At 49.5% G+C, this 230,686-nt stretch carries 200 protein-coding genes, 9 tRNA genes, 2 rRNA genes and 2 riboswitches (1 of these 213 running past the window's edge); of the genes, 105 read left to right on the forward strand and 106 right to left on the reverse strand.

Going from position 1 to position 230,686, the window contains the following annotated elements; all coding sequences use genetic code 11:
* Positions 1 to 210 precede the first annotated feature (210 nt).
* From BLT51_RS06440 to BLT51_RS06540, 23 genes are all read left to right on the forward strand, one after another.
* Positions 211 to 3,304, forward strand: a 23S ribosomal RNA gene (locus BLT51_RS06440).
* 96 nt (positions 3,305 to 3,400) lie between these two features.
* Positions 3,401 to 3,518 (forward strand): 5S ribosomal RNA (gene rrf, locus BLT51_RS06445).
* A 403-nt stretch (positions 3,519 to 3,921) separates the two neighbouring features.
* Complete coding sequence (locus BLT51_RS09135; protein WP_157672944.1) at positions 3,922 to 4,641, forward strand: hypothetical protein; 720 nt, start codon at positions 3,922 to 3,924, stop codon at positions 4,639 to 4,641.
* A gap of 23 nt (positions 4,642 to 4,664) precedes the next feature.
* Positions 4,665 to 5,525, forward strand: a complete 861-nt coding sequence (locus BLT51_RS09140; RefSeq protein ID WP_157672945.1) for a motility-associated ABC transporter substrate-binding family protein — start codon at positions 4,665 to 4,667, stop codon at positions 5,523 to 5,525.
* Complete coding sequence (locus BLT51_RS06455) at positions 5,491 to 6,543, forward strand: HAD-IIA family hydrolase (RefSeq protein WP_091281251.1); 1,053 nt, start codon at positions 5,491 to 5,493, stop codon at positions 6,541 to 6,543. Before BLT51_RS09140 ends, BLT51_RS06455 begins: the two co-directional genes overlap by 35 nt.
* Positions 6,544 to 6,545: 2 nt before the next feature.
* Entirely contained in the window at positions 6,546 to 6,719 is a 174-nt protein-coding gene (locus BLT51_RS09145) for a hypothetical protein (RefSeq protein ID WP_157672946.1), read from the forward strand.
* Between the two features lie 12 nt (positions 6,720 to 6,731).
* On the forward strand, positions 6,732 to 7,559 hold the full coding sequence (locus tag BLT51_RS06460) for a TlyA family RNA methyltransferase (protein ID WP_091281254.1): 828 nt from the start codon (positions 6,732 to 6,734) through the stop codon (positions 7,557 to 7,559).
* Between the two features lie 41 nt (positions 7,560 to 7,600).
* Positions 7,601 to 8,482 carry an NAD kinase gene (locus BLT51_RS06465; protein ID WP_091281256.1) on the forward strand — a complete coding sequence of 294 codons (882 nt, stop codon included), beginning with the start codon at positions 7,601 to 7,603 and terminating at the stop codon, positions 8,480 to 8,482.
* A complete protein-coding gene (recN, locus tag BLT51_RS06470; RefSeq protein WP_091281258.1) occupies positions 8,479 to 10,173 on the forward strand; it encodes a DNA repair protein RecN in 1,695 nt (564 codons plus the stop codon). Before BLT51_RS06465 ends, recN begins: the two co-directional genes overlap by 4 nt.
* Position 10,174: 1 nt before the next feature.
* Entirely contained in the window at positions 10,175 to 11,359 is a 1,185-nt protein-coding gene (steA, locus tag BLT51_RS06475; RefSeq protein ID WP_407922107.1) for a putative cytokinetic ring protein SteA, read from the forward strand.
* Positions 11,360 to 11,367: 8 nt separating this feature from the next.
* Positions 11,368 to 12,396, forward strand: a complete 1,029-nt coding sequence (locus BLT51_RS06480; protein ID WP_091281263.1) for a copper transporter — start codon at positions 11,368 to 11,370, stop codon at positions 12,394 to 12,396.
* Entirely contained in the window at positions 12,393 to 13,208 is an 816-nt protein-coding gene (locus BLT51_RS06485; protein WP_091281264.1) for a hypothetical protein, read from the forward strand. Before BLT51_RS06480 ends, BLT51_RS06485 begins: the two co-directional genes overlap by 4 nt.
* Before the next feature lie 9 nt (positions 13,209 to 13,217).
* The gene (gene murJ, locus BLT51_RS06490; RefSeq protein ID WP_091281267.1) at positions 13,218 to 14,777 is read left to right on the forward strand and encodes a murein biosynthesis integral membrane protein MurJ; all 1,560 of its coding nucleotides are present in this window, start codon (positions 13,218 to 13,220) and stop codon (positions 14,775 to 14,777) included.
* Complete coding sequence (locus BLT51_RS06495; protein WP_091281268.1) at positions 14,774 to 15,400, forward strand: NUDIX domain-containing protein; 627 nt, start codon at positions 14,774 to 14,776, stop codon at positions 15,398 to 15,400. The genes murJ and BLT51_RS06495 overlap by 4 nt, the downstream gene beginning before the upstream one ends.
* A gap of 120 nt (positions 15,401 to 15,520) precedes the next feature.
* The gene (locus BLT51_RS06500) at positions 15,521 to 16,252 is read left to right on the forward strand and encodes a helix-turn-helix transcriptional regulator (RefSeq protein ID WP_091281270.1); all 732 of its coding nucleotides are present in this window, start codon (positions 15,521 to 15,523) and stop codon (positions 16,250 to 16,252) included.
* The gene (sufB, locus tag BLT51_RS06505) at positions 16,249 to 17,691 is read left to right on the forward strand and encodes a Fe-S cluster assembly protein SufB (RefSeq protein ID WP_172801334.1); all 1,443 of its coding nucleotides are present in this window, start codon (positions 16,249 to 16,251) and stop codon (positions 17,689 to 17,691) included. The genes BLT51_RS06500 and sufB overlap by 4 nt, the downstream gene beginning before the upstream one ends.
* Positions 17,692 to 17,702: 11 nt before the next feature.
* Positions 17,703 to 18,821: a Fe-S cluster assembly protein SufD gene (gene sufD, locus BLT51_RS06510; protein ID WP_231943923.1), complete on the forward strand. Its 1,119-nt coding sequence runs from the start codon at positions 17,703 to 17,705 to the stop codon at positions 18,819 to 18,821.
* Positions 18,814 to 19,143, forward strand: a complete 330-nt coding sequence (locus BLT51_RS06515) for a Rieske (2Fe-2S) protein (protein ID WP_091281274.1) — start codon at positions 18,814 to 18,816, stop codon at positions 19,141 to 19,143. The genes sufD and BLT51_RS06515 overlap by 8 nt, the downstream gene beginning before the upstream one ends.
* A gap of 30 nt (positions 19,144 to 19,173) precedes the next feature.
* A complete protein-coding gene (gene sufC, locus BLT51_RS06520; RefSeq protein WP_091281275.1) occupies positions 19,174 to 19,923 on the forward strand; it encodes a Fe-S cluster assembly ATPase SufC in 750 nt (249 codons plus the stop codon).
* Positions 19,924 to 19,926: 3 nt separating this feature from the next.
* On the forward strand, positions 19,927 to 21,195 hold the full coding sequence (locus tag BLT51_RS06525) for a SufS family cysteine desulfurase (protein WP_091281277.1): 1,269 nt from the start codon (positions 19,927 to 19,929) through the stop codon (positions 21,193 to 21,195).
* A 2-nt stretch (positions 21,196 to 21,197) separates the two neighbouring features.
* Complete coding sequence (gene sufU, locus BLT51_RS06530; protein WP_091281280.1) at positions 21,198 to 21,656, forward strand: Fe-S cluster assembly sulfur transfer protein SufU; 459 nt, start codon at positions 21,198 to 21,200, stop codon at positions 21,654 to 21,656.
* 30 nt (positions 21,657 to 21,686) lie between these two features.
* On the forward strand, positions 21,687 to 22,022 hold the full coding sequence (locus BLT51_RS06535) for a metal-sulfur cluster assembly factor (protein ID WP_197672573.1): 336 nt from the start codon (positions 21,687 to 21,689) through the stop codon (positions 22,020 to 22,022).
* 185 nt (positions 22,023 to 22,207) lie between these two features.
* Complete coding sequence (locus tag BLT51_RS06540; RefSeq protein ID WP_172801335.1) at positions 22,208 to 23,821, forward strand: ABC-F family ATP-binding cassette domain-containing protein; 1,614 nt, start codon at positions 22,208 to 22,210, stop codon at positions 23,819 to 23,821.
* A 75-nt stretch (positions 23,822 to 23,896) separates the two neighbouring features.
* On the opposite strand, the gene BLT51_RS06545 is transcribed toward BLT51_RS06540, so the two are convergent.
* Positions 23,897 to 25,156 carry a glucose-1-phosphate adenylyltransferase gene (locus BLT51_RS06545; protein ID WP_091281283.1) on the reverse strand — a complete coding sequence of 420 codons (1,260 nt, stop codon included), beginning with the start codon at positions 25,154 to 25,156 and terminating at the stop codon, positions 23,897 to 23,899.
* Between the two features lie 189 nt (positions 25,157 to 25,345).
* Here BLT51_RS06545 and glgA point away from each other — a divergent pair, with 189 nt between their 5' ends.
* The 5 genes from glgA (at position 25,346) to BLT51_RS06570 (ending at position 29,887) form a co-directional block, all read left to right on the forward strand.
* The gene (glgA, locus tag BLT51_RS06550; RefSeq protein ID WP_091281286.1) at positions 25,346 to 26,569 is read left to right on the forward strand and encodes a glycogen synthase; all 1,224 of its coding nucleotides are present in this window, start codon (positions 25,346 to 25,348) and stop codon (positions 26,567 to 26,569) included.
* A 37-nt stretch (positions 26,570 to 26,606) separates the two neighbouring features.
* On the forward strand, positions 26,607 to 27,392 hold the full coding sequence (locus tag BLT51_RS06555) for an ABC transporter ATP-binding protein (protein ID WP_091281289.1): 786 nt from the start codon (positions 26,607 to 26,609) through the stop codon (positions 27,390 to 27,392).
* Positions 27,393 to 27,461: 69 nt separating this feature from the next.
* Positions 27,462 to 27,881, forward strand: a complete 420-nt coding sequence (locus BLT51_RS06560) for an NfeD family protein (RefSeq protein ID WP_091281292.1) — start codon at positions 27,462 to 27,464, stop codon at positions 27,879 to 27,881.
* A gap of 29 nt (positions 27,882 to 27,910) precedes the next feature.
* On the forward strand, positions 27,911 to 28,969 hold the full coding sequence (locus BLT51_RS06565) for an SPFH domain-containing protein (RefSeq protein WP_091281296.1): 1,059 nt from the start codon (positions 27,911 to 27,913) through the stop codon (positions 28,967 to 28,969).
* A gap of 72 nt (positions 28,970 to 29,041) precedes the next feature.
* Positions 29,042 to 29,887 (forward strand): TrmH family RNA methyltransferase, encoded by an 846-nt coding sequence (locus BLT51_RS06570; RefSeq protein WP_091281300.1) that lies wholly within the window; start codon positions 29,042 to 29,044, stop codon positions 29,885 to 29,887.
* Here BLT51_RS06570 and BLT51_RS06575 read toward each other — a convergent pair.
* Both BLT51_RS06575 and BLT51_RS06580 read right to left on the reverse strand, forming a co-directional pair.
* On the reverse strand, positions 29,884 to 30,183 hold the full coding sequence (locus BLT51_RS06575; protein ID WP_091281303.1) for a helix-turn-helix transcriptional regulator: 300 nt from the start codon (positions 30,181 to 30,183) through the stop codon (positions 29,884 to 29,886). The two genes, BLT51_RS06570 and BLT51_RS06575, sit on opposite strands and share 4 nt — an antisense overlap.
* A gap of 66 nt (positions 30,184 to 30,249) precedes the next feature.
* Positions 30,250 to 30,726, reverse strand: coding sequence for a tRNA (cytidine(34)-2'-O)-methyltransferase (locus tag BLT51_RS06580; RefSeq protein ID WP_091281306.1), 477 nt, complete (start codon positions 30,724 to 30,726; stop codon positions 30,250 to 30,252).
* An 84-nt stretch (positions 30,727 to 30,810) separates the two neighbouring features.
* On the opposite strand from BLT51_RS06580, the gene BLT51_RS06585 reads away from it, so the two are divergent.
* From BLT51_RS06585 to BLT51_RS06600, 4 genes are all read left to right on the forward strand, one after another.
* Positions 30,811 to 31,452, forward strand: coding sequence for a hypothetical protein (locus BLT51_RS06585; RefSeq protein WP_091281309.1), 642 nt, complete (start codon positions 30,811 to 30,813; stop codon positions 31,450 to 31,452).
* A 41-nt stretch (positions 31,453 to 31,493) separates the two neighbouring features.
* Complete coding sequence (locus BLT51_RS06590) at positions 31,494 to 33,008, forward strand: DNA polymerase Y subunit UmuC family protein (protein WP_157672947.1); 1,515 nt, start codon at positions 31,494 to 31,496, stop codon at positions 33,006 to 33,008.
* A complete protein-coding gene (locus BLT51_RS06595; protein WP_091281315.1) occupies positions 33,005 to 36,160 on the forward strand; it encodes an error-prone DNA polymerase in 3,156 nt (1,051 codons plus the stop codon). The genes BLT51_RS06590 and BLT51_RS06595 overlap by 4 nt, the downstream gene beginning before the upstream one ends.
* Positions 36,161 to 36,241: 81 nt before the next feature.
* Entirely contained in the window at positions 36,242 to 36,703 is a 462-nt protein-coding gene (locus BLT51_RS06600) for a hypothetical protein (protein WP_091281318.1), read from the forward strand.
* 161 nt (positions 36,704 to 36,864) lie between these two features.
* Here BLT51_RS06600 and BLT51_RS06605 read toward each other — a convergent pair whose 3' ends face one another.
* Positions 36,865 to 37,338 carry a pyrophosphohydrolase domain-containing protein gene (locus BLT51_RS06605; RefSeq protein WP_091281321.1) on the reverse strand — a complete coding sequence of 158 codons (474 nt, stop codon included), beginning with the start codon at positions 37,336 to 37,338 and terminating at the stop codon, positions 36,865 to 36,867.
* Between the two features lie 180 nt (positions 37,339 to 37,518).
* On the opposite strand from BLT51_RS06605, the gene BLT51_RS06610 reads away from it, so the two are divergent.
* The 3 genes from BLT51_RS06610 (at position 37,519) to BLT51_RS09205 (ending at position 38,941) form a co-directional block, all read left to right on the forward strand.
* Positions 37,519 to 37,603: transfer RNA gene (locus tag BLT51_RS06610), tRNA-Leu, on the forward strand.
* 89 nt (positions 37,604 to 37,692) lie between these two features.
* Positions 37,693 to 38,565, forward strand: coding sequence for a shikimate dehydrogenase family protein (locus BLT51_RS06615; RefSeq protein WP_157672948.1), 873 nt, complete (start codon positions 37,693 to 37,695; stop codon positions 38,563 to 38,565).
* 37 nt (positions 38,566 to 38,602) lie between these two features.
* Positions 38,603 to 38,941, forward strand: coding sequence for a hypothetical protein (locus BLT51_RS09205; protein ID WP_172801271.1), 339 nt, complete (start codon positions 38,603 to 38,605; stop codon positions 38,939 to 38,941).
* 67 nt (positions 38,942 to 39,008) lie between these two features.
* Here the strand turns inward: BLT51_RS09205 and BLT51_RS06625 are convergent, their stop codons facing one another.
* Positions 39,009 to 39,950 (reverse strand): aldo/keto reductase, encoded by a 942-nt coding sequence (locus BLT51_RS06625; RefSeq protein ID WP_157672949.1) that lies wholly within the window; start codon positions 39,948 to 39,950, stop codon positions 39,009 to 39,011.
* 46 nt (positions 39,951 to 39,996) lie between these two features.
* Here BLT51_RS06625 and BLT51_RS06630 point away from each other — a divergent pair, with 46 nt between their 5' ends.
* Positions 39,997 to 40,839, forward strand: coding sequence for an undecaprenyl-diphosphate phosphatase (locus BLT51_RS06630; RefSeq protein ID WP_091281329.1), 843 nt, complete (start codon positions 39,997 to 39,999; stop codon positions 40,837 to 40,839).
* The gene (locus BLT51_RS06635) at positions 40,829 to 41,509 is read left to right on the forward strand and encodes an HAD family hydrolase (RefSeq protein ID WP_091281332.1); all 681 of its coding nucleotides are present in this window, start codon (positions 40,829 to 40,831) and stop codon (positions 41,507 to 41,509) included. Before BLT51_RS06630 ends, BLT51_RS06635 begins: the two co-directional genes overlap by 11 nt.
* Here BLT51_RS06635 and BLT51_RS06640 read toward each other — a convergent pair.
* Positions 41,442 to 42,317: a RecB family exonuclease gene (locus tag BLT51_RS06640; protein WP_091282663.1), complete on the reverse strand. Its 876-nt coding sequence runs from the start codon at positions 42,315 to 42,317 to the stop codon at positions 41,442 to 41,444. The two genes, BLT51_RS06635 and BLT51_RS06640, sit on opposite strands and share 68 nt — an antisense overlap.
* 119 nt (positions 42,318 to 42,436) lie before the next feature.
* On the opposite strand from BLT51_RS06640, the gene BLT51_RS06645 reads away from it, so the two are divergent.
* The 10 genes from BLT51_RS06645 to BLT51_RS06690 all read left to right on the forward strand — a co-directional run bounded on the left by BLT51_RS06645 (position 42,437) and on the right by BLT51_RS06690 (position 52,226).
* Positions 42,437 to 43,522 carry a tRNA (adenine-N1)-methyltransferase gene (locus tag BLT51_RS06645; protein WP_091281335.1) on the forward strand — a complete coding sequence of 362 codons (1,086 nt, stop codon included), beginning with the start codon at positions 42,437 to 42,439 and terminating at the stop codon, positions 43,520 to 43,522.
* A gap of 8 nt (positions 43,523 to 43,530) precedes the next feature.
* The gene (gene arc, locus BLT51_RS06650; RefSeq protein ID WP_091281338.1) at positions 43,531 to 45,054 is read left to right on the forward strand and encodes a proteasome ATPase; all 1,524 of its coding nucleotides are present in this window, start codon (positions 43,531 to 43,533) and stop codon (positions 45,052 to 45,054) included.
* Between the two features lie 13 nt (positions 45,055 to 45,067).
* Entirely contained in the window at positions 45,068 to 46,594 is a 1,527-nt protein-coding gene (gene dop / locus BLT51_RS06655; RefSeq protein WP_091281341.1) for a depupylase/deamidase Dop, read from the forward strand.
* A 15-nt stretch (positions 46,595 to 46,609) separates the two neighbouring features.
* Positions 46,610 to 46,789, forward strand: a complete 180-nt coding sequence (locus tag BLT51_RS06660; RefSeq protein WP_091281344.1) for a ubiquitin-like protein Pup — start codon at positions 46,610 to 46,612, stop codon at positions 46,787 to 46,789.
* Positions 46,786 to 48,156 carry a proteasome accessory factor PafA2 family protein gene (locus BLT51_RS06665; protein ID WP_231943924.1) on the forward strand — a complete coding sequence of 457 codons (1,371 nt, stop codon included), beginning with the start codon at positions 46,786 to 46,788 and terminating at the stop codon, positions 48,154 to 48,156. Before BLT51_RS06660 ends, BLT51_RS06665 begins: the two co-directional genes overlap by 4 nt.
* A complete protein-coding gene (locus tag BLT51_RS06670) occupies positions 48,153 to 49,022 on the forward strand; it encodes an FKBP-type peptidyl-prolyl cis-trans isomerase (RefSeq protein WP_091281347.1) in 870 nt (289 codons plus the stop codon). Before BLT51_RS06665 ends, BLT51_RS06670 begins: the two co-directional genes overlap by 4 nt.
* A gap of 45 nt (positions 49,023 to 49,067) precedes the next feature.
* The gene (gene lgt / locus BLT51_RS06675; RefSeq protein WP_231943925.1) at positions 49,068 to 49,931 is read left to right on the forward strand and encodes a prolipoprotein diacylglyceryl transferase; all 864 of its coding nucleotides are present in this window, start codon (positions 49,068 to 49,070) and stop codon (positions 49,929 to 49,931) included.
* A 10-nt stretch (positions 49,932 to 49,941) separates the two neighbouring features.
* Positions 49,942 to 51,363 (forward strand): pyruvate kinase, encoded by a 1,422-nt coding sequence (pyk, locus tag BLT51_RS06680; protein ID WP_091281353.1) that lies wholly within the window; start codon positions 49,942 to 49,944, stop codon positions 51,361 to 51,363.
* A gap of 82 nt (positions 51,364 to 51,445) precedes the next feature.
* Positions 51,446 to 51,527, forward strand: a tRNA-Leu gene (locus tag BLT51_RS06685).
* 81 nt (positions 51,528 to 51,608) lie between these two features.
* The gene (locus BLT51_RS06690; RefSeq protein WP_091282669.1) at positions 51,609 to 52,226 is read left to right on the forward strand and encodes an ANTAR domain-containing response regulator; all 618 of its coding nucleotides are present in this window, start codon (positions 51,609 to 51,611) and stop codon (positions 52,224 to 52,226) included.
* Here the strand turns inward: BLT51_RS06690 and BLT51_RS06695 are convergent.
* A complete protein-coding gene (locus BLT51_RS06695) occupies positions 52,204 to 52,605 on the reverse strand; it encodes a hotdog fold thioesterase (RefSeq protein ID WP_091281355.1) in 402 nt (133 codons plus the stop codon). The genes BLT51_RS06690 and BLT51_RS06695 overlap by 23 nt on opposite strands.
* Positions 52,606 to 52,661: 56 nt before the next feature.
* Here BLT51_RS06695 and polA point away from each other — a divergent pair, with 56 nt between their 5' ends.
* Positions 52,662 to 55,361 (forward strand): DNA polymerase I, encoded by a 2,700-nt coding sequence (polA, locus tag BLT51_RS06700; RefSeq protein ID WP_091281357.1) that lies wholly within the window; start codon positions 52,662 to 52,664, stop codon positions 55,359 to 55,361.
* On the opposite strand, the gene BLT51_RS06705 is transcribed toward polA, so the two are convergent.
* Positions 55,358 to 56,122, reverse strand: coding sequence for a class I SAM-dependent methyltransferase (locus BLT51_RS06705; protein ID WP_231943926.1), 765 nt, complete (start codon positions 56,120 to 56,122; stop codon positions 55,358 to 55,360). The genes polA and BLT51_RS06705 overlap by 4 nt on opposite strands.
* 199 nt (positions 56,123 to 56,321) lie before the next feature.
* Between BLT51_RS06705 and rpsA the strand changes: the two genes are divergently transcribed.
* Positions 56,322 to 57,794, forward strand: a complete 1,473-nt coding sequence (rpsA, locus tag BLT51_RS06710) for a 30S ribosomal protein S1 (protein WP_091281362.1) — start codon at positions 56,322 to 56,324, stop codon at positions 57,792 to 57,794.
* Positions 57,795 to 57,892: 98 nt separating this feature from the next.
* Here the strand turns inward: rpsA and BLT51_RS06715 are convergent, their stop codons facing one another.
* Complete coding sequence (locus BLT51_RS06715; protein WP_091281364.1) at positions 57,893 to 58,636, reverse strand: hypothetical protein; 744 nt, start codon at positions 58,634 to 58,636, stop codon at positions 57,893 to 57,895.
* 97 nt (positions 58,637 to 58,733) lie between these two features.
* Here BLT51_RS06715 and BLT51_RS06720 point away from each other — a divergent pair, with 97 nt between their 5' ends.
* The 9 genes from BLT51_RS06720 to BLT51_RS06760 all read left to right on the forward strand — a co-directional run bounded on the left by BLT51_RS06720 (position 58,734) and on the right by BLT51_RS06760 (position 67,638).
* Positions 58,734 to 59,054 (forward strand): hypothetical protein, encoded by a 321-nt coding sequence (locus BLT51_RS06720; RefSeq protein WP_091281366.1) that lies wholly within the window; start codon positions 58,734 to 58,736, stop codon positions 59,052 to 59,054.
* Positions 59,055 to 59,069: 15 nt separating this feature from the next.
* A complete protein-coding gene (locus BLT51_RS06725; RefSeq protein ID WP_091281368.1) occupies positions 59,070 to 60,143 on the forward strand; it encodes a peptidoglycan-binding domain-containing protein in 1,074 nt (357 codons plus the stop codon).
* Positions 60,136 to 60,780, forward strand: coding sequence for an ABC transporter ATP-binding protein (locus BLT51_RS06730; protein WP_091281370.1), 645 nt, complete (start codon positions 60,136 to 60,138; stop codon positions 60,778 to 60,780). The genes BLT51_RS06725 and BLT51_RS06730 overlap by 8 nt, the downstream gene beginning before the upstream one ends.
* Positions 60,777 to 61,859, forward strand: coding sequence for an FtsX-like permease family protein (locus BLT51_RS06735; protein WP_091281372.1), 1,083 nt, complete (start codon positions 60,777 to 60,779; stop codon positions 61,857 to 61,859). Before BLT51_RS06730 ends, BLT51_RS06735 begins: the two co-directional genes overlap by 4 nt.
* Before the next feature lie 111 nt (positions 61,860 to 61,970).
* The gene (gene coaE / locus BLT51_RS06740; protein ID WP_091281375.1) at positions 61,971 to 62,816 is read left to right on the forward strand and encodes a dephospho-CoA kinase; all 846 of its coding nucleotides are present in this window, start codon (positions 61,971 to 61,973) and stop codon (positions 62,814 to 62,816) included.
* 116 nt (positions 62,817 to 62,932) lie between these two features.
* The gene (locus tag BLT51_RS06745) at positions 62,933 to 63,439 is read left to right on the forward strand and encodes an MFS transporter (RefSeq protein WP_157672950.1); all 507 of its coding nucleotides are present in this window, start codon (positions 62,933 to 62,935) and stop codon (positions 63,437 to 63,439) included.
* A 6-nt stretch (positions 63,440 to 63,445) separates the two neighbouring features.
* Complete coding sequence (locus BLT51_RS06750; protein ID WP_091281381.1) at positions 63,446 to 64,030, forward strand: hypothetical protein; 585 nt, start codon at positions 63,446 to 63,448, stop codon at positions 64,028 to 64,030.
* Positions 64,031 to 64,339: 309 nt separating this feature from the next.
* Positions 64,340 to 66,391 carry an excinuclease ABC subunit UvrB gene (uvrB, locus tag BLT51_RS06755; protein WP_091281382.1) on the forward strand — a complete coding sequence of 684 codons (2,052 nt, stop codon included), beginning with the start codon at positions 64,340 to 64,342 and terminating at the stop codon, positions 66,389 to 66,391.
* A 260-nt stretch (positions 66,392 to 66,651) separates the two neighbouring features.
* A complete protein-coding gene (locus BLT51_RS06760; protein ID WP_091282672.1) occupies positions 66,652 to 67,638 on the forward strand; it encodes a TerC/Alx family metal homeostasis membrane protein in 987 nt (328 codons plus the stop codon).
* Between the two features lie 75 nt (positions 67,639 to 67,713).
* On the opposite strand, the gene BLT51_RS09510 is transcribed toward BLT51_RS06760, so the two are convergent.
* Positions 67,714 to 68,004 carry a helix-turn-helix domain-containing protein gene (locus BLT51_RS09510; protein WP_091281387.1) on the reverse strand — a complete coding sequence of 97 codons (291 nt, stop codon included), beginning with the start codon at positions 68,002 to 68,004 and terminating at the stop codon, positions 67,714 to 67,716.
* A gap of 704 nt (positions 68,005 to 68,708) precedes the next feature.
* On the opposite strand from BLT51_RS09510, the gene BLT51_RS06770 reads away from it, so the two are divergent.
* Positions 68,709 to 70,328: an ATP-binding cassette domain-containing protein gene (locus BLT51_RS06770; RefSeq protein ID WP_091281390.1), complete on the forward strand. Its 1,620-nt coding sequence runs from the start codon at positions 68,709 to 68,711 to the stop codon at positions 70,326 to 70,328.
* A gap of 59 nt (positions 70,329 to 70,387) precedes the next feature.
* On the opposite strand, the gene BLT51_RS06775 is transcribed toward BLT51_RS06770, so the two are convergent.
* The 5 genes from BLT51_RS06775 to BLT51_RS06795 form a co-directional block, all read right to left on the reverse strand.
* Positions 70,388 to 71,032, reverse strand: coding sequence for an ATP-binding cassette domain-containing protein (locus tag BLT51_RS06775; protein WP_091281393.1), 645 nt, complete (start codon positions 71,030 to 71,032; stop codon positions 70,388 to 70,390).
* 4 nt (positions 71,033 to 71,036) lie between these two features.
* Positions 71,037 to 72,965: a hypothetical protein gene (locus tag BLT51_RS06780; protein WP_091281395.1), complete on the reverse strand. Its 1,929-nt coding sequence runs from the start codon at positions 72,963 to 72,965 to the stop codon at positions 71,037 to 71,039.
* Between the two features lie 26 nt (positions 72,966 to 72,991).
* Complete coding sequence (locus BLT51_RS06785; RefSeq protein ID WP_157672952.1) at positions 72,992 to 73,255, reverse strand: lactococcin 972 family bacteriocin; 264 nt, start codon at positions 73,253 to 73,255, stop codon at positions 72,992 to 72,994.
* A 772-nt stretch (positions 73,256 to 74,027) separates the two neighbouring features.
* On the reverse strand, positions 74,028 to 74,963 hold the full coding sequence (locus tag BLT51_RS06790) for a bile acid:sodium symporter family protein (protein WP_231943927.1): 936 nt from the start codon (positions 74,961 to 74,963) through the stop codon (positions 74,028 to 74,030).
* A gap of 1 nt (position 74,964) precedes the next feature.
* On the reverse strand, positions 74,965 to 75,243 hold the full coding sequence (locus tag BLT51_RS06795; RefSeq protein ID WP_091281402.1) for a YciI family protein: 279 nt from the start codon (positions 75,241 to 75,243) through the stop codon (positions 74,965 to 74,967).
* Between the two features lie 74 nt (positions 75,244 to 75,317).
* Between BLT51_RS06795 and uvrA the strand changes: the two genes are divergently transcribed.
* The 9 genes from uvrA (at position 75,318) to secG (ending at position 86,889) form a co-directional block, all read left to right on the forward strand.
* Positions 75,318 to 78,185 (forward strand): excinuclease ABC subunit UvrA, encoded by a 2,868-nt coding sequence (uvrA, locus tag BLT51_RS06800; RefSeq protein WP_091282673.1) that lies wholly within the window; start codon positions 75,318 to 75,320, stop codon positions 78,183 to 78,185.
* A gap of 2 nt (positions 78,186 to 78,187) precedes the next feature.
* The gene (uvrC, locus tag BLT51_RS06805; protein WP_091281404.1) at positions 78,188 to 80,176 is read left to right on the forward strand and encodes an excinuclease ABC subunit UvrC; all 1,989 of its coding nucleotides are present in this window, start codon (positions 78,188 to 78,190) and stop codon (positions 80,174 to 80,176) included.
* Between the two features lie 4 nt (positions 80,177 to 80,180).
* Entirely contained in the window at positions 80,181 to 81,116 is a 936-nt protein-coding gene (gene rapZ / locus BLT51_RS06810; protein ID WP_091281406.1) for an RNase adapter RapZ, read from the forward strand.
* Positions 81,116 to 82,075: a gluconeogenesis factor YvcK family protein gene (locus BLT51_RS06815; protein WP_091281409.1), complete on the forward strand. Its 960-nt coding sequence runs from the start codon at positions 81,116 to 81,118 to the stop codon at positions 82,073 to 82,075. Before rapZ ends, BLT51_RS06815 begins: the two co-directional genes overlap by 1 nt.
* Before the next feature lie 73 nt (positions 82,076 to 82,148).
* Positions 82,149 to 83,174: a DNA-binding protein WhiA gene (gene whiA / locus BLT51_RS06820; RefSeq protein WP_231943928.1), complete on the forward strand. Its 1,026-nt coding sequence runs from the start codon at positions 82,149 to 82,151 to the stop codon at positions 83,172 to 83,174.
* A gap of 219 nt (positions 83,175 to 83,393) precedes the next feature.
* Positions 83,394 to 84,401 (forward strand): type I glyceraldehyde-3-phosphate dehydrogenase, encoded by a 1,008-nt coding sequence (gap, locus tag BLT51_RS06825; RefSeq protein WP_091281415.1) that lies wholly within the window; start codon positions 83,394 to 83,396, stop codon positions 84,399 to 84,401.
* A gap of 141 nt (positions 84,402 to 84,542) precedes the next feature.
* Positions 84,543 to 85,736: a phosphoglycerate kinase gene (locus BLT51_RS06830; RefSeq protein ID WP_091281416.1), complete on the forward strand. Its 1,194-nt coding sequence runs from the start codon at positions 84,543 to 84,545 to the stop codon at positions 85,734 to 85,736.
* A 5-nt stretch (positions 85,737 to 85,741) separates the two neighbouring features.
* A complete protein-coding gene (tpiA, locus tag BLT51_RS06835) occupies positions 85,742 to 86,521 on the forward strand; it encodes a triose-phosphate isomerase (protein ID WP_091281418.1) in 780 nt (259 codons plus the stop codon).
* A gap of 122 nt (positions 86,522 to 86,643) precedes the next feature.
* On the forward strand, positions 86,644 to 86,889 hold the full coding sequence (gene secG / locus BLT51_RS06840; protein WP_091281421.1) for a preprotein translocase subunit SecG: 246 nt from the start codon (positions 86,644 to 86,646) through the stop codon (positions 86,887 to 86,889).
* A 114-nt stretch (positions 86,890 to 87,003) separates the two neighbouring features.
* Here the strand turns inward: secG and tkt are convergent, their stop codons facing one another.
* Positions 87,004 to 89,079 carry a transketolase gene (gene tkt, locus BLT51_RS06845; protein WP_172801360.1) on the reverse strand — a complete coding sequence of 692 codons (2,076 nt, stop codon included), beginning with the start codon at positions 89,077 to 89,079 and terminating at the stop codon, positions 87,004 to 87,006.
* A 98-nt stretch (positions 89,080 to 89,177) separates the two neighbouring features.
* On the opposite strand from tkt, the gene xerD reads away from it, so the two are divergent.
* From xerD to der, 7 genes are read left to right on the forward strand one after another with little or no spacing between them, the layout of a single operon-like run.
* Complete coding sequence (gene xerD, locus BLT51_RS06850) at positions 89,178 to 90,110, forward strand: site-specific tyrosine recombinase XerD (RefSeq protein ID WP_231943929.1); 933 nt, start codon at positions 89,178 to 89,180, stop codon at positions 90,108 to 90,110.
* A gap of 20 nt (positions 90,111 to 90,130) precedes the next feature.
* A complete protein-coding gene (locus BLT51_RS06855; protein WP_091281432.1) occupies positions 90,131 to 90,985 on the forward strand; it encodes a ParA family protein in 855 nt (284 codons plus the stop codon).
* Between the two features lie 10 nt (positions 90,986 to 90,995).
* Positions 90,996 to 91,808 (forward strand): segregation and condensation protein A, encoded by an 813-nt coding sequence (locus BLT51_RS06860; protein WP_091281435.1) that lies wholly within the window; start codon positions 90,996 to 90,998, stop codon positions 91,806 to 91,808.
* Positions 91,808 to 92,371: an SMC-Scp complex subunit ScpB gene (scpB, locus tag BLT51_RS06865; protein WP_091281437.1), complete on the forward strand. Its 564-nt coding sequence runs from the start codon at positions 91,808 to 91,810 to the stop codon at positions 92,369 to 92,371. The genes BLT51_RS06860 and scpB overlap by 1 nt, the downstream gene beginning before the upstream one ends.
* A complete protein-coding gene (locus tag BLT51_RS06870) occupies positions 92,368 to 93,123 on the forward strand; it encodes a pseudouridine synthase (protein WP_091281440.1) in 756 nt (251 codons plus the stop codon). Before scpB ends, BLT51_RS06870 begins: the two co-directional genes overlap by 4 nt.
* Complete coding sequence (gene cmk, locus BLT51_RS06875) at positions 93,123 to 93,821, forward strand: (d)CMP kinase (protein ID WP_091281443.1); 699 nt, start codon at positions 93,123 to 93,125, stop codon at positions 93,819 to 93,821. Before BLT51_RS06870 ends, cmk begins: the two co-directional genes overlap by 1 nt.
* A complete protein-coding gene (gene der / locus BLT51_RS06880) occupies positions 93,818 to 95,332 on the forward strand; it encodes a ribosome biogenesis GTPase Der (protein WP_091281446.1) in 1,515 nt (504 codons plus the stop codon). The genes cmk and der overlap by 4 nt, the downstream gene beginning before the upstream one ends.
* Before the next feature lie 618 nt (positions 95,333 to 95,950).
* Here the strand turns inward: der and BLT51_RS06885 are convergent.
* Positions 95,951 to 96,027, reverse strand: a tRNA-Pro gene (locus tag BLT51_RS06885).
* A 129-nt stretch (positions 96,028 to 96,156) separates the two neighbouring features.
* Here BLT51_RS06885 and pepN point away from each other — a divergent pair.
* The 5 genes from pepN (at position 96,157) to BLT51_RS06910 (ending at position 101,266) form a co-directional block, all read left to right on the forward strand.
* Entirely contained in the window at positions 96,157 to 98,688 is a 2,532-nt protein-coding gene (gene pepN, locus BLT51_RS06890; protein ID WP_157672953.1) for an aminopeptidase N, read from the forward strand.
* 78 nt (positions 98,689 to 98,766) lie between these two features.
* Positions 98,767 to 99,219: an FHA domain-containing protein gene (locus tag BLT51_RS06895; RefSeq protein ID WP_091281452.1), complete on the forward strand. Its 453-nt coding sequence runs from the start codon at positions 98,767 to 98,769 to the stop codon at positions 99,217 to 99,219.
* The gene (ftsR, locus tag BLT51_RS06900; RefSeq protein ID WP_091281455.1) at positions 99,216 to 99,971 is read left to right on the forward strand and encodes a transcriptional regulator FtsR; all 756 of its coding nucleotides are present in this window, start codon (positions 99,216 to 99,218) and stop codon (positions 99,969 to 99,971) included. The genes BLT51_RS06895 and ftsR overlap by 4 nt, the downstream gene beginning before the upstream one ends.
* Positions 99,972 to 100,143: 172 nt before the next feature.
* Positions 100,144 to 100,659, forward strand: a complete 516-nt coding sequence (locus BLT51_RS06905) for a MerR family transcriptional regulator (RefSeq protein ID WP_091282676.1) — start codon at positions 100,144 to 100,146, stop codon at positions 100,657 to 100,659.
* A gap of 250 nt (positions 100,660 to 100,909) precedes the next feature.
* Complete coding sequence (locus tag BLT51_RS06910; RefSeq protein WP_091281457.1) at positions 100,910 to 101,266, forward strand: RNA polymerase-binding protein RbpA; 357 nt, start codon at positions 100,910 to 100,912, stop codon at positions 101,264 to 101,266.
* A gap of 22 nt (positions 101,267 to 101,288) precedes the next feature.
* Here the strand turns inward: BLT51_RS06910 and lnt are convergent, their stop codons facing one another.
* The 4 genes from lnt to BLT51_RS06930 all read right to left on the reverse strand — a co-directional run bounded on the left by lnt (position 101,289) and on the right by BLT51_RS06930 (position 107,431).
* On the reverse strand, positions 101,289 to 102,797 hold the full coding sequence (lnt, locus tag BLT51_RS06915; RefSeq protein WP_157672954.1) for an apolipoprotein N-acyltransferase: 1,509 nt from the start codon (positions 102,795 to 102,797) through the stop codon (positions 101,289 to 101,291).
* 229 nt (positions 102,798 to 103,026) lie between these two features.
* Positions 103,027 to 105,624 (reverse strand): DEAD/DEAH box helicase, encoded by a 2,598-nt coding sequence (locus BLT51_RS06920; protein WP_091281462.1) that lies wholly within the window; start codon positions 105,622 to 105,624, stop codon positions 103,027 to 103,029.
* Between the two features lie 9 nt (positions 105,625 to 105,633).
* The gene (locus BLT51_RS06925) at positions 105,634 to 106,539 is read right to left on the reverse strand and encodes a helix-turn-helix transcriptional regulator (protein ID WP_157672955.1); all 906 of its coding nucleotides are present in this window, start codon (positions 106,537 to 106,539) and stop codon (positions 105,634 to 105,636) included.
* On the reverse strand, positions 106,526 to 107,431 hold the full coding sequence (locus BLT51_RS06930; protein ID WP_091281469.1) for a helix-turn-helix transcriptional regulator: 906 nt from the start codon (positions 107,429 to 107,431) through the stop codon (positions 106,526 to 106,528). The genes BLT51_RS06925 and BLT51_RS06930 overlap by 14 nt, the downstream gene beginning before the upstream one ends.
* A 30-nt stretch (positions 107,432 to 107,461) precedes the next feature.
* Between BLT51_RS06930 and BLT51_RS06935 the strand changes: the two genes are divergently transcribed.
* Entirely contained in the window at positions 107,462 to 108,571 is a 1,110-nt protein-coding gene (locus tag BLT51_RS06935; protein WP_091281471.1) for a DUF3866 family protein, read from the forward strand.
* 3 nt (positions 108,572 to 108,574) lie between these two features.
* Here BLT51_RS06935 and BLT51_RS06940 read toward each other — a convergent pair whose 3' ends face one another.
* The 22 genes from BLT51_RS06940 to BLT51_RS07045 form a co-directional block, all read right to left on the reverse strand.
* Positions 108,575 to 109,591: an ABC transporter substrate-binding protein gene (locus tag BLT51_RS06940; RefSeq protein WP_091281473.1), complete on the reverse strand. Its 1,017-nt coding sequence runs from the start codon at positions 109,589 to 109,591 to the stop codon at positions 108,575 to 108,577.
* An 11-nt stretch (positions 109,592 to 109,602) separates the two neighbouring features.
* Positions 109,603 to 110,355 (reverse strand): ABC transporter permease, encoded by a 753-nt coding sequence (locus BLT51_RS06945; RefSeq protein WP_091281474.1) that lies wholly within the window; start codon positions 110,353 to 110,355, stop codon positions 109,603 to 109,605.
* A 57-nt stretch (positions 110,356 to 110,412) separates the two neighbouring features.
* A riboswitch (FMN riboswitch) is annotated at positions 110,413 to 110,531 on the reverse strand.
* A 45-nt stretch (positions 110,532 to 110,576) separates the two neighbouring features.
* Positions 110,577 to 111,239, reverse strand: coding sequence for a ribulose-phosphate 3-epimerase (rpe, locus tag BLT51_RS06950; protein WP_091281475.1), 663 nt, complete (start codon positions 111,237 to 111,239; stop codon positions 110,577 to 110,579).
* 27 nt (positions 111,240 to 111,266) lie between these two features.
* Positions 111,267 to 112,733 carry a transcription antitermination factor NusB gene (locus BLT51_RS06955; protein WP_091281489.1) on the reverse strand — a complete coding sequence of 489 codons (1,467 nt, stop codon included), beginning with the start codon at positions 112,731 to 112,733 and terminating at the stop codon, positions 111,267 to 111,269.
* Positions 112,730 to 113,656: a methionyl-tRNA formyltransferase gene (gene fmt, locus BLT51_RS06960; protein WP_091281494.1), complete on the reverse strand. Its 927-nt coding sequence runs from the start codon at positions 113,654 to 113,656 to the stop codon at positions 112,730 to 112,732. Before fmt ends, BLT51_RS06955 begins: the two co-directional genes overlap by 4 nt.
* Positions 113,657 to 113,696: 40 nt before the next feature.
* Positions 113,697 to 115,769, reverse strand: a complete 2,073-nt coding sequence (locus tag BLT51_RS06965) for a primosomal protein N' family DNA-binding protein (protein ID WP_091281498.1) — start codon at positions 115,767 to 115,769, stop codon at positions 113,697 to 113,699.
* A gap of 89 nt (positions 115,770 to 115,858) precedes the next feature.
* The gene (metK, locus tag BLT51_RS06970) at positions 115,859 to 117,058 is read right to left on the reverse strand and encodes a methionine adenosyltransferase (protein WP_091281501.1); all 1,200 of its coding nucleotides are present in this window, start codon (positions 117,056 to 117,058) and stop codon (positions 115,859 to 115,861) included.
* A 60-nt stretch (positions 117,059 to 117,118) separates the two neighbouring features.
* Positions 117,119 to 118,396, reverse strand: a complete 1,278-nt coding sequence (gene coaBC, locus BLT51_RS06975) for a bifunctional phosphopantothenoylcysteine decarboxylase/phosphopantothenate--cysteine ligase CoaBC (RefSeq protein WP_231943930.1) — start codon at positions 118,394 to 118,396, stop codon at positions 117,119 to 117,121.
* On the reverse strand, positions 118,396 to 118,659 hold the full coding sequence (gene rpoZ / locus BLT51_RS06980; protein WP_091281503.1) for a DNA-directed RNA polymerase subunit omega: 264 nt from the start codon (positions 118,657 to 118,659) through the stop codon (positions 118,396 to 118,398). The genes coaBC and rpoZ overlap by 1 nt, the downstream gene beginning before the upstream one ends.
* 46 nt (positions 118,660 to 118,705) lie before the next feature.
* Positions 118,706 to 119,278, reverse strand: a complete 573-nt coding sequence (gene gmk, locus BLT51_RS06985; RefSeq protein WP_091281505.1) for a guanylate kinase — start codon at positions 119,276 to 119,278, stop codon at positions 118,706 to 118,708.
* 137 nt (positions 119,279 to 119,415) lie between these two features.
* Positions 119,416 to 119,883: a transcription antitermination factor NusB gene (gene nusB / locus BLT51_RS06990; RefSeq protein ID WP_091281508.1), complete on the reverse strand. Its 468-nt coding sequence runs from the start codon at positions 119,881 to 119,883 to the stop codon at positions 119,416 to 119,418.
* A complete protein-coding gene (gene efp / locus BLT51_RS06995; protein WP_091281509.1) occupies positions 119,883 to 120,440 on the reverse strand; it encodes an elongation factor P in 558 nt (185 codons plus the stop codon). The genes nusB and efp overlap by 1 nt, the downstream gene beginning before the upstream one ends.
* Positions 120,441 to 120,496: 56 nt before the next feature.
* Entirely contained in the window at positions 120,497 to 121,057 is a 561-nt protein-coding gene (locus BLT51_RS07000; protein WP_091281512.1) for a nucleoside/nucleotide kinase family protein, read from the reverse strand.
* Entirely contained in the window at positions 121,054 to 122,604 is a 1,551-nt protein-coding gene (gene aroB / locus BLT51_RS07005; RefSeq protein WP_091281513.1) for a 3-dehydroquinate synthase, read from the reverse strand. The genes BLT51_RS07000 and aroB overlap by 4 nt, the downstream gene beginning before the upstream one ends.
* Positions 122,601 to 123,824 carry a chorismate synthase gene (gene aroC, locus BLT51_RS07010; RefSeq protein ID WP_091282680.1) on the reverse strand — a complete coding sequence of 408 codons (1,224 nt, stop codon included), beginning with the start codon at positions 123,822 to 123,824 and terminating at the stop codon, positions 122,601 to 122,603. The genes aroB and aroC overlap by 4 nt, the downstream gene beginning before the upstream one ends.
* Positions 123,821 to 124,381: a prepilin peptidase gene (locus BLT51_RS07015; RefSeq protein ID WP_157672956.1), complete on the reverse strand. Its 561-nt coding sequence runs from the start codon at positions 124,379 to 124,381 to the stop codon at positions 123,821 to 123,823. Before BLT51_RS07015 ends, aroC begins: the two co-directional genes overlap by 4 nt.
* A 27-nt stretch (positions 124,382 to 124,408) precedes the next feature.
* Positions 124,409 to 125,131: a hypothetical protein gene (locus BLT51_RS07020; protein ID WP_091281518.1), complete on the reverse strand. Its 723-nt coding sequence runs from the start codon at positions 125,129 to 125,131 to the stop codon at positions 124,409 to 124,411.
* The gene (mltG, locus tag BLT51_RS07025) at positions 125,131 to 126,252 is read right to left on the reverse strand and encodes an endolytic transglycosylase MltG (RefSeq protein WP_091281520.1); all 1,122 of its coding nucleotides are present in this window, start codon (positions 126,250 to 126,252) and stop codon (positions 125,131 to 125,133) included. Before mltG ends, BLT51_RS07020 begins: the two co-directional genes overlap by 1 nt.
* Complete coding sequence (gene ruvX, locus BLT51_RS07030; protein ID WP_091281522.1) at positions 126,253 to 126,711, reverse strand: Holliday junction resolvase RuvX; 459 nt, start codon at positions 126,709 to 126,711, stop codon at positions 126,253 to 126,255.
* Positions 126,712 to 126,729: 18 nt separating this feature from the next.
* Positions 126,730 to 129,399: an alanine--tRNA ligase gene (alaS, locus tag BLT51_RS07035; protein WP_091281524.1), complete on the reverse strand. Its 2,670-nt coding sequence runs from the start codon at positions 129,397 to 129,399 to the stop codon at positions 126,730 to 126,732.
* Positions 129,400 to 129,559: 160 nt separating this feature from the next.
* Positions 129,560 to 130,180, reverse strand: coding sequence for a 30S ribosomal protein S4 (rpsD, locus tag BLT51_RS07040; protein ID WP_091281526.1), 621 nt, complete (start codon positions 130,178 to 130,180; stop codon positions 129,560 to 129,562).
* A gap of 108 nt (positions 130,181 to 130,288) precedes the next feature.
* Complete coding sequence (locus BLT51_RS07045; RefSeq protein WP_231943931.1) at positions 130,289 to 131,617, reverse strand: replication-associated recombination protein A; 1,329 nt, start codon at positions 131,615 to 131,617, stop codon at positions 130,289 to 130,291.
* Between the two features lie 96 nt (positions 131,618 to 131,713).
* Here BLT51_RS07045 and BLT51_RS07050 point away from each other — a divergent pair, with 96 nt between their 5' ends.
* Positions 131,714 to 134,143: an MMPL family transporter gene (locus BLT51_RS07050; protein WP_091281527.1), complete on the forward strand. Its 2,430-nt coding sequence runs from the start codon at positions 131,714 to 131,716 to the stop codon at positions 134,141 to 134,143.
* Here the strand turns inward: BLT51_RS07050 and BLT51_RS07055 are convergent.
* The 3 genes from BLT51_RS07055 to aspS form a co-directional block, all read right to left on the reverse strand.
* The gene (locus BLT51_RS07055; RefSeq protein ID WP_091281529.1) at positions 134,140 to 134,898 is read right to left on the reverse strand and encodes a GNAT family N-acetyltransferase; all 759 of its coding nucleotides are present in this window, start codon (positions 134,896 to 134,898) and stop codon (positions 134,140 to 134,142) included. The two genes, BLT51_RS07050 and BLT51_RS07055, sit on opposite strands and share 4 nt — an antisense overlap.
* A 15-nt stretch (positions 134,899 to 134,913) precedes the next feature.
* Positions 134,914 to 136,194 carry a L,D-transpeptidase family protein gene (locus BLT51_RS07060; protein ID WP_172801337.1) on the reverse strand — a complete coding sequence of 427 codons (1,281 nt, stop codon included), beginning with the start codon at positions 136,192 to 136,194 and terminating at the stop codon, positions 134,914 to 134,916.
* A gap of 224 nt (positions 136,195 to 136,418) precedes the next feature.
* Positions 136,419 to 138,236 (reverse strand): aspartate--tRNA ligase, encoded by a 1,818-nt coding sequence (gene aspS, locus BLT51_RS07065; RefSeq protein WP_091281533.1) that lies wholly within the window; start codon positions 138,234 to 138,236, stop codon positions 136,419 to 136,421.
* A gap of 223 nt (positions 138,237 to 138,459) precedes the next feature.
* Between aspS and BLT51_RS07070 the strand changes: the two genes are divergently transcribed.
* Complete coding sequence (locus BLT51_RS07070) at positions 138,460 to 139,848, forward strand: MFS transporter (protein WP_091281536.1); 1,389 nt, start codon at positions 138,460 to 138,462, stop codon at positions 139,846 to 139,848.
* A gap of 148 nt (positions 139,849 to 139,996) precedes the next feature.
* Positions 139,997 to 141,898: a DEAD/DEAH box helicase gene (locus tag BLT51_RS07075; RefSeq protein ID WP_091281539.1), complete on the forward strand. Its 1,902-nt coding sequence runs from the start codon at positions 139,997 to 139,999 to the stop codon at positions 141,896 to 141,898.
* An 81-nt stretch (positions 141,899 to 141,979) separates the two neighbouring features.
* On the opposite strand, the gene BLT51_RS09515 is transcribed toward BLT51_RS07075, so the two are convergent.
* The 5 genes from BLT51_RS09515 to BLT51_RS07105 form a co-directional block, all read right to left on the reverse strand.
* Complete coding sequence (locus tag BLT51_RS09515; protein ID WP_157672957.1) at positions 141,980 to 142,144, reverse strand: IS3 family transposase; 165 nt, start codon at positions 142,142 to 142,144, stop codon at positions 141,980 to 141,982.
* Positions 142,145 to 142,974: 830 nt separating this feature from the next.
* Entirely contained in the window at positions 142,975 to 144,582 is a 1,608-nt protein-coding gene (locus BLT51_RS07090; RefSeq protein WP_091281544.1) for a GTPase, read from the reverse strand.
* Positions 144,579 to 146,237 (reverse strand): GTPase domain-containing protein, encoded by a 1,659-nt coding sequence (locus BLT51_RS07095; protein ID WP_157672958.1) that lies wholly within the window; start codon positions 146,235 to 146,237, stop codon positions 144,579 to 144,581. Before BLT51_RS07095 ends, BLT51_RS07090 begins: the two co-directional genes overlap by 4 nt.
* Positions 146,238 to 146,287: 50 nt before the next feature.
* The gene (gene hisS, locus BLT51_RS07100) at positions 146,288 to 147,616 is read right to left on the reverse strand and encodes a histidine--tRNA ligase (RefSeq protein ID WP_091281549.1); all 1,329 of its coding nucleotides are present in this window, start codon (positions 147,614 to 147,616) and stop codon (positions 146,288 to 146,290) included.
* Positions 147,617 to 147,682: 66 nt separating this feature from the next.
* Entirely contained in the window at positions 147,683 to 148,405 is a 723-nt protein-coding gene (locus BLT51_RS07105; protein WP_091281593.1) for an MBL fold metallo-hydrolase, read from the reverse strand.
* Between the two features lie 102 nt (positions 148,406 to 148,507).
* Here BLT51_RS07105 and BLT51_RS07110 point away from each other — a divergent pair, with 102 nt between their 5' ends.
* Both BLT51_RS07110 and BLT51_RS07115 read left to right on the forward strand, forming a co-directional pair.
* Positions 148,508 to 149,836 (forward strand): DUF349 domain-containing protein, encoded by a 1,329-nt coding sequence (locus tag BLT51_RS07110; protein ID WP_091281596.1) that lies wholly within the window; start codon positions 148,508 to 148,510, stop codon positions 149,834 to 149,836.
* Positions 149,837 to 149,935: 99 nt separating this feature from the next.
* Entirely contained in the window at positions 149,936 to 150,544 is a 609-nt protein-coding gene (locus BLT51_RS07115) for a hypothetical protein (protein WP_091281599.1), read from the forward strand.
* Here the strand turns inward: BLT51_RS07115 and BLT51_RS07120 are convergent.
* The 16 genes from BLT51_RS07120 to thrS all read right to left on the reverse strand — a co-directional run bounded on the left by BLT51_RS07120 (position 150,468) and on the right by thrS (position 167,106).
* Positions 150,468 to 152,786 carry a RelA/SpoT family protein gene (locus BLT51_RS07120; RefSeq protein ID WP_091281602.1) on the reverse strand — a complete coding sequence of 773 codons (2,319 nt, stop codon included), beginning with the start codon at positions 152,784 to 152,786 and terminating at the stop codon, positions 150,468 to 150,470. The genes BLT51_RS07115 and BLT51_RS07120 overlap by 77 nt on opposite strands.
* A gap of 111 nt (positions 152,787 to 152,897) precedes the next feature.
* Positions 152,898 to 153,446, reverse strand: a complete 549-nt coding sequence (locus tag BLT51_RS07125; RefSeq protein WP_091281604.1) for an adenine phosphoribosyltransferase — start codon at positions 153,444 to 153,446, stop codon at positions 152,898 to 152,900.
* Positions 153,443 to 154,540, reverse strand: a complete 1,098-nt coding sequence (secF, locus tag BLT51_RS07130) for a protein translocase subunit SecF (protein WP_091281607.1) — start codon at positions 154,538 to 154,540, stop codon at positions 153,443 to 153,445. The genes BLT51_RS07125 and secF overlap by 4 nt, the downstream gene beginning before the upstream one ends.
* Positions 154,540 to 156,396, reverse strand: coding sequence for a protein translocase subunit SecD (secD, locus tag BLT51_RS07135; RefSeq protein ID WP_091281609.1), 1,857 nt, complete (start codon positions 156,394 to 156,396; stop codon positions 154,540 to 154,542). Before secD ends, secF begins: the two co-directional genes overlap by 1 nt.
* A 36-nt stretch (positions 156,397 to 156,432) precedes the next feature.
* Positions 156,433 to 156,816 (reverse strand): preprotein translocase subunit YajC, encoded by a 384-nt coding sequence (yajC, locus tag BLT51_RS07140; protein ID WP_091281611.1) that lies wholly within the window; start codon positions 156,814 to 156,816, stop codon positions 156,433 to 156,435.
* Between the two features lie 137 nt (positions 156,817 to 156,953).
* The gene (gene ruvB / locus BLT51_RS07145; RefSeq protein WP_091281613.1) at positions 156,954 to 157,970 is read right to left on the reverse strand and encodes a Holliday junction branch migration DNA helicase RuvB; all 1,017 of its coding nucleotides are present in this window, start codon (positions 157,968 to 157,970) and stop codon (positions 156,954 to 156,956) included.
* A gap of 5 nt (positions 157,971 to 157,975) precedes the next feature.
* Positions 157,976 to 158,572, reverse strand: coding sequence for a Holliday junction branch migration protein RuvA (ruvA, locus tag BLT51_RS07150; RefSeq protein ID WP_091281615.1), 597 nt, complete (start codon positions 158,570 to 158,572; stop codon positions 157,976 to 157,978).
* A gap of 39 nt (positions 158,573 to 158,611) precedes the next feature.
* Positions 158,612 to 159,232, reverse strand: coding sequence for a crossover junction endodeoxyribonuclease RuvC (gene ruvC / locus BLT51_RS07155; protein ID WP_091281619.1), 621 nt, complete (start codon positions 159,230 to 159,232; stop codon positions 158,612 to 158,614).
* Positions 159,233 to 159,997: a YebC/PmpR family DNA-binding transcriptional regulator gene (locus BLT51_RS07160; RefSeq protein WP_091281622.1), complete on the reverse strand. Its 765-nt coding sequence runs from the start codon at positions 159,995 to 159,997 to the stop codon at positions 159,233 to 159,235.
* 73 nt (positions 159,998 to 160,070) lie between these two features.
* On the reverse strand, positions 160,071 to 160,625 hold the full coding sequence (locus BLT51_RS07165; protein WP_091281624.1) for an NUDIX hydrolase: 555 nt from the start codon (positions 160,623 to 160,625) through the stop codon (positions 160,071 to 160,073).
* Between the two features lie 13 nt (positions 160,626 to 160,638).
* A complete protein-coding gene (locus BLT51_RS07170; RefSeq protein ID WP_091281626.1) occupies positions 160,639 to 161,787 on the reverse strand; it encodes a PrsW family intramembrane metalloprotease in 1,149 nt (382 codons plus the stop codon).
* On the reverse strand, positions 161,780 to 162,331 hold the full coding sequence (locus BLT51_RS07175; RefSeq protein WP_157672959.1) for a hypothetical protein: 552 nt from the start codon (positions 162,329 to 162,331) through the stop codon (positions 161,780 to 161,782). Before BLT51_RS07175 ends, BLT51_RS07170 begins: the two co-directional genes overlap by 8 nt.
* A 32-nt stretch (positions 162,332 to 162,363) precedes the next feature.
* Positions 162,364 to 163,500, reverse strand: a complete 1,137-nt coding sequence (locus BLT51_RS07180; RefSeq protein ID WP_091281630.1) for a glycosyltransferase family 4 protein — start codon at positions 163,498 to 163,500, stop codon at positions 162,364 to 162,366.
* A complete protein-coding gene (locus tag BLT51_RS07185; protein ID WP_091281633.1) occupies positions 163,497 to 164,462 on the reverse strand; it encodes a phosphatidylinositol mannoside acyltransferase in 966 nt (321 codons plus the stop codon). The genes BLT51_RS07180 and BLT51_RS07185 overlap by 4 nt, the downstream gene beginning before the upstream one ends.
* The gene (pgsA, locus tag BLT51_RS07190) at positions 164,459 to 165,085 is read right to left on the reverse strand and encodes a phosphatidylinositol phosphate synthase (protein WP_091281635.1); all 627 of its coding nucleotides are present in this window, start codon (positions 165,083 to 165,085) and stop codon (positions 164,459 to 164,461) included. The genes BLT51_RS07185 and pgsA overlap by 4 nt, the downstream gene beginning before the upstream one ends.
* An 8-nt stretch (positions 165,086 to 165,093) precedes the next feature.
* Positions 165,094 to 167,106: a threonine--tRNA ligase gene (gene thrS, locus BLT51_RS07195; protein WP_091281636.1), complete on the reverse strand. Its 2,013-nt coding sequence runs from the start codon at positions 167,104 to 167,106 to the stop codon at positions 165,094 to 165,096.
* A 160-nt stretch (positions 167,107 to 167,266) separates the two neighbouring features.
* Between thrS and BLT51_RS07200 the strand changes: the two genes are divergently transcribed.
* Positions 167,267 to 168,652: an L-serine ammonia-lyase gene (locus tag BLT51_RS07200; protein ID WP_091281639.1), complete on the forward strand. Its 1,386-nt coding sequence runs from the start codon at positions 167,267 to 167,269 to the stop codon at positions 168,650 to 168,652.
* Positions 168,653 to 168,714: 62 nt separating this feature from the next.
* Positions 168,715 to 169,530: a sulfite exporter TauE/SafE family protein gene (locus tag BLT51_RS07205; protein WP_091281640.1), complete on the forward strand. Its 816-nt coding sequence runs from the start codon at positions 168,715 to 168,717 to the stop codon at positions 169,528 to 169,530.
* 57 nt (positions 169,531 to 169,587) lie between these two features.
* Here the strand turns inward: BLT51_RS07205 and BLT51_RS07210 are convergent.
* The 5 genes from BLT51_RS07210 to BLT51_RS07230 form a co-directional block, all read right to left on the reverse strand.
* Positions 169,588 to 169,659: transfer RNA gene (locus BLT51_RS07210), tRNA-Val, on the reverse strand.
* A gap of 43 nt (positions 169,660 to 169,702) precedes the next feature.
* Positions 169,703 to 169,775 (reverse strand) — tRNA-Gly (locus BLT51_RS07215).
* A gap of 24 nt (positions 169,776 to 169,799) precedes the next feature.
* Positions 169,800 to 169,871 (reverse strand) — tRNA-Val (locus BLT51_RS07220).
* Positions 169,872 to 169,881: 10 nt separating this feature from the next.
* Positions 169,882 to 169,952 (reverse strand) — tRNA-Cys (locus tag BLT51_RS07225).
* Between the two features lie 31 nt (positions 169,953 to 169,983).
* Positions 169,984 to 170,056, reverse strand: a tRNA-Gly gene (locus BLT51_RS07230).
* Between the two features lie 153 nt (positions 170,057 to 170,209).
* Here BLT51_RS07230 and BLT51_RS07235 point away from each other — a divergent pair.
* The 6 genes from BLT51_RS07235 to BLT51_RS07265 all read left to right on the forward strand — a co-directional run bounded on the left by BLT51_RS07235 (position 170,210) and on the right by BLT51_RS07265 (position 179,171).
* Positions 170,210 to 170,281: transfer RNA gene (locus tag BLT51_RS07235), tRNA-Val, on the forward strand.
* 552 nt (positions 170,282 to 170,833) lie between these two features.
* A complete protein-coding gene (gene glgX, locus BLT51_RS07245) occupies positions 170,834 to 173,077 on the forward strand; it encodes a glycogen debranching protein GlgX (RefSeq protein WP_091281644.1) in 2,244 nt (747 codons plus the stop codon).
* 27 nt (positions 173,078 to 173,104) lie between these two features.
* Positions 173,105 to 175,612, forward strand: coding sequence for a malto-oligosyltrehalose synthase (gene treY / locus BLT51_RS07250; RefSeq protein WP_091281647.1), 2,508 nt, complete (start codon positions 173,105 to 173,107; stop codon positions 175,610 to 175,612).
* On the forward strand, positions 175,612 to 177,348 hold the full coding sequence (gene treZ, locus BLT51_RS07255) for a malto-oligosyltrehalose trehalohydrolase (protein WP_091281649.1): 1,737 nt from the start codon (positions 175,612 to 175,614) through the stop codon (positions 177,346 to 177,348). Before treY ends, treZ begins: the two co-directional genes overlap by 1 nt.
* 51 nt (positions 177,349 to 177,399) lie before the next feature.
* Positions 177,400 to 177,981, forward strand: coding sequence for a DUF3000 domain-containing protein (locus BLT51_RS07260; RefSeq protein ID WP_091281651.1), 582 nt, complete (start codon positions 177,400 to 177,402; stop codon positions 177,979 to 177,981).
* A complete protein-coding gene (locus tag BLT51_RS07265) occupies positions 177,981 to 179,171 on the forward strand; it encodes an HRDC domain-containing protein (RefSeq protein WP_091281654.1) in 1,191 nt (396 codons plus the stop codon). Before BLT51_RS07260 ends, BLT51_RS07265 begins: the two co-directional genes overlap by 1 nt.
* Positions 179,172 to 179,177: 6 nt before the next feature.
* Here BLT51_RS07265 and dxs read toward each other — a convergent pair whose 3' ends face one another.
* The 15 genes from dxs to BLT51_RS07340 form a co-directional block, all read right to left on the reverse strand.
* Positions 179,178 to 181,061: a 1-deoxy-D-xylulose-5-phosphate synthase gene (dxs, locus tag BLT51_RS07270; protein WP_091281657.1), complete on the reverse strand. Its 1,884-nt coding sequence runs from the start codon at positions 181,059 to 181,061 to the stop codon at positions 179,178 to 179,180.
* A gap of 83 nt (positions 181,062 to 181,144) precedes the next feature.
* The gene (gene acnA, locus BLT51_RS07275; protein WP_091281660.1) at positions 181,145 to 183,823 is read right to left on the reverse strand and encodes an aconitate hydratase AcnA; all 2,679 of its coding nucleotides are present in this window, start codon (positions 183,821 to 183,823) and stop codon (positions 181,145 to 181,147) included.
* Positions 183,824 to 183,885: 62 nt separating this feature from the next.
* Positions 183,886 to 185,559, reverse strand: coding sequence for a formate--tetrahydrofolate ligase (locus BLT51_RS07280; protein WP_091281661.1), 1,674 nt, complete (start codon positions 185,557 to 185,559; stop codon positions 183,886 to 183,888).
* Between the two features lie 11 nt (positions 185,560 to 185,570).
* Positions 185,571 to 189,218 (reverse strand): phosphoribosylformylglycinamidine synthase, encoded by a 3,648-nt coding sequence (locus tag BLT51_RS07285; protein ID WP_091281664.1) that lies wholly within the window; start codon positions 189,216 to 189,218, stop codon positions 185,571 to 185,573.
* Positions 189,208 to 190,488: a phosphoribosylamine--glycine ligase gene (purD, locus tag BLT51_RS07290; protein WP_091281666.1), complete on the reverse strand. Its 1,281-nt coding sequence runs from the start codon at positions 190,486 to 190,488 to the stop codon at positions 189,208 to 189,210. The genes BLT51_RS07285 and purD overlap by 11 nt, the downstream gene beginning before the upstream one ends.
* A 12-nt stretch (positions 190,489 to 190,500) precedes the next feature.
* The gene (locus BLT51_RS07295) at positions 190,501 to 191,685 is read right to left on the reverse strand and encodes a phosphoribosylaminoimidazolecarboxamide formyltransferase (RefSeq protein ID WP_091281669.1); all 1,185 of its coding nucleotides are present in this window, start codon (positions 191,683 to 191,685) and stop codon (positions 190,501 to 190,503) included.
* On the reverse strand, positions 191,682 to 192,383 hold the full coding sequence (locus BLT51_RS07300) for an IMP cyclohydrolase (protein WP_091281671.1): 702 nt from the start codon (positions 192,381 to 192,383) through the stop codon (positions 191,682 to 191,684). The genes BLT51_RS07295 and BLT51_RS07300 overlap by 4 nt, the downstream gene beginning before the upstream one ends.
* A gap of 1 nt (position 192,384) precedes the next feature.
* Positions 192,385 to 192,996, reverse strand: coding sequence for a phosphoribosylglycinamide formyltransferase (gene purN / locus BLT51_RS07305; protein ID WP_091281673.1), 612 nt, complete (start codon positions 192,994 to 192,996; stop codon positions 192,385 to 192,387).
* Positions 192,986 to 194,047 carry a phosphoribosylformylglycinamidine cyclo-ligase gene (purM, locus tag BLT51_RS07310; RefSeq protein ID WP_091281675.1) on the reverse strand — a complete coding sequence of 354 codons (1,062 nt, stop codon included), beginning with the start codon at positions 194,045 to 194,047 and terminating at the stop codon, positions 192,986 to 192,988. The genes purN and purM overlap by 11 nt, the downstream gene beginning before the upstream one ends.
* 2 nt (positions 194,048 to 194,049) lie before the next feature.
* Complete coding sequence (locus BLT51_RS07315) at positions 194,050 to 195,474, reverse strand: amidophosphoribosyltransferase (RefSeq protein ID WP_091281677.1); 1,425 nt, start codon at positions 195,472 to 195,474, stop codon at positions 194,050 to 194,052.
* Between the two features lie 4 nt (positions 195,475 to 195,478).
* Entirely contained in the window at positions 195,479 to 196,177 is a 699-nt protein-coding gene (locus BLT51_RS07320) for a phosphoribosylaminoimidazolesuccinocarboxamide synthase (RefSeq protein WP_091281680.1), read from the reverse strand.
* Positions 196,178 to 196,192: 15 nt separating this feature from the next.
* Entirely contained in the window at positions 196,193 to 196,699 is a 507-nt protein-coding gene (gene purE, locus BLT51_RS07325; RefSeq protein WP_091282684.1) for a 5-(carboxyamino)imidazole ribonucleotide mutase, read from the reverse strand.
* 38 nt (positions 196,700 to 196,737) lie between these two features.
* Positions 196,738 to 196,819, reverse strand: a riboswitch (ZMP/ZTP riboswitch).
* Between the two features lie 104 nt (positions 196,820 to 196,923).
* Entirely contained in the window at positions 196,924 to 197,739 is an 816-nt protein-coding gene (locus BLT51_RS07330; RefSeq protein WP_091281681.1) for an oxidoreductase, read from the reverse strand.
* A 66-nt stretch (positions 197,740 to 197,805) separates the two neighbouring features.
* Complete coding sequence (locus BLT51_RS07335; RefSeq protein WP_172801338.1) at positions 197,806 to 199,044, reverse strand: class I SAM-dependent RNA methyltransferase; 1,239 nt, start codon at positions 199,042 to 199,044, stop codon at positions 197,806 to 197,808.
* Positions 199,007 to 200,863: an APC family permease gene (locus tag BLT51_RS07340; RefSeq protein WP_157672960.1), complete on the reverse strand. Its 1,857-nt coding sequence runs from the start codon at positions 200,861 to 200,863 to the stop codon at positions 199,007 to 199,009. The genes BLT51_RS07335 and BLT51_RS07340 overlap by 38 nt, the downstream gene beginning before the upstream one ends.
* 60 nt (positions 200,864 to 200,923) lie before the next feature.
* Here BLT51_RS07340 and BLT51_RS07345 point away from each other — a divergent pair, with 60 nt between their 5' ends.
* Positions 200,924 to 201,574: a potassium channel family protein gene (locus tag BLT51_RS07345; protein WP_091281688.1), complete on the forward strand. Its 651-nt coding sequence runs from the start codon at positions 200,924 to 200,926 to the stop codon at positions 201,572 to 201,574.
* Positions 201,574 to 202,290: a potassium channel family protein gene (locus BLT51_RS07350; protein ID WP_091281690.1), complete on the forward strand. Its 717-nt coding sequence runs from the start codon at positions 201,574 to 201,576 to the stop codon at positions 202,288 to 202,290. The genes BLT51_RS07345 and BLT51_RS07350 overlap by 1 nt, the downstream gene beginning before the upstream one ends.
* On the opposite strand, the gene BLT51_RS07355 is transcribed toward BLT51_RS07350, so the two are convergent.
* From BLT51_RS07355 to BLT51_RS07365, 3 genes are all read right to left on the reverse strand, one after another.
* Positions 202,235 to 202,891 (reverse strand): DUF3159 domain-containing protein, encoded by a 657-nt coding sequence (locus BLT51_RS07355; protein ID WP_231943932.1) that lies wholly within the window; start codon positions 202,889 to 202,891, stop codon positions 202,235 to 202,237. The genes BLT51_RS07350 and BLT51_RS07355 overlap by 56 nt on opposite strands.
* A 244-nt stretch (positions 202,892 to 203,135) precedes the next feature.
* The gene (locus BLT51_RS07360; protein ID WP_091281694.1) at positions 203,136 to 203,750 is read right to left on the reverse strand and encodes a DUF3710 domain-containing protein; all 615 of its coding nucleotides are present in this window, start codon (positions 203,748 to 203,750) and stop codon (positions 203,136 to 203,138) included.
* 77 nt (positions 203,751 to 203,827) lie between these two features.
* On the reverse strand, positions 203,828 to 204,127 hold the full coding sequence (locus BLT51_RS07365; RefSeq protein ID WP_091281697.1) for a DUF4193 domain-containing protein: 300 nt from the start codon (positions 204,125 to 204,127) through the stop codon (positions 203,828 to 203,830).
* A 160-nt stretch (positions 204,128 to 204,287) separates the two neighbouring features.
* On the opposite strand from BLT51_RS07365, the gene sepH reads away from it, so the two are divergent.
* Positions 204,288 to 205,298, forward strand: a complete 1,011-nt coding sequence (gene sepH / locus BLT51_RS07370; RefSeq protein WP_091281700.1) for a septation protein SepH — start codon at positions 204,288 to 204,290, stop codon at positions 205,296 to 205,298.
* 3 nt (positions 205,299 to 205,301) lie between these two features.
* Here sepH and BLT51_RS07375 read toward each other — a convergent pair whose 3' ends face one another.
* From BLT51_RS07375 to BLT51_RS07385, 3 genes are read right to left on the reverse strand one after another with little or no spacing between them, the layout of a single operon-like run.
* The gene (locus BLT51_RS07375) at positions 205,302 to 205,952 is read right to left on the reverse strand and encodes a thymidine kinase (protein WP_091281703.1); all 651 of its coding nucleotides are present in this window, start codon (positions 205,950 to 205,952) and stop codon (positions 205,302 to 205,304) included.
* Entirely contained in the window at positions 205,952 to 207,076 is a 1,125-nt protein-coding gene (locus BLT51_RS07380) for an alkaline phosphatase family protein (RefSeq protein WP_091281706.1), read from the reverse strand. The genes BLT51_RS07375 and BLT51_RS07380 overlap by 1 nt, the downstream gene beginning before the upstream one ends.
* Positions 207,073 to 207,633 (reverse strand): DUF5998 family protein, encoded by a 561-nt coding sequence (locus BLT51_RS07385; protein ID WP_157672961.1) that lies wholly within the window; start codon positions 207,631 to 207,633, stop codon positions 207,073 to 207,075. The genes BLT51_RS07380 and BLT51_RS07385 overlap by 4 nt, the downstream gene beginning before the upstream one ends.
* A gap of 113 nt (positions 207,634 to 207,746) precedes the next feature.
* Here BLT51_RS07385 and BLT51_RS07390 point away from each other — a divergent pair, with 113 nt between their 5' ends.
* Complete coding sequence (locus BLT51_RS07390) at positions 207,747 to 210,164, forward strand: DNA gyrase/topoisomerase IV subunit A (RefSeq protein ID WP_091281711.1); 2,418 nt, start codon at positions 207,747 to 207,749, stop codon at positions 210,162 to 210,164.
* Between the two features lie 7 nt (positions 210,165 to 210,171).
* On the opposite strand, the gene BLT51_RS07395 is transcribed toward BLT51_RS07390, so the two are convergent.
* The 4 genes from BLT51_RS07395 to BLT51_RS07410 form a co-directional block, all read right to left on the reverse strand.
* Positions 210,172 to 211,137 (reverse strand): GNAT family N-acetyltransferase, encoded by a 966-nt coding sequence (locus BLT51_RS07395; RefSeq protein ID WP_091281713.1) that lies wholly within the window; start codon positions 211,135 to 211,137, stop codon positions 210,172 to 210,174.
* Positions 211,137 to 212,180: a GNAT family N-acetyltransferase gene (locus tag BLT51_RS07400; protein WP_091281715.1), complete on the reverse strand. Its 1,044-nt coding sequence runs from the start codon at positions 212,178 to 212,180 to the stop codon at positions 211,137 to 211,139. The genes BLT51_RS07395 and BLT51_RS07400 overlap by 1 nt, the downstream gene beginning before the upstream one ends.
* 18 nt (positions 212,181 to 212,198) lie before the next feature.
* The gene (locus BLT51_RS07405) at positions 212,199 to 214,313 is read right to left on the reverse strand and encodes a DNA gyrase/topoisomerase IV subunit B (protein WP_091281717.1); all 2,115 of its coding nucleotides are present in this window, start codon (positions 214,311 to 214,313) and stop codon (positions 212,199 to 212,201) included.
* Positions 214,314 to 214,391: 78 nt separating this feature from the next.
* Positions 214,392 to 214,592, reverse strand: coding sequence for a DUF7455 domain-containing protein (locus BLT51_RS07410; protein WP_091281721.1), 201 nt, complete (start codon positions 214,590 to 214,592; stop codon positions 214,392 to 214,394).
* 103 nt (positions 214,593 to 214,695) lie between these two features.
* On the opposite strand from BLT51_RS07410, the gene BLT51_RS07415 reads away from it, so the two are divergent.
* Complete coding sequence (locus tag BLT51_RS07415; protein WP_157672962.1) at positions 214,696 to 215,310, forward strand: 3'-5' exonuclease; 615 nt, start codon at positions 214,696 to 214,698, stop codon at positions 215,308 to 215,310.
* On the opposite strand, the gene BLT51_RS07420 is transcribed toward BLT51_RS07415, so the two are convergent.
* The 3 genes from BLT51_RS07420 to BLT51_RS09210 form a co-directional block, all read right to left on the reverse strand.
* On the reverse strand, positions 215,302 to 216,765 hold the full coding sequence (locus BLT51_RS07420; protein ID WP_091281725.1) for an RNA polymerase sigma factor: 1,464 nt from the start codon (positions 216,763 to 216,765) through the stop codon (positions 215,302 to 215,304). The two genes, BLT51_RS07415 and BLT51_RS07420, sit on opposite strands and share 9 nt — an antisense overlap.
* Positions 216,766 to 216,923: 158 nt before the next feature.
* Positions 216,924 to 217,319, reverse strand: a complete 396-nt coding sequence (locus BLT51_RS07425) for a universal stress protein (protein WP_091281728.1) — start codon at positions 217,317 to 217,319, stop codon at positions 216,924 to 216,926.
* 97 nt (positions 217,320 to 217,416) lie between these two features.
* The gene (locus BLT51_RS09210; protein WP_172801339.1) at positions 217,417 to 218,490 is read right to left on the reverse strand and encodes a DUF4192 family protein; all 1,074 of its coding nucleotides are present in this window, start codon (positions 218,488 to 218,490) and stop codon (positions 217,417 to 217,419) included.
* 105 nt (positions 218,491 to 218,595) lie between these two features.
* Here BLT51_RS09210 and BLT51_RS07435 point away from each other — a divergent pair, with 105 nt between their 5' ends.
* Positions 218,596 to 219,648, forward strand: a complete 1,053-nt coding sequence (locus BLT51_RS07435; RefSeq protein WP_091281735.1) for a polyprenyl synthetase family protein — start codon at positions 218,596 to 218,598, stop codon at positions 219,646 to 219,648.
* 2 nt (positions 219,649 to 219,650) lie between these two features.
* Here the strand turns inward: BLT51_RS07435 and BLT51_RS07440 are convergent, their stop codons facing one another.
* Positions 219,651 to 220,013: an Rv2175c family DNA-binding protein gene (locus BLT51_RS07440; protein ID WP_091281736.1), complete on the reverse strand. Its 363-nt coding sequence runs from the start codon at positions 220,011 to 220,013 to the stop codon at positions 219,651 to 219,653.
* A 133-nt stretch (positions 220,014 to 220,146) separates the two neighbouring features.
* Here BLT51_RS07440 and BLT51_RS07445 point away from each other — a divergent pair, with 133 nt between their 5' ends.
* Entirely contained in the window at positions 220,147 to 221,244 is a 1,098-nt protein-coding gene (locus BLT51_RS07445; RefSeq protein ID WP_172801340.1) for a LysM peptidoglycan-binding domain-containing protein, read from the forward strand.
* 70 nt (positions 221,245 to 221,314) lie between these two features.
* Positions 221,315 to 223,252 (forward strand): Stk1 family PASTA domain-containing Ser/Thr kinase, encoded by a 1,938-nt coding sequence (gene pknB, locus BLT51_RS07450; protein ID WP_091281741.1) that lies wholly within the window; start codon positions 221,315 to 221,317, stop codon positions 223,250 to 223,252.
* Here pknB and BLT51_RS07455 read toward each other — a convergent pair.
* The gene (locus tag BLT51_RS07455; RefSeq protein ID WP_091281743.1) at positions 223,239 to 224,492 is read right to left on the reverse strand and encodes a 3-deoxy-7-phosphoheptulonate synthase; all 1,254 of its coding nucleotides are present in this window, start codon (positions 224,490 to 224,492) and stop codon (positions 223,239 to 223,241) included. The two genes, pknB and BLT51_RS07455, sit on opposite strands and share 14 nt — an antisense overlap.
* 92 nt (positions 224,493 to 224,584) lie before the next feature.
* Positions 224,585 to 225,805, reverse strand: coding sequence for a pyrophosphate--fructose-6-phosphate 1-phosphotransferase (locus BLT51_RS07460; RefSeq protein WP_091281745.1), 1,221 nt, complete (start codon positions 225,803 to 225,805; stop codon positions 224,585 to 224,587).
* Between the two features lie 78 nt (positions 225,806 to 225,883).
* Here BLT51_RS07460 and BLT51_RS07465 point away from each other — a divergent pair, with 78 nt between their 5' ends.
* Positions 225,884 to 226,270, forward strand: a complete 387-nt coding sequence (locus BLT51_RS07465) for a hypothetical protein (RefSeq protein ID WP_091281748.1) — start codon at positions 225,884 to 225,886, stop codon at positions 226,268 to 226,270.
* A complete protein-coding gene (locus BLT51_RS07470; RefSeq protein WP_091281749.1) occupies positions 226,224 to 228,095 on the forward strand; it encodes a DEDD exonuclease domain-containing protein in 1,872 nt (623 codons plus the stop codon). The genes BLT51_RS07465 and BLT51_RS07470 overlap by 47 nt, the downstream gene beginning before the upstream one ends.
* 31 nt (positions 228,096 to 228,126) lie before the next feature.
* Here the strand turns inward: BLT51_RS07470 and BLT51_RS07475 are convergent, their stop codons facing one another.
* A complete protein-coding gene (locus BLT51_RS07475) occupies positions 228,127 to 228,477 on the reverse strand; it encodes a response regulator transcription factor (RefSeq protein ID WP_172801341.1) in 351 nt (116 codons plus the stop codon).
* 235 nt (positions 228,478 to 228,712) lie between these two features.
* Here BLT51_RS07475 and BLT51_RS07480 point away from each other — a divergent pair, with 235 nt between their 5' ends.
* Positions 228,713 to 229,336: a superoxide dismutase gene (locus BLT51_RS07480; protein WP_091281753.1), complete on the forward strand. Its 624-nt coding sequence runs from the start codon at positions 228,713 to 228,715 to the stop codon at positions 229,334 to 229,336.
* Between the two features lie 61 nt (positions 229,337 to 229,397).
* Here the strand turns inward: BLT51_RS07480 and BLT51_RS07485 are convergent, their stop codons facing one another.
* Positions 229,398 to 230,321 (reverse strand): FKBP-type peptidyl-prolyl cis-trans isomerase, encoded by a 924-nt coding sequence (locus BLT51_RS07485; RefSeq protein ID WP_091281755.1) that lies wholly within the window; start codon positions 230,319 to 230,321, stop codon positions 229,398 to 229,400.
* Between the two features lie 67 nt (positions 230,322 to 230,388).
* A protein-coding gene (gene erpA, locus BLT51_RS07490) for an iron-sulfur cluster insertion protein ErpA (protein WP_372443427.1) crosses the window boundary here: on the reverse strand, positions 230,389 to 230,686 show its 3' portion. 44 nt of this gene lie beyond the right edge of the window; the window shows 298 of its 342 coding nt (coding positions 45-342); its start codon lies off the right edge, out of view; its stop codon occupies positions 230,389 to 230,391.

The raw sequence follows: 230,686 nt of genomic DNA on the forward strand, positions 1-230,686 counted from the left end.
GGGTGTGGCTGGTGTCCCTGTTTTGGGGTGTTGGTTGTGGTGGTTTTTAGTGGAAAATGGTTGAGATGAGAAGTTGGCATGCTGTTGGGGTGTGGGGTAATACTCCTTGTGCTGCCTGTGATGGGCTGATGACTGTTTGGGTTGTTGGTTTGTTGTGGTGTTGGTGTGGTGGTTGAGAATTGTATAGTGGACGCGAGCATCTTTGGTTTTTTGTAAGTGTTCAAGAGCGTTCGGTGGATGCCTTGGCATACGGAGCCGATGAAGGACGTTGTAGCCTGCGATAAGCCTCGGGGAGTTGGCAAACGAGCTGTGATCCGGGGGTGTCCGAATGGGGAAACCTGGCCAGAGTTGTTTCTGGTTACCAGCATCTGAATGTATAGGGTGTTTGGGGGTAACGCGGGGAAGTGAAACATCTCAGTACCCGCAGGAAAAGATATTCTGTTAGTAGTGGCGAGCGAAAGCGGAAGAGGCTAAACCATGTGCGTGTGATAGCTGTCGGGCGTTGCGTGTGTGGTGTTGTGGGGCCGTGTTTTGACCTTGCCGATGAGGGGTCGAGTAGTGATAAATGCTGGTGTGTAGACGAATCAGTTGGGAAGCTGGACCGTAGACGGTGAGAGTCCGGTAGTTGGAACATGCTAGTCTGCTTTGCATGGTGCCCGAGTAGCACGGGACTCGTGAAATTTCGTGTGAATCTGCACAGACCACTGTGTAAGCCTAAATACTTCGTGTGACCGATAGTGTATGAGTACCGTGAGGGAATGGTGAAAAGTACCCCGGGAGGGGAGTGAAATAGTACCTGAAACCGGACGCTTACAATCCGTCAGAGCCTCCTTGGTAGGGGTGATGGCGTGCCTTTTGAAGAATGAGCCTGCGAGTTAGTGGCATGTAGCGAGGTTAACCCGTGTGGGGTAGCCGTAGCGAAAGCGAGTTTTAAAAAGCGTTGTTAGTTGCATGTTCTAGACCCGAAGCGGGGTGATCTACCCATGGGCAGGTTGAAGCACGTGTAAGAGCGTGTGGAGGACCGAACCCACTTCAGTTGAAAATGGAGGGGATGACCTGTGGGTAGGGGTGAAAGGCCAATCAAACTCCGTGATAGCTGGTTCTCCCCGAAATGCATTTAGGTGCAGCGTCGTGTGTTTCTTACCGGAGGTAGAGCGACTGGATGGCCGATGGCCCTTATCGGGGTACTGACGTCAGCCAAACTCCGAATGCCGGTAAGTAAGAGCACGGCAGTGAGACTGCGGGGGATAAGCTTCGTAGTCGAGAGGGAAACAGCCCAGACCGCCGGTTAAGGCCCCTAAGCGTGTGCTAAGTGGGAAAGGATGTGGAGTTGCTGTGACAACCAGGAGGTTGGCTTAGAAGCAGCCACCCTTGAAAGAGTGCGTAATAGCTCACTGGTCAAGTGATTCTGCGCCGACAATGTAGCGGGGCTAAGTACACCGCCGAAACCGCGGCAATGAAATATTTTTGTTTTGTTGGGTAGGGGAGCGTCGTGCGTGAGGTGAAGCAGCACAGGTGACTGGTTGTGGATTTCGTACGAGTGAGAATGCAGGCATGAGTAGCGAATGACGGGTGAGAATCCCGTCCGCCGAATGACTAAGGGTTCCAGGGCCAGGTTCGTCCGCCCTGGGTTAGTCGGGTCCTAAGGCGAGGCCGACAGGCGTAGTCGATGGGCAACCAGTTGATATTCTGGTACCGGGCAAAGACCGTCAAGTGTTGAAATATGGGATACTAACCATCCAAACCATCATCTTCTTCCTTCGGGTTGGGGTGTGTGGGGAGCGTGGGACCTGATCGTAGAGTAGACAAGCGTGTTAACAGGGGTGACGCAGAGTGGTAGCTCCGCGTGGCTAATGGCTTGCCACGTTTAACAGTGCAGCCCGTTCCCTAGGTAAATCCGGGGGGCGTGAGGGTGAGGCTGGATGATGACCCACTTGTGTGGGGAAGTAGAGTGATCCTGTGCTGTCGAGAAAAGCCTCGACGTTAGGTCTTTGGCCGCCCGTACCCTAAACCGACACAGGTAGTCGAGTAGAGAATACTAAGGCGAGCGAGTGAATCGTGGTTAAGGAACTCGGCAAAATGCCCCCGTAACTTCGGAAGAAGGGGGGCCTGGATCCTGAAGCCTGTACTGGCTAGGGTGAAAGGCCGCAGAAACCAGGGAGAAGCGACTGTTTATCAAAAACACAGGTCCGTGCGAACACGTAAGTGGATGTATACGGACTGACGCCTGCCCGGTGCTGGAAGGTTAAGAGGAACGGTTAAAACACTTTTGTGTGTTTGACGCTGTGAATTTAAGCCCCAGTAAACGGCGGTGGTAACTATAACCATCCTAAGGTAGCGAAATTCCTTGTCGGGTAAGTTCCGACCTGCACGAATGGCGTAACGACTTCTCCACTGTCTCAACCGCGAACTCGGTGAAATTGCATTACGAGTAAAGATGCTCGTTACGCGCAGCAGGACGGAAAGACCCCGGGACCTTTACTATAGCTTGGTATTGGTGTTCGGTACGGCTTGTGTAGGATAGGTGGGAGACTATGAGACAGCCACGCCAGTGGTTGTGGAGTCATTGTTGAAATACCACTCTGGTCGTGCTGGATGTCTAACCTTGGACCATGATCTGGTTCAGGGACAGTGCCTGGTGGGTAGTTTAACTGGGGCGGTTGCCTCCTAAATGGTAACGGAGGCGCTCAAAGGTTCCCTCAGCCTGGTTGGCAATCAGGTGTTGAGTGTAAGTGTACAAGGGAGCTTGACTGTGAGACCGACAGGTCGAGCAGGTACGAAAGTAGGAACTAGTGATCCGGCGGTGGCTTGTGGAAGCGCCGTCGCTCAACGGATAAAAGGTACCCCGGGGATAACAGGCTGATCCTGCCCAAGAGTTCATATCGACGGCATGGTTTGGCACCTCGATGTCGGCTCGTCGCATCCTGGGGCTGGAGTAGGTCCCAAGGGTTGGGCTGTTCGCCCATTAAAGCGGCACGCGAGCTGGGTTCAGAACGTCGTGAGACAGTTCGGTCCCTATCCGCTGCGCGCGTAGGAAACTTGAAAAGGGCTGTCCCTAGTACGAGAGGACCGGGACGGACGAACCTCTGGTGTGCCAGTTGTTCCGCCAGGAGCATGGCTGGTTAGCTACGTTCGGAAAGGATAACCGCTGAAAGCATCTAAGCGGGAAGCCTGCTTTGAGATAAGGTTTCCATAAACATTAATGTTTTGAAGGCCCCCTATAGACCATGGGGTTGATAGGCCAGACGTGGACAACAAGTAATTGTTGGAGCTGACTGGTACTAATGGCCAACCACTTATTTAAAAACATGAAACATTTCTTGTGTTACAAGCGTGTTCGCGTCTACTATACGATTCTTGACTCCCACACATAAAGCATGTGTGTTACGTCAACCATTTTGACGGTGGTCATAGTGGCAGGGAAACGCCCGGTACCCATACCGAACCCGGTAGCTAAGCCTGCTAACGCCGATGGTACTGCACTCGAGGGAGTGTGGGAGAGTAGGACACCGCCGTCACACATCTGAAAAAGCGGGAGGGACCCGGTCACCACGACCAGGCCCCTCCCGCTTACTATATCTAGGCAAGGGGTTGGGACACCTGTCAGCACCCGCGAACACCCTCGCCAACAGCCAAACTGGAATCCGCTCACCAACCAGGCGTTGTTGCTGATATCCATTTCGGTGTTTAGTAGATTACATATCGTAAATCACTCTGAGCGTGCTCGATTTTAGTGTTTTACTCTGGTGTCTGTGGTGTAAACTGGTTGCAGTATGCGCGACTTACGCATTTGATTTTTTACAGCTTAACTCGAGGAATATATGTCAGACTACCGTAATAATAACGATCATCAATCTCATAGTGATACCGATTCCTCGGGTTGGCAATCTGCCCGTTCTAGTGGTCCTCGTAAGTGGGATAATGATCGTCGTGATGACCGCCGTGGTGGCGAGGGTCGTCGTTGGGATAACGACCGTCGGGATAATCGACGTGATGATCGTGGTCCTCGCAAGTGGGATAATGATCGTCGTGATGACCGCCGTGGTGGCGAGGGTCGTCGTTGGGATAACGACCGTCGGGATAATCGACGTGATGATCGTGGTCCTCGCAAGTGGGATAATGATCGTCGTGATGACCGCCGTGGTGGCGAGGGTCGTCGTTGGGATAACGACCGTCGGGATAACGACCGTCGGGATAATCGACGTGATGATCGTGGTCCTCGCAAGTGGGATAATGATCGTCGTGGTGGCGAGGGTCGTCGTTGGGATAACGACCGTCGGGATAATCGACGTGATGATCGTGGTCCTCGCAAGTGGGATAATGATCGTCGTGGTGGCGAGGGTCGTCGTTGGGATAACGACCGTCGGGATAATCGACGTGATGATCGTGGTCCTCGTAAGTGGGATAATGATCGTCGTGATGACCGCCGTGGTGGCGAGGGTCGTCGTTGGGATAACGACCGTCGGGATAATCGACGTGATGATCGTGGTCCTCGTAAGTGGGATAATGATCGTCGTGATGACCGCCGTGGTGGCGAGGGTCGCCGTGGCTCTGAACACACGCCTGAGGGAAATTACAACTATGAAGATGCGCGGGACTTACTTGCTGAAATCCCAGAATCTATTACAGCTCAGTCATTAGATGGGGATGTCCGTCGTCGGCTAATGAGTCTTAATAAAGAAAATGGTGAGCGTGTAGCACGACATTTGGCTTATGCCGGTGAGATGATGGATATTGATCCGGAAGTCGCCTACCAACACGCGTATGCAGCCTATCAGCGCGCTGCACGAGTGGACGTTGTACGTGAAGCACTCGGTTTGACCGCATATATTACTGGCCGATATGCGGAGGCACTGCGCGAGCTACGTACGTATCGTCGAATGAGTGATGACTACTCGCATATCCCGATCGAAGCCGACTCGGAGCGTGGGTTGGGCCGTCCAGAGAAAGCTTTGCGTTTTATCGAAGGTGTGCCGCTAACTAGACTTGATGCTGAAGCTAAAATAGAGCTAGTCATTGTAATTTCTGGCGCTCGAGCAGAAACGGGCGACCATGAGGGCGGTCTGGCTGTGCTTGAAAAGATTCTGGTTGAGAACCTCGATTCGGAGCTAGCCGCTCGAGTACAGCTCACCAAAGCAGACCGTCTTGAAGAACTAGGACGTACCGACGAGGCCGAAGAGCTTCGCGCTGAGTGGCAACATTTGCTGGAAGACGATGAAGATTTCTCTATGATGGTGGACTTGGACGACGTTCTCGATGACCTGCCTGAGGATGATTCTGCTGATTCCGCTGATGAAGCCTTTGACCATAATGACACGGATCTCGAACTTGACGAATCAGAACAGATGCCGTCCTCCGAAGGTTTCGATTCAGACGAATTTGAGGATGAGTTTGGAGACGATTTTATCGATGATGACGTTGAAGATGACATTGAAGACACCGATCTTGAACCAGACAGCGAAGTAGACCCTGAGTTCGAAGAAGCTTTTGATGAACTTTTCGACGAAGAAGATGCCAATGAATGAACACACCATTCTGTCTTCCTATGACGTTATCTTGTCAGACCTAGATGGTGTTGCATACCGGGGAGCGGATGCTGCAATCGGTGCGGTAGAGGGGTACCAATCGGCAAAAAACAGCGGTGTGCGCGTCGTCTATATGACAAATAATTCGGCGCGTGTTCCTGCTGAAACCGCTCGTCAGCTGACTCGTTTAGGTATTCCTACTCAGCCCGAAGACGTGGTTACGAGTGCTATCACTGGTGTGATGCTACTTTCTACATTGGTACCAGCTGGAGCGAAAGTTCTGCCATTGGGCGCTGAAGGAGTGCGCGTAGCTCTATCAGAAGCTGGATTTCTTCTTGTAGATTCGGCTGACGATAGGCCAGATGCAGTATTGCACGGTTTGAATCCTGATGCAACATGGGCAGATTTATCTGAAGCGGCTTTGGCTATTCGAGCGGGTGCCACCTACGTAGCAACGAATATCGACGCTACTCTTCCAAAAGAGCGCGGTGAGTACTTAGGTAACGGGTCTTTGGTGGCTGCAGTATCCCACGCTACCGGAGTTGTTCCTGTCTCATCAGGAAAACCTGAGCCGACAATGTACCAGCTTGCACTGAAAAAATCAGGCAGGTTGCGTCCATTAGCAGTGGGAGATCGTCTCAATACTGATATTCTCGGTGCTAACCGATCTGGCTATGACTCAGCTCATGTGCTGACTGGTGTGACTACCATGAAGCAAGTAATGCTAGCGGAAAAGGATGAACGTCCAACCTATCCAGTTTTTGATTTACGTGACTTAACTCGCTCATTTGAGAAGCCGAAAGTAACACACGAAACTGCAACGGTTGGAAGCACAACAGTTAGTATCAGTGATCATTCAATCGTCATTAACAATATGGCACTTGGTAGAGCTACCGTGGAACTTACTCTGAACGAATATCAAGCTCTCGTTGCGTTGGCGTGGAAACAAGTTGATGCTGGACATGACATGTCCTGGCTACCTGAGTTTTCACCCCGATGGGGTGAAACTGCTGAATAATCATGGTTTCCAATATTCCATCGGAGAATCCGCGTTCTTTTCCTAAATCACGCATCGCAATCGATCCAGAGACAGCTCTGACATCGTTAGCGGAGAAAAGTATTGCTACCCGGATCGATGAATTGGAAAAGATTCACCAGGAACTGACCATCATGCTTGGTCGAGCAAAAATGTGAGGTTAAGTATTTATGGCTAAGCTCATTCGTGTCGATGCAGAACTAGTGCGCCGTGGTTTGGCACGTTCCCGAAACGAAGCAACAGAATTGATCCAAGCAGGACGAGTGCTACTTGATAAAAATGTTGTTGCCAAACCGTCTCGGCAAATGGACCCGGCGCAGGCCCTGATTGTGGCCGACCATCAGCGCGATGACTATGCCTCTCGTGGCGCATACAAGCTTTTGGGTGCGTTAGATTACCTTGGTGATACTGCGCCGCAAATCAAGGGCGTTCGCGCGCTCGATGCAGGAGCTTCTACCGGTGGTTTTACTGATGTGCTTTTACGCCGCGGCGCAGCTTCTGTTGCGGCTGTAGACGTGGGTTATGGGCAATTAGCCTGGCGGCTACGCGAAGACCCCCGAGTTGAAGTGTACGAACGGACAAATGTGCGCACGCTGGCCCCGGACTTAGTTAAGCCTGCCCCTGATCTAGTGGTAGGAGATCTATCTTTTATATCGCTTACTTTGGTGTTGCCTGCTCTGGTCAATTGTGCAAGTCCCACTGCAGACTTTCTGTTAATGGTTAAGCCTCAGTTTGAAATCGGAAAGGATCGTCTAGGCGCAGGTGGAGTGGTGCGCAATCCGGAACACCATGTGGAAACTGTTATGAAAGTAGCTCACTGTGCACGAGATAATGGTCTCGGCATCCTTGCCATAGCTCCTTCGCCGCTACCTGGTCCAGCTGGAAACGTGGAATATTTTATTCATATGAAAGCAGCAGTGGCAGACAGCCTCGGAGATAATTTGGAGTCCTCTATCCGCGAAGCCGTCGCCGCCGGACCCGCTGGTTCTTCGCTCTAAGAACTATGATAGACATTCAAAGTACTATTTAAGGAGTGCCGGTGAAACGTACAGTAGCTTTGTTGTCTCATGACAAAAATCCTGAGATTATTGCATCTGCTTCCCGAGTTGCCCAGGCCCTTAAACTAGCTGGTGTTGATGTGTTTTGGCTTCCAACGCTTCCATCATCGAGCAACAATGAAGAAACTGAGCTTTTGTCAATTGACGAACTAGCTCGGGTAGAGCTTATTATTGTCATGGGCGGAGACGGTACTATCCTCCGGGCTGCGGAGCTGGCTTATGGACACTCAATTCCGATCCTCGGAATAAATTACGGGCACATGGGTTTTCTCGCAGAAGCCGATCCAGAGTCCATTGCCCATGTCGTTTCTGCTATCGAACAGGGGCAATGGACAGTAGAGTCAAGAATGGCTGTACAAGTAACCATTGAAACTGCAGATGGAGATGTTACCTCTAGCTGGGCGCTAAACGAAGCGTCGATTGAAAAGGACCCAGTTTCTCGTATGGTCGAAGCTGATATTGCGATTGACCAAGTGCCTGTGTCAGCGTTTAGTTGTGACACCGTTTTAGTCTCGACGCCGACAGGTTCGACAGCTTACTCATTTTCTGCAGGAGGTCCAGTAGTTTGGCCCGACGTCGATGCGTTAGTTGTCACTCCGGTGGCGGCCCACGCGTTATTCGCTCGACCACTGGTGGTTAGCCCCGATTCGCGGGTATCTGTGACGATTAACAGCAATAATGCCCATGTTTGGTGTGATGGCCGGCGGCTATTCCCTGCACCTGCTGGCACAAGGGTGACTGTGACTCGTGATTCGCACCGAGTCTCATTAGCTCGGCTAAATGAGATGCCATTTACGGATCGGCTTGTACGCAAATTTAATCTTCCAACTCATGGCTGGCGAAACAGTGGAGAAGCATCATGATCGAAGAGCTACAGATTAGAGACCTTGGAGTCATAGAACACGCGAACGTAGAATTAGGCACTGGGCTTAACGCGTTAACAGGCGAGACTGGCGCCGGAAAAACAATGGCACTAACGTCGTTGCTGATGTTAATGGGCAACAAGATCGATTCCGCGAAAGTTCGCGTTGGAGCCGAAGCAGCAGTGGTCGAAGGTACATTCGTCGTCGGCATTAATTCGCCAGCAGTAGATATCGTGCGTAACGCTGGAGGCGATGTAGATACTGATGATAACCGAGCTATTATATACATCTCCCGTCACTTGCCTGCTTCAGGAAGAACGCGTGCTTATGTTGGCGGGCACTCTGTTCCGTTGGCTGTCCTCAAAGAGCTGAGTGAATACTTAGTAACTATTCATGGCCAAACTGATCAGTTACGCTTGAAATCTCCCAAAGCGCAACGAGATGCACTAGATTCTTTTGGTGGCGACGAAATCGCACAACTAGCCGCCCAATACCATGATCAATGGCAGAAATACCACAATCTCGTGACCGAACGCGAAGAGTTTGCTGTAAAGGTTGCTCAGGCGGGGACGGAACGCCTGGCGTTGGAAGCACTTATCTCTCGAGTCGATGCGGTCAATCCTCAAGAAGGTGAGGAAGATGAATTGAAATCGCGAGCTATGCTGTTGGAAAATATTGAAGATGTGCGAAATGCCTTGGCTGAGGCGTCTGAGGCTTTAGGATCAGAAGAAAACGGTGCACTGAAACAGCTTGATCGTGCGGCTAACGCATTGGGTAGGATTGCTGCCAATGATCCTCGTGTTGCTCAGTTAGTCAGTGTTTTGCATGAAGTAAGTGCTCAAGCTTCGGACATCTCTAATGAAGTCGGTGGGCAACTGTCATCACTCGATGCAGATCCAGCGCAGCTTAACAGCATTCATGAACGTCGCGCGCAGTTGAAGACGCTGCAACGAGATCTTGGGATGGATATAGGAGAAATACTTTCTCGACGTGCTGCCGCGGATGAACGGTTAGCGGCTATCGCCAATCCGCAAGAAACATTAGACTCACTCACAGCTCAAGTTGCTCAGGAAAAAGAGAAGCTTAAGCATGCTGGAGCGGCACTGAGTAAATGCAGAGTCAAGTATGCGCACTTATTGAGTAAGAATGTGACGAAAGAACTCGCACAGCTCGCAATGAAAGATGCCACATTTTCGGTACTCGTCGAAGCGTCTGAATCGCCACAAAGTCATGGGATTGACCATATTGAATTTCAGCTTTCACCCCACCGTGGTAGTCCATTATTGCCGTTAGGGCAAACCGCTTCTGGAGGTGAAATGTCGCGTGTGATGCTTGCTTTGGAAGTAGTACTTGCATCAAGAATTTCCACCACAGAACACACGTTCATCTTTGATGAAGTTGATGCAGGAATCGGCGGAAAAACAGCACTTTCTATCGGTGAGCGGCTGGCCGTATTAGGTAAGCAATGCCAGGTTATTGCTGTCACCCATTTGGCGCAGGTCGCAGCTTACTCGTCTCGTCACATAAACGTTCGGAAGAACGTTACTCAGTCCGGTGGTGATACTAAAGTCTCGGTGTTAGCTGAGACGGAACGCGTCGCAGAACTAGCTCGGATGCTCTCCGGACACTCCGAATCCGAAGCGGCACTCGCACACGCAGCTGAGCTACTTAGCTCGGCTCATGTGTCATGATATTCGTATGGTATTCAAACGGCGTAAGAATGCAGTAGCAGGTGTTCCGGGTAAGTGTGAGGCACCTGTTAAAGTTGACTCACGGACAAAGAACTTAACGAAGCGTTTAGTGGCGGGCGATATCGCTATTATTGACCACGAGGACCTCGATCGTGTCTCCGCAGAAGCACTTGTCGAGTGTAAGCCGACGGCAGTGCTTAATGCAGCTAAATCTACCTCGGGCAGATATCCTAACCTTGGCCCGATTATTCTCAACGAAGCTGGAATCCCGTTAATCGATGATTTAGGGTCAGCAATCATGGATATTCGTGAAGGATCAATGGTTAAGGTAGACTCTCAAGGGGTAGTGACGCAAAACGGCGATATTATTGCTGAGGGTGTAGTCCAAACTGCGCAAACGATCCAAGAAGACCGTGAAGCCGCACGGGCTGGAATGTCTACCCAGCTAAAGGCGTTTGCGACGAACACGATGGAGTACGTCGAACGGGAACAGGATTTGATTCTAGATGGCATCGGCATGCCAGATGTCACTACATCGTTTACTGGTCGTCATGCGCTTATCGTCGTCCGTGGTTACCGCTATAAAGATGATCTCCAGGCTTTGCGAACATATATTCGCGAGTATCGGCCAGTGCTTATCGGCGTTGATGGTGGAGCCGATGCCCTAATTGAGGCAGGGTACAAGCCTGACATGATCGTCGGTGACATGGACTCAGTTTCTGATGAAGCACTCAAATCCGGGGCAGAAGTTGTTGTTCATGCGTATCGTGATGGCAGAGCTCCAGGGCGTAAACGTGTGGAAGACTTAGGTATTGAGCATGTGGTTTTCCCAGCAACCGGTACCTCGGAAGATATCGCGATGTTGTTGGCTGATGCCAAAGGCGCTAATTTGATTGTGGCATTGGGAACGCATTCCACCCTGATCGAATATTTAGACAAAGGACGACGTGGAATGGCTTCCACATTCCTCACGCGCTTGCAGGTTGGTTCTAAACTCATCGATGCTAAAGGCGTTAGCCAGTTATACCGGTCGCGTATTTCCAACTGGCAAATCGCATTTTTACTTATTACTGGGTTGTTCGTTATCGCTGCTTCGTTAGCAGTCACTGATGCTGGACAGATTCTGTTTGGTTTGTTTAAGGTCTGGTTCTCAGACGCAATTTTCTGGTTTAAGAGTCTTTTTTAGGTGGATCCATGGTTGACTTTCGTTATCACCTCGTGTCACTAGGTGCAGTTTTTATAGCCTTAGCAGTTGGTATTATTCTTGGTGCCGGCCCGCTACAGAATTCAATTGGTAGCGTGCTGAATTCGCAAGTCCAAGCATTGTCTGATGCCAATGCAAAACTTAAGACGGAGTCAAGTGATTATAAAACAGCTCTGGCGCACCATGAGGAGGCATGGGCTGATATAGCACCGACGCTTGTCGCGGATACCTTAACTGGACGCACTGTTGCAATCGTGGCCTTGCCGGGTGTGGAAACTGAGCAGATTACTGCAATCACGGATCGTCTCGATAACGCTGGAGCTTCGGTTAACGTCCAGATCTCGCTCAATAGTGGATGGACCGCGGCCGATGAAACAGCTTACCGAACAACCTTTGCTAGCCAACTAGCATCATATATCGACGGGGCCAAAGAAGACGCAGATGCTAACGAGCTCATGGCAGACGCGCTTCGACAGCTTGCCACTCGTGGCGAGTCTTTTGGACAGAATGCAACGCTTCGCGATATTTTCACTGGCTCCGAACACCCTATGATGACGATTGCTTCCTCAACGGGAGCTGAAGCTCAGGCTGTCGTTATCATTGCTCCTGACACAGATCAGGTTGAAATTGATACTCGCGCAGCAAAGGACGCTGAAATACAAGCTCAAGCAACTTATGACGCCCAAACATATGCAGAACTCGCATCTCGATTCGGTCAGCATGTGCCAACCGTTGTTGTAGGTGCAGCTGATTCACCTGCTGATGTTGCTCGAGTTGTACGCGACGCGGGAAACGTCTCGACCGTTGATAATGTCGCTGATTCGTTGTCCGTGGGGACAATGAATGTTGTTATGGCAGTAGCGGCTGAATTAAATGACTCAGTCGTGCAACTTGGTTTCGACGACGGAGCTAGCACTGCGCTATCGCCACGCGTTGAGTCACCAAAGCCTGACGAAGCTGCACAACCATCGGAATCGAATTCAGAGGAACAACCAGCTGAAGGTCATCCTGCAGCATGATACGACGAGTTCTTGGGTGTGCGGTTGGTGCTGCTAGCGTCTACGGAGTAAAACAACTAACAAAGCACCGAATCATGGATTCTTGGGATCGGCAGTCTTTTGATGGGACTATGGTATCGCTTACCGGGGGACTGCAAGTTGCTTCCGGGATCGTCGTCGGAACTTTATTCACACGGTCGAACAAGCTACGCCGAGCAAGTTTAATCGCTGGAACTGCTGGCGCTTTTGCTGGTTATATTGATGATCATTTGGAAGGTGCTTTCAAGTCGCAAGGAAAGGGTTTTCATGGCCACCTTGGTGCCCTGAAATCGGGTCACCTGACTTCTGGAATTGCTAAGATTGCGATTATCGGTTTTGGCGCCTTGGCATCAGGTTTGGTGTTAGAGCGTCCCCGAAGCCTACGAGATCTTGCTGCGGTTGGCATCGATACCGCCCTGATTGCGGGTAGTGCTAATTTGATCAACCTACTTGACCTTCGACCTGGCCGGGCACTAAAGGTTTCCAGCTTACTTGCCGGATTTCTCTGCGCAAGTAAAGAAGAAACAGCCGTTCCAGCCAGTGCATTGTTAGGTTCTGGCTTGGCCGGGCTTCCTTCTGATCTGAACGGTGATACGATGCTCGGCGATCTTGGAGCCAATACATCAGGAGCACAATTGGGAGTTATTCTTTCACGTGTGTTGCCATTGCCTGCACGCAGTGCATGGCTAGCTGGAACTGTTGGTCTTACATTGGCCTCGGAAAAGATTTCATTTTCGCACGTGATTGAGAGTAACAAGTTCCTCAATGCGATCGATCAATTAGGTCGTCACTGAAGGAACCCCATGAAGAGAGTCTCATCAGTTGCCGGAGCTGCTGGGCTCATCGCCTTGTTGACCCTCGGCTCACGTATTATGGGGCTATTGCGCAAACTCGCGCAGTCATGGGCGATGTCCGATGGTACTATTGCTGGAACATATGACACTGCAAATACGGTGCCTAACGTACTATTTGAGGTCGCTGCTGGTGGCGCATTAGCCGGAGCAGTAATTCCGATAGTATCGCGCTTTATCGCACGGAACATGCGCAGTGCTGAGTCGAAGACCGTATCTGCGTTGCTCACCTGGATACTTACTGTTTCAGTGCCGTTGGCTGCTGTTGTTATGCTGACAGCTACTTATATTGTGCAGTTCTTACTGGGTGATGCCCCGATCTCGAATATTGCACTTGGGACTAGCCTGCTACGAATGTTTGCTTTACAGATTCCGCTTTATGGTTTGTCGGTAGTATTTTCTGGCGTATTACAAGCACATAAACGTTTTGTTCTTCCGGCGCTTGCGCCATTGCTATCTTCGGTAGTAGTGGTGGGAGTTTTTGTATGGTATGCGCTCACGGTTGGTCCGTATGCTGAGCCTGACGCTATCACTGGATCAGCGACTGCATTGCTAGGCTGGGGGACCACCGCTGGGGTTGCAGTCTTTTCCCTTGTGCAGTTCCCTGCGGTTGTCAAGCTGGTAACTATTCGTCCGTCCTGGTCTTTTCCTGACGGTGTAGGCCGTGCTACAGTCAGAATGGGTGGCGCCGGTTTAGCTGCTCTAGGAGCACAACAACTGGCTATCATCATGATTATGTATTCGACGAATGCTTTGTCTGACACCGGAACCTTCGCTGCTTTTAACTATGCCTATGCGATTTTTATGGTTCCATACGCAGTGTTGGCTGTTCCTATTGCAACTGCGGTATTTCCGCGTATTGCTGAAGCTCACGAGCTAGGGGAGCATGATAAGGTTCGCGGTTTAGTTTCACATTCGACATTTGTTGTCATCGTAATGGGAGCAACAGCTGCAGTTTTGATTGCAGTTCTATCGGTGCCAGCAAAAACTGTGGTCGAACTTGGCAATCCAATTTTGGGACTCGATATCGCGCTACAATCAATGGCACTTGGTGCGGTAGGCTTTTCTGTTTTATACCATGGTGCTCGCGTTTTATATGCATTGGGCAGACCACGATACGTTGTACGAACCAATTCGCTGGCGTGGGCATCGGTGATTGTTGCGCTTGTAGGTGCGCATATTGTGGGGATTTCTGGCCGGGAAGCCACTTTGTTGTGGGTAGGGCTATCGCTATCGATCGGGATGACTTTCGGGACCGCTACAGTTTTGGTGCTATTGCGCAAAGCAAGTGGAGCACGAGTTTTAAAAGATCATGCAGGTGGGCTTATACGTTCAGTTGTGGTGCTTGCGGTTATTGGAATACCAGCGTGGTTCGGTGTCCCGTTCATTCAGTACCATTGCGGCGGTGGCATATTGGGATCTTTTATCGCTGCGGGTCTGGGCGGACTCGTTGTCATTATTCCGATGCTGGTGGTTTTACGTCATGATCTATATGGAAGGACAAAAGCATGAGGCTCTATCCAACAGTGGCAGGTGACATCGAACTCAAAGATATTCAGGCGCCCGAACATGTCGCGATGCTTACTTCGGAGCATAAGTTCGGCGGCCCAATTTTTGATATATACGATGATCAGATTAAATTTGCTGCTGGTGATGTTGCTAACCGACAATATATGACCCATGATGACGCAGTGGCTATTGTTGCGGTTAGACCTTTTGGTCCGTCATGGGAGGTTATGCTTATTAATCAATATCGACATGCTCCACGGCAACTGATGTGGGAAGTCCCCGCCGGGCTTTGTGATGTTCCGGGCGAGGAGAAGAAGCGCGCTGCGCGGCGTGAACTAGCTGAAGAAACTGGTTACGTTGCGAATGGGTGGCTGGAGTTGATCAGTTTTTATGCTTCTGCAGGAGTGAGTGATGAAAAAGTGACAGTTTTCTTAGCTTCTGACGTTTCGATTGGTAGCAAAAATAATTTTGAAAAAATTGAAGAAGAGCGTGAAATTACCGTCCATTGGGTAGATATCCGCAACATTATTCAGGCAATCTTTCGCGGCGACCTCACTAGTCCAGCGCTTGTTGCCGGAGTGTTAGCTGCCAATGAGTATCTGCGGAGCCAGACTTTTCGTCCATAGAATGCTTTAGTGACACTTTTCTGTTCGAGTGTGGCATAAATCTGCCTCATCAACTTGCAAAAGTTTAATTTTGCAACAAAGATGTTGTGTAAAGGTTTTTATTAGTTGCGGGAGGTGGATATGGCAGACAATGACGATGCCGGAACATGTGAACAGATCTTGCGACTCATCGTAGAACGAGGCCCAATCACTGCCGGTGAACTCGCGAAAATACTGGTCCTTACCCCAGCAGCCGTTCGTCGCCACATATCGTCACTTGTTGCTGACAATATGATCGAAATATATGACGGCCACAATTCTGGTCCTGCCCGCCGTGGGCGGCCTTCGCGGAAGTACGTTGCAACAGCCTCTGGTCAGGAGCTTTTAGGACAAGGATACGCTGATCTAGCCAATCAAGCTTTGGCTTTTTTGCGAGCTGAACTTGGCGATGAGGGCGTGGATGAATTTGTCCAGGCGCGTATTCACAAGTTAGAAGACCGTTACCGATCTATTCTCAGTCAGTCAGGCACCTCTACTGCTGAAAAAACAGCCACACTCGCAGAGGCGTTGTCGAAAGACGGATTTGTGGCGACTTTGCGTCGTGGCGGACCCCACGCATTGGCAATCCAGCTATGCCAAGGGCATTGTCCAATTCAAGAGGTAGCTAAAGACTTTCCAGAAATGTGTGAAGCAGAAACTCAGGCTTTTGCACGGCTACTTGGGGTGCCAATTCAGCGATTGTCTACGTTAGCAAGTGGAGGCCACGTATGCACCACAAATATCTTATTGGGTATTCCACAAAACCTACGCAGTCGTGCTACATCGCAAAACATTGCGCCAGATAATGCTGGCGATCGGGAAGGAAATAAATGACCCAAACGGGAACGGGCTCACCAGAACAGATGACCCAAGAAGAAACTATTGATGCGATCGGTGGCAAGTACCAATACGGGTGGCATGATGCTGATACTGCTGGGGCTACTGCTAAGCGAGGTCTAAATGAGGACGTCGTTCGAGAAATTTCTGCTCGTAAAGGCGAACCATTATGGATGTTGAAGAAGCGTATAAAAGCTCTAAAACTGTTCGAACGCCGTCCGATGCCACAGTGGGGCGCAGACCTATCTGGTATTGATTTTGATTCGATCAAGTACTATGTTAAATCCACTGAAGGTCAAGCCGATACATGGGAAGATCTGCCAGAAGAAATTAAGAATACCTATGATAAATTAGGTATTCCAGAGGCAGAGAAAGCTCGCCTTGTTGCCGGTGTGGCTGCTCAGTATGAATCTGAAGTTGTCTATCACAAAATTCGGGAGGACCTCGAACAACAAGGTGTTATCTTCTTAGACACTGACACTGGTTTACGTGAGCATCCGGAAATTTTCCAAGAGTACTTTGGAACAGCTATCCCATTAGGTGATAACAAGTTCGCTTCCCTTAACTCCGCGGTGTGGTCGGGTGGCTCATTTATTTATGTGCCTAAGGGAGTCCATGTTGATATACCGCTCCAGGCATACTTCCGCATCAACACTGAAAATATGGGGCAGTTCGAACGAACATTGATCATTGCTGATGAAGATTCCTACGTGCACTATGTTGAGGGCTGTACTGCGCCAATTTATTCGAGCGATTCATTACATTCGGCCGTCGTTGAAATCTTTGTTAAAAAGGGAGCTCGGGTTCGTTACACAACAATTCAAAATTGGTCGAATAATGTTTATAATCTCGTGACCAAGCGAGCTATGGTAGAAGAAGGTGGCACGATGGAATGGATCGATGGAAATATCGGTTCAAAAGTGACTATGAAGTATCCAGCCGTTTACCTTCTGGGCGAGCATGCTCGTGGTGAGACGCTGTCCATTGCATTCGCCGGTGCTGGCCAGTACCAAGATACTGGCTCCAAGATGGTTCACATGGCTCCGAACACATCATCGTCGATTGTATCTAAGTCAGTTGCACGTGGGGGTGGGCGGTCAGCTTACCGTGGGCTAGTCCAGATTGACCCGCAAGCGAAGAAATCTAAGTCGAATGTCTTGTGTGACGCCTTGCTAGTTGATACTATCTCGCGTTCGGATACTTATCCTTATGTCGACGTGCGTGTTGACGACGTCGAAATGGGACATGAAGCAACAGTTTCAAAGGTTTCCGAAGATCAGTTGTTCTACCTGATGTCTCGTGGCATTGAAGAAACTGAGGCAATGGCGATGATTGTCCGTGGGTTTGTTGAACCAATTGCACGTGAGTTGCCTATGGAATACGCACTCGAACTTAATCGCCTTATTGAACTTCAGATGGAAGGATCTGTCGGCTGATGGCACCTGTTATGAATTCACGCGCAGATCGCGCATTATCATTTGATATTGATTCTTTTCCAGTTCCGAGTGGGCGCGAAGAAGATTGGCGTTTTACCCCGGTTGAGAAACTAGCAGCATTTTTCGCTCAGGCAGATGGAGCTAAACCGCAAGTTACTGTAACCGGAGAAGCCAACTACGAAGTTGTTGGTCGGGACGACCCACGGTTAGGCCAAGTGTTTCCTCCTGAAGACCGAACATCTGTGATCGAATGGAATAGTTTTCAGGAAGCTCATGCTATTACGATTCCTTCGGGTACCTCGTTAACTCGTGAAGTGTTGGCAAACGTAACTGGGCAAGCTTCAAGCAAAGTTTCTCCGCAGCATTTTTACGTGCATGCCGAGCAATATTCAAATGCTACCGTAGTGCTCGCACATCACGGGTCAGGAAATGTCAACGAAGCGGTCGAGATCGTCGTCGACGACGGAGCTCATCTGACGCTTGTCACAGTCCAAGAATGGGATGACGATGCTGTTCATACGGCTTCGCACCGGATTAAAATGGGACGCGATGCAATATTGAAACATATCGTTGTTTCACTTGGCGGGAAATTGGTTCGGGTTACTACATCAGTGGAATATACTGCGCCGGGAGCAGATATCAATATGCTCGGTGCTTATTTTGTTGATGGTGGCCAGCATATCGAAAACCGGTTGTTAATTGATCACAGTGTTCCAAAAGCAATCTCTAACGTGACCTACAAAGGTGCGTTACAGGGCTTCGATGCGCACTCGGTATGGGTTGGCGATGTACTGATCCGCCCAGAGGCAGAAGGCACTAATACATATGAGCTAAATAGAAATCTTTTGCTCACTGAGGGGGCGAGAGCAGACTCGGTGCCAAATCTTGAGATTGAAACCGGCGAAATCGAAGGTGCAGGACACGCTTCGGCCACCGGCCGTTTCGATGATGAGCAACTTTTCTACCTTATGTCTCGAGGGATTTCAGAAGACGAAGCTCGCCGACTTGTAGTCCGTGGTTTCTTCGCGGAATTGATTCACCAAATCGGTGTTGAAGCCGTTGAAGATAAGCTTATGGCTGCGATTGAAACGGAGCTGGACCTAACGATGGGAGTCGCGGCACATGTCTGATCACAGAGTCTGTGCAGTCTCCGATGTAGCCCCCGGCTCAGTCGCAGGTTTTGAGATCGTGATCGATGATGTTGAGACAATTCCGATAGCTGTTATTCATGCAGAAAGCGGGAGTTGGTTTGCAACACATGACCGGTGTACTCATGGAAGAGTGAAACTTTCTGAAGGATGGGTAGAGGATGAAACAATCGAATGCAGCCGTCACGGTGCGGCATTTGATCTGGCTTCTGGTCAGGTTTTGACGCCACCTGCGTCTGCTCCGATAACTACCTATCCTGTTCGTGTAGACGGCGACGACGTCTACATCACTGTTCAATCTTAAAAGAATGTTTTAAATAGAGAAGAGAAATCATTGTCCACCCTTGAAATTAAGAATCTTCATGTTTCTGTCCATACTGCTGAAGGGCCAAAGCCAATTTTGCGTGGCGTCAATCTGACGATTAACTCTGGCGAAATTCACGCTATTATGGGACCGAATGGATCCGGAAAATCGACACTGTCGTATGCCATCGCAGGTCATCCAAAGTATGACATCACTGAGGGTGAAATTTTGCTTGATGGTCAAAATATTGCCGAGTTGCCTGCAGATGCGCGCGCTCGAGCCGGTATTTTTCTTGCAATGCAGTACCCGGTTGAAGTAACCGGAGTAACTGTCACTAACTTCTTAAGGTCTGCTAAAACCGCGGTAGACGGTCAAGCGCCTAAGCTTCGCGAATGGGTCAAATCCATGAAACAAGCGATGCATGATTTAAAGATTGACGAGGGTTTTTCTTCTCGTGATGTCAATGTCGGCTTTTCTGGTGGCGAGAAAAAACGAGTCGAAGTTCTCCAACTGGAAATGCTTAAGCCGAAGTTTGCTGTTTTAGATGAGACGGATTCTGGCTTGGATGTCGATGCTTTGCGCCTTGTTTCTGAAGGCGTGAACAGAGTTCATGATAAGACTAACAATGGTGTCCTATTAATTACGCACTACACTCGTATCTTGAATTACATCAAGCCTGATTTCGTGCACGTTTTCGTAGATGGGCGCGTAGTAGAGTCTGGCGGTCCAGAGTTAGCTGAGATTCTTGAAGCCCATGGGTATGAGAAGTACGAAGGCTAATTTGTGAATACTGCTCTAGCTGCGCGGACAGATTTCCCGATCCTCCAACGTGACGTTCATAGCGGGACTAGGCTTGTCTATTTAGACTCGGCTGCGACAGCACAACGTCCAGTGTCTGTTATCGATGCGATGGTGGCCCAGGATCAGGTTCATAATGGTGCTGTAAACCGTGGCTCGCATGTTTTAGCAGCAGAGGCAACGGTTGCTGTTGAAGACGCTCGCGCTGATGTTGCTGCGTTTGTTGGAGCTGATAGTTCTGAGGTATCGTGGACGAAGAATTCTACGGAAGCCCTAAACTCAGTTGCATATAGTTTTTTGAATGCGACGCTTGCCGAAAAACAATTAGGGATAGCATCTCCGCTTGCACTGCATACCGGTGACAATATTGTAGTGACCCGCGCTGAGCACCACGCGAATCTTCTTCCATGGCAAGATCTATGCCGCAAAGTTGGTATCGAATTGCGATGGCTAGATATTCTACCTGATGGGCAGATTGACATAGACACACTGGATGCTATCGATTCGCGTACCCGGATTGTTGCATTCACGCATGTGTCGAATGTTACTGGCGCAGTATCTCCGGTGCCGGCAATTGTCGAAGCTGCTCGCGCGCATGGTGCTTATACAATTCTTGACGCGTGCCAATCCGTTCCTCATATTCCGGTTGATTTTCATATGCTTGGCACAGATTTTGCCGTCTTTTCCGGGCATAAGATGCTTGGTCCAACCGGGATTGGAATCTTGTATACTCGTCGTGATATCGCAGATAGTGTTCCACCATTTCTTACGGGTGGTTCAATGATTGAAACTGTCACTATGGAAAAGGCAACGTTTGCGATGCCGCCGGCTCGCTTTGAAGCCGGAACTCAACCGGTGACACAGATTGTAGGCTTGGATGCAGCAGTGCTCTACCTAAGAAATTTAGGTATGGAGAATGTTCAGCGGCACGAACACGAGCTGACAGCTTACGCACTCGAAAGCATAAAAACCATCGATGGTATCCGTATCCTTGGACCAGCTGAAGCAAGTGATCGGGTTGGTGTCATTGCGTTCGACGTTCAAGGCGTTCATCCGCATGATGTGGGCCAGGTTCTGGATGCTCAAGGAATTGCTATCAGGGTAGGACACCACTGTGCGCAGCCAATTCATCAGCATTTTGGAGTTTTCGCTTCGTCGCGTATTTCTTTCGGGCCATATAATAATAAAGAGGACATCGACGTATTCATAGAAGCGCTTTCTGGAGTGCGCTCGTATTTCGGAGTGAAAGGATAAATATGAGTGATCTAGACCAGATGTATCAGCAAATAATTCTCGATGCTTCTCGAGAACGGCACGGTGAAGGATACCTAGAACACGCTGATGGTGAATCGTTTCAAGTTAATACCACTTGTGGAGATCAGGCTACAATGCGTGTGGTGCTTTCCGAAGATGGCAAACGATTCGAGCATGTGGCATGGGAAGGCCAGGGATGCTCGATATCTCAGGCATCGCTATCGATCATGCACGATCTAATAGACGGACACTCAATTGAGGATTTTGATCAGCTCTACGCGGCGTTCCGTAACATGATGGATAGCCGCGGTGTCGAAATCGATGACGACGTAGCAGATCTTCTCGATGATGCTTCTGCTTTCCAAGGCGTGTCCAAGTTCCCGATGCGCGTCAAGTGTGCTCTTCTAGGATGGATGGCATTACGCGATGCTACGGATCAAGCGTTGCACCATCATTCTTAAGATTAGTTTATGTACGTTCACTAGCCTGTTTTGCTAAGGAGTAAAAATATGACCGACTCTCCCGTCACCGTTGAAGATCTCGAAGAAGCTCTTCGCGATGTTATTGATCCGGAACTCGGCATCAATATCGTTGACCTTGGCCTGGTATACGGGCTTACTATCGACGGCGATTCCGCAGTCGCCGATATGACTTTGACATCGGCAGCTTGCCCGTTGACAGATGTAATCGAAGAACAAGCCGCAGTAGCTGTTGCGCACCTGGTTAATGATTTTAGGATCAACTGGGTATGGTTGCCACCGTGGGGCCCGGATCGAATTACCGAAGATGGCCGGGATCAACTTCGGGCGCTTGGCTTCAACGTTTAAAAATCATGTTCTTTCAAAAACATGGCAGTTGTCAAGGCGGGTATCAACATGTTGTCGATGCCCGCCTCGTCTGTTGTTAGGGCTGAATATGCTCAGCAGAAAGGCTTCGTATTCTGTCTGTTGGTGTGGGGAGCTACACCAACAGTGGCGTAGGGGTAATGATTATGGACGGGTAAACTAGGAGAGTGATTCATACCCAAGATCTTTCCATGAATATCGGCACGCGTACGCTCATGTCTGGAGCCACATTACACGTGGATAAAGGCTCAGCTATCGGACTAGTTGGTCGTAACGGTGCTGGTAAAACAACCCTACTCAGACTTCTCGCCGGTGAAGGAACAACATCTGAAGTAGTAGAGCATACCGGTTTGATTAGCCGAAAAGGCTCCATTGGTTACTTGGCACAGGATCCGCGCATTGGCGATCCGAACCAGAAGGCACGCGATCGTATCTTGTCAGCTCGCGGAATCGAGCAGATGCTACGTTCTTTAGAACGTGCCGAACAAGATATGTCCACGCTTACCGGTACGAAGCAGCAAAAAGCTATGGAAAAGTATGTGCGTTTGGATATGCAGTTTACTGCTGCCGGAGGATACGCAGCAAAAGCTGAAGCCGCGCAGATCTCAGCCTCCCTCGGTCTACCAGAACGTGTGCTCGACCAAGAGCTCCATACTCTTTCAGGCGGTCAGCGTCGGCGTGTAGAGCTAGCACGCGTCCTTTTTTCTGGCGCAGACACACTTCTTCTTGATGAGCCAACAAACCACCTTGACCATGACTCGATTCTTTGGTTGAGGGATTGGCTAAAGACATACTCGGGCGGATATATCGTAATTTCTCACTCAGTTGAATTGCTGCGTGAGACTGTTAACCAGATCTGGTATTTGGACGCGAATCGTTCCGTTATTGATATTTATTCGATGGGCTGGGATGCCTACCTCAAACAGCGTGAGAGCGATGAAGCGCGTCGTCGTCGAGAACGTGCAAACGCAGAAAAGAAGGCCGCTGCGCTTACTGCGCAAGCTAACAAAATGCGTGCTAAAGCAACTAAAGCAGTTGCTGCCCAAAACATGCTCAAGCGTGCAGAAAAACTTGTTAGTAATCTCGAGGAAACACGTGCTGCGGACAAGGTAGCTCATTTGCGCTTCCCAGAGCCAGCGCCGTCGGGGAAAACGCCACTGATGGCTAAGGGACTTTCCAAGTCCTATGGTTCACTTGAAATTTTCGCAGGACTTGACCTGGCAATCGATCGAGGGTCAAGAGTGGTAGTGCTTGGCTATAACGGCGCTGGCAAAACGACGCTGTTACGAATACTCGCTGGAGTAGAACACTCTGATACTGGTGAAGTAGTTGCTGGTCATGGGCTGAAACTTGGCTATTATGCACAGGAGCACGAGACTATTGACTCCAAAAAGACTGTTGTCGAAAACTTGCGTTATGTTGCGCCAGAACTTGACGATACTGGCGTGCGATCCGTACTCGGCTCGTTTCTCTTTTCTGGCGATGATGCAGACAAACCTGCTGGTGTGCTTTCGGGCGGCGAAAAAACACGGTTAGCCTTGGCGATGCTTGTGGTGTCAGCTGCGAACGTTCTGTTGCTCGACGAGCCGACTAATAATCTTGATCCGGCTTCGCGTGAAGAAATATTGAACGCGCTACGGAAATATGAAGGCGCAGTTATTCTCGTGACTCACGACGAGGGTGCCGTTGAAGCTCTTGATCCGGAGCGTGTCCTTATTTTGCCAGATGGGGACGAAGATCTGTGGTCTGATGATTACCTTGAACTGATAGCAATCGCTTGACGTTTTAAACTAGATAGTCAGTGGCGGTCTCGCAAAGAATCGAGACCGCCACTGAACCTATACAACATGAATGTGTTAATCGCGAGTTATATGAACACCCTTTGGTACGACGACGATGCCACCTTCGGATATCCAGCATCCACGTGCGCGATCGTGCTCATGGTCAATACCAATCTGTGCTCCTTCGTCAATCTGGACGTACTTGTCCACGATTGCGTTAACAACCGTGGCGTTACGACCCACATTAACTCCATCAAATATGACTGAGTTACGTACTGAGGACCATGAATTAACCCGCACATGTGGCGAAAGAACCGAAGCAATAACCTCACCACCGGAAATAATCACACCGGGGGAGATGATCGAATCGAGAGCATGCCCTAATCGCTCATGGTGTCCATACACGAATTTGGCCGGTGGAAGACCAGTATAGCCGGTGTAGAGTGGCCAGTCTGTGTTATACAGGTTGAAAATTGGGTTAATAGCGATAAGGTCCTGATTGGCTTCGTGGAACATGTCGATTGTACCGACGTCTCGCCAGTAGTTGCGGTCGCGCTCTGTGGAGCCTGGGATATCGTTGTATGTAAAGTCGTAGACTCCACAGTCTCCTTTCGAAACAAACATTGGGACGATATCACCACCCATGTCATGATTCGAATCAGTGTTATCCGCGTCTGCATGGAGGGCATTAACGAGCGCATCTGCACTGAAAACATAATTGCCCATGGAGGCCAGAAATTCGCCAGGCGAATCAGGAAGCCCATCCACATGCTCAGGCTTTTCGAGAAATTCGCGGACCTTAGTACAATCTGAGGGGTCGGTGTCGATAACTCCGAATGACGAACACATATGGAGCGGCTGACGCAATCCAGCAATGGTTAATCCGTGCCCAGAGTCAATGTGCTGCTCAACCATTTGGGAGAAGTCCATCCGGTAGATGTTATCCGCACCTGTAATAACAACGTAATCCGGGCGTTCATCATCCAAAATATTGAGGGATTGGAAGACCGCGTCTGCAGATCCGGAGAACCAGCTCTTGCCCACACGTTGCTGTGCAGGAACTGGTGCGATGTAATTGTCCAAAAGGGTGGACATGCGCCAAGTTTGAGAAATATGGCGATCCAAAGAATGTGACTTGTACTGGGTGAGTACCACGACTTTGAGGTACCCTGAGTTCACTAGATTTGATAATGAAAAATCGATAAGGCGATAAATACCACCGAAAGGAACTGCTGGTTTGGCCCGGTCCTGAGTAAGCGGCATCAGGCGTTTACCCTCACCGCCTGCAAGGACAATGGCTAGTACACGAGGTTTTGATCTTTTTCTTCCATGCATAGGTCTTACTTTAGCTGAGAGTTTCGGTGTTGGTGCGGTATTTATGGGTTTTCATTATATTTCCCAAAATCTGCAAAAAGTTTCCGTAATCCTGCAACTTTTTACCAGAACATTTTGATTTGCTTTGCCCATTGATCCCAAAATCAGGCTAAGGTTAGAGCAGAATATTTCTCTAATGAAGGGACAGTCATGCGTGTTGATCTACTGACTCGTGAGTATCCGCCACATATCTATGGTGGTGCTGGTGTCCATGTAGCTGAGCTATCGAAAGTCCTGTCGGCTCACGCCGATGTGCACGTGCACGCTTTTGACGGACCGCGTCCTGCTACTGGTGATAATTCAATTCATATAGAAGGCTATGATTATCTTGACGAGTTGGCGCAGACAAACAGTGCGATTAAGACGTTTGGCGTAGATCTTGCGATGGCGCAGAAGACCGCGGGTGCAGATATTGTCCATTCGCATACTTGGTATGCAAATATGGCTGGGCACTGGGCGTCTCTTTTACATGAGGTGCCGCACGTTATCTCTGCTCATTCCTTGGAACCGCTACGTCCTTGGAAGCGTGAGCAACTTGGGGGCGGCTATAACCTCTCATCGTGGGCAGAAAAAACTGCATATGAAGCAGCCGACGGTATCATTGCTGTCTCACACGCCATGCGTGAAGACATCATTCGATGCTACCCGGGATTAGACCCGCAGAAGGTTCATGTTATTCACAACGGAATTGATCTTGAGGCATGGAAAGCTCTGCAAACTGATGAACATAAGGCTGAAGCTCGAGCGTTCGTACGCTCCTATGGGCTGAATCCTGATGCGCCAACAATTGCTTTTGTCGGTAGGATTACTCGGCAGAAGGGGGTTCCGGGGTTATTACGTGCGTTGGCTTACGTACCTGCTGATGTTCAAGTTATCCTGTGCGCTGGAGCTCCTGATACGCCTGAAATCTTGGCTGAAACGCGTGGGCTAGTTCAGCATTTGCAAGAACGGCGCGATGGCGTTGTATGGATCGATGAGCATTTGTCACGGGATAAGATTCAGCTACTTTTGGCCTGCTCGACGACGTTTGTCACCCCATCAATCTATGAGCCGCTTGGTATCGTGAATTTAGAAGCAATGGCTATGGGATTACCAGTCGTTGGTACTAATACGGGAGGCATCCCAGATTGTATTGACGACGGCGTTACCGGAGTCCTTGTTCCCATCGAGCAGGTGAATGATGGTACCGGGACACCAGTAGATCCGGAAACCTTCGAGCGCGATTTAGGACATGCTCTAGCAGAAATTGTTTCCGATCCGCAACGTGCTGCGCAGATGGGACAAGCTGGTCGGCGTCGGGTAGAAGAGCACTTCTCCTGGGAAAATATTGCGGTTAAAACTATGGATTTTTACGGCAAGATTTTAGCTCGCTGAAGCAAATGGAACAGGAAGAACGAACTAGGTTAGGACTATGGGAGAAGTTTTAAACGTATCTAATGTGACTGTCACTCGGCATGGTCAGATAATTTTGGATAATGTTTCGTGGCAAGTTCATGATGATGAGCGCTGGGTTATCTTAGGTCCGAATGGGGCTGGAAAGACCACTCTCATTGCTTTGGCCACGGGTAGGATGCTTCCAACGGATGGCGATGTAACGTTAATCGGAGCGTCGCCAGCAACTGCAGATATGAGTGAATTAAAAGCTTTGATCGGCGTTGCCTCGCAAGTAGTTGATGCAAAGATTAGTGGGCGTGAAACAGTGCTCGACGTCGTTCGAACGGCAGCTTATGGGCGCAGCTCCTCGTGGACGGAAGTGTATGAGGAAGAAGATACACGGCGAGCTTTAGGCTTACTAGCTTCATTAGGCGTGGATCAACTAGCTGATCATCCGTTTAATCGGATTTCTTCCGGAGAACGTAAACGAGTTGGGATCGCCCGAGCGCTTATGTCCGACCCGGAAGTCCTTGTTCTTGATGAGCCGGCAGCGGGTCTAGACTTTGGTGGTCGAGAACAATTAATGATGACACTCGAGAGATTTAGTCAAGCTCCTTATGCTCCTGTTATTGTGTTAGTAACTCACCATGTGGAAGAAATTCCGATCGGGTTTACTCACTCGTTGCTGATGAAAGAAGGTAAAATTTTCGCCAGTGGCCCGATTGACGACGTCTTGACTAACCAAAATATGACTGAAGTTTTTGGACTCGATACTCACATAAGCAAAGAAAATGGCCGGTATTTTGCTGTTGCTGGTCGATAGCTACTAGGTGCCTTCCATGTCTAATTCCTGTTAGAATAAAGAATATTAATCGTCCTTAGGAGGGCGCAGATGGCTTGGGGAATTTGGGCAATAATTTCTGCGGTGTTGCTGATCTTAGAAATGCTCACAGTTGACTTTACGTTCACAATGGTGGCTGGCGGCGCATTAGCGGCAGCAGCAGTGTCTGCAATCGGTGGGAACCTGGTTTTTCAGGTCATCACATTTGTTATAGTTTCGGCTGTATTGTTGTTCCTTGTCCGTCCGTGGGCACGCCGTCATGTCAATAATTCTTCTGCCGTTGAATCAAACGTATATGCCATGTCTGGTCAAGAAGCGGTCAGTTTGACGCGGATAGACCGCGCATCTGGGCAAATTAAGATCAATGGCGAAGTATGGAGCGCTAAAACAGGTAGCGATCCAATCGAAGCTGGCGTAAACGTTGTTGTTACATCAGTGGAAGGCGCCCAAGCTATCGTGGTTCCTGCCTAAGGCGGGGCTGACAAAAGGAGGTTTCCACTATGGGAAACGAAACAGATATCGCCTCTATGGTGTTGCTAGTTGTTCTTGCAATTTTAGCCTTATTTATCGTAGTGGCTATTTGGCGTGCGGTACTTCAGGTGCATCAGGGATTCACCGTTATCGTGGAAAGACTGGGAAAGTATCATAAAACACTTAAACCGGGTCTGCACTTTTTGGTACCTTTCATTGATTCAGTTCGTCAGCGCATCGATATGCGTGAACAGGTGGTTCCATTCCCACCACAACCCGTGATCACCTCGGATAACATTGTGGTCAATATTGATACGGTCATTTACTATCAAGTAACTCAACCAGAATCTGCTACTTACGAAATCGCTAACCCTATGGCGGCGATCGAGCAGCTTGCAGTAACGACTTTACGCAATATCATCGGCTCAATGGATATGGAGCAGGCATTGACTGGCCGTGACCAAATAAATGGCCAGCTACGTGGTGTCCTCGATGAAGCAACTGGCCGATGGGGCATTCGAGTATCTCGCGTGGAACTGAAAGCTATTGATCCGCCGACGACTGTTCAGTCTGCGATGGAACAACAGATGCGAGCAGAACGTGATCGTCGTGCTGCAATTTTGACCGCCGAAGGTATTAAGCAATCAGCGATTCTTACTGCAGAAGGCGAAAAACAGTCCCAGATTCTACGCGCCGAAGGTGAAGCTCAGGCCGCAATTCTGCAGGCTCAAGGCGAATCTCGCGCGATTTTACAGGTCTTTGACGCTATTCATCGTGGTAATGCAGATCCGAAGTTGCTATCGTACGAATACTTGAAGATGTTGCCGCAGATTGCGGAATCGTCGTCGTCGAAGCTCTGGATTGTTCCAACTGAACTTACCGCTGCGTTGAACGCAGTGACCGCTGGATTCACTGGAAAAGCCACTGAAGAAAACACCGAAGTGGATTTCAGCGGACTTGATGACGGTGAATTGGCTACTTCGTTAGCAAATACTATTTTACAAAGCACAGACGAAGCGTTAGCTGATGCGCAAGGCGAAGCACATAAGGCAACTGAAGTAGCAGAGGAATCTAGCCAAAATAGCTAGTATTTTGCATAATTTAGTTAAGAATCCCCACTGCATGCTGATGGCAGTGGGGATTCTTGTACACTAGTAGGCGTGATTATCGAGCTAGATTCATTAGAAGATCCACGGCTAACTGACTACACGTCACTCACTGACGTTGCCCTTCGTAAAAGTCTTGAAGCGGAGCGCGGGCTGTATATGGCAGAGGGAGATAAAGTTATTCGGCGAGCAGTTGCCGCCGGGCATACGCCACGATCGTTTATTATGACCGCGCGTTGGTTGTCCGCAATGCAGCCGATTATTGAACAGGCTACAGGCTCGGTGGATGGTGGCACAGTTCCGGTATATCTTGCTAGTGAAGAACTGCTTGAGCAACTTACTGGTTTCCATGTCCATCGTGGTGCGTTGGCGGCAATGAATCGGCCAGAATTGTTGCCGATAGAAACCTTTATTGGTAAGCATAGTTCTGCTCGCCGGATAGTAATTCTAGAAAATCTTGTCAACCACACGAATGTTGGGGCAGTGTTCCGTTCGATGGCTGCGTTAGGATTTGATGCGGTTTTACTGACGGATTCGGCGTCTGATCCGCTCTATCGGCGTTCTGTACGGGTATCGATGGGCACAGTTTTCCAAGTGCCGTGGACCCGTATCACTCATTGGCCACGGTCCATGCAAACTTTGAAGGACAACGGGTGGATTACTGCGTCTTTGGCATTGCGAAAAGATGCGCTGAAGCTTGACGAGTTTGCTCGTCTTCCCGAAGTATCAGCTCCAGATTCGAAAGTTGCACTTATTTTGGGTACCGAGGGTGACGGTTTGAACGCGGCGACAATTGCGCATGCCGATCATGCAGTTATTATTCCGATGGCAGGCGAAGTCGATTCGCTCAATGTTGCAGCTGCCGGAGCAGTGGCCGCATGGGAGTTGCGGATCTGTTAGACTTGCTCCTCATGTGCTTGAGTGTAGCGATAAGCTGCAATTGCATCTCGCAGGAGAACCTCGACTTCCGTGTCAAGCACGGCAGAGAGCTTGAGCAGCGTGCTCAGCCGCGGATTGAGCGGCGAATTACGTTTGCGGTCTGAGCGCCCGTACTCCATTTGTTGGTAGTGTTCCCGGTTGATTTGTGCCTCGTTCGCTACCTGTTCCTGTGTTTTTCCAAGTTCTTTACGACGGCGAGCGAGCGTTTTACCAAGAACGCTGCCTAGAACTCGTTCTGCATATGAATATTCAGCCATACCTCAAGGATTGAGGTATACCCGGCTAAAGTCAGGAGGGTATACCCGGCATGACAGAAGATCGGTTCAGGAGATGTCAGCTGCGGCTATAAAATTCAGTTGACGCCATGCTTCATAAACTACGATTGATGCCGAATTGGCTAAGTTGAGCGAACGGCGGCCGGGGAGCATGGGGATTCGCAGATGCTTAGTAATGAATGGATCATTGAGAACATCGGCGGGAAGTCCTGTTGGTTCGGTGCCAAAAAGTAGAACGTCTTCGTCTCGGTATCGTTCATCTGCATAGTTGTTTTCGGTGTGTGACGTGAATGCAAAGATGCGTCGATCGTTTCCGAAGTATTCTTTTGCAGCTTCCCAATTTGAGTGAATGACGACGTCGGCTAGATCGTGATAATCGAGACCGGCGCGGCGTAGATGTGCGTCGTCAAAGTTGAAAGCGAGCGGTTCGATCAGGTGTAGACGGGCACCGGTGCATGCCGCTAAACGTATGGCATTGCCGGTGTTGCCTGGAATCTTTGGTTCATGGAATACAAAATTTAACACCTTTTAAGATTAGCGCAAAAGTGTCATGAATTTTATGTGGGAGCTGTAGGATAATCTATCGAACAGATGTTCGAAAGGGGAGTTGTGAATAATCGTCTTGCATTGGCACAACGTGTTCTTGCTGAAGCGGAGCGTAATGCTGGGGTACGTCCGGTCAAGGAACCTGTGGTGTACCACAATGTTTATGATGTTCCGCAGTATCTTCTTCCAGTTTTCCCACATGGAATTGCAAAAGGAAGCATTGTTGAGATTGCTGGATCCATGAGCATTGGCGTGATGCTGGCCGGCATAGTTGCACGGCAAGGAGCTTGGGTAGCATGCGTAGGAATGCCTTCTTGGGGGTGGTCCCTCGCAAATGCTAGTGGTATATCGTTGCATAGATGCGTGACGATTCCTTACGTTTCGCAACATTCTGCACAAGTGATGTCAGCTGTTATCGATGGATTTGATGTTGTTATTGCTCCTAGTACGCTCATTCCGCATCGGCAACAACGAATTTTAGAACGCAGAGTAAGAGCTCGGTCCGGTGTTTTATTCAGTTTAGGATCTTGGGCTGGGAGCACAGGCCAAGTGCATGGAGTCATGCGCGATGCCAGCGGTGAAATTTTGAAAAATGAGCGGCATGTTGCAGAGATCGGTCCTATCAGTCATATGGACTATGAAGTTTCGTCATGGTGGGGATCTGCTTTAGTGAGATTTTCTCATGCCGGATGGGGTGGTATGTGATGTATGGGGCTATTTGGATTCCACAGTGGAGCGTGGCAGTCATGGCACATAGTAGAGGCTATGATGCGACACAACCAATCGCAGTGGTTCACGGTAAAAACGTTACTGATGTAAATGACGCGGCACATAGACAAGGTCTTAAAACTGGCATATCTGCTGCGTATGCCTCCCGTTATGCAAATGTAAAAATACTCAACAAGGATCGGGCGCTGACTAAGGAAAAATTTGATGATGTCATGGATGTTCTTTGCGCGCATGTTCTTCATAGCGCGATCCTTGAACCTGGATTGGCTGTATTTATTGTGCCGCGGATAAGCGATAGATCTATTTTGGCAGAGACTCTTATCGGTGAGATAGCAGCAGAAACTGGGGTAGAGGCCCATATCGGTTTTGCGCCTGGGGTTTATGCATCAGTTCAAGCTGCGTACAAAGATTTGGATGTTGATACGGTATGCGACATTCTCGATGAGCGCTCAGTAGATACACTTTTATGCTCATATTTTTCGACTGAAAAGCATCATCGTATTGAAAATTTTATTGCTCTGGCGCATCTGTTAGGGCTTGAACGAATATCTGATATTCGGCGTTTAGACCGGCGCTCTTTTTTCGAAAGATTTGGCAAAACAGCGCAAGAAGTTCTTGATCTTATCGATGGTAAAGATGTTTTTCCTCCTGCTTACACTGGTACTCAGACTGAAGTGGTAATCCACGAGTGTGAGGAACCTGTTACTCGGATAGACCATGTTGCGTTTCTTGCGCAATCGATGGCACAAAAGTTGGTTGATCAGCTTATTCAGCGGAATGTCATAGCAGAAGAACTAGAAGTAACGATCATGATGTCTAACGGAAATCTGCAAAAGCGACATTGGCAAATACACGCAGTAGAGGCCAAGGGCATATCTCAACGAGTTCGGTGGCAAATTTCTTCTTGGATACGGCAATGGGAATCTGAGAAACAAAAACCAATGGAAGAACCTTTTGGGATTACCTCTATTATTCTACGTGCTCTTCATCTGTTGCCATCGGGTGTTGCGCAAAAACCTCTATGGGGAGACGAAAACGCCCAATACCGTGATGCGCAGCGTGCAATAGAACGGGTGCGGAGCCTAATCGGAGAGTCCTCAGTTCTGACGGCTTTTCCTCGAGGCGGACGCTATCCTCGGGAGGCTTATCTGATAGGACAATGGGGAACAAAACTAGAAGGTGACTCCCACAACGAGTGGATCGGTCAGCTGCCTAAACCATGGCCTACAACTTTGCTAGAAAAACCCGAAAGAATAGCAGCTAAAGATCGGTTAGGGCATGAGCTTTTGGTGGATAACGATGGTATCTTTGCCTGCGCTGAAAAATGCCAGTCGATAGAATCCTTTACTTTGCTCTATAAGGAGGACCAATTTGCGATCACAAAAATTGCTGGACCATGGATCCAATGGGAAGGATGGTGGTCTCAGGAAGAAAACTACTATCGTGCTTGGATGCAATGCGTGTCTCGCGATTTCGCTTTTTTAATATTTAGGGAAAAAGGGAACTGGTGGTTGGATGGGATATATCAATGAGTCAGTATGCTGAACTGCATGTTCACTCATCGTATTCTTTTCTCACTGGCGCAGCAGACCCGGAAGAATTAGTCAAGCGAGCTAAAGAACTTGATATTTCTGCATTAGCGTTAACAGATTATGATGGATTCCCCGGAGTGATTCGTTTTATCAATGCAGCTAAGAACCATGATATGCCTACCGTTATTGGCTCAGAAGTTCGGCTAGAAAATGACAACTCACATTTAGTAGTTCTAGCAAAATCTGCGCATGGGTATCGGTCTCTATCACATGCGATTGGCGAATCTTTACTAGCTTCCCAAAAGAAAAGTGTAGCTACGTATGATCTGCAGTCTCTCGCAACGATAAGCGATGAATCATGGTACGTTTTGACAGGCAGTCGCCACAGTCGTCTTTATCAGACTCTGGAAAAACGTGAAGGAATTTGGGGTAAAGAGGCCGCTTATCAATCGTTAACTAAGCTGGCAGATCTTTTCGGAAAAGAAAATATCGTTATTGAAATGATTGCGTACGGAGACCCACTAGACAGGGAACGACGTAAAATTTTACATGAGATTGCGATTCGTTCCGGGATCGCTTATACAGCAACTGGTGACGTTCATATGGCGTATCATAGGCAAAAACCATTAGCTGATGTTTTAGCGGCAACTAAGCATAATGCAACGCTGGAGCAGTTGCGCCCGCAGTTATCTCCAACGCCCCAAATGCTTCGCTCGTATCAACAGATGATGTCTTTGCACCGCGACTTTCCACAAGCAGTGGAGTACGCAGCTAAGTTAGGCAACGAATGCGCTTTTGATTTTTCACTCATCACGCCCAAGCTTCCATTCTTTCCAGTACCGAAAGGGCATACTGAGGAAACCTGGCTACGAGAGCTTGTCACGCGTGGAGCTAAAAAACGTTACGGCGATAATAAAGAAGCCTGGCAACTGATCGAGCACGAACTGGATGTTATTAATCATCTCGGTTTTGCTGGATATTTTCTTATCGTCGATGAGATTGTTAATTTCTGCCATAATGAGGGTATTTGGTGTCAGGGGAGGGGCTCAGCAGCAAACTCTGCAGTGTGTTTTGCGTTAGGTATAACCGCTGTTGATGCGGTTAAACATAAAATGCTTTTCGAACGATTTCTCTCTCCGGACAGGCAAGAACCCCCAGATATCGATGTAGATATTGAGGCTGGGCAACGTGAAAAAGTTATTCAACATATCTATCAGCGCTATGGACGCAGGTATGCTGCGCAAGTATCGAATGTTATTACGTATCGTCAAAAATCCGCACTACGCGATTCGGCTCGTGCGTTAGGTTATGGAGTTATTGATATAACTCGCTGGAGCAGTGGAAAAAATAAGGAAGAACTGTCTACAGCGATACCACGGGAAGTCAACTATATTGCACGGCAGATGGAAGATTTGCCCCGGCATTTGGGTATTCATTCTGGCGGAATGGTGTTGTGCGATAGACCGATACTTGATGTTTGCCCAGTTGAATGGGCTACGAAGGCTGGGCGTACAGTAGTGCAGTGGGATAAAGAGTCTTGTGCAAACGCCGGATTAGTTAAATTCGATCTGCTAGGACTTGGAATGCTCACCGCTTTGCGGATTGCGTTTACCCAAATACAGCAACAAAAAGTGTATGGTACTAACGGTGAGCCTATCGGCTTACACAATATTGCTCAGGATGATCCACGTGTCTATGATCTTCTATGCGCTGCCGATACTGTAGGGGTGTTTCAAGTAGAATCGCGAGCGCAGATGGCAACCTTGCCGCGGTTACGACCCCGTACTTTTTATGACATTGTTATTGAGGTGGCATTAGTTCGGCCAGGCCCTATTCAAGGTGGAAGTATTCATCCGTATATCGCGAGGCGTCGTGGTCGAGAAAAAGTTACTTATGCCCATCCACTATTACGTCCAGCGTTAGAAAAAACACTTGGAATACCGCTGTTTCAAGAACAGCTCATGCGAATCGCAATAGATACGGCAGGTTTTACTCCGGCACAAGCTGATGAGCTACGGAAGGCAATGAGCGCTAAGCGGAGCCACGAACGCATTGCTCAACTTCGCGATCAACTTATACAAGGAATGCGCCGCCGAGGGATTGATAGTCAAACTGCGGAAGAAATTTTCCATAAATTTGATGCGTTTGCTGATTTTGGTTTCCCAGAATCGCACGCATTTTCGTTTGCGTATCTTGTCTATGCAAGTGCATGGCTGAAAGTCTATTATCCAGAGCATTTTTATGCTGCACTACTTCGTTCTCAGCCATTAGGATTTTATTCGCCGCAATCGCTGGTGGCTGATGCACGCTTACATAGTATTAATATCTTGCCAGTAGACGTTTCATTTTCTGCTGAGTATTCTACCGTACAAAAGTATGACGGAACGTTAATCGGTGGTGACCAAAAGCGAACTGAACTAGTAAATAATCATCCCGATAGTGGGGTCAGGCTAGGTCTCGAACATATTTCCGGGTTAGGAAAGGCTAGTACTCGTATTATTCAGGCTCGCAAGGAACAACCCTTCACATCTCTAGCTGATTTGTCTTATCGTGCAGAATTGTCGGCAGAACATATTGAATTATTAGCGTCTGCAGGAGCATTAGCTTCATTAGGGATAACTCGTAGAGAAGGAATATGGGCAGCCAAAAGTAGTGCTTTTTCTGGACTGCGAAGTACCCATTGGTTTCAACCTACTATTCCTGGAACTGAAACTGGGATAGATACTAAAGGCTTGCCTCGTATGTCGAGTACAGATGAGTTAGTCGCAGACTTTATATCTACTGGAATAACGCCATTCAGTCATCCAATAGAAATTTATCGAAAAGAACTAGAAGAAACTGGCATTGTGACGATTAGCAGAGCGGTTCAACAGCCTGTGGGGACTCGAATTTATATAGCGGGATGCATAACCCACCGGCAACGACCACGTACTGCTCATGGGGTAACCTTCATTTCTCTCGAAGACGAGACAGGAATGATAAATGTTGTGTGCTCAAAGGGATTTTGGGCTACATACAAAGACCACCTGAACAGTAACATAGTTGTTATTCGAGGCGTACTTGAAGGACAAGACGGTGCAGTAAATTTTCTTGCAGATAAAGCTGAAAAACTCCACGCTTTTGCGCCCTTTAGGTCAAGGGATTTTCGATAATAATTGACTCAAAAATATACTCAAACAGTAAAAGGTGAACTCACACGATAAGATAAAAGCTGTTCAGGAAGGGCAGGAAACATGGGGAAATTTAAAAAGCTCATTCGTGTTGCAGCGGTTGTTGGCCCAACGGTTGTGAAGTTGGTTCAAACGTACGGGCCACAGATTCGTCAATTGATAAACTCTAATCCGGAATATTTCAATGTTTTTAAACAACGATTAGGTGTTTTAGCCTCAAGCAATGGTCGAGCTCTTAAACACTTGGCGGATCGGGTAGATGTCCTTCGCGAACAAGCTGCTTACCTATACGGGGCTGCGAATAAGGCTGATACCGCCCAACAGGCTGCACAGTGGCGAGATGAATTAGAAAACATTGCCAAAGCAATTCCCGTTCTCCACCATCTTGATCGTAGTAAACGCAAGAAAACACGTAAAAATCTGGAACAACATGTTGATGATCTTGCGTACAAAATTGTGCAGGCAACACTTGAAGATGATATCGAAGATGCAGAGATCGTTAGTGATAGCGAGCGAGACAAGTAGACCGCAAACGTTACACAAAGCTGGACTCTGTACCGGTTTAGATAAGTTGGGGTCGAGATTCAGTCCTATGCAATGACACTGCATAGGACTGAATTATCTCGAGTTTGTTTACACTCCGGCGTATCAGATAGCGAATCTTGTACGCTTACGCGGAGGCCCTGTTAGTTTTCAAATCCAAGCGCTCTAGCGATGCGTGGTGGAAAATAGTCTGGTCCTTTCAGTACTTTCCCGTCTTCTCGGTAGATAGGCTCGCCATCGGCCCCAAGTTTAGACAAATTTGATGCTTGAATTTCTTCGAGTACTTTAGGCAACGGAATACCTAGTTCGAGGGCCATACCGTAGATGACGTAAACGAGATCGCCAAGTGCGTCTGCAACCTCGATTGTGTCACGGGATAGATCATCGTGGGACTGAGCGCATGCCCAGGCGCTTTCTATATCGGAGCGAGCTTGCTTCCCATAAACGGCACCTACTAATTCACTAAATTCTTCGGCAACCAAAGCCAAGCGCATATGCACACGTTCACGATCAGCATTCGGTGCATCGTCAACGATTGGGAGATGATAAACCTCGTGGAACTGCCGAACGAGATCTTCGGGCCGGTGTGGATCCGGCATTGAGATTTTAGGAGTCATAGATCCACTTTATATGTACTCACGGATTTTCGCTAACAAGGCCAAAAGCGGAACAAAAAGGAGATAGTATTTCAGATCACATCAAAAATGGCGTCGATATTTTGCATCTTGGCTCTGGGAATGATAAATTTTAATCCGTCGCTTGAGGCAAGGCTCCTTGGAGCTGAGTTTCAACCACCTGCGCGGGTGGCGGAATAGGCAGACGCGCTAGCTTGAGGTGCTAGTCCACGTATAGTGGGTGGGGGTTCAAGTCCCCCTCCGCGCACAGACAAGGTCTCATCTGATTGTTCGGATGAGACCTTTTCATTATCCCGTTAGCATTGCTAATCATTGTATACAAAGTGAGGCTTGTCCGTGGATATCAAACTTGGCCTTATTGGGGATCCAATCTCGCATTCGTTATCGCCAGCTATTCATTCGCGTTCGCTATTAGCTCTTGGCATTCACGCCTCATATCAGCTGGTGCCAGTTGGGCGTTCTGAACTTGCAACAACGTTGAACCGACTAGCTGACGATGGATACACCGGAATTAACGTAACAATGCCGTATAAACGTGATGTCATCGAGTATCTTGATGCTGTAACTCCGTCGGCTGCGTTGGCTCAGTCGGTCAACACGATTCTGTTTGATCAGGATAAAAAGATTGGGCATTCGACTGACGGTATGGGAATGCTCTATCCGTTGATAAAGGCAGGTTATGATCTTAGTACAGCGAGCGTTGCGGTAATCGGTTCTGGGGGAGCTGGCAAGGCGGTTGTTCTAGCGGCAGCAGAATACGGGGCAGGCGCGATTACACTCCTTAACCGCGAAGGTGCCGGGCTACGTAGAGCTCGCGAACTGGCTGATCGTATTGCTAGTCAGCAACCGCAACTTGCGACCCCTCGGATAGACGTGTGTTCTATGGTCTCCCCAGCGGCTCAGGATGTTATTTCTCGAAGCGATATTGTATTGAACTGTACATCAGTTGGTATGGCGCCGGCACATACAGGGGTTTCTCCTATCCCGCATGATTGGATTCGCAGTAACCATGTTGTTGCAGATGCGGTCTACTTTCCACGGCGTACCCAGCTAGTCCAAGATGCGTTGACCGCACAAGCTACCGTCTTTGACGGGGTACACATGCTGGTGGCGCAAGCACTTCTTGCTGAAGAATTTTGGCTTGGAAGGGAGCTTTCGGCTACACATTTCAGTCGCATCATGGATGAATCTGAGCATTTTTCTCATTGAGGTTTGTTATTTGAGTGAAGAGAGATAGGCTTAACGTATGGCTACTGATCCACGTCTTGCTTTCGAAAAACTGCGGTTAGCTCTTGATGAGTTCCACGCTGCTGCCGTCACCTACCGGGATGCAGATGCACCTGAGGTTATGCGCTATGCGAACCGGCTTGCGGACGCGTACATCATGTATGACGATTCGTTGTTCACCCATTATGGTATTGAAGCGCCATTTGATACTTTTGACGAAGACGATTTCTATGATGATGACTTAGATGACGTCGATGACGAAGACGATTTTGACGACGACGATTTCGACGACGAAGACGATCTCGATGATGAGTTTGATGACTATGATGAAGACGAGGATGAGGACGAAGAATTGTAATTCTTCGTTAATATAAAATTCTTAACCATGTGCGGGAGCTAAAATCTTAAGCTCCCGCACATACGTTTTATGCAGTAACTTCGCTCAAAACATCAGCAACCTGTGCTGGGAGCGGACTGAGATCTAGCGCAAGAAGCTGATCGAACTGTGCTACTGTTCGGGCACCGGACAGAACGCTTGCCACATGCTTTTGCGCTAGCAACCAAGCCAACGACACATCTGATGGTGTTCGCCCAAGACCATCAGCTGCCTTAACAACAGCTTCAACTAGACGTCGCGATTCGGCATCAAGATAGCGGTCTACTGTTGCCGATAGATGCTCAGTAGCTGCCCGCGAGGTGGCCGGAATTGTCCGGCGGTACTTTCCAGTTAATACTCCGCCAGCCAGCGGGGATTGAGCGATTATGCCGAGCCCAAAGGCACTTGCAACAGCCGTGACATCTTCTTCTATCACTCGGTTGAGCAAGGAGTAATCAGCATTAATACTTGTGAGCTCGGGAAGACGCATGTCGGTAAGATACTGGCTTATACGGGAAATCTCCCAAGCTGGATGGTTAGCTAATCCAAGATATCGGGTTTTCCCGTCGCGCACCATAGAAGCTAAGGTATCGATGACTTCTCGGAACGGAACATCCGGAGCCGGAGCAGCCAAAGACACGATATCGACGTGGTCGGTACCAAGCTCGCTGAGGACGTGGTCTAAGGATCGTAGTAGGCCACTACGCGAAGGATCATGATTAACACGGCCGTCTTCTATTGCTAGGCCGAGGTGTACGGAGATTACGACGTCGTCACGATCAATACTTCCCTGAAGTATCTGCCCAAGTACGCTAACCGCGAGTCCTTCGCCGTAGAGAGGGGAGATGTCAATAAGATTGCCCCCGGCATCCAGCAATGCTTGGGACATCCGCGCGGCGTCGTCGTATTCGGTGTCTCGTCCCCAGGTAAGAGTGCCGAGCCCGATGTGGCCTACGTGTAATCCAGAAAGTCCAACCTTGTTCTTCTTCACATGTGTCAGCCTAATAGACTTTCGTGGCGAGCGGTAATGTTGACACGTGGGTATTTTTGAAGCAATTATTTTAGGTATCGTGCAGGGACTGACAGAGTTCTTGCCAATTTCGTCCTCTGCGCACTTGCGTATCGTCGGCGATTTGTTCCCCGGCCTTGGCGATCCGGGGGTTACGTTTACTGCGGTGACTCAAATCGGAACCGAAACCGCAGTGATTCTATATTTTTGGAAAGATATTGTCCGCATTATTAGCGCGTGGTTCCAAGCCTTGCCCTTCGGCCCGTGGAAAAACAGAGTCGCACGGACACATCCGGATGTCCGGCTTGGGTGGATCGTCATTTTAGGAACGCTGCCGATTGTTGTTTTAGGCCTGTTGCTGGAAGATGCGATTGACTCAGTTTTCCGAAATATGTATCTTACTGCTTTGATGCTGGCCCTATTTGCTTTATTCCTAGGACTTGCTGATCGATTCTCTAAACGACGGCTTGCTTTAACAGATATGTCGTTGCGTGACGGAATCGTCTTGGGTTTTGCACAAGCCATGGCGCTTGTCCCAGGCGTATCACGCTCTGGTGGAACTATTACAGTCGGTTTGCTTTTGGGGTACACCCGCAGTGCTGCTGCTCGAGTTTCGTTCTTGCTTGCTATTCCAGCGATTCTTGGTTCTGGTTTTTATCGTCTTTTTTCCGACGACGGAACCGGCCCGCAAGTCTCCGCAATGCCGTTACTGATCTCAACGGTAACTGCGTTCGCAGTGGGATATGCCGTCATCGTATGGTTCTTACGGCTTGTTGAAACGAACTCGTATATGCCGTTCGTCATTTATCGGCTAGTGTTGTCAGGGGCTGTGGTTGTTCTCCTCAGCCAAGGTTTACTGCATGTCTACTAAGGAGAACCAGATGGGTGTTGCTGCCGCGTTATTCGATATGGATGGGACGCTGACGGATTCGGAGATTCTCTGGTTTGAGGCGGAAAAAGCCGTTTTTGCTCGGTATGGAAAATCGTGGAATGATGGCGACCAAAATGATCTTATTGGGCGTGCAATCGAGGATTCTTGCCGGCTGTTAGTATCACGCTTAGATTTACCGTTGACACCAGCGGAACTTGCTCCACTTTTGGTAGATGAAGTTATTCATCAAGCAAAAACTCGCGGAATGCCGTGGCGTCCTGGCGCCCGTGAGCTCATCGATGAATGCGTACAGGCTGGGATCCCTACGGCTCTAGTGACATCGTCGTACGCCGATTTCGCCCAACTTACGTTAGACGCATGCCCAGATCTGACTGTTGCAGTAACCGGGGATGAGGTACCTGCTGGACGAGGTAAACCAGATCCATTGCCATACCGGTTGGCTGCAGAAAAACTTGGCGTCGATATTCGTGATTGTGTTGCTTTCGAAGATTCAGATCCGGGAATTCGTTCTGCTCATGCGTCGGGAGCGTTAACAGTAGCAATTCCATTCCAAGTTCCAATCCCGCCACTGGATGGGTTGGTTATTGTAGATTCGCTGGCTGATCTTTCGATTCCACATTTGGAGAAGCTACTGGCCGCTCGGCAGTGAGGAGTTGCTTGATGCCGGTCTCATCAATTGGCGGAGCAACATTACCGAAGGCCGGGCACAGCGACGAAAAATGGCACCAGTTACACAACGGACCCTTTTTCGCTTCGAAATGACCATCGTCGATTCGGCCGCGAATTGCTGACCAAAGTTGGTTGAGCTCGTTCGTCGTCGTCGTGATATCGGCTTCGACTGGGTCGTAAGTAAGTACACGACGATCTTTAAGGTAAAGCAATTGCGTGCGCAACGGCAGTGTGCCTTGCTCATAAAAAAGTGCGGTGGCATAGAAACGCATCTGGAAAATCGCGCCGTCTTGGAAGCGAGGAGCAGGGGACTTACCCGTCTTATAGTCCACAATGCGTAGCGCTCCGTTAGGTGCTTTGTCCAGCCGGTCAATAATTCCTCGGATTGCCAATCCAGACGGCAAGGTGGCATTAACGAACTGCTCGCGTCCGGCTGGCTGTAAGTATTGCGGATTCTCCAGCGTAAAATAAGATGAAATAAGCGGTCGGGCAGATTCCAGCCATTGTGCTAGGTGTTCATTGTCTTCAAAGAGCTCGGCATTTTCTGGAGACCGCTCCACGTGCGCTTCCCACGTAGGGATTAATGACTCTTGAGCGACTGATTCCTGACGTTCATCAGCCGGCCGATCATATAAATGTTCCAAAACAGCATGTACGATCGTGCCACGTAACGCCTCGCGTGACGGTGGCTCTGGCAGCTTATCAATAACGCGGAACCGGAATTTCAGGGGACAGGTACGAAAATCTGATGCCCTGGACGGAGAAATAGCAGCATGATGTGATGACATAACTGCCACTTTACCGTGTAACACCGACATCGTCGACGCTCAGCTGGAGGCGAGAGATCCTAACGTATCCCACATTTTTGGCTCTGCCAGAAAGTTTTATTGTCACATAAGATGGAGTAGTGAATAATTATCCTCATCCTTTGGGCGCTGAGCGCCGCCGTGGCCCCTTTCGTGCTGGCGAACGTGTACAGCTGACCGATACCAAAAACCGGAAATACACCGTTATGCTCACGAAAGATGGGTATTTTCAGTCCCAGCGTGGAAGTTTTCGTCATTCTGAGCTGATTGGCAAGGAAGAAGGAACAGTTTTAGACACTGATTCTGGACATCGCTTACTAGCGCTTCGACCGCTGATCAATGATTATGTTTTGTCGATGCCGCGCGGAGCAACAGTTGTCTATCCAAAAGACGCGGGCCAGATCGTTCAGCAGGCAGACGTTTTTCCAGGTGCACACGTGGTGGAGGCAGGTCTAGGTTCGGGGGCATTAGCACTGTCATTGCTCTCTGCCATTGGCATGGATGGGCATCTGACATCCGTGGAACGACGTGCTGAATTTGCCGAAATCGCACAAGCTAATGTGGAATCATGGTTCGGCCCGCAGCTACCACCGTGGGATGTTGTTTTAGGAGATCTCGACGACGTACTTGCCAGCATGGATGAAGGCAGTATCGACACTGTCGTGCTCGACATGCTTGCGCCATGGGAGAACATTTCATCCGCAGCGCATGCTTTGCGCTCTGGCGGTGTCATTATTGGATATGTAGCTACGACTACCCAGATGTCTCGCTTCGTTGAAGATCTGCGTGCATCCGAATGCTTCACCGAACCGGAGTCCTCCGAAACAATGGTTCGCACGTGGCATCTTGACGGTCTATCGGTACGCCCAGATCATCGCATGGTGGCACATACTGGGTTCCTTGTTGTAGCGCGGCGAATTGGACGCGACTCTGCGCCACTGGTTCCGACGAAACGCCCAGCTCCGGCTGCACATTCGCAACCTCTAGCTTGGGAAAGTGACGATTTTAAAGAGCGAACTATTTCGGAGAAAAAGCTTCGTAAGGTTCGGCGCGATGTTGCACGGAGGGCAGATACCGAATTATCCGGTACCTCGCTTGCTGGGAACCATAGTGTGGCGATGCAAGCCAAGCTGGATGCAGAATCGCAAGCCCGATTGGCCGCTAGGAAACAACAAGCTGACAACTAGAGAGATGTATGAGTACTCAAGAACCTGATCTACGCACGCTCGCTCAACAGAATCGTGAGCTGAGTAAAGCCTTAGGAAGCGCTCGAGACCGAATAAAAGAGCTAAGTAATCATCTCGAATCTTTGTCTAAACCGCCGAACACTGTCGCGGTGTTTATATCTGCTAACGTCTCGCAACACACTGCTCTCGTTTTCCAGTCCGGAAAGCGAATCGAAGTTACTGCAGCGGCATGGATTTCGTTTGATAATATTCGTCCTGGGCAAAATGTTTTGCTCAATGAACGTCAAGTTATTGTTGGTGTGGGCTCATATGGCAAGGTAGGGCAGGCCGTAACAATTGACCATCTAATTGGCACGGATCGGGTTTCTGTTACTGCAGCTGGTGGCGAAAGCCGGATTGTTCAGCTTGCCGGGCGTTTATTCGAGCAAGGTGTGCGCGTTGGCGATCTCGTCCTCGCAGATCTCACATCCGGTTTTGCTCTCGAAAAACTTGATCGTGCGGATGTATCCCACTTGTTGTTAGAAGAAACTCCAGATGTTTCGTATTCCGATATTGGCGGATTGTCTTCCCAGATTGAACAACTACGGGACGCGATTGAGCTACCATTCCGCCACCCAGAGCTTTATCGCGAACACGGCTTGAAGCCACCTAAAGGAGTCCTTCTTTATGGCCCTCCTGGAGTTGGCAAAACATTAATTGCGCGAGCAGTAGCGACCTCGTTATCTCGAATGTTTGGCGAAGACAGTGCGTATTTCCTCAATATTAAAGGCCCGCAGCTGCTCGATAAGTACGTTGGACAAACCGAGCGGCAGATTAGGGAGATTTTCGATAGAGCACGTCAAAAAGCTACCAGTGGAATACCGGTGGTGATCTTTTTTGATGAAATGGAAGCGTTGTTCCGCACCCGCGGATCGGGTATTTCGTCCGACGTCGAAACGACTATCGTTCCGCAACTATTAGCTGAAATCGACGGTGTAGAAGCACTCGATAACGTCATTATTATCGGTGCGTCTAATCGTGAAGACATGATTGACCCAGCTATCTTGCGTCCCGGGCGTTTGGATGTAAAAATTCATATTTCGCGTCCTACCTACAATGACGCAATCGATATCTTGGGGAAGTATCTGGTTCCCACGGTCCCGATTCATGAATCAGAACTTGCCCAGTATGGGTCTGTGGAAGCAGCAATTGCCGGAATGATTCGGGCAACTGTGGATAACTTATGGCATGAGGGTCCGCAAAACGCGTATGTTGATGTTACCTACCAAGATGGCACGAGCGAAACACTGTATGTCCACCATTTGGTTTCTGGTGCTATGTTGGCAGCTATTGTTGAGCGTGCTAAAACATTTGCTATTAAAGATGTTTTGGCAACCGGCGAAAAAGGAGTACGAACTGAACATCTGCTTAGGGCAGTGCGTGCTGACCTCGCTGAGAATGAGACTCTAGCCCACGTGGATAATCCCCGCGAATGGGCACGAGTACATGATCGGCACGATGTTGTGGCGGTACACCGCCTGCGGCAAGCGTAATAATGGAGATTTTATGACGATTAAACGCATCGTTGGTCTGGAAACGGAATTTGGCATTCTTGATGCCGATGCTCCTATTCAAGATCCATTCAAGCTCAGTGCTGACATCATTGATGCCTACGTCAGAGAATCCGGTCAGCCAGTTGCGGCATGGGATTTTTACTCAGAAGATCCACTCAATGACGCACGTGGCTTTCGAGTTGGCCCGCACGTGGTTCGCCCTGACCAACTGACAAATAATCCGGTTCCGCCACTGTCAACTCTGCCTTCTCATGTTGCCGCAACGAATACGGCGGTGAGTAATGGCGGGCGTTGGTATGTTGACCACGCGCATCCAGAGTATTCCAGTCCCGAAGTTACGAATCCTTATGATGCGGTGCTATGGGACCGAGCTGGGGAAGAGATCGCTCGTCGTGCGATGTCGTTGTTGTCTCGTCGTGGCCGCCATATCGTTATGTATAAAAATAATGTGGATGGTAAAGGCGCAGCGTATGGGAGCCACGAAAACTATCTGGTATATCGCAACGTACCTTTTAACGACATCATCCGCTATCTCACGCCGTTCTTTGTGTCTCGCCCAATCCTATGCGGAACTGGCCGGGTCGGTCTGGGACAAAGTTCGCAAGGCGTTGGCTTTCAGATCTCGCAACGAGCCGATTATGTAGAAAACGCAGTCGGGCTGGAAACAACGTATAACCGGCCGATTATTAATACCCGCGATGAGCCACATGCGCCGTCGAGCAAATACCGTAGACTTCATGTTATCGGTGGTGACGCCAACCAGTTTGATTACTCCACCTTGTTGAAGATTGGTACGACTAATCTTGTTTTGTGGATGCTTGAGCAAGACGCGATGCCGCTTGATCTCGAGGCGTTAGTATTATTTGAACCGGTTGCGGCGACCTGGGAAATCTCTCATGACCCCACATTACGCAGAGCGGTTGATATGCACGATGGTTCAACGCGAACTGGACTAGATATCCAAGAAATTTATCTTGATGCCGTGCGAACAACATTAGAACGATGCGGAATTGCTGATCAAGAAACGAATCATTTTATTAAGTTATGGCAAGACACCATAGATACTTTGAGGCGGGATCTTTTTGCGGCAGCTTCTCGTATTGAATGGGTAGCGAAGTACCGTATGCTTGACCGAATGCGGGTTCGTCGTCAGCTGACTTGGGATGCAGACCAGCTACGCGCATTCGATCTGCAATGGCATGATTTACGTCCAGACATATCGATTGTCAACCGTCTTGATGCGGCTGGGCAAGTCGATCGGTTGTTTGATCACGACGACGTTCTCCGCGCAATGCACACAGCACCTGTTGATACCAGAGCATTCTTCCGTAGCGAGTTGCTAAAACATTATGGTTCCGATCTTCTTACGCTGGGATGGACATCAGCACAACTAGCCACTCCTACTGGACCGCAGCGATTGAACTTTAACGAACCGCAGTATCCGAACCAACATCAGATCCGCGATTTCTTTACCTCGTCGCGAAGTGCTATGTCTACTATTGATACGTTTACTATGTGATCTCGAGGAGCAACAATGAGCGAACAAGAATTTATCCGTCCCCAAACCGAGTCAGTAACCGAGGATGATATCTATGCTGGACAGGGGGAAGCCGCCCCTTTTGATGTCGATGCATTATTAGATGATATTGACGAGATCCTCGAAACAAACGCCTCGGCTTTTGTCCAAGGTTTTGTACAAAAGGGCGGCCAGTGAATCGGCGTATTATCGGCCTTGAGACAGAGTACGGATTGGCGTGTTCAGACTCTCAAGGCGCCCATGTTGATATAGATCCGAGCGAGATTGCTCGAAGTCTTTTCGCCGATATGCAACAGGCGTCCGGTGCTACATCAGCATTTTTAGCTAACGGTGGTCGGTTATATCTAGATGTCGGCGATCATCCAGAATATGCGACGGCAGAGTGTCAGCACATTATCGATCTTGCAAGCCAAAATCGTGCTGGCGATCAACTCCTGCGGGATATGGCGGACAAAGCTTCCGCTACCTTGGGCTATCATATCCATCTATTTAAAAATAACGTTGATACAGCTTCACATTCATACGGATGTCATGAAAATTATCTGGTTCGACGACGGCGCGATTTTCTTGATCGGTTAGCAGAGCTAGTTCCGTTTTTCGTTACACGCCAGCTGCTAGTTGGTGCCGGCTATGTTCATCGTGAACCGGGCACAGTACGTTTTGAGCTTTCTCAGCGTGCCCGTCATATGCACAATTCCATTTCGACATCATCCACTCGTACCCGACCAATGATTAACACTCGTGATGAACCGCATGCAGATGCAGATAAATATCGCCGGATGCATGTGATCGTCGGGGATTCAAATATGAGTGATACGACTACTTTGCTGAAAACCGGAATGACTCATGCAGTGCTCAATGTTATGGAAGATGGTGTTCGGCTACCAGCATTTCCGTTGGCAGATCCAATGCAAGCAATCAGAAGTGTTGCCCAAGATTTGTCTGGAAATATTTTGCTACCGTTGGCTGACGGCTCTACGATTCGTGCCATTGATATTCAACGAAAGATATTCGATACTGTTCTTGAGCACTATACTCGTCAGGGATGGCTCGCTGGTCTCGATAAAACTACACGGTATGTTTTTGACTTATGGGGCCGTGCTCTTGATGCGTTTGCAACGAGTAATTTTTCAACGGTGCATACTGAAATCGAGTGGATTGCGAAATACGAACTGATCACTCGCTATCGCCACCGGCATAACGTTGCCCTCAGTGACGATCGAATTACCCGTCTTGAACTGGCGTGGCACGATATCTCTGCAGGCGGACTACGCGACAGATTAGAACAGATAGGGATTCTCGCACGTCGAACTACACCCTCGATGATTCAAAGTGCTCTCGATTGGGCACCGAATGATTCGCGGGCGTTTATTCGTGCAAAGTTTATTCAGGCTGCACATCGTCATCATCGCGACTATGCAGTCGATTGGGGACTGGTGCGTTTGTTTAACGATGGAAGCGGAACGACGATATCTTTGACCGATCCGTTTGCCCCGGAAAATGGAGCTGTTGACTCATTAATCGAATCTATGGAGAAGCAATGAACAAGGTGTTAGCTGCGGCGATGGCAGTTGTGGCATTCTTCGTCGGCATAGGCATATCAACATTGTGGTGGCGGTCGAGCAACAATGTGCCAGAATTTTCAATGCACGTTGAAGGGAACTTTGGTGCCGCAGTAACAGTAACGACGACGGGACATCCAACTACTGAAAAGCAATCAATTAAAGAATTGATCAGTGGCGACGGTCGCACGATTCGAGCTGATGAGCAAGTTCTTATGCGTGCAACTAAATTTAATGCCCAAGGTGACGAATGGTCACAGGTAGCTGATCTACCCACGATAGTCAGTGGCGTTGCAACCTCCGAATCAGTTGGAAAATTAGCCGACGTCGTCGTCGGTAAAAAAGAAGGATCGCGACTGGCCGTCGTCCGTCCCGTAGATGGGCGAGTGTCAATCACCATCGTCGATATTTTGCCATCACGAATTATAGGTGAGCCGCAATCGCAAAAAACTGATGTTCAAGTACCTGATGTGACTGCGACTGAAGATGGAATTCCAGTTGTGGGAAAAATGGACGGTGCGATTGACAATGTTCAAGTAACGCCCGTTATCGCAGGATCTGGTGCTCAAGTATCGGAGGACGACGTCGTTTATGCAAATTATATATTGGCGAAAACCGATGGAACCGAAATCGAAAATACTTTTACCAACGGCAATCCACCAGCGTATATTGCTGTCAACGAGGTCTTCGCAGGCTTACAAGCTGGGTTAGTAGACCAACGTGTCGGTTCGCGAATTGCTGTTGCTGTCCCGTCTGCGCAGGCGCAGGGGGATTCCGATGTTGTTATAGTGATTGACATTTTGGCACTCGCTGATAAACAACCCACTAGTAAATCGACGAATGTGTGACTATATGATTATCCTGTCATGCTCTCGAAATTCAAAGGAGAACCTGTGCTAACCTCGATTCCTTCGCCTCCGCAGTCAGTGTGGATGCTTGGTCCTATCCCGATTCGTGCCTATGCGATGTTTATCCTTGCTGGGATCCTCATCGCGTGGTATCTGGGTGATAAAAGATATGTCAAAAAGGGCGGACCGGAAAACGTCTCTGAAGATGTTGCTATGTGGGTGGTTTTAGCGGGAATTCTTGGTGCTCGAATCTATCACGTCATTACATCCCCAGCCGCCTACTTCGGTGAACACGGGGATTGGACGAAAATCTTTCGAATCTGGGAAGGTGGGCTTGGGATTTGGGGAGCTGTCCTGTTTGGCTCAGTCGCTGCCTGGCTCGTGTTACGGCGTAAGAATTTGCGATTCGGTCCATTTGCGGATGCCTTTATTCCAGGAGTTATGCTCGCGCAGGCAATCGGGCGCCTGGGAAATTATTTCAACCAAGAGCTCTTCGGCGCACCTACGGATCTGCCGTGGGGGCTTGAGATAGACAGCGCGCATCTGCCTGCCGGATATGCACCGGGGACAACGTTCCATCCAACATTTTTGTATGAACTGCTGTGGTGTCTTGCCGGGTTCTTTGTTCTGTTGGCAGCCGAACGAAAGTTTAGGCTTCGCGGGGGAGAGCTCCTTGCGCTTTATATTGTGATTTACACCTTGGGGCGCGTATGGATCGAGGCGTTACGAATCGATGATGCCACCCTGATTTTGGGTTTACGGCTCAATATTTGGACCTCTATCATCGTGTGCTTGGGCGGAATAATTGCATTGGTGTGGCGCAAGCGAGTACTCACGGCACAACCAGAAAATGCAGATATTTTTCTCGGTAAAGAACAAGGGACAGACGAACCGAAAGTAATCAGGTAGGATTAGGGTTATGCGTAAAGCCAAGATTGTATGTACTTTAGGTCCGGCGGTTAACTCCAAGGACCAAATTCTCGAACTCGTAAAAGCAGGTATGAATGTAGCCCGCATCAATGCTTCTCACGGTTCTCACGAAGAACATGAGGAACGAATTGATTGGGTACGTCAAGCCTCTGAAGAATTGCGTAAACCTGTCGCAGTTCTTGTTGATCTTCAAGGGCCAAAGATCCGCTTGGGTCGTTTTGCTGAAGGTCCGGTTCTTCTCGAAAGCGGAGATATCTTCACCATCACAACAGACGATATTCTGGGAGACAAAGATCGGGTATCTACCACATTTAAGGGTCTGCCGGGAGATTGCTCTGAAGGTGACCTGATTTTGATTGATGACGGCAAGGTGCAAGTGCGCGTACTGTCCGTCGAGGGATCCGATGTGCGCACTCAGGTGTTGGTTGGCGGCACAGTGTCCAACAACAAGGGCGTTAACCTTCCTGGAGTAGCAGTCTCAGTTCCGGCCTTGTCCGAAAAAGATAAAGAAGATCTTGAGTGGGGTCTTGAATACGGTGCAGACCTCATTGCATTGTCTTTCGTGCGTTCCCCGAGGGATATTGAGGATGTCCATGAGATCATGGATCGCGTAGGACGTCGCATCCCAGTCATTGCAAAGATTGAAAAGCCACAGGCTGTGAGCGTGCTCGAAGACATCGTGCGCGCATTCGACGGCCTGATGGTTGCTCGTGGTGACTTGGGTGTGGAACTGCCACTCCAGCAGGTTCCTATTGTGCAAAAACGCGCAATTACTATTGCTCGTCGTAATGCTAAGCCAGTTATCGTGGCAACTCAGGTGCTTGAGTCCATGATTTCTTCACCAACGCCAACCCGTGCGGAGACCTCTGACTGTGCAAACGCCATTCTTGACGGTGCTGATGCAGTTATGCTCTCTGGCGAGACATCCGTCGGCAAGTATCCGATCATGTGTGTCCAGACGATGGCTTCTATTATTGAATACACCGAGGAACACGGCATTGAGTCCATTCCACGAATTGCTAATTTGCACCGTACTCGAAATGGCGTTATCACGAAGTCTGCAATGGATATTGGTGAAGCTATCGGCGTGAAATTTATCGCCGTCTTTACTTCGTCAGGTCAAACTGCACGGCGTATGTCCCGATTGCGTGGCCGTATTCCGCTCGTTGTGTTTACCGATAATGAAGAAGTTCAGCGTCAATTGGCGCTATCTTGGGGTCTAGAGACGCTGACGCTATCTCAAGTTTCGTCGACGGACGAAATGGTGGATCAAGTGGATGACGTCCTGCACAAGGAAGGTTTCGCTGTTGACGGTGATCGAGTGGTTATCGTATCCGGTATGCCACCGGGGGTCGTTGGCTCCACTAACACAATCCGGATCCATAAGATGGGTGAGACGCGCCGTCGATAGGAAATTGGATTTTGTGATTCTTACCGTGTTCGTGTAAGATCGCAGGGCGGCGATAATTCGTGTAGAATCATTGTTGTCCAACGCTCCTGTGGTGGAATTGGCAGACACACAGCACTCAAAATGCTGCGCCGAAAGGCATGAGGGTTCGAGTCCCTCCGGGAGCACTTTTATTTGCGTGAAGGCGCGCAACTAGGCGTTTCATTGTTAACAGTTTGTTTGCCAAGGAGGCAGCCGTGGAACCAGTAATAGATAATTCTCAGTTTGAGGATTTAGAACAAGGTACTAATCCACGCGAAGTCCGCGCCATTGTTGTGGAAGACGAAACACTGATCCGCTTGGATATCGTGGAAACATTACGCGAAGCAGGTTTCGACGTCGTTGCTGAAGGCTCAAACGGAGAAGAAGCAATCGCGTTGGCTACTGAATACGAACCTGATTTGATGGTCATGGACGTGAAGATGCCTGGTCTCGATGGCGTTTCCGCTGCGGAGAAGATCTTGGCTAAGCAACGATGCGCAATTGTCATGCTTACCGCTTTTTCCCAAAAAGAAATCGTGGATCGGGCACGAGACGCTGGTGCGATGGCGTTCTTGGTTAAGCCATTTAGCCCGCATGATCTGTTACCAGCGATCGAGATTGCGCTATCGCGTCACCAAGAGATCGTCTCACTTGAAGCAGAAGTCTCTTCATTAGCTGAGCAGTTTGAAACTCGCAAACGCATTGATCGTGCCAAGGGCCTATTGCAGGACAAAATGGGTCTGACAGAGCCTGAAGCTTTCCGTTGGATACAAAAGACATCCATGAATCGCCGGCTCACTATGCGTGAGGTTGCCGACGCTGTTATTGACCAGGTTGGCGAATAAACACACACGTCATTCGGCCAGTTGCAGTAAGCATATTGTTCGCATCGTAGATATCTACCTGTGCAACTAGTGTCTTTTTTGTCAGCTTGATAACCTGCGCATGGGCTTGCGCGGATGCTGTTGTATTCGGTGCTAGTTGCGAGATATTTAATTCTGTTCCGACTGCGATGCGCGCCACGGGTGCGTTGAGCTGAGCGAGGCGCGATGCGGCATCTTCAACCAAGAACGCATTAGCTCCACCATGTAACACGCCAAAGGGCTGAGTGTTTCCCAAAACAGGTAGTGTTTCAATAACATCTTGTTTGGTAGCAGTTGTGATAACTGCGCCTAGCCGGCCGGCAAGTTCGTCGTCGTGAATTTCGGTAACAGAATTGATCATGATGACAAGTCTACCTGTTAGAAGAAACTGTCGGTATAACCCGGTAGGCTTAGTACGTGACTGAAAATACGATGCTTCTTCTCGACGGCCATTCAATGGCGTTCCGTTCCTTCTTCGCGTTGCCGGCAGATTCGTTCCGAACCGCGCAAGGCCAATACACTAACGCAGTTCATGGCTTCGTTAATACGCTTCTGCGTCTTATTCATGACTATCAGCCAACTCATATCGCGGTGGCTTTTGATCTACCAGGCGGAACATTCCGTACCCGAGAATATGGTGAATACAAAGGCGGACGGGCAAAAACCCCAGAAGAGTTCAAGGGACAAATCGGGGTAATCCAAGAAGTGCTCGACGTGATGGGTATTTCGTGGTTCACCTATGATGACTATGAAGCAGACGATATCGTTGCTACGCTTTCAGCACGCGCCGAAGAGGCTGGCATGAGAGTCTATATTGCGTCCGGAGATAAAGATTCATATCAGCTGGTGACAGACCAAACCTCGGTGGTCTATCCGATGCCACGTTCACAAATGCTTCTACTTGACCCCGATGGTGTTGCCGAGCGCAGTGGTGTGAGACCTGAACGGTATTCTGATTTAGCGGCGCTAGTTGGAGAAAAGGCAGACAATCTGCCGGGAGTTCCTGGAGTTGGGCCGAAGACGGCAGCAAAGTGGCTGGCGCAGTATGGCGATTTAGCAGGTTTGCTAGAACACGCTGATGAAATTAAAGGAAAAGCTGGACAAGCTTTGCGTGATCACAGTGACGATGTACGTCGCAACCGCCGGCTCAACCAACTGATTCGCGATCTTGATCTGGTCACCGATATTGACACGCTTAAACCACGTGGAGTTGACCGAACCGCGTTGCACGAGTTGTTCGATACGCTTGATTTTACAACAGTGCGTGCGCGTGTGTTGCAAGAGCTACCAGCCCGCGATGGCTCGGATGAAACGAACGATACGAGTGAACCATCAGTTCGCGACGTGCACGTTGTGAGTGAATCAATGGCCGAGTTTGCACAGGCTCACAGCGCCCCGTATTCGATTGTAATTGACGGCAGTGGAAAGCCAGGCGAAGGTAACGTCAGCCGGTTTGCGCTCGGAGCTGGAGATGGCTACGTTTTTGTTGGCGATGTCGCAACACTGTCTGATGATGATTCGCGTGTGTTGGGCCAGATTTTAGAAGACCCGGAGATTGCGGTATTCGGCCACGGTATGAAGGCGCAGATTCACGCATGGGCTGCCGAAGGCTATGCGCTTAGTGGAATTTCGGCAGACACCGAAATTGATGCCTACCTCTTGCATCCCGATCAACGCTCATATGATTTTGCGGAACTCGTCCAGCGCTATCTGGCTATCGATCTCACCGGTAGCGCCACCGATACCTTAGGCATCGGCCTTGACGGTGAGCTCGTTGGCGATGATATTGGCCGGCGAGCCATTGCACTCCATGATCTTCGCGATGCATTTAGCAGCGAACTTGATCTTCATCATGCTAGCGAAACGCTCGTGGAAATGGAGCTACGGGTAACAGAGGTGTTAGCCCGGATGGAACAGCGCGGAGTTGGCGTTGACGTTGACCAACTCGATATTTTGCACAGCGATTTTGACAGTAAAGTGAATAACGCTGCCGAGCGAGCATGGGATGCTATCGGAGACAATTCGGTGAATCTGTCTAGCCCCAAACAGCTACAGGCAGTGTTGTTTGATCAGCTGAACCTACCAAAGACGAAGAAAACGAAGTCTGGCTACACCACGAATGCGGATGCGTTGGCCGGTTTGTTGGCCAAAATTAGTATGCGTGAAGACGATCAGGCTATTGCCGGACAAGAGTTTTTGACGGCATTACTTGATCATCGAGATGCCATCAAACTACGTCAATCGGTTGAAGGACTCCAGCGTTCCGTCCAACCAGATCGCCGTATTCGCACTACTTATCAGCAGACCGTGGCAGCAACTGGCAGGCTGTCGTCCACTGATCCGAATTTGCAAAATATTCATGCCCGTACCGAAGAAGGCCAACGGATTCGGGAAGTGTTTGTCCCCGGTGCTGGATTCGATTACTTGATGACGGCGGACTATTCGCAGATTGAAATGCGCTTGATGGCTCATCTTTCAGGTGACCAAGAACTGATTGATGCCTTTAATCATGGAGCCGATCTGCACCGGTATGTTGCTGGACGCGTCTATGGGGTAGCGGAAACTGATGTTACGTCGGCCCAACGGTCAAAGATCAAGGCGATGTCCTACGGGCTAGTCTATGGTCTATCGGCTTTTGGCTTGTCTGCACAGTTAAAGATTCCGGTACCAGAAGCACAAAACCTGATGGATGGATATTTTTCTCGGTTCGGACGGGTCAAAGAGTATCTTGATGGATTAGTGGCTCAAGCGCGGAAAGATGGGTATACCGAAACCATTATGGGTCGCCGGCGCTATTTGCCGGAGCTTTCGTCTGCTAACCGTCAGGTACGTGAATCTGCCGAACGCATGGCGCTGAATGCACCTATCCAAGGCTCGGCTGCCGATATTATCAAGATCGCTATGCTCAATGTGGAAGCAGAATTAGCTCGTGCTGGTTTGTCCTCACGAGTACTCCTTCAGGTGCATGACGAACTCGTGCTGGAGGTTGTTGCTGCGGAAGCTGAAGCCGTCGAAAGCATCGTGCGTAAGGAGATGGGGGATGCGTGGCCAGGACTCTCTGTACCTTTATCGGTAGGAGTAGGTATCGGCCGGAACTGGCGTGCTGCGGCTCACTAAGAACGTGGCTTACGCGCCCGAACCATAAGCGTCCCGGGGATAATGGGGGAGCGCTCTGGCCCCCATCCGCCCCAGATCACTGTGCGACCGGCTGGCCATGGGGGCTCGAATAGCTCATCTATGGTGAACCCGGATTCGATCAATGAGTTGATGTGGTCAGCTAATGTATGGTGAAATTCGGCGTATTCAAGGCTCTTGTGTGAGCGTTCAATGTAGGGAGTGCGATCAAAATATGAGTTCACTGCGGTTAGACCGGTAGCTGTTGGATCGTCAGGAAACATCCATCGGGTTGGGTGAAGCGCTGAGTATGCCCACAACCCGCCGGGGCGCAAAACCCGATAGATCTCTTGGTGTACTTCGTTAAGGTAAGGAACGAACGGCAAAACTCCGAAACTGGTGAAGACGACGTCGAAACTATCGTCTGGATATGGTAGGCGACGTGCATCGGCTTGTTCTAAAGGAAAAGTTACGCCGTGGGTATTGTTGAGCTCGCGTGCTTGATCGAGCATGCCCTGGGCTAAATCGGTGGCGACGACGTCGATACCCTTGCGTGCTAAATAACGTGAGCATTGTGCGGCACCGGCACCAATTTCTAGGACGCGCTGGTTGCTCAGACCCCCAAGGAATTGAATATCAGCTTCACGCAGGCCCTCTGGTCCCCAAATAAAATCTTCATCGCCTAGGATAGACCCGTGCTCAGCTAGGTATTCGGTAGCATTATCGGACCACCATTTTTCATTGGCAGCAATGGGATTGTCCACGGCTGAAAGTTGATGATGTCCGTATTTCATGGCATGCCTTTCATGCTGTGGCGAATATAGCATAGCAACTCGCCGGTTATTTGTTGCAGTTTCGCGGTAAAACCCCGTAAACTGAGGGCTTGGTACATCTATGTGCATGCACATATGTGAACCAACTGTCCATATTAGTAACTATTATAAATTCGGAGTCACCAACTCTATGACCACGAACAACACTACTACCGAGGTTGCCATTAACGATATTGGTACCGAGGAAGAGCTTATTGCTGCCGTTGACGAAACCATCAAGTACTTTAACGATGGCGACATCGTCGAAGGCACCGTAGTTAAAGTCGATCGGGATGAAGTCCTGCTCGATATCGGCTACAAGACCGAAGGCGTTATTCCTTCAAAAGAACTGTCCATCAAGCACGATGTCGATCCTGATGATGTCGTCGAAGTTGGTGACAAGATCGAAGCCCTCGTCATCCAGAAGGAAGACAAAGAGGGTCGTTTAATTCTTTCCAAGAAGCGTGCACAGTACGAGCGCGCTTGGGCAAAGATCGAAGAAGTCAAGGAAGCAGACGGCGTCGTTACCGGTACCGTCATCGAAGTTGTCAAGGGTGGTCTCATCCTCGACATTGGCTTGCGCGGCTTCCTGCCAGCATCTCTCGTTGAGATGCGTCGCGTGCGCGACCTCCAGCCATACATTGGCAAGGAAATCGAAGCTAAGATCATCGAACTCGATAAGAACCGCAACAACGTTGTTCTTTCCCGTCGTTCTTGGCTCGAGCAGACTCAGTCTGAAGTACGCTCCACCTTCCTTAACACCCTTCAAAAGGGCCAGGTACGTGAAGGCGTCATTTCCTCCATCGTTAACTTCGGTGCATTCGTTGATCTTGGCGGCGTAGACGGCCTCGTTCACGTTTCCGAGCTCTCCTGGAAGCACATCGATCACCCATCTGAGGTTGTCGAAGTCGGTACTCCAGTGACCGTTGAAGTTCTCGAAGTCGATATGGATCGCGAGCGTGTTTCGCTCTCGCTCAAGGCTACCCAGGAAGATCCATGGCAGACCTTCGCACGTACCCACGCTATTAGCCAGGTCGTGCCAGGTAAGGTCACCAAGCTTGTTCCATTCGGTGCATTCGTTCGCGTCGAGGATGGCATTGAAGGCCTCGTTCACATTTCTGAACTCGCACAGCGTCACGTTGATCTGCCAGAGCAGGTTGTCAAGGTAGGCGACGATGTCTTCGTTAAGGTGATCGATATTGATCTTGATCGCCGTCGCATCTCGCTCTCGCTCAAGCAGGCTAACGAAGGTGTGGATCCTAACTCGGAAGACTTCGATCCATCACTTTACGGCATGTCCGCTGAGTACGACGAAGAGGGCAACTACAAGTACCCAGAAGGCTTCGATCCTGAGACCAACGAATGGCTCGAAGGTTACGAAGAGAACCAGGCTGCTTGGGAAGCAGAGTATGCTGCTGCTGAAGCTCGCTGGCAAGCACACAAGGCTCAGGTTGCTGCCGCAGCCGAAGCTGATGCTGCTGCCGCTGTTGCCGCTCCAGCTGCTACCTCAGAAACCGAGGAAGCTGCTCCAACTAACTACTCATCGGCTGATGCTGATGTTGCTGGCACACTCGCTTCTGACGAGGCTCTTGCTGCTTTGCGCGACAAGCTCACCAATAACTGAGCTTAATGAGTTTAGCTAAACTCATAAGTTAGTTAATCTTAACGGCTGTGGCCCGAACAATTACGTTCGGGCCACAGCCTTATTTCATGAGTATTATTTCATTCTTCTGCTCCGTAGAAGACGTCGGTTGGTGGCATTCCAGGGCAGTCTTTTTGGACTTGCTCACCACCGGGATAGCGATCTACAAATACCAGATAGTCATCTGGTTGCCACGATATGCTATCTGGTGTGTGGAATAAGCTTACCCATGTTTGTTTACTTGGTTTATGAGACGTATCAACATTGATGTTGTGGTCTGCTAAGCACGGGATAAAGTATTGATCCCAATAATCATAAAGTAAAGACAGTTGATCTTCAGACCAATCAGTCAACAACGCCGGTTCTGGGGTGTACATAGCATTACATTCCCAGTCAGCAGTCAATAATGCGGGTTCTTGAGACTGCGGATGAGGGTCAAATTGAATACCACCGGTCGGGTGTGGGTGAGCTTTAAACCCGCGGTCGTTGAGACACTGCGCTACTGAAAGGTCAGCGTCGCGGAGGGTTGGTTCGAAACGAACGAGACCCGGATCGTTGAGCTGGCTCGGATCAACACCTTCGATGTTTTTGTTCCGATTAAGCCAGTCGGTACGCCATTGGAGCTTTTCTTCCTCGGTCATCTTTTTCCGAACAATCTTAATAGTGGGTTCCCATGAGGTGTAATCCCAGGTTTTACTCGGCGCAAACCTATCCGCACTTTGCTGTGACGGGGCTGTCAGATCTGAACTAGTATCAGCACTTTGACATGCGCTCAATAACAACCCCACAACAAGAAGAATAAGAACTTTGCTAGGTTTAAACATTAAATCCTCCTTTACACAATAAGGAATAATTGATATCTTTAACTTACTCAATGGTGAGTACAATCTCAAGTAAACCTTACGTTAAAGAGGTGAAAACATGAAGAAATCATTACGTGCCATTGCCAGTATCATTTGCGCAACGGGTTTGGTGCTGGGCGGATCGCTCCCTGCTATGGCTGGCACAAAAGGCGGTACAACAACATGTACGAATGGTGCTGTTAACGCCGTTCACGGCAAGCAGCAAAGATCTGACAGCTTTATGACTCTTAAAATTGGTGGAGTAACCTTTTTTCGCAAAAACGGGGTCTACGAGAAGACAGTAGCTGCACGCAATGGCGGCACTAAATCATGGTCCGCGCATTCGGACTGGCTAACATGGAACGGTACCTACGGCATGTGCACACCGCCGATTTGGTAAAGTATAGGTCAGGAAATGACGAAACATCCTGAAAAAGTTATGGTTGTTAGTTTGTTTCTACTGCTAACAACCATAACTGTGTTAAGCATTTTATGGGCATTGCGGGTGACGTTTGCAACGCAGGCAGTATCTAATCCAACGTCAGAAACACACATAACAGTTGACGTCTTAGAACAAACTGTCGGCCAATCCTTGACCGTAACGACGACAGCTTCGCGTGATCCACTACCACTATCTGCCAATACTCTCACCGGCACTGCAACATACGTGACCGATAAAACCTCGGCCACGCAAGGAGATAACCTCTATACTGTCAACGATCAACCCGTGTGGGCGATAGTCAGCTCCACTCCAATCTGGCGCGATTTATCCGAAGGTGTACGCGGTGACGACGTCGTCGCCTTGCGAAACTTTCTCGCCGACCTTGGATATATAGACGTGCGAGAAGGCCAAACGTTTACCTCAGGGCTAGCGTGGGGAGTTAAAGCTTTCCAGAAAGACCACGGATTAGAAGAAACGGGACAGTTTCCTCACGGAACTCTCATAGCTATCCCGCATAACGATACGCCAATAAAAATCGATAACAAAATACTGTTTACCGGAGCCCAACTCAACGGTGGCGAAGCATTCCTATCTACCTATTCCCAAACTCCAACCTTCATCATGATGCTTGGACAAGGCCAAGCGGAAATGATTCCTACCGGGGCAGTAGTACACGTGTATAGTGGCCAAACCATGTGGGAAGGTGTAGCAGGATCTGGTACAACCACACCAGATGGAGTATCTATCCCTGTTACCGCGTCAGATGGATCAATTCTGTGCGGTGATAGTTGTAGCGAATTACCGCCTGGTGAATTACTCAATCTGAACACTCACGTTGTTCTCGTTCCCGAACAAACTGGCCCCACCGTTCCAGTATCGGCTATCCTCACCACTACTGATGGGCAAACCCAGGTACGTGTTATTGACGGCAAGGAGTCTCACCTTGTTCCAGTGACTGTGCGCGCCCTCGCCTCAGGATTAGCCGTTGTTGATGGTATCGAGGTGGGAACACACGTCGAAGCAATTGCGGAGCAATCTCGTGAATGACAAGCTAAGGGTTACTGACCTGACGTTTCGCTACAGCAAACATGACCCGGAATTATACGATGGTCTTTCACTGACCTTTACCCCCGGAAAGATTACTGCGATCACTGGCGAATCGGGACGCGGTAAATCAACATTGCTCTATATTCTCGGTTTGATGCTAGCTCCCACAGCCGGGACCATATATTACGGTGACACCGATCTTAGCGTGCTCAACGATAACCAGAAGTCATCCTATCGAGCACACAATTTCGGATTCATTTTTCAAAGCGCCGAACTTGATCCCAACCGCAGCATCATCGATTCGGTGTGCGAACCCGGGATCTATTCCCATGCAGAGGCTCGCTCCCAAGAGGCCTATGCGCTCGAACTTTTGACCCGTATGGGAGTTGATAATGAGGCATATCGCAAACCTGGTCAAATATCTGGTGGACAAGCCCAACGTGTAGCGGTATGCCGGGCGCTCATCAACAATCCACACATTATCCTCGCCGACGAACCTACCGGCAACCTCGATGAGCACAACTCGCTGATCGTGCTCAACGCGCTACGCGAAGCAGCACAATCAGATAAAACCGTGTTGATAGCTACGCACGACCCCACAGTTATCAACTATGCCGACGACGTGGTGCAACTATGAACGTACGCTTTATTCACGAAGTTATGAAAGCATCGTGGGCCTCTCGCATCTCGGCACTCATGCTTGGCATCGTCACCTTGATTATTTCGTTGCTTACTCTTGTCACCGCCGGCAAAAGCGTTGCCCAATCAGATGGTTTAGAACAGCAACTAGCGCGTATTGAAGCACGCACCTTTACAGTCCTCGATCCCGAAGGTTCTTTACTTACTGACGCATTCGTCCATACGTACGCAACTCAAAGTGGGGCACAATCAGTGCTTGCGCTCAGCAGGCCCGTCGACGTCGTCAACGGAAAGCTTGGCTTAAATGCATCGCGAGTAGGCCTCGTCTCATTAGCCGGAAACATCGACGATGCGCTGGAACTCAACGAAGGTCGCATGCCGCGAGCTGGTGAAGTAATCGTGGGACAAAACGCCAAAGCCAAACTGGGGCTCACTAGCTCTTCAGGTTACGTCATGAGCGCTGACGGACACCAGTGGGCCGTCGTCGGCTCTTTTGATTCTTTTGCCCCGCACACAGATTTAGCCGATCTCGTTATCGGGCCGACCCAATCAGCTCAAGCGTGGTCGCAAATGCGTTTTGTTGCGCCCCGCCTCGACGACGTTGGCCCGATGGAACACGTCCTAATCAAGAATCTGCCTTCAGCCCAGTCCACAGTAACTGTGGAGTCCTCAGCCCGAAAAGCGGCCGAGTCACAGGCCTTGATTAATTCTTTGAAGCAGCAATCTGGCGCGATTTTATTACTTGTTCATGGTGTGGGAATCGTGATTATTGGTGTTATTGTGCTAACTAACGTACTTATCCATGCCAAAGATTTAGGACGACGTCGAACCCTAGGGATCACGAGGTCCGCCCTGATTTGTTTCGTGGTTCTACGTACTGCAGTCATCAGCTTGATCGGCATTGTTTCCGGCGTCATACTCGGCTATACGGTGATGTATTTTGCGCACACTCCCGTACCGCTCGACTTCGCGCTCGCCAGCATTATATTGGCTCTATGTGCAGCCGTGGTAGCAGCAATTCCGCCCGCTATTTTTGCCGCATATCGTGACCCGGTGCGAGTCATGCGTATGCCGTAACCAGGCCGCGTTGAACATAGATAACTGGGCACAGATGCGATAACCTAAATAGGTAACGATTTATTTGCGTTATTGAAAGGGGAGTGCGTTCTTCAGTGGACGTGCGCTAACATGCTCAAACTTGCAGTAACCGGTGGTATTGCGTCAGGAAAGTCTACGCTGACGCACGTTTTCGCCACCCGTGGCGCAATAGTTATCGACGCTGATCAGGTCGCTCGTGACGTCGTTGCCCCTGGAACAAAAGCCTTAGACCAAATAGGGCGCACCTTCGGTCCGCGTGTCCTGCGTGCAGACGGCCACCTTGACCGTGGAGCACTTGCCTCCTTCGTGTTTTCCAATTCAGCAGCTCGCCAGCAACTCGAGTCAATTATTCACCCTTATATAGCACGTGAAGTATCCGCACAACTACGTACCGCTCATCCGAGCCAAATCGTCGTTTACGACGTTCCACTGCTGGTTGGCAGCGCAAATCAATTTTCGTTCATGGCCACGATGACTATCCATACCCCTGACCATGTCCGGATCGCTCGCATGGTTGACAACCGTGGGATGAGTCCATCCCAAGCAAAGAGTCGAATTCATTCCCAGCCTGGAGATATGGCGCGCGCAGCGATCTCAGACATCATCGTCAATAATTCCTCGAGCGAACAAGACTTTGTTTCCACGGCGAAACGGCTCTGGGACGAATGGATCATTCCCTACGATTGGGCTCTTAGCCACGAACGAGTCAGCGAACCAACCGGCGTGATGGATAACGTCTCATTCCGAACCGATGTTCACCTCCAGGCGACTAGGCTACGCAACGCCGGGTGCGACGTCGTCGAAATACAAGGAACGCATCTGAAGCTACGCGCTAATCCCGGTGCGGCAACACTCTTGGACGCAGGCTGGATCCTCACCGGTTCGCGGCAAGCAACGACGGCGAACCCTGCTGAACATTACACACTGAGCTGGTAACACCTCGTTACCAGTAAAGCTGGTAGCGATAGTAGTCAAATATGGCATACAAGCCCCGAAAAGTGTATAACTCTCGGTGTGGAAGTTCTGATTGTGGTGAGGAGGGGAGAGTGCCTGTGAAGATAGCCAAGAGTTCCGTTGCTCGTCCTTTTCGTGGATACTTGATTGCTAAATGCCTGATCGCATCAGTTATGGCATGGCCTTTGATGACGTTGATTCTTCAGACGAAGGGACTTTCATATCTAGAGATCGGACTTCTTAATTCGTTTGGGGCTGTTGTATCTCTTTTATTTGAGGTACCTATGGGACGTCTTGCCGATAGATGTGGACAAAAGTATGCGTTAGCTTTCGGCTTCCTATTGATCGCGCTTGGTGTCAGTGTTCTTGCCTTATTCGACGCATTGCCAGCAGTTTATCTTTCTGAACTCGTCATTGGCGCCGGCCTTGCGCTTTCATCTGGTGCTGACAGTGCCTGGCTTTTCCAAGAGCACAAGCGATTGGGAATGGAAGATGGCTATTTGAAGAGCCGGTCAGCCGTCGGATCGGTGACCTTGTTGTTTTCCATGACTTCAAGTGTGGTTGGACCGATACTGTTCTCGTGGCGCACCAGCCTACCGTTGTGATTGAGTGTGGCGTGTTATATCGCAGCTGCTGGCGTGTTTTTACGTCTGCGTTTGCATGACCAGTTATCTTCGGAATCTTCTAAAGCCGATCAATCCACTCACGGAGCGCATAAACCGGGCACAGTTTTTCGCCGTGTCGCTGGTGTAATAAGAAATCATCAGCTATTTGTTGCGCTTGCGCTCGCTTCGACGATAGTCATGATTGCAGTGTCAAATTACTCGACGTATCTTGGGCCGTTCTTGGAAGAACGCGGTCTTGAAGTTCGAAACTTGGGAATCGTATTGGTGGTCGGGAAGATCGTCCAGTGGCTTGCAGTGCGAAATACTTATCGGCTCAAGCGTTCAACGGACCATGAGCGATTGCGTGTTCTCACTGTTATGGGTTTAGTGATTCTTTTCTTGGTCGCAGTGAGTGTGACCATGCCTTCAACGCCTTGGATAGGTGCAGGGTCGTTTGTTTTGTTGTCTGGGTTGGCATCAGTTTTCTTTATCCTCATTGATGAACAAGTTAATCTGGTGATTTCTGACAAGTACCGGACAACAATGCTGTCCATCGTGGCGATGTTCGACGAGGCGCGACGATCGCGGTAGATCCGGCGATCGGAGCTGTGTTGGACGCCCTTGGGTTCTCTCGAACATATCTCCTGCTTTCGGCTGTACTGTCGGTTAGTTTTTGTCTCGTTGTCGCCCTTGCCACGTATTCCACCCGTAACCTCTCTGATCGGAATGATCCGGCAGGGCACTACGAGGTGTTCAAGCGGAACCACCTATTAATAAGTATTCAATCCTGGTCGATTACGATTTCTAGGAGCCTCCAGTCAGCAGGTAACACCTCGTTACCGGTAAAGCTGGTAGCGATAGGTCTCGAATATTGTCGGAGCTAACCGGTAGGCTTAAGGTATGCGTCCTGTTACTGATATTGTGCGTCAAGAAGCACCATTCGAAGTTATCTCTGAATACACTCCGTCCGGCGATCAGCCCACCGCAATTGCGGAACTCGCTGAGCGGATTAACGCCGGGGAAAAAGATATCGTTTTGTTGGGCGCAACCGGAACTGGAAAATCAGCAACCACTGCATGGTTGATCGAACAAATACAGCGCCCCACACTCATCATCGAGCCAAACAAAACCCTCGCCGCCCAAATGGCTGCCGAATTCCGGGAATTGTTACCCAACAATGCCGTCGAGTACTTCGTTTCGTACTACGACTACTATCAGCCAGAAGCCTATGTGCCGCAAACTGATACGTTTATTGAAAAAGATTCCTCCATTAACGACGAAGTGGAACGGTTGCGCCACTCGGCCACCAATTCGTTGATTACGCGGCGCGATACCGTCGTGGTGGCTTCTGTTTCGTGTATCTATGGTTTGGGAACGCCGCAAGAATACGTTGATCGTATGGTGGACGTCCATGTTGGGCAAGAACTCGACCGCGATGCGTTACTTAAGCAGTTCGTGACGATGCAGTATACGCGCAACGATATGGCGTTCACCCGTGGCACATTCCGGGTACGCGGCGATACTGTGGAGATCATTCCGGTTTATGAAGAACTCGCTATCCGGATCGAATTTTTCGGCGATGAGATTGATTCCATCGCCTTACTGCATCCGCTAACTGGCAATGTGGTGCGCGAAACCGACCATGCTTATATTTTCCCTGCTTCTCACTATGTTGCTGGTGAAGAACGCATGAAGCGCGCAATAGCTTCCATCGAAGAAGAACTAGGGGAGCGGCTTACGGAGCTACGTGACCAAGATAAGCTGCTCGAAGCCCAACGCCTTGAAATGCGCACCACCTACGATCTTGAAATGATGCGCAATATCGGCACGTGCTCGGGTATCGAGAATTACTCGCGGCATATTGATGGACGTGGCCCAGGCACACCTCCTAATACCTTGCTTGATTATTTCCCGGAAGATTTCGTGCTAATTATTGACGAATCGCACGTGACGGTACCGCAAATCGGCGCCATGTATGAAGGGGATATGTCTCGTAAGCGCACCCTGGTTGATTTCGGATTCCGGTTGCCTTCCGCAATGGATAATCGGCCACTGAAATTCGCGGAGTTCTTGGAACGAATCGGTCAGACGGTTTATCTGTCTGCGACTCCTGGTAAGTATGAGATGGAACTTTCTGATGGATACGTCGAACAAATTATTCGTCCTACAGGCCTAGTAGATCCAGAGATCATTGTTAAGCCAACAAAAGGCCAAATCGACGATCTGCTCGAACAAGTACGTGCCCGCGTCGATCGTGATGAACGCGTTCTGGTCACCACGTTAACCAAGAAAATGGCCGAAGACCTCACCGATTATCTTGCCGAACGCGGGGTCAAGGTTGAGTATTTGCATTCTGACGTCGATACCTTACGGCGCGTTGAACTGTTGCGTGAACTACGCATGGGCAAATTCGATGTATTAGTGGGCATCAACCTGTTGCGTGAGGGCTTGGATCTACCAGAAGTCTCACTTGTTGCGATCCTCGACGCCGATAAGCAGGGCTTCTTGCGCTCTACGACGGCGCTTATCCAGACCATTGGACGTGCAGCTCGAAACGTTTCTGGGCAGGTGCACATGTACGCCGATTCGATAACACCAAATATGCGTGAAGCGATCGACGAAACCAACCGCCGTCGCGAAAAGCAGATAGCCTACAACACCGAACACGGCGTTGATCCGAAACCATTGCGCAAGAAGATCGCTGACGTGACTGACATGCTCGCCCGTGAAGATCTCGATACGAGCGAGCTACTTGACGGGGGTTATCGCAAAGAAAAGTCAGTTGCCGAACGATTACCTCAAGATGGTGCTGAAATTGAGCAACTACTTCAAGATCTGCGCGAACAGATGCATGTTGCTGCAGAACATTTACAGTTCGAGCTCGCAGCTCGGTTACGTGATGAAATCAATGATGTCAAACGCGAGTTACGTGCCATCAAACAAGCTCAATAGTGCTTGTCGCGAACTGAGCGCGATATCATAACGCCAGAGATGTTACCTTCTAGCTACCCTCGCGTAAGCTAGAAATAGCGAAGGGGAGTATTCCCACGAAATATCGGTTCGTCATCGCGGCTGTTCAGCCCGGGCCGAGGCCACATACTCTCATTAGAGATGGCGGGAAGAGACCTTCGGTCATGTTCTGAACCGAAAGGCTAACTTTGCTTAACTCTATGCTTGTAACTGTTGCAAACTCATCCAGCTCTGATGCAACGATGGTTGTTCATGCGTGGGAATGGGCAATTCTTGGATTGTTCGTCGTCGCGTTGATTCTTTTTGATCTCCTCGGACATGTGCGTAAAGCCCACGAACCAACTATTGGTGAAGCCTCACGCTGGACCGGAGTCTATGTTTCGCTTGCTGTACTTTTTGGCATAGCAACATACTTCCGCCATGGTGGCCGGTTCGCCACCGAATTCTTTGCAGGCTATATCACCGAGTATTCACTCTCGCTCGATAATATCTTTGTTTTCATTATCATCATCGCGGCATTTAAGGTACCTCGGAAATTCCAGCAAAAAGTGCTGATGTGGGGCATCATTATTGCCCTTGTGCTGCGATTTATCTTCATCATGATCGGTGCAGCCCTTGTTGAAAAATTCATCTGGGTATTCTTCGCTTTCGGTGTATGGATGATCTACACCGCAACCAAGCAGGTCTTGGACGGTTTACATGAAGCGCGTGACCGCAAAAATGGTGTTAAAGAAGATGATGAGTATAAACCGACTGCGCTGACGCGCTTCATTTCTCGGGTATTCCCTGTTACAGCTGGGTTCGTTGGCGATAAGCTATTCCATCGCGCACAGGGAAAAACGTTCCTTACCCCGCTACTTATTTGCATTATCTCCATTGGGACGATCGATTTGCTGTTCGCGCTTGATTCGATTCCGGCAATCTTCGGTTTGACGAAGGAGCCGTTCATCGTGTTCGCATCGAATGCGTTTGCGTTGCTCGGTTTGCGCCAGCTGTTCTTCCTGGTCGACGGCCTGCTCGATCGCCTTATCTACTTACACTACGGTTTGGCGGCAATCCTGGGATTCATCGGCTTGAAGCTTTTGCTCCACGCTTTCCACGGATACGATATGCTCACCGCAATCACTGAACCAACACCAGGCATGTCGGTAGGCATCATCCTAGGCATTATTATTGTGACCGTGGTGGCCTCCCTTATAGGAGCGCGCAAACTTCGGACCGAACAATAAGGGGCGGATTTTAGGAGTGGTTGCAACAGTCGTTGTTGATTAGTTCGATTATTCGTTCGGTTGGCTTGTCCTAGTCTAGTGTTTTGCGGGGACGGTCGTCGAATTCTTCGGTGTCTTTGGCTGTTTCAAACGCTGATGTGAGATGTGGTGAGCTCTATAAGGTTCATAGCTTCTGTTATCGGGTTTATTATTTGCTCGAACTTCACGGCTAATACTAAAAGGAGCACGACCCAGGCGTTGCGATATCTTCCGAATGCTCGCATTGTATTTGGCTATGTCAGCGATAATGATGCGTTCATCTTGGGAAAGGTAGCGACTGCTAAGAGGATTCGGCTTGTCCACGCCAAACACTACCAATCCGCACATATGGCTTCGTTACGGCCCGTTGAACGATTCTTGCTGTTACGCCAAACTTTGCCACTACGTTGTGAAACACCCACAGCTTTCATGGCCTGAGTGAAATTCATTCCTTCGTTCAGTAGGCGTATGTAATGTCCACGTCTCGTAATACACATCACTGAACGCGTCAGGTACTACACCTGTTGGTATGCCCACAACACCTGAAAATTCCTTTCCTAAGTCCGGTGTTGCAACAATCCCTAGAATCCGCCTTCCACCGATATCCCCAAACATGGGGCAATCTCGCTAATTGCTTTCCATTGAGTGCATGAACGATCATCGGCAAGACGGTCATTAACCATCCGCACCGCTTGATCCCTAAAATCTTGTGAATACTACTTCGGCATATCCTAATCTTCTCAAAACAGGAATGCCTAAAAGTGACAGCTTTAAGTTCATTCGCTCACAGTGAAGTTCACCCTAATCTTTGCCCTAGAAATAGTTAGTTCCAGTTCAGAATGCAATTCGAGGATAATCCTGCCCCAAAACTCATGACCGCCGGATTCCGAAAATGATAATAGGATTAGGTGGGGGCAACGATAGCTCTGGTAAAATGAAAAAGTTGATAATTATTAAGGCAGAATTTAGGAGTTTGTCGTTCCGATGACCATGTGATTTCCACTCAGTTTTACTGAGACGTATTCAAAAGTTTCTACGTTCTGGAGATCACTATGCCTTTAATTTATCTTGACACTATTTCTTTTTCTTACGGATCTCGTCGTGTACTTGATCGTGTGAGTCTTCATGTTGGCGACTGCGAACGAGCTTTCTTGGTTGGCCCAAATGGTAGTGGTAAGACAACACTGCTCAAGATCATCCAGGGAGACCTTCAGCCAGATATGGGAGAGGTTGTTTCTGGTGTTTCGAGACAGTTCGTGCCACATCCTGATGACGTCGATGGTACAGTAGCGGACTACTTTGATGCAGCCTTGGCTCCGCTCAAAGAGTTGTCTATACGCTTTGACCAGATCACCACCTCCTTGGTTGATGGAGGACATGCGTTCGAATCAGAGTATGACCAGCTCCTGGCAGAAATGACAGCACGCGATGTCTGGTCTCTCGATGCTCGTACATCCGAAATGTTAGCTGGCCTAGGACTCGACGGAATCGGAATGTCGTCGAATCGAGATATAACTTCATTGTCTCAAGGACAGCGTGCACGGTTGCGGCTGGCAGCATTGCTTCTGCTACGTCCTGACGTTTTGATTCTTGATGAGCCGACGAACCATCTTGACATTGAGACTATCGATTTTCTAACTAAAACTGTTAAGAACTGGCCTGGGCCGGTACTTATAGCTAGTCATGATAGAGCGTTTATTGAGGACGTTGCCACAGTCATTTATGACATGGATATTTCTGTGTGGAAAGAACTGGCAATAGCTGAAGGTATGGCCAATATTGAGGGGCTGGTACGCAATGCGGGAAACTATTCGGACTACCTTGATGCAAAGGAAACTGCTAGAGAGAAGTACCATCAGATTCACGGCTATCAACAAGCTCAAAAACGTCATCTACGGCAACACCGCCGAGAGAGTATGAAGATCGCGTCCGGCGGGGATCGCGTGCAAGATCCACCGATCCGGATGGCGAAGAAATTTTTTGCTGATCGAGCTGCAGCTACGTCGGTTAAACGTACGCGGAACGACGACGAACGACTCCAACGCTTGGAGCAACGCGAAGTGCGCAAACCGCGAAACTACCAATTGGAATTCCCAGCCCGAGAAGGCCATCTGGGCGTGGGAGTTGCGGTCTCGGTAAGGCAAGCATCTGCGGTTGAACGCCTTGCGCCACTAGATCTCGACCTCTCGAGAGGGGAACATCTGCTGGTCACTGGAACAAACGGGTCTGGGAAAACCACACTTCTATCCTGGATCGCTACAGGTGAACCGCCTTCAGGTACAGCCGTGAGCGGCTTTGTATCTCGGGACGGCTCTGTAGGTTTCGTGCCCCAGCGTCTGCCAATGGAAGGCGATCCCGGTTTAGAACATAATGTCTGGCGAAACGGTATCGGAGATCTTGGTAAGGGGATCTTGCACCCATCGATGTGGTCAATTCCGATCTCACAGCTATCTGCTGGGAATCAGCGCCGTGCGCAGATCGCGGTTGCTCTAGCAGGAAACCCTTCCGTGCTGATCATTGACGAGCCGACCAACTACCTTGATCTTGATACCATGCAGGCGCTGGAGTTAGCTCTCAGTAAATGGAACGGAACACTCGTCGTCGCAAGCCATGATCGCTGGTTGATCGAGCATTGGCAAGGACGTCGCATTCATCTTCAAACCTGCAAGTAGATGCGTGAAAGTCAAGGCCAATTATCATGGCAGTTGCGTCGAAGGAGACTCATGATGTACTAGACTGGTTGATAATTAACAAGGTCAACAAGTGAGGTGCATCGTTGAGAGAGTCTCATATCATGGGTGGAAATAATGACGAGCGTGCCTCGTTTTGCTTCGTGTACGAGAAGAGATTCAATTAATGTACGGTTTTCCTCATCAAGAGAGGCTGTTGGTTCGTCAGCGAAAATGACTGAGGATTGACGATATATTGATCGCGCAATCGCGACTCGACGTTGTTCACCTCCACTGAGCACTCGAGCTTTGTCATGAGCGCGTTCCGCTAGCCCTACTTTTTCAAGCGCTTCTAATCCAGCACGTTCAGACTGATGCCCTCCAAATAACGACTTTTTGAGTGTCACGTTGTAAAGAACGCTTTCGTCGTCGTCGATACCTGCATTTTGAATGACAAAAGAAGCCTGGTTACGCCAAAAAGCACTGATCTGGCGTCGGCTCCACTGGGTAGCCTCGGATCCATCGTAGAAGATAGAGCCACAGTGGGCAGGTATCAACAAGCCGAGAGTATTGAGCAGGGTAGTCTTTCCGCAACCACTCGGCCCAATAAGTCCCACAAGTTGTCCTTCACAGAACTCAAAGTTGATTCTCGATAGCAAGACGCGTTTTTCAACCCTGATTTCAAGATTTTCTGCTTTAAGTTTCATATCTCTAGTTCTTTCTTTGGCATACGCTCGCTAGCGCGATACGTGTTATCTGATAGCGAAGCACGATATCTATGGCAAGAAGAATCGCGCCGCATGCGGCGAGGAACAAGATTGGCATGTTCAAACTCATGGCGAAAGCGATTATTAAGGCGATCCCTATGCCAAGCCCAATGAACGCCATATCTAAAAGAATCCTAAAATGGACAAGCTGCCTAACGCTTGTCCCACCAATGTAACGAGGGAAAAAAGAACGCAAGCGCGCAGCGGCGTAAAGCTGCGCGCTAACGAACATACTAAATGCAGCAGTGAAAAGTAACGCACCTATAGAAATCAGGCTCACATAATAGCCTAGTTGCTGATCTTGTGCATACACCGTGATCGAATCCGCAGTACTGTCACTTGTCAGGTTAAGACCCAGCGAGGACGCTCGTGATATTAGTTCCTGAGGATCGTGAAATACTACGGATCCGAGAGTAGCCAGACTCATGATGGTCTCTGCAGGGAACGCAGTCTTTAAGTTTGGAACGAGTATCACTAATGGGTTGGGGGCAAGGGAGAAAATCCCCTGATTCGCCACTGCGATAGTGGAACCATTATTTTGGCAAGTGAAAAAACGTAACTGTGGTTTTGCTTGTCGCTCAATTAGAGTTACGTCCGTGGCAAGGTCCCGTGCTTGCCGGGCTTGAGCAGTATCAGTTATTTCACTGAAATGACACCCAGCAGGAATCTTCTCTAGTTCATCTAAGCTGCTAGGAGTAACAATCACGATTGATTCGTAACTACTTGCAGACAACTTGCCGACATCTTCAGGTGAAACGTATTGTCTCCGAAACAAAGACACGTGATTCTTCGCTTCCAGCTCGGAAGTCAGCTGGGCAAATGGAATAATGAATGGATCATAGTCGCGCTGCTCGTCCACGATCCCGCCAAAGCTCGCTGAATAATATTCAGGCAAATGTGATGCTTGCCGAGCAGCCTCCTGATTCTCACCAGAAACTAAATAGGCTCGGTACACAATAGGTAGTGATGCGAGAGCAAGCACAATCGATATAGCAGACATCGTAGCTCCGACCCACGAAAACGTGGCTACTAGCGAGCGTCGCTCGACCCAGTCGCGAAGTCTGGGGAAAGTTACATAGGAAATAGCCGTTATCGCAATTGTCGTGGCGATCAGGGCACTGATAAAAAGTACTGTAAGCGGAAGTATCATCTGAAAAGCAGATCTACCGATGATAATCACAGTGAGAGCGAAGCTAACCAGTATTGTCGCACCCATCGGTATTAATACCAACGAAACCAGCGTAGTACTATCGCCGTTGACAATGTGAGTTTTTGTCTGTCCCGCACTCAAGCGTACGATTCGCGAATCAGCTCGAGTAGTAAACCAGCCAAAAATGGTAGCAACAACCAAGAAAACAGTTACTGCCAAAACAAGGATAATACCTTGATAAGCCAAGGGGAGGAAGTAAGTCTGGAAGACTGTGAAGTTCTCCCATGTGTGGATAGCGCCAACGTTATTAAGCCAGGTTTTCAAACTGGCAATTTGTGTGGCATCGCCTTTAACAGCGTAGATGCCGCTACGCGATTGAGATGGTTGCTCTGAAGCCGGATACAAAGTACCTGTCTTGTTCGGGCGGAAAAAGTTGACCTTCTGTGCGGTAGAAGGCTGGTTGGCAGCTCGGGAGGTAATGGTTACCTCCCGAGTGCCAACCGTTCCGGACAGTTGCAAGAGCTCCACGCCGGTTTTTTGACCGATTTGCGCTAAGCCCTCATCAATCTGTGATATTGATAGGGGTGAGTGTCGAAAGTTGATGTAGCCAACATCGTCACTGTCCATAGGTAACATATTTTCCAGTTGCACTGCACGCAAAAATGCTAAGCATACGATCACAACACCGAGGAAAACTCCAACCCCACGAACGAGACGACGCATCAAAACAACACCACCTTATATGCTAGCTAGCGGGTAACTGTGCTGCCGTTAGCACCAGCTTTGAATGTGACGGACGAACCAGGGGTGCGCCACAACCATGTCGATGCGGTCTTTCCTGCGCTTGCTTCGGCGCGTTCATACTTACCGGAAGACGTTCCTACTGAAGTCCAGTGTCCAGCAGTCCCGTGATAAAAACTGGTCGACGCGTTTCCAGTTGCGTAGTTCGTACCATAGTACCAGTCACCACCAAGAATTGACTCTGCATATGCTACCGAACTACCAGTTAGCAAAAGCCCAGCGGTGAGTGCGATACTCGTCGCTACTTTTTTGTTCTCTTCTTCATTGAAGACTCCTAATAGTCACAAGCATGGAACTCCCATGCACGTCACATGATACATGTCTCACTGTATCTTGGCAATGCTTCGATTGGTGACAAGGCGGATAAATCGTGAGAGAGCGGTACTCGGCATGCCTATTAGGTTGAGAGGTTACGTTTTTATCGTATAGCCTAATAAACATAAGGGAAAGAACTTTTAGTTTTTGGTAGGGAAAAGAATTAAAGTCCACATTAAGTCTCTTTAAGTCTTTTTGAGAAAGAACGCATATTTTACATGGTTCATGCCGCCTTCAGAGGAGTAATGGATATATCCCTGTTCATTTGGATACTGAATAGTCACTGCAATAAATATGGTCGTGGGAGCCGCGGGGACTCTCAGTAGAATAGTCTTGTTATCTTCTATCCAGTGATTGCCACTAGAGGAGCTATATTCTTCGTAAGAGCAGTTTCCTTCAATAGGATTTCCATCTCTAAAGGATATGTGCCCACTGCTTGGTAACTGTATATGTAGGGGGCGTAGAAGTCTCAAAATCAGGTTAATCTCTGTATTTTCAACACGGATGACATGGGGAGAAGATTCGGCGAAGGAACGAGCTCCTTTTCTTCGCTCCTCCCAGAAATGAACCAACGATATTCCACAAGTGGTATCTCTTTGCCTTCTACTTTTAGCGACGGAGGATTAGGAGGGCTAGCCGACACTTTAGGTGGATAGAGTGATGCCGTATTCATAAGTGACTCCTGGATAGTTTGCGTGCGATAACCGCGCACACCATTAGCTGTAACTGGTGGAAAATAATTAACGGGATTCCGATCGTCCCAACGAGAGACGCAACGAATAAGGCATTGGCCATTGGTAGCCCAGTGGCCAATGATTTTTTCGAACCGCACATCAGTAGCACGATCCGATCTTTCCTGGCTAAGCCGAGTGATCCGAACCACGTCAGAGTCAGCATTAAAGCAAGGAACAATGCCAGCACGATCAGGAGGACAACCAGCGAATAGGCCGTGATAACGCTCCATGAGCCGTCGAGAGTCGCCACCGTCGTCGCCGTCAAAACCACGAGAATAATTGCGCCCGTATCGGTAGTCTTGGTCAAGTCACGCCGGGAGCGCATCCACGCACCAAACCAGGGTTGCAGAAGCTGCCCGGCGATAAACGGCAACAGCAGTTTGACAAGGATCGAGCCAAACCCGCCGGTATCTGCACCGGGAACACTCATGAAAACTGCAACTAAAACTGGAGTGATAAACATTCCGGCAATATTCGATAGGGTCGCAGCAGCGATTGCAGCACCAACATTACCGTTCGCGATAGACACAAATGTCACCGAAGATTGAACCGTAGACGGCAATAATGACAGGTAAAAAATCCCGCGAGCAAGTTCCGGACCGAGTAGGGGAGACGCAAGCGTCGCAACTCCCCAACCCTCCAACGGAAAAATCACGAACGTCGCAAGCAGAATCGAACCTTGCAGGCGGATATTAGCTAAACCGCTCAGAACCTCGCGAGTAGGCAACCGCATCCCATATAAGAGGAAAACGAGCGCAACTCCAATATCGGCAGCGATTCCAAACCCGTTTGCGACTTCACGTGAAAACGGAATAAACAATCCCGCGCAGAGCGCAAGAATTATCCCGATAATCAGCGGATCTTTGCGCACATTACGCCCACGGGCCGTAAATGACAGTCCACTCAGCTATCTCAACGTTGGCTAAGACGCCAGCTTTGTTGAACGGGTCATCTGCGAGTAGCTCCCGTGCCTTGTTCTCCGATTCGGCGTCGACGACGATCAATGCGCGTCCGCCCGCCATTGGACCGGAAGCCTTGAGAGCGCCCTTATCGAAGAGCATTTTTAAGAACTCACGGTGACGTGGACGTACCTCCGTCGTGAGAGCAGTTTGGGCTGGATCGTATGTATAAATAACAGCAAATGTACTCATGTGTACTATCTTACGTTGTGCTAACCGAAAACTGATATGGAAACGTGTCGGATGTGGTCGGTATTATCGTAGACGTGCATGATTCAATACATATTCAAGGTGCTAGAGAGCATAATCTTCGTAACGTCACGCTGGATATTCCGCGGGACAAGATGGTTGTGTTCACTGGCCTGTCGGGTTCTGGTAAGTCGTCCTTAGCATTCGATACTATTTTTGCCGAGGGCCAACGTCGCTACGTCGAGTCTTTATCAGCGTATGCTCGCCAGTTCTTAGGGCAGATGGATAAGCCTGCTGTTGATTTTATTGAAGGACTCTCACCGGCTGTTTCGATCGATCAGAAATCTACAAATCGTAATCCACGGTCTACCGTTGGAACGATTACCGAAGTATATGATTATTTGCGTTTACTCTATGCCCGTGCAGGTACGCAGTACTGTCCGGTCTGTAATGCGCTGATCGAAGCGCAGTCAGCCGAACAGATTGTCAACCGGCTGCTCGAAGAAGAAGATAAAACCCGGTTGCATATTTTGGCGCCAGTTGTTCGTGGCCGCAAGGGCGAACATCTTGAACTACTTAAACAGCTGCAAACTGATGGATATTCGCGTGCCCGCATTGACGGCACTGTTTATCGTTTAGATGAAGCACCAGCATTAGCTAAAACATATAAGCACGATATCGATGTCGTTGTAGACCGCTTAGCTATTCGCGATGGTATCCGTTCCCGACTGAATGACTCGGTAGAAAATGCGTTACGGTTAGCAAAAGGCGTTGCCGTCGTGGAATTTGTTGATCGCGATGCCGATGACCCAACTCGGGAACGGCGATTCTCTGAGCATCGTGCTTGCCCGAATGATCATCCGTTAGAACTAGAAGAAATAGAGCCCCGCACATTTTCATTTAATGCGCCCTATGGTGCCTGTCCCGAATGCGACGGCATTGGTTTCAAATTGCAAGTAGATCCGGACTTGGTTATCCCAGATGAGGACATTTCGATCGAGGACGGAGCAATCGTTCCATGGTCGGTTACGGCTTCAGCATCGGCACGTGACTACTATCAACGTCAGCTTGCTAGCCTGGCAGAAGATATGGGATTTGAGCTCTCTACACCCTGGAAGAAGCTTCCCAAAGCTGCAAAGGAAGCGATATTGCGGGGCCGGGATTTCAAAGTGAAAATGAAGTACCGGAACCGGTGGGGACGCGAAAAAGTCTACTCCTCGGGATTTGAAGGCGTCTTGAACTATGTCAAGCGCAAGCACAATGAGACTGAATCCGAGTGGTCTAAAGAGCGGTTTGCTGGCTTTATGCGGGAAGTTGCATGCCCTGTCTGCCATGGTGCACGTCTGCGCCCTGAGGTTTTAGCCGTACGAGTTGGAGAACTCAATATCGCCGAGCTCACGGACTTACCGATCGGTGAAGCTCTGGACTACGTTACACATATTGAGCTCTCGGAAAGATCCCAAAAAATTGCGGAACAAGTCTTGCGTGAGGTTATTGAACGGTTAACATTCCTGGTTTCTGTTGGGTTGGACTATCTAACACTATCTCGCGCTGCTGGTACCTTGTCTGGTGGTGAAGCTCAACGAATCCGGCTAGCTACCCAGATTGGCTCTGGGCTCGTTGGTGTACTGTATGTTCTCGACGAACCATCGATCGGGCTGCACCAGCGTGACAATGAAAAATTATTAGAAGCCTTGACTCGATTGCGCGATTTAGGCAATACCCTAATCGTGGTTGAGCACGACGAAGATACCATTCGGCAAGCAGATTGGCTCGTCGATATTGGACCAGGCGCAGGGGAGCACGGCGGTGAGATTGTGTTCTCTGGTGAGCCTGCAGATATTGTGAATGCGGAGCGTTCTATTACTGGTCAGTATTTAACAGGTAAACGCGTTATTGCAGTCCCGCAAGAACGGCGTAAGGTTGATAAAAAGCGCCAGATTACCGTTACCGGAGCACAGGAGAACAATCTTCAGAACGTGACGGTAAAGTTCCCAATTGGCGTGTTTACCGCGGTCACTGGGGTATCTGGGTCGGGCAAGTCATCGCTCGTCAACACAATTTTGTATAAAGTGTTGGCCAATCAGCTCAACCGCGCCCGGTCATTGCCTGGCCGGCACAAGAAAGTCACCGGTTTGGAAGAACTCGATAAGGTCGTGCACGTCGATCAGTCACCGATTGGGCGCTCGCCACGCTCGAATCCTGCTACATACACGGGCATGTGGGATCCGATCCGAAAGCTGTTCGCCGAAACGCAAGAAGCAAAGGTTCGCGGATACGGCCCGGGGCGTTTCTCCTTCAACGTCAAGGGCGGACGCTGCGAAGCTTGCTCTGGTGATGGCACGATTAAGATTGAGATGAACTTCTTGCCCGACGTCTACGTGCCATGCGAAGTTTGCCATGGTGCGCGCTATAACAGCGAAACTCTCCAGGTTCATTACAAAGGTAAGAACGTTGCCGAAGTCCTCGATATGACGATTTCCGAGGCACGTGAGTTCTTCGGTAATGTCACCCGTATAGCAAAATATCTCGACATGCTTGAGCTTGTCGGTTTGGGATACGTCAGGCTAGGTCAGCCGGCCACCACGCTTTCCGGCGGTGAAGCACAGCGCGTGAAGCTCGCATCCGAACTCCATCGTCGTTCAACCGGACGTACCGTCTACGTACTGGATGAGCCAACAACCGGGCTTCATTTCGAAGACGTGCGCAAACTCCTGAGCGTGTTGCAGTCGCTTACTGACAAGGGGAATACGGTTATTGTGATCGAGCACAATCTTGATGTCATCAAATCAGCAGATTGGGTTATTGATCTTGGTCCAGAAGGCGGAAAAGGCGGCGGTTTGGTGATTGCCGAAGGCACTCCAGAAGATGTTGCCGCGGTTCCCGAATCTCACACTGGTCGGTTCTTAAAACCGATCCTCGAATCGGCCACCTCTGAACGATAACAATGGCAGATCCACAGAGCTATCGACCAACGGATATCCCGGCTAACCCTGGGGTTTACCGTTTTATCGACGACGAAGGACGAGTTATTTACGTCGGTAAAGCATCGTCATTGCGTAACCGGCTCAGTAACTATTTCCAGGATCCCGCGCAGCTACATCCACGTACCCGGGCGATGGTGTTTACCGCCGTCGAGGTCAAATGGGTTGTCGTCGGCTCGGAAATCGAGGCGCTAACCCTCGAATACGCCTGGATTAAGGAATTCGCACCACGCTTCAACGTGATGTATCGCGACGATAAATCTTATCCGTATTTAGCCATCACGATGAGCGAACAGTTTCCACGTGTGCTTGTTACCCGTAACGCTCATCGGCGGAAAGACAAGTACTACGGTCCATACACGAAAGTCTGGGCCGTACGCGAAGCCCTCGATCTTCTCTTGCGTGTTTTCCCCATGCGTTCATGTACGAAAGGCGTTTTTAATAGTGCTCATCGAACGGGCCGTCCCTGCCTAAACGGCTACATAGACAAGTGCGCAGCTCCGTGTATTGGACGGATTAGCGAAACAGAGCACCGGCAAATTGCCAAGGATATGATCTCGTTCTTAGACGGCAGTGGCGAAAAACTGATTAAGCAAAAGACTGCTGAGATGAATCAAGCTGCCGCAGATTACGACTTCGAGCGCGCAGCAAGGTTACGAGATGACATCTCGGCTTTGACTACTGTTGCCGAACGCAACACTGTTGTTCTTGAGCATGATGTCGACGCCGATATTTTCGGTTTGGAGTTTGACGAGCTTGAGGCATCAGTTCAAGTGTTTTTCGTTCGTGGCGGGCGGATCCGTGGACAGCGCGGCTGGGTCACCACGGTAGAAGACCTCGGTGAGGCCGAGCTGTTGAATCAGCTGTTATTGCAAGTCTACGGCATGTATGCGGCGTCGCCGTCGTCGTCAAAACGTAGCCAAGCGCGGTCGGTGGACGACGTCGAACACACCGCAACAGATGCGATACCACGTGAGATTTGGGTACCGTCACAACCAACCGATAGTGAAGCACTCACGGCTTGGCTCAGCGAACTGCGTGGAGCTGGAGTGCGTATCCGGACTCCGCAACGCGGGCCCAAAGCACAACTAACTGAAACGGTTCATACCAATGCGGTCCAAGCGCTGCAACGGCATAAAATACAACGCGCTGGTGACATTACGGAACGTTCGCAGGCCCTCGAAGAGCTGCGAGATGGTCTGGAACTTGAGCGTGCTCCGTTACGGATCGAATGTTACGACATCTCGCATACTCAAGGGACCCACCAAGTCGGCTCAATGGTGGTTTTTGAAGATGCGTTAGCGAAAAAATCAGACTACCGGCATTTTATCGTGCGTGGTCCAGACGGTAACGGCGCCCGCGACGATACTGCCGCTATGGACGAAGTTTTACGACGCCGGCTCAGTCGCTTAACTGCTGGTGCACCGGCAGATGATGCCTCAGATGATGAGCCACTGACATCTGGTAACGATGTCACCGACAATAAGCCCCGCAGATTTGCTTACCGTCCTGATTTGATCGTAGTTGATGGTGGCTTGCCACAGGTCAATGCGGCTCAACGAGTAGTCGATGAACTCGGGGCAGACGTCATGATTATTGGGCTGGCAAAGCGACTCGAAGAAATCTGGATACCAGGGGAGGAGTTCCCGGTTATTTTGTCGCGTTCGTCGCCGGCTCTGCGACTGTTGCAATACTTGCGCGACGAGTCTCACCGTTTTGCGATTACTTTCCATCGCAAGAAACGAAGCAAGGCGATGACCAGATCGGCACTTGATGATGTGCCTGGCCTGGGACCGGCAAAGCAGAAAGCATTATTAAAACATTTTGGATCGCTTGCGAAGATTAAGGCAGCCTCACGAGAAGAATTACTTAGGGCACCGGGCATCGGCCCAGCTCTGGCTGATGCGTTGACCTCGCAACTAGCCAAAAATGATCAAGAACTGGCAGGATAGTGATATGGACAACATCAACGACACGGCAAATATTCCCCTTGGCATCATGATTGACGATGCCACAGCTAAGCTCCCGGTAGCTGAGATCCCAGAGATTCTTATTATCACTGGTATGTCTGGCGCAGGCCGCTCAAAAGCTGCTGCGACCCTGGAAGATCTTGGCTGGTATGTCGTTGACAACCTTCCTCCCCGGCTTCTGTCTGCTCTTGCGGGACTAGTGTCACCAACTTCCGGTGTAAGACGTCTGGCCGCTGTGGTTGACGTGCGTTCCCGGGAATTCTTTCAAGAACTTGAAGGCGTTATGGAAACACTTCAAGAACACTCAGTGGATTACCGTATTCTGTTTCTCGATGCTTCCGACCAAGCATTGATTCAACGCTACGAGTCAGTTCGCCGTCCACATCCGTTGCAAGGAGATGGCCGGTTGCTCGACGGCATCGCGCAAGAACGTGAAATACTTGCACCATTGCGCCGTCGTGCCGATACCCTTATCGATACCAGTGATCTCTCAGTTCACGATTTATCGCGCCAAATCCGGAAAGCTGTCGCATCTGTTTCGGATACTGACCCACACGTAACCGTCATGAGCTTCGGCTTCAAGTACGGCTTGCCGATGGATGCCGATCATGTGGCTGACGTACGCTTTTTGCCGAACCCTTATTGGGTAACTGAGTTGCGTAATTTAACCGGCCGTGATGCTCCAGTGCGTGATTTCGTTCTAGGTATTGATGGTGCCAAAGAGTTTGGGACAAAATATGTTGAGCTCATTCACCCAATTTTGGATGGGTATGTTCGTGAGCTGAAACCTTATGTCACGATCGCAATCGGATGCACTGGAGGCAAACACCGCTCCGTCGCTATGACAGAATTCGTATCCGAACAACTTCGTGCTCTCGGCCATTCGGTACGTACCATCCACCGCGATCTAGGACGTGAGTAATGGCAATATACAACGATGGCCCAACACGTGGGCCTAAAGTCGTTGCCCTAGGTGGTGGGCACGGCTTGTATGCAACGCTATCGGCGCTGCGTATTTTAACGCCACGCATTACTGCTGTGGTGACGGTTGCCGATGACGGTGGGTCGTCTGGTCGTATTCGTGAAGAAATGGATGTCCTACCTCCGGGAGATTTACGTATGGCGCTGGCCGCGCTGTGCGATGATACCGAGTGGGGACAAACGTGGCGAGATGTTTTACAGTATCGATTTGAGTCGGAAGGACCCCTGGGCGGGCACGCAGTCGGGAACTTACTCATTGTCGCTACCTGGCATCTGCTGCACGATCAGCTTGACGGACTTGATCTAGTAGGACGACTTTTAGGAATACACGGTCGCGTAGTGCCAATGTCTACTGCTCCACTGCAAATTGAAGCGGACGTTCGTGACGATTCGGGATTGACTACCTGCATTCGTGGACAAGCTGCAGTAGCAAAAGCTCATGCTTGTGTAGAACGTGTGGGGTTACTGCCGTCTAATCCACCTGCTCATCCGGCTGCACTGGAAGCGATCGAAGAAGCCGATTGGATCATTTTCGGTCCAGGATCTTGGTTTACTTCGATTATTCCGCATTTATTAGTGCCCGAAATATATTCGGCATTGTGCCGTACAAAGGCCAAAAAGATCTTGGTCATGAATCTCGCACCAGACGCTGAAACGCCGCACCTGCTGCCCAGCGAACTTATCGCATCTTTTAAGAAGTATGCGCCGGACTTCACGATTGACCGAGTTATCGTTGATCCGACTTCGGCGACCAGCGATACAGCGTTATCGTCACAAGCTTATGGATTAGGCGCAGAACCTTTTTATTATCACGTAGCGAAAAACGGCAATCCGGAAGTTCACGATCCGTTATTCCTAGCAACCGCTTTTCGTGAGGTTATTGATAGTTCTCCGCAATAGCTCCGCAGATAGTGGGTATGCTTGTACCATCAAAAAGTAAGTTTTACTAAGTGTAAAATGCCAGAATTTTTCAATGCTGTTAACGAAAGCAGGGAAGGCGGAACATATGCCAGCTTTGACAACGTTTGTAAAGGACGAAATCTCAGCAGTATATCCAACAAACTTGTCTGCCATGGTGGCTGAGCTATCTACAATGTTTCGGTTTGCTGGTGGTCTGCAGATTAATAGCGGAATTGTGTCTCTCCAAGCTGAGCTGACACACCCCGGTGCTACTCATCATCTCTCAGAGCTAGTGCGACGGGTGTACTCAATTGAGCCCGGTGTCGTAGCAATTAACAAGCCCATGCGACAGGGAAATACGTATTTATTGCGAGTTGTAAATGAGGGGGAGCGGCTAGCACGACGCGCCGGCCTCCTGGATCTTAGAGGTCGCCCAGTTCGTGGTTTAGCTCCACAGATTGTCGGTGGATCGAAAGCTGACGCAGCGGCCGCTTGGCGTGGTGCTTTCTTAGCACGAGGTACATTACTAGAGCCTGGCCGAAATGCTGCTTTAGAAGTTACCTGCCCATCGATGGAAGCGGCGTATGCGATTGGCGGCTTAGCGCGCCGTCTTGACGTGCCGTATCGAGCGCGCGAATCACGAGGTGCTTTCCGTGCAGATATTCGAGAAGGCGACGCTATTTCTACAATGCTCACGAGAATCGGTGCTCATGATGCTGTGCTGAAGTGGGAAGAACTACGCACTGAACGCGAGGTACATGGTCAAGCTAACCGGCTAGCTAATTTTGATGACGCAAATATGCGGCGCAGTGCTGATGCGGCAATCATAGCTGTCATTAGAGTAAAACGAGCATTTGAGATACTCGGTGATGATATTCCTGATAATCTGCGACAAGCCGGTGAATTTAGGATTAAGTATCCCGAAGATTCTTTGAATCTGCTTGGTGAACGACTAACACCACCAGCTACAAAAGATGCAGTAGCCGGGCGGCTGCGCCGCCTCAATACTATGGCAGATAAGCATGCTAGTGAATTAGGAATTCCTTCCACGATGGATGCCGTACGTGAGCAGACAGGTGTCACGGATCGCACACTCTGAGGCGGGCCCAAAGTCACTGGAATATCTACTATTCTGTGAAAACTTTCCAGAAATTTTCCCCTACGCGCGAAGTTACCTAGACAATAGGGGCAGAAAAACTTGTACAATAGAAAAGGATCGAACGCCACGTGTTTGAAAAGAAGGTGCGTTCGTGAGTCAGCGAGTACAGCTCGCTGAAAAATCTACAATGTGTACTTGTGTACACAAGGAGGATACGCAGTGACTATTCGCGTTGCTATTAACGGCTTTGGCCGTATTGGTCGTAACTTTATCCGCGCAGCATACAAGCGTGGAGCTAATTTTGAGGTTGTTGCAGTCAACGATTTGACCGACAACAAGACCCTCGCTCACCTACTTAAGCACGATTCAACTCTCGGCGCTTGGGACCACGAAGTTTCCCACGACGAGGATTCAATCGTTGTTGATGGTCGTAAGATCAAGGCTTTCGCAGAGCGCAACCCTGCTGATCTTCCATGGGGCGAACTCGACATCGACATCGTTATCGAGTCCACCGGTTTCTTCACCGACGCAACCAAGGCTAAGGCACACATCGAAGCTGGTGCTAAGAAGGTTATCATTTCCGCTCCAGCCAAGAACGAAGATGCTACCTTCGTCATGGGTGTTAACCACACCGATTACGATGCAGCAAAGCACAACATCATTTCGAACGCTTCCTGCACCACGAACTGCTTGGCTCCAGTAGCTAAGGTTCTTCAGGAGAAGTTCGGCATTGTCAAGGGTCTCATGACCACCGTTCACGCTTACACCGGTGATCAGCGCATCCTCGATGCTCCTCACTCGGATCTTCGTCGCGCACGCGCAGCTGCTATCAACATCGTTCCTACCAAGACCGGTGCCGCTGCTGCTGTTGCTCTCGTTCTCCCAGAGCTCAAGGGCAAGTTCGATGGTTTCGCAATGCGCGTTCCAGTCCCAACAGGTTCCGCTGTGGACTTGACCTTCGAGTCCGAGAAGTCTGATGTCACCGTTGAAGAAATCAACGCTGCTATCAAGGAAGCTGCTGAAGGCGAACTCAAGGGTATCCTCGCATACTCCGAAGAGCCACTCGTCTCCACCGACATCGTACACGATCCACACACCTCGATCTTCGATGCTGGCCTCACCAAGGTCATCGATGGTCAGGTCAAGATCATCTCTTGGTACGACAACGAATGGGGCTACTCCAACGCCCTCGTTTCCCTTGCCGAACTCGTTGCTTCCAAGTTCTGATTTCTCAAGAATTGATTGAGTAATGACTAGCGGGCCCGGGCATACGTGAGTGTGCCCGGGCCTTGCAGTTGCCATATCAGACCCTCGAATTTACAACCGATGTCCATTGCGACATCATCGATTCACCACAGAAGGACATTTATGAGGACTATTGACACGCTTGGCGATCTCGCCGGCAAGAAGGTTTTTGTGCGATCGGATTTCAACGTTCCGCTCGACGCCGATAAGAACATTACAGATGATGGCCGTATCAAGGCAGCGTTGCCTACAATTAAGCGTCTTGCTGATGCAGGTGCACGAGTTATCGTTGCTGCTCACCTCGGTCGTCCGAAGGGCAAAGTTAATCCTGATTTCTCGCTTGCTCCCGTAGCTAAGCGTCTCGGCGAGTTGCTGGGCAAGGACGTTGTACTCGCATCCGACACAATCGGCGAAAGTGCACATGCAGTTACCGCAGATATGGCGAATGGTGACGTCGTTCTTCTAGAGAATGTCCGTTTTGATCCTCGCGAGTCCTCTAAGGTCGACGCTGAACGCGAAGAGCTTGCTGCTGAATATGCAAAACTCGCTGATGCCTTCGTCTCCGATGGATTCGGCGTGGTACACCGCAAGCAAGCTTCGGTTTATGACATTGCTAAAGTCTTGCCGTCAGCAGCCGGCGAACTCGTTTTTAAGGAAATTGATTCGCTATCCAAGGCAACAGCAGAACCAGAGCGCCCATATACAGTCATTCTTGGTGGCGCTAAGGTCTCGGACAAGCTTGGCGTTATCGCTAACTTGCTGGAAAAAGCTGACCGCTTGATTATCGGTGGCGGAATGGCCTACACCTTCCTTAAAGCCAAAGGCTACGAAGTCGGCGCATCTCTTCTAGAAGAAGATCAAGTTGAAACAGCCAAGTCTTTCATCGATAAGGCTGCTGAAAAGGGTATCGAGTTCCTTCTGCCAATCGATACAATCGTCGCTCCAGAATTTAAGGCAGATGCTCCCGCAACTGTCGTTGCAGCTGACGCTATTCCGGCAGACAAGATGGGTCTAGATATCGGTCCGAAGACTGCGGATCTCTTCGCTAATGCCATTGCATCGTCGAAGACGGTAGCTTGGAACGGCCCAATGGGCGTTTTTGAGTTCGAAGCTTTCGCACAAGGTACAAAGGCTATTGCAGCTGCGCTAGAATCAGCAGCTGGCTTCACAATCGTTGGTGGCGGCGATTCTGCTGCTGCTGTTCGTCTCCTCGGTTTCGATGAGACAAAGTTTAACCATATTTCCACCGGCGGTGGCGCATCTCTCGAATACCTCGAGGGTAAAGAGCTACCTGGTATTGCAGTTCTGGAGGACTGATAATTATGACACGTACCCCAATTATGGCGGGCAACTGGAAGATGAACCTCGATCACCTCGAGGCAACCGCTCTGGTTCAGAAGCTTGGCTGGACACTCAACGATCTCAAGCACGATTTTTCGTCAGTTGAGTGTGTTGTTGTTCCACCATTTACCGATATCCGCTCCGTCCAGACTCTTGTTGAGGCAGAAAACTTCAAGATCACCTACGGCGCACAGGACGTTTCCATCAACGATGAAGGTGCTTTCACCGGTGAAATCTCAACCGGTATGCTGAACAAGCTTGGCGTCACATACGTCGTCGTTGGTCACTCCGAGCGACGCGAGTACCACGGTGAAACAAACGAATTGATCGGTCAGAAGGCTAAGAAGGTTCTTGATGCCGGTATGACCCCAATCGTGTGCTGCGGCGAAGCCCTCGAAGTTCGTAAAGAAGGCACGCACGTTGCCTACGTCCTCGGTCAGATTGAGGCCATGTTTGCAAAGCTCACTGCAGCAGAAGTAGCAAAACTTGTTGTTGCTTACGAGCCAATTTGGGCTATCGGCACCGGTGAAGTTGCAACGCCAGCCGATGCTCAGGAAGTGTGCGGTGCTATTCGCGGTAAGATTGCTGAGATGTTTGATGCCCCAACAGCTGAAGCTGTTCGTATCCAGTACGGTGGCTCAGTCAAGTCTTCGAACGTTGTTGAGATCATGGCACAGCCAGATGTTGACGGTGCACTTGTCGGCGGTGCTTCCCTCAGGGCAGAAGAATTTGCCAAGATTGTCACCTACAAGCAGGCATGATTTCGGCTTATACAGTTAAGTAGTCGTTTTCGTGACGAATCGCGCGGGTAAGAACTTTCATCTTACCCGCGCATTCTTGTATGCTGTAACAGGTACCTTATTCGTTAGAAAGAGTTCATATCGTGGCGATTCTCGAAATTATCATCACCGTTTTGCTGGTTATCTCCAGTCTATTGCTTATCGGCTCGATCCTTTTGCATAAAGGACGCGGCGGCGGTATCTCTGATATGTTTGGCGGTGGTATTTCAACCGCAATGCGTTCATCTGGAGTCGCCGAGAAAAATCTTAACCGAATCACAGTCATTGTGGCATTAGTGTGGATTACCTGTGTGATCTTGCTCGGCTTGATTACAAAAGTGAATTTCTAAAACCAGTATTTGCTTAATAGTTGGGGCTAGGCCAAAACTGACCTAGCCCCAACTATTGTTCCCAAGCTGTATGCGGGACTGAAAATTAATTAAATCAGTCCCGCACTGGACCTTTTAGTCTACCTGCGTTAGCGACTTCTTCGCTGCAGCTGCAATATTTTCTGGTGTCATCCCATATTCTTTCAAGAGGAAATTGCCGTTGGCAGATGCGCCGTAATGATCAATACCGACTGCCACGCCAGCATCACCAATAAGTGAACGCCAGCCGAATGTTGAGCCAGCTTCAACCGAGACACGAGCTTTTACACTGTGGGGGAGAACTGACTCACGATATTCAGAGTCTTCAGCCTCAAACCATTCAATACATGGCATAGATACAACACGAGCTCCAATACCTTCAGCAGCCAACAGCGAACGAGCTTCGAGGGCAACTGCTACTTCAGAACCGGTTGCGATCAAGATGACATCTACTTTTTCACTATCAGCCAGTACATATCCACCGCGCAAAACGCCTTCTGCAGAAGCGACTTCCTCGCGATCAAGAACCGGAAGGTTCTGACGAGATAGCACAATACCCGCTGGGTTGCTATCCCGCTCCAGAATTCCGCGCCATGCGTATGCTGTTTCATTCGCATCTGCGGGTCGAACAATGTCTAGACCAGGAATTGCACGATAGGACCACAAGTGCTCAATTGGCTGATGCGTTGGACCGTCCTCGCCGACCCCAACAGAGTCGTGTGTCCAAACAAAAATCGATGGCACATGCATGAGTGCTGCAAGGCGGACAGCGGGACGCATATAGTCAGAAAACACGAAGAAGGTTCCGCCGTATGGACGGGTTAAACCATGAAGAGAAATACCATTAAGGATGGCACCCATCGCGTGCTCACGAATACCGAAATGTAGGGTACGGCCATACTCGTTGCCGGCAAACAAACTGGATGAGCGACCAGCAGGCAGGAATGACGGTTCGCCAACCATAGTTGTGTTATTAGAACCAGCAAGATCGGCTGAACCACCCCACAGCTCAGGTAATACGTCTTTAATTGCCGTCAAGACCTTGCCGGAGGCAGCACGTGTCGCCATCGACGCACCCGCTTCGAATGACGGTAGCTTAGTCTCCCACCCCGATGGCAATTGACGCTTGAGCAAACGCTCAAGTAGTCTTGCATTTTCCGGATTTGATTCCTGCCACTGTGCGAAATCGTGGTCCCATCTTTCGTGTGCAGTTGCAGCTCGCTGCGCCGCGTTGGATCGTACGTATTCTAGGACCTCAGCAGGCATCTGGAAGTTTTCGTCCGGATCTAAACCAAGATTTTCTTTCAACCCACGGATCTCTGCTTCGCCCAAAGCAGAGCCATGTGAGGCTCCAGTATTTTGCTTGGTTGGGCTCGGCCACGCAATAATCGTTGATAGCTTAATAATGGAAGGACGGTCCGTTACATTTTGGGCTTGTACGATAGCTTTGTAAAGCGCATCAAGATCTTCCTTATAGTCTTTGCCCGGTTGCCGCCATTCCACGTGCTGGGTGTGCCAGCCGTATGCTTCGTAACGTGCCAATACGTCTTCACTTAAAGCAATGACTGTGTTATCTTCGATCGAAATCTGATTATCGTCAAAGAAAAGAATCAGATTCCCTAGTTTCTGGGTGCCAGCAAGCGAAGAGGCTTCTGATGTAATACCCTCTTCGAGGTCGCCTTCTCCACACACTGCGTAAACATAGTGGTCAAAGGGGCTTTCACCTTGCGCTGTATCCGGGTCCAATAAACCGCGTTCGCGTCGTGCAGCCATTGCCATACCGACAGCTGATGCAACCCCTTGCCCGAGTGGACCAGTAGTCATTTCGACGCCTGGCGTCCACCCATATTCCGGATGCCCTGGAGTCTTAGATTCATAGGTTCGCAAGGCTTCTAGGTCTGTCATTTCTAGACCATAACCCGAATAGAAAAGTTGAGTATAAAGAGTTAATGATGAGTGTCCGATCGATAACACAAACCGATCGCGACCAAGCCAATCTGGATCTTGCGGATCGTGGCGCATAACTTTCTGGAATAACATGTACGCCAACGGGGCAAGCGAAATCGCAGTTCCGGGGTGACCGTTACCGGCTTTCTGTACAGCATCAGCGGCAAGAACACGCCCATATCGCACGGCTTGCTCATCTAAGTCTGTCCATTTGAGTGATGTCATCTGACTCATCTTTCTCCTGTGAATTACCATTCATATATAGGATATATGTTTTTAGCGTGCCAGGGGCTTATGGTTGGTACCTATTTTTGGAGGCGAATGTGACCTTTTCTGACGAGTTCACGCGGGTGGTAGACAATTATCTTGCTCACTTGAGCGTCGAGCGCGCGCTCTCCAGCAATACTGTTGCCGCGTATCGCCGAGATTTAGGACTCTACCAGCAGCATTTGGAATCGCGTCAGGTAACGTCAATTGTCCATATTTGTCCTGAGGATTCCGCCTCTTTTGTTGAGTTTTTGCGCGATGGTAGTGCGGGCAAAGCCATGGCAACAACGTCGGTTGCCCGAATGGTGACCTCTATCCGTCGTTTTCATGCTTTTCTGGTTTCCGAAGGCATAACGACGACGGACCCGACTATTGACCTTCATCCACCCAAAATTGGAATGCGGTTACCCAAAGCAATCAGCGTTTCGGACATGCAACATTTACTTGACGTTGTGGCTTCCGCGACCGATCCGATTGGGCTTCGAGATCACGCGCTCCTAGAGATTCTGTACGGCACAGGTGCACGAATCTCAGAGGCTGTAGGCCTAGCTGCGGACGATATCGATCTGGATAACGCATCTATTCGACTTTTTGGCAAAGGACGCAAAGAACGAATTTTGCCATTGGGCAGATACGCAATAGACGCGATTGAGAGCTATCTTGTGCGAGGTCGGCCGTCGCTGGCCGCCCGTAGTTCCACCGGATCGTCGTCGTTATTCCTCAATAAACGCGGTAAGCCGTTGTCCCGGCAAAGCGCCTGGGGAATTATTCAACAGGTTGCCGAGGAAGCCCAGTTACCGCATATCACTCCGCACACGTTCCGGCATTCTTTCGCCACTCATCTGTTACAGGGCGGGGCAGATGTGCGCGTTGTTCAAGAGATGCTCGGGCATTCTTCGGTGACGACAACACAAATTTACACAATGGTGACGCGGGAGACACTGAAAGAAATCTATGCAACAGCCCATCCACGTGCATGGCACGAGTGATTTTCCGGTAGATTAGTACTGTGACTGCAGAACAACCATCATTGATCAATATCGGATCGGAACGGGATTTCCCTCTTCCGCAGGAATTGCATGCCCACGGCCCGGCACGGATTATTGCCATGTGCAACCAAAAAGGCGGAGTCGGCAAGACAACAACATCAATCAATCTTGCCGCGGCCCTAGCAGAATACGGCCGTAAAGTGCTGATAGTTGATTTTGACCCGCAAGGTGCAGCATCAGCTGGTTTGGGCGTGAATGCGATGGCGTTAGATCGCACGATCTACGATGAAATGGTCGCTACGAAGCCGGATATCACCCAAATTATTCACCATACTTCAACGCCTAATCTTGATGTGGCACCGGCAAATATCGAATTGTCAGCTGCGGAAATTCAGCTCATTAACGAGGTAGCACGCGAACAGTCTTTGATGCGAGTGTTGCGTCCTGTGATGGATGTTTATGATGTCATCATTGTAGACTGCCAACCGTCTCTTGGTTTGTTGACTGTTAACGCATTGACTGCAGCTCATGGCGTTATTATTCCGTTGGAAGCCGAGTATTTTGCGATGCGCGGTGTCGCTTTGCTTGTCGAGCAAATTGAACGAGTTCAAGACCGCTTGAATCCGCGATTGCATATCGACGGCGTCCTCCTCACTATGGTCGATACCCGAACTTTGCATGCGCGCGAAGTCATTTCGCTTATCAAGGAGCGCTTTGGAGACCAAGTGTTCGATACCATGATCGGCCGTACCGTGAAGTTCCCGGATGCGACGATCGCTGCCGAACCAATCACGACGTTTGCTCCTGGCCATGCTGGCGCGAAAGCGTACCTGCGGCTGGCACGTGAACTAATTTCTCGTGGCGGTAGCGCCTGATTAAACGCTGATGTCTGCACACGAGGATCTTTTTTCAAACGGGTCGAGCTTCGCGGTCAATTTAGACGTGTTCTCTGGCCCGTTTGACGTACTCTTGTCGTTGATTGGTAAGCATAAACTCGATGTGACAGATGTTGCGTTGTCTCAGGTTACGGATGAGTTTATTGCGTTTATTCAGCGCCAAGACAGTGCAGTTTTGGAGCACATGAGTGAATTCGTCGTCGTTGCTGCAACGCTTCTTGATATTAAAGCTGCTCGGTTACTTCCTCGTACCAACGATGACGACGATGAACTCGAGGCTATATTTGAAGCTCGCGACTTATTATTCGCGAAATTATTGCAGTACCGCGCATTCAAAAAGGTCGCCGCGGAATTGGCTCAGAAGATGAGTGTACAATCGTTGAGTTTTCCGCGTGATGTACCGCTTGAAGAGTCTTTCCGCAGTATTTTGCCAGAGGTTGATCTGCGTCTGGGGACAGTGGATCTGGCTATTTTGGCTGCAGGAGCGCTGTTCCGCCGTCCCGATGAGGTCATGATTGATCATATTCACGATCCGCTTGTGCCCGTGGCTTCTCAAATTACGGTGATTCGGGAACGTCTTGCTCATGGCGAACGCGTTTCATTTTCACAGCTATGCGCGGATGCCCGAAATGTGCCGACGGTGGTTTCACGCTTCTTGGCGGTCCTAGAGATGCTACGTAATGGGGAAGTGGTGATAGAGCAAGAAGGTCCTTTGCAGCCTCTATTTATCGTTCGCGTTGCACTGGATAATGCGGTAGGCTGGGAGTCTATCGATCGCAGTGATGCAGAACGGAGTATTTAATGAATGACGATACATGCCATCGTGGCGCTCTTGAAGCGATTTTAATGGTTGTTTCCGAACCAGTTACCGCCGTACAACTGGCATCAGTATTAGATGCGAGCCCAGCAGATATTGAATCAATGCTCGCCTCAATGGCTACTGAATATTCGCATGATGAGCCACCTCGAGGTTTTCAGTTACGGAAAGTTGGCGGCGGATGGCGTTTTTATTCAGACCCACGATACGCTGACGTTGTTAGTAAGTTTGTCACTTCTGGTCATTCAGCCAAATTGTCGGTGCAAGCCTTAGAAACATTGGCTGTTATTGCCTACCGCCAACCAGTGACTCGCGCGCAAATTGCTGCTATCCGAGGCGTCGATGTCGATTCTGTGGTTCGTACGTTGCAAACCCGTGGCCTTGTTCGTCCATCCGGGACAGCCCCAGATTCCAGCGCAGTCTTGTATGAGACAACAGAATTATTTTTAGAAAAAATGGGAATGAATTCCCTCGAAGAACTTGCCCCATTGGCACCTTATTTGCCTGATGATGAAGAGTTTGACGATGTAGTAAAGGAGATGGCATGAGCCGAAAAACCCAAGATCTTCACGATCCAACCGGCGAACGCCTACAAAAGGTGTTGGCCCACGCAGGTGTGGCTTCCCGACGCGCAGCTGAGGATATGATCCAAGCTGGTCGCGTCAGCGTCGACGGCGTGATTGTGCGCCAGCTCGGCATCCGGGTTGATCCAAAGTCCGCCGTCATCCACGTTGATGGTGATCGCGTTCAGTTGGATCAAGATTTAATTACTGTTGCCTTGTACAAACCACCGGGGGTTGTTTCGACGATGTCGGATGACCAAGGGCGTAAGACATTGGCAGATTTTGTTGAGGATTATCCGCAACGCTTAGTTCATGTAGGACGACTCGATATTGACACTGAGGGTCTTATTCTCTTATCAAACGACGGCGAACTCGTTCATCGATTGACTCACCCATCCTACGAGGTGCCCAAGACGTATATTGCCCGTGTTGAAGGTTCTGTTACTCGCGGTTTGCAAAAGGTGATGGAAAAAGGAATCACCTTGGAAGACGGGCCGGTTCATGCAGATCGTTTTATCATCCGCGAGGTAGCTCGAAAGAATTCGATTGTGGAAATCACTCTGCATTCGGGACGTAACCGGGTTGTGCGCCGGATGATGGAAGAAGTTGGGCACCCGGTGATGGAACTCGTACGTATGCAGTTCGGCAACATTGTTGCTGGACATTTGAAACCAGGCCAGGTTCGCCAGATTGCCGGATCGGAACTTGGTGCGTTGATGTCGATGGTAGGTATGTGATGACAGCTTTACGTATTGCAATTGATGGTCCTTCGGGGTCCGGTAAGTCCACGGTTGCTCGCCGGGTTGCTCAAGAGTTGGGTCTTGGCTATCTGGATACTGGTGCCATGTATCGGGCTGCCACCTGGTGGGCACTCCGCGAGAACGTTAATCTGGATGACCCTGACGCGGTACTTGCCGCAACTCAGTCCATGCCGCTAGAGATTGCGCTTGACCCACAAGCCCAACGTTTTGTGTGCGGTGGAGAGGATATTACTTCTGCCATTAGAACATCTGACCTTTCTAAGGTCGTATCTAAAGTTGCGGTGAATATTCCAGTTCGCAAGGAAATGTTACGTCGTCAGCGCGCAATTATTGAGTCTCAGGATTCCGCAGATTCGTATTCAGCTGGACGAGGCATTGTTGCTGAAGGTCGCGATATTACAACGGTTGTTGCGCCGGATGCACAGGTGCGTGTTCTACTAACCGCATCTGAGGAAGCACGGTTGGCGCGGCGTGCATTAGAAGTGCGGGGTAGTGCTGACGCGACCGCACTTGCGCAAACACGCGATGAAGTAATTCGCCGCGATCGAGATGATTCCACAGTGTCAGAATTTATGACGGCACAAGACGGTGTTACAACGATCGATTCTTCAAACTTAGGGATCGATGACGTTGTGTCTGCAGTGTTGCAGCTGGTTGCGGAGGCACGTTCATGAGCGACGAGTATGTTTTTGACGATTCCTTTGATATTAACGCAGAATTCACCGAGGTTACTGAGGACGACGTCGAGGAAGCGAACGAAGCCGATGTGATGCGCTCGTTCTTGGACGATTTTGAGCTCGACGACGAAGACCTTGCCCTCCTAGATGGCGAGGTTGAGCTTGCTCCAGTTACCGAGCAATGGGGCAAGCCGGTCTTAGCTATTCTTGGACGACCCAATGTTGGTAAGTCAACATTAGTGAACCGTATCGTCGGCAAGCGGGTAGCGGTTGTTCAAGACACTCCAGGCGTCACCCGCGATCGTGTCAAGTACGACGCTGAGTGGGCCGGTGTTGATTTCACGATTATGGATACTGGTGGTTGGGAAGCAGCTGTTGAAGGTATCGATAAGTCGGTTTCTGAATCTTCAGAAATGGCGATCAATGAAGCCGACGTCGTCATGCTCGTCGTCGATGCAACAGTGGGTGCCACTGATACTGATGAGCGCATGGTTCGATTACTTCGCCGCAGTGGTAAGCCAGTCATTTTAGCAGCGAATAAGGTGGATTCTCCGCAAGGTGAGTCTGATGCGGCGGCATTATGGAACCTAGGTTTAGGCGAGCCATACCCGATTTCTGCGTTGCATGGACGCGGTACCGGAGATTTACTCCATGCTGCTGTCAAGATGCTTCCTGAAGTCTCTGAAGTGGCGCTTGCTCGCCCGGATCAAGGCCCGCGCAGGATAGCACTCGTTGGACGGCCGAATGTTGGAAAATCATCGCTCCTGAATAAGCTCGCTGGTGCTGACCGCGTTGTTGTTAATGAGTTAGCTGGCACAACGCGCGACCCAGTCGACGAAGTTATCGAGCTAGATGGTCAACCGTGGACTTTCGTCGATACTGCAGGTGTTCGTCGTCGCGTTCATCTCACTAAAGGTGCCGACTACTACGCAACCTTGCGTACCCAGTCTGCAATTGAAAAAGCCGAACTCGGTCTAGTACTCATGGATGCTTCTGAACCTATTGCGGAACAAGATATTCGTGTGTTGCAACAGGTGATTGATGCTGGACGCGCTGTCGTCGTCATTATGAATAAGTGGGATCTAGTTGAAGAGGAACGACGCGTAGAGCTTGATCGTGAGTTCGAACGTGAACTTGTCCAAATTCAATGGGCTGAGCGAATCAACCTGTCAGCAAAAACTGGTTGGCATACCAACCGGCTGACTAGAGCGATGAACACTGCACTCGAATCATGGGATAAGCGCATCCCGACTGGAAAGCTCAACGCGTTTTTAGGAGAGCTACAGGCAGCGAATCCGCATCCGGTGCGTTCAGGCAAGCAGCCACGCATCTTGTTTGCGACCCAGGTCGCTAATCGTCCGCCACGCTTCGTGCTGTTTACATCCGGATTCTTTGATCACGGCTACCGTCGTTTTATCGAAAACCGGTTACGTCGTGAGTTCGGATTCATTGGCTCGCCGGTAGAAATATCGGTTCGTCCTCGTCAAAAGCGAGCACGAAAGAAGTAGTCTTTCTGAGACTTTTTCGCATGGGTGTCATGATGTGGTCGAATATCATGACACCCATGTCTTTTATCTTATTGCGCGTATCAATTGAAGTGGTCCAGTTTTTCTTCCATTTAAGCAGCTTGGAAAATCTGGATTATGCCGAAGATATTCGATCAAGTTGCCAAGGATCGTGTGGTTCGTCTTATGGAAGACCTGATCACGGAAAGTGCCCGGTTAGGGCGTGGAGTTAAAGAGCCCACGTGATACGAATAGTTGCTAAAGGCTGGGTCGGCTTTTTCGCGTCAGATCTCGGCCCGCAGGCGTTGAGAAACGATCACGTTTATTGGCAAATGTCGTGATCGTTTTGCATGTCGTGTTTCATCTGTGTGACGGCAAGATGAGGAACAAGAGGATTCATCACCTCGCGCGGGTATCGCGAGGTAAAGAACGCTTAGCCCTCAACCCCGCGCACTACTCGACGCAGGAAACCCCCAACCGGCGACTCGTCAACACCATATTCCCCTAACACCCCGTCAAAACACGAAAGGCTACACTAATGGCTCTAGCTAGGGTTAATTATCCGATTATATAGTAAAAACCGGCTCCAGCAGTTTTCGTTGTGGTGGAGCCAGTTTCTTGTGGTCGGGCTAGCGGGATTTGAACCCACGACCCCTTGACCCCCAGTCAAGTGCGCTACCAAACTGCGCTATAGCCCGGTCGCTCAAAGCAACGTTACAAGATTACAACACAGACCGGTTCTATGCCAATGACACGCCTGAAATTGCTACTAGTTCGTCGTCGTGAATAATTAGGTTCCCAGCCATGGCAGTGGCAGAATGGGATGTATGAATACCGAAAATCTCACTCGTTCCGAAGCTCGTGCACGTTCTGAAGCCCTTGAGGTCACTAAACATATTATTGACCTCAACGTAACGGAGGCGCCGGCACAAACAGATACGTTTACAGTTACGTCACGCATCGACATCAATGTGCGCAAGCCGATCGAAACATTCGTTGACTTTATCGGTACTCAGGCACGGCTCAGCGTCGATGGGGAAGCGGTTGATCCACGATTCGACGGCGCGCGCGTTTACCTGCCCAAGCTACAACCAGGCACTCACCGACTCACTATTGACGGCGTGGGACAGTACTCGACCACCGGTGAAGGTCTACACCGTTTCCGCGACCCACAAGATGGCCAGACCTACCTCTACACACAATTCGAGCCGGCAGACGCACGTCGAGTTTTCCCAAATTTTGAGCAGCCGGATCTGAAAACCCACTTCCATATTTCTATCTCCGCTCCGGCTGAATGGACTATATTATCCAACGGCGTAGAAAATCATCGTCAAACCATCAGCCCAAACTCGTTAGGTACCGAGTGTGTCGAGGTTACTTTCATACCAACGCAACGGCAATCTACATATTTAACAGCTTTCATCGCCGGACCATACACCGCTTTCCGCGACACCGCTGATACTGCTCAAGGAACAATTGATCTCGGTTTCTATTGCCGGGCAACCTTAGCGGAGCATTTTGACTTAGAAGATATCTCCACTGTAACGAAGCAGGGCCTCAACACTTTCCCGGCCGCATTCGGGTGCGAATATCCATGGGGTAAATACGATTCGATATTCGTGCCAGAGTACAACTTAGGCGCCATGGAAAATCCCGGTTGCGTTACTTTCTCCGAAGATCATTACATTTTCCGGGGCTTAGCAACCCGTGCTCAACGCGCAACCCGCGCAAACACAATCCTGCACGAAATGTCGCACATGTGGTTTGGCGACTACACCACACCAGTATGGTGGGACGACCTGTGGCTCAAGGAATCGTTTGCCGAATTTATGGGTGCGTGGGCGAGTGCTAAAGCAACTCAGTACACCGAAGCTTGGGTTGATTTCGCTGGGGCACGGCTCAATTGGGCGTTGCGCACCGACCAGCTCCCAACAACTCATCCGATCGTGGCCGATATCCCGGACCTAGAAGCGGCTGACCAAGCATTTGACGGTATTACCTACGCCAAGGGCGCTGCGGTGTTGCGCCAGCTCGTGGCTTTCGTGGGCGAAGATAAGTTCTTTGCCGGGGTACGTGAGTACTTTGCTAAGCATGCCTTTGCTAACGCGACCTTGAACGATCTTCTTACCGCACTCGAATCCTCATCAGGGCGCGATCTACACGAGTGGGCTGATGAATGGCTACACACCACCGGAGTTTCCACCGTGATGGTTGAGCGGACTGCGGAAGGTGCGCGATTGTCCCAGATCGGAACCGATAGTGTTTCTGGACAGCCGATTCGTCGCCCTCACCGGATCCGCGTATCTGGTTTCGCGCTCACCGATGGCTTCTTACAACGGGTTTCTTCGTACAACGTCGATCTGCGCGACTCCGTCGTCGTCCCGTGGAACGAGATCGGGGGAGAAGACGTCGATCTTATTTTGCCGAACGATGATGCACTGTCCTACCTGAAGGTAGCATTTGATGCGCGTTCACTCGACTCGGCGTTGCATAACAAGATCAGTGAACCACTGTCACGTTCCGTGGTCTCGGGACAGCTGTGGCAAATGGTGTACGACGGCTTACTACAGCCCGGAAGCTACGCGGCCTTTGTCGCCCGCGAGCCGCTATTATCCTCAGCTTCGTTGTTATCGCAACGCACCATGTCCGTCATGCAGGCAATGCGTTATTTCCTTGCCGGACGCAAACGCGATGAGTCGCTTAATGAATTCTTCGATATTGCGCTAGAAGCGCGCGAACAAGCAGCAGAAGGCTCGGATCCGTTCACAATCTGGACTCGCACCCTTGCCACCATTGGCGCGATGCTACCACACCGCGATGCAGATATCATCAAGACCTTGAACGAAACGAGCGATACCGATCTGCGATGGATGCTTCTGACGGCGCGGGCTGCATCAGGCGCAGTTGATGCGGCAGAGCTGGATGCTGAACTTGAACGTACCGGGACGGCGTCCGACGTCGTCGCGCATCTACGTGCATTGGCTTCACGCCCAGGAACACGTCAGGAGACGCTCGACAAACTCCTCAATACTAAGCTCTCCAATGATCATCTGTCTGCGCTGATTGATGGGTTTACGCAGTATCTCCATGCTGGCGAAGCACGCACTGCCTTGCCTGATTATTTCGATCGGATCGAGGATATCTGGCGCACTCAGTCCCAAGAATTGGCTGAACGGCTTATCTACGGTTTATATCCGCACTCCGATCTAGAGCCAGGGACACTCCCGGAAAACAATGCAGATGTTCAGGCTGCGACTGATTGGCTGGATAAAGCATCACAGGCACCTGCCGCACTTCGTAAAATCATCCTAGATAAACGTGACTTCCATATCCGTTCGTTACGCAATCAGGCACGCTGAGATTATTCATCTGGGAATGACTCTAGGAACGAACCTAAGCTAAGATATGTTATATAAATGTGACACAAGGAGAAGATGATGGATAACGAGTTCAACACCCGAGATCAGTGGCAAGATCCAACTGCGACGTCACGATTCAGTGCTATCTCGCAGCATCCTGATGCTCCACTCGCTAGCCGTGGCCTAGACGCCGAAGACATTGCAACCATCAATGCATTACCGGAGTCGTCTGCTATTCTTATCGCTTTGAATGGGCCAAATATTGGCGCACGTTTTTTACTCAATGCCGATAACGTACTTGTCGGCCGTCACATTAAGGCTGATATCTTCCTTGATGACGTTACTGTTTCGCGTAAACACGCCATTTTCGCCCGTACGCCAGAAGGCTTCGTAGTGCGTGATCAAAACTCACTTAACGGCACGTACGTCAATATGAAGCAGGTTGACGAAGCGGCCCTGTGCGATGGCGATGAAGTACGTATTGGCAAATACCAGCTTACTTTCTATAGCTCACCAAAGGCGGCTCAATGAGCGCTGACAGAGCACAGCATTCTGAACTTTCGTCGGCTACAACATTATCGTGGCCGCAGGATGTTTCGCATGAGGGAACCTTAAAAATCGGGGAAGTCATTGACTTACTTTCTCGCGAGTTCCCGTTTCTGGCTGCATCAAAAATCCGCTATTTTGAGTCCCAGAACTTGATTGAGCCGCAGCGCACTGCCTCTAATCAGAGGTTGTTTTCGCTAGCCGACGTCGAACGCTTACGTTTCATTCTCATAGAACAGCGCGATCGCTATGTCGCGTTGCCGCAGATCAAAGAGATGCTACGCCAACTTGATATGGGCGAGGGGAGCACAGCTCATCCAGGTAGGATGCGCGCAGTGGCTGAGAACGAAGTGTCGAAACCGAGTCCTGGAACACGTTTGCATATCCGTGAACTTGCAGCATTAGTTGGTGCTTCATATTCAGATATTGAGCGTTTAATTGATGCGAAAGTCTTGACACCCGATTCACGTGGCAGGCTGACAGCGCAGGCAGTGGATATTGTTCGATATGTCCTGCTATTAGAAGAGAAGGGGATGGATATTCGTCAGTTGCGTGCTGTTCGTCATTCTGCTCATTCTCACGCAGCTCACGTGGTTTCAATGCTTGCTACTGAGCGGGCGAAGAACACGCCACTGGCAAAAGAGCGAGTTATTGCAGAATCTGGTGAATTTGCAACGTTAATTACAAACTTCTATCGAGCATTATTGCTGGAAAGTATAGACGTCGAGCTCCGGTAACCAAAAGTTCAAGGAGAACTTGAGACACGGCACAGCGACACGCCGAAAAAACTTCAAGGATGTCGTTGGCAAATGCCTCGCAGAGGAATAGTCTATAAGAAGTAACATTCCATGAGGAGGGTCCGTGACTGACGGAACTGCACACAGCACACACCCACAGCGTGCACAACAAATGCTGTTTGGGGACACATTACCAGATCTTGACACTGAAACAGGTTACCGAGGTCCGGCGGTATGCCGAGCTATCGGCATTACTTATCGACAGTTAGACCATTGGGCACGCACCGGGGTAGTTGAACCGTCAATCCAAAACGCACTTGGCTCTGGGTCACAGCGTTTATATTCGTTCCGTGACGTGCTTGTCCTCAAGATCGTAAAGCGGTTGCTAGATACCGGCGTTTCGTTGCAACAGATCCGCGTAGCAATAACACAGCTTGCTGAATATGGTGTTGATGATCTTTCATCAGTGACATTAATGTCCGATGGCGCATCTGTTTATTTGTGTACATCAAACGATGAAGTCATTGATCTGATCAATGGCGGCCAGGGAGTATTCGGTATTGCGCTAGGCAAGGTATGGCGCGAAGTCGAAGGTTCGCTGAGTGAAATTCCAACGATGCGCGCACACGATGAAGTTGTTGACGAACTTGCTGCTCGGCGCAAAGCACGGCTCGCTTCCGCAAACTAATGGCGTTCAGAAATACCTCAGCACACGGAGTGCTGGGGTATTTCTTTTTGGTTGGCACACGTGTCAACAGGTAAAGCAACAAACAAGTGTAAGAGGAGTGGGAACAACTATCAATATTCGCACCCATTTAATTTGACATAATGTACATTATCGGTTCATTACTATAACTGATATCGCGCCCTATCAAGCATTAAATACCCCTCTTGTACCGCCTGATAAACTATATTCAACAATCTTTGAAAGGCTAATAATGGTAGAACGTTCATTACGCGGAATGAAAATCGGCGCTAACTCACTCGAATCAGATATCGGCGTAGCTCTAGTCGAACGCCATGACGAAACGTATTTGTGTGAACGTGGACATCGCTTCACAGTAACCCTTGCACAAGATGCTGAAGTTCCAGCAACTTGGGAATGCAAATGCGGAGCTGAAGCGAAACTCGTTGGCGACCACGGTGAAGACGGTGAAGAAAAAGTTGTTAAACCAGCTCGCACTCACTGGGATATGCTCTTGGAACGACGCTCTGAAGAGGAACTACAAGTCTTGTTGAACGAACGGCTTGAGTTACTACGCACTGGTCGTCTTTATTCTCGTCGGCATTCGTAATTCATTACGCCGGCGCAGTATCCTAGCAATTATTGCGCCGGCGTGAAAAACCCGCTAATGCAAACGTGAGAACTGCCAGAATATGGCCACAGTAGTAACGATATGTTGCTGTGCGCGTTGCAAAAGTTAGCTCATGCCGAAGTATCACCGGCAACGTAACTGCATGTTGTTCAGCCACGTTCGTTGTATATCTGACCACTCCATTCGGATCTATTAAACCACTAACACCAGTAGTTGACACTTGGATGGCGCTTCTGCCATGCTCGACCGCTCGAAAGCGTGTCATCTCAAACTGCTGATACGGCTCTCCAGAATCTCCAAATGATGCATTGTTCGTTGGAACAACGATTATATCTGCGGGTGCAGAATTTCCCATCACGCCAGCAGCAACGATGTCATCATAAGCGACCTCAAAGCAAATTGGAGTAGCCATGCGCAACTCTCCACCAGCCGTGGTAACTGTCAACTGCGCCATGCTCTCCCCTGGCAACATGTCAATGTGGACCTGTGAGATCAGCTCTGCGGTAGCGTTTGAGAGGTCGGATAAGAATGATCGTAACGGAATATACTCGCCAAATGGTACTGGATGCTGTTTCGAATACCGCGCGGTAATGGAACCGCCTGGCTCAACAACGAGATAATCATTGTATCTGCCATTATCCAGATACTGTTGCGTTCCTAAAACGATTGGTACGCCCAACTGGTGCGACATCTCGTTGACAAGTTCTTGGACTTCTGGGTCGGTTCTAATGTCTCTATCGGAAGTCGACTCTGGGAAGACGACGAGATCTGCTTTATTGAGAGTTCTTGCCATCTGAGCGTGATTACGTGTCACTTGTAGTGCTCTGAGCCATCCATCCGGAATCTCAGTTTTTGTAGGCGAGTTTCCTTGAACAATACCAACGTTAACGGTTGCTTCTGGTTTACCGCCGATCGGCGAAAGTAACGGTGCGCAAAAAAGCAGGCATGCCAAAGCAAGCGAAGAAGCCGCTCGATACGGATTCTTTCGAAGTGTGCAAATGGAACTTGCGATCAAAATTGATAGTGCACTCACTGCCAACGCAACTAATAACGTGGATCCGATAGGCGCTAAACGAACAAACGGACTGTCGTTCATCGCGAAGGCAATCTTCCCCCATGGCATACCGCCAAATGGCATTATCCCGCGAAGATGTTCGATACCAGCCCACGCTATGGCACCACTAATCCACGCATAAACATGGGGCAAATAAGAGATTTGACTCCAACCGGCTCCAAGAACAGCTAGGAAAAGGGACTGGCTAACTGCAAGGGCTACCAATGCCAAGACAGAATTAGCCGCTATCGCAGCCCAGGCCAGATTCGGTATAAAAAAGCACAAACCCCATAGAAATCCGAAGATTATTGAACGCGGAATAGTGGTTCGATAAACGCTAATCCATAGCGTTCCAAGGGACAGAAAAACTAGTGGCCACAACGATACTGGAGCTTGTGCTAGCCACATGAGTAATCCACTACCACTGGCAAGCACAGCACGTATTAGAAAAGACATCCGATTCTCCACACTCTGAGTATAGGCAAAGGCTCCCATCCGCGAACCTCGGACCGACCGTTAAAGTCGTTTTCTATCGAACGCAAATGAGAGCCTTGCTTACATCTGAAGTGTATAAGCATCAGCCTAATTGACAAGATTACTGACATCCAACTTCAACATGTTGTCAAATTTTACTGTTATAAGTTTCGCCCTAATTCCCAATACTGTGCCATATTTCACACACGACTTAGTTCCAGTCCCAGCGGCGCAATAGTTCTCGTGCTTGATATGCCTTCTCCCCTAACCAGATATCTTTGCCGATCTCAACCAACTGTCCCAAAATATCAATTAACCGTCGATTAGCATTGATCAAATCGCCCACAGCTACCTTCGATACACCCACCGCGGTTTCCAAATCGGCTCCGCTTGCCAACAAGGTAAAGGCATCGATTCCACCTGGCGTTGGTATCCCCGTGCGAACGATCCCAGCTACCGATTCACGGCTAACCAAATCTTCCATGTTAGCCTCGATGCGCCACCATGCAGCTCTCAGCTGAGGATTGCTGGGCGTCCGGGAAGAAAAGCGACGATCGCACAACAAAGCTGAGCATATTCCGGCAAACTGAGCTGGTGATAGTTGCTCGAATATAGGCTCAGACATACACATGACCGTCAACGCATCTGCTTCGCTATGAATACCACGGAGCAGTGCTCCTCCAGGTCCAAGCCGCACTTGCCCCTCTTTGACGTGGAGATAACCTAATTTAGTGAGCACACTGAGCGTAGCATCGAATTCTCGTGCTACAGACCCGTCATACGAGTCGCGTAACTCCATCAGCTCACGGCGTCGATCCATCAAGGTAACATACTGCGCAGCTTGTCGCTGATGCACAGCACGATCCGGACATGAATGAACCGGGTGTGCCTCTACTATAGGAGTGGCGTTCACTGCATATTTGTCCCACGACTTTTGCAGATCTTCGTCAAGCCCTAGATCTACTCGTTCTTCGACTGCAGCGTTAATCGCCACTGCAAAATCTTCACGTACTCGCCAGTCCCGAATCGAACGTCCGAACGGTACATCGATAAACCCAATCTCGCGCATTTGCGAGGATAAATCATCTTGACGCAACCAGAAAAGGTCACCGTAGACATCAATAATCCGGATTCGTCGCCCAGATATAGATAGCGCAATTCCATAATTCACGTCGCCATCAACAGCAAATGCATAAAGCATTCCCGTTACCACGTTATTCCACGAGTCTTGGATATCGCGTTTATACGCTTCTTTGGCGCGCCGACGTTGCGCCTTAGACGCCCGCCCAGCAGCTTTCAACACTGTCACATAGTCTGTCACTGAGCCGTGCTCGCATATCCCGTCCAGCTCGCGTTCCTCGGTCACTACTCGAGCTTCTACTCGCGCCAGTTTTGCTTCAATCTCACCTAAATCCGCATTTTTCTGATACTGCGCAAAAGAACGTCCCATAATGGCACGGGCTTCATCGATACTGTGGTAGCTCAACAGGTTGACCACGGTGTTATATGAGGGGAAAAACTTCGATACCAACGGATCGACATGTCCCGAACCGATATGTGCTAAATATTCCACATCTAGTTCTGGAGTTGCCACGACGACGGCGTTACCGTGCGTATCCTTACCGCGTCGCCCAGCTCGGCCAATCAGTTGGGTATATTCGGTGGCTGAGAGCGGTACGAAATCTTCGCCGTTCCATTTGATGAGATCTTCAATAACAACGGTCCGTACCGGCATATCGATCCCTAGAGCCAGCGTCCCCGTGGCATATACCAGTTTCAGGAGGCCCGCATCCATGAGTTGTTCTGCGAGTTCCTTTAACGCAGGAAACATACCGGCATGATGAGCTGTGTATCCACGGCTCATCGCCTTCGCCCAAAATCCAAACCGAATTGTTTGAGCGTCAGTACTACTCAGATTTTTCCGAAGCATATCGGTACGACGCCGGATCTCGGTTGCTTCGGCTTTCGATGTGAGTACCACATCGGCATCGAGTAAGTCAGCTACCGCGGTATCACATCCTTTACGCGAAAACACAAAATGGATCACAGGAAGCATATCGCGTTCGCTTAATGTGCGTAATACCTTCCGGCGTCGTCCAGCAGCATTGCCACGACGTCGTCGCGGATCAGATGGCTGGCGATTATTCGAAACGTACGCAACCGTGCCATCAGATTCAAACAACGGGACTACCGATCGGTTGGTCGCAACAAACTGTTCTAACGGCACTGGACGTACCATGCTTGTTACGATTTCAGTAGTTCCACGAATAGAGCGAAGCCAACTTGCAAACTCATCAATATTCGCTACGGTTGCCGAAAGCGATACGAGCCGAACCGAACGCGGCAACTGCAGAATGACTTCTTCCCATACCGGACCACGAAATGGATCACCAAGGAAATGGACTTCGTCCAACACTACGTAACCAATATCATCGACATCGGCATCACGAGTGAGCAGCATATTGCGAACGACCTCAGTGGTAACCACGAGGATTTGCGCATCCCGATTGATCACCACGTCACCAGTAATCAGGCCGACATATTCTTCCCCATAGCGCTGTTGTAAATCCTTAAACTTCTGATTCGATAACGCCTTAATCGGAGCCGTGTAGATACACCGCGAGGAGGTCGCTAATGCGCACTCAACAGCACATTCGGCAACAACAGTTTTACCGGCCCCCGTGGGCGCACTAACAAAAACGTCTTTTCCCCGAGCGAGAGCGTTTAACGCCTGAAGCTGAAAGTCATCAAGGAAAATCCCCCGATCAGCATATTGATCGATGATATGTTTAACAACAAGATCCAACACAGATTAACCCTAAACTTTCTCAATACGTTCTACAGTTTGCCCGAGCCGAACAAGCAACGATAACAGCCACTGTTCTGAGCGTACCGGTAATTCAATAACGTCGTAGTCATTCTCCTGGCGAAGAATTGCTCCCGGTACTTCTTCTACCACCCAGCGTGCCCCAGAGTGACACCATAGCTGAATATGATAGCCCTCGACTTCAGTATCTTTTTCAGCTAAAGATTTCATTCGGCGCGCAAAGCGAGCCGAAATACGGTCATCACACAGTTGCGCATCTGATATCCGGTCAAACCGATATCGCCGGACCTCGCCTGCCTCATTTGCCGCGATAAGTAAAGGGTAGGGAACATAAGAGATATCAACAGGCGAAACAGTAACAGTCGACATATGTGGCTGATCTTTTCCACGCTTCCAATAATCTATAGCGATCTTGTGCTGCGTGGCCAACGCCTCGTGCACGGCATCGAGAACTACTGGTGGAGCTTGTAACTGCGGAGCGGGCCATAAGACGGAACCATAGCCGTGCGCCTCAACAGCCTCAGCAATGCGCTCGCGGACGGCGCCAAGTGCCTCCGCCTCATGCCGCGAGGACGAGGACATAGCCACATCCGTCGTTCCCAATAATGCCACGACCTCTGGTAAAGACAGCCCAGACAACGGCTCACTGTCAATTTGAGAAACCCGTACCAACGAGTCGGCAGATACGTCTTCGTCGTCGATCCAGACGTCGAAAGGCGTTTCAAAAAATGAACCGGCAACCAGCTCCACCGTCGATAGTTGCGCAATTTCCTGCGCCATATCCTGCCACGATGTCCCGAACCGGTCTGCTAATTCGCCCACTGTAACGTTAGGCTCGCGTAGCAAAAAATCCGCAAGAGCCCGCTTGCGGGCTAAGGAGAGATCACCGAAGCTCATCGAGGACCTCCTGTGCATGGGCTAACCGATCAACGATATCGTCACGTAGCCATTCCGGTTCTAGAACGTCAACCGCCGAGCCGTGAAAGACGATGTCGTCAATCATATCCCAACGATCAACTGCTAAGAACTCCACGATAACGCCGTCGTTACGATGGTCAACAATACGGCCACGGCGGGCTAACGGCATCGCCGGATCGGAAACAAAAAGCCGAACATCAATCGTATTGAGGTCAGAATCAATAGTTGGCTGTTGATCATAGAGAAAGCCGGATTCGAGAACTCGAACTGAACCGGCAACGCGGGTAAGTCTAAACGTTCTTACGTCGCCATCCGCTTTAGTCTTGTTTCGTTGAACAACTGCCCCAGAGACGTAAAAGGCACCGAAATGTACTTCAATGCGCCACGGCTCAATCACATAACGTGTTGGTGCGCCTTGCCGAGAATAATTGAATTGAATCTGACGCCGCGCCACAATAGCTTGAGCCACATCTACAACGCTGTCCCCCACCGGGACCTTTATCCGATATGGATTAATGGTGCCCGAAACTAGCCCGTTTCCCAGTACTTTTGTTGCGCCGAACTGAGCGAATGCCTCAACGTTATTCCGCCGTTTGGTGCCTAGGACTCTCCGCAACGCGCCTACATCAACTCCAGACAAATCAATAGGGATAGTCCCGGACTTATCGAGCTGGTAGCGATACTGAGAATCCACCACAATCACGTTTCCAGATTGTCGGAGTATCTGAATATCGCGCTCAATCATGCGTTGTAAGGCAATTCCTGAGTGCTCACGATATGCCGGAAGCTCAGCAATGCGGGCAGCCGAAACTGCCGAGCGAGACAACAAAGTGAGAAGAGTAAAACGACGTTCTTCAGCAGACGTAGGCATACTCCTACTTTAGTGCACTATGGTTAAGACATGATGATCTACAGACAAGGCATTATTCTCACACTTCGTCGCAGCTGGAGCGCGGCGGCCGAATATCTCGTACAACTAGATGATGGACGCGAAGTCAAAGCATTAGGTTATGTACCAATCGTTGGTGAGTTATCAGCCGGCGATCGGGTTATTTTATCTGCCTCTGCCTATGAACGTGGGTTGGGCACTGGTGGATATATGATGATCGTTCTAGCCCCGGAACACTTGCCTGCAGATCCCCCGCCACAGCCGGGCCACATCGTTAAAGCTCGCTATCTGCCGCAACAGTTCATGGTACAAGGGGTTGATGAACAAGAATCTCCTCACCATGACCTACTGGAAAATGCCGATTCGATTGACAGTATGCCCGTCGTCGTAGCTGACCTACATTCTGCGCTACCTGCAATTACTATCGGTATTCGCTCACGTAAGCCAGAAGCCCGAATCGCCTACGTTATGACCGACGGTGGCGCACTACCAGCATGGTTCTCTATGGCAGGCGCTGGTTTACGCCAAGAAGGACATATCGCAGGCACGATCACGTGCGGTCAAGCTTTTGGCGGTGACTTGGAAGCAGTCAATGTACACAGTGCACTCCTAGCTGCCCGGCACGTCTGGCAAGCAGACATTGCCATCGTGGCACAGGGACCAGGAAATCTTGGGACTGGTACGCGTTGGGGATTCTCTGGAGTCGCCTGCGGCGATGCCCTGAACGCTGTCGAAACTTTAGGCGGAATTCCAATTGCCTGCGTACGGATGTCGAATGCCGATCAACGCGGACGCCACTACGGAGTGTCACACCATACGCTGCGAGTCCTACGAGACGTCGTGAAGGTCGATTGCTATGTACCACTTCCCCAGTTCACTACTTTGCCTAAGGATCTGATTCCGCAATCATGGTTTGACGTCGTCGATGCTCAAATCAGCGAACTGGAATCATATCGGCATGTCACTCTCGCTAGCGTAAACTGTGACGGTTTATACGAGGCTCTGACACATTCGCCAGTCGGGTTGCGCACGATGGGCCGCACACTGGATGAAGATGTTTCATCATTCATCGCAGCGGCGGCCGCTGGTCGTTATGCTACTGGTATGGTCCAGCCCGATTAATGACTACCTGTTTGTGGAGCTGAGTTTAACAACCTCAGCAGTGAATGTGCTTAGCGGTGGTACTGCTTTGTCAACAATCCCAGATTCAGCTAAGAAAGTGCTCATCTTTTCCCATAGCTGGGAGTCTTGGTGGCCAAATTCGCTATCGCTGGTATACAACTTGAGGGTGGCATCAAAAACTTTACGACCCAACGCACGTTGATCTAGGTCTGTTAGAGATGGAACATGCTTAGCAATAATATCCATAGCAGCATCAGGATCTTTTATTGATTCGTTGACGCCACGTTCTATCGCAGACAGCACACGAGCATAGACTTGTGGGTTAAGATTCGACTTCAACGATCCTAAGCCCACGCCTACTAGTGGCATCTGGCCGCCTTTAACCATCGGAATTTCGACGACGTCGAGACCAGCGTTTTCTATCGCAATTGAATCATTGTTATTAAAGCCGATGATAGCGTCAACTTGATGACCAGCCATTGCAGCTGCTTGCGTGTAACCGATGTATTCCACAGTCATCTTATCTTTCAGGCCGTAGCTTTCTTCCATTGCCAGCAGGCTGTAATAGTTTTCGCCATACGGGCCAGGAAGCCCAACTTTTTTGCCAACCAAATCAGCTGGCGTTTTAATCCCTGAATCGGCTGTCGTAATCAGCGTCACCGGATATTTCTGATAAAGCGTCGCCCAGTTAACAACATCAAGACCTTGAGTCCGGGCTTGCATCATTTCGGTAGCGCCAGCAAAAACAATGTCTTCTTCTCCAGCCTCAAGCGCTCCGAAGAGGGCTTCTTGTGCACCGTGATGTCGCAAGGTTACATCCAGGCCTTCGTCTGCAAAATATCCTTTATCCAGTGCCACGTAGAGCGGTCCAAACTGTACATCGGGAATGTATGTCAGTCCGATGGTCACTTTATCGGGCTCAGTATTTTTAGGTTGAGCTTGCTCGGCAGGTGCTTGACTGCAACCGGTCATAATTAGTACAGCAGTGACTGCGCTGATGAGGGCGAATAATTTTTTCATGGTGCTTCCTTTTATGAAACTATGGCAAGCACACGGGTTTCAACAGCCCGTAATGCGAGATATATGCCAACAGCTAGCAGAGCCAATAATGTGATTGTGGCAAACATTCCTGGCGCATCAGTTAGGTGTTGCGCAGTGGATAATTCGATACCGAGTCCCCGTTGCCCACCGATGACAAATTCGCCGACGACTGCCCCGGTTACTGACAGCGTAAAACCGGTACGGACACCAGCGAGAATTCCGGGCAATGCAAGTGGGAATTCAATATCCTTCATTAGCCGAATACCATGCGCACCGTCTAACCTAGCGGCATCAATAATGTCTGTGTCTACGTCGCGAACACCTACTGCAGTATTGATAATGATGGGGAAAATAACCATCAAAATACATAAGATCACAATCGGCGTCGTTCCGTATCCGACCCACAAAACTAGTAGCGGCGCAAAAGCAACTGCAGGAATTGCTTGTGACGCAGCCAGATATGGCTCTAAAGCAGCGCTGAATGGCGCAAAATGGGTAATGCCAAAGCCTACGGGAATGCCGATAAGCGCAGCTATAAGAGATCCAATAACTGCGACATGTAGCGTTTGCCAAGCTGACGATAACAAGTATCCGTCATTTAGCCCGTGGATAAGACGGACAAAGACATCGCTCGGATCGGGCAACGCAAACGTACTAACGAGTTCAAAATAGGAAACGCATAGCCACAGCACAAGAAGTAGTATCGCAACCGCTAGCGGCGCAATAACTCTATTGCCTCGCATATCTTCCTTCCCCAGTAGGCACCGGGGATAACGCAAATACACCTCATTGAGGCATCCACGTTGCTCCTACCATCCGGACTTTAACCGTCGGTTTGGGAATTCCACCCAATCAACCACTTTCGTGGGTCGCGGACTATAACCGCCGGTTCAGACTTACACTGACCCCGGAGCACGTAACTAGTATTATTCCACGTTTCTCGTTTAAGAGCCAATAGCTATGCTCAGTGAACATGCGCCGAAGCAAGGGAACGTAATGCATCAATCTCCGCATGCGTATCTGGTGACCGATACACTGCTGAACCAGCAACAAATGTATCTGCTCCAGCTTTAGCAGCATGCTCAATGGTAGAACGTGATACTCCGCCATCAACTTGAATCCATACGTCTAAACCAGATTTGCGCACTGCTTCACGAGTCCGTTCCACCTTAGGCATCATCGACTTAATGAAGGATTGCCCGCCAAATCCTGGCTCTACGGTCATGATCAGAATCATGTCGAACTCATCTAAAATCTCCAGATACGGCTCGATTGCAGTTGCTGGTTTTACTGCGAGCCCTGCCCTAGCTCCCATTGCCCGCAACTCGCGAGCTAGACGTAACGGTGCCTGGGCAGCCTCCGCATGAAACGTCACCGATTGTGCGCCAGCTTCAACGAATGTAGGAGCCCAGCGGTCAGGATCTTCGATCATTAAATGAGTATCAATCGGAATCGGAGATACGCGAGAAATAGCTTCCACAATTGGTGCACCCATGGTCAGATTTGGCACAAAATGGTTGTCCATCACGTCAACATGCGCCCAATCGGCATTCGAGATTTTGTCTAGTTCAGCTGTTAACTGCGAGAAGTCACAGTTCAAGATTGACGGGCTGATTCGGATTCCCATAATATCTCCATCATTCGGTGAGCAGGTCTAAGCGGATTTTGACGAATAGGGTTGTTTAGCAATAAGGCTAAGGAACATTGCATCCGAGTTATGAATATCCGGCCAGAGCTGAAGTTCCCCGTTACTGCCAGATAGTTCAACCAGCGACTCCCCAGATGCGATCGCTGGTGTATCTAGTTTGACCGCGTCTGGATGGCTCGCCATAAATTCTTCAACTATTGCTGATGTTTCAGTCAGATACGGCGAGCAGGTTGAGTAGCCAAGTACTCCGCCAGGCCGTAATGCTTTCCATCCAGCTTCCAATAGCTCAGCTTGGATGACCGCCAGATCGAGAGCATCTCCAGCTTGTTTACGCCAACGAGCTTCAGGACGACGTCGTAACGCGCCAATTCCGGTGCACGGCGCATCAATCAGAATACGAGCATAACCATTAGCCGGCACTAGATCCGTGTGCTCCGGCGAACCGAAATCTCGCCCATCTCCCTGGCGAACAGAGACAATATCGCCCCATGGCTGAATCGAATCAAGCACAAGCTCTAGCCGATGCGGATGGAGCTCATTGGCATGGATCTGGCTACCGCGGTCCACTGCCAACGCAGCTAACGTCGCAGTTTTACCGCCCGGACCAGCACACATATCAAGCCAAATATCGTCCTCTGTCTCAATAGGAGCACCAGCTAGCGCACGAGCGACAAGCTGCGAGCCTTCATCTTGCACCCCTGCAAGTCGATCCTTAACCGCAAATACCCGGTAAGGATCGCCGCCATGCAAAATGACAGAGGTGTCGACCAACTGGCCTTCGGCAGACCCCATGTGCCCACGAGAAATGTCTTTACGCAGATCTTCTACGCTGATACCGCGAGCAGCAAGGGTCACAGCCGCTGGCGTGTTGTCAGCTTCGAGAACCCGCAGAATATCCTTATGCACCCTACCGTGATGACGCAAGGCTTTATCAAGAGCACGCACGATCCACTGCGGATACGAATACCATGTAGACAAGAAAGCAACGGTATTAACTTTGCCTCCAGCATCCGCCTTGAGCTGCTCTTTCCACTGAGCTAACGAGCGTTCACTTACTCGTCGAAGAACGGCGTTAACAAAACCAGCAACGCCCTGCGACAACTCATTGCGAGCAATCACAACTGTTTCGTTAATCGCGGCATGCACAGGAGTACTAAAATCCAACAACTGGTGGGCTCCCATGCGAAGCAACACACGAACTGCGCTGTCAAGATCCTCAATCGAACGGTCACTAATGCAATGGGAAAGTATGACATCCCAACGTCCTTGCAGACGCAAAGTGCCGTAGCAGAGATTAGTCGCATAAGCCGCATCCTGCTTATTCAGATGAGCACGACGAATTTCACGAGGCAAAACTAGATTAGCGTATGCCTCTTCTTCTTCAACTGCCATGAGCACGTCAAAAACCACGAGCCGGGCACGATCAGATTTGCCACGTCCGGGTTTCCAGTTTGTTGGGCGGTGCGAGTTCACTCGTGATCATCTCCCGTTTCGAAAGCTGGATCGTCATCATTTAAGCCACGAGCCCAGGCTGTTGCTGGCATGGTCTTCTTCCCTGCCGGAGTAACTGTGGTGAGCTCGATCGCAGTTGTTGATGTTCCAACAAGTATCTGCTTGCCAATGACGATCTTGCCAGGTTCTATTCCGTCCACTGACGTTATTTGAACCTGACCAAGCTTAATTCGTTGACCGTTATAGCGAGTCCACGGACCAGGCTCAGGAGTATAGCCACGAATACGAGAATCAATCACGTGGGCCGGCATGGTGAAGTCGATCCGCGAATGTTTCGTCGATAACTGTGGCGCTAAGGTAACATCGCCTTGCTGCACGTGCGATTGCGCTGTGCCAGACTCCAAGGATCGGAATACCCGCGCAAGCTGATGAGCACCGGAATCCGAAAGGATATCCAACAGTTCGCCGGCGGTATGGTTACCGATTTCGTGTTCTTCAACGTCATAAATTGGACCAGTATCAAGACCAGCCTCAATCTGGAATACTGATGTGCCAGTTACGGTATCGCCCGCTGCTATCGCATACTGAACCGGTGCTGCCCCACGCCAACGTGGCAATAAAGAATAATGCAAATTTATCCAGCCATGGGTTGGCAGTTGAAGCAGATTTTGCGGAATCAACAATCCGTAGGCAACGACGGCGATCGCTTCCGGAGCAAGTGCCGTGAGTTGTTCTTCAATATCGTCCCCGCGTAACGATCTCGGTGTCAAAACCGGAATGCCGAGTTGCTCGGCAACCTGATGGACTGGTGATGGGGTTAAAATTTTCTTCCGCCCCACTGGGGCCGGGGCCCGAGTGAGCACAGCAACAACCTCATGATCTTCCATAAGCCGATGTAAAGACGGTAAGGCAGTAGCAGGAGTTCCAGCAAAAATAATACGCACGTCGCTATTTTATCTTTCTTTAGTAAGTAACCTCAATGGTTCACACTGATGTGTCCATCTTGATAATGATTCGGCCGAGTTTATTCAGTGATACGTTTCGATAAGCGCGAGACAGTATCTCTGTAATAACTGATCTATCATGCTCGGGAAATGACAGATACAACTGCCTATCTCCATCTTGTTCGCCTGGATAAGGCCCAACAATTCGCATTCCGGGGATAAGCTCTTCAGCACCTGTTCCTAATAATACGGCAAGCGACTGTTGTTGGCTGGCTAATCCAGCGTCCCCAGCTAATGCCTGTACAATCGCCAAAAAATGACGCAATGCATCAATTGATCCCGTCACCTGGGTCCAGACATATGCCGGCGGTAACGATAATTCTTCGCGTTCTCGTAAGGCACGTATTCCCCACCCATGCATATCCCAATTCTTCACTGTAAGTAGCAGTGAAGCAGGAACATCGCCAACAACAAGCAACTGGCCACCAGCAACAGACGGCTGAATCGTCGTCGAAATATGTGCAAGTTTGCGCAGGAAATGGACCTCAGCATCCAAGCTTTCAGAGCGCAACATAAATCCCGCATCTAATACAATTCCAGCCGCATATCCATGTTCTGGTTTCGGAATCTGTCCTGGGGTCGAAATGACGATTCGGTGTTCCGCGCTGGACGGCGAAAATGACCCGCCTACACCAGCGACATGAATTGGAGTATCACGAAAAGCGCGACCAATTTCGTGCGCCGTGCGATGCGAACCAATACGCGCTGGCTTAAGACGATGGCTGTGACAGTGGCGGCACGTGAAATCAGCAATAAGAGTACCGCAGCGAGAACAGCGCGGTGGCTGATCTGGACCAGAAATCGTCAACGTTCCGTCACAGATATGACACGTAGCGAGTTCCCGACATCGCGCACATGCGATGATGGGAATATAGCCAGTGCGCGGAACGATGATTGCCACATCTCCGCGTTCCAGTCCAGCACGCGCAACAGTGAAAACCGACGACGGCATCCGTGACCAGTGCTCACCTTCATAGGCTAACGAGGAGGCAGGCAATACCTGAGGTCCAGCACCGTGGTCACGCCTCGCCTGCGGAACAATCGCCTGCATGTGCGTCGTCGTCATATGCGCTAATTCAACTGATGGCCCATAATTCAAAGCTAGGAAACTACAATCCGCTACTGAGCTACGTAACGCGAGTAAATCGCGAGTATGAATATACGGACTATGAGGCTCAATATGTGCACGATGATGATCATCTAAAAGAGCAACCAAACCAAGATTTTGAACTGGCATCCAGGCCGCGCTTCGGGTCCCAATGACGAGCTTCGTCACACCAGATTTGATCTCTAAGAACTGGCGATAACGTTCTTCAGGATTCTGCTCAGAAAGTACGGTCGCGACACGAATACCTAGTGAACGCGCTAGCGCTGATGCATACGTTTTTGCTTGTTGAGCAGTCGGAACAACAAAAATTGCTCCTTGTCCCTGGCTAAGCACCGTCCGCAAGGCTTGCTCAATAGTATCGATCACGCGGTCAATACTTCGCATGTAAATAACAGCTTGAGACGAATGTACAGAGCGCAAATTTTCCAAAAAATCTAGGCCACCGATATAGGCGTCCCACGGATAGGTCTGCTCGTTGTTTACAGCTGTTGACTGGACATACTCAGTTTCTAAAAAATTCTTCTCGGCTCGTGCATGGCGCTGTGGAATAGCGAGCCGTAAACAGCTTGACACTGATGATGCTTGACGCCGAGAGACTAATTGCGCCAACTTATAGACCAATGGGTCAAGCACTGGATGCGGAGAAACCACCCGACGCAACGGCCGGAGAGTCGAAACATATTCTGTACTATCTGTACGATCAACAATAAATCCTTGTATCCGGCCAGATCCAAAATCAACCATGACTCGACTGCCAACCGCAACATCGGCAAACTTTTCCGGAATCTCATAATCAAACAACGAGTCACCATGAACATGCGGTGAATCCACAACAACACGCGCAACAGGTTCCGGAACACCAGAAGTAAACGTTACCGAATGACGTTCAAGGTGCAACAATTCATTTTGCTGTGAATACTCAGGTAAAGAAAACAAGTCGCTCATAATTAATAGTCAATCATATGCCTCCACCATCATGATGTAAACAGATTGATGCACCTAGCAAAGGCTAGGTGCATCAACAAAACATCTCATTACAGCAGTCCAGCAGCCGCCCGTAACTGCTCAACGCGATCAGTCTTTTCCCACGTAAACTCAGGCAATTCGCGACCAAAATGGCCATAGTTTGAGGTGAGCGCATATATCGGACGCAGGAGGTCAAGGTCTTTAATAATGGCAGCTGGGCGCAGATCGAACACGCTCTTTACTGCAGCAGAGATAACGTTCTCAGCGACCTTATTTGTTCCAAATGTTTCTACCCGAATAGAGACTGGGCGAGCTTTTCCGATCGCATAGGCAACCTGAACCTCACACCGGTCAGCAAGACCCGCAGCAACAACATTCTTCGCTACCCAACGGGCAGCATACGATGCAGATCGATCAACCTTCGATGGGTCTTTACCAGAGAAAGCACCGCCACCGTGCCGTGCCATACCACCATATGTATCGACGATAATCTTGCGCCCGGTAACACCAGCGTCTCCCATCGGACCGCCAATTTCAAACCGGCCCGAAGGATTGACCAGGAACTGAACCCTCTCGTAGGACACATTTTCAGCATGCTCAGCCAAAACGGGACGAATCACATACTCAATAACCGCCTCTTGGATGTCACGCAACGTAATATCCGGGTCATGCTGAGTCGACACAACAATCGTATCGATACTTACTGGGACTACACCATCATAATTAACAGTGACCTGAGTTTTACCATCCGGGCGTAACCCAGCGACGATGCCTTGTTTACGAACAAAAGTGAGTCGCTCAGATAACCGATGCGCCAAGAAAATTGGTAGTGGCATTAAGGTCGCCGTCTCATTGGATGCGTAACCAAACATGAGGCCTTGGTCTCCCGCACCCTGCCGATCAAGCTCATCAGTTTCCTCGCCGGAACGAACTTCGAGCGAGGTATCCACTGATCCAGCAATGTCCGGGGACTGCTGATCAATTGAGACAGAGACACCGCACGAGGCACCGTCAAAACCAATTTGCGACGAAGTGTAGCCGATTTCTTTAATCGCGGCGCGCGCAATATCCAGAATTTCAACATAGCCTTCAGTGGTCACTTCACCTGCCACGTGAACAAGTCCCGTCGTCACCATAGTCTCAACAGCTACTCGCGATTGAGGGTCCTGAGCCAACAGGGCATCAAGGATTGAATCAGCAATTTTGTCGCATACTTTATCTGGATGGCCTTCGGTCACCGATTCCGAAGTAAAAGGCTGTAGCGTCATTCGAGTTTTCTTTCTTCCTTATAGTATCGCCGCAAACCGTCCGGCTGCGATGTCAACAAGCTATTTCGTTATCTGGTTTTCTATCGTAGACACAATGGCTCGAGCAACCGCTGGTTTATTCCCCTGATGAGTGTCTACCAGTGCTCCTTGACCGGTTACGACCGAAACCCGTGTGTGTACATCACCAAAACCGATGTCTTCACCGACTTGATTGATGACGAGTAAATCAGCGCCCTTTCTGCGAGCTTTGGCAATACCATACTCAATATATGTCTGATTTTCGTCACCTGTCTCAGCAGCGAACCCAACAATGCACTGCCCAGATTTCTGGCGATGCGCCGCAAGCTCACGCAAAATATCAGGGTTAGCTTTTAAGTCAAGCTGGAAATTTTCGCTACGCTTAATTTTAGTTTGGGACTGCACGACATGAAAATCGCCAATCGCAGCAGCCATGATTATGACATCGGCTATTGGAGCTAACCGTTGCATTTCGACTTGAATATCATGTGCACTTACTGCGGAGACAATCTCAATTCCTGGTTGACACCGTGCACGGACATCGGTAGCTAAATTGGCGCCCACAAGGATGACGCGATGGCCATTGTGATAAGCCGCATTAGCGAGTTCGACCCCCATAATCCCCGAAGAATTGTTCGCGATATAGCGCACTGGATCTATAGCTTCCCGGGTCCCGCCAGCAGAAATGACCCATGTCGCATCGGCATCTATATTGTCCAGTGCAACGTCGAAGCTACGGTCTTGCAATAGCTCGATTGCACGTTCCGCGATTCTTTCCGGCTCACTCATACGCCCCATACCAATGTCTTTACCAGTGAGCTGTCCGGCTTCTGGACCAATCAATTCCCATCCTTGATGACGCAAGAGTTCAACGTTTGCTTGTGTTGCAGGATGTTCCCACATTTGGGTATGCATTGCTGGCGCAATTAATCGCGGGCATGTTGCGACAAGTGCTGAAGCCGTTAACAAGTTATCGGCAATACCGTAGGCAAATTTGGCAATTGTGTTTGCCGTAGCCGGAGCCACCACGAAAAGGTCAGCACGTGCACCAGTATTAACATGTACCACAGCATGAGCGTCTTCCGATACGTGAACATGCACGGGATTTCCGGAGATTGCTTCCCAAGTTGTTATACCGACCATCTCGAGTGCAGCGGGAGTAGGGACGACGACGACATCCGCTCCCCACTGCCGCAACCTACGAACAGCAGTTACTGCTTTGTAGGCAGCGATGCCTCCCGTGACGCCAAATAATATTCGAGGCTTATGAGACAAGCCTCCCAATTGGGAGGCTCGTAGATTGACGTTACCGCCCATCATTACTCTCGGGTGAACTTAAGCTTATCGTCAGCAACTTCTTGGAGCGCTACCGATAACGGCTTGTCTTCGGGTGAAGCAGAGACAAGCGGACCAATGCTCGTGATGTTGCCATCACCAGACTTGAGTTCTTGACGGTAGGAGTTGATTTGGCGTGCCCGAGCGGCTCCAAAAACAGCCAACGTGTACTTCGAATCAACCTTTTCTAACAAGTTGTCGATTGCCGGGGACGTGATGCCCTCTGGGTTGGCGGTGGTTCCAGACATATATACCTCTTCTATGGTTGGATCAGCCGGGTTCTTATACAGGTTCTTATTTTACCGCGGATTGCGACAAAATTTGCAGTAGCGCTTCGGTGGCATTAGCCACTGTATCGTTAATAATAACGTAGTCGAATTCATCTTGGGCGGCTAACTCAGTACGAGCAGTAGCCAAGCGTCGTTCCTGTTCTTCAGCGCCTTCCGTGCCACGCCCTTTAAGGCGATGTTCAAGTTCTTCCCATGATGGTGGTGCAATAAATATTTGCTGAGCTTCTGGCATCGCTTTGCGCACTTGCCGAGCGCCATCCAAATCGAGTTCGAGAATGACATGTTGTCCTCTGGCCATTGCTTCTTCTACCGGCTTTCTAGGAGTTCCATACCGGTGGACTTTATGCACTATGGCCCACTCCAGCATGCCGTCGTTAGTTACCAACTCATCAAACTCTTCTGGCGTCACGAAATAATAGTGAGTGCCATCGATTTCGCCGGGACGAGGAGCCCGTGTTGTCGCAGATACGGAATACCAAAGGCTAGGATCTTTGGCCAAAACTTCTTTAAGGACAGTACCTTTACCCACCGCAGTAGGCCCACAAACAACAAATGCTTTACCGTGAAAATCAGTCATAGCTATTATCGTGCCAGAATCTCATTACGACACCAATGCGGGGCTAATTGGTGTGATTGGTTACCTATCGACTAGCCTCAATGAAAAGTGAGCCAAGAACAGATTTGTTCTTGGCTCACTTTACGTACAAAAGACGATTACCGACCCGATGTTTCCTCAGCACGAATCTCTGCGATTCGGTTAAGTACTCCCATCGTGAAACCTACTGCTTTATCTGTGGAGAAATCGCGCACAAGTGACGTAATTTCTTTAACAACGATTGCTACTGGCACATCCAGGTACATTATCTCAGTCGCACCAATTCGTAAAAGATTACGATCTACGATGCTCATACGAGAAAGCGACCATTGTGGCGAAGCAGCCTCAATCATTGAATCGACATCATCTGCCCACTCAACATAGGTGGACACGATGAGTTGCCCATATTCTTGAATCGGTTGTTGCGAAGCAGAAATCTGGCTACGCTCAGCTAACAAGTTAGCTAAATCTTCACCAGCGTCCCGCACATCAGCTTCATAAAGAACATCAAGCGCACGTTGCCGCTGCAATGAGCGGCCTTTCCGACGTTTATTCCGCCGGTCATGGGAACGTTCTTCTGTAGTCATCAGGCGCGATTAATATACTCGCCGGTACGGGTATCAACCTTGATCTTGGTTCCCTGCTCTAGGAAGAGAGGAACCTGTAGTTCGTAACCGGTTTCAACTGTTGCTGGCTTGGTACCAGAATTAGAACGGTCGCCCTGCAAACCTGGCTCCGTGTAAGTTACCTCTAGAACAACCGAGGCTGGCAATTCGATAAACAGTACAGCACCTTCGTGCATAGCAACGATGGCGTTGGAGTTCTCGAGCATGTAGTTCTTCGCGTCACCAACGACTTCAGCGCTTACTGGGAGTTGCTCGTAGGTATCGAGATCCATAAAAATGAAGTCGCTACCATCGTTGTATAGGTACTGCATATCGCGACGGTCTACGGTAGCCGTCTCAACTTTTACACCAGCGTTGAATGTCTTATCAACATTCTTGCCAGAAAGTACATTCTTCAGCTTCGTACGAACGAATGCTGGTCCCTTACCCGGCTTCACATGCTGAAACTCAACAACTTGCCAAAGCTGGTTGTCGATTTTAAGCACCATGCCATTTTTGAGATCGTTTGTGGTTGCCACGTTTTTCCAATCTGTAGCGTCAATGATTCCTTTTGGATTTTAACTGTTTTTCTTGGCTAACTTGGTGAAGATGCGCTATTTATGAGCATAATTACGTGTTTAGGCACGGCATCTGCCATCTGTGCAAGAGTATAGCCTGTAGTGTCTAGCGTCCAATCGGCGTATTTCTGGTATTGCGGCATTCGCTCATTGAGCCACATTCTCAGTTCTTTCCGAGGTAACACGATGTTCGTTGCTCGTGGCCCGAATAGTCCTAATCGTTTGACCAGTTCTGCAACAGAACACTCTAAACTCAAAACAAAAACACGTGCTTCACGTTTAGCATCAAACACCATCGATGATAAATATTCATGCTCGAAAAAATCAGCCGGGAGAGCTACCGCAAAGTCTGTTTCTGGTTCTGCCGCAATATCAGTGAATAAGTCCCGTATAAGGTCGCCAGCGAGAACGTGTCTCTGTGAGCACGGAATCTCAGTAAAAAGATCTTCATCTGACACGCCAAGTTGCTCAGCCACAATCGTATCCACATCAGCCACTGTGTAACCATGAGTTTCAAGACCAGCTACGAGTGTCGTTTTACCGGCACCATCAGGGCCAATAATCACAATAGCGGTCATGGTCGGATACTCTCCCATGCAGAATCTAGCATTTCTTGGGAAGGCTCACGAATAATATGCATATTTCGTTCCGTATCGACGACGACGAAGCGCAACTGTCCGTCTCTAACTTTTTTGTCACTGCGCATAGCGCGCTCGACCTGTTCTCGCTTATCAGCGGGGTACGTCGTCGGCAATCCTAACTGCTCTAAGATGTACCTGTGCTCTGTGACGAAATCTGGCGTTGCGTAACCAGCACTAACGGCCAGCGAAGCCGCGAAGATACAACCTACCGCTACGGCTTGACCATGTTTCCAAGAATAGTTTTCTACCAGCTCAATCGCGTGCCCCAAAGTATGCCCATAATTGAGTACCTGACGCAAACTTGATTCACGTAAATCCTGACTTACCACATCGGCCTTCACTCGAATAGCTCGCGCAATGAGTTCGTGAAGATCATAGCTAGGCTGGGCCAGCATTGTAGAGATATTCTTGTCGGCAATAAAACCACACTTGGCGACCTCAGCTAACCCACTCTGACGTTGTTCTTCCGGCAATGTTCCAAGTACATCGAGATCGCAAAATACATCCGACGGCGGCCAGAATGTACCAACGAGATTCTTTCCTTGAGCCGTATTGATAGCTGTCTTTCCCCCGATCGCAGCATCTACCATTCCCAAAATCGTCGTCGGTACCGAAACCAACCGAATACCGCGCATCCAGGTGGAAGCGAAAAAACCAGCAACGTCGGTTGTTGCCCCACCGCCAACTGCCAGCACCACGGCATCTCTGCCAAGATGTGCTTGGCCTGCGATATCCCATAATTGTTCGATTGTGCCCGATGATTTTGCTTTTTCACCATCAGGGACTTCAACTGCGACAGAATGCAAACCAGCTAACGTGATCTGTTCATCAATCCGGCCAACATAGCTAGTCAGATGAGGACTATGGATGAGCATGACTTTACTTGCTGGACGTAACGCTCGGACTATCCGTGGTACTAGGTCAGTTCCAACGATGACATCGTACGGGTTCGGCCCATCAACTGTTATCTGCGTTTGTGATTGTCCGAGTTTATCTAACACGTTTCCTACCACGACATTCAGCCCCCGTTCATCTGACATCACGATATCTGACGCAACCTCGTAGTACAATTCGCTACGCTCTTGACGTAGGCGCGCAACTGAAGCTGCGATATCATTACCAAGGACTGGCCGGACTGTGCGGGAACGACGCAGTCGCGAAACAAGGACCTCGTCCGTTACATCGATATAAATAACACGCTCTCGAGTTAGCATCCGTCTCGTCTGAGAATTCAACAAAGCGCCACCACCAATGGACAGAATTCCAGTACGGAGCTCACAAGCTTCTTTAATGACCTCGTGCTCAAGCTGACGAAAATAATCCGCTCCAAAAGTTGCAAAAATGTCAGAAATCGACATGCCTGCGCGTTGGCTTATCAAACGGTCGGAATCGGTGAACTCTTCGTGCAAACGGTTGGCAACAATACGACCAACGGTAGTCTTTCCGGCACCTGGCATGCCCACGATAACAGCGCGCAGACTCATGACCCCAACTCGTTTTCAAAAAAAGCCCCATGCTGGTCAGCCAAATTTTCCAGATGTATCTGGATGTCTTGAAGATGGTTACCCGCCGCACGCTCCAATAAAGCTGATGCAAGTGTTAACGCAAGCATAGATTCTGCGATAACTGTTGCAGGTACAACTGCGCTAGTGTCGGAGCGCTGGTGGTTAGCCGCTACTGGCTCTCCCGTTGCAAGGTCAACGGTTTTTAAGGCGTGTGGGACGGTCGGAATAGGTTTAACAGCAATACGAACAGCAACCGGTTCCCCATTAGTCATCCCGCCTTCTATTCCCCCGGCATGGTTTGATTCACGAGTAATCATCCCATGCTCTAGTGCGAGTTCGTCATGAGCGATAGAACCTCCCGTTATAGCATTGGCAAAACCATCCCCTATTTCAACACCTTTAACTGCAGGTATAGACATCATCGCTTGTGCTATTTGGCCGTCAAGCCGTTCACTCCACACAGTGTATGTGCCAAGAGCTGGCGGCACGTTCCAAGCAATTACTTCGGCTATGCCACCAATAGTGTCCCCTGTTTTTCGAGCGTGGTCTATCTGTTCGATAAAAAGCTGCTCGGAATGCGGATCCGAAGCTCGCACTGGCGAATCCTCGATAGTCTGGATGTCAGCTAGAGTAACCGTCTTGTTTACCGCGGTAGCAGTCCCTAAAGCCACCACACGCCCAGCAATCACAATACCGGCTACTTGTCGCAGAAATTCTTTCGCAACATAGCCGAGTGCAACCCGGGCAGCAGTTTCACGAGCGGACGCGCGTTCTAACACATTTCGTAAATCGTCAAAGCGAAACTTTATTGCCCCAGCGTAATCAGCGTGACCGGGCCGCGGACGAGTTAGCTTTTTATTCCTTGCTAGTTCGTGAGAGTCTCCACTACCAGAATTCTTTCGCAACTCGGCCGGGTCTACGACGTCGGGACTCATAACAGTTTCCCAACGCGGCCACTCACTATTATCTATTTCAATAGCAATCGGACTCCCGAGGGTTTTCCCATGCCGGACTCCCGAAATTATTCGGCAGGAATCTTGTTCAAATTTTTGTCGCGCACCTCGACCGTATCCAGTCCGCCGTCGTCGCAACTCCCCTTCTAGCCCAACGGTAGAAATCTCAATCCCCGCGGGCATGCCTTCTATAATTGCGACAAGGCGGCAACCATGTGACTCACCTGCTGTACTCCAACGCATCATATAACCGATTGTGCCAAAAATAATGAACTCATGCTGGCCCAGACGCTCCATGAAGCACCTACAAGAAACGGTCCGAAGGGCAATGATGAGTCAAAATGCAGTCTCCGAAACACCAGTCCAATAAGGCTGATAGCCCCGGCACATATAGTAGCTACAACGAAACACGCTACCGCCTCACGTCCGTGAAAGAAGCACATAGCAGCTAAAAGCCGCACATCGCCTATCCCCACATATCGTCCACCTGAAATTACGGATGCAAGCCCTAGCGGAACACATACCAGCACCAAAGACTGTGCAACCTGTTGCCACCATGACCAGCCGAGACCATAAATACACAGCCCATAAGCTATCGCAGCTACTAGCGCGGCGTTGGTAACCCAAACAATAAGGGTATGGGTATACGCATCAACTACGGCATTTGCGAAAAGCAAACCGTAAAACAAGCCAATTGCTAGTGCAGATATTGCGTAACCATCGCTAAGAATAGCGAGACCAATACTCACACAAGCGCTAAACATTCCAGCGTAATTCGAGAACTGGATAATCTTCTTGTCCACAAGACACATATTAAGACGAAAGAGAAATCACCCTATTTTGTTATCCACAGTCTCTTGGATGATGTGGAAAGGAAGGTCGATTCCCGAAGAAAGTAGAATCACTTCTCGCAAATACCCGACTAAAAACTGGGGAAATAGGAAGCTGTTGTGTGCGGTTAAAGAATGTCGGTACAACCGGAGAACAGATGCGGACGACGGAAGCATAGGGATGCGTTCAGCAACGGCACAATCTGTGTCGACAATAGTATCGGTATCGCGAATTTGAACCTGTTCTGGACGCCGAAATTGAACGTCGACGCCCATATTGTGTGCAGCCGCAGCAGCAGAGCCAGGCCCACCACATGGGTCGCTAACGATAACAATTTCGTCATAGCTTAGTTCAACGGCGCTTGCTATTGTTGCCCCTGCATTGTGACCACCACCGAGGATTAAAATACGGTCGGTATCATCAATAGCTAAGCCACGGAGTGCTGAAGACACTGCCCGCGAAACGACGGAGAAGCCAATAAGCATTGAATTGCTACCGGTGGGCTGGCGGACCAACAGCTCACAAGCACCCGTAAGCTTCGCCATACCGTCTAAAAGATCAACTTTATCATTGCCTATCACTCTTGTAGGAGCCCAAATAGACTGAATACTCGGATCTATCGCGCATGCATTAAGCTCACTAAAATCAACATGCCGACTACCAGAAATAAGGCTACTAAAAATATCGTATAGCCAAGACGGGCCAATAAATCCATGTGTCATTAGCTATGCGGATGCTCCGAATACCATTTACGCAACACTTCGACGTTCTTAGAATGATCGTCAATGTTGTTGGCAAATAGAGTTTCGCCCGTGTCTAAATTAGTCGTAACAAAGAATAACCAGTCACCCGCTGGCGGATTTGCAGTTGCTTCGATAACCTTCAAGCTCGGGTTCGAAATGGGTGTAGGCGGTAAACCAGCATTCACGTAGGTGTTATAAGGATTGTCATTTTTTAGCTCATCTTCGGTAGGAATGCCACCGAATCTGCCAACTCCGTACAACGTAGTCGAGTCCATTTGGAGCTTACCATTGACTTGACTGTCATCAACTAAACGATTCTCGATGACTCTCGCGACTTGGCCGTAATAGTCTGGCCAATTAACTTCACGTTCAACAATCGATGCCACAATGATTGTACGTTGCCATTGGTCTCGTGGAAGATCAATTTTCTCTAAACCATGAATACGGTTAGCGACCATATCTGAAACGACTTCTTGCACAGTAGCATTGGTTCGAACAGTGTAGGTAGCTGGAGCTAGCCAACCTTCTGCATTCCCTTGAGCTTCATCAGGTAGCCCAATAGCCTTAGGATCATCAACGATCTTTTCCACGTCTTCTATAGGCGTATCCATTGTGTTAGCGATCCGCTCAATAACTTGTTTCTTAGCAAAGCCCTCCGGAATGGTGATTTTTAATTCAGCACGGCTAGCTGGATCAAGCAAAGCAGAAACTGCACCTTGCCCAGACATCTTCATCTTAAGCTTGTATGCACCAGGCTGGATTGATGCGGAACGCGGATCTGAGTTGAATGCGTCAACAAATGCCCGCTGCGAAGCTACAACATCTGCGTCAAGCAGAATTTTTGCCATCACAGAACCAGAAGCGCCTTCTGGTATTTCTAAAACGACCTCGCCACTACCGGGACCAGCATAATCTGTTACAGACTGACTATTGATCATGCTCTTCACATAGGGAACAGCTACAACGGTTGCAGCGACCACCAAGACACACGTAAAAAAAAGAACAATTGCTGATCTGATCCGCTTCTTTCGCCGATATGCACGTCGAGTATTTGTCGGCTTCTTACGGTCGGTATCTAACGTTGTAAAAACTTCAGACACTCATCTCTCCATCTCAATACGTTCCCCTGGAGGAAATCCAGTCGCGCGTTCCTGCGCTAGTGCACTCTCTAAAATAATAACTGCTGCTACCTGATCCACAACACTTCGATGAGTAATCTCTTTCCGCCCCGCCTCGTGAAGGAGGTTATGAGCAGTGACTGTGCTCAATCGTTCATCAACTAAGCACACCTGAACTGGTGCGATCTTGCGGGACAGTTGCTTTGCCCAGCGCCGCGCGTTTCGCGCTGATTTCCCTTCTGAACCATCCATATTCAAGGGTAAGCCTACGATAACCTCGAGTGCGTCGAATTCTTGAACTAGTGCGATAACTGATGTGAAATCGTCCTTATAGCGCCGGTAGGTTGCAACCGGGGTAGCTAGGATGCCGGCGGTGTCGCTACGTGCGACACCTACCCGCACTTCACCAACGTCGACTGCAATACGCGCCCCTACTCGCATGATGAAACTTTCGTCACCTTAGCGTTGCTGTATTGCAGATGCGATACCATCAAACGCTGCGTCAATCTTGCTAGCATCGGTACCACCGCCTTGAGCTATATCGGGCTTGCCGCCACCACCGCCACCAAGAATCTTTGCAGCTGTAGAAACAAGAGCACCTGCTTTAATGCCTAAGGAACGTGCTTCATCACTTGTCGCGATAACAATTGTTGGCCTTCCCTTGGCAACACCGGTTAGTGCCACCACTGACGGTGTTCGTCCTAACCGATCACGAAGATTCATCACTGCTACACGAACATCATCCGCAGAAGCAACGTCTCCCAGATTATGCGTGATAACCGTAACTCCGGCAATCTCCTTGCGTTTATCTAAAACAGATGCCAGTTGCGAAAGCATCTTTTCTTTCCGTAATTCTGCAAGTTCCTTATCCGCAGCTTTTAGACGTCCAAGAAGTGCATCAATATGCTCAGGCAACTCTTCCGGACGAACGTGAGTCAACGTTGAAAGCTGGGAAACAAGTGCACGTTCTCGGGCTTCAGCCGCATACGCACCTTGCCCCACCAACGCTTCGATTCGCCGTACACCAGAACCGATCGAGGATTCTCCTACCACACTTACTAAACCGAGAGCACCGGAAGCTGGAACATGGGTACCTGCACACAATTCACGAGACCAATCTCCGCCGATCGATACAACGCGTACCTCAGAACCATATTTTTCGCCAAAAAGCGCCATCGCACCTGAAGCACGTGCGGCATCAATACTCATGATTTCGTCGGTTACTGCAAGGTTTTCTTGCAATCGCTCGTTGACGCGCGATTCAATATTGCTAAGAATACTAGCTGGAACCTGTTGTCCATGGCGGAAATCGAAACGCAACCGTGAAGGCGAGTTCTCTGAACCAGCCTGTGTAGCCTCTTCTCCTAGATATTCATGCAACGCCTTATGCACCATGTGGGTCGCGGTATGTGCACGCGCAATCTGTTCTCTGCGCACTACATCAATGGCCGAATATACTGCATCATCTAGAGCAATGGAGCCTTCGGTTAGCGTGCCACGGTGAACGAAGAGTCCCTTAATAGGCATCTGAACATCTGTAACATCAACAATTCCCCCGCCGGCAACAGTAATACGGCCATGGTCTGCCAATTGACCACCTTGTTCAGCCCAAAATGGGGTCTGATCCAAAATGATATCAACCTGAGCTGGAGCCTCGACTGCACCAACGGATACACCGTCTTGCAGCAATCCAACAACTTTGCCATCTGCTAAATAATCGGTGTAACCGAGGAAACGAGTATCCCCACCATTGGCTTGGATCTCGTGGTAGACAGTGGCATCCACATGACCGGTTTTCTTCGCTTGTGCATCCGCACGAGCCCGGTCTTTCTGCTCTTGCATAAGACGCCGGAATCCCTTTTCATCAACTGATATCCCTTTTTCTGAAGCCATTTCCAAGGTCAAATCAATTGGGAATCCATAAGTATCGTGCAAAGTAAATGCAGCATCTCCAGGAAGCTGAGCTCCATCCTCTTTAGCTTTCGCAGCAGCCTGCTCAAAAATCTGGGTGCCTGCAGTCAATGTACGACGGAACGCCTGTTCTTCTCCATATGCAATCTGCGAGATCTGCGCAAAATTTTCTTCCAGCACCGGATACGAATCTTTCATCGCATCCTTGGTTACCGGAAGTAGCTGAGGGTAGGCGACATCGCTGTATCCGAGTAAACGCACTGAGCGAACCGCACGTCGAATCAAGCGTCGGAGGACGTATCCCCTACCATCATTACCAGGACGCACGCCATCGGCGATGAGCATCATCGAAGAACGAACGTGATCAGCGACCACACGCATGAGAATATCATCGTCTTCATTCTGCCCATAGGTCTTACCGGTAATTCTCTCAACTGCTTGAATTACCGGGTAAACTTCATCTGTTTCATACATATTGCTTTTACCTTGCAATAGGTAAGCAATACGTTCTAGACCGGCACCAGTATCAATAGCAGTTTGATCTAGTTCACCAAGAATTGGGAAGTTCTTTCCTTCGCCCTCACCTCGTAAGTACTGGTCGAATACAAGGTTCCAGATTTCGAGATAACGATCACCACCGGGATCAACATTTCCGCCGACGGCTTCAGGTCCGAACTCCGGACCACGATCATAATGGATCTCCGCACACGAACCAGCAGGCCCGGGCTGTCCAGTTGACCAGAAAATTTCCTCTCGAGTCAGTTTGACAATATGACGTGGATCGAGGCCGATCACTTTCGTCATATGTTCGAACGAGACTTCGTCTTCTTCCCAAATCGTTACCCACAGACGGTCTTTGTCGAGTCCGTACCCGCCTTCTTCAACCGACGACGTCAGCAAGCCGAATGCAAGATCCAACGCACCCTCTTTGAAGTAGTCTCCAAAAGAGAAATTGCCACACATCTGAAAGAACGTACCGTGACGAGTAGTTCGACCGACGTTATCTATGTCGTTTGTACGAATACATTTTTGTACCGAAGCTATACGAGGATATGGAGACTTTTCGGTACCGATAATATAAGGAGTAAACGGCACCATTCCAGCAATAGTAAACAGAATAGAAGGATCTGGAGATATGAGTGAAACTGACTCAGCGATATGGTGGCCATGCTTAGCAAAGTAATCCAACCAACGTTGACGAATCTCAGCAGTGCGCATAATGACAATTCCTTATAATTACGATGCCGCGGTTTACGGCGATACTAGCTAGTAGTTTACCGGTCATCCGGCTAGTGTTACAGATCTTAAGATGTGGTGGTATACACGGAATAAAAACGCGCCACGGCATGAACCATGGCGCGTTTTAAAATGCTTACGATCAGCGCGAGTAGAATTCGACGACCATCTGAACATCACAGGTGATCGGAACTTCCGCACGCTTTGGACGGCGGATCAATTCAAAGCGAAGCTTTTCAAGTTCAACCTTCATGTACTCTGGAACAGCTGGGAGCACTGAAGCATGCTGACCCTGAGCTGCAGCAAGGAATTGAGCAGATGCCTGCGAACGTGGCTTAACCTGAACGACCTGTCCTGGCTTTACCCGGAACGACGGGCGATCAACCAACTTGCCGTCAACGAGAATGTGACGGTGAACTACAACCTGACGAGCCTGTGCAATGGTACGTGCAAAACCAGCACGTAGAACAAGCGCATCAAGACGCATTTCGAGTAGCTCAACTAGGTTCTCACCAGACATACCCTCAATACGACGAGCTTCGTCCCAAACCTTGCGAAGCTGTGCCTCACGAATACCGTACTGTGCACGCAGGCGCTGCTTTTCCTTCAAACGAACTGAGTAGTCAGATTCCTTAACTCGGCCACGTCCATGCTCACCTGGACGGTAGGGACGACGCTGCATGTAACGCTCTGCCTTTGGGGTAAGAGCGAGACCTAGTGCGCGCGACTTGCGCACGAGTTTACGGGCACGATTAGTTGCCATTATTTTCTCCTGTCGATAAATTAGCACTCAGACTAATCTGAGCGGGGCCACCGCAACGGCTAAGACCCCAGGCGTTGCGATAAACGCAACCTGACAAGGATAGCACGTTCAACTCCTCAAAATCTTGTTAATACGCGCTAGCCGAGAGGTGATTTGAGCCTCGAAACCGCGTCCTGAGGGAACGTAATACTGTTTTTCTTCCAGCTCATCTGGTAGATAAACTTGCTTGACCACACCAGCTGGATCATCGTGGGGATAAATGTAATTAGTATTTTGGCTGACGCTCTTTGCAGCCACTCTAGATGCAGTCACACTCTGATCGCGTAAATGCGCTGGCACCTGTCCAATATTTCCGGCACGAACATCAGCGATTGCTTGGTTAATTGCGAGATAGGCCCGATTAGATTTAGGAGCAGTTGCTAAATGAACAACTGCTTCTGCAAGAATAATGCGTGCTTCCGGCATGCCGACCAAAGCTACCGCCTGCGCTGCTGCAGTTGCTGTTTGTAATGCTGATGGGTCTGCCATGCCTATATCCTCAGCCGCGCTAATCATTATTCTACGTGCAACGAACCTAGGGTCCTCCCCAGCTTCAAGCATTCGCGCCAAATAATGGATTGCAGCATCAACGTCTGAACCACGGATGGATTTTATAAATGCGGAGATAACATCGTAGTGCTGATCGCCATTTTTGTCGTATCTCACTGCGTGTACGTCAATCGCGTGTTCCACATCAGACAAAGCAATATGCCGATTACCAGCAGAACCAGCAGCTTCCAATATGGTCAATGCACGGCGACCATCTGCGCCCGCCAACCGTACGATATGATCACGTGCATCTGCTTCGAGGACAATGTGCCCGCCATAGCCGCGCTCATCGCGAACAGCACGATCCAATAGAGTCGCAATATTGTCTGAGCTTAATGGGCGTAAAGTAAGTAGGAGCGAGCGAGACAACAGCGGCGCAATGACCGAAAAACTAGGATTTTCTGTGGTCGCAGCAACTAGAATAACCCAACCGTTTTCAACAGCCGGAAGCAATGCATCTTGCTGGGACTTGGAAAACCGATGGACTTCGTCGATGAAAAGCACCGTCTCTTCACCATGCACTGCCAGCAAATTCCGGGCCTGTTCAATATTGGCCCGTACCTGGGAAACCCCAGCAGACACTGCCGAAATTTCTACAAAATGCCGATTACTTGACTGAGCAACCAGATAGGCCAGTGTGGTTTTTCCAATTCCTGGTGGCCCCCACAGGATAACCGAACTCGGCATACCTGTTGTGCCAGGCTCAATCAAGCGACGGAGGGGTTGCCCTTCGCCGAGTAAGTGCTCCTGCCCCACGACTTCCGCTATGCTTCTTGGACGCATACGCACTGCAAGCGGGGAATGCACGCTTTGTTGGTCCGCTACTGATGACGATTCAAAAAGATCCACGTCTCTAACCTTACCGAACCTAAATAAACAATTCGTCATTAGCATAAAGCTTGGAAGAAACCACCAGCTAAACGTAATTTGTGCCACAATAAAAGTATGTTTACGTGGTTGGGTCAAAAAGTTTCTTATAGGCCAAAAACAGTTATCGCACTGTGGGTCATTCTCGCATTAGTTGGGGCATTTGGAGCGTTGTCAGGATTCGGACAAGGTAACCTGTTAGCCCGAATGAATTCATCAGAATCCATGATCCCAGGTTCTGAATCAGACAAAGTACTCGAAGTTGCTGGCGCAGCAGGACAAGGCGAGAATATCGTTGTCCTCGTAGAGAACGTTTCAGCTGAGGAAGCAGAGTCCGAACTAGCAGATTTTCGCGCTGGCGTTCTAGATCTCCCCCATGTCACCAGTGTTAATGACCCTATCAACGTTAATAATCAATTTGTTGCTGAGCTCGACAAACAGCTCAAGTCTGCAGTGGAAGAAAGCATTGCAAATAACCAAACATTGATCGATACAGCCGTAGCGGTAGCACTTGAATCGTCACGCGATGTGCTATCTCAGGCGCGTGCGTTCGGTGGTGAACAGGCTGAACGCCAAGCTCGAGAAGCTATTATTTCCCAAGCTACAGATCAAGTACGGACAAAAATCTCTGAGAAAGTTACTACCGAAGCCAAACAACGGATGGCAGCATTGCAAAATCCATCCGATTCCTTCAAAAATGGACAGAACTTCGTTGCGGTTGTTCAGCTAGCTCCCGGACACTATCCAGAAACTGTAGCCGACGTCGATAAATCAGTAACTGATTTGCAAACCGGGCTTCGTACACATCACCCTGATGCAAAAGCCGGAGCGCTTTCGATGACTTTAGCCAAAGATGTCATCTTGGAACAAACTGCAGAAGATCTCGTCACTGGGGAAATAGTTGGTCTGCCAATCGCGCTTATCCTACTTATCATAGTTTTTGGCGGTATTATTGCTGCTGGTCTTCCGCTTGGTTCTGCACTAGTGTCCATAGCCATTGGTTTGGGCATGGTCTGGGGTCTAACCTTTATAACGAATGTTGACAATTTTATTCTCAACATTGTTTCTCTTATTGGACTCGCGCTCTCTATTGATTATGGTCTGCTAATAGTGTCCCGCTACCGAGAAGAGATCGCCAAAAGAGTTACCAGTTCAGAAGATCCATTGTTGCAAGAGCACGTTATTGAAGCAGTTCAAACAACAATTGCCTCGGCAGGACGTACTGTAGCTTTTTCTGCACTTACCATCGCATTTGCCATAAGCGGGCTTATGGTTATGAATGCTCCTATGCTGCGTATGATCGCTATCGGCGGAGTAATAGTTACGATACTCGCAGTTACAACCGCAGTAACGCTCGTCCCTGCACTGATTGTGGTGTCGGGTAAAAAACTTGCTCTACCGGCAAAACTTTCACAGTTACCGGTCATGCGGTCACTTTTTAAACTCGTTGGAGATTCAGCGTCCGATCGTGGCGCTTTTTCGGCGCTTGCCCGATGGGTTCATCGTTATCCGTGGCCAGTAATGGTCACAACACTGGTGATTCTGGCAGTGGTAGCCGCACCAATTTTCACTGTTTCATTGCGGTCGAACTTCATCGAGTATCTTCCAAGTGACTCACGTGAAAAAGAGGTCTCAGCAGTTATTGAACGCGACTTCCCCGACTTTGCTACCCCGTCTGGCACCATTCTTGCAGAAACAGACGAAAAATCAGCACTACCATTCGTGAAACAGATCGAAACAATTCCCGGAGTTACCCAGGTACATTCCCCTCAAGTTATCGACGACGGAGTACTTATCAATTTCAATGTCGATTCAGCCGATCCTGTAGGACCAGCAGTTACCAAGGTAGTACAACAAATACGTGACCTCGATACCAGTTACCCGCACTACGTTGGTGGTGCGGCCGCGCTCCAAATGGACTTCAACGCATCTAATAGAGTTGATGCCCCGTTGGCATTGGGCATCGTCGCTTTGGCAGTAATCCTCTTGCTCTTCTTTATGACTGGTTCTGTTGTAGCACCATTCACAGCACTAATTATCAATGGCCTATCGCTTCTCGCGGGGCTAGGAGGCGGAGCCTTCCTATTTAATAATGGATACTTGGGCCTCCCCCAAACCAACGGACTTGAAACTTTTGTAGTAGCATCCGCGATCGCATTTGGTTTTGGTTTAGCTATGGATTATGAGGTCTTTCTACTGGCGAGAATCAAAGAATTTTGGGACGACGGCGAATCCAACGACTTAGCTGTTGAACATGGATTGCAGCGTTCAGGCCGAATAATTACCTCCGCAGCAGCAATTATCGTTGCAGTCTTTATCGGATTCGTTTTCGGAGACCTAATTGCGGTAAAACAAATCGGAGTGGTTCTGGCAATTATCGTGATAGTTGACGCAACGATCGTGCGTTTACTATTAGTTCCAGCAACGATGACAATCCTCGGTAAATGGAACTGGTGGGCACCGCGCCCGCTAAGAAAACTACACAAGCGGTTTGGAATAAAGCACTAACCTAATTCTACAAAAGGTTCACGGCGTCCATGAATCAATGAGGCGCCGTGAGTCATTCCAATGCGTTCATATAGCTTACGTGCGGGGTTATTCCACGCCCACATGGTAAATTGCACTGTTTCTAAACTGGATAAAAGCTGATTAATTGCTCCCACCATTATCGCAGCAGCATAGCCTTTACCACGATACGCAGGTTTCGTCCCTAGACCGTGTAGATAGGCGTGCTCCGCAAAAGTGTCATAGCCAACAACAGCCACAATGGTGTCATTTTCTCGCAGAATGAACCATGATAACGATTCAAAGAAACTGTGCGCTTCGCTCAACGGATTCGACTCGTATAACACAGCTCTAATCTGAGAAGACATCGCTGCTAGTTCTAACGAGCCGTGAGGAAGATGCTCTACTCGTTGGACACCCGGCACCGGCAAAAGCTCTGATTCTGCATAATAAAAATCCCAGCCCCAGCCAAAAGACGGCCCAAAATAGTCCTTCATGTCGTCAGTTAAAGCAACATAAAGGCTCGTCGACATCAACGTCCACTCCGGCTGAGGAAATGAGCTACGAACTATTTCTAGCTGTTCGATCGATTGATCAATCTCGCCATAAATGGCTAAACTCAGTTTTCCACGATTCGACCCGTATAGGACAGCGCATCTTTCATCTTCATATGTATAAAATTGCTTTTCATCGCCCCACTCGTGGCGAACACACAATTGCCACACAGGAGTGTTGACGCCACTACCTCGAAACATCATCGTCGCACATGAGTATTAGTAATGCGAGAGGACGACCGTCCCTATGGGAGCCCAATCGAAGAGTGTGTGCGCATCATCAACTGACATATTCAGACATCCGTGGGAACCATGGTCTCCAGCATGATAACCAAAACTACTAAACCAGGGCGCCCCATGAATCGCATAGTCGCCATGAAAATACATAACCCATGGAACGTTAGGTACATTGTATGTACTTCCATCAAGATTCCGACCGGACATATTTTGTTGAGCGGTCTTATGCCAAACCTTGAATTCACCAGTAACTGTGGGAGTCTTGGTTGATCCAGGTACAAAAAGCGCTGGCCCACGAACTTGAGTAGCTCCTTCGTATCCGATCGCAGTGAAGTTTGAGAGATTGACATCAATCCATTTCTCCCCCTCAGCAGCAAGATATGGAAGATTCTCAGCTCCCGCAGCGACCACTTTTTCTTCCCAAGTTTTCTCACCTTCAGTCACCTCTGTGGCTGAAGCTGTAGGTTGACCGGCAATAAAATTGGTTGTAATTTGCTGAACAATTGAGTCGATATTCGAGACAGTTTTTTTACCTTGAGGTTCTGTTTTTACCTTAATAATTTCGCCAGCGGCATTCTTATAACGCATGCCCACTATGGCATCGGATTCAAGTGTTTTAGAAGACTCCGTGACCCATTTTGTCACGGCGTCTCGATCAATCTCTGGCTCACCATCAATAACTTTTATCCATGACGCTTTGGTGAGGGCATCTGCTGCTAAAGTCTCATTTCCAACCGCTAATGTTACTTCAGTTGAGACTATATCATTAGCTGTTTTTGCAATTTGTTTGAGCTCATCACTCGGATCCTTTGGGGATAGATCCGCTATGTTCACTTCGACTGGGATGGTTTTTTGAGCATGCGCAAGCACATTAGCAACGCGCTTAACTTCTTCTATTGGAACTCCCTGACCTTCTGTTCCAGGAACGACGACGAAGGTATCAGCTTTAAGCTCAACATGCGGATCCGTTGGAGGAGTAATTGATTCTTGGCCTTCAGTTAACGAGCGAGCAAACTTTTCAATTTTCTCATCATCTACGAACGCTAGTACAGGGTCTACAGACGGCTTCGTAAATACCGATGTCAAATAATCCCCGACAGAACGATGCTTAGTTAATGCAGCAGAGGTAGTTTTTGAAACGTCCAACGACGCGCCCAGGGTAGCTAAATTCGCAGTTACATCGTTAACACCCTGCCCGCCAATTTTTGCAGAAATAGTGCGTACATTAGATGTTAGCTTGGACTCGATTTCCGATTTGCTCATACCGCCGACGTTAAGATCGCCGATGTGTGTTTGAGGTAGCGCCCTGCCTGATATTGCAAAATAGCTTACATAGGTAACTATGGCTATCAAAATAACGCCACTTAGGCCTAAAGTTCCGAAGAGAGCCAACCGTTTTTTCGTCATCATTTACCTCGACATCAACCTGACTCTAGTGTGTGGTGCATCATTTCCGATACACCACACACTAGTAATTGAAAATGCTACTACTTTGTTTCAGCTTTCGCCATCGGAGTAGATTTCTTTGTCTCTTCCTTCTTCTTTGGCTTAGCGTCCACACCGGCCTCTTTACGTTGTTGCATCGTAATTGGAGCTGGAGCATCAGTCATCGGGTCCCAACCGTTGCCAATCTTCGGGAAGGCTATGACGTCACGAATGGAAGGTGCTTTAGTTAGCAAAGCAACGATACGGTCCCACCCAAAAGCAATTCCACCATGCGGTGGCGCACCGAACTTGAATGCATCAAGCAAGAATCCGAATTTCTCTTGTGCTTGCTCTGCGTTCAAGCCCATCACCTTAAACACACGCTCTTGGACATCCCGACGATGGATACGGATTGAACCGCCACCAATTTCGTTGCCGTTGCAGACAATGTCATAGGCGTACGCAAGAGCGTTACCTGGATCCTCGTCAAACTTATCCAGCCACTCTGGCTTTGGCGAGGTAAAGGCGTGATGGACAGCAGTCCATGCGCCGTCGGCGACGGCGACATCGCCTTCTGCTTCAGCCGCCTTTGTGCTCTTGAACAAAGGCGCGTCGACAACCCAGACAAAAGCCCAATCGTCATCATTAATAAGACCACAACGTTTACCAATTTCCAAACGTGCTGCACCTAGCAACTCACGTGATGCGCCCGGTTCTCCCGCGGCAAAGAAAATACAATCGCCATTACCAGCGCCGGTAGCTTCCAGCAATCCCGCACGTTCTGCATCGGAAATATTCTTAGCAACCGGACCGCCTACAGTACCGTCGTCGGCAATCGTGACGTACGCAAGACCTTTAGCACCGCGAGCTTTCGCCCACTCTTGCCACTTGTCAAAAGTACGTCGTGGCTGAGAAGCCCCACCAGGCATTACAACAGCACCAACATACTCGTTCTGGAAAACACGGAATGGCGTGTCCTTAAAGTAGTCCGTTAGATCAATCAGCTTTTGGCCGAACCGTAAATCTGGCTTATCCGAACCATAGTTCTCCATGGCGTCTTTGTAGGTCATGTGTGGGATCGGAGTGTCCAGCTTGTAGCCAATCAGGCCCCAAATCTCACGCAAAACATCTTCTGCCACAGCCATAACATCTTCTTGCTCAACAAAGCTCATTTCAACGTCGAGCTGAGTGAATTCTGGCTGACGGTCCGCACGGAAATCTTCATCGCGGTAGCATCGAGCAATCTGATAATAGCGTTCCATACCCGCAACCATGAGGAGCTGCTTAAAAAGCTGAGGTGACTGCGGTAGCGCATACCATGATCCAGGAGCCAAACGGGCTGGGACAATAAAGTCACGAGCGCCTTCTGGCGTAGACCGGATCAGAGTCGGGGTTTCAACTTCAACGAAGTCATACCCATCAAGCACTCGGCGTGCTGCCTGCGATACCTTAGCACGCAACCGGATTGCATGCTGTTCATAGGAACGACGAAGATCCAAATAACGATACTTAAGTCGAGTTTCTTCATTAACTGAGCCGGCGTCTTCTGCTGCATCAGATACTTGGAATGGTAGTGGAGCTGATGGGTTAAGTACCTCTACCTCAGTTGCTTCAACTTCAACATCACCAGTCGGAATAGCAGCGTTAGCGTTACCTTCCGGACGAGCAATGACGGTACCAGTAACTTTCAGAACGTATTCGGAGCGCAATTCATGCGCAACCTCCGCACGAATTGTCACCTGTGCAATACCCGAAGCATCGCGCAAATCGATGAACGCGATGCCACCGTGATCACGACGACGATCAACCCATCCGGTTAGCGTAACTGTCGATCCGATATCTTCTTTTCGCAGGGAACCTGCCATACGAGTGCGTAACACGCAATCCTCATTTCTCTACTCATTAATCTTCATCCGCGAGACGAGCGGACTACAGCACATCGCGAGACGGGCGATGCGCACGGTTTCTACTTTACTCCTGCTTCCCGCTCTATTAGTTGGACAATTTACGGGGTTTATATCACGATTTCACTAGTGAGGACTTGGCATAAATCACGTTTAACTTAGCCGGTGCTCCACCTATCTGCGATGAAGGTGTGCCAAGATGAAAGCTATGACGAGTGTACCGATGGAAAATAATGAAGTGCCTGTTTCTCGCAATCTCGAGCGTTGGATCCTGATTCTTGCGATTGTGTTTATTTCACTGGCAGCCTTCCAGACAATGGCAGCTACGACCGCGATGCCATATATTGTGGAGATTCTGGGAGGAAAACATCTGTATGCTCTGGCGGCTGGTATCGTGTTCGCTGCCCAGCTGATGACAACAGCACTTGCCGGCCCCTGGGTTGATGCCCGCGGCCCTAAACCGTCATTCTTTACCGGCGCCACGTTAGCACTAGTCGGGCTTACCATAGCTGCGCTAGCTCCTAATATCGAGATGATTGTCGTAGGCAGAGCGCTACAAGGTTTTGGCTCCGGACTTCTAGTTGTTCCGCTATACGTATTAGTCGGTAATTTTATTTCCAAAGAACGACAGCCTCGCTATTTCGCAGCCTTCGCTACCGCGTGGGTCATTCCGGCTCTTGTTGGACCTTTCCTAGCTGGCTTGTTAGTTGAATATCTCTCATGGCGTTGGGTATTTGGTTTTACCCCAATTGTTTTCTTCTTTATCATGCCACTGGCTTGGACCAAGTTTAAAGAGTTGCCGGCGCACAAAAATCGCCAACCTATCCGTGCACTAAATGTTTTCTACCTTGCTTCGGGAGCCAGTGTCGGTATTGCAGCGCTCTTGGTGGCTTCTTCCAACAAAGGACAACCAGATCTCAAAACATTGGCTCTTTTAACAATCGGAATCGTCCTAGTGACAGTTTTTGCTCCATTGCTTCTGCCAGAGGGAACATTCCGTGCTCAACGTGGAGTACCATCGGCAGTTCTTCTACGTGGCACTGCAAACGGCTGTTTAATGGCAGTGGAGATCTATCTTCCACTGATTTTGAAAGAGATTCACGGCTGGTCTGCAACTCGCGCTGGTTTTGTTCTAACGATGTCAGCAGTCTCGTGGGCTCTCGCCTCACAGTTACAAGGCCGAATCACGGATGAACGACGACGTAATCGTATTCCATACATCGGTGTTGCTATGCAGCTCATCGGTACGCTAATTGTCTTCCCTGCTGTTTTACCTTCAGTCACGGGAATTGTCGTGCTTATCGGATGGTTCATCGCCGGTTTCGGGCTTGGTTACCTCTACCCAGCACTTACCGTTCATGCTCTTGCACTGACTCCGCTCCAACGCCATGGAGAAGTCTCCGCTGCACTGCAAATTGCTGACACCCTAGGAGCCGCATTCTTGATCGGATTAGCTGGTATTGCTTATGCTCTGTCCGCTGGCTTAGGTACCTTCAGCTACGGTATCCCGATCTTACTGATCATCATCATACTTTTTGGCGCTGTTGCTCTTACCAATCGCATCCAGCCCGCTGACAACGTGGGATAACACACGGTAAGGGATATCACCGCGAACATTAGCCCACGGCAAGCTCGGAACCGTTAGAGTAGATGGTGCGCAAGTCTTGCGCCTGGCCCGCTAGTGTTTGCATGGGGATTTTCCGCGGGCTTAACCGATCTACGTTTGGAATTTCTACATGGCTAATGCCACTACTTTTGCTGATCTCAATCTACCTGAAGACTTACTCTCGGCTGTAACCGATCTTGGGTATACCACTCCTACTGCTATTCAAGAGCAAGCCATTCCGCTTCTTCTCGAAGGCCGTGACGTTCTTGGTGTCGCACAAACCGGCACTGGTAAAACAGCTGCTTTTGCACTTCCAATGCTTGCGCATGTTGATGCAAATAACCGCCACGTTCAAGCACTCGTACTAGCTCCGACTCGCGAACTAGCACTCCAAGGCGCAGATGCGATTGAGACGTTCGCTGCGCAAACCGGCGGTCTCGACGTCGTCGCCGTCTACGGCGGTTCAGCTTACGGCCCGCAACTAGGAGCTCTACGTGATGGCGCTCAAGTTGTTGTCGGCACCCCTGGACGCGTTATGGACATGATTGACCGCGGCGCGCTTGACCTGTCAACAATTCGTTATTTCGTTTTGGACGAAGCGGATGAAATGTTACGCATGGGTTTCGCCGAAGACGTTGAAAAAATTGCCTCTGACTTACCCGCAGAACGTATTTCCGCATTATTCTCTGCAACTATGCCAAAGCAAATCCGCTTTGTTGCAGAAAAGCATTTGAACAACCCGGCTGAGGTTCAGGTATCATCTCCGAGCTCAACAGTTGACACGATTACCCAAACCTACGCAGTTGTCCCGTCACGCCATAAAGTCGGCGCCTTAGCACGCGTTTTAGCAACAACTGAAGCCGATGCAGCGTTGGTCTTTGTGCGCACACGCGCAACAGCTGAAGACCTTGCGATTGAACTAACCACGCGTGGCGTACAAGCAGCCGCGCTATCAGGTGATGTAGCACAAAAAGACCGTGAAAAATTGGTAGACCGGTTACGACATGGCTCTATTGACGTTCTCGTTGCAACTGACGTTGCTGCGCGTGGTCTCGACGTCGAACGTATTGGCCTTGTGGTTAATTTTGATATTCCGCGCGAAGTCGAAACCTATGTACACCGTATTGGACGTACTGGCCGTGCTGGCCGCGAAGGAACTGCGTTGTCGTTCGTTACACCAAAGGAAAAGCAACGTCTGCGTCGCATCGAAAAAGTCACTCACACCCGGATGAAGGAAGTCGAGCTACCGACCCCTGCTGAAGTTTCTGGTTTACGTGCACGTAAGTTGTTGGCATCAGCGGTTGAACGCCATGCTGTTGGACGTTTGCATGTTTACGATGAAATTATTGCTGAGTTTATTGCAGCTCAAGAAGACGCTCAAAGTGACGGCATGGAATTGCTTACCCTAGCTGATTTAGTAGCTTCGCTACTGGCACTTGGTGTTCGCGATCCAGGTCCACAATCCAGCGACGAACCCGATAAGCTAACCGTCGGTTTCTCCGGCGACGACGATAGTCGAGACCGTCGGGGACGACGCGATGATCGAAGTCGTCGTGACGATCGTGGCCGACGTAGTGATCGTCGAGATCACGGTGGCTTCGATGAACCTGGTACTACCTATCGAGTCGAAGTGGGACGCCGTGACGGAGTGGCTCCAGGTGCCATTGTTGGCGCGATGACAAACGAAGGTGGTCTGCGAGGCTCGCAACTTGGCAAGATCGATATCTTCCCTTCGTTCTCTCTAGTCCACGTCAGCGATAAACTTGATAGTGCAACTATGGGTCGTATTGCTAAGGCACGTGTTTCTGGCCGTACTTTGGATATCACTGTAGATTCTGGTCCTCGTGGTGGACATCGGTCTTTCGATGACAGCGACGAAGCTGGCTTGCGGAAATACCGCGCTGATCGGAAGTTTGGTGAAGAACGTTCATCACGCCGTCAGTCCCAACCGGATCGCCGTGGTTCATTCAAGAAGCAACATCGTAAGGGTGGCTGGAAGAGTGACCGTCGGTCATTCCATGATGCTTACTAAGAAGTAAAAACTGTAAGGAGAGGGGCCAAGCTACCTGAACTGCTCCCCAGATGTTGGACAGTTTTAATCGTATCCTACTCGTTAGGCTGCAAGGGCTTGATTTCGGTATTCAATCGGGGTCAGGCCCTTGAGTCGTTCTTGGATACGGTTGTTGTTATACCAGGTAATGTATTGGTCGAGTTGGTCAAGCTGGTTACGCCACGATACATGCTGGTAATGAAATCCTTGATCAGTATGAACAATCAATCCTGGCTGAGGTTTTTCCTTGGCGATAGTCTTGGACTAAAGAAGTAGCTGTGAAAGCTGTTGTGGGATGAAAAGCATGCGTGGCAGCGATAATGGCCCCATCGAACAAGTCGATAATGGGTGAGAAATAGACTTTCTTGCCACATACTCGGAGCTTGAGTGACATCCGAGACCCATTGACGGATCGACTTCCGTGACACCAAAGTCACGGTTAACCGCCAACCATCTTTCATTAACGCTAACCGGATACGCCGGTGACCATATCGGCCATGTGCTTGATGGTAATAGAATGTTGAGCGAGCAATCCCGGCAATACGTAGTAAGTCACTAAAGCGATAGCGGGACTTGAGATCTGCCACGACCCGGGTCCGGGTTAGTGCTCGTTGTTCATCAACTCCCTTAATGCTTTTAGGTAAGCATTTTCCGCTTCTAAGTACTCTAAACGGCGTTTGAGCTGATCGAGCTCACTAACTGGCCGGGGTTGATGTGGATCTTTTCTTGGTCGACCCTTTAGGCGAGGACGTAACCCGTCTACTCCTTTGCCCCGATAGATCCGAACCCATTTCTCTAACAGTTTTGATGAGGACAAGTCTGCCATGAACACGCCACCTCTCCCATAGATTCTCTGCAGTTCTCACCCCAACACCCACATGCTTGCTAGCAGCATAGGCACCAAACCCAGCCTCAAACAACGAAACCAACTGCTCACGCTGGTACGCACTAGCCCTACTCGAAGCCAACATAAAACTACCCCCCTGAAAGAAGGAACCCAATCAACAAGTCCAACTTTCAGGGAGCAGTTCAACCAGCTTGGCCCCTCTCCTATGCCTTCATGACTTTATAGTCATGAGTTCTTTGCATTCGTGTACGACTTTACGATATTGCTCAATATCGTGCGCTAACGGCTCCAATAGTCCTTCGGTAAGATCTTGCTGGAAAGCAGCGGATAGACGAGATTGGATACGGCGTTCGGTTTTAGTTTGGCCACGGCGAATGAATACTTGGGATATCAGGGAAAGCACCCAGCCTAAAGCAGTACCACTCACTACCATAACCAACGGTAATGGAAAAATCCCGATCATCGGGGGCCGGTCGAGCCAGATTCCCATATTCACGGCAATAGCCCGAGCAATAAGCCATACCACACCAGTCAAGACGCCAGTCATCAGTAACCATTGGATGAAATTGACGATTCTCCACCATGCAGGGCGACGATTGTTTTCTAGTTCGGTATGGGAACTGACGTAGTCGGCACGCCGGACAATATCAGTTACCGGATTAATCGAGTTGGTCATGATGTCATTGGCCCACCGTCGTGGCATATGCTCAGTAGCCGCAGCGAGGTATCGGTGATATTCGTTGTCAGCTTGTTGCAAAGCAACGTCCGATCTTGAGATGCCAGTAACTGGGGCAAGATTTTGCTCATCTTTTCCAGAGCCAAGCCGGAATCGCTGAAGCGGATCCATGTTCAGCATTGAAATCCACCGGGTAACCGGCCAACGAGTAGCCTTTTTAGCACGGAAAGTATAGGATTCGCCAGCTAAGCGAGCAACTACCGGTGCACCTGCTGCCCGAAGCGCCGCATCAACGAATGGAGTTGTGTCAGGTTGCGGGACATCGTCGAGTTGTCCCCCTTGAGATTCAAAATCTTGTGTAATGCGCTGTCCAGTCACACGCAAATCAGCGGCTAACTTATCAATAAAAGTCTTCTTAGACATTACTAGCTGTGACAGCTTGTCACGTAGCTCCGCTATGCCAGTACCAGTTTGTGCGGAAGCGACCGTAACGTCAGGTACCACATTATGCGCATCTAAAATCTGTTTTAGCGAGCTTAGGATCTCGCTCTTTTCGCTAGCCACCAGTTTGTCCGCCTGGTTCAGTACAACGAGCATCGTGCCGGAGTGTTCACTTCGTTGTGCCAAATAATCATCGTGAACAACACTGTCAGCATACTTTTGCGGATCAACAACCCACACCACAACATCTGCACGCTTAATAATCGAAGTAGCAAGGGTCCGATTTCCGGCAGATGTGGAATCAATATCGGGTAAGTCAACAAGGACGAACGGAGCACTTGCCCTGAAAACATCATGCAACTGTGGCCGGTCATAACGATTTGTCGCCCCCACCCACTGGATGAGTCCATTATCAGAATGCTCAGACATAGCCGAGATAGCTGTTGCGTGGGAGGTTGTTGGGCGAGTCGCTGCTACTGGCAACAATTTTTCGTTAATCAATGCATTGACAATCGAAGATTTACCGGCGCCAGTAGGTCCGGCGAAAGCGATAACTGTCACCTCGGAAGAAAGATTATGCCTCTCATTGATACGCACAAGGTTCTCGTGGGCCAATGCGCTGGTATCTGGCGATAGGTACGGATCTGCCGTATCAACGATATCCGCTAGAAGTTCTACGCCAGATTCAACTGACAGACTCATGATGTCCTCTCTTTGTTATGGACATGGCGAAGTTCAGTAGTTACTTGAGCAAGGGAATGCTCAATTGTCGGATCCAGAGATAGCTCATGCAAGGCTCGCCGATATTCTTCTATATTTGCCTCAATAAACGACGCAGCAAGTTCGTGTAAGGAGGCAGTTGCTTGCTTTGTCATCCGACGAACAGCGTCGTCACCAAAAACTGCTTCCAGTACTCGCTGCGCCACCACAGCAGTACCTCCAGCAATCGCGACTTCTCCCCCAGCTAGTCCTGCAGTTGCGGAGAAAACTGTGATCATGAGTGCAACGCCTACGGCATTGACCCCTAACGCCAAGAAGCGAGCGGTTGTCTTTTTACTGCTACTTTCGGCAGAAATAAGATCATACAATTCTTCTTGCCACTGCCGCACAATCGTTGCTGCTTCTTCATGACGTTGTTCGCTTGTATAGCTGATCTGCGGTGTATCTATCAATCCAGCACGTTGCCAAGCTGTCGATATCTGCAAAATCGCGGCTTCACTTTGTGAAATGAGAAGTGTTTGTACACCTTCTTCTATAGCCGCGACAGCTTCTTTATCATTGGTACGGCCCGTGAACCAGTTTGTTACTCGATCCCGGAATCTACTGACGCCGTCTTCTAGGACACGCGTCCATGTCCCAGTACCGACAATATCCTGCCAGCGTGCAAGAACTTCACCGCGTAATAACAATCCGTTCCGCAGTGCCCGGTCAATTCCGCCCAGTGCCTCCTCGCACGCATGGTCAATATCCCACTGCAAAGATTCTTGCGCTTCGATTTGTTCTTGGTAAGAATCATGGATAGTTGACAACGATTGCGTAAGGTTAGCTACCGCGCCCGATAGCGTTTGACGAACTACTGCGGAACGCGCTGCCGAATCGCGAGTAAGGGCAGTGAGCCAATCACGCAACGAGGCAACGTCGTCGTCGCGAATAAAACCGAGCTCATCAAACTCTTGTTCCGATATGACAAAAAGCGGTGCGCTCCCCAGCCCACGGGAGTTCAGCCGACGAACCAAATCCGGCCGAACTTCGGCACCTTGGCCACGTGGCACCCGGTTAAGGACAATCGCAACAACGATATTCCGCTCTGCTGCTTCGTCCAGAAGTGCCCACGGAATAGCATCTGCATAACGCGCTGCCGTGGTAACAAAAACCCACAGATCGGCAGCGGCTAAGAGTTGCGCCGCTAGCTCCCGATTTTCCTTCGCGACAGAATCAATGTCCGGCGAATCAATTAAGGCTAGCCCCGAAGCTAATGTTTCCGTAGCATGGAGCGAAATATGTTTTTGGGCCTGCTTGTGAACGGTGGTGCCATGCACTCGTTGTAACTCTGGCAGAATCCGGTCATCGTCAAACCAGAGTTCGTCTGCGGGGTTAAACATCAGCATTGGTTGGCGAGTGGTTGGACGCACAGCCGACGCTGGTGCAACATGTTCGCGAACCAGGGAATTAATGAGTGTCGATTTACCAGAACCAGTAGAACCACCGATCACTGCCAATATGGGTGCATCCATATTGCGGTACCGCGGAATCAGATAGTCGTCAAGCTGGTGGATTGCATCTATTAATAGATCGTTTCCCGCTTCAGCATGGGTGGTTGGTAACGGGAATTTTACCGTCTCCAATACATCCCTCACGGCTTTCAGACTACCTGAGACCTCGAAATGATCGGTGGAATCTACCATCGTCAGTTTTCCTCTGCTCTAAGAATCGGCCGAAGATCCTGTGCTGGTGGCTCCCACGTTGAGGTATCTGCAGAAGTTTGTTCCCCAGAACGGATGTCCTTTACTTGTTCACCGTCTTCAGTTGAGAACCATACGAATGGAATACCGCGACGATCTGCGTACCGAATCTGCCTCCCGAATTTTGCAGACGACGGCGAAACTTCGGTGGCAATCCCCCGAGCCCGCAATTCGAATGCCGTTTTCTCTGCATGTGGCCGCTCTGTTTCATCATTAACTGCAACTAGCACAGCAGTAGGAACCTTGCGGCTTGGAGTAACAACGTTTTTGCCAATAATCCGAGCCAAAATACGCGAAACCCCGATAGAAAGACCGACGCCCGGGAATGTGCGTTTGCCGTCCGAAACGAGCGAATCGTAACGCCCACCAGAACAAACCGAACCTAGATCTTCATGTCCTTCCATCACTGATTCGTAGACTGAACCAGTGTAGTAATCTAAGCCGCGTGCGATCTTCAGATCTGCAACAACCGAACCTGGGATCAAGGCATTAGCGCCTTCGACTAGAGCGACGAGTTCGTTCAGACCTTCATCGAGCAAATCAGATGACAGTCCGAATGACGCAATTTTATCTGCGAATGATGCGTCGGCACTTTGAATTTGTGCTAGTTCTAGAGTCAAGCGTGCCTGATCCGGAGTGGCATTGACGTCCCGAGCCAAAAGCTCAGCTACGATCTCCGGTCCAACTTTGTCTAGCTTGTCAACGATTCGTAGCGTTTGCTCAACGTCTTCAATACCGATCGCTTCATAGAATCCTTGCGCAACTTTGCGATTCGAAGCGTGGATACGCACCCGCGGAATAGGGAGCTTCGATAACGCATCAACCATGACTAGTGGCAATTCGATTTCGTGGTGGAAGGCCAACGTATCTTGACCGACGACGTCGACATCCGCCTGGATAAATTCTCTAAATCGACCGTCTTGTGGACGTTCACCACGCCACACTTTTTGGATCTGGTAACGCCGGAATGGGAAGTCCAGATGCCCGGCATTTTCTAGCACGTACCGGGCAAGTGGCACAGTTAAATCGAAGTGTAAGCCGAGTTCATCCTTATCGTTTCCTTCACCGGCTTGGAGACGACGTAACAAATAAATCTCTTTCGAGGTTTCCCCTTTAGAAAGTAGACGCTCTACTGGCTCCACTGCGCGAGTTTCGATAGATGAAAATGCATGCAGTTCGAAGGTGCGACGCAGGGTGTCTAATACTTCTTGCTCGACCAGCCGACCAGCCGGGAGCCATTCCGGAAATCCAGATAACGGTGCAATTTTAGCCATACCTATTATTCTCCCACGAAATGATAACGAAAATGGAATTTAACAGTGAGTTTGTGATAAATGTTCTCAGCTCATCGCGGCGTGCAAGAACGGCGAATGCCGAGTTTCATGGAACATCATCGTATGTGGGCCATGACCTGGGAAAATATATGTCTCCGGGCGGATAACCTGTACCAAGAAACGCAGAGTGGACGCCATTTGATATTCATCCCCGCCCGGCATATCGGTCCGACCGATCCCGCCATTAAAAATCACATCTCCAGCAAGCATGAAAGATTCATTACGGCCTGTTGGCATTATGACCGAATACGGCACATTAGTTACTTGGCCTTCGCACAAAAATACCGTAGAGCCTTCTGTATGCCCCGGAGCCGGAACGGCTCGAAATAGAATTCCAGGCACTAGCTCAACGGACTGGGAGAAAATCTCTGCCGGCAACAACTGCATATTCTTCGGCTTCGTCCAATGGCCTCCCATACGTTCCAAGGCAAGACTACGCCCGGCATCAGCAGGCAGGTGCGCATCTGGTTCTTCCATCCGATATGAATCAGGTTGCGCGATGTACACCGGCTTGTCACCAGCAATTTTTGCACTATCCCAGACGTGGTCTGGATGCCCATGAGTAAGGAGGACAGCGCCAAGTGTCAGGCCATGTTCAGTCAACATATCATTGACCCAGACATGACTACCTGCACCTGGATCGGCAACGATCGCCACCCGTGCGTCGTTGTCAGCTAAAATGTAAGTGTTCTCTTGTAAGAAGGTTTGGTCGTATCGCAAAAATAACATATCTTAACCGTACCGGAACACAAGCAAAAAGACGTCGATTAGGCGTAAACTAAAGTTACGTATGACAACGAGAACGGTCTACCCCGTCTGAAGGAGACTCTCATGACTGATAAGAATCCCACCCCAACCCCACGCGCAGTCGCTCACCCGAAACCAGCGACCGCGCCTGTTCCACCAGTAGATGAAGCGCAAGCGATCCATGCCGCTACCTTCGGCCGGATTGATAACGAAAGAAACGTCTGGCTTAAAGAGGCCGATGGCAGTGAGCGAATTGTTGGCCAGTATGCCGCAGGTGGCTCAGAAAAAGATGCGTTGGAACTTTATGTCCGGCGTTTCCTTGATCTCCAAGCCCAAGTAACCCTCCTTGAGACGCGCATTTCTCACATCTCCCCCGAAGAAGCTCACCAGTCGCTCAAGACGCTGCATGAGCAGCTCATTGAGCCTGCGGTAGTAGGCGATGTGGCTTCGTTAATCGCTCGAGCTGCTAAGCTTGATGAACTTGCCGAACAACGCAAGCAAGAAGTTGCCGCTGAACGAGCTGTCGCGAAAGAGCAAGCGTTAGCAGAACGCACTGCCATTGTTGAAAAGGCAGAAGCACTCGCTAACCAAGATCCTGCACGGACACACTGGAAGAACTCGCGTCAAGAGCTCACTGATTTGCTTGAGGCTTGGAAGACTTCGCAACGTACCGGCGCCCGAATCGACCGACCAACCGAAGAAAGCTTGTGGAAGCGTTTTTCATCTGCACGTACGCAGTTTGATCGCCATCGTCGTCAATACTTCTCTGAGCGCGACGCTGCTTTGAAAATTATTGTTGCTCGTAAAGAAGAGCTCATTGCCGAAGCTGAAACTCTTGCAACTTCAACCGATTGGGGTGCGACTGCTGGTCGGTTCCGTGATCTCATGGATGAGTGGAAAGCTGCCGGACGCTCAATTAAAAAGGAAGATGACCGACTCTGGGAACGTTTCCGGTTAGCACAGCAAGCTTTCTTCGATGCCCGCTCGGCTCACAACTCAGCTCTAGACGAAGAGTTCGGTGCTAATCTCACGGCAAAACTTGCGTTACTTGAGGAAGCTGAGAAGCTCGTCCCAGTCCAAGATATCGATTATGCTAAAGATCAAATTCGATCAATTGGCGAACGTTGGGATGCTATCGGTCGAGTACCTCGAGCAGATATTGCCCGTACCGAAGGCCGCTTACGCGACATCGAGCGTGCAATCCGCGATGCTGAATCTGAACAGTGGCGTAAGTCTGATCCGGATAAGAAGGAACGTAGCAACGGTATGGCTGCTCAGCTAGAAGCACTCATTGCTGAACTTGAGTCAGATATTGAGAAAGCTACCGCAGCCGGAAACGATAAGAAGCTCAAGGAACTCAATGTAGCTCTCGAAGCGCGTAAAGCGTGGCTCGCTGCCGTTTTAGCTGAATAAAATTACTAGCTTAACGCAAGCAACCTATGAGTGTTGGCGGGTATCCACAGGTGTGGATACCCGCCAACACTCATTTTATGATCATGGTTTGCTAGTTGTATGTTCTCAATAATTGCCAGTCCAAACAACCTTTTTGAACGCCATCAATGCGAGGTTTTATCAAATGAAGGCTGCCTTACCCAGCTGGCAAATATTGGCTGGGTAGCTTGTGATCAGATAGCCACAGTTGCACAACGTATCGGTATACTTAATGCGATATATGGCACCGATATTATCGTGTCACATGTGGGAGCTTATTGGGTTTACACTGGCAAAACAACAAACGAGCTATCGCGTTCGCTCCACGTTTACCGGTCTACTAATCAGCGTCAAGGGCGACTGCCAAGAAAAAAATTTCCAGAGCAAGACCTAGTCACAATTAAATGTGTCACAGTTACATCATTGGAACGGACAGCAATCGACCTGCTCCAGCACGATCTAGCCACTGGCATAGAAGCGCTACTTAATCTTCTTCGTCAAGGCGCATCTTACGAAAAAATCATTTCTCGTGCCCAACAGCTTAAAAGAGTTCCAGGGATGAAACAAGTACGCGCGTTACTCTGTCAGCTTCCATCAGACATTATTGACCGTGCTAGTTCGCATTTCGCCGAGGAATCGGAGTTTGCGCAGCACGCTGAAGCCGAGCATCATCCTTCTTATTACCCGTGATCCGGTAGGCATCATAAACGCCTTCAATTTTCCGCAATTCACGCAAAACTCGTTCCAAGTGATGCGGATCAGCCATTTCAAATGTGAAAGAAGATTTGGCTACCCGATCGGACGATGTATTTATCGTTCCAGCTATCATGTTGACGTCATGTTCAGCTAACGCGCGCGATATATCAGCTAGCAAACCACGTCGATCTAGTGCCTCGATTTGCACTTGTACAAGATAAACTGCGTCAGCTTCGCTATCCCAAGCAATATCAATAAAACGATCTGGCTCCCGTTTTAAGGAATCGACATTGGGGCAATCAGCACGGTGGACAGAAATGCCCTTGCCACGCGTCACAAATCCCACGATTTCGTCTGGAGGCACCGGAGTACAACATTTAGCAAGCTTTACAAGGACATCTGTATCTTCAATGGAAGCAACGATAACAGCCGAAGATCCATTGCCTTCAGAGCGATGTTGAATCCGGGTAGGAGTAACTGCCTCTGCCATCGATTCTTCAGCGCCAATATTGCCACCTTGCGAAGCAATCAGGCGTCGAACAACAGATTCAGCAGATACTGCTCCTTCGCCTATCGCTGCATAGAGGTCGTTGACATCTGTGCGATTGAGATCTTGAGCGATCGCTTTCAAAGTTTCATGGCTCATCAACCGTTGTACAGGCTCATTACGACGGCGAATTGCCCGAGCAAGCTTGTCTTTGCCGATATCCGAATTCTCTTCCTTGCGAGAACGCGAATACCACTGCTTAATCTTGGACCGGGCACGTGCGGTAGCAACAAACTCGCTCCATCCTTGAGATGGCGCCGCATCTTCCGATTTAGACGTAATGATTTCGACGGTATCGCCAGATTGTAGTTCATGATCCAGAGTTACTAACCGATCATTAACTTTTGCGCCAACAGTTCGGTATCCAACTTCGGTGTGGACAGCAAAGGCAAAATCAACTGGAGTGGAACCAGCTGGCAACTCTTTTACCTCCCCTGCCGGGGTAAATACATATACCTTATTCTTCGACATTTCATAGCGAAGCGAATCTAGGAATTCGGATGGATCAGCAGTGTCACGTTGCCAATCAACGAGTTGTCGTAACCATTCGAGTTGAGTATCTTCCTGGCTGGTTGGCTGATCACCCGATTTTGCATTAGGATTCTCTTTGTAACGCCAATGCGCTGCAACCCCATATTCGGCTCGTCGATGCATTTCATGTGTACGAATCTGAATCTCGACTGTACGGCCTGCAGGCCCCATCACGGTCGTGTGAATAGATTGATATAGGTTGAATTTAGGCGAAGCGATATAGTCTTTAATCCGGCCTTGAATGGGTGTATAAGCAGAGTTGGCCACACCTAGAGCTGTGTAACAGTCCTGAACTTCATTAACGAGTACTCGCACCCCAACCAGATCATAAATATCTTCGAAATCGCGTCCGCGAAGAATCATTTTTTGGTAGATAGAATAATAATGTTTCGGACGCCCAGTAATCGTACATTTGACGTTGGCTTTACTAAGTTCTCGCTTTAGCGTTGCTTTGACTTCTTCAATAAAGCGCTCACGTTCGGGAGCACGTTCACGAACCATGCGTTCGATTTCCGAATACACAGCCGGGTACAGAATCCGGAATGATAGGTCTTCTAGTTCCCACTTAATCGAATTCATGCCTAGTCGGTGAGCTAGCGGAGCAAAAATCTCAAGCGTTTCACGGGCTTTACGCTGTGCCGATGATTGTGAGACAAACCGCCAAGTCCGGGCATTATGAAGACGATCTCCGAGCTTAATTAAAAGTACACGAATATCTTTAGCCATGGCGATAATCATTTTACGTACAGTCTCCGCCGCTGCAGCTTCGCCATAATTAACCTTTTCGAGTTTAGTCACACCATCGACTAATAATGCGACGGTGGGACCGAACTCTGCGGAAAGTTCTTCAATGGTATAAGGAGTATCTTCAACTGTGTCATGGAGCAAGGCCGCTACGAGAGTATCTTCATCAAGGCCGAGTTCGGCAAGAATAGTCGCTACTGCGACCGGATGCGTAATGTAGGGTTCCCCTGACTTACGGTTAACACCCCGATGTAACTTTTCAGCAACTTCATACGCGTGGATAAGACGATCAATATCCATTAACCTCGTAGCTTCAATGCTCATCATAGGTTCAAGAATGGTGGGAACAGTAACTTTCTTCCCAAGCCACGACAACCGAGACCGCACGCGCGGAACATGTGAATGAGATGACATCTCAGTACCTCCTGACCCTGATTATTAATTCATTTTACCGTATTTTTAAAGATATATATAAGGAGGAGAGATAGCCTTTGGCTATCTCTCCTCCTTATATCGGCTAGAAGCTTAGTATTGTAATACGGAGTCTACTTCAACACCTTCACCCAGATAGTTACGACCATTGAACTCAGTGAGCTCAATGAGAACACATAAGCCTACCGGGTTACCGCCAGCTTGCCGGATCAGATCGCATGCAGCACCTGCCGTCCCGCCGGTTGCGAGGACGTCGTCGAGAACAAGAACGCGTTGTCCGTCCTCCACGGTGAAAGGTTGAAGCTCCATTCGTGCAGAACCATATTCGAGATCGTAGTCGATGCCAACAACAGGACCAGGCAAACGGCCTGCCTTGCGAACGGTTAGCATGCCAACGCCCAGTGCCACTGCCAATGGCGCAGCCAGAATAAAGCCGCGTGATTCAAGCCCAGCCACTGCGTCGACTTTTCCGCGGTATTTGTCTGCAAGCATGTCAATCAAGGCAGCAAATCCTTCCGGATCTGCAATCAAGGGTGTTACATCACGAAATAGAACACCTCGTGCAGGGAAGTCCTGGACTTCTCGAATATGCGAACGGACGAGGTCAACGACGTCCTGCGGAAAATTATTATCGTTGCTCAACGTTTCTTCCTCTTCTTGTTGCGCTTTGGCTGTGCACGGTGTCCTTGGTGGGATCCCGCCACAGTTTCTACGGGTTCCAGCTTAGCGTGCTCGCCGCTAGATTGCTCTTCTTTTCCATTAACATCCCGACGTCGATCTAACACATCCATTGTATGCTCCTTGATCTTTGGGTTGCGCATCGCCAACGCTACTGCCAACGGTGCAGCAATAATCAAAGATGAAAGTGTAGATAGTAGCATACCAACGAACATGACGAGAGCGAGATCTCGCAAAGTATCTGCTCCCAAGATATAGACACCGATAAACAAGATGGCGATTACTGGCAGTAATCCGGTAATCGACGTATTCAGAGATCGAATAAGCGTCTGATTCATTGCTTGGTTAGCGATCTCTTCATATGTATAGGCGCGTTGCTTGGTGACGTTTTCAGTATTTTCACGGACCTTATCAAAAACGACGACGGTATCGTAGAGCGAATACCCCATGATGGTTAGTAAACCGATGACTGTGGCCGGCGTAATTTCAAAGCCAGCCCACCAATAAACACCGAGCGTGATGATAAAGTCGTGAATGAGAGCACCGTTAGCGCCAACGGCAATAGTCCACGACCGGAAGTAGATGGTCAAAACTAGCGAAATCAGCACCATAAAGATAATCATTGCGCGGACCGCTTTTGCTAGAATATCGGCACCCCAAGATGGGCCAACAAATGTTGAGGTAACATCCGTTGCTTCAACATGGTAAGCAGTAGCAAGCGCATCGCGAACTGCTTGCGTTTGCTTGTCATCAAGCTTAACCGTTTGGACTCGAATCGAGGAAGAACCTAACGTCGCAACGCGGGGTGCATCATCCTTGCCAACGGTTTTAATTACGTCATACGCCCGACTATGGGATGTATCGCTGACATTTGACACAGTAAACTGCGATCCGCCTCGGAATTCAATTCCGGTATTTGGAGTTTTAACGATGAATCCAACTATTGAAGCCACCATTAAAATGATCGCCAAAATAAGCCACGTCTTACGCCGCCCAATAATATCAACTGAGGATCGTCCAGTGTAGAGATCGTTTCCGACCTTATACATTGAAAACATCAGTTCTCTCCTTTCTGAGCGGCCTTGCGCTCGCGACGTTCACGAGCACGACGCTGCGCGAGGGTTTCGTGTCTATCAATGACACGCCCGTCTGGATATTCATAATCATGTAACTGTACCTGTACACCATCGGGGTCCGATGCAGTAGCCTTCTTGATACGCTTGGCTGGCTTCGTAGCAATATACGACCGGCCACGATACATTGGGGTCTGTTCAAGCTTATTCGCATCAAGACCAGAACCGCGTTGTCCTTCACCGAAGTAAGCAGTCTTTCCGAGATAATGCATAACCGGATAAGTGAACATCATGACTACGATCAAATCGAGCACAGTGGTAACGCCAAGTGTGAATGCGAAACCACGAACTGATCCAACGGTTAGAATGAACAGCACAGATGCAGCCACCAGGTTGACGATATCGGAAATGATAATCGTGCGACGCGCGCGGTCCCAGCCGTGTTCAATACCGCTCCGGATAGTACGCCCTTCACGAATCTCATCTCGGATACGTTCAAAGTAAACGATGAACGAATCCGCTGTGACGCCAATAGAGATAATAATGCCCAAGACACCCGCCATCGACAGACGGTAATCTATCGTCCATGACAAGAACGAAATGACAAAGAACGACAGGCCAGTTGATACCGCAATTGAGGCAATTGCAACGAAGCCCAATGCATGGTATTGCCATAACATGTACAAGATGATAAGTAGCGCACCAAACAAACCGGCAATCAATCCAGACTCAAGTTGTTCAGCGCCAAGAGTTGCTGAAATTTGTTCCTCTGACTGTACCTCAAAGAAGAGTGGTAACGAACCGAAGTTCAGTTGGTTAGCTAAAGTTGCAGCTTCTTTGGCCTTGAACGAACCGGTGATCTGGGCCTGACCGCCAGTAATCGGGAAATCGGTCTTTGGCGCCGATACTGTTTGACCATCAAGCACAATTGCAAATTGATTTCGTGGTGGCTCAAGCTTCGAAATTCTTCCAGTGACTTCTGCGAACTTATCTGATCCCTCAGAATTAAAGTTCATGTGTACCGCAAATCCGCCGGTCGGCTGACCTTGGTTATTAACAGCAGGTCCAGAGCTAGCGGTGGCAATCGTCGAGCCCTCTAGCTCAGCAGGACCAAGCAGGTACTTGACATGACCTTCAGGCCCACACGAAACCAGTGCCTTAGCCGGATCATCAGAATTCGACGCAATCGCTAGATCCTTAGAACCACATTGCAAAATCAATGAGTTGTATACTGTCTGTTCAGTAATCCATGCAGGGTCTGAAGCATCCACAGGGGTCGTTAACGGGGCATCCGAAAGCTGGCCATCGCCATCTTTGTCAGCAAGCTTCAACACCGCATCCTTGTACTGCTCATCACTCATTTTCTTTGAATCTAAGCCCTCAGCTTTATCACCTAGCTGTTTAACTAGATCTTCCTTGCTAATAGGATTTGGATCCGCATAAGCTAAAACTGGACGCATACGAAGCACGGCAGAGGTGCGAACTAAGTCAAGTGTTGCTTTATCTGGTTGCCCTGGCAGAGCAACAATAATATTTGATCCACCTTGAGCAGTAATTTCAGCTTCTGCCACTCCCGAAGCATCAACTCGTTGACGAATAATTTCAATAGCTTGCTTCACATCTTCATCTGTCACCTCCGAGCCGTCTGTGGTCGCCGGGGTGAGGATGATCTGAGTGCCGCCCTCAAGGTCTAGTGCTAGTTCTGGCAAGAAACGATTTTTAGCGCCCGTTACGGTACCAAAAGTTAAAGCTGCAAAGAGCGCCAGAATCAACACGACCAGTGTGATTAGGCGCCCGATGGGCTTGCTTTTCTTGCTCAGTTCATCACGTGAGTTTTGCACGCGTGTACTCCTTGACAATCTGTAGGCTAACGGAAACTATTTCCATGCTGAGCCTTGCTTATCACTTGGGTCAGAACTTTCTTCGTCGTGAGGAAAAATATCTCCTGTTGAAGGACTATCCAATTCTGATTCAGTGTTATGTGATTCCTCTTCGTCTTCGATGCTCAATGGGATATCCATCTGTGACATAATCGCAGAGCGCATCCACACCGTCTCATCTCCAGACGGAGATTCCAATGTAACCGCGTCCCCATCAATGTCAACGATTCTTCCAAAGAAACCAGAAGATGTGACAACGTTATTTCCTAATGAGATCGCTTCCTCACGTAGTTCTCGCTGTTTTTCCTGGCCCCTACGCGTGATCCGTGTAGAGACGAACAAGAAAATGAACATTATGGGAATGAGGATCAAAAAATCCATGAACGCTGATCGCTTTCCGTTGAAGAGACATCATACGGTAAAAGTCTACCTCCTGAATGCCCATTACCGGTGATTGCCCGGCTTTTTAGTACAACACCACATTTATGAGCGCAGTTGTTTGACCACAATGCAGTGTCCTATACAAACAAAGTATTTTCAGGCGGGATAAGGCCCAGGTGCTCCCATGCAAGACGTGTTGCTATACGGCCCCGTGGAGTCTTTGAGATAAATCCTTGTCGCATCAAATAGGGCTCTGCAACAGTTTCAATCGTTTCGGGCTCCTCACCAACGGAAACGGCTAGAGTTGTTAAGCCAACTGGGCCACCATTAAAACGATTACACAAAGCGTCTAAAACTGCACGGTCAAGACGATCCAGCCCACACATATCGACTTCAAAAACAGCTAGGGCGGCCTGTGCTGCAACTAAATCTAGTTGGCCGGTCCCCCGCACCTGCGCCCAATCTTGCACTCGTCGCAGCAAGCGATTGGCAATTCGAGGCGTTCCGCGTGATCGCGAAGCAATCTCCAACGCAGCATCAGACGATAGTTCCGCATCAAGTTTCACCGCATTGCGCTCTACAATCGAGGCCAATTCGTCATGAGTGTAGTAATCCAAATATGCTGTAAATCCGAACCGATCACGTAGTGGAGCCGGTAACATTCCTGCTCGTGTCGTTGCACCAACAACTGTGAATGGCGGGAGGGCTAATGGTATTGATGTAGCTCCTGGACCTTTGCCAACCATCACATCGACACGAAAATCCTCCATGGCAAGATAAAGCATCTCTTCAGCAGTCCGCGCTAACCGGTGGATTTCATCGATGAACAGAACGTCATTTTCTTGTAACGAAGACAAAAGCGCCGCCAAATCGCCCGGGTGTTGAATTGCCGGACCAGAGGTAAGCCGTAACGCCCCGCCGACTTCTGCTGCAATGATCATAGCCAATGTGGTTTTACCAAGTCCTGGCGGCCCCGAAAGGAGAACATGATCCGGAGCTTTGTCACGAGCAATTGCCGCATCGAGGACGAGCGAAAGTTGCTCGCGAACAACATGCTGTCCAACAAACTCACTCAAACGTTTTGGACGTAACGCCGCTTCTTGAGCTCGTTCAGTGTCACTGGCACCCGCTTCAGTTATTTCATTCCAATCCATAGCCGTTACCTCCGTGACCCAAGAATTTGCAGAGATCGACGTAGAAGTTGCGCAACACTTGCTTGTCCTAGATCAGCCATTGCTTCGGTGATCGCAGGTGTGGCTTCTCTCTCGTTCCAGCCAAGGTTAATAAGCGCTTCCAAAACATCGGCATCCGCTATCGCACCGGTGTTCTTCTTCAGTTCCCCAGAACGACTGCGAGCCGGCCCAAGTTTCGAACCAAGTTCAAGTATCATGCGCTGTGCACCTTTTTTGCCGATACCAGAAACACGAGTTAGCGCAACCTCATTCTTTGTCTCCACCGCTTCGCGTAGTGCGTCAGGGGAAAATACCGCTAATACTGCTAACGCGGTACGTGGCCCAATGCCACTAATCCCGGTAAGAATATCGAACACATCTCGCTCGTCGTCGTCAACAAATCCATAAAGAGTCAATGAATCTTCGCGAACGATAAGAGATGTGATTAAAGTCGAATCGTCACCGATACGGAGCTTAGCCAAGGTGTCGGGCGTTGCTAGAACTCTCATCCCAATACCGTGAATATCTAGAACGGCTGAGGAGGTATTAACAGCTGTAACCATCCCTCGTAAATGCGCAATCACTACTCCACCCTTTCGAACATCTGTTTGAATGAGAGTTTATCACGAAGGTTTGACAGCACCGTGACGACGCGACATTCGTTCCGCAGCAGCCCATGCTTTTTGAGCCGGAGTCAAATCAGCACCTTCGACACGTGGCAACATTCCAGCTCCGCCGTGTTGCGACCGGTCAAGTTCGACGAAAGGTTCAGCTCCCCCGCGCCACGCGTGACAAATAGCAACAGCTATGGCATCAGCCGCATCTTTTGGACGAGGTAATTTTTCTAGGTTCAAAATGCGCTGAACCATCATCTGAACCTGAATTTTCTGTGCCCGACCATTACCAGTAACTGCGGCTTTGACTTCAGACGGCGAGTGCATACCTACCGGCAGGCTTGCTTTAGCGGCGGCCAACAAAACAATGCCCACTACCTGAGCTGTCGACATTACCGAACGAACATTATCTTGAGCAAATACCCGTTCAATCGCGACTACATCTGGGCGATGCAGCTTAATAGCTTCTTCAACTTCATTCGAAATAAGCAATAGTCGTTGGTGTGGCGCCATCTGGGGATCAGTACGCGCCACACCAACAGAAACTAGAGAGATCCGCCGCGCCCCGGCTGCATCAAGCACGCAAATTCCGCAACGCGTCAGACCGGGATCAATCCCAAGAACTCGCAATTAGTCTTCCTCGGCTAATGCCGCTTCAACCTCATCAGAGAGATCAAGGTTGGAGTAGACATTCTGAATGTCATCAACATCGTCAAGCGCATCGATGAGTTTCATGAGTTTATTAGCAGTCTCAATATCAGTAATCGGCACTTTCATCGACGGCACGAACTGTACTTCAGCCGAGTTGTAGTCGATGCCTTCTGCCTGAAGGGCCTTACGAACTTCAACCACGTCATTAGGCTCTGAAAGTACCTCAAAGACTTCGCCTTCATTATTGACTTCCTCAGCTCCAGCTTCAAGTACTGCCATCAAGATGTCGTCTTCAGTGATGTCACCACTGTTAGGGACTTCAACAACGCCCTTGCGGGAGAACATGTACGAAACTGAACCTGGATCAGCTAATGTGCCACCATTACGAGTGAGTGCGACGCGCACATCTGAGGCTGCACGGTTACGGTTATCCGTTAAACATTCAATGAGGATGGCAACTCCATTAGCACCATAGCCCTCATACATAATGTTCTCGTAATTAACTGAATCTGCACCTTCACCAGAGCCACGCTTGACAGCTCGATCGATGTTATCAGCCGGCACAGAATTCTTCTTCGCCTTTTGGATAGCATCGTAGAGAGTTGGATTTCCAGCAGGATCTCCACCGCCAGTACGCGCAGCAACTTCAATGTTTTTGATTAGGCGTGCGAAAAGCTTCCCGCGCTTGGCATCGATCGCCGCCTTCTTGTGCTTCGTGGTGGCCCACTTAGAGTGTCCTGACACGTGTGTCTCCTTCTATTACATTGTCTACGATGTGATTCTACAACGATTAGACCGATTGCCGAAAAGCTACGCACTATTCTTCAGTAATAGTGCGACATACACCATCCCAGCCGTCACGCCACGCGCGCACATACGCAACAAGTTTTCGTGGAAAAACTAATTGACCTTGCTGTTGAATACAGTCGAGGTCCTCTAAATTCCACCATCGTTGCGCATCTAATAATTCTTGTTCGAGAGGTGTCCAATCTTTTCCGTGTCCACGCCGAATTATTTCCATTTCGTCGTCGTCGACTCTTAAAAGATAAAATTTCTCGTCCTGCTTCCGAATTTTAGAAATAAAATGAAAGGTTGAGAAACGCGACAAAACCGGGCCTTCTAAACGATTGTGATCGACGACGAAGCCCGTCTCCTCACGTAACTCACGTACCGCAGCAGCGAGGGTAGTTTCCCCCGGCTCAATACCGCCGCCCGGCGTAAACCACCACGAGTATCCCGGATCATCAATATCGTGGCCACGTATCAAAAAAATATTTCCAGACGGGTCTAGAAGTACTACTCTAGCGGCTTGCCGGTGCGGAAAACCGTTTTCATCGAGAGGCCACTCAGTATAGCTAGTGTTTTCAGTCATTAACCCTCCGTTCTTAAGCGGTAAAGACCTGACGTATAGTCTGTGATTTTGCCAGTAGCGATGACAAATATGCGCGGTCCTTTTCATCCACATGCCGGTTACTACGCTGCGCCCGAGTCGTCTCATGTCCAATTTGGAGCATAATCTTTTGGAATCGTCGCATTGCTTGCGCGCCTGCCCCTACCGGAGCGCCAAGTTTTAACGCCCGATTTTCTGCCCAGACAACAGCTTGTTGCCGGTATCTTATCCGGCCAATCATCACTACCTCATGTCGCGCAAACCAGCCCAATCGAACGTATGGCTCTAGACCACCGAGCACCGCATTTTTTTCATAACGACGGGCATAAAACACCATGATGATTGCCACAACCGCCAACGGGACATTCGTGACTATTTTATATTTTTCATACGTCATCCCGTCCCAATTTAACGCGTCGTTATTAATAAAATGGAACAGACCTGAGACTACTAATGCCGGAAAGGTCCAGCCAAGTAATGCCCACCGCCGGCGCGAATACTCCGCAAACCCGATACAAAAACCGAACAGGGCCGAATACGTATCATGGCTGAGTGGACCATCAAGAAAACGCACTGTAAATACTTCTGCCAGATAATCGAAATTACGAACAAAATACAAAATATTTTCAGTGAAACCAAATCCAGCTCCAATGAGTGCCCCGTAAACGATACCGTCAACGGGACCGTTAAAATATTTTCGGAAAACTACATATATGACAACGATGCCAAGACCCTTAACGATTTCTTCCGAGATCGGAGCAACCCAAGAAGCCGTATAGCGCGAAACGTCGTAGACAGTCGCACCATCAGCTAACAAACTCGGAATTAGTCGGGATGACGCAAAATCGTTGATAGATGCGCCAAGAATAACTGACACACCGCTCCCCCACAAAAATGCGAAGCTGTAGAGCCACAACGGTTCAGGTTCCCAGTAGTCAACTAACCACACCAAAATGAGTGTAAAGATCACCGGGACTAACGCCCAAACCGTAGCAACTACCGCGGCTGAAATACCAGCCGGTTCAGCTACGACCGGCAAAAGCTCCAAGAGTGCAAGAATAGCAAGAATTCCCAGGCCAATAAGATGAGCATAAAAATCTAGAGAATGCTCCTTTAGCGCTGTCAAAACACGCGCACTATTCATCGTCTAGATCCACTGTTTGCGGCCACGATGCGTAACCGTGAATACGAAAAACCTGCGCCAGCGCACTACGTCGAATCCGCTGTGCACCGGCAACGTGGATATTATGGAAACGTCGTGTTAGCCGAACTGATTGGCGCACCTGCTGTAGATGGCCGAGAATTTCGCTATAGTCATTCTTTTCATCTTCTTCGAGCTCATCAACGGTGTGGCGAAGAACTCGCGATAGTTCAGATTCTATTGCAAGACGATCTATATCAAGCGCCCGATAGCTTTTTGGGGAAACTTCATCGTCACCATTACGGTTGAGTCCATCTTCAACCAAGTCATATTCAGCCGCGTCTGCGCATTCTTGAGCGGCATTAGTCAGCACGACGCTCCCAGCTAAATCCAGAACACCCGACTGCGCGACCGTCATCGCCGCATGAGCTCGAACAATCAAAGCATTATCCAATGCAGCACGAGATTTCAATATTTTTTTGTGGAGCGCATCCAGCCTACGAGCCTGAGATGTAATCAATACTGCGCTGACAATGACAACTGTCATAACGCAAGTGACAGCGAATATCCACCACGGCATCATTCATCCACCTCCATGGGTGCGGTGGCAATAGCAGTCTCGTATACCGTGAGAATTTGAGACGCTACCGATCCCCAGTCATACCGCCACGCCGCTTTTGCAGCAGCTCTTGCACGCTCGAGCCGAGTTTGCGGATCATGTATCGCTTCAGATACCACGCGCGCCAACGAATCAGCATCATTATTGGCGAAGTGTGCGCCATAGGAACCCTCATTTAGTACTGCCAGAAAAGCAGGTATGTCTGAGGCAACAATACTTGCACCAGCGCTCATCGCCTCAACCAAAATAATCCCGAAAGATTCTCCGCCAGTATTTGGCGCAAGATAAATATCAGTGCTACCTAGCAGCAACGCTTTATCCATGTCAGAAATTGGTCCCAAGAATGTGACAGCCTCAGCATGCTCGCCAAAAAGTGCACGAGCCTGCTCTTTATTTCCTTTCCCGGCAACATATAAGTGGACACCTGGCACAGCCTGGCGGATCTGCGGAAAAGCACGCGCTACAACCGGCAGTCCTTTGCGCGGCTCATCAAGACGTCCCAAAAAGCTCAATGTAGGCCGTTGCGGCGAACCGATAAAGCGTTGATCCTTGCTCTCGGCAATCATGTTAGAAACAAAAACACCGTTAGGAATGACCCATGCATCCGCACCCAGATATTGAACTGCGGTACGCCGAGCCTCCTGTGATACTGCAATCCGCGCTTGGATCTTTTCTAGCATGGGAATAAGAAATGGTGAGGCAATAGCCATCAACCGGGAACGATCCATCGCGGTATGGAATGTCGAAACTACAGGGCACGTTGCATTAATTAAGGCCAGCATTGATACGGACGGAGTAAAGGGCTCATGAACGTGAAGTACATCGAGGTTTTCGTCGCGCAACCAGGCACGCACTTGTCGATTAACTTTTGGACCGAAAGATAATCGTGCCACTGATCCGTTGTATTTGATCGGTATCGCAGCGCCAACTGGTCGAACAAATTCTTCTAAGCCGTCTGTTCCTGGGATACGTTCTGAGGGTGCAATAACGGTTACGTCGTGACCTCGGCGGATGAGTTCCTGTGCTAGATCCCGGATATGGAATTGAACGCCGCCGGCAACGTCCCATGAATATCCGCAAGCAATACCTATTTTCACTTCTCCTCCATCACTGATGAGGGTAGTCGCTGAGGATCGAGATCGTCGACGAACACTCGCTGTAGCATATGCCAATGGCTGAGATATCTCGGCAATAACATTGAGACATACTGCGCCCACTGCGACATCATACGCTGTACGTCCGCAGTTCGCTTCTCCCATGAATCGCTCGGCTTAGCTTGTGGTGTTATCGCATCACCAATAATGATGCGTATTCCCCACGATGTTCCAGCCTGGGCAACTCGTTGCCGATCTCGGTTGAATCGCTCTGCTACGCAGATGACCGGAAACATCGCAGTCTCAGTCCGCTGTGCAAGGATTGCTGGACCAGGAGCTATACGAGCTTTATGCCCACACAGAGACACTTCTATGCCAGACGCTGATAGATCACGATCGCATAGGAGCGGTACAAAACAATTATTCGATGTCATATCCCGGGTAAGGTTATCAACGACGTGTTCATCTTTAACAGCATAATAAATGACCATTCCCAGCGCGCGCCGCAGATCCAAGAACGTTTGGGCAACTTCTTCCGGTTTTAGTTTTTCAGCAACTGTGTGGACTGGCGCCAAGTTCTTAGTGCCCCAAGCTCCAGCCAAATCCCAGTTGCCCATGTGCATCAATGCTCCGGTAGCCGAGCCTTCGTTGAGCATGTCTCGGAGTCGATCAACATTTTCTACCCGAACACGAGCTCGGATCTGATCTTCCGTGAGGTACGGGAGCCGAAAAGCTTCATAGTAGTAACGGAGATAATGACGCATCGCGGTAGCTGATCGCCGATGTTGCGCTAGCACGGACGACGACGGCGAGACCCGCTGATAATTTCTCCGTAATTGCTTGACCCCAGCTATGGAGGAGCAGCCAACTATCGAACCAATCACGGAGAACAGTGCCCGGGCACAAGGCTCTGGCACATATTTAGCTGTCAAATCAATAAGCCGAAACAGCCGCTGCGGTTTCATGGATGCTCGCGCTCACGCAATTGAGATCGAACATAAAGCATGCGTTGAATAACGGTTACAAAAGCAAGTAGTGCGAGGATCCATAGTCCTATCGCCATCACCCAATGAGAAGCCCCGAATCTAATAGCAAGTGTGAGAACACCGGCAAAGACCAGTCGATCTGCTCGTTCTGCAAAGCCAACAGCGGCTGAACATCCAATACTTTCGGCCTTAGCTCGTGTATATGGAACAACGCTTCCTAGCAAGCCAGCAGCCAGTGCTCCACCCATTACCCAAGGCGCCACCATGGTAGCCGCGTGGAAGTAGCCCCACAGCCCTAACGCCGCAAAAACAGCAGCATCTGTCACTCGGTCTAGCGTCGAATCAAGGAAAGAGCCCCAAGCCGAGCTTGTCTTCGTCAACCGTGCGATCTGTCCGTCAAGGTTGTCGAAAATTACCACGATCGTGGTAATAACGACGCCGGTTAACAGCATATTTTGAGGTATGAAAAACAGCGCTGATACACAGGACAGAATAGCTCCGGTCCACGTGACAATATTGGCAGAAATACCAAGCCGCACGAACAGCCGCGCAACTGGCCCGAAAACCAGTTGCGCGAGCGGCCGACCACTACGGGAAAGCATAAATCCTCTTACTGGTTCGTGTGGTTTCGAATATGATCGACGATCCGAGCAACAGCTTCATCTACTGGAACGCCATTATCTTGTGAACCGTCACGCATTCGGAACGAAACAGCATTAGCTTCCATATCTTCGCCGCCAGCAATAAGGGTGAATGGAACCTTGTCCTTGGAAGCGTTACGAATCTTCTTCGGGAAGCGATCAACGGACTTATCCACCTCAACGCGGACACCGTGAGCGCGGAGCTTCTGTGCAACGTCGTCGAGATAATCGTTAAACGCGTCAGCCACTGGTACACAGCGTACTTGAACCGGTGCAAGCCATGCCGGGAACGCACCCGCATAGTGTTCAGTGAGGACGCCGAAGAAGCGCTCAATCGAGCCGAACAATGCACGGTGAATCATAACTGGGCGATGACGTTCGCCATCAGGTCCGGTGTACTCTAGATCAAACCGCTCCGGCAAGTTGAAATCGAGCTGGATGGTGGACATCTGCCAGGTACGACCAAGTGCATCTTTAGCCTGAACGGAAATCTTCGGCCCGTAGAAAGCCGCGCCTTCTGGGTCTGGCACCAGTTCGAGACCAGATGCTTCAGCAACTTCACGCAAGGTACGTGTGGACTCTTCCCACACGTCGGCGTCGCCAACGAACTTCTTGGGATTCTTCGTCGATAACTCGAGGTAGAAATCGTCTAGACCATAGTCCTTCAGCAAGTCAAGAACGAATGTGAGCAACCGAGTTAACTCGTCTTTCATTTGGTCACGAGTGCAGTAAATGTGTGCATCGTCTTGAGTAAAGCCTCGTGCACGGGTCAGCCCATGAACCACACCGGAAGCTTCGTTACGGTAAACGGTACCGAATTCAAACAACCGCAACGGCAATTCGCGGTATGAGCGTCCCCGTGATTTGTAGATGAGGTTGTGCATCGGGCAATTCATCGGTTTGAGATAGTAATCTGCGCCTTGCTTGGTGATATTACCTTCGGCATCGCGTTCCTCATCCATGTGCATGGGTGGGTACATACCATCGGCATAAAAATCGAGATGTCCAGAAACTTCGAACAGATTGCCTTTAGTGATGTGCGGCGTATTAACGAATGAATAGTTGCCTTCAATATGCTTTTGGCGCGAATAGTTTTCCATTTCCATGCGGATAATGCCGCCCTTTGGATGGAAAACAGCAAGACCGGAACCGATCTCATCAGGGAACGAGAAAAGGTCAAGTTCTGTACCAAGTTTGCGGTGATCGCGTCGCTCTGCTTCAGCAATACGCTCTTGGTAAGCCCGCAATTCGTCCTTCGACGGCCAGGCAGTACCGTAGATGCGTTGTAACGAATCATTCGATTGGTCACCACGCCAATAAGCAGCCGAGGATCGGGTAAGCGCAAAGCCGTTTCCGATTAGTTTAGTCGTGGGCAAATGCGGTCCACGACATAAGTCTGTCCAGACGACGTCGCCGTTACGACGCACGTTGTCGTACATCGTTAATTCTGCGCCACCAACTTCGATGGACGCACCATCAGCAGCTTGATCACGATCTGCATCAGAACCACCTTTGAGCGAAATAAGCTCGAGTTTGTATGGCTGGTTGGCTAATTCGTGGCGGGCGTCGTCGTCGGCAATGGGACGGCGAACAAACCGTTGACCTTCTTTAACAATGCGCATCATGTCTTTTTCCAGTTGCTTAAGAAGCTCCGGAGTGACAGCGTCGATATTGCCGAAATCGTAGTAGAAGCCATCGGTAATAAAAGGACCAATTCCGAGATTGACATCCGGGAAACGATTCTGCACTGCTTGTGCTAGAACGTGGGTTGCCGAGTGACGCAGAATGTTGAGACCATCAGGCTCGCTAATATCCACTCCTTCGACGGTGGCAGCTTCTTCTAATGCTGTCAGATCAGTATCTAGATCTTTCAACACCCCATCTACTCGAAGTGCAACAATTGTCCGTTGCTTTGCATAATATTCAACACCAGTGATTGGGGAATCAAATTCTTGTACTTCACCATCAATATAGAGCTTCACTTAAGCCTCCTGAATCATCCGTTCACCATACGAGGGCGCTCGGCGTTATTAAAACACTGACAGTTTACGCTACTTACGGACAAGGTTCACTGATAAACGTAGTCTCAAGAGGCATCTCACTTAACGAGCACGATACCGGCATCTCAACTAATCTAGTGCCATGGCGTTAAGTGTATTTGACTTGTTTTCTATTGGCATCGGCCCATCGTCTTCGCACACTGTAGGACCAATGCGTGCTGCCGCGGCGTTTTTAGCACATTTGGGTGACGATATCTGCAAGGTTGCACGTGTGAAATGTACTCTTAACGGGTCGCTGGGTGCTACTGGGGTCGGGCATGGTACAGACCGCGCGGTCATCTTAGGCCTGTTGGGTGAACAACCGGAAACGGTTAATCCACATGCGGTAGCCCCGGCAGTCGCAGATGTACAAGTCACCGGGATAATGAAATTAGGCGGAATCCACGACATCGCTTTTTCGCCAGGACTGGATATAGTTCTTGATGGTCTAACTGAGCTACCTGGTCACCCAAACGGGATGAGATTGGAAGCTTGGGATACTGCTGGCGAACGTATTGCCGACCACGTCTATTATTCGGTTGGAGGCGGTTTTATCGTTTCAGGCGACGACGTCTCCCCTACCGATCCGGTTGTTTGCGAGACAACAAATGTTCCTTTTCCCTATTTAACCGCTGCTGACCTTATGGCGCATTGCCAACGCGAAGGGATGTCGATCGCCGATATTGCTTATGCAAATGAACTGACGATGCATACTGCGGAAGAGATCGACCGTCAATTGCGTAATGTTTGGGAAGTTATGCAAGAATGCGTTGAACATGGTGCTACCTCCGAAGGTCGCCTTCCTGGTGGGTTACAGGTATTACGACGCGCACCTGCACTATATCGGAAACTCACCAGTGAATCTTCTACAGACCCATTACGTACCTTAGACTGGGTTGCTTTTTATGCACTTGCAGTTAACGAGGAGAATGCAGCTGGTGGGCGCATTGTTACAGCTCCGACCAACGGAGCAGCTGGCATTATCCCCGCAGTTTTGCACTATTACCGAGATTTTATCGACGGCGCAAACTGGGAAGGTGTCAAGACATTCTTGCTGACCTCCGCCGCGATCGGAATGATTTTCAAAAACACGGCTTCTATTTCAGGCGCAGAAGTCGGTTGTCAAGGTGAAGTTGGGTCAGCGTGCTCGATGGCAGCAGCTGGTTGCGCAGCAATTATGGGCGGGACTCCACAACAGGTTGAGAATGCTGCCGAAATCGCTATGGAGCATAATCTCGGCTTAACCTGCGACCCCATCGGTGGACTTGTGCAGGTGCCATGTATTGAACGCAATGCCATCGCAGCCGTCAAAGCAATCACGGCTGCGCGCACTGCAATGAATGGCGATGGATCACACGTGGTGTCACTCGATGATGTCATCGTTACTATGCGTGAAACTGGTTTAGATATGCAAGCCAAATACAAAGAGACAGCGCTTGGTGGATTAGCAGTTCATGCAGGAGTTCCTGTTAACGTTGTGGAATGTTAGATGCTCTATTATCTATGATCTAGGTATTATCCTAACTGTCTGCGTGCAGTAATGTGTAGTGTATGACCAGTTCTCGTACCCGACGGAATCTAACGCCACAACGGCTTGCAGTCGTCATTGTAATTGGGCTGCTAGCAGGCTTTTTAGCGGGATTATTCGGCGTGGGTGGCGGAATGATTATCGTTCCGTCCCTCTTGATCGTCCTAGATATGTCACAACGCCAAGCGGCAGCTACCTCGCTATCCGCAATTATTGTCACTGCAGCTGCCGGTTCGATAACATATGCATTCAACGGCAATCTCTCTGTTCCAGCGATGCTCTATGTGTCTATAGGTGCTCTCATCGGGGCTCAGTTAGGAACCTGGTTGCTACGAATAATCCCGGAGCCCGTTCTCCCTTGGATCTTCGTGTTTTTTGTTGTTGGAATTATTATCATTCAGCAGTTTCAGATTCCCCAACGCCAATCATTTTTAGACTTCACACTGGCATCTGCTACCGGAATGATAACAGTCGGATTAGTTTCTGGAGTTTTTGCAGGTTTAATTGGAGTTGGCGGTGGCGGAATAATTGTTCCTGGATTGGAAATCGTAGTAGGCGCTGGAGACTTAATTGCCCGTGGCACATCGCTACTAGCGATGATTCCAACTGCACTGTCAGGGACTTTCAGCAGTTTCCGCCATGGTCTAGTCGATCTGCCGGTAGGAATCATCATCGGCTGCGCCGCCGTTTCCTCAACGCCAGTCGGGGCTTGGGTGGCGCAATCCGTTTCTCCCCGAACAGGGAACTATCTGTTCAGCTTATTTCTCATAGTGATGGCAGTGAGCACCATCCTAAAGGCACGTGCTCGCCGGAATAAAAAGACATCCAACAACGAATAATCATTACAACAACATAGTAAAAGCCTAGGGAATACCGAAGTATTCCCTAGGCTTTCGTGGGCGATACTGGGTTCGAACCAGTGACCTCTTCCGTGTCGAGGAAGCGCGCTACCACTGCGCCAATCGCCCAAGTCGATCAAAAAAAGACCCATAAGTTGAGTCCATGTTTTCGAGCGGATGACGAGACTCGAACTCGCGACCCTCACCTTGGCAAGGTGATGCTCTACCAACTGAGCTACATCCGCAGATGAATAACCTAACGGTTATCGTGGGCGATACTGGGTTCGAACCAGTGACCTCTTCCGTGTCGAGGAAGCGCGCTACCACTGCGCCAATCGCCCTAGTGAATCGAGGTGGGTACGGGATTCGAACCCGTGTATACGGCTTTGCAGGCCGCTGCCTCGCCTCTCGGCCAACCCACCACGTGGTAAGCAGTTACCTGCTTGGCCATCGAGCGGATGACGAGACTCGAACTCGCGACCCTCACCTTGGCAAGGTGATGCTCTACCAACTGAGCTACATCCGCTTGGTAGTCACAAACTCTCGTTTGCGACGCTCAATAAATATAGCCACTTCTGCCCCCACTTGTCCAATCCACAAAACATGACCTGTGCCACGTATCCCTCAGTGGCATTTCAACCACACAAGTCGTATCCTCGTAAAGTAGGTATTTTCCTGCGGGCGGTTAGCTCAGTGGTAGAGCGCTTCGTTCACACCGAAGAGGTCGCTGGTTCGAACCCAGTACCGCCCACTACAACAGTGTTATGAGATATCCACATTGCATTACTGTGGAGGTGAATATTATGAAAGTATCATTTTCCATAGTAGGCAACCGCTTCATGCGCTTAATTATGACATACTTATGCGTCTTGGTATTCCCACCGTCTCTCACGGTTAATGAACACCCGTCAGCTCCTGTTCCGACAGCAGACTCCGTCTCTGTTGATAGAAGCCAAGATGCTGTGAGCTATACTGACCCCACTTCACTCTATATTTCTCGAATGCCGGTAAGTTTGCAACGAGCAAACGAAATATATGACAATACTGGTGATATTCGTTCGGTATTGTCGAGGCCAAATCCAAGCACAAGCAAACCGCTTGCCGAGCAAGGCCATTCATTGATCCCGCCGGCGTTTCTCCTCATTGGTAGTGCATTCGGACTTTTAATTCTCCTAACTATCGTCACTTTCGCAAAAAACCTACGCGAGCATCGGCATGCAGCATGCGTGGTAACCTCACCCGAAAGCTCAATCCTGCGATAACCTGAACCCATACCTATTAACTCTAAGGAGTCGATCTCGATATGGAAACTTGGCCCGGGCATCCTTACCCACTAGGCGCTACATACGATGGCACCGGAACAAACTTTGCACTTTTTTCATCAGTAGCGGACTCAGTTGATCTATGTTTAATAGACGATGATCTAAACGAAGAACGTATCACGCTAGAGGAAGTAGACGGATTCGTCTGGCACTGCTATATCCCGGGGATACGCCCCGGTCAACGCTATGGCTATCGAGTGCATGGCCCCTACGATCCAGATAACGGCCACCGCTGTGATTCATCCAAGATCCTGCTGGATCCCTATGCTAAAGCCATAGACGGTCAAGTAGAAAATCATCAGGCTAATTTTTCTTACTCGTTTGAAGATCCTTCTCAGTTGTCCACTGAAGACTCTCTTGGTCACACTATGTTATCAGTGGTTATCAATCCGTTCTTTGACTGGGGACACGATCGTCCACCGAACCACGAATACCATGAATCTATTATTTACGAAGCCCACCTCAAAGGAATGACGAAAACGCATCCAGACATTCCCGAAGAGCTACGCGGTACTTATATGGGCATGGCGCACCCTGCGATGGTCACTTATTTAAAGGAATTGGGCATCACTGCTCTTGAGCTCATGCCGATCCACCAGTTTGTCAATGACACTTCCCTTATTGATAAAGGTCTGTCTAACTACTGGGGATACAATACTATCGGCTTCTTTGCCCCGCAGAATACTTATGCTGCCGCAGGTACCCGTGGCGAGCAGGTAGACGAATTTAAATCCTTAGTTAAGGCCTACCACGAGGCTGGCATCGAGATCATTTTGGACGTGGTCTACAACCATACTGCTGAGGGTAACCATATGGGACCTACCCTGTCTTTCCGTGGCATAGATAACGCATCTTATTATCGTCTTGTACCAGACAATAAAGAATCCTATTTCGACACAACTGGTACCGGAAACTCGCTAAACATGCGTTCCCCACATTCTTTGCAACTCATTATGGATTCACTTCGCTACTGGATCACGGAGATGCATGTTGATGGTTTCCGGTTTGATCTTGCTTCTACATTGGCGCGCGAGCTTCACGAAGTGGATAAACTTTCTTCCTTCTTCGACATCATTCAGCAAGATCCGATCATCTCGCAGGTGAAGCTCATTGCTGAACCGTGGGACATCGGCGAAAATGGCTATAACGTCGGCGAATTCCCACCTCTGTGGACCGAGTGGAATGGCAAGTATCGTGACACCATTCGTGACTTCTGGCGAGGCGAGCCATCAACACTATCTGAGTTCGCTTCACGCTTATCTGGTTCTTCTGACCTCTATGAGCATTCGGGTCGCCGTCCGTTTGCTTCTATCAACTTCGTAACTGCCCATGACGGATTCACCATGCGTGATTTAGTCACGTATAACGAAAAACATAACGAGGGTAATGGGGAAAACTCCATGGATGGCGAGTCACATAACCGTTCTTGGAACAGCGGTGTTGAAGGCCCTACAGATGATCCGGAAATTCGCGAACTCCGTATTCGACAGATCAAGAATTTCTTCACCACAATGCTTGTTTCACAAGGCGTTCCTATGATCAGCCATGGAGACGAGATTGGACGCACGCAAAGTGGTAACAATAATACGTATGCGCAAGACAACGACATTTCGTGGATAGACTGGGATCTTGATCGGGAAGCATTAGAGATCTTGGATTTTGCTCGTTCTATGATTCATTTCCGCAAAGAACATCCAGCATTACGTCGTCGTCGTTTCTTCCAAGGCGCGGCAACTCACGGTGGAACCTCAGAACGTGGCGATATCCTGTGGCTTCGTAACGACGGCGAACAAATGCAAGACGGCGACTGGGATACCTGGTTCGCTCGCTCAGTCATGATGTGGCTCAATGGCCACGGTATCCAAGAGCCTGGGGTACGCGGTAACAAAATTATCGACGATGACATCCTCATCGCTTTCAACGCGTCTGAAGAAGATCTTGAATTTACTATCCCGCCAGCCTCTATTGAGCATCCTTGGCGTGTTTCACACTCCACTAATGCAGTACCAACAGGATCGGAAGAACTCCAGCCCGGTAACACATTCACGTTGCCTAGCCGAAGTGTTCGCATCTTTGTACGTTCCCTAGTCCAAGATGCAGCAACTGACGTTTCCTCCGTTGCCACCAAGATCTCGACTCTCACTCCGGATTCGCATAACACTAACGAGCATTCACTCATGTCGGAAAAGGTTTCTGAATCTGAGGAACCGGCAGCTACCGACTAAACTGAAAGAAGCAGTATAAGGAGAATTATGTCAGTAGCTTCATTGCAACGTTCCCATTCCCACGTTCCAGGAGATAGCCAGCATCAGCCTGTCACAACTTATCGGTTGCAATTGACCCCTGAGTTTGATTTTGATGCTGTATGCCAGACGGTTCCGTATTTGAAAGAATTAGGAATTACTGACGTATTCTTTTCACCGATCCTGCAGGCTGCTCCCGGCTCGACTCACGGATACGACGTCGTCGATCATGACAAAATATCGGCAGAACTAGGCGGACTTGCGGGATTCGAACGAGCATCAGCCGCAATTCATGATGCTGGCATGCATCTAGTCGTCGATGTAGTTCCTAATCATATGGCAGTGCCTACTCCGCTTTACCACAATCGCGCGATGTGGTCCGTCTTACGGGACGGTCGCGAATCTCCTTATGCGCACTGGTTCGACTTTGATGTGTCGGATGATTCAGACGGGCTCTTGCTACCGGTGCTAGGTCAGCGCATCGGCCGAGTGCTTGCTGATGGCGAACTCACGCTGGACACTATGGTGGTACCAGGTTTTGAAGCAGATGGCCCGATATCCGTTCTTCGCTATTATGATCATGTCTTTCCTGTACGCATTGGCACAGAGTCATTGCCACTTGTGGACTTGCTGGAGCGACAATTCTATCGGCTAGCTTATTGGCGAGTGGCCAACGAAGAGCTTAATTATCGCCGTTTTTTCGACGTCGATACGCTCGCTGCAATTCGGGTAGAACGGCCAGAAGTTTTCCGCGCCTCACATGCGTTGCTGATAAATCTCATGCATCGTGGCCTGATCGATGCATTCCGCATTGATCATCCGGATGGTCTCGCCGATCCACGTGAGTATTTCCGTCATCTCCACGAAGCAACGCAGGGGGCATGGCTAGTAGCAGAAAAGATTCTCGAAGGCGACGAACAACTACCTGATGACTGGCCGTGCTCTGGTACAACAGGCTACGATGCGCTTTACCGTATCCAAGGTCTTTTCACTGAGCCAGCTGGAGTTGGACCACTCACCCAGCTCTACAGTGAGATTTCTGGAAAAACTGACAGCGTGGCCACCACTGAGTTAGTCGCCAAACGCCAAATAGTGTCGACATCCTTGTATACCGAAATTCACCGCTTAGGCACCCTAATTGCCGATGTATGCCATTCGGACGTTCGGTTACGTGATCACACTTTCCGCAGGATTCTTGAGGTCATCAGCGAACTAGTGGTGCATATGCCCCGCTACCGTGCCTATGTTGTTCCAGGTGAACGCCCCGATCCGGATAACGAAGCAATAATTCAAAAGGCGGCAGAAGCTTCCCGAGTCAATCTTGATGAAGATTCCCAAGAAACGCTTGATATCGTCGTCGATTTGTTGTTGGGAAATGAAATTGGTTCCGCAGGGCGGACACTCGAAGATCGCCGTCGTGAAGCAATTATCAGGTTCCAGCAGGTCTGCGGTGCAGTCATGGCCAAGGGCGTTGAGGATACTACCTTTTATCGGTATACGGCGCTAGTTTCGGCAAACGAAGTTGGTGGCAGCCCAAATCATATGGTCACCAGTCTCGATGAGTTCCACAACTGGCAGGGTTATATGCATCAAGCCTGGCCAGTTAGTGGTGTCGTAACGTCAACCCATGATACTAAACGTGGCGAAGATGTTCGCGCACATATCTCCGCGCTCACCCAATTCCCAGTCGAATGGACACAACTGGTCACGCAACTGCGCTCATCACTCATAGATAATCGGCCCGCCCAACTTGACGGTCAATTCGAAAATTTGATGTGGCAAACAATTATTGGCACCTGGAGCGCAACCGGGCCAATTTCCTGCGACCGCCTAGATGCCTATCTGTTGAAGGCTGCCCGGGAGCAAAAGCGATGGACAACATGGACGGAACAGGACTCGGATGCTGAAGAGGAGATGCTCGCCTACGCACACGCCATTATTACAGATCCTTCGTCTCGTGAGGCTATCGACGATTTCTGGGAGAAACTTCAACCTGCAGTCCGAGCCAATATTCTCGGCGCACGGGCTTTGCATATGACAATGGTTGGCGTTCCTGATATTTATCAGGGTGAAGAGGTCACGCAGACGTCCTTGGTGGACCCGGACAACCGCCGCTCAATCGATTTTGCCCGGCTTTCTGCGATGTTGTCTGAACTCGATGCTAATGGGCTACCGAGTAATCCAACACTGGATGAAGAGAAATTGTGGCTGACTTCCCGACTAGCACGGTTGCGTGCAGAAAACCCGCTCCTTGCTTCGGCGCATGCCGGATACCAGGCTCTTCCGGTATCTACTGGGCACGCGATTGCTTTTGCGAGAACTAACCATGACGATCCGTTCCTCATAACTGTGGCAACTCGATCGGTTGGGTTAATCCAAAATTCAGCACATACTATCGTTATTCCGGATGGCGAGTGGATAGATATTCTTACTGGCACGACGATTGCCGGTGGTACGCAACTATTGTCAGGCGTTACTGATCGGTTCCCGGTGGCTATTTTAGGGAAGAAGGATTGATGGATATTTCGGTGTGGGCACCACATGCCAGCAGAGTCAGAGCTATTGTTGGCGACGACGAACACGAACTGACTGCAGATGATGATGGGCTATGGACTATTGACTTGCCCCCAGAAACACGCTATTTTCTACGGCTGGACGACAGCGATCTACGTCTACCAGATCCGCGCTCAATGTGTCAGCCAGATGGTGCTCACGGGTCAAGCTGTGTCATCGACCCGAATAAGTTCCATTTTGCGGCTACGGACTGGGAGTGTCCCAACTTAGCCGGTAAGGTGTTTTACGAATTGCATATCGGTACTTTCACGTCCGAAGGTACATTTCGTAGCGCAATTGATAGGCTCGATCACCTTGTTGATCTTGGTATTGACGCAATCGAGCTTATGCCCATTAATCCGATTCCTGGAACTCGTGGTTGGGGTTACGATTCGGTCTCTATCTTTGCGCTGAACCCGAATTATGGTACACCTGACGATCTTGTGGCTTTCATAGATGCAGCGCATTCACGCGGTATTGCAGTTTGTCTTGACGTGGTTTATAACCATTTTGGTCCCGACGGAAATTATCTCAGTCAGTTCGGACCGTACTTTACTAATCGGCACCATACTCCGTGGGGTGATGCGGTTAATTTTGATGCTGACCAAGGTACGTTCGTGCGTCAATATTTTATCGATAATGCCCTCATGTGGATCCGTGACTATCGTTTCGATGCGTTGCGGCTCGATGCCACTGATTTCCTTATTGATGATTCTCCAACACATATTGTTGCTGAGATATCTCAGGCAGTTCATTCATACGCGCACGATCACGGGCGCCAGGTAAGTTTAATTGCCGAGAACAACTCAAATTCGCCGACGACGATCACTCCTGTAGAAGATGATGGCTGGGGAATGGATATGCAATGGGTGGATGATGTACATCATGCGCTTCATGTCTGGCTTACTGGTGAAACTAATGCCTTTTATATTGACCACGACAAGCCCGATACCCTTCCTAAAGCACTATCTTCTGGGATGACACGCACCGGCGAGTTCTCCCAATTCGAAGGAAAGCCGTGGGGACATCCGGTACCCGAGCACGTCAGTGGACATGCATTTATTGTGTTTGATGAAAATCATGATCAGGTAGGTAACCGTCTCATCGGTGATCGTCCTTCTCATTCTTTACCACTTTCTGATGTTGCGATATCCCGTGCTCTTATTTTGATGTCGCCCTTCACTCCGATGCTCTTTATGGGAGAAGAATGGGCAGCTTCCACGCCGTTTATGTTTTTTACCGATCATGGCCCGGAAATTGGCCCCTATATTAAAGCTGGGCGAGAGAAAGAATTCGAATCGTGGGATCTAGCCTCCGTCTATCCTAACGGTACAGCTATGACTGATCCGCAAGATAAGTCGGCCTTCACGCAATCAACATTGCGCTGGAAAGAAGCAAATCACGGCGATCATCAACGAATGTATAACTTTGTACGCGAATTGATTCGACTTCGCAGCTCGCTTCCTGATATCGCATCGGGAAATAGATCTGCAACTCGTTGTGAGTTATCCGTAAACAGACGATCTGGTTGGCTACAACGCGGGACAACGTATATTGTTTTCTCGCGCGATGGCAATACACAGGTACCTGTGCCCCATGCTTTGCAAGAAGTATTGCTTTCATGGTCTGATTCGGAAATTAACCAAGACGGTATCTATTTTGAGTTGCCGGGCGTAATTGTGGCGAACACAAAGCAATAATGTCGGCGTGCCCCACGAATCGTGGCACTTTAGCCGACTAAAGTCTGCTGTGTGGAACATGAACAGCCAACACCCGAGTTTCTAACTGCCCTTGAGTCCCTTAAAGGGCAGACTTTTCGTGCTGGCTTTCATATCGTGCAAATCCCACCTCCTACTCGGATCGCGCCATGGGCAGTCGCGCTACAGGCCGAAATTAATGATTCCCCGGTGAAAGATCCAGATTTTTATCGCGGCAATGCAAAGTTCGTTGTTCTGCATGATCCTGCGGGCCAGCCAGCGTGGAATGGTACTTTTCGAATTGTTATGCACGCACAGGCACCTGTTGAATCGGACTTGGGAGACGATCCACTGCTTGGCGAAGTAGCGTGGTCGTGGTTACCCGAAGCCCTCGAATCAGCCAATGCCGGCTACCATTCTCTCAATGGGACGGTTACCCGTGTTTTTAACGAAACGTTCGGTGGACTGTACATTGATTCTTCACGAATCGACTTGGAAGTTCGCGCATCATGGACACCTACCACCGAATTTTTGGCTGAGCATCTTCACGCATGGGCACGTTTTTGTACGACTATGGCTGGTCTACCACCAGAGCAATCCGTGGCGACACTGCCACGGCGAATTGAAAGAGTGTAATGATTCTTGACGACAATCCTGATCTTCGTCTCCTAGCTGAGCCACGGGCAGGTTTACCCGATATTACACACGATACTATTGCTCATGCAGTGACTGCGTTAAGAAATGGCCATGGCCCATTCGCCGTCGATACCGAGCGAGCAATGGGACTGCGCTATTCCAATCGAGCTTATCTGATACAAATTAAACGAGCGGGCGCGGGAATCTTCCTCATCGATCCGATAGGTATCGAAGACCAATTAGGTGATCTCGCTACCATTATGGACGACGAATGGATTTTGCATGCTGCTGATCAAGACCTTCCGTGTCTACGAGAATTAGGTCTCGAGCCAGCCCGCGTCTTCGATACCGAGGTAGCTGGCCTTGTCCTTGGATACGACCATGTTTCGCTACAGAGTATGGTCGCTGAAGAATTCGGAATTGCGCTAGCAAAGGAATATTCCAACGCTGATTGGTCGCAACGTCCACTCGGACCAGAGCTACGAGCTTATGCAGCTTTAGATGTTGAATTATTGATTGAGCTTAAAGAGTCTCTTACTATAAGACTGCGCGATGCTGGGCGTTACGACTGGTTTGTTCAAGAATGCGAAGAGGTTCGATGCCGCCCCCTTCCCGCACCTCATCCACAACCTTGGCGAAAAGCCGTTAAATATGCGAAGTTTCCTGATCAACGCTCTTTGGCAATGCTCAAAGAACTATGGCAGGTACGCGACATTGTGGCACGCGAACGTGATCTTGCCCCGGGCAAAGTATTGCCGAACAAAATTCTTGCTACGCTGGCAGCCCGAAAGCCACGGTCCCGTGCAGATGTTCAAAATTCGTCTCTGTTCCGTTCACGCGGACGCAAACGTGATGCTACTGTTTGGTGGGACGCTATCCACGCCGCATGGAATCTTCCGCAAAACGAGCTCCCGGCACGAAAGTTTTCATACTCTAAAGATCCTTTTCCACCAATTCAGCGATGGGAAAAGCTTCGTCCGGAAGCAGCTGAACGTTGGACAACTATTCGCACCGCTGTTTTGGAGCATGCTGACAGACTCGGTATTCGACAAGAGGTTCTTTTAAAGCCGCGTATTCAAAAACAGCTTGCTTGGGATGGTTGGACGGCAACACAAGAAATTCCAGATTTACTAGAATCCTATGGCGCGCGCCCATGGCAGATAGAACAGGTTTGCCAGGCTCTGGGCTAACAGCGATTATTTACGTGAGCCGCGGAGAAGTTTAGCAACAGCTACGACCACATTTCCTGCTTGCATATGTTGGTGAGCTAGAACGGACTGCCGCGAAGCATGAGCTAAGAACTGTTTGCTGATACCCAACGAAGCTAGTGGCTGTCTGACGTTAGCTTCATTCAAAGACTTCTGGATACATGCACCGGCTCCGCCATCGACCAGACCATCTTCAAGCGTCACAATACAGCGCGCCCGGCTACAGACCTGCACCAGATCAGTATTAGCTGGTATCGCCCATCGTGGGTCAATAACAATAACCGGCTCTTCAAGCTGCTGGGCTGCCTCAACCATTGTGTGCACCAGCGGCCCATATCCAATCAAAACAATCGGGTCTTCATCACCCACTTTTTCATAAACAACGTCAAGTGTGCCAATACGCCGGAGGGTAGCCAGATCCGATGGCACAGCACCTTTTGGATAGCGCACAATCGTTGGGGAAGGTTTCGCAATAGCCTCATGCAGAAGCTCACGCATACGTGTCTCGTCACGCGGGACTGCCACTTCCATTCCCGGAACCATATTCGCGATTGCCATATCCCACATGCCATTGTGCGAGGCACCATCGTCACCAGTGACACCGGAACGGTCCAAACAAATTGTTACCGGCGCGCCATGAAGCGCAACGTCCATTAGTAGCTGATCATATGCCCGATTCATGAACGTTGCATATAAGGCAACTACCGGATGGAATCCCTGCTGGGCTAGGCCGGCAGCCATCGTCATAGCGTGTTGTTCTGCTATACCCACATCTATAACACGCTCTGGAAGTTGCTTCTTCATTGGCCCAAGGCCAACTGGAAGCATCATCGCGGCGGTAATTCCAACCACGCTAGGATTCTCTTTCGCGATTTCAACGATTTCTTCCGCGAACACTGATGTCCATCCGAATCGTGACGGCTCGACTGGAAGCCCGGTTTCTGGGTGAATAACTCCCACTGCATGGAACCGATCTGCTTCGTGTTCTTCGGCTGGCTTGTAGCCGCGACCTTTTTCGGTGATGCAATGGACGACGACGGGGCCACCATACTTACGTGCCATTGTGAAAGCTTCTTCAAGTTCGGACATATCGTGACCGTCGACTGGACCGAGATACTTTAAGCTCAGAGAATCGAAAATGCCGGCATCAACAAATACATCTTTCATTCCGCGTTTCAGTCCATGCAGGGCATCGTAGGTTAGTTGACCAGCCAGTCCTGATTTTTGTAAAGTCCGTTTGCCCCAGCTAAGTGCCCGTTCATAGGTACGGTTAACGCGCATCGCATCCATTTTGCGTACGGCATCGATTCGGCGGACAATACCACCAACAGTTGGCGCATAAGAACGTCCGTTATCATTGATAATAATAACAAGGGGACGATCTGGATCTTCGGCTATGTTATTGAGAGCTTCCCACGCCATGCCGCCGGTCATCGCACCGTCACCAATGATTGCTACTGCCCGTTGATCTTTACCAGAAAGTTGCATACCCCGCGCGATTCCGTCTGCCCACGAAAGCGCGGTAGAAGCGTGTGAATTTTCGACGACGTCGTGTAGTGATTCCGTGCGAGATGGATATCCAGAGAGGCCATTTTCCTTACGCAAATTATGGAAGTCATGGCGGCCAGTTAGTAATTTATGAACGTAGGACTGATGCCCGGTGTCAAAGACAAGAACGTCATTCGGTGAATCGAAAACACGGTGTAGCGCGATTGTTAGCTCTACTACGCCAAGATTAGGACCGAGATGTCCACCAGTGCGAGCAACATTTGTCACCAAGAATGAACGAATCTCAGCGGCCAATGCAGGTAGTTGATCAGGTGTTAAGGCCTTCACATCTTGTGGACCATTAATGGAACTTAGCATACCCATTCGCTGATAGCCTCCTTAGCTCATACCTACCTAGGTTACCAGCGTTATTGGCTTTCTCCCTACTTATTTCCGCTTTCATCTAGTCACTGGACAAGGGAGCGTAATACATATTGCAGTATTCCACCGTGACGGTAGTAGTCAGCCTCACCAGGCGTGTCTATTCGTACTTCTGCTTCAAACTCTGTGATACCGCGACTCTGGTGGACTGCTCTAACAGATACCCGGCGCGGTATATTTCCGCTGTTTAAAACTTCTATACCAGAAACGCTCACCGTTTCTGTTCCATCTAACCCCAGGGTTTGCGCATTCGTGCCAGCAATAAATTGTAGCGGTAGCACACCCATTCCGATCAGATTGGAGCGGTGGATGCGTTCGAACGATTCTACAAGAACTGCTTTGATTCCTAGAAGCGCGGTTCCCTTTGCGGCCCAGTCCCGTGACGAACCTGATCCGTATTCTTTTCCTCCCAATACAATTAATGGGACATTAGCCTTCTGGTAGGCCATTGCTGCGTCGTAAATGGCGTCTTGCTTATCCGTAAGAAAATTGTATGTATAACCACCTTCTACTCCGTCAAGTAATTGGTTGCGTAGCCGGATATTGGCGAATGTTCCACGAATCATTACTTCGTGGTTGCCACGACGAGATCCATAAGAGTTAAAATCCCCTCGTTCAATACCATGCTGAGCCAGGTACTGGCCAGCAGGTGAGTCCGGCTTGATAGCGCCAGCCGGAGATATATGGTCTGTCGTAACTGAATCTCCAAGTTTGGCCAATACCCGTGCGTTGGAAATATCTCTCACTGGAGTAAGATCCATGGCCATCCCGTCAAAGAACGGAGCTTTACGCACATACGTAGAGTCATTGTCCCATGTAAATGTTGACCCCGTTGGGGTTTCTAAACGTTGCCACCGCTCATCACCGGCAAATACGTCCGCATATGCCGATTCAAACATATCCCGGTTAACAGATCTATCGATTGTTCCTTGAACTTCCCGAGCTGATGGCCAAATGTCTGCTAAGAAAACGTCGTGTCCGGCTGAGTCTTGGCCTAGTGGCTCATGAGCGAAATCGATATCCATGGTTCCAGCCAACGCATATGCAATAACAAGTGGCGGCGAAGCAAGGTAGTTCATCTTGATATCTGGATTTATTCGTCCTTCAAAATTACGATTTCCAGAAAGAACGGAAACCACTGCTAAATTGGCATTATTGATAGCAGCTGATATTTCTTCTGGTAGTGGTCCAGAGTTGCCGATACATGTTGCGCACCCATACCCAACAAGATGAAAACCGAGCGTTTCCAAGGCAGGCCAAAGTCCTGCTTTCTTGTAATATTCTGTCACCACTTGAGAGCCCGGAGCCAATGAAGTTTTCACCCATGGTTTTACTGTGAGACCCCGTTGAACTGCTTTTTGAGCCAGTAAACCGGCAGCCATCATAACAGATGGATTTGACGTATTCGTGCATGACGTGATCGATGCGATTGCTACAGAGCCATGATCGATTTCAATATCTGCGTTGTTAAGATGGATCTTAGTTACTTTGTGAGGTCGATCGTCCCCTAGATCGTCAGTGTAGTGAGAAAGATTATCTCGGAAACGAGCTTTTGCCGAAGCCAATTCAATACGATCTTGTGGGCGCTTTGGTCCCGCAATGGACGGTACTACTGTTGCCAAGTCTAGTTCTAGGTACTCAGAATATGTTACTTCTTGTTCCGGGGCATGCCATAAACCTTGAGCTTTGCTGTAGGCTTCGACCAAAGAAACCTGTTCTTCAGGTCTGCCGGTCAACCGCAGGTATTCAAGCGTCACATCATCGATCGGGAATACAGCAGCGGTCGAACCAAATTCAGGAGACATATTCCCGATTGTTGCCCGATTCGCCAACGGCACTGCGCTTACTCCGTGCCCGTAGAATTCCACGATTTTACCGACAACGCCATGCTTGCGTAGCATGTCAGTAATTGTTAGGACGACGTCGGTCGCCGTCGCTCCGGCTGGTATTTCACCGGTTAATTTGAACCCAACGACGGGCGGTATCAACATGGAAACAGGCTGCCCAAGCATAGCAGCCTCAGCTTCTATACCGCCCACTCCCCAGCCAAGCACCCCCAGCCCGTTTACCATTGTGGTATGCGAATCAGTACCAACACAGGTATCTGGGTAAGCAACAGCTTCGCCGTCGTTATCACGAACCATAGTAACGCGCGCAAGACGTTCGATATTTACCTGATGGACGATCCCTGTTCCTGGCGGGACAACTGTAAAGTTGTTGAACGCGCCTTGTCCCCACCGCAAAAACTGATATCGTTCCTCGTTACGGCTATACTCAAGATCCATATTGCGTTGCAGTGCGTTAGCTTGACCGAATACGTCAATCTGTACTGAATGGTCAATAACCATTTCAGCGGGATTCAGCGGATTTATAGCATCTGGATTTCCACCGAGTTGCACTACGGCTTCGCGCATGGTGGCTAAATCGACGATACATGGCACCCCCGTAAAATCCTGCATAACAACTCGTGCTGGGGTGAACTGGATTTCTACCTGTGGCTCAGCAACTGGATTCCAGGTAGCGAGCGCACGGATGTGATCAACAGTCACATGTACGCCGTCTTCGTGTCGTAACAGATTTTCTGCCAGAATTTTAAGCGAATACGGTAATGTGGTGAGCTCTGGCAGTGTGTCGAGCCGATAGATAGCGTACTTTTTTCCGGCGACAGCAAGATATGACTTGGCATGGAACGTATCTCGGCTCATGAGCTCTCCTTCGAACTATCTTAATATCAAGATAGCAGAGATTTTGGTGCTTGTCACACGCTCTAGAACAGCCCAGACACCTTCCCGTTATCGTCGACATCTATGCGCTCAGCCGCAGGCTCTGCTGGTAAACCCGGCATCGTTAAAATATCTCCGGTATACACAACAATAAATCCTGATCCCGCATTAACTTTGACGTCTTTAACATGAAGGGTGAACCCTCGTGGGCTTCCAAGTTCATGAGGATTATCGCTAAAGCTATATTGCGTCTTTGCCACACATACCGGCAGGTGAGACAAACCAAGCTTTACAATATTCGCTATGCTTCGCTGTGCTCGTGAGCTAATATCAACCGCACAACCGCCATATACCTTCGTGACAAGTTTATGGAGCTTTTCTAATAACGAATCATTATCGGCATATGGAAAAGCAATGTCTGACGCAGTTTCGCATAACCGAATAACTTCCTGCGCTAGCTCGGCACCACCTGTACCACCATCCGCCCACACCGTTGAACGAACGCAACGCACGCCGTATTCCACACACCGCGAAACAACATGCTCTATTTCTGCTTCAGTATCTGTTGGAAACACGTTCAGAGCAACAACCGTTGGCAGTTGGTATACCTGCGTCATGTTCTCGATATGCTTGATAAGATTAGGTAAACCAGTTGCAACCGCCTCAACATTCTCAGTAGCTAGATCATGTTGCGAAACTCCCCCGTGCATTTTTAATGCACGTACGGTTGCTACTATCACGGCGCAATGAGGCTGGTTGCCAGTAATGCGACACACAATATCAAGGAATTTTTCAGCGCCTAGATCCGCGCCGAATCCGGCTTCGGTAACTGTGTATTCAGTCAGACTGCGAGATAGCTTAGTAGCGAGAACCGAATTACAGCCATGCGCGATATTAGCGAATGGGCCACCGTGAATAAAAGCCGGCGTATGCTCTAGAGATTGAACCACATTCGGTTTTATTGCTTCTTTGAGTAACGCCGTCATCGCACCAACAGCTCCTAAATCTTGAGCTGTGACTGGCTTTCTGTCATACGTGTAGCCAACGATGATCTTTCCGAGTTTTTCTTTGAGGTCGCTAATTGACGTAGCCAAACAGAAGATAGCCATCACTTCGCTAGCAACCGTCATTTCAAAGCTGTCTTCTCTACTCACTCCGTCTACCGGTGATCCTAGCCCATCAACAAGATGGCGTAGCTGCCGATCATTCATATCAACACACCGTTTTATCACAATATTCTTAGGATTTATCCCAAGTCTATTACCCTGATAAATATGGTTATCGAGCATTGCAACCAACAAATTATTGGCCGCCGAAATCGCATGAAAATCGCCAGTGAAATGTAGATTGATATCTTCCATCGGCACTACTTGAGCATATCCTCCACCGCAGGCCCCGCCTTTGAGCCCAAACACAGGGCCGAGTGACGGTTCCCGCAATGCCATAGATACGCTTTTTCCTAGTCTGTTCAAAGCATCGGCTAAACCCACCGTCGTCGTCGTTTTTCCTTCGCCTGCAGGTGTTGGCGACATCGCTGTAACCAGAATGAGTTTATTCGTCTCGATTCGGGACTCGTCGATTGCGCTGATATCGATCTTGGCTTTATATCTACCGTAATGATCAACGAGATCCGGGGCTATGCCCAACCGTTTAGTTATTTCATCGATCGGAAGCATATGCGCCTGCTGAGCAATGTCAATATCTGATGGATATGCCATAGTTTACTTTCCTAGTTAGCGAAATACGCAACGGCCGATGCAAAGATTTTCATGTCATACTGGCCCGGAACATTGAGATAGCACCCATCGGAATACCGTTCGGTATGCCCCATCTTACCGAAGACTCGGCCGTCATCAGAGACCATTCCTTCAATGGCGTTCACTGAATTATTTGGGTTGAATTCAATGGCCGTCGTTGGATCACCGGCAAAATCCACATACTGCGTAGCGATATTCTTAACCGGAACATTGCCAACGATGCGACCCTCACCATGCGAAATCGGAACCTGGAAGATATCCCCCGCATTAACCTGACGTAACCACGGGCTCGCGATATTCGCCACTCGAACATTAACAATTGATGACTGATGACGCTTGATCGAATTGTAGGTCAAAGTAGGCATGTCAGCTGTTGGCTGCATGATTTTTCCATACGGAAGCAAACCCAATTTGATTAAGGCTTGGAAACCGTTACAGATACCGCCAATCAATCCGCCACGGTTGTCCAATAGGTCAGTGATAGCCACAGCAACCTTAGCATTGCGCATAAACGAGGTAATAAATTTTGCTGACCCGTCTGGTTCATCACCGCCAGAGAATCCGCCCGGGATAAACAAAATCTGGGCATCGGCCAACCGATCCGCAAACGTATCGATACTCGTTTCGATATCTGCCACGGACAGATTGTTAATGACAATAACCTCAGGATCTGCCCCAGCTTTTTGCCATGCCGCCGCGGTGTCATATTCACAGTTTGTACCAGGGAAGACTGGGATGAGTACACGCGGTTTTTCAATACGCGGCCCAGAATATGTTATTGCTTCGCCGGCAGTTTCAACGGCTGAAACATGTTCGTCTGGTTGCCCCGAACGCACCGGATACACTGGCTCAAGCGTCGCTTCATAAGAACGCTGAACCTCAGCGAGGTCTATGCGCGTCTGTCCATGTACAAATGCAAATTCGTCGTTGATGTCACCAAGATAGATGGCATCATCGAGATCCGTCGTCGTCTCACACAAAAAGCCTCCGCGAACCGGCATAAAACTCGTGTGCGGATCGAAATGAGCTGCGAAACGAACTCCTAAGCGGTTTCCTAACGCCATTTTTACGCTAGCTTCCGCAACCGAAGTCCCAGTCAAACTATAGGCACTGACGATCTCACCACGGTGAATATGCTGTGCGATCCTAGCGAAATAGTCCCGCGAAATATCTTGCGGGCAAAACAGATAGAGCTTGTTGCCTGCCTTCTTAAATTCGGGCGAAATAATAGACTCAGTAGAACCAAGGCTTACCGCGAAGGAAACCAAGGTAGGGATGACATCGAGAGATTCAAACGTACCGCTCATAGAGTCCTTGCCACCAATAGCTGCTACACCAAGGTCAAGCTGGGCTTGGAACGCTCCCATCAAACTCGCTAACGGTAGTCCCCATTTCTCTGGGTCCTTGTGTAATGAGGGGAAATATTCTTGGAAGCTGAGATGAACCTGATCCGGGTCTGCCCCAACGGCGATAACTTTCGCCACTGAATCAATAACTGCATCGTATGCGCCCTGATACGGGTCCGCTCCGCTCAAAACAGGGTTAAATCCATACCCCATGACAGAACACGTCGTCGTGTTGCCATTGGGAACTGGCAGTTTATGAACCATCGCCTGGATAGGAGTCTTTTGGTATCGACCACCTAGTGGCATCAGTACTGTATGTGTTCCAATAGTTGAGTCGAAGCGTTGAATCAGTCCTTCTTTGCTACAGTGGTTCAGATCCGCCATGAGCTCGCGCAGCCCGCTTGCCCAGTCAGAAACCTGATACTCCGGTAGCTGCTTGCCTGGATGCACGACGACGTTAGCTGTTTTGGGCGCACCATGTGTGTCGAGGAATGAACGCTCCAGCCGAACAACTTCCTGCCCCATATAGGACATCGACAGTACCGGTTCAGCAGTCACTTCGGCAACCACTGCCATCTCCACATTTTCCGCATGGCAGTGTTGAGCCAGACGTGGCAGATCAGCGGGTGCAATAACTACCGCCATTCGCTCTTGTGACTCGCTGACCGCAATTTCGGTCGCGTTCAAACCAGCATATTTGGTGTGGACACGGTCAAGGTTAATCCGCAACCCGTCAGCAAGCTCCCCAATCGCAACAGCTACTCCGCCGGCACCAAAATCATTACATTTCTTAATGCACTTAGTAACCTCTGGGTGGCGGAACAGACGCTGAAGTTTACGTTCTTCAAGAGCATTGCCTTTTTGGACCTGTGCCCCGCAATCCCGAACTGAAGCCACATCGTGTGGCCGGGAAGAACCAGTTGCGCCGCCGACGCCGTCCCTACCCGTTGGGCCACCAATAAGAACAACAAGATCGCCGGGTTGCGGAGTCGCACGCTGAATATTGTCTGCTTTCACGGCTCCTAGGACCGCGCCGATTTCCAAGCGCTTGGCAGTATAAGAGGCATCATAAAACTCATCAATATACGAGGTCGCTAACCCAATCTGGTTGCCGTATGAGGAATAGCCGTCAGCTGAAACAGTGACAATTTGGCGTTGTGGCAGTTTACCAGGCAAGGTTTCTTCCAGCGGTTGGAGCGGATCGCCCGCTCCAGTGACGCGCATAGCAGCATACACATATGCTCGGCCAGATAACGGATCGCGGATTGCACCACCGATGCAGGTTGCGGCGCCGCCAAACGGCTCGATTTCGGTTGGATGATTATGCGTTTCGTTCTTAAACAGCAATAACCACTCTTCGTTTTCGCCTTCGACGTTGACCTCGACCTTAATTGTGCAGGCATTGATCTCGTCGCTAATATCGAGCTGATCTAGCTTGCCGTGGGCACGCAAATATTTCATAGACATCGTCGCAATGTCCATCAACGTCACGGGTTTGCCCGGAGCGATGTCAGATTTGATCCGCAGGTAGGACTCATATGTGCGGGCAACACGCTCATCGTCAATATCGACTTTAGCCAGCTCCGTGGTAAACGTCGTATGCCGACAATGATCTGACCAATAGGTATCAATGACTTTTAGTTCGGTTTCCGTCGGGTTACGGCCAATTCGAGTGAAATAGTCTTGGACAAGAGTCAGATCTGCTAGATCCATCGCCGCGGCATTATCATCAAGGTAGGTACGAAGTTCTTCCTTGCTCATCGTCGTAAAGTTCGCTACCTCAGGGACGGCTTGTGCTGGAGTAGTCTGCAACGCGAGAGATTGTGGCAGTTCTAGTGATACTTCATGAGAGTCTACCGAGTTAATAAGATATGTTTTGATCCTAGCTAGTTCGCCGTCAGTCACTCCACCGCTGATAACGTATACCCGTGCATAGCTGATACGCGGTTTATCAACTTGAGCCATCATTTGGATACACACCGCAGCGCTATCAGCACGCTGGTCAAACTGCCCGGGCAAGTAGCTAACGGCAAAGACTCGATCGCTAGGACGCGTCGCCAGCTCCACAAAATAGTTATCTACTGGAGGCTGGGCAAAAACCTGAGTGACTGCACGATCAAACACCTGTGCCGATATATTTTCGCAATCATAACGATTAATAATCCGCACACCAGTAACAGAATCAATATGTAAAAATGAGCGAAGATCGTCAGCAAGATTATCGGCAGCAGGATTCGTGCCTGGCTTAGCTTCAACATAAATTCTAGAGATCATGGTGATCCTCAATTTCTCGAGCTGTGGTTCCAATATCATTACGGTAATGACTATGAGCGAAGGAAATAGCGCTCACGTGATCGTAGGCAGAGTCAATAGCTTCACCGAGCGAAGCACCGAATCCGAGAACGTTAAGTACGCGACCAGAAGCGCTTTCTAGTTCACCGTTGCCGTTGCGTTTAACACCAGCGAATATGAGATACGGTTCGACGTCGGCTGGAAACGATACAACATCGCCCGTCACCGGGTGTTCCGGGTAGCCTTCAGCAGCCATGACCACGCAAGCCGCATGACGGTCTTGGCATTCAACGACGACATCTGCCAATCGGCCTTGACTCGTGGCTCGGAAAATAGAGAGCAGATTGCCCTTAAGCAGAGGCAAAACCACCTGAGTTTCCGGATCGCCAAAACGAGCGTTATATTCGATCACTTTTAGCCCGTCAACAGTGAGCATCAAACCAAAATATAAACAGCCTCGAAAATCAATTCCGTCCTTGATTAAACCAGTTAAAGTTGGCTGCATAATTTTTTGTTCGAACTCAGTTGCAATCTGTGCAGTAAAAACAGGGTTAGGAGCGATACACCCCATTCCGCCAGTGTTTGGCCCGCGATCGCCGTCGAAAATTTTCTTGTGGTCCATACTCGAGACGAGGGGCTTAATGGTTTTGCCATCGCACAATGCGAGTACTGAGATTTCCGGGCCAGAAAGAAATTCCTCAATAATGACTGCTGCCGAACTCTCCCCAAATTTCCGCCAGACCATAAAATCAGCCAGCACGCTATGTGCCTGCGCTACGTCGTCGACAATAACCACTCCTTTGCCCAATGCCAGTCCGTCAGCTTTGATAACTAGTGGATAGGATGCACGTTGGGCATATTCTTGGGCCTGTTGAACGTCGTGAAACTCAGCGTAGCTAGCGGTTGGAATGCCATGCCGAAACATAAATTGCTTCGCAAAGCTCTTCGACCCTTCCAGCATGGCGCCACGCTGACGTGGACCAAAGCATGCTATCCCGGTATCTTCCAATGCATCCACCAAACCTGCCACAAGTGGGTTATCGGGGGCTACTACGCACAGCTCAATTTCATTGGCTGAGCAAAACTCAACAATAGCTGGAATATCTGTTGCCCCAATATCAGGATGGGTAGTTGCAAATGTCATGGTATCGTTGCCGGGGATAACGTCCAACACGATATCTGGGTTATCTTCGATAAGCCGGGCGCCAATAGCGTATTCCCGCCCACCGCTTCCGATCAGGCAAACTTTCACATCGTCCCTTTCTCAGTGATGGAAGAATCGAACGCCATTACAGACCATGACGATGTTGTGGTCGTTACATGAGTCAATAACTGCGTCGTCCCGGATTGAGCCACCAGGCTGGACTACATAGGAGACGCCACTGCGCACGGCTCGCTTAATGTTGTCGGAGAATGGGAAGAACGCATCGGATGCTAGGCTTACCCCGGATTGCGAGGCTAAAAATTCGCGTTTTTCGGTCTCCGTTAATGGCTGCGGACGGGTGAGAAAATAATTTTCCCAGATGCCTACAGCGCACACATCTTCTTCATTGTGATTGATATAGCTGTCAATCACGTTATCTCGCGTAGCTCGCCCAAGGTCTGGCTTAAACTGCAATCCAAGCACTTTTGGATGCTGCCGCAAAAACCATGAGTCGGCTTTATCGCCAGCGAGTCGCGTGCAGTGAATCCGAGATTGTTGGCCTGCCCCCACTCCAATTGCTTGTCCTTGGTATGCGTAACATACCGAGTTCGATTGAGTGTACTTGAGGGTAATTATGCCAATCAATAGGTCAATCTTGTTTGCTGCTGGAAGATCCTTATTCGTTGTGACAACGTTCGCTAGTAACGATTCGTCTACCGTGAAGTTGTTGCGATGCTGGGAGAAGGTAATACCAAAAACATCTTTGGTCTCAAGTGTCGCTGGTTCGTAATCTGGATCTATCTCAATCACGGTATAGTTACCGTTGCGTTTGCTTGACAAAATTTCCAGCGCCTCAGGCTCGTAACCGGGGGCAATCACGCCGTCCGATACTTCGCGTTTGATACAGCGTGCCGTAACTACATCGCACACGTCACTCAAGGCTACGAAATCACCGAATGAGCACATCCGGTCAGTACCGCGTGCCCGTACATAAGCACACGCGAGCGGCGATTCATCAAGCCCATCGACGTCATCAACAAAGCACACCTTTTTCAGGGTTTCAGATAACGGCTGGCCAACAGCGGCCGACGTCGGAGAAACATGTTTGAACGACGTCGCCGCCGGCAAACCAGTTGCTGCTTTCAACTCGCGAACAAGTTGCCAGCCGTTGAGAGCATCAAGCAGATTGATATACCCGGCCTTACCGTTGAGCACCCGCAGCGGTAGCTCTTGTCCATCCTTCATGGCGATGTGTGCCGGCTTTTGATGAGGATTATTTCCGTATTTTAGTTCTAACCGATTCATGCGTGGACCTCGTGCTTATTGGTTATCGACATCGTGGTAATGGTGTGTGTTTCTAAATCAAGAGTGGCTTCTAGCAACGAGACTTTGAATTCCGGATTGATCGCATCCCAGATCTTTCGCCCCAGCCCATCTTCATAGTCAAACTCGACTGGCTCGCCAGAAAAGCTTGGGAGCGGCTGAACGTCGTCGTGATAAGTATGAATACAGTGCCCGATGCCACGCACGTACGGATAGTGAAAATCAAAATGTACCGATTGTTGGCCAGTATGATCCGCTGCCTTAATAACGTGCATCGAATACTCATCTGGTTGTGTAACGAGGGAAATACGCGGAGTAAAATTCGGAGCATCCGGTTCGCATTCGCGTTCGCTAAGAGACTCCGCCGGTAATAGTCCGTCAATTAAACCATTGTAAATCGTCGCGGTTTGGTCACCATTAGTGAAAATATGTGTGGTTCCGGAATAGCGATAAATAGGATAAATAATCAGACTAGGGTCTGCCATCTGTGACTCATCGTAAGCCTGGGTACGCACTACATCGCCGTCGTCAACAAATACCCGGTTCTGGCTATTCATGCTCCTGCCCATGATGAAATAAACGATCGTCGCAGTCTTCCCGTCTGGCGAAGTAGCAAGAACAAGAGTACGCCCCGGATATGTTTTGCTTCCCAGGTAAGAAACAATAGATCTAGTTGTCATATCAGTTACCTGCAATTTCTTTGGATAGTTGTTCGATGACACGTGGATATATGATGTGCTCAACTTCTGTCAGGACCCGCTTTTGCACGTCTTGTGGAGTATCAGTTTCGTAAACCGGAACTGTTTCTTGCGCCAAAATCTGACCGCCGTCGCAAACCTCGGTTACGTAATGGACGGTTGCACCAGAAACTTTCACCCCGGCTGCTACCACGGCTTCGTGGACTTTCAGACCATAGAATCCTGGTCCGGAAAACGCCGGGATAAGTGAGGGATGAACGTTGACAATCCGATTCGGATATCGTTCGACGAACTGTTTGCTCAAAATGTTCATGTATCCGGCAAGCACAATCAGATCGATCTGGTATTGATCAATTATTTGGCTCAACGCATCGTCGAACTCTGCTTGGGTTGCGAATTCTTGACGCCGTACCACGTCTACCGGCACACCAGCGTCACGAGCGCGAGTTATCCCGTACGCCTGAGAACTGCTACTGATAACAAGTTCAACTGTGCCATGGGCTAGAGCGCCGGTTGCTGCTGCATCAAGAATTGCTTGGAGGTTACTGCCGTTACCAGAGATAAGAACTGCTATGCGCGCTTTGTTACGAGTCATAGCCAGCTCCGTCTATTTCTACCAGCGTGTTGGACCGAACTACCTTCCCCAAAACATAGGCACGTTCGCCATGTTCACCAAGGATTTCTAAAGTTTCTTGGACGTTGTGTGGATCGACGACGCACGTCATCCCAACCCCCATATTGAAGGTGTTGAACATATCGTGGTTATTGATCTTCCCAATACGCTGAATCAGAGAGAAGATCGGAAGTATTCCGACGTCGTTATAGTTGATAGCAACGCCCAAACCGTTCGGTAGACTCCGCGGAATATTCTCATAAAACCCGCCACCAGTGATATGAGCTAATGACTTTACAAGTTTTTTCTCAAGTAGCTCAGTAACTGGTTTGACATAGATTTTCGTGGGAGTCAATAACACTTCGCCCAGGCTTTGCCCTAATAGTTCATCGTAGGTTTCCTGTAGTGCCTGCGCATTATCGATCTGAAACACTTTGCGGATGAGCGAAAAACCGTTGGAGTGCACACCGGAACTCGCGATCGCGATAACAACATCGTTTTCTTGCACGCTGGACTTATCAAGAATCTCTTCCTGGTCAACGATCCCGTTGCAGAAACCCGCAAGATCGTATTCGTCTACTGGATAGAATCCTGGCATCTCCGCAGTTTCACCGCCTACCAGCGGGATATCCGCTTGAATGCACCCATCGGCGATTCCGGCAACAATCTTTTCAATCTTGGCTGGTTCGTTCTTTCCGCAGGCAATGTAATCGAGGAAGTTAATTGGGCGCCCTCCAACACACAGTACGTCGTTGACGCACATTGCTACGCAGTCGATGCCAACTGTGTCATGTTTATCCAGTAAGAAAGCGAGCTTAAGTTTGGTTCCAACTCCATCAGTGGCGGAAACGAGAACTGGGTTTTCCATATCGAAGCCGCCCAGTGGCAGTAAGCCGCCAAAGCCCATATGGTCGAAGTTTCCTTGGCCCTTCATCGTCTGTCTTATATGTTTGTGGATTCTTTCTACAACCTCGTATCCGGCTTCAATATCGACTCCGGCATCTTTATATCGTTCTGATTGTGAATCGCGCATGGTTATTCTTTTCCGCTCCAGCAGTATGTACAGAGTTTGTCTGGGTGTAAGCCGATAGCTTTGATGATTCCGTCTAGGGTTTGAAACTCGATTGTGTCAAAGTTAAAGCGCTTCGCTAACTCAGCACGCAATCGCTTCCCACGTTCGGAAGTCGGATCAGCGTATTCGTCAATATGTTCTAACCCTTCGGGTCCTTCAAGCTGGTTGATGATCCGACGCGTAATGAGGTCGTTTTCGCTAGTACTAACCGAGAAGTTCAGATATTTACACGTGTGCATCATGGGTGGGCACGCACTTCGCATGTGTACTTCTTTGGCACCGTTTCCTTTGAGAAATTCCACTGTCTCCCGTAGCTGGGTGCCCCGGACGATTGAATCATCGACAAACAAAATATTCTTGCCATTGATGAGTTCCTTGATCGGTACCTGCTTCATTTTTGCTATCTCGTTACGCGAACCTTGCAGGTGCGGCAGAAAACTACGAGACCACGTAGGAGTGTATTTGATATAGCAACGGGCAAATCTTACGTTTGATTTATACGAATAGCCCATTGCGTGCGGGGTACCTGAATCTGGCACCCCGCACACATAATCGAGACGATCAAACAGATGCGGATCAGATTCGTTATCTGCAAGGATTTCTCCATTACGGTTCCGCATCATTTCGACATTGATGTTTTCGTATGTCGATGTTGGGTAACCGTAATAGTTCCACAAGAACGAACAAATCTTCATCTCGTTTTGAGACGGTATGAGTTGCTCAACACCGTGTGGAAGAATCTTGACAACCTCATTTGGTCCTAGCTCACTCACATAGTGATAACCGAGTTTTTCAAATGAGAATGACTCGAAACTAACAGCGTAACCGTCGTCGTCCTTGCCAATAATCATTGGCAAACGCCCTAGTCTGTCACGACCGACGATCAAGGAACCGTCGTCTAACAATACGACTAGATTGCATGACCCTTGTACTCGACTCTGGACATAGTTGATGCCTTCGTGGAACGTATCTTTCGTATTGATAAGTGCAGAGACCACCTCGGTAGGGTTGATCCGACCGCCACTCAAGGCGTTAAACATCGGACCTTTTTCAGCCAAAAGTTCAGCACTCAACTCGTCAATATTCGTGATTGCCCCAACAACACACAAAGCATATGTACCAAGATGGGAAGACATAATGAGCGGCGACGGAGCATCATCAGCAATACAGCCAATTCCTGCCTGTCCTCGCACGTGTTCCAAGAATTGTGCAAATCGCGACCGAAACGAATCTTTTTGAATATTATGAATCTCGCGCTGGAATCCGTCGTGGGTATTCCACAACACCATTCCGGCACGATAATTACCCAAATGACTGTGGTAATCGGTGCCGAAGAAAATATCTTCTTGCACATCTCGTATCGACGTCGAAGCAAACAGACCGCCCATGAGCTTAGCCTTCGATACCTGCGAAGAACAGCTTATTCAACTCAAGCGGTACGATATATTCGCCATTTTTGTATACGCGCATATTCCCGGAAGCAATCTCATCAATAAGAATGACTTCACCGTTCGCATCGTAACCGAATTCGAACTTGATATCGTACAAGTCCAAGCCACGATCAGCCATTTCATCAGCGACGACGCGGGTAATATCCTGGGTCATTTGCTTGACTGCATCGTATTGTTCGGCACTCATAACTTCTAATGCAACAAGGGCGTCCTTTGTTACCAAAGGATCGCCCTTCTCATCGTTCTTAAAAGTCATTTCAACGTAGGCTGGAAGGTCAGCACCAAGTTCAACGTATTCGGAATATCGGCGATAGAAACTGCCTACGGCCTTGTATCGGCAAATTACTTCTAGGCCTTTGCCGAAAGGAGTGGCAGGAATAACTTCCATTGTTGTCTCGTCAAAATTGCTGGAAACAAAATGCGTCTTAATCCCTTTTTCATGCAAAATCTCGAAAAACAAGGTTGTCATTTTTAAATTGATCGCGCCGACGCCCGCGATAGATAGACCAACCGCGTTTTCGCCCGGATCAAATACACCGTCTTTGCCAGTAACGTCATCTTTGAATTTCAGTTCATAATGACCGTTTTCTAGCTCATAAACGTTCTTTGTCTTGCCAGAGTAGACCAGTTTATTTGTCATCTGTTTTCCTTAGTTTTAGTTGTGTTGAGTGACTGAATAGGTATGCGATATCGCAGAGTTTTTTTCGAGAACTTTCTGACTATCTTCCGCGCGTTGAGTACGCAGATGCTGGGTAAGAGTGTCATTTTCGACAGCTAAAATCTGGCATGCCAGAATCGCTGCATTCTTCGCACCGTTAATTGCAACAGTCGCAACCGGAATACCGGGAGGCATCTGGACGGTGGAAAGCAATGCGTCCATGCCGTCAAGATTTGTTGATACACACGGGATACCAATAACTGGTAAGACCGTGTTTGCTGCGAGAACACCAGCAAGATGCGCAGCCATGCCAGCTGCTGCGATAATGACCCCATAGCCGTTATCTTTGGCTGTTTGAGCAAATTCAATAGCCTCTTGAGGAGTACGATGAGCAGATAAAACGTTGACTGTGAAATCAACTGGGGTTTGTTTGAGATAAAGTATTGCTTTTTCGATGATCGGTAGATCACTGTCACTTCCCATGACCAGAGCAATTTTTCTCACGAGCCCTCCAGATATTAAAAATGGGCACATTCCTACAAAGAATGCACCCAGACGGACGATCACGATCCCTTGGCTCCATGTTGTTAATTCAACTTAAAACCGCCAGTTACCAAGGTGGTTTCACCTTAACAACGGAACCACGTGAAAGTCCAGCAAAAAACACCGGTTTCTCAAATAATGAAACATAAAGTCTTATAAATGTTTCACATATTGACACGTTGCCCTTAGTTTTGACTAAGACTCTTATTGAGAAAATAGTCAAAAATAGTAGTTGGCAATATCGACCGAAGCAATAAAATGGGGCCAGCTCCGCTCACTGGATATCGTTTTTTCGGTCGGGCACTATCCACGGCAGCAACAATTGCGTTTGCAGTGCGATCTGGCCCATCGGCATGCTCGTAACTTTTCACGAATGCGGATTTAAAACCCTCCACCTGGGCGCGGTAGGCATCGCCATGTTTAACACGGTCAACGACTTCCATAGCACGATCTAAAAACTCGGTTTGCACCGGACCAGGCTCAATAATAGATACATTGATACCAAAGCGTTTCACTTCGTTCCGCAAAGAATCGCTCAACGCTTCCACGGCGTGCTTCGACGCTGAATACCAGCCACCCATCGGCAACGCCACCTTGCCAACCACCGAGGCAACATTGACAATGCGACCTTCACCTGCATCGCGCATGTACGGTAGAACAGCTTTTGTCACTCTCATAAGTCCGAACACATTTACCTGGAACTGCCGTTGAGCTTCATCCAAGCTCACGTTTTCCAACATACCGAAGCCGCCATACCCGGCATTATTAACTAAGCCATAGATACTGCCGTGGGCTTCAGTGATTGTGCGAACACCTTGTTCGACGTCGTCATCACTAGTAACGTCCATACGCAACAGATGCGCGCCCTGCTTTGCCAAGCTACCCATCCGTTCTACGCGACGCGCAGCTGCATACACCACATATCCACGACTCAACAATTTCTCTACTGCCAGCTTGCCAAATCCGGAGCTAGCCCCAGTTACCAGAACAACCTTTGCCATCACTTAGCCATCTTTTCTATCGGTTTTCAGATAGTCTACCGACATGGCTTCAGCTTCGTACCACAGTTATGCCAGCAACGTAACAATTTCCATATGGTGGGTATGAGGAAAGATATCAAAACCGTTCATAGATAGTACACGTCGCCCAGTATTCATTAGCGTCGCCACGTCGCGTGCAGCTGAGGCCGGATCACACGAAACCAGCACAATGCGACGAGCACCGCTGTGCCCAATCTGATCTGCCAACCCGATTCCTAAACCATGGCGAGGCGGATCTGCAACAATCACATCAGCGTTAAAATCAGGCAATTCATTGCCCAATTGTTGCACGTGCGCCTCAGCCCACGACATGCCTGCAAGATTCTTCTTCGCATCTGACGTTGCCTGCGCCGACCCCTCGATACCTAAGAATTTGCCTTGCTTTGTTGCAGCCCGAGCAAGCGGGACAGAGAACAAGCCGGAACCAGAAAAAAGTTCTAACACACGATGTCCAGGCTGCACTGCTGAACGCGCAACCACTTCACGTTGCAATACCCCGGGAGCTCGGAAATGCACCTGCCAAAATCCGTCTGCAGCTACGTTGTACTCATAGAAGTCACGCTTGCCAGCAACTGTTTCTGAAACATGATAGTCAGTTCGGACCCGTGGCGAGGAGTAGACTTTGCCGTCACACACTGCGACGTTCTCACCCGTTGACGGAGCAACAAAGCGCACTCGTTTGCCTGGTTTGAAAGTCGAATCCCAATTATAACTAAAAATCAGCTCAGCTAAATCAGGTACTACTAACGGCAATGTATCGATAGGAATAAGATCGTGAGATTGCTCTTTATGCATGCCGAAGCCGTGCGCCATCTTAATCAAATCAACCCGGGTACGGGTCTGCCACCCATCAGTGCTGTCGATACCAGTAATTGCTGGTTCAACCCCTGCTTCCGCAAGATGCTCTTGTAGCTCAATCCCACCAACACGCCGAATTGCAGTGCGTAACACCGACGTCTTTAATTCACGTTGATACTCGAGCTCAACATGTGAAAAATCAGCAGCACCAGTAGCCCCAGCTACGCCTTCACTCCAAGCCGGCAGGATCCGGTGGCTACTCGGAACGATAACGTCACGAACGATTCCACGTGCCCACTTAGCCCGCTCTTTTGTTAGTTCTACCTCAACAGTCTCACCTGGCAAAGCGCCACGAACGAAAACGACACGTTCGCCATCGCGGGCCACCCCCAGCCCGCCGTGCGCAATATCGGTAATTTCAAGGTTAAGGTTAGACATCATGTTCCCCGCGTCCGTAGTTCTCTTCATAGCTATCATCCACGTTCCAGCCAGAAACATCAATGAGATAAGGCACTTCAGTGACCATTACCCCTGGTTCTAACTTCAATTCTGTGATGAGCTTAGGCGTTAAATGCCGAACGTAGAATCTATCCCACCACCCAGTAGACACTACACGGGGAATGAAGACTTCGATAACATCGTGCGGATGAAACTTCCGTAAAGCTCGAATATGTTCGATAAACGGTCCCCGAATAGCACCTCGCGGAGTTCCTAAAATAGTTAGTGAAACCGGGATACGAGCTGTAGCCCACTGCTCACGTACCTTCCGAGTAACGATAGGATCGATATCTATCAACACTGCCGACAAAGAGGACAGCCTAGTCGCCCGGGCCCATGAAACAGCTTTCATCGCTGGCTGGTCACAGTGTTCGATAAGGACTAAACCATGGACGCGTGTTGGTAGCCGACGAGCCACGACGTCGTCGTCAACCGCTAACGCATCCGAAACTCTTGATTGTCCCCGACGATGCCCCCATAAAAACGCTCCTGGTACCACCAGTAAGACTAACGCAGACACACTCCATTGTGGATGAACCCACGATATTAGTGCTAAAACTCCGGCAATGAAAATTCCATAAACTGTAAACAACCACTGCAAGAAATAAGCGTCATAGCGATCTTCAGCGTGGGTCGAATCACGTAGGATCGAACGCGAGCGATAGATCATAGCTACCGCCGTAACAAGCATGATCACGCCGACCATGAAGACAAAAACGCTAGCTAAAGCACTCGCTGAATCTAGAAAAGCTGTGGCAGTAGTAGCCAAAAAAGCAATGACCAGAACAATTGCTTTGCGGGGCCTAATCGAGTCACGCGCAGCTAATCGCCGTGGCAGTAACGTATCAATCGCCAAGTCGCGCAAAAGACGCGGGAGCTGGCGATAAGACGCATACGCGGCAGCTAAGCCCACGAACGTCAACAACACAGCCATGGCCACGGTGCCGACGACGCCGAAAATTGCAGTCGCAATCGGGATCGCAGGCACTGACAACCGCCGCCCGGGCAAATACAGAACAACAGAAAAGTAGAGTGTCAGTGCAATCAAGAAGAATGCCGGAACAAAAATACGTAACTGCTCTTCCGTATTCACCCTACGGTCTTCTGGCGAAACCATGACTCGTTCCGATGTAATCACAAGCAACGCAGCTGGGAAGAGAGCACCCAATGCGCTATCGATACGCGGGAAATAGCGGCTAATGAGGGGAGCTGATTCAAAAGCCTCCTGACGGGCCTCATTGATCGTTGCATAATCAATATGACCAAAGGCTTCTCGGGCCAATCCTGTGCCAAGGACTATGATTAACCCGGCGATGCCTAAGAATGTCAACCAGCGTGCCCACACAACTGGCGTTTCCAAACGCGCATACAAGCTAGGAATCGCCAGCAAAATAATAATCACCGGAGGCAACGCAACTGACCACCAACCAGGTCCAGTGATAGCAACGATTCCAATCGTGACGAGGTCTACCCCCATCATGATCAGTACTGCATAAGCCAGAATCTTTGCGGCAGCTAGAAGTACACCAGCCCAACCGCCGATGTAAACGTGCGCAACCTGGTGGAACGAACGCCGTGGAACCGCACGAGTCAAAGCTCTCAAGATATACAGGGTCAGCCCAAAGCCAACCAATCCAAGCGAAAAAGCAAGAGAAATCTCTGCGCTAGTGATTGCTAGCGATGCAGAACGTAGAATAAGCATAGGAGTTGCTAGAACTACCAGCCCGATCAAGGTAATGGAGGCAGTCTTAGCGATAGCCTGGGAACTTTCAGTAGAATGTTTCATCACGTCAATAGGTTACGCGGAAAAGTAGAGTAAGGTGGCGTTCTCATCGTGCATTTTGTCATTATGGGGTGTGGTCGGGTCGGATCCACGCTCGCTGTGAATTTAGAAAATCGCGGGCATTCAGTGTCCATTATCGATTCAAATGCCGATGCATTCCGGCGGCTACCCGAAGATTTTACCGGTCAGCTAGTTACTGGTTTGGGGTTTGACCGAGATGCTCTACGCCAAGCAGGAATTGAGGATGCTCAAGGTTTCGCTGCGACGTCATCCGGAGATAATTCCAATATTATTGCAGCACGCGTCGTGCGCGATACGTTCGGAGTGCAAAATGTCGTAGCTCGAATCTACGATCCAGAGCGCGCAGAGGTGTTTAACCGGTTAGGGATTGATACCGTAACTCCAGTTACGTGGAGCGCTGATCAGATGCTCCGCGAGCTCATTGCGCACGGTCCTCATGTGGACTACACAGATTCGCAGTACGGCGTAACATTGATCTGGGTTGATATCGATGAATCTTGGTATGGGATGGACGTCGCAAATATTCAGCGTATAACTGAATCCCGCGTTGCATACATCGGTCGATATGGCCAAGCTTTGTTGCCGCAGCCAGATACCGTGCTTCAAGATGGCGATGACCTGTGGCTTCTAGTCCAGCAGCAACGCACACATACTGTGCAACGAATTATGAACCATCATGTCCAGGAGGATTTTTAATGAAAGTGCTCATTGGCGGTGCCGGATCGGTTGGCCGCTCGATTGCACGCGAACTAGCTGCGCGCGGTCACGAAATTTTCATTGTAGATCGCTCGACCCAAGCTATGCGTGTTGCATCAGTGCCGGCAGCAGATTGGATACTTGGAGATGTCTGCGAATTAGACACATTAGAGCATATAGGCATGGAAACAACTGATATCGTTGTCGCGGCAACCGGTGACGATAAAGCTAATCTTGTCTTATCATTGCTAGCGAAAACTGAGTATGGAATCCCGCGTGTTATCGCGCGTGTCAACAATCCTGCTAATGAGTGGCTGTTTGATGAGTCGTGGGGCGTCGATGTAGCAGTATCCACGCCGCGGATAATGACCAACCTCATCGAAGACGCAGTTGGAGATGGCAATTTCGTCCGCAAACTCGATTTTATTGAGACACAAGCCTCGATGTTCCAAGGACAAGTCGCGCCTGATGCACCAATCGTAGGAACGCTTGTTGAAGATCTTGTATTGCCACCAGATTTCATCCTCGCTTCCGTGTTGCGCGACGGAACAGCGCTAGTGGCTGATCCAGATTTAACTTTCGACGTCGGAGATCAGCTTGTCCTCATCGGCAACGTTAACGATGAGTTAACGTTGACTGAGATTAATGAGCTTATTGCTACTAAACCTGCGCCGTCTGATCTGGAGCCGGAATCGGTTCAAGCGCTCGAATCATAAGCCACGAGAGCCAGCATACCAAGGCAAATAACGGTATTCCCATAACAAGTTTTGCAATGCCTAGTGCATTAGTTGCACTGGCAAAATACATCGGTAGCTGAACTGCCGCACGCATCGCAAACAGTGCTACCCACATCCATGTGACTGAGTAATATCTTCTGACTGTTGTTTTATGGTGCCGCCAAGTAGTACCTTCGCCTCGCATGGCTCCAATGAGCACCCCCATTAACGGCCATCGCACTAGGATCGAGAGTAAAAAAGCTACAAGATATGCAACATTGACGATTAGGCCCCAGACAAAAAAATCTGCTGCTTGACCAGTCTTCCACGCCATAAAAGCGGAAATGAGCACCGCACCTAAGCCACCGACAGCTGGTGACGGGTCAACACGTGAGATGAGCCGCCCAGCGATCGCGATGACTGCAGTCCCTAGTGAGACCCACGCGGCCCAACCGATCTGATGACTCGCCGCGAAAATAATAAGAAAGACCACGGTGGGAACAACGGATTCGACTATTCCACGCCAGCCACCGACAGCTTTCATTGCGTCGAAATCAGTGGCTGTAATTGCCGATAATGATGTTTCTTTTTTAACCATCATGGCCTTTCACTATTGTGTAGATCGGATTGTATATACAAGGTACACCGTGACGCTTTACTACCGCCCCACTAACGCGAAGAAATTGGCCGATATCGATAGCATGCAATACTCGCCGTGACTGGAATACAAGCTGAAGTACTACCCCGTTAACGTCCATAGTCACGGTTACTTCCGGTCTAGTTCCTTGCCCAGGATATGTTATTGCTGTGATCACACCGGTCACGGTGAGGAGGCGTCGCTGCACTTAGGCCTCACGAGTTTTGCCAACGTGTGGGACCTGTAGTTCGAGTAGTTCACGTGGCGGGTGAGGTGTGTTGCCACGTACGACGACGATATGCTTTGCAATGCGCAACATTCGCGTTGCCAACTGATCGTCAGACCCAGCCCGCCCATATAACGTGATACGCAAAAGCCATCGTGGTCCGTCAATTCCGATGAACCGGTGAGGAGCCACATGTTGGGTATCGGCGACGGGAACTTGCGCATGCAACTCGGTACCATAGGTTCCTTCAACCTCAATTGATGAGCCACCCTGCTGGGCAATTGACGTGATCATATCCCGCCGCACATCATTCCAAATCCCAGCAGAACGTGGGGCTGCAAACACCTGCAGTTGCATTGCCGCGTCATCGATGACATAGACAATTCCATAAACTGTTTTCTGTGAATGATCCACAGAAAACTGAATCGAGGCATCGCGAACTACCGGAATCCATAACGCGCCAGCGTCTAACAGGTCACCGCGATCCGGATGATCAGCGTAATCGTATGGGCCGGTTGTCGCTGCTTGCGAACTCGATTGATCGATTGGTCCAGACGTGCTGGACTCTTTCTCTTTGCGACGAGAAAACCACCCCATAGTTACACTCCTTCAATAAGCTTTTTCGATAGAATAAACTCGCCGGTTTAAAATCGGCGAGTTTATTCTATCAGGGCTCAGGAAGCACACTCTGTGCAAACAGGTAAACCGTTCTCTTCGTATGCTAATTGCGAGCGATGATGTACTAGGAAGCATTCCGAACATGTGAATTCATCGTCCTGTGGAGGAACCACAGCAACCGAGAGTTCAACATTCGATAAATCAGCCCCAGGCAGTTCAAAACCTTCGGCGGCTTCGGTTTCGTCCTCGTCTACCGAGTTAGACTGGTGGTCTGACCGGCGAGCACCTAGCTGCTCAAGGGAGTCCTCCTTGAGTTCCTCGTCTTGTTTACGAGGAGCGTCGTAATCAGTTGCCATGAATCGTGTCCTAACATGAAATAACGCGTTCTGTCCTCCATGTTGTACCACTTTACCGAGTATTTGACAAGAGGTAGTTCATGGCATTTTTCAAACACACCGCACTTGTCTGCCAAAAACTGTGAAAGAATGGCACTCTAGTGCTGTATGAGGAGGACTAATGATCGAGCTTGAACTATTGGGCGTGCACCCCGATGGGCAACAACTATCTTTGAATGATGTGGATGGCAACAGGTATTTGCTTCCAATCACTGATTCTCTGCGGGCTGCACTACGCAAAGATACCCCTGTAGCCAAGGCCCCAGACGAAGCTCCCAGGCCGATGTCGCCACGTGAAATTCAAGCTCATATTCGAGCCGGAATGAGCGTCGCTGAGGTCAGTGAATTATCGTCTTTACCAGCATCACAAGTTGCTATCTTCGCTCACCCAATTTTCGCTGAACGCGAATATACTGCCTCCCGCGCCCGCAACTTCCGGCAGAGTGCTGACGTAGGCAGTATGACCATCGAAGAGCTCGTCGTTTCCCGTTTGGTCCCGCGCGGGGTTATCGCGAGTAATATCAACTGGGATGCAACCCGTACCTCAGGTGGGCCGTGGATGCTCATCGCACGCTACACAGTGGCCAACAGTGATTACGAAGCTTCATGGATTATCAATACCCGCAGTCAGACAGTCGAGGCCACCAACGATGAAGCTACATGGCTAACTGAAACTCAGATTCCTACTCCATCATCGCCATGGCGTCCGTTGAATACGCCCACGGTAGATGAAGAGCATGAGCGACCAATTATTACTGCATTAGACGCACAACCTGCCTCAGCCGGCACACCTTCCATTGATGACATGCTAGCCTCCTTAGATTCTCAACGTGGGAAGTCTCGACGAATGCCCGGAATCGATTTTTTCGACGGCGCACATCCTGCTGATTCTGATGTTGAGAATGTTACCGATGCCACCGTCGTCGAGTTACCTTCGCGTGCCACACGCGAGGATAAACAAACTCAAGATCGAACTCCTTCAACTGCCCCGACTGCGGATTCAGCAGATGAAAACACTCTGCCGCTAGGCAAAAACGCTGTGGAAAAGAAAGCAAAACGTTCTGCTAAGCGACGCAATCGTCCAGCGATGCCATCATGGGACGAAATAGTTTTTGGCGCACCAAAAGACTAGTCGTCAGCTACGGGATCCTAAGTTGAGTGTCCCGTGCGATATTTCTGAGGCATGCGCGGTCTTAGCCGTCATGCCTTTCATATGGTGTTCGCGACACAAAACCTCATAACCGACTACCTCGTGGCGTTTGGTATCCCCCACCATGACCTGTTCGCCTTCGGTGACCATCACACCATTAATCGTTCGGGCATTATGCGTTGCACGTTTTCCGCACCAGCACAATGTCTCAACCTGGAGTCGTTCGACTCGATCTGCCAGCTCAAGCATTCGAGCTGAGCCGGGGAATAAGTTAGTCAAAAAATCAGTAGTGATGCCAAACCCCCACACGCTGATCTGCATCTCGTCTACGATCCGCGCCAGCTGATTTACTTGTTCTCGGCTGTAGAATTGGACCTCGTCACAAATGATGAAATCAACGCGTTCTCCTCGTTGACGTGCGGTGACGACGACGTTCCAGAAATCAGTCTGTTCTGTCACTTCAACCGCATCCGTGACAAGACCTAACCGCGATGACAGTTTTCCCGTGCCAGCGCGATCGTTCATTGCAAAAATTATGCCAGCTAGGCCACGTTGCTGATAATTGTGGGCGGTTTGTAGAGCTAACGTAGACTTACCGCAATCCATTGTGCCGGAGAAAAACACGAGCTCAGCCATCAGATAACCTCCACAATCAATGGAATAGACATTTCAGTACGAGTTAAAGATCCGTGGACCCCGATAAGCCCAATCGCATTACTCGACTGTACTCGGGAATCAACAAAAACGTGCGTGTCACGCGCGAACACCAAAACATCTCCCATAGTCTGACGGGTCAAATCACGAACTGGCCCTAAAAGCCCGCAGTCGATAGCTTCATCACGTGTTGCAACCCATGCATGATCTGCGACCGAATCCCGCCAGCGTTGCGCAACAGCTTGTGGATTTTTAGTGTAAAGATGAACCGCGCGCGGCTCACCAGCAACCACGTCTACCTCGGAATATAGCGACTTATGATCGGCAATGTCTACTCTATGCTCGACGTCGATCATGCCGTGGTCTGCCGTAATAACTAGCAGGGTACCGCTCGGTAAGGAACGACGTAGCAATCCGATTCCGGCATCAAACTGTTCTAGTTCACCAATCCAAGCATCAGACCCCCAGCCGTTCTTATGCCCGGCGGCGTCAATATCACCCCAGTAAAGGTAGGCTAGTCGTGCATCAGTAGCAAGTGCATGCACTGTTGCTCGAACTCGATCTGGTAAGGACTCAGCATAACGAGTGCGTGCACCGCGCAATGCCGCCGCAGATAATCCTGAACCATGGAACTTTTTCGGCTGAATGACTACTGTTTCGGATGCCAGCGTGCCAAGCTCTTCGAAACATGTCGGTTGCGTTTGCCATGTACTCACATCGACTGCGCGGTCTGGCCACGTAATCAGGGAGAAAGTTCGGGATGTGTGCGGAACTCGCAATGAATAGCCTGTCATCGCTGTCATGCCCGGCTGATGTCCGGTTCCAAATGCAGTAATTCCAGCCGCCGTCGTCGACGGAACAACAGTGGAGATGGATTTTTCGATTCCCATAGCTCTCATGTTGGGGGCATGTCCACGGCGCTCCAATAAATTATAAAAACCAAGACCATCAGCCATCACCACACACGCGCGCGGTGCTGCCGGTAGCTGGAGGGCATGGCGTGCTGCGTCGTCGTCAGTTAACCCCACACTCGCGCATAGCGCTGGCAAAACTTGATCCAAACGTTCCTGACCCGGCAAAAAAGCACCCGCAAAAAGATCTTTCATCGCTGTCCTAGCATAGCCACAAGTTCATTAATAAAGTCGACTCCAGGTTGGAAGTACGCTCCATCATGAACCGCTTCAAGATAGATCTGGAAGTCCTCATTTGTCAGTGCACCGAGATAACCATGATCATTAGTGCACATCGGGTCGTCACAGGCACCAGGGTGTAGATCTGCAGCGAAAGCTGCGCCCCAACGAAGCCGAAGCAGAACCGAGTTCAGCTGACCAGCTGTGTTTCCGGCTAACTGACGACGACGAACGACATGGTGTTCCTTAATTGATTGTAAATCAACCGCTTGCGCGGTAGTTACGAGCTCTCCGCTCGAATTCATTTCATAACTCGTGTCGGTATAAATCAAAAATAGTCGGCGGACTGACGCTGCAAATACGACTACTCGTTCATAGACTGAATCAGCATCAAAAATTGTTTCTGGACGCACGTAAAAAGTACGAATCTCAGCGTCGCCAAGAGCTTGAGTAAGGTCGTCGAAAACGGGCGAATTTAGTGGAAGCAACCGCTCAAGCACGGCCACCAATTCAGACATACGATCATTATCCATCGTTTCCATTGTTCCATATTGCCTCGCGGCGTTATAAGCGGGGTTGCCTTTCTCACCTGCCCACACCCGCGTTGTACCACCAAAAAGAAACCGTTTATAGAGATAATAGAGAAATGGCACATACCCAAACTGAACATATTACGAATATTGATGTCTCGGAGGAAATGCGAAACTCGTTCCTCGAATACTCCTATTCGGTGATTTACGCGCGTGCGTTACCGGACGCTCGCGACGGGCTCAAACCTGTTCAGCGCCGCATCCTCTTCCAAATGGATCAAATGGGATTGAAACCAGACCGCGGGCATGTTAAATCTTCCCGTGTTGTGGGTGATGTCATGGGACGTCTGCATCCTCACGGTGATTCCGCGATCTATGACGCTATGGTCCGATTAGCCCAAAGTTTTTCGTTACGCATCCCGTTCGTTGACGGCCACGGAAACTTTGGTTCTCCCGACGACGGACCAGCAGCTCCCCGCTATACCGAAGTCCGCATGGCACCCGCCGCCCTAGCGATGACCGCATCGTTGGGTGAAGACGTCGTTGACATGGTCCCTAACTATGACAACACCTACCAAGAACCAGAAGTCCTGCCGGCGGCAATACCAAGCTTATTAGTAAACGGTTCGTCTGGAATCGCCGTCGGCATGGCAACAAATATGGCTCCACACAACCTTAATGAAGTTATTGCTGGGGCAAGATTTTTGCTTGATAATCCGAAAGCCACACTCGAAGAGCTGATGCGTTATATCCCCGGGCCTGATTTGCCAGACGGAGGAAAGATTGTTGGCCTAGACGGAATTAGGCAAGCGTACGAGACTGGCCGTGGTATTTTCCGTACTCGTGCTACTGCTCATATTGAAAATGTGACACCACGCAAAAAAGGCATCATTTTTACCGAATTGCCCTATCTCACTGGCCCAGAGAAAGTCATTGAGAAGATTAAAGACGGCGTATCTTCCAAGAAACTTCAAGGCATTTCTGGAGTGCAAAATCTTACTGACCGTCATCACGGTACGCGACTTGTGGTTGAGGTCAAGAACGCTTTTAATCCAGAGGCAGTTCTAGCTGCGCTATATCAACACACACCGTTAGAGGATTCGTTTGGCATCAACAACGTTGCGCTGGTTGATGGTCAGCCGCGCTTGATGGGATTGAAAGAGATCCTCACAGTTTTCCTTGATCACCGCCGGTCCGTAACAAAACGTCGATGTGAATATCGTTTGCGAAAAGCGCAAGAGCGTCTCCACCTGGTTGAAGGCTTACTTATTGCCATCGTCGATATCGATGAGGTCATAGCCGTCATCCGTTCTTCTGAAGATTCGGCTACTGCCGCTGGTCGGCTAATGAGCGTATTTGATCTATCGCAGGCGCAGGCCGACTACATCCTTGAGCTACGTTTACGTCGGCTTACTAAGTTCTCTCAGATTGAGCTTGAGTCTGAACGAAACTCACTACAAGACACGATCGACGAGTTGTTGGCTATCCTCAGTTCTGATGATCGGATGCGTAACCTTATTTCTAGTGAGTTAGCTGATGTGGCCCGTAAGTATGGGACGCCACGTCGCACAGTACTGTTAGAGTCTGATGCTTCAACGCAATCGACAAAGTCTAAGGCTCCTAAACTCAAGATCGAAGATGACCCCTGCCGGGTTATTCTGTCCGCAACCGGACGGATTGCTCGTATTGTTGATGGTGAGCCTCTTCGACGAGAAGGGCCACGCGTTGCCCATGATGCTCTTACATCGATCGTCGAGACGAGTAACCTCAGTGAGATAGGAGTTGTTACCAGCACCGGTAATGTACACCGTCTCAATGTGGTTGACGTACCCTCGATACCAGATACGGAAAATGCGCCAAGTTTAGCGGCTGGGACAGTATTGACCGAGTTGCTTTTGCTAGCGCCCAGGGAACGGCCTCTTGCGCTCATAAGCTTGGCTGCACAGAAGTCTGTTCTTACCTTGGCTACCGCACAAGGGAAGATCAAGCGAGTTACTCTTGATCCTCCGAATAAGAGTCAATTCGAAGCTATCACGTTGCTTGAGAACGATGAGGTCATTGGAGCTCAAGTATCGCGCGACACAGACGTTATCGTGCTGGTAACATCCGATGCTCAATTGTTACGCTTCGACGCTAGCGCTGTGCGCCCTCAGGGCCGAAGCGGGCAAGGAATCGCGGGAATTAGAGTCAACGATAAGGCCAGCGTTATCGCTCTGGGAGTCGTACCCGGGAACGACTTAGCCGCTCACGGCGTCGTCACCGTTGCCAGTGCTTCCGATGCGCTTCCTGGCACCATGCCCGGAACCGCAAAAGTTACCCCAATTGACCGCTACCCCGCCAAAGGCCGTGGCACTGGTGGCGTACGCGCGCAACGTTTCCTCCGAGGTGAAGACATCCTGTCCATGGCATGGGTGGGACAGCTACCGGCTCGAGCCGTTGGTATCGAAGGCAAGCCTGTTGAGTTGCCAGAGATTGACGAACGACGTGACGCATCTGGCTCACCACTGAGCGATATTATTGAAGCACTCGGCTGAGGCGAATTCACAACGTTAAAGACATAACGTGAGTTCGTCCTACCTCTGAAAATCCGGTTTCGTCAAAAACATCAATAAAGGCAGAACCATCTGGGTCTGTTACTGCCACGTCAGCAACAACCGAATCGTATCCAGCCTGTGTGAAACGCTCCAATACTGCGCTAACTAAGGCTGACCCTACACCCGAGTTACGCCACTGTGCGCTCACAACAACTTCCTCAATATAGGCCTCCGGTTTTTCTTGACCGTCAACCAGGCTGACAAACACAGATGCCAACAAATAGCCGACAACACGTGGCCGATCTCCAAAGCGGTCAACTGCAACCAGACACCACTCCCGATCGACGTCGGCCAAAACTAATGTCCACGATTCAGCAGTTTGAATATCAAACAGTGATGATTCGCGAACAACCATGTTATGCATCCGACGCACGTCCTCAAGCATCTCATCTGCCAATTCCTCGATCGACACATAATTCGACAGCTTATGCCCAGGCAGTTGCAGCGTCGTCTTCCCTCGAACTTGTACAAATGTTGCTCGTCTTATAAAACCAAAATTGCCCGCAAGTTGTGCAACATTATCATGGTCAGTTTCCACATATAGTAGTGCATGTGCGTTATCAGCACCAAGATGTTCAGATAGCTCCTGTGCCACCGAGATCTGGCGTTGTAACAGCTCTGCCCCTAACCCATGGGAACGCCACCGGGAATGCACTACTCCAGATAAGGTGATCGTGTTAGTAGCTGACCCATCATTAGCTAACCTAGCTAGACCGAAGGCCACCAGAGTACTGCCAACCCACGCTCCTTGTGCGCGCCATACATGGCTTGCACCAAAATAGGATTCAATCTCGCCACGAGATGTCCGGATAGGATTGTTGTCGAATATTTCAGTCGATGAAATAAGGTTAATCAACTGCTCAAGATGTGCTGGGAGGAGTTCTGACCAAACCCACGGCTTAGCATTTTTCATCAGATATCAATGGAGTAAACAATCTCGCGATGGGCAAATTCAAAGCCAGCGGAGACCAACGACTGTGGTATTTGTTCATAACGACTAACAACCGGCACGGCAACTGTTGTTATACCAGCATCGTGAGCAAAGCCTAAAACACTCAGCATCAGATCTGTGCCAATACCGTTGCGCCGCAAAGCTCTTTCGATGCCGTAATAATAAATTCGAAGAGCAGATACCTCAGGAATCTGTTCCGCAAGCATGTATCCTACAAGCTGGTGGTCTTTAATAAGCAACAAAGAAAAATCGTGATCTGCACGTGATAACTTTGCCTGCCAAGCGGGCACAGAGATCGGTTGGTAACGTTCTAGCTCAAGGATAAGCCGGTTGTGCAATTTACGTAGTTCGGTGTCAACACTTGGATTATAGCTTTCTAGCTGAAACCCCTGTGTTCCTAACCGTTCACGGGCTTTGAGCGAAACATCGCGATACCTGTCCGAGATCTTAGTAGACACATGAGTAATATAGCTAATTGGAGCATAGCCACCGGCAGCCAAGAGGCGTCGTCGCCCCGCATTTTTTTCCGTGACTAACGCACGAATAGATACCGGGAGATCTGACGGATACTGTGACATAAGTTGACGAGCTCGATCATCTTGCCATTCCAAAAGTGAGCGTCCGATGCCACGCCCGACCCAATCAGGCCGAACCACAGCTGATACTTCAGCTTGCAATTCCGATAGAGGCTTATCATTAACTAACACTGTAGCCACAGCTTGAAGCTTCCCATGTTGGTCCCAGCCACTGAGCACATCATACGTGCCAGGTTGCGCGGTAATTTCGTCAAACCAATGACTCACAGTCCGAGAAGACGGTGGCGCGAACCCAAATGGAGATTCCGTAAGACTGGACATAAGATCAACAACAGCAGATAGGTCTGCGCGCACTAGCTCTCGCCATGTCAGCCCAAGATGTGGGCCAGGTAGCCGGACGACAGCTGGGGCGCCTAGACGTTCGGCAAATGACCGGCTACGTAACGGTGGTGTCTCTGGATGCTGCATATGGCCTAGTTTACCCTCTTAGATGTCGATCCGGTCACGAGAAATTTGTGATGCGCCATCAATAATAAACTCTTTTCGTGGCGCAACATCGGATCCCATCAGTAGTTCGAATGTTTCCTCCGCATATCGTAGCGCTACTTCATCTGCCATCGATATACGCCGTAGCGAGCGATGCGTCGGATCCATTGTTGTTTCTGCTAATTGGTCCGCGTCCATCTCGCCCAAGCCCTTGTACCGCTGGATTGGTTCTTTATAGCTTCTTTTCGCACGCTCGAGTTTCTTAAGCTCCTGCTGGAGTTGGGCATCAGAATAAGTGTAGATATATTCCCCTTTACGACGCCCTTGCCCAGACACTTCGATTCGGTGAAGTGGCGGGACGGCAGCATATACGCGACCGGCTTCAACTAACGGACGCATGTAACGGAAAAATAGTGTTAAAAGCAATGTACGAATATGGGCACCGTCTACATCTGCATCGGTCATAAAAACAACTTTGCCGTATCGAGCCGCGTCGAGATCGAAGGTTCGTCCCGAACCAGCACCGATGACTTGGATAATCGACGATACTTCCTGGTTTTTCAAGATGTCTGCCGGAGAAGCTTTTTGCACATTGAGGATTTTACCGCGGATTGGCAACAAAGCTTGAAATTCAGAGTTTCGAGCTAATTTAGCAGTTCCCAGCGCAGAATCGCCCTCGACAATAAATAGTTCTGAGTGTTCCACATCTTCACTGCGACAGTCAGCTAATTTTGCTGGCAACGACGACGTCTCCAGTGCGTTCTTTCGGCGAGAAATCTCTTTCTGAGTCCGGGCAGCGACTCGTGCCCGCATTTCTGCGACTATTTTCTCCAGTAGCCTAGAATTTTCTGTTTTCTGATCGCGCTTTGTCGATGCCAAAATTTTTGACAGTTCAGTATCGACAACTTTAGCCACGATTCCTCTGACCGGAGCAGTGCCTAAAATTTCTTTTGTTTGCCCCTCGAACTGAGGCTCTGGGAATCGCACGGCAACAACGGCGGTCAGCCCGGCAAGAATATCGTCTTTTTCAATTCGTGGGTCGCGCGCAGTTATCTTAAGCTGACGAGCCTTTTGATCAATAGTAGCCCGAACAACCTTCACTAGCCCCTGCTCAAAGCCACCTATATGACTACCACCTTTAGGCGTAGCAATAATATTGACAAAGGATTCTTCGATAGTGTCGTATCCACTTCCCCATCTTAGAGCAATATCTACTGCGCACGAACGTTCCACATCAGTTGCTTTTAAATGCCCTGACTTCTTGTCTAGCACTTGAACAGTTTCGTTAAAGGTTCCTTCTCCGGTGAGATGCATTGTTGAAGTAACCGCCGGATCAGTAGCAAGAAAGTCAACGAAATCAACAACACCGCCGTCATATCGGAATTCTTCTTCTTGAGGTGTGTCGCTACGAGCATCTCGTACCGTAATAGTTAGGCCAGGAACCAGGAACGCTTTTTCGCGTACCCGTTCAATTAGGGCGTCGTATGAAAACGTCGAGTCGGCTGGAAAAATTTGTGGATCGTACCAGTAGCGCACACGCGTGCCGGTAACTTTTTTTGCGACTTTGCCAGTAACTCGCAGATTTGATGCACTCGTTGCTGGTGTAAAGGGCGCATCCGGACTAAGCGTAGCTCCGTCGTCGAATGTTCCAGGCTCACCGCGCTGGAATGAAATTTCGTATGTTTTACCGTTACGGTTGACCGCTACGTCCAGCCGCTGAGATAAAGCGTTAACAACAGACGCCCCAACACCGTGCAAACCGCCAGATGACGAATAAGATCCGCCACCAAATTTTCCGCCTGCATGCAACTTGGTGTAGACAACTTCAACTCCCGATGCACCAGTTCCGGGTACCTCATCTACCGGGATTCCACGACCATCATCACAGACTTCAACAGATGAATCGGGGTGAAGAATGATAGCAATAGTCGATGCGTAACCTTCGGTAGCTTCGTCTACAGCGTTGTCAATAATCTCCCAAGCACAATGCATCAGCCCTCGAGAATCGGTGGAACCGATATACATTCCAGGGCGCTTGCGAACAGCTTCGAGGCCCTCGAGCACGGACAAATGGCGAGCTGTGTATTCTTCTTTGATCTGCGGCACGTTCTTCATTCTATCGTCTATTGCCATTAGAATATGACAAGGCACGTGCGAGGTTGCTCGCACGTGCCTTAATTCAGTTACGATTAATTAGCTTATTTTTTCAGATTCATCGACAATCGATAACGCTACTTCGCTGAGTTTGGCATTGTATTTACGCGCGTGATGTGCACAGAACATTAATTGTCCGGATGCCATATCAACACGTACGTATGCTTGTGCTCCGCATGCATCGCAACGATCAGCTGCTGTGAAGGTTGAGCGTGTTGTTTCTTCAGTTAGTGTTGTCATGTTCTCTATACTCTCATGCTTGCTTTGTGTAGGGAACTCACAGTCGCTAACTTTCGCAGCCGGCAAAATCATCGTATTGTTGAGCCTGTTACGGAGGCTATCTATGACATACGCAGTATTAGACGTTGAAACGACAGGTTTGGATCCAGATAGTGACAATATCATTGAAATCGGCATAATACTTTTAGACGAGGCTCTAGAGCAAGAGGGTACGTTCCACCGCCTTATTCAGCCCCGCAGAGCTGTCTCGGCACAACACATTCATCACATTAGTGATGCGATGCTAGCACAGGCACCATCTTTTTCAGAGATAGACCAGGAGATAATCAGCATTCTCGATGGAAGAATCGTAGTTGCTCATAATGCTATGTTTGATCTGAGATTTATAAACGCTGAATTCTCACGTACTGCTAGCCCGGCATTCATTCATCGCAAACATGCAGTTTGCACTATGGATCAATCGCAGATTTATTGTCCGCCTGGCTCCCATTCGTTAGTAGGCTTGGCCACACGACTCGGCATAGAGGTCCCAGTTGCCCACCGAGCATTGGCTGATGCGTTAACGTGCTCGTATCTTTTCAAGCATTATTTTTGCCAAGAACAACAGGGTCACCGCTATACGTCTCGTGCCTGCAATCGCCAGGGTGAAACCGTCCTACCTTGTGAGTGGGAGCGAGCAACCCCATGGGTTGCTCGCTCCCAATCAAACTTAATCTAGGTAATCGCGCAATACTTGCGAGCGTGACGGATGCCGAAGCTTCGACATTGTCTTCGATTCAATCTGTCGAATACGTTCGCGTGTCACCCCGTAAACTTTTCCAATTTCGTCTAAGGTCTTTGGCTGCCCGTCGGTCAGACCAAAACGCATCGAAACCACTCCAGCTTCCCGCTCAGACAGAGTGTCTAGTACCTGGTGCAATTGCTCTTGTAACAACGTAAAACCGACAGCATCAGCCGGAACAACAGCTTCTGAATCTTCGATGAGATCACCAAATTCAGAGTCACCGTCTTCACCTAGCGGCGTATGGAGCGATATTGGCTCACGCCCATATTTTTGGACCTCGATTACTTTATCTTCAGTCATATCAAGCTCGTGGGCAAGCTCTTCAACTGTTGGTTCACGTCCCAGATCTTGCAACATTTGTCGCTGAACTCGAGCCAGTTTATTAATAACTTCCACCATATGGACAGGAATACGAATTGTGCGAGCTTGGTCTGCCATAGCACGCGTAATAGCCTGGCGAATCCACCAAGTAGCATACGTCGAAAACTTGTAGCCCTTGGCGTAATCAAACTTTTCAACAGCACGAACTAAACCAAGGTTGCCTTCCTGGATAAGGTCAAGGAAGAGCATTCCACGTCCGGTATAGCGTTTTGCGAGTGAAACGACCAAACGGAGATTAGCCTCAAGCAAGTGATTCTTTGCTTTATGCCCATCACGCGAAATGATCTCCAATTCACGCCGACGTCGAGCGTCTTCAATAGATGTTGTATCAAGAATGTGCTGTGCAAACAATCCCGCCTCAATGCGTTTTGCCAGCTCGACTTCTTCTTCTGCGTTCAGCAACGCTACTTTTCCGATTTGTTTGAGATAATCTTTGACTGGATCTGCAGTAGCTCCTGCAACGTGTACGCGTTGCACCGGCTCATCTGTCTCATCAGAATCGCGAACTATGTAGGCACCCGACCGCTTAGCAGCCGTTTCTTTGACGTGTTCTTGATCATCATCGGCATCATCAGCACTTGACTCAGCTTCGTCGTCTTCCTCGTCGACATCATCCTCTGACTCATCGTCTACTACAACGAGATCTTCAGCTTCAAGGTCCACTTCTTCTTCATCATCGAGAGAAACTGGCTCATCAGGAGTTTGGATTGATTCTTCAGTACCTTCTTCAGAATCTGCAACCTCATTCTTAGATGGCTTAGAATCGGATTTATTAGCACTATCTTCTTTCAAAGCAACATCAAGTTTCCCGCCAGCAGATGAATTCGATAACGTCGCTGAAACAAATTCGGAAATCTCTTTAATGTACGTCGCTTTAACTGCTTTAGAAGGTATAGACAGGCCTAGATCTGATGCGATAATTTTCAGTTCTGACACCCGATGCTTAGCAAGCTCCTCAGTATCTAAATACATTTGGAGTTTTTCAGATGGACGGGAAGAAACAGCCACGTGGTACCTTTCGTATGGAGGCAAAAGCCAATAAGCCTTTACATTATAGCCCGACTATCGCATTTGAACTGCATCGGGCACACCTGTAGAACACTAAATCGGTAGATTTTATTCCTAAAATCTCACAAAATTCAGTAAAATGCTACGTTTAGTGCGCTCTATTCACTGATCGGATCACGCATAATCAGTAATTCGCATGGCGCATCGACAAGCAGTTTTTGGATCTGCGACCCAAGCTGATATGACCCGTGAGAAGGCTTGGGGGCAAGCGAGATAATGATCAAACTAGCATCATTAGCCAATGCAGTCTCACGAATCTTGGTAGCTAACTCGCACCCATCCAGACGGGTAACAATATCAAACGCAATGTCGACCTGTTCTAATTCGTCTGTGATCAAATCGACATTTTTATCAATCTCGTCCTGCGAACATTCGTCCAAGACACTCGAAAAAAGTACAACAAGCGATGTGTCGCGATTCTGGGCTAAGGTGATTCCTCGTCGAAGAATAGGGTTAAACCGGTCTCCCCGACCAACGGGCACAACAATGCTCATACAGGGACTCCTCCACTTTTATGGCATGGTGACGAATATCTACATGTCTGAATCTACCTTTATTTGAGTGGAATCACAATTTCCAACATGACCTCGATCATTTATTCATCCACGGGGGCAAAATGCGCGCACTAATAATTGCCGATATTAGCTGTGCCATTCTGTATGAAGGATCTGACTTAAGAGATAACTGAGCGGCCGTCATCGCTTGTTCTGTTTCTCCTATCCACCAATAAATATAAGCGATTGTCCCATATGCACAAGGAGAATCATCCGCTGAAAAGCTCCCACAAGCATTGAGAATATCAACCGCAGCTCGTGCCCGATGTGGTAAGGCATAACTCATCGGCGCCTCACGCATTAGCGAGTAGCAATCTGCCCACGCCACCGGATCTGAAACCTTGCGTCCAGTTATTACCCATAACAAAATCCGGTCTCGAATTTGAGCGTCATGCAAAGTCGCATTAAGTTTCCCTATCCGTGTCATTCCGCCTAAAATTTTGACCGCAGAGCTAGGTGATAGCGCGCGCGGATCATGGGCTATCTTAGCCAACGAATTAGTCCACAACCGTTGTCCGTTCAGGTCCTGAGCGTTATTGCAATATTGTTTTTCGACGTCGATACATTTTTGACGTCGTCGCAATGCAACGCGAGCCCACATGCCTCCAATACGGTATGTATCATCCAAAAGAAGCTCACATGCAAATGGCGTTTCGAGTAAATTCTGATACGGTCTGGCATTTTCTATAATTAGGTGGTCTTCTCTACTTTGCACTTGTCCCCAGATATATTTATTTGTACACAAGAAATAAATGGGGGCTACACGAGCCGGCTGCATTTTCTTCACAGTTTCTCGTAGTCTGCTTAATAGAGCGAAGAAAAAACTCTCCAAACCCGATCTTAGGTTAAGTTCATCGAGGTTTTGAGAAATCCAACATAAGCATAAAGCATCTGGATTCGCGTCAGCTACAAATTCAACCAAGTCATCACAAGCACTACTCGGAGGAAGTGAGTCAGTATCTAAATCTAGCCGCGCGATTGCTGATAGTACGTAATTATTCTGATGTTGTATTAAATGACAGACTAGAACAGCATTAGTGACATCCGTATGGAGCATATGTGGAGCTAAAAGCAGGCATTGAGATGGATCAGTAATAACATGTGTTTTCATACATACAAGTGAATCAACTACCTTGCCCGATGAAGAGCACAGATTTGAATCTGTGGAAAGTTTTGTCACTAGGCACATTTGTGGACAACCCGGTAATCTAGCTGTATGCCTCTCACAGATTTCCGAGCTAATGTTTCAGCACGATTAGAAGCACTACTAGCAGCTACTCCTACTTTCATAGCTGATGGCCGTGACCAATCACTGTTTGACGAGTTTGTACATTCGGCGCAGTTACTAGGCGCCCACGGAAAACGCACTCGAGCTTTGTGCGTGGCGGGCGGCTTTGAGGCTATCAACAGAACCGACGACGATCTGCCACTAGCTGCAGGAGTTGCCGTTGAGTTATATCAAATTTCAGCTCTGATACATGACGACATAATTGACTCAGCAGATATCCGTCGCGGTGTTCCTGCAGCCCATCGCCTTTTCCAGTCCCTCCATACTCAGCAATCTTTCAATGGAAATGCAGAACTATTTGGCAAACACGCAGCCCTCCTGTTAGGCGACTATCTATTGTCGCTCGCTGGGGAAGAGTTCGCGCGTCAAAATTCATCCCCGCAGGCGTACCGCACAGCTTCCGCTATTTTTCACGCGATGACTGCTGAAACAGCTTTCGGACAGTATATGGATATGCGGGCTGAATACACTGCTCTTGCTGACATCAACGCCAATGCAATCAATGATGCTTTCTTAGTTTTATTACATAAGTCTGCGCGGTATTCAGTCGAGCTCCCCGTGTTACTCGGTGCTGCGCTCGCTGGAGCAGACGAAACTGAACTTTCCAGACTCTCTGCTTTTGCACGCCCTCTGGGCGAAGCTTTCCAGCTTCGAGACGATGAATTAGGCATCTTTGGAAATCCTAGTCAAACAGGCAAACCCGCAGGAAGCGATATTCAAGAAGGCAAACGTACTGTTTTAATCGCGTTAACTCGAAGCATGTGCACTGAGCATGAGCGCGCTTTTGTCGATTCTTGCCTTGGCTCGCGTTTATCTGAAGAAGATGTCGAAAAGATCAAATCTATTATAACTTCTTCCGGTGCATTCTATGCCCACGAACAACTTATTAAAAAGCGAGAAGAACAGGCTATGCTAGCCCTTCCATATGAGGCACCTATCCTGAATAATCTTGCAAAGAGTCTTGTAGGACGACGTTGGTGATACTAAAAAGCAAGGCTCTGAATAGCACGCCGTACTGCGTGAATCTTACCTTCATGAAGTGCTTGTAATGGAGAAGCCTCCAATTCCTCATTCTCACGGAGCAACCAACTTAACGATTCTTCGCTAGAAAAACCAGCGTCATGCAAAGCGACAAGTGTTCCACGCAGAGATGGAAGAATAACTACCTGGCCGTGTTCTTCGGCCAATAAAGCAGAGTTAATTGCCCATGCACGATGCTCGCCACGACGAATTGCAATAAGTTCGCGGCGCTCAATAGCTGATCTCACTTCCCTTTGAGGAACGCCAAGTAGATCAGCTGTTTCCGGGATAGACAACCATTTATCGTATACAGGTTCATTAAACACGCGCCTATGCTAGCTAACAAAATGGAAAAATGAGTGGCGACACGCAGGAAAATCCGATAATCTCAATTATAACAATTTCATCAACTACATCATGATTAACATATTTAACAGATGTAACTCTCCTGGAGGATCTATGTCCACATGGAAGGCGCGCTCGAACGCCGCGCTAGCGACAGCTACTGCTGTTACTCTTCTTGCCCCGACAGTTGCGCATGCAGCTAGCACACCACTTAACGAAACAACACGTTTAAATCCGGTAAAAACTCATGTTCCAGCGAAACCATTGACTATGACCTACCAAGTGCGACCGGGCGATACAGTCTGGGGTATTTCACGACGCACTGGCATTCCGATGGCCGAAATCATCCAGGCAAACAATCTTGGACCTACAGCGCTAATCCGTATTGGTCAACGCCTTCAACTTCCGGCACAAACTCCTGTGATTCGTGATGTCACGCCGACAACGACTCAGGCTACCTCTACTCCATCACCATCAGCATCCAACTATGTTGTTCAGGCTGGTGACACTTTGGGCACAATTGCTCAGAGGTTCGGTACAACTGTTGCCGACCTAGTAAGTAAAAACAGCATCAGCAACCCAAATTTGATCTTTCCCGGGCAAAAACTAGTTATTTCAGCAGATTCGCTGGCCCCAGCTCCTGCACCAGCCCCTGCACCAGCTCCTGCACCAGCCCCTGCACCAGCCCCTGCACCAGCCCCAATTACTCAAAAAACTCCTCAAAAGCGTCTAGTGGAAAATAATTTCCCAGGCTACACATACGCCGATGAAGTTGTTGACGCGGCCAATAGCAACAAAAATACTTTAGTAACTCGCCAGCTTCCGTCTCGTGCCGAAATGCAACAAATAATCCGTGAAACTGCTACTCAGATGGGTGTGGATCCGCGGCTGGCACTTGCTCATGCTTACATTGAATCTGGTTTTGATGCCAGCGCTGTATCACCAGCAAACGCAATCGGAGTCATGCAAGTCATTCCGTCGTCTGGAGAATGGGCAGGCACTCTAGTGGGACGAAAACTCAATCTGCTTGATCCACGTGACAATGTTGTTGCTGGCATTGCAATTATCCGCTACCTGCATAACTCCGCGGATAATTTTGACCAAGCCGTAGCTGGCTACTATCAGGGTCTCGGCGGGGTGAAACGGTACGGAATGCGGCCTGACACAGTAGCATATGTAGCTAAACTCAAAGCAGCAATGGAGCGTTTCTAAGAGCATTGCCACACCGACACGCAAAAGCCGGCCACCCACGTGACCGGCTTTTGCCGATATTCTAAAAGATGTGAACCAAGACCCACTGCTTAACATCCTCATTGAGGACCGCTATCAGATCATTTCTCGTCTCGCCCGTGGTGGCATGGCGAGCGTTTATCGTGCCTACGATAAACGCCTTGACCGTAATGTAGCAGTGAAAATTATTCATTCGCATTTGGCCGAGCAAACAGATTTCGTTGAACGCTTTATTCGAGAGGCACGCTCAGCAGCTAAGCTTTCCAGCCCCCATGTTGTGAATGTTTATGATCAAGGTGTTGCAGAAACTCCGCTCGGAGATCTGCCCTATCTTGTCATGCAACTTGTTCCTGGTCCAGATTTGCGTTCACAATTGTCAGCTCATGGTTCACTGCCTATAGGCATGGCGCTAGAAATTGTACGACAAGTTTTACAAGCTCTAGCCACCGCTCATCATGCAGATGTAGTTCACCGCGATGTAAAACCGGAAAATATCTTGTTGGATCAGCCGCTAGATACCACCGCTGTCTTGTCTCAGCCTTCGATTCACGCACAAGTCGCTGACTTCGGATTAGCCCGTGCGGCTTCCAGTTCTACACAGACCTCAACAGTTCTAGGAACAGTTGCATACCTCGCCCCAGAACTTATTTCAGCCCGCACTGCTTATCCAGCAACCGACATATACGCAACCGGCATTATGCTCTATGAGCTCATTGCTGGACACCTACCCTTTGCTGGAGAGACGCCAATGGCGATCGCACTCCAACATTTGAATGATGATGTTCCGGTACTGAGCGATTTAGCTGACTGGATGCCAGCAAGTATCGATTCAGTTATTCGACTGTTCACTGCCAAAAATCCTCAGAAACGTCCGCAGAACGGGCAGGCTGCGCTCGACGCGCTCGAAGATGTGGTTGAGTCGATCCCATCAGATACTGCCATTCGGCGAATCCCAGTTTTTCCAGAACGCAAGCACGAACCGTCTCCTCAGTCGACACAACATCTATCTGCGCAGACCTTGCCAGAACCGGTTGCTACGACGCAAAAACTTGCGACTCTTACTCAGCCAGATCCGGAACCGCCGACGACGCCGGAACCCCGCCGTCGTCGGAAATGGCCACTATTAGTTGGTATTCTGTTGATTCTAGCGACGATCGGGGCATCTGTTGGATGGTATTTCCTTTATGGCCCTGGCTTACGAGTAACTATTGCTAATGTTTCGAACCTGACCGTATCTCAAGCACAGAGTGCTCTTAAAAAACAAGGATTCTCAGTAAAGATCGATCATCAGTTCTCAGATACTATTGCCAAAGATAGTATTATCGGAACAAAGCCAGCTGCCGGGACACGCATCCACCCAGATTCTATCGTCACAATCAATGTGTCTGACGGAATAAAGCATCTGGTCGTCCCTAAAGTTGAGGGCCTAACGGCAGCCGAAGCCGAAGCTGCTATCAAGCCTATTGGGTTTGAGAAAATCGAACATACCTCTGACTATTCTGACACAGTAGAAAAAGGAAAAGTTATCTCGCAGTCTCCAGAAGCTGACTCATCTGTACCTCACACCTCTGTGATTACCTATGTGTTATCGGATGGTCGAGCGCCGGTCAAGATCCCAGATCTGAGTGCAGTGAGCAAGTCAGAACTAGAGAGCACTCTGGATGAGCTCGGTCTGAAGCTCGTCATGACGGAAGAATACTCGGACACCGTTGAAGAAGGAAAGGTAATCTCTCAATCACCAGCTGCGGACACCGATGCGTTCCGACTAGATGAAGTACACGTAGTAGTTTCGCGCGGGCCAGAACTTGTCGCTGTTCCTAATGTTATTGGCAAACAGGTAAACCAGGCAAAACAAATTTTAGAAAGTGCACAATTCAAGGTCCGAGTAGAAAAAATCCTAGGCGGCATTTTCGGAACAGTACGCCTTCAAGATCCCGGAGAAGGCACCCAAGCTAAGCGCGGCGCCACAATCACAATCAGTGTTGTCTAGCTAGAGCTTGGCCTGCAGTAAATGCCACGTGCAAAAGTTGACGTGGATTCAGTCGCGGATCTACTAATGGTTCATCCACAATATGATCCCAGCCAGCATTCTCCTGACTGTCTGCAATCTCAGTTACGTTGTACCCTGAGAATTCGATATGGAGTCCGCCAGGGATAGCCGCCGATTCTTCACAGATATCAAAGAATTTGTTGATCTCTGCGAGAATATCGGCCATAAAACGAATCTTGTGTCCTCGGATTGTTCGGGTATTGCCGTGCATTGGATCCAGCATCCACGAAACTGGCCTGCCGTCGTCACGTATTGCTGCAAATAGCGGTGGCAAGGATTCCTCAATGCGTGAAGCACCCATGCGCGGAATAAATGTTAGTCTTCCAGCATGGCCTTCGGGGTTTAACTGGTCAACGATGTTTCGAACATCATCTGCCGTGGTGGCAGGGCCGAGTTTAACACCGATTGGGTTTTTGACAGAAGCCGCATACCGCATCTGTGTACTACCGGTATGCCTGGTTCGTTCCCCAATCCATAACATGTGTGCCCCGGTGTTCCATCGAGAGGAATCGGTCAGTGCCTGCTCGAAAAACGGGAGCAGCGCCTCGTGCGATACATATATCCGGTCAGAGAGCGAAGTAAACTCTGATGTTCTAACAAGAGCACTAAATTCTTTATATTCTGGAGTTTGGTAGGCGGAGCTGTTCCAATTATGCGCTTGATCGAGACTCAAAAAGTTTTCTGATTCTAATTCACGCACATAGCGATAAGCCGTCTGTGCTGACTCAACAGCTTGAATAAGACGCTGTGGGTCAGGCGTACGGCCTTGGGTGGTAAAAACCTGCGAATTGACGGCGTCCCCACGATATGAAGGAAGTGTGAGACCTTCTCGCTCTTCATAAGCATGCGAACGTGGTTTGGCATACTGCCCTGCGATCCTTCCGATCGGGATAACGACGCGATGGCTCAGCTGACTAATAATGTAGCTTGTCTGTATCAGCGATCCGATTTTTGCACGGACATGGTATCTAGTAGCATCTGAAAAACGTTCGGCGCAATCCCCGCCTTGTATCACAAAAGCTTCTCCGCGAGATGCACGTGCGAGCTGAGTCTTTAGCGATTCAACGTCGTGCGGGTCAACGATACGAGGAAATCGCTGAATATGCTCAATGGCTGCCGTCACTTGAACAGGATCAGGGTACACCGGCAGGAAGTCGTCGTGTTTAGCCTGTTTTCCCATTCGCCTATCTATTCTACGTTCGCGCGTTTCTCAGAATGAATGTTGGCCAGCCTTCACGCGGAGAAGGCCGGCCAACATAAAACGTGTAGCTATTACTTAGCTGGCTTTGGCTCCCATTCCTGGCCAATAGCATCCATGACTTCATGGAACCATGGCTGGGAAACATCGAATGCCTTGTGTCCAGCAATGCGCTTGAAGTCAATTGCCTTCAGGGTGTCATTGTCTTCCTCATCGTGGCCGATCACGCCGGAGACGCCTTCTTGAGCAGACTTGACAGCAAGTTCAACCATGGACTCGATAAGTTCGAGATCCTTCGGGTTTGATGCAGCTGAACGTGAGAAGTATCCGGACTTCTGAACCATAACTTTTTCTGCGCCAATAATCTTAGCAAACTGGTTGGCGAACCACTGACCAGGATTAATGGTGTCAAGCTTAACGTGACCAAATGGATCGCGTTCTACCTCAATACCGTCTTCTAGTAGCTCTTCAATGATTTCATCTACGCCCGCGCCTTCGGACAAGAAGATATTGACATTGCCTTGCTCATCCATGATCTTACGCAAACGGGATCCTTCAACATCAAGGTCGAAAGTAATTTCCGGAATGTAGAGAGCGTGGACATCCCAACGTTCTTTGGACAGTCCTGCTGATGGAACCCATTCTTGTTCATTGAGCCACTGGCGGTAATACTGTGCGGTTTGTGCAGTAAGGTAACCACATGCGCGCCCCATAACTTCGTGGATGATCAGCATGCGCGGGTTGGAGCGGTGCTCACCAATAACATTCTGGGCAAACTTCGAAGCTTGTTCAGCCGCTGTGTAGGCACCAAGAGACTGACGAATTGGGACAATATCGTTATCGATGGTCTTTGGTAGACCAACAACAGTCAGCTCGTAATCGTTTTCATGCAAGTAAGCTGCCAGATCAGCAGCGGTGGTGTTTGTATCATCGCCACCAATTGTGTGCAGAACGTCCACACCATCTTTGCGGAGCTGTTCAGCAGCAACTTCGAGCGCATTTTCGCCTGGCTTGATCAAACCGCGTTCCACAAGATTCTGGGAATTGGTGAGCTTAACGCGTGAATTACCAATCGGCGAGCCACCAAACTTCTTCAGCGTGGCAGCATTAGCACGTGCTTCGTCGTCGAAAACAATGAAGTTTCCGGTGAGCAGACCGTGGTATCCATACTGGTAGCCGATAATTTCAACTTCCGGCATTTCCTTGGTGTAATGCTCAATTAAACCGCCTACTGCGGTGGACAGGCATGGTGCGAAACCGCCTGCGGTAAGAATCGCGACTCGACGGATAGACATCCGTATCCTTCCTCTCATGTGTGGGGCGGGCTACTCCCGCTTCTCCTCCTATTAGTCTACCGGTTGTAAGGTAGGACCATGGAACGTGAAGATAATGATTTGGGCAACCTTTCTGGTTGGGATGCCGATAAAGAGTGGCAAAGTTTTATTTCACTCGATAATGGGACCAGGCGACGCGGCCCACGCGATTGGTCCTCGCCAGAGGCCGATATGGACTTTGATGCCGCCGATTTGCCTACGGCAACGCCTCAAGCCCCCGCGAGTTTTCCGCGATTAGCCGTGGCTTTATGGATTTTGTGTACGCTGGCAATACTGGTCTGTTGTGCTGGCTTCTTCGATGTTATTTCCCTTCCGCGTACTGTATTTATTAGCGCGGCAGTCCTGGCGTGCGTTTGTGCAGCTGGTGGGGTAATCGCGCATGCTCCGAACGAGCGAGATTTTGACGACGACGGGGCACGGATATAGTGCACTTGAAAATATGGTGGAGGCTCGGCCTAAAGTACATGCTATGAAGATCATGCCAGTTACTGGACAACGTATTGACACTGACCGCGGCGTCATCCATCGTCGTGGGGAACAATTATCTGCCTGTGAACAGCTGTGTTTCGATGATTTGGGTCTTACTCTTTCTGAGGTTACATTCTTGGTTGTCGACGTCGAAACAACTGGCGAAAAACCGGGGCTACATGCGCTAACTGAAATAGGCGCGGTAAAAGTACGTGGCGGTGAGGTCCTCGGCGAGTTTAGTTCACTTATCAACCCGGGAATCCCTATCCCGGTATTTATTTCTCGACTCACCGGTATCACAAACCTTAAGGTAGCCACCGCCCCGAAACTCGATGCTATTTTGCCACTATTTATCGACTTTGTCGGTTCTGACCCAGACCTAGTATTTGTTGCACACAACGCGGCTTTTGATCTGGGACATTTACGAGGCGCTGCTGAAGCTTTAGAGCTTTCTTTTCCAAAACGCAAAGTTGTTGATACGGTGAAATTAAGCCGGCGGGTTTTCACTCGTGAAGAGGTACCAAATCATAAGCTCTCGTCCCTTGCCCGTTTCGTCCAAGCTACCACTTCCCCGTCTCATCGCGCTCTTGACGACGCCCGCGCTACGGTTGATGTCTTTCATGCTATTTTGGCCCGGTTGGGCTCGCTTGGTGTCACACATCTCGATGACTTGTTGGTGGCTCACTCACGGGTACCGGGAAAACGTCGGTTAAAAGCTCATCTAGCTGACCAGATCCCTGCGTTGCCGGGGATATACAAATTTATTGGTCCCAACAACGAGATTTTATATATTGGGACATCCAAGAACTTATATAAGCGTGTTCGATCCTATTTCACTGCGGCTGAAAAGCGACGCCGAATTGGCGAAATGGTGGATCTTGCTGTCCGGGTTGACACTATTGTCACGAAGACTGTTATTGAAGCGCAAATCCTTGAAATTAGATTAATACGGGACTTAGAACCACCCTACAACAGGAGGTCGAAACCACGGGCTCGATACTGGCTGAAACTTACTGACGAAAAGCATCCTCGCCTAACGGCGTCTAGAGTTGTTACCTTCGATAATCTTGATGTTTCATTAGGCCCTTTCACCAAAATGGGAAATGCAAAAGCCGCTCTGGAGCTGATTAATTCGTACACCAACCTACGCACATGTGCACAGGTTTTGCCTAGCCAACCAGACGGCAGACCTGCATGTCATCAAGCGGAGTTAAAACTGTGCGATGCGCCTTGCCAGACCGGTATAGAACAAAAGATGAGCTACGAAAAAGTAGAACGAATTTTGCGCGGGGATGTCGATGATATCTATCTCTATAGTCTCAAGCGAATGAAGGAACTATCAGCAAGCGAACGGTTTGAGTATGCTCAGCGGGAGCGCGATCGAATATACGCTCTCGTTGGCGGTGCACGTGCGCAAGCGCTCATGAAACCACTCATCCAAGCTGGGCGTATTATCGCTGCATCGCCTCATGAGCAACAAGCCGATACTTGGGAAATAGTTACCACGGATTACGGTCAGCTGGTTGATTCGACTATCGTAGTCCACGCTAATGAAGTTCACACCTACGCTGATTCATACAACAGCCAGCATCCGTTGTCTGAGCCGCCTGAACGACCGTTCGCTGAGGTAACCACTGATGAATTACATTGTCTTTCTTCATGGCTGTGGCGCGATTTAGTTCGGATTGTGTACGTAACTCAGCCCGAGAAATTAGCTACGCGAGTCTCGAGTTCACAAAAAATTATGCTCCCCGATATCGTTGGCGTCGACCAGGCGATGTGAGAAGCATAAAAGAAGTTAAACTCAATGCACGCTATGAAACTAATTCTTTCACTGTCACGGAAAGCTCAGTCGCGTTGATTGGATAAGGTAAAATAGCTTCTGGACGCGCAACTCGTGCTAGCCACTCATCTTGTGGCCGGGCTATGAGGACAATATACGGAATGTTTTCGTTGATTTCATCCCGTACCATTTTTCCTAAACCGATTCCACCAAGCTTTGGCGTCTCCGCATCTAGTATGAGCAAATCAAAGGACTGACCAGCTTCTTCTGCATCTTTAATCTTCAGAATAGTTCCGTCCGGAGTTGCGCCTTCTATCCATTCAATCGGCGTCTCTTGGCCACGCACCTTGCGTCCTACTGCGCGTTTAACAGATTCACGCACATCACGATTATCTGAATAGACCAATACTCTAACGTGCGAGCCCATGTCCACCTCCGGGGAGATTACTATCTTTAATTCTCTCTTAAGTCTACGTCGTTTCGGAGCTCTGAACTAATCGAGTGAGGCACCGAGTATTTCACTCATAGGAATAAAGCCCGCCAATATAGGCTAAAAATATGCATAATAGAATATGTACATCGGACTTAAGTCCCTCACGAAATTACCGGAGGTCGAAATGACAATTTATACTCTTCCTGAACTTCCCTACGATTATGCAGCCCTTGAGCCACATATTTCAGGAAAGATCATGGAACTTCATCACGATAAGCATCATGCAACGTACGTGGCCGGCGCTAACACGGCAGTAGAAAACATCAAAGCAGCGCGCGAAGCTGGTGACTTATCGAAAATCAATCAGCTATCAAAGGATCTCGCATTCAATCTCGGCGGACACACCAACCACACTATGTTCTGGCAAAATCTCTCCCCCAATGGTGGCGACGAACCAGAAGGCGAACTCCTCGAAGCCATCAAAGATTCCTTTGGCTCGTTCGCTAACTTCCAGAAGCATTTCACAGCTGTAGCTCTCGGAATCCAAGGATCTGGTTGGGCTGTTCTAGCTTACGATACGTTGGCAGGCAAGCTTAATGTTTTCCAGATGTTTGATCACCAGGCCAACATCCCATCATTCATTGTGCCATTGTTTATGGTCGATATGTGGGAGCACGCTTTCTACCTCGACTATCTAAATGTCAAGGCAGACTACCTCAAGGCAATTTGGAACATTGCTAATTGGGAAGATGTTGCTGCTCGCTTGGCCCGTGCCCAAGAGCACGCCGCAAAGCTCATTCTTGGCTAAGAGAAAGCTTTTAAAAAGGTTGGCTCGACTAATTTAAGTCGAGCCAACCTTTTGTATCGGATTACTTATCGATACCTAGAATATCTACGACGACAGCCAAACCTTGCTTGTTGTCGTCACTTTCCGGACCCTGTGGCGGCGCCATGACTAAAACACGTGATCCCACCGGGATACCCGTTAATCCATCAAAGATAGAGCCACCACCAATAGTGGATAGGAACGGGCCGGCTTTACCGTAACTGGTTTCCGACTTTGAATTATCGATTAGTGACATCGAATATTGCATATAAAGTCTCGAGCCCTCTCCACCAACTTCTGGACCACTACCGCGTGCGATAACGGTTGTGGAAATTTCAGTCGGATTCGCAGTCCCCTCTTTAACTTTGACAGTCACGGGTTGGCCTAGCTCTCCTTCAATTTCCACGGGAAGAGAAGCCGGATCTGCTTCTGGAGTTGCATTTGGATCGCCAGCTTGATCCCCGCCGAAAGCATCGAGAATCTCTACATAGAAAGCAATCGTATCGTCTTTACCGATACCCGCCTGAGCATTTCCTCCAGCTGGTCCGTATCCTAGTTTGGACGGAATCGAGAGAATAACCTTTGCTCCAGATTTCAGTCCAGACAGTCCCTGAGTCCACCCCGGGATAACTCCCTGGAGCGAAAACCCTGCTCCGCTACCACGTGAAAAAGAAGAATCGAACGGCTTTTCATTGCCCCAGACCTGTCCCACATAATGCGCAACAACAAAGTCAGTTTCTTCGATAACTCGTCCTTCCCCCTCATCTAAGACAGTTTTTTGTAGTCCTTCGGGCGGGTTAGAATCTGGAAACTCCAAGTGGGTATCCTTGCCATCTATTTTAACTGTTGGCATTTCAGTTCCAGCTGCCTGCTGTTCAGTTTTCGACGCTGAATTAGCTGCCGAGTCAGAGCATCCAGTCAGTCCCAGTAGTACCGCTGCACAAAGAGCGATAATGGATCGTTTCACGTATTTTTCTCCTTTATATAAATAAAGTGTGTGGACGCCTCAAAGGACGTCCACACACGAGCACTTGTCAGTGGAAAGACTCACCGCATGCACAAGAACCTTGCGCATTAGGGTTATCGATTGTAAATCCCTGGCGTTCAATTGAATCAGCAAAATCGATTGTTGCTCCTTCAAGATAAGGAACCGACATCCGGTCAACAACTACTTCAACACCATCAAAATTAGCAATGGCATCGCCGTCTAGTAGCCGCTCATCAAAATAGAGCTGATACATTAGCCCCGAGCAACCACCAGGCTGCACTGCCACTCGTAACCGGAGATCATCACGACCCTCTTGTTCCAGTAAAGACTTGACTTTCGCTGCG

It is taken from the genome of Arcanobacterium phocae (genome assembly GCF_900105865.1).
Classification (GTDB): Bacteria; Actinomycetota; Actinomycetes; order Actinomycetales; family Actinomycetaceae; genus Arcanobacterium; species Arcanobacterium phocae.

What these genes read in the sequence shown, in the direction of transcription:
- BLT51_RS09135 (WP_157672944.1), top strand. Translation starts at nt 3,922, where the DNA reads ATGATCGTCGTGATGACCGCCGTGGTGGCGAGGGTCGTCGTTGGGATA.
- BLT51_RS09140 (WP_157672945.1), top strand. Translation starts at nt 4,665, where the DNA reads ATGAGTCTTAATAAAGAAAATGGTGAGCGTGTAGCACGACATTTGGCT.
- BLT51_RS06455 (WP_091281251.1), top strand. Translation starts at nt 5,491, where the DNA reads ATGAACTTTTCGACGAAGAAGATGCCAATGAATGAACACACCATTCTG.
- BLT51_RS09145 (WP_157672946.1), top strand. Translation starts at nt 6,546, where the DNA reads ATGGTTTCCAATATTCCATCGGAGAATCCGCGTTCTTTTCCTAAATCA.
- BLT51_RS06460 (WP_091281254.1), top strand. Translation starts at nt 6,732, where the DNA reads ATGGCTAAGCTCATTCGTGTCGATGCAGAACTAGTGCGCCGTGGTTTG.
- recN (WP_091281258.1), top strand. Translation starts at nt 8,479, where the DNA reads ATGATCGAAGAGCTACAGATTAGAGACCTTGGAGTCATAGAACACGCG.
- BLT51_RS06480 (WP_091281263.1), top strand. Translation starts at nt 11,368, where the DNA reads ATGGTTGACTTTCGTTATCACCTCGTGTCACTAGGTGCAGTTTTTATA.
- BLT51_RS06485 (WP_091281264.1), top strand. Translation starts at nt 12,393, where the DNA reads ATGATACGACGAGTTCTTGGGTGTGCGGTTGGTGCTGCTAGCGTCTAC.
- murJ (WP_091281267.1), top strand. Translation starts at nt 13,218, where the DNA reads ATGAAGAGAGTCTCATCAGTTGCCGGAGCTGCTGGGCTCATCGCCTTG.
- BLT51_RS06495 (WP_091281268.1), top strand. Translation starts at nt 14,774, where the DNA reads ATGAGGCTCTATCCAACAGTGGCAGGTGACATCGAACTCAAAGATATT.
- BLT51_RS06500 (WP_091281270.1), top strand. Translation starts at nt 15,521, where the DNA reads ATGGCAGACAATGACGATGCCGGAACATGTGAACAGATCTTGCGACTC.
- sufB (WP_172801334.1), top strand. Translation starts at nt 16,249, where the DNA reads ATGACCCAAACGGGAACGGGCTCACCAGAACAGATGACCCAAGAAGAA.
- sufD (WP_231943923.1), top strand. Translation starts at nt 17,703, where the DNA reads ATGAATTCACGCGCAGATCGCGCATTATCATTTGATATTGATTCTTTT.
- BLT51_RS06515 (WP_091281274.1), top strand. Translation starts at nt 18,814, where the DNA reads ATGTCTGATCACAGAGTCTGTGCAGTCTCCGATGTAGCCCCCGGCTCA.
- sufU (WP_091281280.1), top strand. Translation starts at nt 21,198, where the DNA reads ATGAGTGATCTAGACCAGATGTATCAGCAAATAATTCTCGATGCTTCT.
- BLT51_RS06545 (WP_091281283.1), bottom strand. Translation starts at nt 25,156, where the DNA reads ATGCATGGAAGAAAAAGATCAAAACCTCGTGTACTAGCCATTGTCCTT.
- glgA (WP_091281286.1), top strand. Translation starts at nt 25,346, where the DNA reads ATGCGTGTTGATCTACTGACTCGTGAGTATCCGCCACATATCTATGGT.
- BLT51_RS06555 (WP_091281289.1), top strand. Translation starts at nt 26,607, where the DNA reads ATGGGAGAAGTTTTAAACGTATCTAATGTGACTGTCACTCGGCATGGT.
- BLT51_RS06560 (WP_091281292.1), top strand. Translation starts at nt 27,462, where the DNA reads ATGGCTTGGGGAATTTGGGCAATAATTTCTGCGGTGTTGCTGATCTTA.
- BLT51_RS06565 (WP_091281296.1), top strand. Translation starts at nt 27,911, where the DNA reads ATGGGAAACGAAACAGATATCGCCTCTATGGTGTTGCTAGTTGTTCTT.
- BLT51_RS06575 (WP_091281303.1), bottom strand. Translation starts at nt 30,183, where the DNA reads ATGGCTGAATATTCATATGCAGAACGAGTTCTAGGCAGCGTTCTTGGT.
- BLT51_RS06590 (WP_157672947.1), top strand. Translation starts at nt 31,494, where the DNA reads ATGGCACATAGTAGAGGCTATGATGCGACACAACCAATCGCAGTGGTT.
- BLT51_RS06595 (WP_091281315.1), top strand. Translation starts at nt 33,005, where the DNA reads ATGAGTCAGTATGCTGAACTGCATGTTCACTCATCGTATTCTTTTCTC.
- BLT51_RS06600 (WP_091281318.1), top strand. Translation starts at nt 36,242, where the DNA reads ATGGGGAAATTTAAAAAGCTCATTCGTGTTGCAGCGGTTGTTGGCCCA.
- BLT51_RS06605 (WP_091281321.1), bottom strand. Translation starts at nt 37,338, where the DNA reads ATGACTCCTAAAATCTCAATGCCGGATCCACACCGGCCCGAAGATCTC.
- BLT51_RS09205 (WP_172801271.1), top strand. Translation starts at nt 38,603, where the DNA reads ATGGCTACTGATCCACGTCTTGCTTTCGAAAAACTGCGGTTAGCTCTT.
- BLT51_RS06635 (WP_091281332.1), top strand. Translation starts at nt 40,829, where the DNA reads ATGTCTACTAAGGAGAACCAGATGGGTGTTGCTGCCGCGTTATTCGAT.
- BLT51_RS06640 (WP_091282663.1), bottom strand. Translation starts at nt 42,317, where the DNA reads ATGTCATCACATCATGCTGCTATTTCTCCGTCCAGGGCATCAGATTTT.
- arc (WP_091281338.1), top strand. Translation starts at nt 43,531, where the DNA reads ATGAGTACTCAAGAACCTGATCTACGCACGCTCGCTCAACAGAATCGT.
- dop (WP_091281341.1), top strand. Translation starts at nt 45,068, where the DNA reads ATGACGATTAAACGCATCGTTGGTCTGGAAACGGAATTTGGCATTCTT.
- BLT51_RS06660 (WP_091281344.1), top strand. Translation starts at nt 46,610, where the DNA reads ATGAGCGAACAAGAATTTATCCGTCCCCAAACCGAGTCAGTAACCGAG.
- BLT51_RS06670 (WP_091281347.1), top strand. Translation starts at nt 48,153, where the DNA reads ATGAACAAGGTGTTAGCTGCGGCGATGGCAGTTGTGGCATTCTTCGTC.
- pyk (WP_091281353.1), top strand. Translation starts at nt 49,942, where the DNA reads ATGCGTAAAGCCAAGATTGTATGTACTTTAGGTCCGGCGGTTAACTCC.
- BLT51_RS06695 (WP_091281355.1), bottom strand. Translation starts at nt 52,605, where the DNA reads ATGATCAATTCTGTTACCGAAATTCACGACGACGAACTTGCCGGCCGG.
- rpsA (WP_091281362.1), top strand. Translation starts at nt 56,322, where the DNA reads ATGACCACGAACAACACTACTACCGAGGTTGCCATTAACGATATTGGT.
- BLT51_RS06715 (WP_091281364.1), bottom strand. Translation starts at nt 58,636, where the DNA reads ATGTTTAAACCTAGCAAAGTTCTTATTCTTCTTGTTGTGGGGTTGTTA.
- BLT51_RS06720 (WP_091281366.1), top strand. Translation starts at nt 58,734, where the DNA reads ATGAAGAAATCATTACGTGCCATTGCCAGTATCATTTGCGCAACGGGT.
- BLT51_RS06725 (WP_091281368.1), top strand. Translation starts at nt 59,070, where the DNA reads ATGACGAAACATCCTGAAAAAGTTATGGTTGTTAGTTTGTTTCTACTG.
- BLT51_RS06735 (WP_091281372.1), top strand. Translation starts at nt 60,777, where the DNA reads ATGAACGTACGCTTTATTCACGAAGTTATGAAAGCATCGTGGGCCTCT.
- coaE (WP_091281375.1), top strand. Translation starts at nt 61,971, where the DNA reads ATGCTCAAACTTGCAGTAACCGGTGGTATTGCGTCAGGAAAGTCTACG.
- uvrB (WP_091281382.1), top strand. Translation starts at nt 64,340, where the DNA reads ATGCGTCCTGTTACTGATATTGTGCGTCAAGAAGCACCATTCGAAGTT.
- BLT51_RS06760 (WP_091282672.1), top strand. Translation starts at nt 66,652, where the DNA reads ATGGTTGTTCATGCGTGGGAATGGGCAATTCTTGGATTGTTCGTCGTC.
- BLT51_RS09510 (WP_091281387.1), bottom strand. Translation starts at nt 68,004, where the DNA reads ATGTGCGGATTGGTAGTGTTTGGCGTGGACAAGCCGAATCCTCTTAGC.
- BLT51_RS06770 (WP_091281390.1), top strand. Translation starts at nt 68,709, where the DNA reads ATGCCTTTAATTTATCTTGACACTATTTCTTTTTCTTACGGATCTCGT.
- BLT51_RS06775 (WP_091281393.1), bottom strand. Translation starts at nt 71,032, where the DNA reads ATGAAACTTAAAGCAGAAAATCTTGAAATCAGGGTTGAAAAACGCGTC.
- BLT51_RS06780 (WP_091281395.1), bottom strand. Translation starts at nt 72,965, where the DNA reads ATGCGTCGTCTCGTTCGTGGGGTTGGAGTTTTCCTCGGTGTTGTGATC.
- BLT51_RS06795 (WP_091281402.1), bottom strand. Translation starts at nt 75,243, where the DNA reads ATGAGTACATTTGCTGTTATTTATACATACGATCCAGCCCAAACTGCT.
- uvrC (WP_091281404.1), top strand. Translation starts at nt 78,188, where the DNA reads ATGGCAGATCCACAGAGCTATCGACCAACGGATATCCCGGCTAACCCT.
- rapZ (WP_091281406.1), top strand. Translation starts at nt 80,181, where the DNA reads ATGGACAACATCAACGACACGGCAAATATTCCCCTTGGCATCATGATT.
- BLT51_RS06815 (WP_091281409.1), top strand. Translation starts at nt 81,116, where the DNA reads ATGGCAATATACAACGATGGCCCAACACGTGGGCCTAAAGTCGTTGCC.
- whiA (WP_231943928.1), top strand. Translation starts at nt 82,149, where the DNA reads ATGCTGTTAACGAAAGCAGGGAAGGCGGAACATATGCCAGCTTTGACA.
- BLT51_RS06830 (WP_091281416.1), top strand. Translation starts at nt 84,543, where the DNA reads ATGAGGACTATTGACACGCTTGGCGATCTCGCCGGCAAGAAGGTTTTT.
- tpiA (WP_091281418.1), top strand. Translation starts at nt 85,742, where the DNA reads ATGACACGTACCCCAATTATGGCGGGCAACTGGAAGATGAACCTCGAT.
- tkt (WP_172801360.1), bottom strand. Translation starts at nt 89,079, where the DNA reads ATGACATCACTCAAATGGACAGACTTAGATGAGCAAGCCGTGCGATAT.
- BLT51_RS06860 (WP_091281435.1), top strand. Translation starts at nt 90,996, where the DNA reads ATGTCTGCACACGAGGATCTTTTTTCAAACGGGTCGAGCTTCGCGGTC.
- scpB (WP_091281437.1), top strand. Translation starts at nt 91,808, where the DNA reads ATGAATGACGATACATGCCATCGTGGCGCTCTTGAAGCGATTTTAATG.
- BLT51_RS06870 (WP_091281440.1), top strand. Translation starts at nt 92,368, where the DNA reads ATGAGCCGAAAAACCCAAGATCTTCACGATCCAACCGGCGAACGCCTA.
- cmk (WP_091281443.1), top strand. Translation starts at nt 93,123, where the DNA reads ATGACAGCTTTACGTATTGCAATTGATGGTCCTTCGGGGTCCGGTAAG.
- der (WP_091281446.1), top strand. Translation starts at nt 93,818, where the DNA reads ATGAGCGACGAGTATGTTTTTGACGATTCCTTTGATATTAACGCAGAA.
- pepN (WP_157672953.1), top strand. Translation starts at nt 96,157, where the DNA reads ATGAATACCGAAAATCTCACTCGTTCCGAAGCTCGTGCACGTTCTGAA.
- BLT51_RS06895 (WP_091281452.1), top strand. Translation starts at nt 98,767, where the DNA reads ATGGATAACGAGTTCAACACCCGAGATCAGTGGCAAGATCCAACTGCG.
- ftsR (WP_091281455.1), top strand. Translation starts at nt 99,216, where the DNA reads ATGAGCGCTGACAGAGCACAGCATTCTGAACTTTCGTCGGCTACAACA.
- BLT51_RS06905 (WP_091282676.1), top strand. Translation starts at nt 100,144, where the DNA reads ATGCTGTTTGGGGACACATTACCAGATCTTGACACTGAAACAGGTTAC.
- BLT51_RS06910 (WP_091281457.1), top strand. Translation starts at nt 100,910, where the DNA reads ATGGTAGAACGTTCATTACGCGGAATGAAAATCGGCGCTAACTCACTC.
- lnt (WP_157672954.1), bottom strand. Translation starts at nt 102,797, where the DNA reads ATGTCTTTTCTAATACGTGCTGTGCTTGCCAGTGGTAGTGGATTACTC.
- BLT51_RS06925 (WP_157672955.1), bottom strand. Translation starts at nt 106,539, where the DNA reads ATGAGCTTCGGTGATCTCTCCTTAGCCCGCAAGCGGGCTCTTGCGGAT.
- BLT51_RS06930 (WP_091281469.1), bottom strand. Translation starts at nt 107,431, where the DNA reads ATGCCTACGTCTGCTGAAGAACGTCGTTTTACTCTTCTCACTTTGTTG.
- BLT51_RS06935 (WP_091281471.1), top strand. Translation starts at nt 107,462, where the DNA reads ATGATGATCTACAGACAAGGCATTATTCTCACACTTCGTCGCAGCTGG.
- BLT51_RS06940 (WP_091281473.1), bottom strand. Translation starts at nt 109,591, where the DNA reads ATGAAAAAATTATTCGCCCTCATCAGCGCAGTCACTGCTGTACTAATT.
- BLT51_RS06945 (WP_091281474.1), bottom strand. Translation starts at nt 110,355, where the DNA reads ATGCGAGGCAATAGAGTTATTGCGCCGCTAGCGGTTGCGATACTACTT.
- rpe (WP_091281475.1), bottom strand. Translation starts at nt 111,239, where the DNA reads ATGGGAATCCGAATCAGCCCGTCAATCTTGAACTGTGACTTCTCGCAG.
- BLT51_RS06965 (WP_091281498.1), bottom strand. Translation starts at nt 115,769, where the DNA reads ATGAGCGACTTGTTTTCTTTACCTGAGTATTCACAGCAAAATGAATTG.
- metK (WP_091281501.1), bottom strand. Translation starts at nt 117,058, where the DNA reads ATGACGCTACAGCCTTTTACTTCGGAATCGGTGACCGAAGGCCATCCA.
- coaBC (WP_231943930.1), bottom strand. Translation starts at nt 118,396, where the DNA reads ATGATGGGCGGTAACGTCAATCTACGAGCCTCCCAATTGGGAGGCTTG.
- rpoZ (WP_091281503.1), bottom strand. Translation starts at nt 118,659, where the DNA reads ATGTCTGGAACCACCGCCAACCCAGAGGGCATCACGTCCCCGGCAATC.
- gmk (WP_091281505.1), bottom strand. Translation starts at nt 119,278, where the DNA reads ATGACTGATTTTCACGGTAAAGCATTTGTTGTTTGTGGGCCTACTGCG.
- nusB (WP_091281508.1), bottom strand. Translation starts at nt 119,883, where the DNA reads ATGACTACAGAAGAACGTTCCCATGACCGGCGGAATAAACGTCGGAAA.
- BLT51_RS07000 (WP_091281512.1), bottom strand. Translation starts at nt 121,057, where the DNA reads ATGACCGCTATTGTGATTATTGGCCCTGATGGTGCCGGTAAAACGACA.
- aroB (WP_091281513.1), bottom strand. Translation starts at nt 122,604, where the DNA reads ATGAGTCTGCGCGCTGTTATCGTGGGCATGCCAGGTGCCGGAAAGACT.
- aroC (WP_091282680.1), bottom strand. Translation starts at nt 123,824, where the DNA reads ATGATGCGTTGGAGTACAGCAGGTGAGTCACATGGTTGCCGCCTTGTC.
- BLT51_RS07020 (WP_091281518.1), bottom strand. Translation starts at nt 125,131, where the DNA reads ATGACACATGGATTTATTGGCCCGTCTTGGCTATACGATATTTTTAGT.
- ruvX (WP_091281522.1), bottom strand. Translation starts at nt 126,711, where the DNA reads ATGCGAGTAGGGGCGCGTATTGCAGTCGACGTTGGTGAAGTGCGGGTA.
- alaS (WP_091281524.1), bottom strand. Translation starts at nt 129,399, where the DNA reads ATGCGCACTGCTGAGATTCGTCAACGTTGGTTGGATTACTTTGCTAAG.
- rpsD (WP_091281526.1), bottom strand. Translation starts at nt 130,180, where the DNA reads ATGGCAACTAATCGTGCCCGTAAACTCGTGCGCAAGTCGCGCGCACTA.
- BLT51_RS07050 (WP_091281527.1), top strand. Translation starts at nt 131,714, where the DNA reads ATGTTTACGTGGTTGGGTCAAAAAGTTTCTTATAGGCCAAAAACAGTT.
- BLT51_RS07055 (WP_091281529.1), bottom strand. Translation starts at nt 134,898, where the DNA reads ATGATGTTTCGAGGTAGTGGCGTCAACACTCCTGTGTGGCAATTGTGT.
- BLT51_RS07060 (WP_172801337.1), bottom strand. Translation starts at nt 136,194, where the DNA reads ATGAGCAAATCGGAAATCGAGTCCAAGCTAACATCTAATGTACGCACT.
- BLT51_RS07070 (WP_091281536.1), top strand. Translation starts at nt 138,460, where the DNA reads ATGAAAGCTATGACGAGTGTACCGATGGAAAATAATGAAGTGCCTGTT.
- BLT51_RS07075 (WP_091281539.1), top strand. Translation starts at nt 139,997, where the DNA reads ATGGCTAATGCCACTACTTTTGCTGATCTCAATCTACCTGAAGACTTA.
- BLT51_RS07090 (WP_091281544.1), bottom strand. Translation starts at nt 144,582, where the DNA reads ATGAGTCTGTCAGTTGAATCTGGCGTAGAACTTCTAGCGGATATCGTT.
- hisS (WP_091281549.1), bottom strand. Translation starts at nt 147,616, where the DNA reads ATGGCTAAAATTGCACCGTTATCTGGATTTCCGGAATGGCTCCCGGCT.
- BLT51_RS07105 (WP_091281593.1), bottom strand. Translation starts at nt 148,405, where the DNA reads ATGTTATTTTTGCGATACGACCAAACCTTCTTACAAGAGAACACTTAC.
- BLT51_RS07110 (WP_091281596.1), top strand. Translation starts at nt 148,508, where the DNA reads ATGACTGATAAGAATCCCACCCCAACCCCACGCGCAGTCGCTCACCCG.
- BLT51_RS07115 (WP_091281599.1), top strand. Translation starts at nt 149,936, where the DNA reads ATGTTCTCAATAATTGCCAGTCCAAACAACCTTTTTGAACGCCATCAA.
- BLT51_RS07120 (WP_091281602.1), bottom strand. Translation starts at nt 152,786, where the DNA reads ATGTCATCTCATTCACATGTTCCGCGCGTGCGGTCTCGGTTGTCGTGG.
- secF (WP_091281607.1), bottom strand. Translation starts at nt 154,540, where the DNA reads ATGTTTTCAATGTATAAGGTCGGAAACGATCTCTACACTGGACGATCC.
- yajC (WP_091281611.1), bottom strand. Translation starts at nt 156,816, where the DNA reads ATGGATTTTTTGATCCTCATTCCCATAATGTTCATTTTCTTGTTCGTC.
- ruvB (WP_091281613.1), bottom strand. Translation starts at nt 157,970, where the DNA reads ATGGATTGGAATGAAATAACTGAAGCGGGTGCCAGTGACACTGAACGA.
- BLT51_RS07165 (WP_091281624.1), bottom strand. Translation starts at nt 160,625, where the DNA reads ATGACTGAAAACACTAGCTATACTGAGTGGCCTCTCGATGAAAACGGT.
- BLT51_RS07170 (WP_091281626.1), bottom strand. Translation starts at nt 161,787, where the DNA reads ATGAATAGTGCGCGTGTTTTGACAGCGCTAAAGGAGCATTCTCTAGAT.
- BLT51_RS07175 (WP_157672959.1), bottom strand. Translation starts at nt 162,331, where the DNA reads ATGACAGTTGTCATTGTCAGCGCAGTATTGATTACATCTCAGGCTCGT.
- BLT51_RS07185 (WP_091281633.1), bottom strand. Translation starts at nt 164,462, where the DNA reads ATGAAACCGCAGCGGCTGTTTCGGCTTATTGATTTGACAGCTAAATAT.
- pgsA (WP_091281635.1), bottom strand. Translation starts at nt 165,085, where the DNA reads ATGCTTTCCCGTAGTGGTCGGCCGCTCGCGCAACTGGTTTTCGGGCCA.
- BLT51_RS07200 (WP_091281639.1), top strand. Translation starts at nt 167,267, where the DNA reads ATGGCGTTAAGTGTATTTGACTTGTTTTCTATTGGCATCGGCCCATCG.
- BLT51_RS07205 (WP_091281640.1), top strand. Translation starts at nt 168,715, where the DNA reads ATGACCAGTTCTCGTACCCGACGGAATCTAACGCCACAACGGCTTGCA.
- glgX (WP_091281644.1), top strand. Translation starts at nt 170,834, where the DNA reads ATGGAAACTTGGCCCGGGCATCCTTACCCACTAGGCGCTACATACGAT.
- treY (WP_091281647.1), top strand. Translation starts at nt 173,105, where the DNA reads ATGTCAGTAGCTTCATTGCAACGTTCCCATTCCCACGTTCCAGGAGAT.
- treZ (WP_091281649.1), top strand. Translation starts at nt 175,612, where the DNA reads ATGGATATTTCGGTGTGGGCACCACATGCCAGCAGAGTCAGAGCTATT.
- BLT51_RS07265 (WP_091281654.1), top strand. Translation starts at nt 177,981, where the DNA reads ATGATTCTTGACGACAATCCTGATCTTCGTCTCCTAGCTGAGCCACGG.
- dxs (WP_091281657.1), bottom strand. Translation starts at nt 181,061, where the DNA reads ATGGGTATGCTAAGTTCCATTAATGGTCCACAAGATGTGAAGGCCTTA.
- acnA (WP_091281660.1), bottom strand. Translation starts at nt 183,823, where the DNA reads ATGAGCCGAGATACGTTCCATGCCAAGTCATATCTTGCTGTCGCCGGA.
- BLT51_RS07280 (WP_091281661.1), bottom strand. Translation starts at nt 185,559, where the DNA reads ATGGCATATCCATCAGATATTGACATTGCTCAGCAGGCGCATATGCTT.
- BLT51_RS07285 (WP_091281664.1), bottom strand. Translation starts at nt 189,218, where the DNA reads ATGATCTCTAGAATTTATGTTGAAGCTAAGCCAGGCACGAATCCTGCT.
- BLT51_RS07295 (WP_091281669.1), bottom strand. Translation starts at nt 191,685, where the DNA reads ATGAATCGGTTAGAACTAAAATACGGAAATAATCCTCATCAAAAGCCG.
- BLT51_RS07300 (WP_091281671.1), bottom strand. Translation starts at nt 192,383, where the DNA reads ATGACAACTAGATCTATTGTTTCTTACCTGGGAAGCAAAACATATCCG.
- purN (WP_091281673.1), bottom strand. Translation starts at nt 192,996, where the DNA reads ATGACTCGTAACAAAGCGCGCATAGCAGTTCTTATCTCTGGTAACGGC.
- purM (WP_091281675.1), bottom strand. Translation starts at nt 194,047, where the DNA reads ATGCGCGATTCACAATCAGAACGATATAAAGATGCCGGAGTCGATATT.
- BLT51_RS07315 (WP_091281677.1), bottom strand. Translation starts at nt 195,474, where the DNA reads ATGGGCGGTCTGTTTGCTTCGACGTCGATACGAGATGTGCAAGAAGAT.
- BLT51_RS07320 (WP_091281680.1), bottom strand. Translation starts at nt 196,177, where the DNA reads ATGACAAATAAACTGGTCTACTCTGGCAAGACAAAGAACGTTTATGAG.
- BLT51_RS07330 (WP_091281681.1), bottom strand. Translation starts at nt 197,739, where the DNA reads ATGGCAAAGGTTGTTCTGGTAACTGGGGCTAGCTCCGGATTTGGCAAG.
- BLT51_RS07335 (WP_172801338.1), bottom strand. Translation starts at nt 199,044, where the DNA reads ATGAAGAGAACTACGGACGCGGGGAACATGATGTCTAACCTTAACCTT.
- BLT51_RS07345 (WP_091281688.1), top strand. Translation starts at nt 200,924, where the DNA reads ATGGGGTGTGGTCGGGTCGGATCCACGCTCGCTGTGAATTTAGAAAAT.
- BLT51_RS07350 (WP_091281690.1), top strand. Translation starts at nt 201,574, where the DNA reads ATGAAAGTGCTCATTGGCGGTGCCGGATCGGTTGGCCGCTCGATTGCA.
- BLT51_RS07355 (WP_231943932.1), bottom strand. Translation starts at nt 202,891, where the DNA reads ATGATGGTTAAAAAAGAAACATCATTATCGGCAATTACAGCCACTGAT.
- BLT51_RS07360 (WP_091281694.1), bottom strand. Translation starts at nt 203,750, where the DNA reads ATGGGGTGGTTTTCTCGTCGCAAAGAGAAAGAGTCCAGCACGTCTGGA.
- BLT51_RS07365 (WP_091281697.1), bottom strand. Translation starts at nt 204,127, where the DNA reads ATGGCAACTGATTACGACGCTCCTCGTAAACAAGACGAGGAACTCAAG.
- sepH (WP_091281700.1), top strand. Translation starts at nt 204,288, where the DNA reads ATGATCGAGCTTGAACTATTGGGCGTGCACCCCGATGGGCAACAACTA.
- BLT51_RS07375 (WP_091281703.1), bottom strand. Translation starts at nt 205,952, where the DNA reads ATGGCTGAGCTCGTGTTTTTCTCCGGCACAATGGATTGCGGTAAGTCT.
- BLT51_RS07380 (WP_091281706.1), bottom strand. Translation starts at nt 207,076, where the DNA reads ATGAAAGATCTTTTTGCGGGTGCTTTTTTGCCGGGTCAGGAACGTTTG.
- BLT51_RS07385 (WP_157672961.1), bottom strand. Translation starts at nt 207,633, where the DNA reads ATGGATAATGATCGTATGTCTGAATTGGTGGCCGTGCTTGAGCGGTTG.
- BLT51_RS07390 (WP_091281711.1), top strand. Translation starts at nt 207,747, where the DNA reads ATGGCACATACCCAAACTGAACATATTACGAATATTGATGTCTCGGAG.
- BLT51_RS07395 (WP_091281713.1), bottom strand. Translation starts at nt 211,137, where the DNA reads ATGAAAAATGCTAAGCCGTGGGTTTGGTCAGAACTCCTCCCAGCACAT.
- BLT51_RS07400 (WP_091281715.1), bottom strand. Translation starts at nt 212,180, where the DNA reads ATGCAGCATCCAGAGACACCACCGTTACGTAGCCGGTCATTTGCCGAA.
- BLT51_RS07405 (WP_091281717.1), bottom strand. Translation starts at nt 214,313, where the DNA reads ATGAAGAACGTGCCGCAGATCAAAGAAGAATACACAGCTCGCCATTTG.
- BLT51_RS07410 (WP_091281721.1), bottom strand. Translation starts at nt 214,592, where the DNA reads ATGACAACACTAACTGAAGAAACAACACGCTCAACCTTCACAGCAGCT.
- BLT51_RS07415 (WP_157672962.1), top strand. Translation starts at nt 214,696, where the DNA reads ATGACATACGCAGTATTAGACGTTGAAACGACAGGTTTGGATCCAGAT.
- BLT51_RS07425 (WP_091281728.1), bottom strand. Translation starts at nt 217,319, where the DNA reads ATGAGCATTGTTGTGCCCGTTGGTCGGGGAGACCGGTTTAACCCTATT.
- BLT51_RS09210 (WP_172801339.1), bottom strand. Translation starts at nt 218,490, where the DNA reads ATGAAAACACATGTTATTACTGATCCATCTCAATGCCTGCTTTTAGCT.
- BLT51_RS07435 (WP_091281735.1), top strand. Translation starts at nt 218,596, where the DNA reads ATGCCTCTCACAGATTTCCGAGCTAATGTTTCAGCACGATTAGAAGCA.
- BLT51_RS07445 (WP_172801340.1), top strand. Translation starts at nt 220,147, where the DNA reads ATGTCCACATGGAAGGCGCGCTCGAACGCCGCGCTAGCGACAGCTACT.
- BLT51_RS07455 (WP_091281743.1), bottom strand. Translation starts at nt 224,492, where the DNA reads ATGGGAAAACAGGCTAAACACGACGACTTCCTGCCGGTGTACCCTGAT.
- BLT51_RS07460 (WP_091281745.1), bottom strand. Translation starts at nt 225,805, where the DNA reads ATGTCTATCCGTCGAGTCGCGATTCTTACCGCAGGCGGTTTCGCACCA.
- BLT51_RS07465 (WP_091281748.1), top strand. Translation starts at nt 225,884, where the DNA reads ATGGAACGTGAAGATAATGATTTGGGCAACCTTTCTGGTTGGGATGCC.
- BLT51_RS07470 (WP_091281749.1), top strand. Translation starts at nt 226,224, where the DNA reads ATGCTCCGAACGAGCGAGATTTTGACGACGACGGGGCACGGATATAGT.
- BLT51_RS07480 (WP_091281753.1), top strand. Translation starts at nt 228,713, where the DNA reads ATGACAATTTATACTCTTCCTGAACTTCCCTACGATTATGCAGCCCTT.